Raw genomic sequence first — 176,389 nt, 5'->3', positions numbered from 1 at the left:
CTCGCCCCGGCCAGCAGATCGACGCTGAAGCCGGCCTCGTCCTCGCTGGCACTGCCGCTGACCGCCGCCGACACCGCTGGGGCGTCGTTGGTGCCGTGGATAGTCACCACGACTTCTCGACTGGCCGTACCATCGGCCGACCACACCGTCAGCGTCTCTGTCACCATCTGCCCGGCGGTGAGCGCCTGCGTCGCGGCGCACGCGTTGTCGAGCACGTACGTCCACGCCCCGGTCGTCGCGTCGAAGCTGAAGCGGCCGTAGGTGCCATCAAGCGCATTCTTTTGAGGCGTCTGGAAATGTTTCTGGCCGGTATCGACATCGTAGACGTTCAGTGTGCCGGCGGCAGTTGCCGAACCAGGGTCGCCATTGCTCGTGCCTCCTGCTTCGATTACGGACCCTGTGGACGTGCCGCTGATCGCTGCCGCGTCGTTCTGGCCGACGATGTCCAGCGTCACTTTCGCGTAGCTGAGGGTGCCATTGGATAGCCGGATGGAATAATAGAACGAGTCCTGGATAGACTCACCCCCAGACAGCGAATCGACGCTCCGGGCATTCTCAGGCGAATTGGAACCGCTATCGATTCTGAATTCGATCTTTCCATTGTAGATTCGGATCCAGTTTCCTTCGGCGGTCTTCTCCCAGCCTGTTGTAATATTGCTCTGCAACAACTCACTCATAAAATTCGAGCCGCCGTCGTCGATGGACCAGAGTGTCTTCGCCTTGCCGCCGAGATCGTTGGACATCACGTTCAGCGCGATGGTGCAGGTAGCCGCATCGTAGATTCCAGACGCCAGCAGTTGCTCTTCAGTCCATCCATAAGTGTCGCCCTGCGCCTGCGGAGTGTTGTTGAAGGATGTAGTGCTCCCACCACCTGTGGTCTGCGTCGCCATAAACCCTCTCCATTACTTTGGGTGCCCTGCTCGGGTCATGTGATTTCGAGTTTGATAGATTGCGGCAGCCTTTCCGGGATGCCGCTCGTGCATGTTTATCTGGAGCGGCCCAGGTCACATCCAGAGAGCTCGGAACAAAGGCGTCCACATCGCCTGTTCCGTCGGAGATCTGGTAAATTCGCGAGATCGCATTCAGGAAGAGGGTGGGAAACCGGCCGAGCTCAGCCGGTCCCCCCGCAATCAAAGCTGGCGCGCCCTCATCAGGCGAAACTACTCTGCACACGTCTGCTCCTTTCCGGCCAGCGCATTCAAATGGCCGGACTGGCTTATGCTGGAAAATTTGATTGGTTCCCCTAGCCGCTTCCACGCTAACGCAGCAACGGCTCGAGCAGATCCCTATCCCTGCTAAGTTCTTAACATGTTTGATCAATTAAAAAACTAATCTTTCGGTGTACTACTTTAATGCAGACGGATTAAACCTTGGGCGTTTCGCATTTCTCAACTGTTTAGAGGTTCAAGCTATACTGGAGAGCTTTCGCTTGTCGTTAGCACTGCGTCCGGAAAATTGTCGCCATGTCCATTTCGCCGACCGCAAGCGCACTCCCCCGGCGCGGCTGTTAGGGCGAGTCTCTCCCCGTAACTGTCGGTTCCCAATTGCCCGACAATGACTGCATCAGTCGCGGCTTGCGGCGTCGAGGTGCGGTGGAACGAAAGTCTCATTCGGTCGAAGGGCGTCAGGCAGCGTCTCGGCTGACCCAAGGCGGCGCATTCCGCGATAGACGGTGGTCGAGGCCAGAGTTGCTTGCAGCTTCAGTTGGTAGTCATCCGGCATTGACGAGTTTCATGCGGCCGGGACTTTTCATCTCGAGTGCTGACTACCAAGCCTCTTACCTTGTTCTCTTGCGGCGGCGATGCATTCGTTCGTTCGGAGATCAGCCTGCGCGAATGCGGTGGCACCGAACACAGGGAAGATCAGCTCGCGATCGGCCGAAGCGGACCTGCAGCCTTCCTGCTATGATCCGGTTTAGCTCGCAATAACGCGCCGGCCCAGGGCTGGTGCCTCGGCACCACCAGAGGCACCAATGTCGCCCGAACCCATAAGAAAACCGACTCGCCAGGTCCAATCCTAGCGTCGGAAATTCCACCGTTGGGGGCGCTGACAGGCGGGATCTCTGATCTTTGCCGTCGTCCCAAGGGCTCTCGTAGAACCAATGAACCAAATCGCTGAACGGCGGCTTTGTCCCGCCTCGTGTCCCTTCGTACTGATAGCTGCGAACGACTGCTTGCCAACCACGCACGACGCTGGTGAAGGTGAACTCTCGACCCAAAGCGGACTGTCAATTCGTTGCGCGTGAACGGCAGGTTTGCGCCCTCATCTCAGCCAATCCAACCACCGGCACGCGCCCCCCGCCTATTGCACGGAACTGACGACAGACGAGCTGAAACGGCGCTGCGGTCGGCCGATCGTTCGCGCGCGCGCCCGGCTATCGCGACGCCCTGATCGGGAATTCTTGGCAGCCGGGGGCAAGCTGACCTACGAAGAAATTATTGCCCGCAACCGAGCGGTCACCGCGTGATAGCGAATCTTAAAGGCGCTGAACGCCTCATTCGACGGGAGCGAAGTCGAATGCGCAGATGCCGGATGGCGGCTTCGCGCTGCTCTCTGGCCGGCTGAAGGCCAAGGTCGACCCTGTGTTGTCGTTGGCGCTAGGCGCGTGCCGCCTCTTCAGCTCTGGACGCATGCTCGACTATGGGCCACTAAGCATAAGCTCTTGAACTCGGGCGAGCCGCAATCCCGGCGTCTCCTACATACTCTCAATGAGGAGACCGACCTTTTCAGTTTCGATTCAATTCATGCCGAATGTCTCACGACAATTTCAAAGCCGATCTTGATCATCGGCTCGACCTCCTCGCCGGACAGCTTTCGAAGAATTGATCGCGCTGCCTGCGTGCCGATCATGCGGCGGTCGATGCGTACCGTCGTCAGGGACGGATAGGTATGGGGTGCGAAGTCGAAATCGCCGAAACCGATGATCGCGACATCCTCCGGCATCCGGCGACCCCTGGCGATCGCCTCAGTCAGGGCTCCATGGGCAACGACGTCTGAACTGCCGAAGATGGCGAGCGAGCCGCCGCCACGGTCGAGCAGTTGTGCCAAGGCCTGCCGTCCGTCGCTGAAGGTCGAGGGAGAGTTCATCTCGATATCGGGCAGTTCGACCGGGGCGACGCTCGCCAGTCGGTTGATGAAGCCGTCGCGGCGCTGGAGCGCGCGCGGGTCGTTTGCGCCGATCTGAGCGTAACGGTCATACCCCTTAGCCATCAGGTATTCCGCGACCAGCACGCCGACGTCATAATGCGAGAACCCGACCGCCGTATCGAGCGGCGACGGCGTGGAATCCCATATCTCCACGATCGGCAGTCCGGCCCCGGTCAGCATCGACCGCGTTTCTTTCAAGTGCGTGATGCCGGTCAGAATTATGCCGTCTGGTCGCCGCGCGAGAATGGCACGGGTCAGTTCCAGCTCCCGCTGATGGTCATAGCCCGACAGGCCCAGCAGCAGCTGGTAGCCTTCTGCTACAAGCTCGGCATTGAGGCCTTCGATCGCCTCGGCAAAGATGGTACTCGATACCGATGGAACAATGGCCGCCACCAGCCGAGTGCGGCGCGACGCGAGCCCGCCGGCTAGCAGGTTCGGCACATAACCGGTGCGGGCGATGATGCGCTGGATGGCCTCAAGCGTATTCGGCTTCACGAGGCTCGGCGTATTGATAGCGCGCGACACGGTCACCGGAGAGACGCCGGCGAGCTTGGCGATGTCCGCCAGCGTAACCGGGCTGGATTGCTCTGGCTGTCCGCCTCTTTCCTGTCTCGCCATGACTGTCTCCATCTCAAAAATGATTTACGCTTTCATTTTGTGATTTGGCAAGTCTTTCCCCAAACAAAATTCTGTAGGTCGCTCTAATTGGTTGAAATCACTTGGTTCAGTGGCTTGTAGCCAGGTCTTGCAGAGCGCGAATTTGCTGATAAAATGGAAGCGCTTTCATTTTCCGGTTGAGGAGCCGGATGATTGATTTTCAGAAGGGCGCACCGGCGTCCAAACGGGAGGAGGAATTCATGCATTTGAAGCGTTTCATCACATTGGCGGCGATGGCCGCATCGATCTGTGCGGTGACTGCGACTGCGGGTCGCGGCCAGGACTATCCCTCGAAGACGGTGACGGTCATCGTTCCCTTTGCCGCTGGCGGCAATACCGACGCATTTGGCCGCCTCGTTGCCGAGCAACTAGACAAGCGGCTGGGTCAGCGCTTCATCGTGGAGAACAAGCCCGGCGCCGGCGGCAATGTCGGTCTTGGCGAGCTCGCCCGCGCCGAGCCCGATGGCTATACAATTGGCATGGGAACGGTCAGTTCCAACGCGATTAATCAGACCCTCTTCAAGGCGCTGCCCTATGACAAGGCAAAGGGTTTTGCGCCGCTGTCGCTGATCGCCCGAATGCCGAACGTGCTCGTCGTCAATCCGGAAAAGCTGCCGGTCAACTCCGTGCAGGAACTAATCGAACTGCTGAAGAAGGAGCCGGGCAAGCACACCTATGCTTCCTCGGGCGTCGGCACCTCGATCCACCTCGCCGGCGAACTGCTCGCAACCAAGACCGGCGTCAAGATCACCCACGTGCCCTATAAGGGCAGCAGCCAGGCGATCATGGACGTGGTAGCCGGTCATGTCGATTTCATGTTCGACAACATTCCGACGGCTGCCCAGCAGGTAAAGGCCGGCAAACTACGCGCGCTGGCGGTCACCAGCCTCGACAAGGCATCGCTGCTGCCCGACGTGCCAACGATGGATAGCGTCATTCCCGGCTTCGAGGCGACATCCTGGCACGGCATTTTTGCACCGGCGGGTACCCCGCCAGAAATCGTCGAAAAGCTGAGCAAGGAAGTTCAGGCCATTCTTCATGAGCCTGCAATGAAGGAAAAGATAGAAAGCATGGGCGCGACGCCGGTCGGCAATACGTCGGAGGAATTCGCCACGTTCATCAAGGGCGAAACCGAGAAATGGGCCGAAGTCATCAAGGCGGCCGACGTTCCGCTGCAGTGACCTTTTCGTCCACTGGCCGGCGTATCACGCCGGCCGGTGCATCCTGAATCGTGGATCTTGAAGCCATGTTAAAGATTAGAAACGGCCGCGACTTCGTCGGCGGCGTAGCGGTGATCGTCGTCAGCCTCCTTTTCATCTGGTTCGGCCGGGAACTCGACGTCGGAAACTCGTTCCAAATGGGACCCGGCTATTTTCCCAGGATGCTGAGCCTGCTCCTGATCAGCATCGGAGTGCTGATTATCCTTCAGTCATTGGTCGTTGCCTCCGAAGCCGAGCCGGATGAAACAGCCAACTGGAAGGCTTACGCACTGGTCATCCTGGCCCCGATTGTCTTTGGGCTCGCGCTCTCTCGCCTGGGGCTCGCCCCAACGATGTTCCTGATGATCGTCGCCGTCAGCTTCGCCAGCAAATATGCGGGCTGGCGCCATTCGGTCGCGCTCGCCCTGTTCATGGCGATCTGTTCGGTCGTGCTCTTCACCCGGCTTCTGTCGCTTCCCGTCAGCGCCTTCGGGCCATGGATTCCGTTCCTCGGCAACTGACCGACGCCGTCTGCGAGGAGTTTCGTGATGGATATCTTTTCCGACCTTTGGCTGGGCGCCACCACCGCCTTTCAACCTGTGAACCTGGCCTATGGCTTCATCGGCTGTCTTCTGGGAACCGCCATCGGAGTTCTGCCGGGGCTCGGACCGACCGCGACAATCGCCATGCTCTTGCCGATCACCTTCGGCCTGCAGCCGGAGTCGGCGCTGATCATGCTGGCAGGTATCTTCTATGGCGCCCAGTATGGTGGCTCGACCACGGCGGTCCTCATCAACCTGCCCGGCGAAAGCTCGTCTGTTGTCACTGCGATCGACGGCTACCAGATGGCACGCCGCGGGCGCGCGGGCGCGGCGCTGGCAACGGCGGCGCTCGGGTCCTTCTTCGCCGGCACCGTCGCAACCGTCCTGCTTGCCGTTGCCGCACCGCCCCTCGCCGCTGTCGCGCTGAAGTTCGGACCTGCCGAGTACTTCTCGTTGATGGTGCTGGGTCTGGTGGCCTCGGTGGCGCTGGCCAGCGGCTCGCTGCTGAAGGCCTTCGCGATGATCGTGTTCGGTCTGCTGCTGGGAGCGATCGGCACCGATGTGGAAAGCGGCACACCGCGCTATGTCTTCGACATCCCCCAGCTTTATGACGGCCTCAATTTCGTGGCGGTCAGCATGGGCATATTTGGCCTCTGCGAGATCCTGCGCAATCTCGAAAACGAGCACGAGCGCTCCGTCGGCGTCAGGAAGGTCACGGGTCTAATGCTGACGCGCGACGATTTCAGGCGCATCCGCGGTCCCGTTCTGCGCGGCACCGCACTTGGCTCGTTGCTCGGCGTGCTGCCGGGCGGTGGCGCCATGCTGTCCTCCTTTGCGGCCTATGCGCTGGAAAAGCGCGTCTCGCCAAACCGCGCCGAGTTCGGCAAGGGCGCGATCGAAGGGGTGGCCGCCCCGGAAGCGGCCAACAATGCCGGCGCGCAGACCTCCTTCATTCCAATGCTGACACTCGGAATCCCCGGCAATCCGGTCATGGCGCTGATGGTCGGCGCGATGATCATCCAGGGCATCACGCCCGGCCCCAACGTCATTTCCGAGGAGCCCGCGCTGTTCTGGGGCATGATCGTCTCTATGTGGTCGGGGAACCTGATGCTCGTCATCCTCAACCTGCCGCTGATCGGGTTGTGGTTGCGCATGCTGACCATTCCCTACCACCTTCTGTTTCCGGCGATCATCGGTTTCTGCTGCATCGGCGCCTACAGCATCAACAACAGCGTTTTCGACGTCTTCATCATGGCGGGCTTCAGCGTTGTAGGCTTTGCACTTTTCAAGCTTCGCTTCGAGCCGGCGCCTTTGCTCCTGGGCTTCATCCTAGGGCCAATGCTGGAGGAAAACCTGCGGCGCGCCATGCTGATCAGCCAGGGCGATCCGACCATCTTCGTGCGCAGCCCGCTCAGCCTGTCGCTGCTGGCGGTCGCCGTGCTCGTGCTGGGCCTCGTACTTGCACCTTCGATCAACCGCAAGCGTGACGAAGCCTTCACCGAGTGAGCCGATGCGAACCTCACTGACACAAGAAAGAACTAGCCGATGACTGAAGAACTAAGCAATGCCCTCACGGGCATCTCCGGCATCCTCGTCACCCCCTATGACAACGCCGGTGAGATCGAGCCCCGGCGACAGAAGCCGATCGTCGACAAGGCGATAGCAGCGGGCGTGCACATTCTTGTCGCCAACGGCAATACGGGCGAATTCTATGCCCTGACTGTCGAGGAGGCCGAGGCCATGGTACGCGCTTCGGCCGAGCATATCGGCGGACGCGTCCCTCTTCTGGCGGGCGTCGGCCGAGGCGTACGGGATGCCTGCCAGTTGGCGCGAACATCGAGGGCAGCAGGGGCCGCGGCCCTGATGGTCCACCAGCCGCCGGATCCGTTCTCGTCCCCTCGTGGCCTGGTCGACTATGTGAAGGCGGTAGCCGACGCCGCGGAGGGCTTGCCCGTCGTGCTCTACCTGCGCAACGATGCCATCGGCATCAAGACGATCCGCGATCTTTGCGCGCTCGCCTCGGTCATCGGGGTCAAGTGGGCGACGCCCAATCCGCTGAAGCTTGCCGAAGCGATCGCCGCCGCCGATCCCGACATCGTATGGGTCGGGGGGCTGGCCGAAGTCTGGGCGCCCGCCTTCTATGCGGTCGGCGCGCGCGGCTTCACGTCTGGCCTCATCAATGTCTGGCCTGAGCGATCGGTCGCCATCCATTCGGCACTGGAAGCGGGGGACTACCACGAGGCCAACCGCCTGATTGCGGGCATGAGGGCATTCGAGGATATCCGCGCCGAGGAACTGAATGGAACCAATGTCACAGGTGTCAAGGCGGCACTGGCAGCGATCGGCCATGACTGCGGCGCCACCCGGCCACCATCAGCTTGGCCGCTCACTTCATCCCAGCATGCGGCGCTACAGGCATTCATCACATCAAACGAAATCCGCTTCTGATTGAAGCCAATGCGGCCGAAGACCGGCCGGAGAAGTCCATGACACCGAAAAAGACCTACGAGCAACTGCGATCCGCCCGCTGGATGGTGCCGGACGATCAGCGTTCCTTTGGCCACCGTTCGAGGACCATGCAGATGGGATACGATCCGGTGGACTGGGAGGGCCGGCCTATCGTCGCGATCCTCAACACCTGGTCGGATGCCCAGCCCTGCCACATGCATTTCAAGGACCGCGTGGAATGGGTCAAACGCGGCATCCTGCAGGCCGGTGGTTTTCCCATGGAGCTGCCGGCGCTGTCGCTATCGGAAAACTTCGTCAAGCCGACGACCATGCTTTACCGTAACCTGCTGGCGATGGAAACCGAGGAGTTGCTGCGCTCGCATCCTGTTGACGGCGCCGTTTTGATGGGCGGCTGCGACAAAACTACGCCTGCCCTTATCATGGGCGCTCTCAGCATGGGCCTGCCCTTCATCTTCCTGCCGGCCGGACCGATGCTGCGCGGTAATTATGCCGGCAAGTATCTGGGCTCGGGCACCGACGGGTTCAAATACTGGGACGAGCGCCGCGCCGGCACGATCTCAAAAGAGGAATGGCAGGGCATCGAGGGCGGGATAGCTCGCTCCTACGGCCATTGCATGACCATGGGGACCGCCTCGACAATGACGGCGATCGCCGAGGCCATGGGCCTCTCCCTGCCCGGTGCCTCTTCAATCCCTGCGGCTGACGCCGGCCACCAACGCATGTCGACACAATGCGGCCGCCGCGTCGTCGAGATGATCTGGGACGACTTGACGCCGGACCGGATCGTTACCCCTGCGGCGGTCGAGAATGCCGTGACGGTGGCCATGGCAACGGGCTGCTCCACCAATGCGATCATACATGTAATCGCCATGGCGCGCCGCGCCGGCATTCCGCTGGAGCTCGACGACCTCGACCGGATCGGCCGCACCACACCGGTGATCGCCAATATCAGGCCTTCAGGCAGCAATTACCTGATGGAGGATTTCTACTATGCCGGCGGCCTGCGCGCGCTGATGAAGCAGCTTGGCGACAAGCTCGACAGTTCGGCGATTACCGTTACCGGCAAGCCGCTGACCGATGGGCTGGAAGCGGTGAAAATCTGGAACGAGGATGTGATCCGGCCTCTCACCAACCCCGTCTATCACGAGGGATCCCTCGCCGTGCTGAAGGGCAATCTCTGCCCCGACGGCGCCGTGATCAAGCCAGCCGCTTGCGATCCGAAGTTCCACCGGCACAAGGGGCCAGCGCTGGTGGCCGACAGCTATGCCGAGCTCAAGAAGATTATCGACGATCCCGACTATCCGCTGACGCCGGACACGGTGCTGGTACTGAGAAATGCCGGCCCCCAAGGCGGGCCGGGCATGCCGGAATGGGGCATGATCCCCATGCCGAAGGCGCTTTTGAAGCTTGGGTTGCGCGATATGATGCGCATCTCCGATGCCCGCATGTCCGGCACATCCTTCGGGGCATGTGTGTTGCATGCGGCTCCCGAGGCCTATGTCGGTGGACCACTTGCGCTGCTCCGGACCGGCGACATGGTCCAGATGGATATTCCCGCACGCAGTCTCAATATGCTTGTGTCGGACGATGAGCTGGCGGCACGACGCGCCGCCTGGACGCCGCCGCCCCCGCGCTACGGCCGTGGCTACGGCCTGATGTTCTCGAAACACATCGAGCAGGCTGACAAGGGCTGCGACTTCGATTTTCTCAAGACGGATTTCGGCCCCCGGGTCGATGAGCCCGCGATCAACTGATTAGATTTGGAGACGAGCATGTCCGACTATGTATTGACCGATGCCACACGCGCCAAGCTCATGAAGGTCTCGACCGCGTCCGTAGCAACAGCTCTCTACAAAAGAGGGTTGCGCAACCAGTTCATCCAGAATGTCCATCCCATCTCCTGGAAAGGGGTCAACATGGTGGGGCAGGCCTTCACTTTGCGCTACATTCCGGCGCGAGAAGACCGCAACCCCATCACAGTGTTTCGTAATGCCGACCATCCGCAGCGGGTGGCGGTGGAGACCTGCCCGGCCGGACATGTGCTCGTCATGGACAGCCGCAAGGATGCGCGCGCGGCCTCGGCCGGTTCGATCCTCGTCACCCGGCTCGCCGTGCGCGGCTGCGCAGGGGTCGTCTCCGACGGCGGTTTTCGCGATGCGGACGGCATAGGCCGTCTCGACATGCCGGCCTATCACCAGCGGCCGTCGGCGCCAACCAACCTCACGCTGCACGAGGCGCTCGATATCAATGTGCCGATTTCCTGCGGGGACGCCCCTGTGTTTCCCGGCGATGTGATTCTCGGGGACAGCGACGGCGTGATGGTGATACCGGCGCATCTCGCCGACGAGATCGTCGAGGAATGCATCGGCATGGAAAGTTTTGAAGACTTTGTGCTCGAACAGGTTACCAACGGCGCTGGTGTCATCGGCCTCTACCCGCCGACATCGGACAAGGCGCAGGCGGACTACTCAGAATGGCGAAAGAAGATGGGACGTGGCTAAGCTAAAAAAACTCTCTGGGAGGCGATCTGATGGCTGACCCGCAGCGCCTTCATCTCGCCGTCGGCCCTCGCAACGCCTTTTCGGCCTGGATGTCGCCATAGCCATATCCGCCGCCATGAGACGAGAATAGCCGACCAAATCGGCGTCACATCCCCGCGACGCAGACATATTTGAGCTCGAGGAAGCCTTCGATGCCGTATTTGGAGCCCTCCCTCCCCATGCCGGATTGCTTGATGCCGCCGAAAGGCGCCATCTCGTTGGCGATCATGCCGGTGTTGACGCCAACCATGCCGGCTTCGAGCGCTTCGGCGACGCGCCACACACGCGCGAGGTCCCTGGCATAGAAATAGGAGGCAAGGCCGAACTCGCTGTCATTGGCCATGGCGATCACCTCCTCCTCGTTCTTGAACGTGATGATTGGAGCCAACGGTGCAAAAGTCTCCTCTTTCGCCACCTTCATCGCCTGGGTGATTCCGCTGACGACGGTCGGCTCATAAAAGTTGCCGCCAAGCACGCTGCGCTTGCCGCCGGCAAGCAGCCGGCCGCCCTTTTCGAGAGCATCCGCGACATGCTCCTCCATCTTCTCTACGGCACGGAAGTCGATCAGCGGCCCCTGGCTGACACCCGCCTCCGTGCCGCGGCCAAGCCTGAGCGACGAAACCTTGGCGAGCAGCTTTTCGGTGAATGCTTCGACCACGCTTTCCTGCACATAGATCCGGTTGGCGCAAACGCAGGTCTGGCCGGCATTGCGGAATTTTGAGACCATCGCGCCGTTGACGGCGGCGTCGAGGTCGGCGTCGTCGAAGACGATGAAGGGGGCATTGCCGCCGAGTTCGAACGACAGGCGCTTGATACCGTCGGCCGCCTCCTTCATCAGCCAGCGGCCGACGCCGGTGGAGCCCGTGAAAGTGATCTTCGCCACTTTCGGATTATGGCAAAATTCAAGGCCGATCGGCTTCGCTTCGCCGGTCACCACGGAAAAGACGCCTTTCGGCACACCGGCACGCTCGGCAAGGACGGCAAGCGCCAACGCCGAAAGCGGCGTCTGGGAGGCGGGCTTCAGGATCATGCTGCAGCCGGCGGCAAGCGCCGGACCGGCCTTGCGCGTGATCATGCCGTTCGGGAAATTCCAGGGCGTGATAGCCGCGCAGACACCGACCGGCTGCTTCAAGACCATGATCCGCTGGCCGGCACTGGCTCCCGGAATGATGTCGCCGTCGATGCGCTTTGCTTCCTCGGCGAACCATTCGAGATAGGCCGCGTTGGAGATGACCTCGCCCTTGGCTTCGGCGAGTGGTTTTCCCTGTTCCGTCGTCAGGATCAGCGCCAGGTCATCGGCGTTCGCGACGATCAGCTCGAACCAGCGCTTCAGTACCTGAGCGCGGTCCTTGGCGGTGCGTTTGGCCCAGAGCTGTTGCGCCTCGGCAGCCGCGTCGATCGCCGCGGCGACGATCTCGCGTCCGAGACTGGGAACATCGGCGATGACGGCGCCATCGAAAGGATCGCTCACGGCGAACGTCTTGCCGTCCGGGGCCGAGATCCACTCACCGGCGACAAAGGCCTTGTTGGTCAAAAGCAAGGGGTCCTGGAGCGCGATCTTGCGGGGCTCGGTCATGAAATCTCTCCAATGATTTTGAGAAGGGCGGGAACGGCCAAAGAGAGGCCGGAGAGGAGCAAAAGAACGAAGGCCACACGGCGCATGGCGAGATTCGAGATCGGTGGCGGCCAGCGTTTGGCTGCCAAAGTCAACGCCATCACGACAGGGATGGCCAGGAGGCCCCACCAGAAACCTGCAGCCGGCATGTGCCCGGCCGACGCGACGACGCCGAGGCGGATCACCGCGTTGACGGCGAAGACAGCGACAAGCGTCTCTCGAATGGCCACCGGCGGCAGTGGTTGCCGGTAGAGATGATAGACGAGCGGTGGGCCGCCCGTGGAGAAGAGCCCGCCCATCAACCCGGCGATTGCGCCGAAGAAGATGAAGGACGGCGTCGATGACGGTTTAGCAAGCGGCGCCGGCTTCAGGGCCAGCTGAATGCTGGAGGCAATGATGACGACACCCAGCACCAGCTTCAACCAGTTGATCGATGCCACGGCCAGCACGCCCAAGAGCCAGTAACCGGCAAAAAGAGCGATCATGCTCGAGATAAGCACCGGCACGAACTCACGCACAGCGATATCGCGCCACCCTTTGAGGAGAACCTGGGCCGCATTGATGAACGTCAGGCAACTGACGAGGACCGCCGCGTCCGGCAAGCCGAGCATCCCGGTCAATCCGACGCCGCCCATCATGATGAGACCGAAGGCGAAGCCGGTCAGGGTCTGCACGTAGGCCGCCACCGCCGCGAGCGTCAACAGTCCTGCGAGGCCCGCCGGATCCATGCTCACAGGTTCCGAAGTTCGGCGAACGTCGCGGCATACGAGGCGTCCGATCGGTAGAAGACAGGCGGTTGCCCGATTGGCGCGGGCACCATGATCTCCTCCCCGCCGGCATATTCACGGCCGCTCCAGACATGGATCCAGTCGTCACCCGCCGGCAGGTAAAGAGTCCGTTCGGACTGTGCCGCCTGCCAAACGGGCGCTACGAGCATTTCCGATCCGTAGAGATAACTGTCCTGTATCCCGTAAGTGTTGCGATCGTCCTCGTAATGCAGGAAGAGGGGCCGTTGAACAGGAAGACCCCGCACCGACGCTTCCCGCGAGAGTGTCTTCAGATAGGGGGCGAGATGGACGTAGATGCCCGTCATCCGTGCAAAATGGGCGAGCACCTCGGGATCCTGGTCGATCTGGACATTCTCGCGCGGGCGGTTGCCTTCGTGGCTGCGCATCACGGGAGTGAACGCCGCCATTTCCGCCCAGCGCATCAGCAATTCCGGCGTGCGCACGTTCCCGAAGAGGCTCGTGTATCCGCCGATATCGGAGTGGTGATAGGCATTGCCCAGGAGCCCCGACGAGAGCGCGGCGCAAATGACGGTCACGAGCCCGTCATGACGGGAGAAATCGACCGACTGGTCGCCGCCCCATAGCAGCGGGCAATGCTTCTGGACGCCGGTGAATCCCGCGCGCATGAAGAACAGGGCCTCGCCGGTCTTGCCGCGGCTGGTGAGTGCCTTGGCGTTGACTTCAGCCCAAAGCGTCGGCCACTGGTTGTGCATCAGCTTGGCGTCGACGCCATTGGCGAGTTCGACATCGATCGGCAGATACTCCCCAAAGTCGGCCATCCAGCCGGATAGGCCATAGTCGAGCATCCTGCTGCCGATGATCTCGTCGGCAAACCAATCCGCCGCTTCGGGATTGGTGAAGTCGACGATGCCGCAGTCGAACTCGCCGAAATCGACCAGGGCCGTGCGGCCGGACGCATCCTTTGCGAAATAGCCCGCCGCCTCCGCTTCCGCAAACAGCGGCCCATCCGCGCAGAGGTAAGGGTTCACATAACCCAGGAACCGGACGCCTTCGTCGTTCAACTGAGCAATACGCTGCCTGAGCCCCGGATACCGTTCCTCGTTTGCCTGCCAATCCCAAAACAGCCTGGCCCCAAAGGACGTCTGCCTCAAACCCACCCAGTCCTCGCACCAAAGGCCGGATACGCGCACGCCGGCATCCTTCATCTTCTGAAGTCGCGCGAAGGAATTGACGCCATCCTTCAGGCCGACAATCGCGCCACTGTAGACCCAGTCGGGAAGCATCGATTGGCGTCCGAACCGGGAAGAAAGCTTCTCGACAAGGTCAACAAATGTGCTAGCCGCGAAGAGCTCGATCCGCTCCGGAACCGACCAGATCTCGATCTCGTGAAAAGTCTTGCGGCGGAAATCGAAGACCGAATAGGCGGACGTTTCCACATGCAGCGCGTAGCGGGCCGAGGAAACGAAGGTCGGCTGCGGATAGTTGGTGTTGAAGTAATCGCCTCCCGCGCGGTCCTTGACGTTCGATCTGAAGGTGATCTCGCTGGTCTTGTCGCGGCCAACACCTGGTTCCGACGTCCAGAGCGGAAAGCGACGACCGCGCATATCGAAATAGGACATCTGCTCGCCGCCGCCCCAGACATGTTCGTCAGGATCGGCGACGACGCGGATCCAGACCCGATTGACGGCCAGATCAAGCGCGGTGAACTCGATTGCGCCCTCACCAATCGTCAGGGCCAAGCGCGGTCTTTGTCCTTCCCCTTCTGAGAGTACGATGCGTCGTCCGTCGATTTCGGCATGCGCTAGCGGCCTGCGCTCGATGACGTAGTCCTCGATCTCGAAGTTGCCGCGATACATGTCCATGCGCTCTTCGCCGTGACCAGCGTAGATGCAGGGGGAAGACGCGCTATGGCGGAGGATGGCCCGGCCGTCGAGAGAAAGCGTGAAGCCGGTTGGGGTCGTCTCAAATTTCATAGGTGTCACACTCAATTCTGCATCAATCCGGCGTCGACGATGAAGTTTGCGCCGGTACAGCCACTGCTTTCGTCCGAGCCGAGGAAAAGCGCGAGGCGGGCAACATGGCTCGCGTCGAGGCGGAATTTCAGCGCCTGGAGATCAAGGAACTGCTGGTTCTGCTCCGGTGTGGTCCAAAGTTTCAGCTGTCGTTCGGTGACGATCGCGCCGGGTACGATGCAATTGACGCGAATGCCGGAAGGCCCGAGTTCGCGGGCGAGCGTCCGCGTCAAACCGTTGATTGCCGCCTTCGCCGTCGTGTAGCCGACCATGCCGGGCCGCCCACGCATCCAGGAGATCGAGCCGAGCATGATGACCGAACCTGCGCCCTTTGCCGCCATCAGCCGGCTTGCCGCCTGGGTCGCAAAGAACTGATGATCGAGGTTGAGCGCCAGCGCACGCCGCCAATAGTCCGGCTCTACGTCCGCCAGCGCATGACGGTCGTCCTTGCCGGCATTATGGCTTGGGCGGTTGACCGCGCCGAGATCCCGCTCGATATCGTCGCGAAAAAGATCAACGTGAAGCCGGAGCGTATTGCGACCTGGATCGAGGGCGAAGAGCGCCCGACCTTCCGCTAGGCACAAAGCCTGTCTAGCGCGTTGCATATTCCGTTCGGACACCTATTCCTGAAGGAACCTCCGGAGGAAAAGCTCGCGATTCCTGATCTTCGAACCGTTGGCGGCGACCCAGCCCGTAAGCTCGATCTGAACTTCCGCGACCTCCTGAATGACATTCTCTTCAAACGCGACTGGTTCCGTGACTTCATCCAGGATCATGCCGGCCGCGAACTGGAATTCGTCGGAAAATATACCTTCAGCGATAGCGCCGAGACCGTCGCCGCCGACATGCGAAAGTCGCTCTACGGTGAGGAAGGGCCGCCGCAGACCGGTAGTTGGGAAGAGCAGCTACGCATGCTCATCGACAAAGCCGAGGCGGCCGGCATCTGGGTCATGCGCAACGGGATCGTAGGCAGCAACACCCACCGCCCGCTTTCCATCAGCCAGTTCCGTGGCTTTGCCATCAGCGACAAAGTCGTTCCACTGATCTTCATCAACGGAAAGGATGCCAAGAAGGCGCAGATCTTCACCTTTGCGCACGAGCTCGCGCATATTTGGCTCGGCGAAAGCGGCGTTTCCAACGTCCACCTGGGCGATGTGAACTATGGCGTCCACCAGAAGGTCGAACGCAAGTGCAACGTATCGCCGCGGAGTTCCTGATCCCGACGGCCGGTTTCCCGGCGCAATGGCGCGCAGCGGATAGCCTGTCGGACAATGCCGACCGGCTGTCTCGCATCTACAAAGTCAGCCGCATCGTCATCGTGCGGCGGGCGCTCGATCTCGGCTTGATAGAGCAGCCGAGCTATTCGCGCTTTTACGCAACCGAGGTCGCGCGGTGGAGCGATACGCCAACAGGAGGGCGGGAGCTTCCACAATAACCTGCCCTTGCGCAACGGGCTGCGCTTTACGCGCGCGGTCGTCAACCAGGCGGTCGGCGGCGGGTTGCTTCTGCGCCACGCTGCATCCTTGTTGAACGCTCAGCCGACGGCCTCAGCTATCATAAGAGCGGTCGCCTGACGCAATGAAGTTTCTGCTCGACACGAACGTCTTCATCGAGGCGAAGAACCGATATTATGCCTTCGACATCTGTCCAGGCTTCTGGGACTGGATGGATGCGGTTTGCGACGGCGACGTCGCGTCAATCGTCAGTGTCCGCGACGAGATGACCGGCGGTAATGACGAACTCGCGGACTGGGCCAAGGACCGGAAAGTTCCTGGCCGTCGATGACGTCGACACGCAAGCCAATTTCGCCGAGATCGTCCAGCACGTGGCAACGGCCCACTATAGTGAGCCAGCAGTTGCAAAATTCCTCGACAGCGCCGATTCACTACTGATCGCCAAGGCCCGATTGATCGGCGCCATCGTCGTCACACATGAACTGCCGAACCCGGGATCGAAGAAACGAGTCCTGATCCCGGATGTCTGCCTGGTCTTCGGCGTTCCCTTCATGAACACATACGAAGCGCTCCGCCAGTTCTCCGCAAAGTTTGTTTGGTCGGCTTAACAATCGAAGTCCGGCAGCAGCGATGACCGAAGCATACGGAAATCCGCGTTCCGTTCGATACATTATGCGATTTTAAAAACCTCTTCTTTGCGCCCAGTGGTTGCTCACGATAAGTGGCGCGTCGAAAGAAGGTGACCCACTATAGCAAATCAGCTAACCGTTCGAACATTCTCGGCCTTTGGGCCGACCAGGAGCCATGTCGTAATCTTGCCCTTGCCCTTCACATCGACAGGTCCCCGACATTCGAACTCGAATTGATCGCTCAACTGCGTGTAAGTCTCAGGAGAAACTTGAATGCGGCCGGGCACGCCTGTGGTCTCCATCCGCGATGCCACATTCACTGCATCGCCCCAGACATCATAAAAGAACTTCTCCACTCCTACGACGCCTGCGACAACCGGGCCGCTGGCTATGCCGATGCGAATCGACACGGCGCGCCCATGCGGATCATGCAATCGGTCGGCAGCATCGAGCATTTCGAGTCCAAGGCCGAACCAGGGCAGCGGCGTTATCCGGCCGCGCCACGGGCACGCCGCTGACAACCATGTAGTTGTCGCCTGTGGTTTTGATCTTCTCCAGGCCATGGCGCTCAACCAGCTGATCAAAGGCCGTGAAAACCTCGTTGAGAAATTCGACAAGTTGGACGGGCGAAGTTTGGCTGGCCTCGGCGGTGAACCCTGCCATGTCGGCGAAAAGTATCGAAGCGTCCTCGTGCTTGTCGGCAATCACCTGTGTGGCACCGGACCTCAGCCGATCGGCAATCGCCGCAGGCAGGACGTTCGTCAGCAATGACTCGGATCGCGCATACTCAAATTCTGCCATTGCCTCGGATCGCGCGGCTTCCCGAACCGCATAGAACACGACGGCGAACATGATTGTCGTGGTGGCGGTCACAACCGCGATGAAGACGCCTAGCATTTCTGTCCCGGATAGCAGTCCGCTATTGTGGGGAGCAGCGATTTCCAGAGCCAGGATGAATACCAAGGAAAAAATGCCGACGATGAGTGGAGGTGCGAGGGGTTCCACACCGAGAACCAGCACCGCGCCCGAAGCAAACGCCAAATACTCCATTTGCATGCCGCTATCGGTACCGACCAAGAGGCAAACGATGAAAATTCCCGGGTAACTCACGAAGAGAAAGGCGACAGCAGCGGCGTTCGGTCCAACGCGATGGAGAAGTGGAACGCCGAACAGAAGAACTGCAATGCCCGCATCAATGAGGACGACCGTGCGGAGCTTGAAGTCCGTCAGATAGTAAGCCGCGAAACCCAACCAAACGAGGGCCGTGCCCCAACACGTGATATTGAGGACGCGAAGTCGTCTGGCAATTTTTCTCGGATAGCGTCCGGTCCCGTAGCCAAGAACGTCAAGCAAGCGCGCGCCGCTACGCCGCGGTCCACGCAGTTCGAGATCAGCCCGCGTCATGCCGAAATGATCGCCCACAGCTGCGTCACCCCCATTGCAAGCACGAGGATGATGCTTGCTCCTGTGTACAGCACCGTAGGTATCTGCTTCAGGCGAGCGCCGAAGCTGCTGCCCGAAAAGTCTTCGACTGCATCGTTCAACATCTCAGCCGGACTAGCCGCCAGGTTCGCGCTCGCGATGATCGTGGTCGCAATCACGGCTGAACTCAGGACAGCAAAACCTTCCTCAGTCAGCATGTTGTTTCCCTAAATTTGATCGCGCGTTGATGCCAACAATTAAGTTTGCTATTTATCTTATCCTTTATTGTTCTCCATTCTCCCAATTTATTTCTGTTGAAGTCAGCCGTTACTACGAGGCCCTCCCAGGAAAAAGACATCTCGCATCGAGCATGTTGGTTCGGCCGAACGGGACCGCACTCGATAAATACTTTGTCCGGCGTCTCCGAGTAGAAAACTGAATTGTTCTTGAAAGGGCTCGTCGCATCACGTCTAGTTCGGAAGGTCGACAGCCCGGTCGTTGGGTCTTTGAGACGATCCCTTTCCTTGCCGTACCAGTTTAGCTTGTGTCGAAACAGAGCGTCTATCGACATGCTGGGACCAAAGCGCACGACAAATTGGACGACGTTTAATGACCCGATCTCGCGGAAAGCTTGAAGGTTGGCCGGCGACTTATAGTTGAAGTTAGGGTAGTCAGTAATAAACGCGTGGGCGGTCGCTTTCGAAAGAAGTCCATCCTTGGGCGGAGGCACCAAGAAATAACCCCTTGGTATGACGAGGGCGAGATTGCTGACGGGGGATTTGACAGTTATAGGCTGCTCAGAACTTTGCGGCCCGCAGCCAACGAGCATCAAGCCCGCTACGATGGCGGACAGCCCGCGAAATCTCACCCGGGAGCACACAACAGCCACCCCACTGGTCCATTTTCTGCGTCTCACGAAAGCAGCCGCGAACAGGCGGTTAATGCCCTGAAACATTAGTGCTCCCGAATAACGACGCAGCTTATGAACAAGTCCTTCTTCTGCGCACAACATACCCCCAGCCGAATGATCGACCGAATTCAAAACGCTAAATCGATGGTAGCTATCATGGCCCCGAGATGAAACATTGTGCGTCTCACCGTCGCGCAACCGATGATCGTGGACAACCTCTGTCAAGATCCGTCGGCTGACCCTTCATGGGGCCTCTCCCGACGTCTCGGAGTTCGCTCAGCAACGTGAAAAATCGCCAGTGCCGAAAAGGTGTTCGCTTGGGTTCACGACGCTGCAATCACGGACGATACAGGGTCGCTGAAAGCGCCACCAGCGTCGGCACGCTGCGGTTGGCGAGCACCCGATCATAGACCTGTATCATGAACAGCGGGCTGACAGCATCAAAAGTTTGATGACGGCGCTGAGCGCCGCCACTCCTAGGAATGCCTTGCGGGTCTTGCGAAACGCGTCGACGACCAGCGATCGCCGCCACTGTGCTCGAGTTCGACGATACGCTCTTCGCCGACTTCGGAGCCGTGCTCGCCGCGGCATCGCAGGTGGAATCGAATATGGCGATCACTTTCGACGCGGTCAACACGGTCACGCTGAAGAACGTCGTCTTGACGAACCTGCATGCCAACGTTCTCGTTGCTTAAGGGCTGAAGCGTGACGACATTGATGCCAGAGTCGTCGTTCCGGCGCCGGCGGTGAAATCGGCGATCCTAACCGTGCGAAGCCCGGGCGGTGACCAGCGCCTTTCGGGGTCCGGCTTTGGATCCTCGCCTTGAAAGGATTCGAACTGCAGGACCCTGGACTCCACAATCGCAGCAATGCCATCATCCAAGTGGGAAACGAGCCGAAAACCCGTCAACGAGCTTGTTTGCTATTTAACGGCGTCGGTGAAGCCTTCGAGTTTCAATCCGATTGATGATAGAGCGTCTCCAAGACTTAGCTCGGCCGCTGCCTTTCGTTTTTCCGGAAGCAGGCTAAGGCCCTTCTGGATCGCGGCGCGCCAACTCTGACCTCTGCCCCAAGCTTCGGCAAAGACCTCCGCGAGTTCCTCTTGTCGGCGTGTGGTTTGCAGCGCCTCGATCAGGAGGCTGGCCTGATAAACGTCCTTCTCCCGTTTCGCGATACCGTTTACATCCGACTGCCTGCGGGAGGCGACGATCAGTTTGTGCACTGCATAGCGCTCCGGCGATGGCACGATCACGGGAACTCCCGAGCGATGCAGCATGACAGTCCGGACGGGCTCATGGATCAGAAAATCGAGAAAACGCAATGGCTGTGCCGACGCCCCGCCAAGAGCGGGCATCGGGCTGGCATGATCGGCATACTCATCGGAACCCCGATTGGGTGTGAGGAATTCCACCCGATATCGGGCGGCATTCTCAAACTGCGTGATCCTGTGCGGGTCTGACCGATGTGGAATCGCCCTGAAAGTAGCGTCGACGCTCTTCAGAATGCCGATGACGGGCGGCAGGCTGTCCTCGACAGTCGAGGACACCGAATAGTGCTGAGCGAAATCGGCGTCTCCGGTCTGCAACGAGGCTCCGGGCAGTCGGACACCCAGGTGTCCGGCATAGGTCTGGAATGCGACCGTGCCGACGAGAACACCGCGTAGCCGGAAGATGCCGGCTGCTCCCATGGCTGCGACCACGTCTCCCGTGAACCTGTCGGGACCCGCCAGCCCTGCCTCCCGGGTGAGAGTCGACACCAGTTTTCGACGACCGCGCAGATCATCCTTGATGCTTTGGAAACTCTCCACACGTCTTGCAATCTCCGGATCATCTGCCGGACCGACATATTTGCGTGTTTTGTTTGGCTGGGTCTGCTCGAAATACCAGTAATATCTTCCCTTCACAGGAACCCGGACGAAATTGCCCGACGTGGAGAAATCTGTCTCAAACGACGCATCAAGGCTACGCTGAACGAGCTCCGCGAACATTGTTCGGTACACCAGATCGACCGTCTTCATCAGCAAGCTCGCTATAAGATTTACGCAATTTTCTTATAACTTACACCACGGCTCGCCGGCAAGAGGCGCCAACTATAAGACGATCGTGAAAATCTTATAACTTCATTGCAATCGGTTCCCGACGATACATTATGCGATCTTTTTAGGCCAAAAAGTGAACATCACAGCAACAAGCCGTGCAGGGCTCGTGGGAGTACGATTCCGTCCGACTGTAAGGCGACGTCCACGCTTAAGTCGGTGAAAGGCAGCATTGCGCCACAAGTCGGTTGTCTATGTTGCGTTGAGGGTCTCCCACAAGGGGACATCGCGAGCCAGTTCGTGGCTTGGTGTGAAAAGGCCTCCTCTGCGACGAAAAAGGAGGCATTCATCTGCAAGTTCGACAGCTTGTGCGAAAACTCGACGTCTCAGTCCTGATGCCAGATTTCATGCTCTTCGACAGCGAAGTCGATTACCTTGGAAATGCGGCCGTCCGCAGTAAGGGAGACTGACATATCCGTGGTGTGATTAATGCCGGCGGCACGAAAGAGCCTGCGGATGCACCGTATTTCATCGCCGCCAATATTACCGATTTTATGGAAGGTCGCGTTCACAAACTCCGTCTCAAAAGCTAGGTTCGGAAAAAACTCCGCGGAAACATCGTTGCCGTCCCGATCGATCACCTGCTGAAGCGTACAAACCTGAAAATGTGCGGGTATGAGGCAAAGCAGAGCGGGCGACGATGCCGCTCTTATGTAGGCGTCTGCTTCGGCATCGAAAACCGCGCGCACATGGGCTTCGTCTTGCTGGCGACGATAAACTTTCCTGATGCGGCCAGCGTCCCGGTTCACGAAAATAACGCCATAGGCTCCTTCATCAAGGTACACAAAATCTGTGCCCGCAAGAGCCAGACCCCGCGTAGCATTCGCAAAAAACACTCTATTGCCCCCTCTTCTCGGCTGCTTGTAAGATCGGCCAGACCGACGCTTTTTGCCTTCCCCACATGTGGAGTTCCAGGAACGTTTCCGTGGTCGATACCGAGGCCGCTCAAGGACTCGAAGGCAAGGCCAATATCACCAAGGCCGCATTTCGGCGAGGAATTGATCAAAACGAATGCGATGAAATTGGGGAAAACAACTTATACCTGTGTCAGCGCCGCCTAGATGTAGTAATTCTGCAAGCATGGTCTGATGGAAAACAAATATGCCGCGCTATTCCGCTTTCTACGCCTACCCCGCAGGCTCTGCAACAGTAACGGATGCGATCCACGGAGCCGTGGAGAGGAGTTCGCGAGGCAACCTCTCGATCAAACCATGGGAGAACATGAGCATCGCAGGCTTCAAGCTTGATGATCTTGTTCGGGACCAGATCAAGGATGCAGATGTCCTACTCGCAGACATAACCTATCCGAACCACAACGTCCTCTACGAGATTGGCTACGCTATAGCGCTCGAGAAGCCCGTGATCCCCACGCTGAATCTGGCCATAGAGAAAGCAGCAGACAGGATTCGGACGATCGGCCTTTTCGACACATTGGGATGGGCCACTTACCACAACGCGGACGAACTGCACGGATATCTGAAGTCGTGGCAAGAAGTGGGCTGGGTAAATCGCTACGTCCGCAAGCGTGATCACTCGCAGCCGCTGTTCGTCTTGGACATGCTGGCAAAGACGGACTTCAGGAACCACATCTTCCACGCGGTCGACAATTCCGGCGTCAATGCGCGCACATTCGATCCGCAGGAAATACCCCGTCTGACTGCGGCCCGCGCCATCTCTGACATTTCGGCCTCGGCAGGGGTAATATTGCCCATCATAGGCAAGGAGATCGTCGACTCCGAACGGCATAATCTCCGCGCCGCCTTTATGCTCGGTCTTAGTCACGGCTATGGAATCGAGGCGATGGCGATTCAATATGAGAACGGCCCGGCGCCTGTCGACTACCGCGACTTCATCACGAATTCGACTTTTCGAAGGGAGACTGAGGATCACATTTCGAGGTACTGTGAGAACACTCTAGTCTGGAATCAGAAAGCGACAGCGCGAGACGCCCAGGGCGGTCCCGGACTACTGGGCAAGATCGATCTCGGATCGTCTGCAGCCGAGAACGAGACCCAGCAGTTAAACTACTATTTCATCAGGACTGCGGAATACGCCAGAGCGCTGCGTGCCGAGGGTGGAGTGGTCACGGGGCGCAAGGGTTCCGGGAAGACTGCGGTCTATCTTCAGATAGCAGCTGCTGCGCAGCAGGACCGTGAATCCTGCGTCGTCGATCTACGGCCCGCAACCCATAATCTCAGTGAAATGCGCGAAAAGCTCCTGACGGTGGTAAACGCGGGTGTATACGATCACACCATCGCTGCCTTCTGGCAGTACACCCTCTATGCGGAGATACTGCTGAAGATGAGGGAGATCGTCCTACCCAGGGCGCGCAACGACTTCTCGCTTCAGGAGCGGATTCGCAGGATTGAGGATGATTTCCGTTTCGACGAGGGGGTTGTTTCGGGCGACTTCACGTCGAGGTTGGAGACGGCTGTGAGGGAGGTTATTCGCGCAACGCAAAGCGTACACACGGAAGCTGATCTTCGAAGCCAGCTCACGAACGCGATGTACGAAAACATTATACCGAAGCTCCGCGAGGCTGTCCTTTCTTTCACCGACTTCTTCTCGACGGTGCACGTCCTCATCGACGATCTCGATAAGGGCTGGCCGCCAAGGCAGGTCGAACAGCATGACGTTCTTATAGTGAAGCATCTTATCGAGGCGCTGGGACGCATCCAGCGTGATCTGACTAAGCGCAAGCTCGAATTCAAGCATCTGGTATTTCTCCGCAGCGACGTCTACGAGCGACTGGTGCAGCAGACTTCGGATCGCGGCAAATATAACCCAATAAAGGTCGACTGGTCGGATCCAGCACAGCTCCGCCATCTACTTAAGCAGAGAGTCGTGAGTAGCGTGGAGAAAGATCAGGAAGAGGCAGTCTGGGATGCATTCAATCCAGTTCTTGACGACGGGCGCAATGCTCTGGACTGGATGATCGAGACCTCATTGCGGCGCCCCAGGTTCCTGATAGACCTGTGCGAGCGCATTCTGTCCTTTGCGATAAACCGTGGTCACGCGTCTGTCACACAGGAAGACGTCGAGGAAGGTCTCCGCCAAATGTCTCTCTATTTAGTCTCGGACTTCGGATACGAATTGCGCGACGTCGCCGGTACTCCCGAGGACATCTTCTACTACTTCATCGGTAGTGGCAGCAGGCTTTCAGCGGTCGAACTCCGTTCGCTCCTTTCGGGCGATTATTTGGGGCTGGGCTTCGAGGAGACACTCGACCTGCTGCTATGGTACGGTTTCTTAGGAGTGGAGACTGCTTCCGGACCTGTCTTTATCTACGATCGTGCGTATGACATCAGGCGGCTAGAAGCGGAGCGTGGGCGTGACAGAAACAAGGCCACCTATTCCGTCAACCCGGCATTCCTTCGAGGGCTGAACTAGCACTTCGGCGGCAGCCGCGGGCCGAGTATGGCTCGGCGGGTGCGTGCGATCGAAGATCGGACGGCCGATCCGTTGTCTTGCGGTCGGGAATAAACAGATCAGAATCATCTGAAACAAAGCGCATGTTTTCTAAGTGTTCGCAGAGTATGGCTTTCCTTTCCCGCCCCAGCCCAAAACAAGGGACGAGGCGGCCAACATCGCCCCAAACACGAACAGCAAATTCTCTCGTCAACCTGATCTCCGACCCGGCCAACCTTCGACGCCCCTACGCCCATAACCTGCCAGTATGTCGCATTCGCGTGAGAGATTGAAAACGGAGTTAACGGATGAATGTCCAGACGATGTTGGAAGGAGGCGAGGCCCTCCTGGAGCAAATGATCATCGACCGAACCCAGGAATCCCTGACGCTGGATTTCAAACGCGGATCGATTTTTAAGGAGGGCCTGCTCGACAGCCCCAACCGGGCGACGCTCGGGGCCGCGCTCTCCGCATTCGCCAATGCTGTCGGGGGCATTCTCGTCATCGGCGTTGATGCCAGGAAGACGAAAGATGGGATCGACTGCGCTGGGGAGCTTATGCCCGTTGCAAGTTTCGAAAGAGCGCAGACTACCCTGGCCCAAGCGGTCGGAGATCTGCTGCAGTCGCGCCACAGCGGGATTCGGGTCTACGGCATTCCTTCAAGCAGGCGACCTGGCTACGGATATCTCGTAGTGGATGTGCCTGCATCCAGCCAGCGGCCACACAGATCCCAAGCCGACGCTAAATATTACAAACGCGCTGGCGCATCAAACTTCGTGATGGAGCACTATGAGGTGGTGGACGCTATCCGCAGTTCTGCCGCCCCAGATTTAGCCTTGGGGTACGAGCTCACTAAAGGCATTAGCCGACCCCATGAGAAGCACTTTGAAGCCAGACTCAGGCTTGCCCTTACTAATCTGGGCCGAGCGACTGCCCGCCACGTATCGCTTCAGATTACAAATGTCGGTCCCTACGGCGTCGGTTGGCATGGCCTAGGGGAAAACGTGATGGTGAATCAGTACAATGATACGAGGACGATCTCTCACATCCCTGAGCTGGTGATACACCCGGGCGAAACTCGTTACGTCTGCAGCCTGACACTGGATGTCATCAATAGTGCGAGCGCCGGGACAAGCATTGGTGGGGTGCCCGATCAGCGTTCGCCGTTGAAGATTGCGTACCGGAGCAATGCCGAGCATTTCGGGAGCGAGGCGGCCGTACTAGAGGTCACTCTGCACGAAATCTACTCCGCAGCAGCATGCTACTGACCGGGTGAGCGTATCACAATCGGTGCTCAGTTATCGAGCCTTGGCAACACAGTTCGCTGGCCACAAAGCGCAAGTGGCATTGCTGTTGTTGCACCTAGGAGATACGTTTTCGCGTCCTCACAAACCCGCAATCTTCACGGATGCCCCCTCTTCATGAGCCGAGCGAAAGTCGAATTGTTCCGCCGAAAATTCAGAAACGCCATAGAACTTTTAAGCGATCATCTCGCCAAGGCTGATGACGCCGAGTTTCTCCAGATGGCTTGGGCGGTCGACACGCTGCAGTCCAGCATTGGCGGGGATGTGAATAGATACCTTGAACATCCGTCGGAGGCGAAAACAACTGACATCGCTGCTCAATACTACGTCTACAAGTGGGACATCGAAACGTTGGTCATGCTCCTGTTGACCATCCCGAAACACGACCAAAAGAACGCGTCTCGGCGGCTGAATTGCGGGCACTTCGGTGCAATGGCGCTCGTCGTGAACCTGCTTCGATCCGCCGAGAATTACGAAAGCGGCATTCGGCTAGACGGCAGCAATATCTTCGCCGAGCTGCACCGCATCGGTCAACGTCAGTTCGGATGGCAGCGCGGCTTTGCGACTACCGAAAGGCTCTACCGCTACGCCTATGTCTACGCGCAAGGCGACTGCGAAAAATTCTTTAAAGACAAGAATGGAATAAGCGTTTCTGATTTTATTCTCGGATGCTTTGTACTGTTCGTGCATCACCGAAAGGTGCCATGGGTAAAGGCGACACCCCTCTCCTTCTTGAACAAGCCTCAAGAAATAATCGACAAAACGTTGGCAGTGATCGCGCGCGAAATACCAGCACTACGTGAATCAGCGCTCGATATGTTGCCTGCGGAGCGCCGGATTGCCTACTTGCCAAGTGTGCTTCGGCGCTTTCCTGTGGTCATTCACCCGCGCCTTGGAACTTACATCGCACCTCTTCCGGAACTTATCATGCTCCGGGCGACTGTAGGCCTTTACTACGACGTCGCTCTCGGGTCGTCTGCTCTGGTCAACGAGGCCAATCAGCGTTTCGAAGAGTACACTCGCCTGCTCATTGTCAATTTGTGTCCACGGTTCGAAGCGCTGCCAGCAATCCGGTATGGGTCGAAGAAAGCGTCGTACGACTCGCCAGACGTATTGCTCAAGGACGCTGACAAACTTGTAGCCGTAATTGAATGCAAGGCGACGAAGCTCACCCACAAAGCGCAATTCGCCGAGGATCCAATCGCGGAGGCCCAAGGCGCTTATGACCAGATCGTCAAGGCGATCTTCCAGCTTTGGCGATTTTTCTCGCATGTTAGGCGCGGCCTGTTTCGCGGGTATGAGCTCGCACCTGAGGCGCATGCGATCGTTTTGACATTGGACTCTTGGATGCAGATGGCACCGGGCCTTCGCACCGAAGCTTTGTCACGTGCCTCAACGCTCGCCGATACCGACGGCAATATCACACAGGAAGACAGGCGTCCCGTCATTTTTTGCTCCATTCAAGATCTCGCAGACACCCTGGTCCTATCCACTGAAGACGACTTACTGGACGCGTTTGCTCGATCGACAACGACTGAACATAGTGGATGGACACTCCGCGAGGTTCGTCGTGAAGGCCGTAAACCGGAGGAGGCGAAAAATCTGACGTTGGACTTCAGCCAGTTGTTGCCCTGGTGGACGGATATCCAGGAACGTCAGAAAGCAAGAAATCGAGACTGAGGGCGAAGCTGGTCCTTGGCTTCCTCGGTACGTGGGGCAGATTGGGTGGCGAAGCCCGAAATCAAGTAGCTGAACGATCCTGTGGGTAGCCCGTGAGCTGCGATTGCCTTGGCGCATGTTCGGCGCGACCATCGCTGTAGATGGGAGGCGAAGATGCACGGGATCGACCTTGACGGCTTGAGTGAAGCAGAACTGATCGAATTGCACGATGCGGTCGTCGATCGGCTGCACTTTCTGCATCAGCAGAAGACGACGCACGCGTTGCTCGAACTGGCGATCGGCGAGCGTGTGGTGTTCGAAGACAATCACGGCCAGACGCAGGCTGGAATCGTCATCCGTCGAAACCGCAAGACGGTCACGGTGCACGGCGACAACGCCCGGCAATGGAATGTCTCACCGCAGTTGCTGCGAAAGGAAAAGCGAACTGACGAGGGCCAGAGCGGCAAGCTGGTGCCGTTTTCGAGAAAGGCCTGATTTTAGCTCGCCATCATGACGAGTTGCGACAGAGGTGGAATTGGCCGTCCTGAGCTCCCAAGCCGAGGCGATCCCCCAGGAAATGATAGAAGGAGATACCGAGCTTTTGGCAGGTCTTCATCAGCCCGAGCATGACGTCACGGGCGATGCGACCGTCGCCGCCGGAGATCTTGCGCCTGGTGACGAAGGAACGAATATCGTTCTCCGACGCGTTGGTGTGCAGTGGAATATACGGGTGCTCGAGAACTTTGAGCAGTTCAGCCTTGCGTCGATGGAGGCGCGCGAGCAGCTTGTCGAGCGTGTCATAGCCGGTACGTCGCGCGAATATTTTGTCGAACCTGCGCCGAAACCCGGTGATCAACTGCGGTGAAGGTTGCTGTTTCCAGACCTTCAGCGCCTTGTAAAAGCGCCAGACGAGATCGCGGGTCGTCGTGACCAGCCGTTCCTGTTTCGGTGTCGCCGGCATCAGTTTCTGCAGCAGGCGTTCCGCATGGATCCAGCACAGGGCGTGGTTGGCGACACGGAACTGCCCCGCATCGTCCGAAACGATCACCGTGCTGCCGAGCAGGCCGTGATGGCGGATGGCGCCCCAGATCGCCGCCTCCGCAACAGGACGCAGAAGCTGTCGGTCGAGGATATCGATGCCCTTGCTGGCCAAATGCTCGAGGAACGCAACTTGATCGGTGAATATGGCAGGGGGATTGGTCTTGAGCCTGGCCATAATCGCGTGCTCGACGCCCTGCGCCTTCAGCCAGTTCATCGCCTCGTCATTGAGAACATAGTCCTGATGACCCGCCCGCAAGATGGACAGGAAATTGAGCCGCGATTTCGACAGGCTGGTGCGGAAGGTGGAAAAGTGCTCGCCGCCAATCTGGGTGGTGAAGGCATTGCGCCGATTGTGCCGCGCACCGGTATCGTCGACCGTGATGAACGGCGCCGAGACGAGCCCGGCATGTAGAACCGCACTGTCTTCCTCGGGCTTAGAACGGTAACTTCAATGAATCTTAACTCCTTGAAATCACGGTTAATGCTTGGTTAAGTGGAAGTAATCTCCACCTTGACTTCCGCTACCGACCATGATGTTTCAGGCCACATCTCCCTATCGATAGTATTCAAGTATCGATAGTGCGACGGAATGCCCGCACGTCGCACTCGGTTCCTAACCTCCTCTAAACAGTCTTGACGCCGCGGCGATAACAGTGACTATTGGCGTCCATTCACCAGGGGGGTCCCGGCAAGGGGCTGAGATACTGCTAGAGCGCGCAGTGACCCGTTGAACCTGATCCAGTTCATACTGGCGTAGGGACGGTGCAGACGCTTGATGCCAGGATTCCGTATTCCCGCGATCCATCGGCGATGCGTCTTTTCATCCTTCCGGCTTCAGAACTGGGTCTCCAACGCGAAAACTTTGGAGCCTCATGATGAATGTTTTCAAGTCTCTCGCAGCACCCTCGGTCACCCAGGGACCGCTTCCGGCCTCCCGCAAGGTCTACAAGCCGGGCGAGATCCATGCCGGCATCCGCGTGCCGATGCGGGAGATCGCGCTGCATCCGACCTCCGGCGAGCCGCCGGTCACCGTCTATGATGCCTCCGGCCCCTATACCCTCGAGGGCGCCGATATCCATATCGACGAGGGCCTGCCGCGGCTGCGCCGCGACTGGATTCTGGCGCGCGGCGATGTCGAAAGCTATGAGGGCCGTACCGTCAAGGCGGAGGACAACGGCTTTGCATCTGGCGAGCGGCTGACGCCGGAATTCCCCGTCCGCCACCGGCCGCTGAGGGCCAAGCCCGGTCAGGCGATCACCCAGCTTGCCTATGCGCGGGCCGGCATCATCACGCCGGAAATGGAGTTCATCGCCATACGCGAAAACCTCGGCCGCAAGGCCGCCAAGGAGGCGCTCGCCCGCGACGGCGAGAGTTTCGGCGCCGCGGTTCCCGATTTTGTCACCCCGGATTTCGTCCGCCAGGAGGTCGCCAGCGGCCGGGCGATCATCCCCGCCAACATCAACCATCCAGAATCGGAACCGATGATCATCGGCCGCAATTTCCTGGTAAAAATCAACGCCAATATCGGCAACTCCGCCGTCACCTCGTCTATGGCAGAAGAGGTCGAGAAGATGGTCTGGGCAACCCGCTGGGGCGCCGATACGGTCATGGACCTTTCGACCGGCCGCAACATCCACAACATCCGCGAATGGATCATCCGCAATTCGCCGGTACCGATCGGCACGGTGCCGCTCTATCAGGCGCTGGAGAAGGTCGGCGGCATCGCCGAGGATCTCAGTTGGGAGGTCTTCCGCGACACGCTGATCGAGCAGGCCGAGCAGGGTGTCGACTATTTCACCATCCATGCCGGCGTGCGGCTGCACTATATCCCGCTCACCGTCGATCGCGTCACCGGCATCGTCTCGCGCGGCGGCTCGATCATGGCCAAGTGGTGCCTGCATCACCACCGCGAAAGCTTCCTCTACGAGCATTTCGACGAGATCTGCGACATCTGCCGCGCCTATGACGTCTCCTTCTCGCTCGGCGACGGCCTGCGTCCCGGCTCGATCGCCGACGCCAATGACGCGGCGCAGTTCGCGGAACTCGAAACGCTCGGTGAGCTGACGAAGATCGCCTGGGCGAAGGATTGCCAAGTGATGATCGAGGGCCCCGGCCACGTGCCGATGCACAAGATCAAGGAGAACATGGACAAGCAGCTCAAAACCTGCGGCGAGGCCCCCTTCTATACGCTCGGGCCGCTGACGACCGACATCGCGCCCGGCTACGACCACATCACCTCAGGCATCGGCGCGGCGATGATTGGCTGGTTCGGCACCGCCATGCTCTGCTACGTCACGCCGAAGGAGCATTTGGGCCTGCCGGACCGCAACGACGTCAAGGTCGGCGTCATCACCTACAAGATCGCCGCGCACGCCGCCGACCTTGCCAAGGGCCATCCGGCCGCCCGCATCCGCGACGACGCGCTGTCGCGAGCCCGTTTCGAATTCCGCTGGGAAGATCAGTTCAACCTGTCGCTCGATCCGGAAACCGCCCGCAATTTCCACGACGAAACCTTGCCGAAGGAGGCACACAAGGTCGCGCATTTCTGCTCCATGTGCGGCCCGAAATTCTGCTCGATGCGGATTTCCCACGACATCCGCGCCGAGGCGCAGAAGGAGGGGCTCGAGGCCATGGCGGCGAAGTATCGCGAGGGCGGCGACCTCTACATGCCGGTCGGCGAAGGCGCAGCCACGACCGCCGGAGAATGAGATGCACGTGTTGATCAAGGGGGCTGGCGTCGCCGGCCTCACGGCCGCCCATGAACTCGTTGCGCGCGGCGCGGCGGTCATGGTCGTGGAACGAACACATGGCTTTGCGACTGCCGCCTCGTGGTACGCCGGCGGCATGCTCGCCCCCTGGTGCGAGCGGGAAAGCGCCGAGGAGGCCGTTCTTATCCGCGGCGCCGCTGCCGCCGGCTGGTGGGAGGCCGCGCTACCCGCCGGTTCGGTCCATCGCAACGGCACGCTGGTCGTCGCCCCACTGCGCGACGCGGCCGAACTCAGGCGCTTCGCCTCGCGCACCTCCGGCTACCGCTGGATCGGCGCGGAAGAAATCGTAGCGCTGGAGCCGGCGCTCGCCGGGCGGTTTCGCGAGGCGCTGTTCTTTCCTGAGGAAGCGCATCTCGATCCGCGCCGCGCACTTTCAGCTCTCAGACAGGGGCTCGAAGCGCAAGGCGTGGTTTTCAGCGGCGGCGGGATCGAGGAAAGCCGCTTCGACCTGACCATCGACTGCACCGGCGCCGCAAGAATCGGCGAGTTCAAGGGACTGCGCGGCGTTCGCGGCGAAATGCTCTACCTCCAGACCGACGAGGTCAGCCTTTCCCGTCCGGTGCGCCTGCTGCATCCGCGCATTCCGCTCTATATCGTGCCGCGCGGCGGCGGGCTCTTCATGTGCGGGGCGACGATGATCGAAAGCGACGACGACGGCCCGATCACCGCCCGCTCGCTGATGGAGCTCCTGAACGCCGCCTATACGCTGCACCCGGCCCTTGCCGAGGCCCGCCTGGTCGAGACCGGCACCGGCGTGCGACCCGCCTTTGCCGACAACCTGCCGCGCGTCACCCGGCAGAACAACGCCATCACCGTCAACGGCCTCTACCGCCACGGCTTCCTGCTGTCGCCGGCGCTCGCTGAGGAGGTGGCTGCGCTGGCGCTTGGCGCAGAATTGAAGAGAGGAAATGCCCGATGAAGCTGACCATCAACGGCGAGGAGCACGAGCTCCCGGCCGCCACTTTGGCCGAAGCGCTGGCGCTCCTCGAATACGAGGACGACTGGCTCGCGACCGCGGTCAATGGCGAGCTCGTCCACAGGGCCGACCGAGCAAATCACCATCTCAGGGACCGCGACCGGATCGAGGTCCTGTCGCCGATGCAGGGAGGCTGATCATGCCGCAATTCTATGGAACCGAACTGCGCTCGCGGCTGCTGCTCGGCACGGCGCGTTATCCTTCGCCGGCCGGTCTTGCCGAGGCGGTGCGGCGGTCGGGCACCGATATCGTCACGGTCTCGCTTCGCCGCGAGACCGCCGGCGGGCGCTCCGGCGGCGCCTTTTTCGAACTGGTCCGCGAGCTCGGCGTCCGCGTCCTGCCGAACACCGCGGGCTGCCATTCCGTCTCGGAGGCGGTGCTGACCGCGAAGATGGCGCGCGAGGTGTTTTCGACCGACTGGATCAAGCTCGAAGTCATCGGCCACCACGATACGCTGCAGCCGGACGTCTTCGGTCTCGTCGAGGCGGCGCGTATCCTCACCGGCGAGGGGTTCGAGGTGTTCCCCTACACGACCGACGATCTGGTCGTTGCCGAACGGCTGCTCGAGGCCGGCTGCAAGGTGCTGATGCCCTGGTGCGCGCCGATCGGCAGCGCCATGGGTCCGCAGAACCTGCAGGGCTTACGCGCCATGCGCGCCGAATTTGCCGACGTGCCGCTGATCGTCGACGCCGGCATCGGCCGACCCTCGCATGCGGCAACCGTGATGGAACTCGGCTACGACGCGGTGCTCCTCAACACCGCGGTCGCCGGCGCCGCCGACCCGGCTGCCATGGCCGAGGCTTTCGCCAAGGCGATCGAGGCCGGGCATATGGCCTTTCACGCCGGACTGCTGGAGCCGCGCGACATGGCCGTTCCCTCCACCCCCGTCATCGGAAAGGCGGTTTTCTCGTGAAGCTCGACCCGTTCTATCTCATCGTCGACAGCGCCCAATGGATCGAACGGTTGGTCCCGCTCGGCGTCAGGCTGGTGCAGCTCAGGATCAAGGAGCGGAGCGACGAAAACCTTCGCGGCGAGATCCGCAGGGCCAAGGCAATCTGCGCGGTGCATCGGTGCCAGTTGATCGTCAACGATTACTGGCAGTTGGCAATCGAGGAAGGCTGCGACTTCGTCCATCTCGGCCAGGAGGATCTCGCCGATGCCGATCTCGGCGCGATCCGCGCCGCAGGGCTGAAGCTCGGGGTGAGCACCCATGACGAGGCGGAGCTCGAAACGGCGCTTGCCGCCGAACCGGACTATGTGGCGCTCGGGCCGATCTACCCGACGATCCTCAAGAAGATGAAGTGGACGCCGCAGGGGCTGACGCGGCTTTCCGCCTGGCGTGAGCGCGTCCGCTCCCTGCCGCTCGTCGCCATCGGCGGGCTCAATCCGGATCGGATCGACGGCGTCTTTGCCCATGGCGCCGACAGCGCCGCCGTCGTTACCGACATCACGCTCAACGCCGACCCGGAAACGAGGACGAAGGAATGGATCCGCAGAACGGCAGCATGGCGTTAGCTACCCGACCTCAAGGGGCCGGTCTCCAATGAGCCCGGCTCCTATTTCTGTCGCGGACGCTTAGCGCCGCGCGGGCTCAGCGGGAATTTCTCCGCATCGTCATTCCACGGATCGAAGATCATTGCGCCGGATGGCCGAGCGTCCTTCACATTGCGCGTGACAAAATAGAGGTCGTGTTCGATCGCCGTCGCTGCGAGCATCGTGTCTATCACTGGCGGGGCGTGACCGCTGTCGCGTTTCACTTCCCCAGAAATACGTCCCCATTGCCGCACGATGACGTCGTCAAGCGAGAGGACCCGCCAGCCAAAACGCTCGGCGAGCGCGTCGCGCGCCGCCATGTAGCGCGGCCGGTCGGCATGGTCCTCCGGAAGGTTGTGAATGCCCTTGTCGTACTCGGCCAGTGTCAGGACGCTGATATAGAAGGCTTCCTCATGCTGATCGGCTGCCCACGTCTTTACCGCACGCGCACCCTTCGGATTGATCAGTGCGGCCACGACATTTGTGTCGAGCAACCAACCCTTCAAAGCTCGATATCCCGGCCGCGATCCATCTCGCGTTCAAGATCGAGCCCGCCGAGATGAAGACTTTCCATGAACTCGACGAACGGTGCTCGCGGTTTCTCGGGGATGAGCCGATCGAACTCCTCGGCGGACATAATTACAACCGCATCCCTGCCCCGCACTGTCACGCGCTGCGGCCCGTCCTCGCGCGCGTGCCGTACCACTTCGCTGAAGCGCGCCTTCGCGTCCTCGAGCTTCCACCATCCGGCAGCGTTTTGTCCGCGCGCTTTTTTCAACTTGGTCAGTTCCGCATTCTTGCGCATCGTCGATCACCTAGTCAGATAGTCAGATATGTAGCACGTCTCTCACAGATTTTCCAGATTGCGGCGGCGGCGCCGTCAGGAGCAATCGACGCCAGTTCCTTTCCGGGCTGCGGCCCTGCCACTGCATGTCTCCCTAAATCGACCTCGATTTAAGGACAAAGACGTGCAGCAAGTCAAAGTGCTCCAGCGACCTTTGCGCGTCTGATAAGACGCGCGGCGCTGTAGGCGGCCGGCGGTGCGCGCAATGGCTTCGCCGACCTCCACTTCGTTGCGACCCCATGACGATCAGCCGGACACCATTCCGCTTATCTGGTCGCCATGCTGGCCACCAGATCGCTGAACCTCTCGCCTTGGATGCCGACATGGGATCGCAGCAGCCGGCGGGCCTCCTCACCGTCGCCGGCGAAGATCGCGTCGACGATGCCGCAATGTTCCGAGAAGGATGTTGTGAGGCGATTGCGCACCCGCAGCTGCAGGCGGCGATAGGGGCGTAGCCGCCGATGCAATCGCGCACATTGCTCCTCGAGGAACTCGCTGCGGCTCGCCGCATAGATCGCCTTATGGAATTCCTCGTTGTCGTAGTAGTAGGCGTCGCTGTCGCCGGCCTTGGCGGAGAGCTCGCAGCGCCCGTGGGCGGCGGTGATCGCCTGACGCGCGGCTTCGTCGAGGCGGCGGGCGGCGAGCGATCCGGCCAGGCCCTCGAGCTCGGCCATGACCTCGAACATTTCGTAGATGCGGTGCGGCCCTGGATCGATGACGACGGCACCCCTGCGCGGACGAATTTCGATGAGGCCGATCGCATTCAGCTGCATCAGCGCCTCGCGAACCGGCGTCCTCGATACGCCGAAGCGGCTGGCAAGAACCGTTTCATCCAGCCGTTCCCCCGGGCCGAACTCGTTGGAAAGGATGGCATTTTCAATTTCGTCCCGGAGCCACCGGCCAACATTCTCGGACATTTGCTCTGCCTCAATAATGCAAAATCGTTCTTCTTGTATACACGATGGTTGACGACGCACACCTAACGTGGCACATTATATACTATACAGCCGGCTTAAAAAAATGAGAACGCCGGTAGAATAGCCGAGGCGATTGGCCGCCCATTCAGCAGGAGGAGAGTGGCATGCCCGGAACCTCTTTTTTCAGCGATATGCTGCAGGGCATCACGGAGCGCGGCCGCAAGCTGCTGTTTGCCGCCTCACGCAGCACGGACGCCGTCGAAGCAGATCTCGAGACGCTTTGCGAAATGCTGCTGTCGAGCCGCGGCGAAGCCTCTGGCATGGCCATTGCCGCCGAAATCCTCGGTCGCTGGAGCAAGCTCGACGAGGCCGGCGTCGAGCAGTTCCTGCAGATGCTGTCTGAAAAATTCGGCGCCGATATGGAGAAGCTCGACAAGGCTGTCGAGAGGTACCGCAGCGAGAAGAGCCCCGCCGCGATCATAGCGCTCCACAAGGCGGCGGAACCCCGCCGCCAGGAACTGCTGCGCAGGTTGAATCATGCGCCGAGCGGCACGGCCAAGCTCGTCCGGATGCGCCATCAGCTGCTCGCCTCCACCGATCGGTCGGACGAATATCGCGCCCTCGATGCCGATTTCACCCATCTGTTCGGCTCCTGGTTCAATCGTGGCTTCCTGACGCTGCGTCCGATCGACTGGTCGACGCCGGCGCACATCCTGGAAAAAATCATAAAATACGAGGCGGTGCACGAGATCGCCGGCTGGGAGGAACTGCGCCGGCGCCTGGCGCCTGCCGACCGGCGCTGCTTCGCCTTCTTCCACCCGCGGCTCACCGACGAGCCGCTCGTCTTCGTCGAGGTGGCGCTGACCCGATCCGTGCCGAGCGCCATCAGGGACGTGCTCGACGAGAGCCGGGAGCAGATCGATCCCGACCAGGCGACGACCGCGGTCTTCTATTCGATCTCCAACTGCCAGGAGGGGCTCCGCGGCATCTCCTTCGGCAACTTCCTCATCAAGCAGGTCGTCGAGGACCTGCGCAGGGACCTGCCCGGCCTGAAGAATTTCGTCACGCTTTCGCCGGTTCCGGGCTTTGCCCGCTGGCTTGCCAAGGCGCGCACATCGAAAGCCGAGCCGCTGTTTTCCGACGAAGACCGCAAGGTTCTGGCGCTCCTCGACGACCCGGCCTGGGCCGGCGACGAGAGCGCAGCAAGCGAAGTGGAGCGCCTGCTTTTGCCGCTCGCCGCCCATTATTTCCTAATCGAGCGCACGCCGGAGGGCCGGCCGGTCGATCCAGTCGCCCGCTTCCATCTCGGCAACGGCGCCCGCCTGGAGCGGCTGAACTTCCTCGGCGACCGCTCGGCCAAGGCCATGCGCCAGGCGCACGGGCTGATGGTCAACTACCTCTACAAGCTCGAGGATATCGAGGCGAACCACGAGGCCCTGGCACAGCGAGGCGATGTCACCGCCTCGCCGGCCGTCAAGAGCCTGCTCAGCCGAACCGGCGAAAGCCGCCGCGGCGGCAAGGGCGAAATTTCACGACCTTTCGCGCAAGTCATGAACGGCAAGACTGGAGGAGGGCGCACGTGAGCAACCATCTGTTTGACGCCATTCGGGCAGCCGCTTCCGGCGATGCGCCGTTCATCCGGATCAACGGCGGCCGGACCTGGACCTATGGCGACGCGCTGGCGTCTTCGGGCCGCATCGCCAGCGCGATTGACACGCTCGGCATCCGCCCGGGCGACCGGGTCGCCGTCCAGGTCGAAAAGAGCGCCGAAGCGCTGATCCTCTATCTCGCCTGCCTGCGCAGCGGCGCGGTCTACCTGCCGCTCAACACCGCCTATACGCTCGCCGAGCTCGACTATTTCATCGGCGACGCCGAACCGCGGCTGGTGGTCGTTTCCCCGGCGGCGCGGGAAAGCGTCGGAAAAATCGCCGAGCCGTATGGTGCCATCGTCGAAACGCTCGGCACCGACGGCACGGGCTCGCTTCTCGACCTCGCCCACGACGAGCCGTCCGACTTCGTCGATGCATCCTGCGCGGCCGATGACCTGGCTGCGATCCTCTACACCTCGGGAACGACGGGCCGGTCCAAGGGTGCGATGCTCACCCACAGAAACCTGCTCTCGAATGCCATGAGCTTGCGCGACTGCTGGCGCGTCACCGCCGGCGATCGGCTGATCCATGCGCTGCCGCTCTTCCATACGCACGGGCTGTTCGTCGCCACGAACGTCACACTGCTCGCCGGCGCCTCGATGTTCCTGCTGCCGAAGTTCGATCCGGACGAGGTGCTCTCGCTGATGCCTCAGGCGACGCTGCTGATGGGCGTGCCGACCTTCTACGTGCGCCTCCTACAGAGCCCGCGGCTCGACCGGCAGGCGGTTGCCGACATGCGGCTCTTCATTTCCGGCTCCGCGCCGCTCCTCGCCGAGACTCATGTCGAGTTCAGGAAACGCACCGGCCACGCGATCCTCGAGCGTTACGGAATGACCGAGACCAACATGAACACCTCGAACCCCTATGACGGCGAACGGATCGCCGGAACCGTCGGCTTCCCGCTGCCGGGCGTGACGGTGCGCGTCACCGATACCACCACCGGCGCCGCCCTGCCGGCGGAGGAAACCGGCATGATCGAGATCAAGGGTCCGAACGTCTTCAAGGGCTATTGGCGGATGCCGGAAAAGACCGCTGCGGAATTCACCGCCGACGGGTTCTTCATCAGCGGCGACCTCGGCAAGATCGACAGGCGCGGCTATGTCCACATCGTCGGCCGCAACAAGGATCTGGTGATTTCGGGCGGCTACAACATCTACCCGAAGGAGGTGGAAGGCGAGATCGACCAGCTCGAAGGCGTCGCCGAAAGCGCCGTGATCGGCGTCCCGCATCCCGATTTCGGCGAGGGCGTCACCGCCATCGTCGTGCGCAAGCCCGAGGCGGCGCTCGACGAAAGCGCCATCCTCGGCGCGCTCAAGGACCGGCTGGCGCGCTATAAGCAGCCGAAACGCATCATCTTCGCCGACGACCTGCCGCGCAACACGATGGGCAAGGTCCAGAAGAACCTTCTGCGGCAGCAATACGCCGACTTATACGCCAGGACGTGACCGCGCTCTCTGGGAGGAAGGCGCACGGACATCATCTCAATCTCGAAAACGACAGCTACGGCGCTCAAGGCGCCGGAGGGAGGGGAACCATGGGCATCGAAATCTTATCCATTCTGCTATTGGTCGGCATGTTCGTCATCGCGACCATCCAGCCGATCAACATGGGCGCGCTGGCCTTCGGCTGCACCTTCTTGCTCGGATCGCTGATCATCGGCATGAAGGCCAATGACATCTTCGCCGGCTTCCCGAGCGACCTGTTCCTGACCCTGGTCGCCGTCACCTATCTCTTCGCCATCGCCCAGATCAACGGCACCATCGACTGGCTCGTCGAATGCGCCGTGCGGCTGGTGCGCGGGCATGTGGCCTGGATTCCCTGGGTAATGTTCCTGGTCGCCGCGGTGATCACCGGTTTCGGTGCGCTCGGACCGGCAGCCGTTGCCATCCTGGCGCCGGTCGCGCTGAGCTTCGCCGTGCAATACCGCATCCACCCGGCGATGATGGGGCTTATGGTCATCCATGGCGCGCAGGCCGGCGGCTTCTCGCCGATCAGCGTCTATGGCGGCATCACCAACCAAATCGTCGTCAAGGCCGGCCTGCCCTTCGCGCCGACATCCCTGTTCCTCTCCAGCTTCTTCTTCAACCTGGCGATCGCCGTGCTGGTCTTCTTCGTCTTCGGCGGTGCGCGGGTGATGAAGCAGAAAGCGGCGATGTCCGGTCCGTTGCCCGAACTCCGCCCCGAAGGCGTGTCCGCGTCGATCCGGGGCCATGGCGGCACGCCGGCCAAGCCGATAAGGCAGCACATCTACGGCACCGCTGCGACGTTGCGCCAGACCCCGGAAATGATCGCTACGCTGATCGGCCTGACGGCGCTCGGCGTCGGCGCACTGGTCTTCAAGTTCAATGTCGGCCTGGTGGCGATCACCGTAGCCGTCGTGCTGGCGCTCATCTCGCCGAAGACCCAGAAGGCGGCGATCGACAAGGTGAGCTGGTCGACCGTGCTGCTGATCACCGGCATCATCACCTATGTCGGCGTCATGGAGAAGGCCGGGACGATCGACTATGTCGCCAGTGGCATTTCGAGCCTGGGAATGCCGCTCCTGGTGGCGCTGCTCCTCTGCTTTACCGGTGCGATCGTTTCGGCCTTCGCCTCCTCGACCGCATTGCTCGGCGCCATCATTCCGCTCGCCGTGCCGTTCCTGCTGCAGGGCCAGATCAGCGCCGTCGGCGTCGTCGCAGCGATCGCCATTTCGACGACGATCGTCGATACCAGCCCGTTTTCGACCAACGGCGCCCTCGTCGTCGCCAATGCGCCGGACGAGAAGCGCGAGCACGTGCTGCGGCAACTGCTCATCTACAGCGCGCTGATCGCCATCATCGGGCCGATCGTCGCCTGGCTGGTCTTCGTCGTGCCTGGCCTGGTCTGAGCGCCGGCGGCGGCATCTCCTTCCCCGGGAAGGCGGAGCCCTCCTCCGGCGCGACGCGGAAGCGGCCGTGGAAAGGCTGCAGCAGGCGGAACTCGGCGCCCTCTCGATCCAGCTCGTCCTCGGCAGAGGCGAAGGAAGCGCCGATGTGGAACCGGCCGGCATCTGGTCGGCGCTCGAGAACTATCTCTTCCCCCAGGAGGACCGCGAGATCTATGCCGAGGGTCTCAGCCGCGGCGGCTATCTCGTGACGGTGAGCGGCATCGACGACCGGAGCTACGAAGCCGTCCGCGACATTCTCGACGACGAAGGCACGATCGATCTCGACGAGCGCGCCGACCTCTGGAGAAGCGAGGGCTGGAGCGGCTGGCAGCGCGATGTGCCGAGCACGCCGGCGACCGGCTACACGGAAGACACTTTCGACGCACCCCGGCCGGCGACGGCGAAAAGAGACCACGCCCGAAGCTCCGGGACCATTCGGACCTATCGGACGGAGAGCGCTTCCACATCGGCGGTGAGCGATCACGACAGCCCGGCGGCCGCCATGCACGAACCAGGGCCGCGCTCGGCCGATGCCGGCTCCTGGTCTCAGCCCGAACGCGACACTCCCGGCAACCTTCGCCAGGACCAGGACGGGCAGAGCCAAAGCCAGCAGCTCGGCTCCGGCTGGTCGCAAAGCCAGAAGAGCGGAAGCTGAGGGCTTGAACCATGCCGAAGGAAGAAATGCTGACTGGCGGCTGCCTCTGCGGCAAGCGGCGCTATGCCTTCAAGGGCCCGCCCTCGCATATCGGATATTGCCATTGCTCCATGTGCCGCCGGGCGACCGGCGGTCCATCCGCCGTGCTGGTACGAGCCCACGATGCTGAAGTCGAATGGAGCACCCCGCCGGCAGTCTACCGTTCATCGCCGATCGCAGTGAGAGGCTTCTGCCCGGATTGCGGCAGTCCCCTGTTCCTGAAATACGACGGCCGTGCGAGCGTCCATTTCACCCTCGGTTCCCTCGATCGCCCGGAGGAGCTTGCCCCGAGCGGGCACTACGGCATTGAGAGCCGGCTTGCCTGGGACGACAGCGGCCGCGGCTTGCCGGGCGAAGAAACCAAGCAGCGGTTTTAAGCGAGGCCTATCTGGTGAATCGTTTTGCTGCGATCAGGAGCACCCCCCTCTGCCCTGCCGGGCATCTCCCCCACAAGGGTGGAGATCGGCAGGTGGCAATGTCCCGCCCCCTCACATATCCAACGCCTGGACTAACGCGTGCCTCGGTTCCGGCATGCAGAGGTTGAACGTGGGGCAGAGCGGCGTTTCCAGCCGATCTCCACCCTTGTTGGGAGATGCCCGGCAGGGCAGAGGGGGTATCACACCCGTTCTCCCGAGTTTCGACGCTCCAATCTGAGCGGATTGCTCTCTACCGAGGTCAGGTCTTGGCGCTCGAATTCGGATTGTGCTTGTCCTTTTCGGTGACGGGACCTTTCGAGGCCTTGGAGCCGCCACCCCACTCCTGCGTCTTGCGGGCCTGATCCCCGCCCGTCTTGCCAGGCTGGCTTTTCTTGGCGGTGCCGCTTTCTCCCTTGTTCTTCGGGCGATCCGGTTTCTTTTCCATTCGAGGCTCCATCCATTGTCTCTGGTATTCGCCCCGAACCGTCGAGCGGCCGATCGGTTCCGGCGTTGCCGGACTTGCCACACGCGAAGAAAAGCCCCGGAACGCCGGGCGTTCCGGGGCCATCTGGTCGCCTGACCGGGAGAAAGAAATCAGGCGGCCGCTACTTTTTTCGGAATGCGCGCCCATTCCGGGATCCAGTCGCGATGGGCGACGAGCAGATCGTCGACGAGTGACCAGATCTGGTCGAGGTCGAGCTCGGCCGCCGTATGCGGATCCATCATCGCCGCATGGTAGAGATGTTCACGGTTCTCGGTGACGAGCGCCTGGACAGTCAGCTCCTGGACGTTGATGTTGGTGCGGATCAACGCGGTGAGCTGCGGCGGCAGCGCGCCGATATAGGTCGGCTGGATGCCGGAGGCGTCCACCAGGCACGGCACTTCCGCGGCGCAGTTCTCCGGCAGCGAGGTGATGCAGCCGTTGTTCCTGAGGTTGCCGTAGATCACCGAAGGCTCGCCGGTCCAGACCGAGTTCATTATCGACGAGGCGTATTCGTGGCTTTCGGCCACCTCGATCGTCTCGGCCTCCTTGAAGGCGGCAGCCTGGCCTTTCCAGCGCTCGATCTGCTCGATGCAGCGCTTCGGATATTCGTCGAGCGGAATGCCGAATTTCTCAATGAGGTCGGGGCGGCCGTCCTTGATGAAATAGGGCGTGTATTCGGCGAAGTGCTCCGAGCTCTCGGTGACGAAATAGCCGAGCCGGGTCAGCATCTCGTAGCGCACCTTGTTGGGGCAGCGCGGGTTCCAATGGCTGGGTTTCGGGAAACGGCCTTCGCGATAGCCGCGGATCAGCTCCGGATAGAGGTCGCGATAGCTGCCGTCCTTCTGGCGATGCTCGAACTTGAGATAAAACGCCATGTGGTTGATGCCGGCGGCACGATAGCGGATTTCGTCCAGCGGAATGTCCAGGTCGCGGGCAAGCTCGAACGCCGTTCCCTGCACTGAATGGCAGAGGCCGACCTGCTTGATCGTCGGGTATTTTTCGGCGATCGCCCAGGTGTTGATCGCCATCGGGTTGACATATTGCAAGAGGATCGCCTCCGGGCAGACGGCAAGCATGTCCTCGCAGATCTTCCACAGATGCGGCACGGTTCGAAGCCCGCGCATGATGCCGCCGACGCCGAGCGTGTCGGCGATCGTCTGGCGCAGCCCGTATTTCTTCGGCACCTCGAAATCGGTGACCGTGCAGGGCTCGTAGCCGCCGATCTGGAAGGCGACGACGACGAAATCGGCCCCTTCGAGCGCCTTCAGCTGGTTGGAATAGGTTTCGATCTTCGCCTTGACGCCGAGGGTGCGCACCAGCTTGCCGGCCACGATCTCGCTTTCGGCAAGGCGTTCCGGATTCAAATCCATCAGCCCGATGGTCGCGGCAGAAAGCGCCGGCCGCTGCAATACGTCGCCGATGATGTTCTTCATGAAGACGGTCGAGCCGGCGCCGATGAAGGTGATCTTGGGTTGTCTGGTCATGGAAAGCCTCTGTTCTTGAAAGTCACGCGGCCACTTCGAAGGCGGCTCTGACGAGCCGCTCCGTATAGGCAGTCTTGGGATTGGAAAGAATTTCGTTCACCGGCCCCTCCTCGACGATCTTGCCGTGCTGCATGACCACCACCCGGTGGCAGAGCGCGCGCACGACCTTCAGGTCGTGGGAGATGAAGAGATAGCTCAAGCCCCGCTCGTCCTGCAGCTTGCGCAGGAGCTCGATGATCTGGGCCTGCACCGAGAGGTCGAGAGCAGAAGTCGGTTCGTCAAGCAGGATGAATTCCGGCTCGAGCGCGATCGCCCGGGCAATCGCGATGCGCTGGCGCTGGCCGCCGGAAAATTCGTGCGGGAAGCGCGACAGGATGTTGGGGGGCATGCCGGCGCTGACGAGCGCGTCCTGGACACGCGCAAGCCTATCCCTGCGATTCTCGCCGAGGCCGTTGACGATGAGTCCTTCCTCGATGATCTGGCCGATCGACATGCGCGGATTGAGCGAGGCGAAGGGGTCCTGGAAGACGATCTGGATGCGCGAACGCAGCGGCCGCATGCCCTTGCGGTTCTTGCCGTGGATCGGCTGACCGTCGAAATAGATCTCGCCGCCGTCGGTGTTGATCAGCCGGATCAGCGCCTGGCCAAAGGTCGTCTTGCCGGAGCCCGACTCCCCGACGAGGCCGAGCGTCTCGTGCCGTCGCAAATTGAGGCTGAGGCTGTCGACCGCGACCAGCTCCTTCAGCTCCGGCTTGAAGAAGCCGCCCTTCTTCAGCATGAAGGAGACCCGAACGTTCCGCCCGTCGAGCATGATCGGCGCATTGTCCGGCAGCGGCTTGGCCGATCCCGTCGGCTCCGAGGCAAGCAGCCGCCGCGTATAGGCATGCTGCGGGTTGGCGAAGAGCGCCTCCGTGGTGTTGTGCTCCTTCACCTCGCCGAGCTGCATCACATAGACATAGTCGGAGAATTGCCTGACCACCGTCAGATCGTGGGTGATGAGGATCACCGCCATGCCGAGTTCCTGCTGCAGCTTGCGGATCAGGTTGAGGATCTGCGCCTGCACGGTAACGTCGAGCGCCGTCGTCGGCTCGTCGGCGATCAAGACATCCGGATCGTTGGCAAGCGCCATGGCGATCATCACGCGCTGGCGCTGGCCGCCGGAAAGCTGGTGCGGATACTGGTTGAGCCGCGCCTCCGGGTCGGGGATCTGCACGTGGCGCAGCAGTTCGAGCGCCCGCTCGGCGGCGGCGCGGCGGCTCATGCGGCGATGCGCCCGGATCGCTTCGATGATCTGGCTGCCGATCGTATAGACCGGGTTTAGCGAGCTCATCGGCTCCTGGAAGATCATCGAGATGCGGTCGCCGCGCAGCGCCCGGCGCTGCCGCTTCGAGAATTTCAGCACGTCCTTGCCGTCATAGTCGATGCGCGAATGCGAGGCGATCGTGGCGCGCTTGGAAAGAAGCCCCATGATGGTGCGCGCCGTCACCGACTTGCCCGAACCGGATTCCCCGACGATCGCCACCGTCTCGCCTCGATAGAGCTGGAAGGAGACGTCCTTCACCGCCTCGACCGTGCCGTTCTCGACCTTGAAGGTGACGGCCACCTTGCGGGCATCGATGACCGGCCGCGCGTCCTTGGTATGGCGGTCGCGCCGTTCTTCCGGTGCCGGCACAATGGTTTCGACTGTTGCCATCGGCGTGCTCCTCAATAGGGGTCGATTGCGTCGCGCAGGCCGTCGCCGAGCGCATTGAAGGCGAAGACGGTGACGAGCACGAAGGCGACGGGCGAGAGGATCCACGGATAGGAGCCGATCGCCGAATAGTTCGCCGTGTCCTGCAGCATCAGCCCCCAGGAAATGAGCGGCGGCTTGACCGCAAAGCCGAGGAAGCCGAGAAAGGACTCGAGCAGCACCACCTGCGGAATGGCGAGCGTCACGGCGACGATCACATGGCTCATCACGTTCGGGAAAATGTGCTGGAAGATGATCCGCCGGTCGGTTGCGCCGATGGCGATCGCCGCCCGCACATAGTCGATCCGTGCCAGAGCCAGCGTCTTGCCGCGCACCTCGCGCGACATCTGCGCCCAGCCGAGCGCCGACATGACGATAATGACGAAGGCGAGGAAGACATTGGTCGGTGCCGTCACCGGGATCAGCGAGGCGAGCGCCAGATAGAGCGGCAGTTGCGGGAAGGCTAGCACCAGCTCGACGAAGCGCTGCACCCAGGCATCGAAACGCCCGCCGAAATAGCCCGACACCATGCCGACCGTGGTGCCGACCACGGTGACGATCGAGACCACCGTCAGCGCGATGATCAGCGAAATGCGCGAGCCGTAGAGGATGCGCGACAGCACGTCGCGGCCGAACTTGTCGGTGCCAAGCAGATGCACCGGCGTGCCGTCGACGGCGCCGAAGAGATGGCGCTCGGCCGGAATCAGCCCGAAGAGCCTGTAGGGGGCGCCCTTCACAAAGAAGCCGAGGAGCTGCGGATTGTCGTAGTCGGGACCGATCATCGGCTGAAAGGTGATCGGGTCGAGCTCTTCCCCCTCCCGAAGTGGATAGCTCCTCGGCGGGAAAACGAAGTTGCCGTCCTTGTCGCGGAAGCTGATCGCCTGCGGCGGCGCGAAGGCGACCCCGGTCGCCTTCGGATCCACCGGCGACAGGAAATCGGCAAAGATCGCCATGAGGACCAGCAGGCTGACGAGGATCAGGCCGAGCAGGCCGGTCCAGGAGCGCTTCAGCCGCCGCCAGACGAGGGCGGTATAGCTCTCGTGGTGATGCTTTTCCTCCGGGTGCATGGCGACCGGTACGGTGCTGTGGGCTTCGATGGTCATGCGTAGGCCCCTCCTCCCATGCGCACGCGCGGATCGAGCGCGGCGAGCAGCATGTCGGCGATGATGTTGCCGACGATCAGCGTTGCCGAGAGCACCAGCATGAAGGTCGCGGTAACATAGACGTCGCCCACCCACATGGAGCCGACGATCGCCGGCCCGACGGTCGGCAGCGCGAAGATGATCGCCGTCTCGATCTCGCCGGTCAGCATGTAGGGAAGCACGACGCCCTGATACATGATGAGCGGATGCAGCGCGTTCGGAACGGCGTGCCGCATGACGACGGCGCCTTCGCTCAGGCCTTTCGCGCGAGCCGTCTCGACATATTGCGCGTTCAGCGTGTCGAGCAGGTTGCCGCGCATGACGCGCATGTTGTAGGCGAGCCCGCCGAAGGTGGCGATCGCCACGACCGGCCAGACATGCTTCACCAGGTCGACGAACTTGTCCCAGGACCAGGGCGCGCCGCCATAGCGGGCCGAATGGAAGCTGTTGATCTCGCTCACATTGAAATGGAAGACGAGGATATAGACGATGATCAGCGCCATTAGGAAGCGCGGCACCGTCATGCCGAGGAAGGAGACGGTCGAAAGCAGGCTGTCGACCCATGAATATTGCCTCGTCGCGGCGAGAATGCCGAAGCCGATGCCGATCACCGACGCAAGAATGTGGCAGACGAGCGCCAGCGCTAGCGTGCGCGGCAGGCGCTCGCCGACGACGTCGGCAACCGGCTTGTTGTAGTAGAGGCTGTGGCCGAAATCGCCGCGCGTCACGATACCGGTCACCCAGTTGACGTATTGGAGCGGCAGCGGCTTATCGAGGCCGTGCTCCTTGCGATAGGCCTGCGCCTGGGCGTCGGCTTCTTCGAAGGAGGCGCCGCCCTGGTTGATCAGCTGCGAGCGGATATAGTCGCTATAGTCGCCGGGTGGCGCCTGGATGATGGCGAAGGTCACCACGCTCAGGACGAACAGCACCGGAATGGCAGAGGCGACGCGGACCAGCAGAAATCTGAACATGGCCGTTTCCTTCTGTCGGTTTTCCATTGGCGGTGCCGGCACGGCCGGCCACGCCAGGGAGTGAAGGGCTATCCTCCCGGCCCATAAGGTCAGGGCCGGGAGAGACGATCACGTTCAGTTGCTCGGGCCGCTTTCGCCGGGCTTGCCGGGAAGCTGCTCGGCATAGAGCTCGTAGTCGCCCTGCTTGTCGGCCGGTACGAAGACCCGCTCGCGGATGATCGTGTCCTCGGCCCAGTTGAACATGAAGATCGGCGCGCCAGGAGGAATGTTCGAGAACCGCTTGTTGATGATCAGCGCCCCCGGATATTCGGTGAGCCCGACGGTATCGACATTCTCCGTCGAGACCTTCTGGAACTGCTTCATCAGATCGGCGCGCGCCTCGTTGTCGTTGCTCGCGATGAACTTGTTGACGATGTCGACGAGTTCCTGCTCGTAGGGCATGAGGTCGACCTTGCCGCTTTCCGGCGCGCGGTGGTGCCAGCTGGTGCGCGGGCCGGTCGGAGCGAGCTGCGTCGTGTTCTGCACGACGGAGGTCAGCTCCTGGTCGTTGCGGCGGATCAGCCAGTCGAATTTGCCCGCATACTGTGTCGCGTCACGCTTGGTGCCGTCGACCGAGTTCAGGACCACCTTGAGCCCGAGCTGCTCCATCTGGCCGATCAGGCCTTCCGCAAGGTTGCGGTCGGTGCCGTAGTCGGAGTTGACGAGCATCACGATCTGCACGTCGGCCCCGCCGGCGGTGCCTTCAGGGAAGTTGACGAAGCCGTTGCCGTCGGTGTCCTTGAGGCCGACCTTTTCGAGGAGCGCCTTGGCGCCTTCGAGGTCGAACGGATAGTAGATAGTCGAGTTCCGATCATAGAAGCTCGTACCGGAGGAAAGCCCGCCCGGATAGATCGCCGTGAAGGGGCCCTTCACCAGCGCTTCGCCGAGCTTCTTGCGATCGACCGCCATGGTGACGGCCTTGCGGAAGTCGAGATTGCGGTTGAGTTCGCGGACCGCCTGGGCGCGTTCGTCCGGCTCTCCCCAGCCATTGGCCGAGTAGTTCATGCGCAGATTGTAGCCGATGACGCGCGGGCCAAAGGCGAGCCGGGCCGGCGCCGCTTCGTTGGCCGCTCGCTTCAGCGATTCGACGAAGTTTTCCGGCTGTTCGAGGTTGGAGAAATCGCCCGATCCGGCGATCGCCTGAACGTCGCGGTCGGCCCAGGTCGACAGCTTGTAGTGCACTTCGTTGAGGTAGGGCAGCTGGTTGCCGGCCTCATCCACCTTCCAGTAGTAGGGATTGCGGCGCAGCACGATGATGTCGTCCGGGCGGTAAGCGACCGGAACCCAGGCGCCCATCACCGGAATGTTCATATATTCCGGCGGGAAGCCGTTCTTGTACTGGTCATAGGTCGTGCCGGCATATTTCGGATGCTTGGTCTTCAGGATATGCGACGGGCCGGGGCAGAAGGTGCCATAGGCCATGGCATAGAGATGCTGGCGCGGGAAGGCCTCCTTGAAGGTCCATTCGACCGTGTACTGGTCGATCTTCTTGAGCGTCGTACCTTCGCCGAAGGTCTCGGGCGTCGCGCCGTTCAGCGGCGATACATTCGGATCGACGACATTGTCATCCCAGTAGAACATCACGTCGTCGGCGTCAAAGGGATCGCCGTCCGACCATTTCGCACCTTCGATCAGGTGCATGATAAGCTTGTGGCCATCCTCAGACCACTCCCAGCTTCTGGCGAGGTTCGGCAGCGGCTCGACGTCGCTGGCTTCCACCTGGTAAAGCGGCGCGGTGCGCGTCAGGCATTCCGACATGCCGATGTCGATGCCGCCCCAGCCCTGGGTCTGGCCGGCGCTGTAGTTCCAGCCCTCGGGACGGCCGCCGATGACGTGGCGCATGACGTCGCCATAGACCCCCGTGCCGTCCGGCATGTTGCCGGCCTTGAAGACCATCGGCTCCTTCGGCAGGCGCTCGGCGACGGGCGGCAGCTTGCCGGTCTTGACGAATTTCTCGGTTACCCATTCCGGCTCTTTGTATTCGGGCAAAGCCTTGAACTCGAGAATGGAGTCGCGCGCCACATAGGTAATCTTGCCCTGCGCCGGCACCGGCGGCTGCTCGGGCACCACGGTCGGTTCGGATGCGAAGGCCTGCACGGCGAAGGCGGATATGCCGATCAACAGGCTTGCCGTTGTTGTCAGTCGATGCGTTTTCATTGCCTCAGGTTCTCCCTCCTGTGTTCGCCACGCCGGGACGGGTGGCGCTCCTCCTTGGCCACGTGCACCGCGTCTCCTCACGCGGATGTGCTCGGGGCGTTATTTCAATAGGGCCGCTGGTTACCGGTTTCGGTCCGGGATCGCCCCTCATCCGGCCTGCCGGCCACCTTCTCCCCGCAGGCGGGGCGAAGGAGAGTCGCGGCGCCGGATCAGGTCCCCCTCTCCTCGCCTAGGAGAGGGTTAGGGTGAGGGGCGTCCACAAGCCAGAGATGGCCGCTGTCACCATCATTCAAGTCTCCGACGCCTACCCGGCGGCGCGCAGCTTCGCGGCTTCCTTCTCGGCGCGGATTTCCTCGATGGAGCGCACCTCGCGCCGGGCGGCACCCGTCCACTCGCGGGTCTTCACCGTCGACCGGGCAAGCCGATCCTTTGCCGCCTCGACGGCATGGGCGTATTGAGGCAGCCACTCAGCCTGGGCAACGACCATTTCGTCGACCATCTGCCAGACCTCCTCCGGCGTGCAGATCGCGCCGACCAGCGGATCGTGCAGCACCGCCAGCTTCAGAAGATCGATGTCGCCGGTGATCGCCGCATGGACGGACATGCGCTGGACATTGATCGACGAGATGCAGGTGGCGGCACAGGCCTCGGGAAGCGTGATGCCGGACACCATGTTAATGCCGAAACGATCGACGAAGCCAGGAGATTCGATGATCGCATCGGCCGGCAGGTTGGTGATCACGCCGTTGTTCTTGAGGTTGAAATGACCGCGATAGACACGGCCCGTCTCCAGCGCCTCCAGGATATGGCTTGCGTGTTCGTTCGAGCGCTTGATCGTATCGAGCGGCTTGCCTGCCTCCTCGAGGAAGCGCGGATATTCCGTCTCGAACCAGTTGCGGGTCTCGGTCGAATAGCGCAGATAGCCGCCGGTCTCGCCATGGATCCAGTCCGACATGTCGATCCACTTCGTGATCTCGTCCGGCCGCTTGCGGTACCAGGGCAGATATTCGGAAAGATGGCCGTTGCTTTCCGTCGAATAGACGCCGAAGCGCTTCAACACATCGATCCTGAGCTTTTCCTGCCTGGAGAAGACCGGATGCGCCTCGAAGGCGGCGACGAGTTCGTCCTTGCGGATCTTGCGGCCGTTCAAACGAACGTCGATGAACCAGGTCTGGTGGTTTATGCCGGAGCAGACATAGTCGAGCTCGCCCTCCTTGGCGCCGAGGATTTCGGCAATCTGCTCGGCGCCATGCTGGACGCCGTGGCAGAGGCCGACGGTGTCGACCTTGCCGTATTCGATCGCCGCCCAGGTGTTCATCGCCATCGGATTGGCATAGTTCAGAAACTTGGCGCCCGGCTCTGCCACCTCGCGGATGTCCTTGCAGAAGTCGAGGATCACCGGAATGTTGCGCTGGCCGTAGAGGATGCCGCCGGCACAGATCGTGTCGCCGACGCACTGGTCGACGCCGTATTTCAGCGGAATGCGGATGTCGTCCGCATAGGCCTCGAGCCCGCCGACCCGAACGCAGCTGATGATGTAGCGGGCGCCTTCCAGCGCCTTGCGACGATCGGTGGTTGCGGTGACCCTCGTCGGCAGTCGGTTCGCTTCGACGATCCGGTCGAGGATCGTCTTGATCATGCCGAGGTTGTGCTCGCTCAGATCCGTCAAGGCGAACTCGACGTCGCGGAGCTCCGGCACGGACAGGATGTCGGTGAAAAGCTTCTTGGTGAAACCGACGCTGCCGGCTCCGATAATGGCGATCTTGAAGCTGCCCATTTTCGTTTATGCCTCCTCGCAATGGCGATCTTCGCGCAATAAGGGTAAAATCAATTCATCGAATTGATTCAACCGCGATCAGCGGGCCGTCCTCACCGAAAACCCTTCTTCGAACGCCGGTTGCCCTGGCGTCTTGCGCGATCTGTGGCCATTATGTGTATAATCCGAAGCGCGACTAGAGAGGGATTGTGCTTTCATGGGTAATTCTGTGCTGCAGCAGTTGATCGTCCGGGGGCCGGTGATGCGGACCGTTTCGCTGCCGCGGGGAAGGCAGAGCCTGCACACCATGCCGACGAGCACCGGCTACGAGACCAGGACCGACGGCAGCTACGACTGGGATGGCCGAAAGCGTGGCCAGACGCCGTTCACGGTGCTGCAGCACACGATCGGCGGCGCCGGAAACTTGCGCTACGAAAACCGCACCTATCGCGTGCGGGAGGGCGAAACGCTGCTCCTGCTGGTGCCGCACAATCACCGCTACTGGCTGGAGGACGGGGGGCGTTGGGAATTCTTCTGGATCTCGATGAACGGCGAGGAGGCATTGCGCATCCATCGTTCCATCCTAACGGTCACCGGGCCGGTCCTGAAGCTGCAGCCGGAGACCATCGAGCACCTCGCCGACTGCAGCCAGCGGCTGATCACCGGCGGCGAGACGCCCGGCCGCGCCTCGGCGATCGCCTATGAGGCGGCAATGGCGCTCTATGACGACGTGTTCGGCTCGCACCCGGTCTTCAGCGAGGAATACCGGACGATGCATCACGTCATCGATCACATCATGGCGAACCTCGAAAAGCCGCTGCCGGTCGAGGAACTCGCCCGCGTCTCCGGCTTGAGCCGCGCCCATTTCTCGCGCGTCTTCGCCGCAAGCGAAGGCATGCCGCCCGCGGAGTTCGTGCTCCAGAAGCGGCTGCAGCGAGCGGTGAAGCTGCTGACCAAGACGGCCGACCTGCCGGTCAAGGAGGTGGCCATTCTCTCCGGCTTTGACGACCCTAATTATTTCGCCAAGGTCTTCCGCCGCGTCTTCGGCGCGAGCCCGACCGAGTTCCGCACCACCGGCATGTATGCGAGCGTGCCGGCCAAAACCCGGAAGACAAGTGAGCAGGTGACCACGCTCGTTGCTGCTTGCGATTGAAATCTGCGCGATAAAATTTTACTAAACAAGATGCGCAAAGACGCGGCTGACTGGCGGGACGTAAGAGAATGGTGACAATCAAGGAAATCGCGGCGGCCGTTGGCGTGTCGTCGGCGACCGTGTCGCGGGTCCTGAACTACGATCCGACCTTGTCGATCTCCACCCGGAAACGACAGGCGATCATCGAAACCGCCGAAGCGCTGAACTATGCGACGCCGCGCAACCGCAGCCGGGCAGCCGCTCAAGGCCTCGGCGTCGGGTTGAAGATTGCGCTCGTGCATTTCCTCGAACCGGCCCAGGAACTGGCCGACCCCTATTATGTCGGCGTGCGGCTCGGCATCGAGAGCCGCTGCCAGGCCCTTAAAAGCGAGATCGTCAAGATCGTCCACACGGGAAGCCCTCCGGAAGCGGCGATCCTTGAGGCGGCCTCCGGCGTTGTTGCCGTCGGCCACTACTATGGCGAGGCGCTCGAATGGCTGCGCCGCCACAGCCGCCATCTCGTCTTTGCCGACTACGCGCCGGCGGGCGACACCGACGACAGCGTCCTGAGCGACGTCGCGATGTCCATGACCCGGCTGCTCGGCGCGGTGCACGCCATGGGCTATCGCCGGATCGGCTTCATCGGTTGGATCGACGCGTTTCACGAGCCCGAAAACATTTATTCGGAGCGTCGCTGCCGCACCTATATCGAGTGGATGACGAAGGCCGGGCTCTTCGATCCGGATCTGTGCCTCGTCGAACGGATGACACCCGATAGCGGCTACGCGCTCGCCAGGGCGATGCTGTCGAATCCCAACCCGCCGAAGGTGCTGATCACCTGCAACGACAACATGGCACTCGGCGCCTATCGGGCGATTCACGAGATGGGCCTGAGAATCCCCGAGGATGTGGCGGTCGCGAGTTTCAACGATATTCCGGTGGCGCAGTTCCTCGGGCCGCCGCTGACCACCGTCAAGATTCCGGCCGAACTGATCGGCGAAACCGCCGTCGACCTGCTCCTCGAGCGGCTGTCCGGACGTGAGGTCGCCAAGAAGGTGGTCCTCGGCACCGAGATCGTCTGGCGCGGCAGCACGCCGGCGCCGGTCGAGGCCCGGATGGCGGTCGGCGCGCTCTAAAAGTCCCAGGGGGAAATCAGATCCAGTCCGGTCGTCGCAAAATTCGCGAGATTGCGCGTCGCCAAGCGGCCGCCATTCACCCTGGCGATAGCGGCGATCAACCCGTCAGGCGCGGACATAACGCGACCTTGCCTCGACGCCGTACCCATGATCTCGCCGTAAGCCATTGCCGCCTCCTCCGTCAGGCCGAATACCCGGTCGGCGAAGCGCTGCCGCCAGTCGGCGAGGCCTTGCTGCAGGCGCTCAGCGCGTTGATCCGGCATTATCTTTTGAATGCCGTAGGCGATTTCGGCGATCGTCACGGTCGGGAGAGCCAACTCCGCATCGTAGCGGACGAGCCAGGCGATCACCGCCTCGGAGGGGGTTTTGCGCAGCGTTTCCGAGATGACGTTTGTGTCTACGAGGATCAAAGCTCGAGACCCGTGTGAGGCTTGCGCCCGTCCTTGATCACGGACTCGAGGTCTGTACCGTAGTTCTTGGACAAGCGCGCATAGAAGGCACCTGCAGGCTCTCGGCCCGCCTCTCTGATTTCATATAATTCGAGAGCACGCTCGACAATGTCGGCGATCGAGCGGTTTTCTCGGCGTGCGAGGCGGTGCGCCAGATCACGCGCCTTTGCACTGCGTACCGAAAGCTGCGGAGCGGCCATGTTGGTGCTGCCTTGGTGTCTTAGACAAGCACCTCTTAGGCACTCCAATCTTCCAAGTAAATATTTACTGAAAATCTTGCATCACTCTCGATTTTAGGAAATACTCCGCCTCCGGAGACAGGGAGGAACTGTCTCGGGGAACGAACCTTGAGGGAGGAAATTCATGGATATTTTCGCGCGCGGCCATCTGTCGCGGATCGCCGCTCTTGCGCTCGCAAGCGCCAGCTTGCTCGCGGTCACCGCCGCCGAGGCCAAGGAAATCACCATCTGGTGCTGGGATCCGAACTTCAACGTCGCGATCATGAAGGAAGCCGGCGCTCGCTATACCAAGACGCATCCGGACGTCACCTTCAACGTCGTCGATTTCGCCAAGACCGACGTCGAGCAGAAGCTACAGACCGGCCTTGCCTCCGGCACCGCCGACGCCTTGCCAGACATTGTGCTGATCGAGGACTACGGCGCGCAGAAATACCTGCAATCCTTCCCCGGCGCCTTTGCGGCCCTCTCCGGCACCGTCAACTATTCCGGTTTCGCTCCCTACAAGGTGGAGGCGATGACCGTCGACGGCCAGGTCTACGGCATGCCCTTCGATTCGGGCGTCACCGGCCTCTATTACCGCAAGGACTATCTCGAGCAGGCCGGTTTCAAGCCGGAAGATATGCAGAACATCACCTGGGATCGGTTCATCGAGATCGGCAAGGAAATCGAGGCGAAGACCGGCAAGAAGATGATGGGTCTCGACCCGAACGATGCCGGTCTCGTCCGGATCATCACGCAATCGGCCGGCCAATGGTATTTCGACAAGGAAGGCAAGCCGAACATCACCGGCAACGCGGCGCTTAAGGCGGCGCTCGAGACGGTCGGCAAGATCATGTCGGCCAATATCTACAAGCCGGCGAACGGCTGGTCCGACTGGGTCGGCACCTTCACCTCGGGCGACGTCGCCACCGTCGTCACCGGGGTGTGGATCACCGGCACTGTCAAGGCGCAGCCGGACCAGGCTGGCAAATGGGGCGTCGCTCCGATCCCGGCCCTGTCGATCGAGGGCGCGACGCATGCCTCGAACCTCGGCGGATCGAGCTGGTACGTGCTCGAAAGCTCCGCGGAAAAGGCCGAGGCGATCGATTTCCTAAACGAAATCTACGGCAAGGACATCGATTTCTACCAGAAGATCCTCCAGGACCGCGGCGCCGTCGGCTCGCTGCTCGCAGCCCGTAGCAGCCCGGCCTACGAGGCGGCCGATCCCTTCTTCGGCGGCGAGAAGGTCTGGCAGAACTTTTCCGATTGGCTCGCCAAGGTGCCGTCGGTGAACTACGGCGTCTTCACCAACGAGGCGGATCTCGCCGTCACGGCGCAGCTGCCGGCGCTGACCCAGGGCATGCCGGTAGACGAAGCACTGAAGGCGATCGACGCCGAAGTCGCCGGGCACATCCAGTAGCCGGGAAAGCGAGCAGGGGGCATACAGCGCCGTGCGTCTTATCAGACGCACAAAGGACGCTGTAGCTCTTTGAATTGCTTCATGTTTTATCCTTACATCGGCACGATTGAAGGAAACATGCAGGGCCTGCCGCTCTACAGTAGGCCGTGGCGGCTTAAGCCACGGCCAGTGATTCCCTGTTAATCATGAGGTTGACGATGGCTCTCGCCCGCCGCGGCGGCATCGGCCGATATTACGACGTCAATGGCTGGCTCTTCGTCGCGCCGGCGCTCGGGCTGATCGGCCTGTTCATGGTCTATCCGATCTTCTGGTCGCTCTGGATGTCCTTCCAGGCCGGCCGCGGCATGATGATGAAGTTCGCAGGCTTCGCCAACATCATCCGTCTGTGGAACGATCCGGTCTTCATCAAGGCGCTGACCAACACGATGACCTATTTCATCGTGCAGGTGCCGATCATGATCATGCTCGCTCTGATCCTGGCGTCGATCCTCAACAATCCGCGGCTCGTCGGCCGGGCGTTCTTCCGCACCGCCATTTTCCTGCCCTGCGTCACCTCGCTGGTCGCTTATGCGGTGCTCTTCAAGGGCATGTTCGCGCTCGACGGCATCGTCAATTCGACGCTTCAGGCGCTTGGAATCATCGCCTCGCCCATTCCGTGGCAGACGCATCCCTTCTGGGCGAAGGCGCTCGTCATCATTGCCATCACCTGGCGCTGGACCGGCTACAACATGATCTTCTATCTCGCGGCGCTGCAGAACATCGACAGGTCGATCTACGAGGTCGCCCGCATCGACGGCGTTCCGGCCTGGGCGCGTTTCACCCACATCACCATCCCGCTCTTGAAGCCGGTCATCCTGTTCACCACGGTGATCTCGACGATCGGCACGCTGCAGCTCTTCGACGAGGTCTATAACCTCACCGAAGGCAAGGGCGGCCCGTCGAATGCGACGCTTACCCTGTCGCTCTACATCTACAACCTGACCTTCCGCTTCATGCCGAATTTCGGCTATGCGGCGACGGTTTCCTACGTCATCGTCGTTTTCGTCGCCATCCTCGCCTTCCTGCAGTTCTTCCTGGCAAGGGAGCGCGACAAATGAGAGCGAGTCCCGCCAACATCGCCTCGGCCGTCCTGACCTATGGCTTCGTCGGGCTGATGGCCTTCCTTTCCGTCTTTCCCTTCATCTGGATGGCGCTCGGCGCCACCAATTCCTCGATCGACATCATCAAGGGCAAGCTCGCGCCGGGTGAGGCGCTGGCGACCAACATCGCCAACTTCTTCACCCTGGTGAACGTGCCGCTGGTCTTCTGGAATTCGGCGAAGGTGACCATCTTCGCGACCGTGCTCACGCTGGCCGTCTCGTCGCTTGCCGGCTACGGCTTCGAGATCTTCCGCTCGCGTCACCGCGAGCGCCTCTATCGGGCCATGCTGCTGACGCTGATGATCCCGTTTGCGGCGCTGATGATCCCGCTCTTCATCATGATGGGCAAGATGGGCCTCATCAACACCCACATCGCCGTCGTGCTGCCGACGATCGGCTCGGCCTTCATCGTCTTCTATTTCCGTCAGAGCACCAAGGCCTTCCCCTCGGAGCTGCGCGACGCGGCGAAAGTCGACGGCCTGAAGGAATGGCAGATCTTCTTCTATATCTATGTGCCGGTGATGCGCTCGACCTATGCGGCCGCCTTCATCATCGTCTTCATGACCGCCTGGAACAACTATCTCTGGCCGCTGATCGTCCTGCAGTCGAACGAGACGAAGACAATCACGCTGGTGATCTCGTCGCTCGCCTCCGCCTATTACCCCGACTACGGCGTAGTCATGGTCGGCACGATTCTTGCGACGCTACCCACCCTCGCCGTCTTCTTCTTCATGCAACGCCAGTTCGTCCAGGGCATGCTGGGCTCAATCAAATAGGAATCATGATGCGCTCCGTCACCTCATTCAACGATTCATGGGTCTTTTTCGAAGGCTTCAATGCCGCCGATGCCGGCAAGCTCAAGGCGGGCGAGCCCGTCAGCCTGCCGCACAACGCCGTCGAGCTGCCGTTCAACTATTTCGACGAGACCTGCTATCAACGCGCCTTCACCTATCAGAAGATGCTTGCCTGGAGCCCGGAATTCGAAGGCCGCGAGGTTTCGATCGTCTTCGACGCGGCGATGGCCGATGCGGTCGTCTATCTGAACGGCGAGGAGATCATCGCCCACAAGGACGGCTATACGCCCTTCGAAGCGCGGCTGACCGGCAGGCTCCGCAAGGGCGACAACCTGATCACCGTCAAGATCGACGGCAGCGAGAACCCGGAAATCCCGCCCTTCGGCGGGCGGATCGATTATCTCACCTATGCCGGCATCTATCGCGACACATGGCTGAAGCTCACCGACCCGGTCGCGATCGGCAATATCAAGATCGAAACCGGCGACGTGCTCTCCGACGCGAAGTCCGTCACCATCCGCTGCGATCTCGCCAATCCGCAAGGCCTCGCCTTCGCCGGTACCGTGACGGCGCTCCTGAGGGATGCCAATGGCGAGCTTCTGGCCGAAGCCATCGGCGAGACCCGGGGCGAGAGCGTCACGCTGGAAATGACCGGACTCAAGGGCCTGTCGCTCTGGGACATCGACCATCCGGTGCTCTACCAGGCTGAAGTGCAGCTCAGGACCGATCACGGCCGCGACCTCGTCGCCTCGCATTTCGGCTTCCGCACCGCCGAGTTCACGGTCGAGGGCTTCCGGCTGAACGGCCGGCCGCTGAAGATCCGCGGCCTCAACCGCCACCAGGCCTTCCCCTATGTCGGCTATGCCATGGGGCGCACGGCGCAGGAACGCGACGCGGAACTCCTTAAGCACAAGCTTCACTGCAATCTCGTCCGCACCTCGCATTATCCGCAGTCGAAATGGTTCCTCGACCATTGCGACCGCATCGGCCTGCTCGTCTTCGAGGAAATTCCCGGCTGGCAGCATATCGGCGGCGAGGAATGGAAACAGGAGTCGATCCGGAACGTTCGCCGTATGATCGAGCGCGACTGGAACCACCCGTCGATCGTCATCTGGGGTGTCAGGATCAACGAGTCGCAGGATTCGCATGATTTTTACGTCGAGACGAACAAGCTCGCCCGCGAGCTCGACCCGACCCGGCAAACCGGCGGCGTGCGCTACATCACCGACAGCGAGTTTTTGGAAGACGTATACACGATGAACGACTTCATCCTCGGCAACGAGGAACTGCCCGGCTCGAACCGGCCGCGCACACCGCTGCGCCCGCAGCAGGAATGCACCGGGCTTTCGCGCAAGGTGCCTTATCTCATCACCGAGTTCGGCGGCCACATGTACCCGACGAAGATCTACGACCAGGAGCAGCGGCAGGCCGAGCATGTCCGCCGACATCTCGAGGTGCTGAACGCGGCGCACGGCGATCCGAGCATTTCCGGCGCGATCGGCTGGTGCATGTTCGACTACAACACCCACAAGGATTTCGGCTCCGGCGACCGGATCTGCTATCACGGCGTCATGGACATGTTCCGCGAGCCGAAATTCGCCGCTTACGTTTACGCGAGCCAGTGCGACCCTTCGGAAGAAGTGGTGATGAAGCCGGTCACCTTTTGGGCCCGCGGCGAGCGCAATATCGGAGGCGTGCTGCCCTTGATCGTGCTCACCAACTGCGACGAGATCGAACTGAAGTATGGCTCGCTTACCAAGCGCGTCGGCCCAGACCGCGAGACCTTCCCGCATTTGCCGCATGCGCCCGTGGTCATCGACCATCGCCACTTCACCAAGGACGAGCTCGGCGTCTGGGGCATGAAGTGGGAAAGCGCCGAGTTCACCGGCTTTATCGGCGGCAAGGCTGTTGCCCATCTGCAAATGGTCGCCGATCCGCTGCCGACGACGCTGGCAATCGAGGCCGACAGCAAAACGATCCGGGCCGAGGGGCGCGACAGCGTGCGCGTCATCGTCCGCGCCCTCGACCAGGTCGGCAACATCCTCCCCTTCCTCAATGACGCGATCGACATCGAGGTCAAGGGGCCGGCGCGGCTTCTCGGGCCGGGCAAAGTGATCTTCCAGGGCGGCTCGACCGGCTTCTGGCTGGAATCGACGGGAGCTGCCGGCGACATATTGGTAAGCGTGAGCTCTTCGCGCCTCGGTACCGCGAAGCTCGAGCTCGCCGCCACGCCCGAAGGAGCGCAGCGCGCATGAGTGAACTTCAACTCAGCAACGTCCGCAAGTCCTATGGCGGCCTGGAAGTCATCAAGGGCGTCGATCTCGACATCAAGTCCGGCGAGTTCGTCGTCTTCGTCGGCCCGTCTGGCTGCGGCAAGTCGACCCTGCTCCGGATGATCGCCGGTCTCGAGGAAATCACCTCCGGCGATCTGACGATCGACGACATGCTGATGAACGATGTCGATCCGTCTAAGCGCGGCATTGCCATGGTGTTCCAGTCCTATGCGCTCTATCCGCATATGACCGTCCGCGAGAACATGGGCTTTGCCCTGCGCTTCGCCGGCGTCTCCAAGGTCGAGATCGAAAAGCGGGTGATGGAGGCGGCAAACATCCTCGAGCTCGGGCCGCTGCTCGAGCGCAAGCCGAAGCAGCTTTCCGGCGGCCAGCGCCAGCGCGTGGCGATCGGCCGGGCGATCGTCCGCCACCCGAAGATCTTCCTGTTCGACGAACCGCTGTCGAATCTCGACGCGGAGCTGCGCGTCCACATGCGCATCGAGATCGCGCGGCTGCACAAGCAGCTCGCCGCCACGATCATCTATGTGACGCATGACCAGGTCGAGGCGATGACGCTCGCCGACAAGATCGTCGTCATGCGCGCCGGCGTCGTCGAGCAGGTCGGCTCGCCGCTCGACCTCTACGACGATCCCGCCAACCTCTTCGTCGCCGGCTTTATCGGCTCGCCGAAGATGAATTTCCTGAAGGGGGTGATCGAGACTGACGATGGCGAAATCTATGCGCGGCTGCCGGATTATGCCGACACGAAAGTTCCGGTCGCTCTCACGCGCGTGGCGCCCGGAACGCCCGTGACGGTCGGCATCCGTCCCGAACACTTCAAGGAGCAGGGCTCGGCAAGCCTCGACCTGGCGATCGACATGCTGGAGCATCTCGGCGGCGAGACCTTTGCCTATGCCCGCCACGGCAATGGCGAGCTCGTTGTGATCGAAACAAAGAACGGCCGCGGCCTCAAATACGGAGACCGCATCGCCGCCCGCTTCGATCCGGCCTGCGCCCTGGTGTTCGACGAAAATGGCAAGCGGTTGAGATAGCGGTTTTGGGGGAGCGCTACTCCTCTCCGCTCGCCGGCGCCGGCCCGGCGCCTTGCCCGTCATCCGCAAATGGGTACCCGGCCGGGGGGTCGGTTACCTTAATTACCTTGCGCTACTGCTCCTCCATGCGAGTCACCAACGGGGATCAGAATGGTAGAGGCAGTTTCGGCGGGGACGACAAGCGCGATCTCGACGTCCAGCACAAGCAGCACCGTCTTGGAGCTCAAGGCCCAACTGGCGGCCAAGCAGGACGAGTTCGCGCGCGAAAACCGACGATGAGAAGTCGAAGATCAATTCCGAGCTTGCCAAGCTGAAAGCTGCGCTCGCGAAGGCCGAAGCCAAAGACGACGGCAGAGGCGGCACGGACAGCACCCCCGCGACCAATGCAGGCGAATGTGTCGGTGACGGCGGCGGATCGCGCCGCACCGGAAAGCGAGCTCACCAGCGCCGCGAGTATGTGTTGATGGGGCTCGCCCAGGGCGTGACCGCCGATGAGGGCGAGAACAGCGAGAATGGTCAGCCCTCACGGCCGGCGCTTTCGCGGAGACCGAAAACGACGACGGCAAATAGCGCAGTCAAGCTTCGATGACGAAGCTGCTGTATCGGCGCCATCAGCCGACCGCCAAGCAACGGATCTCCAAACTCTTGTGGAACTGCACTTCACTCTTCGAGTTCTTAAGCACATCGCTCGGTGCCTGCCGTCAGAAGGAGCGCGGAGAACGACATGAACCAGGAGAAATGGATCCACCTGTGCATAGACGTGCAGCGGATGTTCGCCGAGAACACCCCTTGGCACGTGGCGTGGATGCCCAAGGTGTTCGACCAGGTCGTCGAGGTTGCCGCTCGTTTTCCGGAGCGCACGATTTTCACGCGGTTCGTGCCGCCACCCGCCCCGGAGCAGATGCCCGGCATGTGGCGGGCCTATTACGAAAAATGGCCGATGATGACGACCACCCAACTGGACCCAGAACTCGTGGATCTGGTTCCGGACCTGAAGAGATTGGTCCCGCCCGGACGCATCTTCGACAAGGCCACCTATTCCCCCTGGACAAGCGGCCGGCTGCATCGCGCCCTCACTGATCAGGACATCGGGACGCTGGTCGTGACGGGAGGAGAGACGGACATCTGCGTCCTCGCCGCGACCCTCGGAGCCGTCGATCTCGGCTACAAGGTCGTTCTGCTGAAGGACGCGGTGTGCAGTACCACCGATGAAACGCACGATGCATCGCTCGAACTTCTGGGCAACCGCTTCTCGGCTCAAGTGAAGGTCGTGAACACCGAAGAATGGTTGTCGTCGGGCGGCGAAGTCTAGCTATCGGACTATGCCAAGTCGGGGCGAAACGAGGAGGCTGCACCTCCGTTCCTTCTGCAGCATCTTCCGCCTAAACTGCAGTCATTGATGATAGGAGCGATCCGTGGCCAGCATGACGATACGCAATCTCGATGACGCGCTGATGCAAGGTTTGCGCTTCGCGCGGCGGCACATGGGCGGTCCATGGAGGATGAGGCTTGCGACATCCTGCGCGCTACGCTGTCGACCGTTGAAGAGCGTCCGCGGAGCCGATCTGGCGACCCGTAACCTCGGCGACTTCACCGTGACCTACCGCGCCCCCATCCTCAGCGCCCCGTCGAGGCGGATGACCTCGCCGTTCAGCATGTCGTTCTCGCAGATATGCCGCACCAGTGACGCATATTCGCCCGGCCGGCCGAGGCGCGGCGGGAAGGGCACGCTCTTGCCGAGCGAGTCCTGCACCTCCTGCGGCATGCCGGCCATCATTGGCGTTTCGAAGATCCCGGGCGCGATCGAGACGACGCGGATGCCGGAACGGGCGAGTTCCCGGGCGATCGGCAGCGTCATCGCCACGACGCCGCCCTTCGATGCCGCGTAAGCCGCCTGGCCGATCTGCCCGTCGAAAGCGGCAACCGAAGCGGTATTGACGATCACGCCGCGGCCGCCTTCGAGATCCGGCTCTTCCCTCGCGATCGCCGCGGCGGCAAGCCGGATCATGTTGAACGTGCCGATGAGATTGATGCTTATCGCGCGGGCGAAACTGTCGAGCCGGTGCGGCCCGTCGCGGCCGAGCACCTTTTCACCGGGCGCGATGCCGGCGCAGTTGATGAGCCCGTGCACATGCCCGAAGCCGTCGAGCGCCGCCTGCACCGCGGCGGCGCCGTCCGTCTCGCTCGTCACGTCGGTGCGCACGAAGCAGGCGCGGTCACCAAGTTCCGCGGCGATCGCGGCGCCTGCCTCCTCATTGACGTCGGCAATAACCACCTGAGCGCCTTCGGCAACGAACATCCGCGCCACCGCCGCCCCAAGTCCGGAGCCGCCGCCGGCGACCAGGAAAACCTTGTCGAGGATCAGCATGGCCGCGCTCCGCCCCCTCGGTTAGCCGAGTTTGTCTGCATCCTCTTATCCTCCCGTCGCTTTGGCTGGTCATTCTCCGCCGGCCGAATCCTCTGCAGGGACTATAGCCAGACGCACCAGCGCAGGCGACCCCGAATGGGAGGATGCCTTTATGCCCCCGTGCGCGCCACCAGCGGCACGTAATTCTCAAGCTCCGGCGCCGGGAAATGCAGGGTCGCGCCGATTTCGGCCGAGCGGTAGAGCCCCATCAGGATCTCGACGACTGCAAGGCCGTCCTCGAAGGTTTCAAGCGGCTGGACGCCCTTGCGGAAACACTCGACCATGTGCCGGTTCTCGTCCGTATAGCCATAGACGCCGGCTTCATCCTCGAGCACCGGCATCAGCCCCTGTTCGGCGTTCTGCTTCTCGACAAGGTCCTCGCCCTCGGAGCCTTGGACCGCCCGCGACAGGAAGATCTTCAGCCCCGTGCCGAGCGAATTGTATTCCAGCGCATATTCGGGGCCAAGCAGCTCAAGCTGGATGCGTAATCCGGCGCCGACGTAGGCCCAGGAGGTTGTCGCCTCGATCATCAGCTCATTGCCCGCCTCGTCCTCGAGCCTCACGGTCGCCCGGGCGAAGTCCTCCGAGGGGCGGTTGCGGTAATCGACCTCGCTCCCGTATCGCTGCCGCAGCTGATCGGCATAGTTCGGTCGGGTCCATTTCAGGTTCGCGACGGTTCCGTTGACCGACTTCACTGTGAGGGAATTGCGCGGCGCGCCCGGCGCCGTCAGCAGATGGCGCGCCACCTCGACACTGTGGCACATCATGTCGGACAGCACGCCGCCGCCCTGCTTGTCGCCCTGCCAGAACCATGGCTCGTGCGGGCCCGAATGCTCTTCGGCGGCGCGCGCCAAATAGGGTCGGCCCGTTGTCGAAGCGGCGCGGCGCCAGATGATCTCCTTGCCGCGCAGCACCGGGGTGCAGAACACCTGGTTTTCGAGATAGCCGTGGTTAAGGCCGGCGTCCTCGGCGAGACGCAGCATCTCGCGGGCCTCGGCGACGGTGCGCGCCAGCGGCTTCTCGCAGGCGACCGCGAAGACGCGGCTGCGGCCCGCCTTGATCTCCGCGTGAAGCGCCCGCATCACCTCGAGCCGCGTATAGTTGGGCGAGAGGATCCAAATTGCATCGACATCCTCGGCCGAGAGGAGATGGTCGAGGCTCCCATGGGTGCGGCAGCTGCCGAGCTCCAGCGCCCTGACCTCCTCGGCGAAGCGCTCGCGGTTTTCGGCCTTGCGGCTGTAGACGCCGGTCACCTCCACATGGCGCACGCCGAGGAGCGATTGCAGATGGAAGCGGGCAATGAAGCCGGTTCCGACAAAGCCGACGCGCAGGGTCTCTTTCGGTAGTGTGGTCATTCTTCCCTCCCCAAATCGCTATGCGTGCGGCGGTGCCGTGCTGCCTCTGATATTGAGCGCCGTCGGCAGCACGATCGGTTCTCCGCCGTCGAGGCTACCGCCCGAAAGGATGCTGAGCAAAAGGCCCATCGCCGTGCGGCCGATCTCGGCACGCGGCTGTCCGACGGTCGTCAGCGGCGGATAGAAGGCCTTGCTTAGATAGAGATCGTCGAAACCGACGACCGAGACCTCGCCGGGCACGTCGCGCCCCATCCGCCTCAGTTCGTGGGCGGCGCCATAGGCCATTTCGTCATTGGCGACGAAGAGCGCCGTGGGCGGCTCCGGCAGGGCAAAAAGTGAGCGGCAGCAGTCCTGGCCGCTTTCGAGCAGAAAGTTGCCGCGCACCTCGTAGCCGTCCGGGATCGCGAGGCCGGCTTCGCGCATGGCAAGCCGGTAGCCCTCGCGGCGGTAGAGGCTCATCGGCTCGGGAACCGGCCCGCTGATATGGGCGATCCGCCGGTGCCCGAGGGAAATCAGATGCTCGACCGCCTCGCGCGCGGCCCCGACATTGTCGACCTGCACATGCGGCAGTCCCGAACCCTCGATCATTTCCAGCGCTACCACCACCGGCAGGTGGCTCCAGCTGCCCGTGCGATTTCCGCCCGGCGGCGGCAGCTTGCCGGTCATCAGGATCATGCCATCGGCATGGCCGTCGCGCAGCATGTCGAAATATTCGATCTCGCGCACCGGATCGTTCTCAGTATTGCCCATCAGCACTGCATAGCCGGCTTCGCGCGCCGTTGCCTCGACGCCTTTCAGGATGTCGAGATAGAAAGGGTTGCCGACGTCGCGCACGACAAGCAGCACCGCCATCGATTTGCGGGTCCTCAAATTGCGGGCGGTGACATTGGGGCGATAGTTGAGCTCGCGTGCCAGATCATGGATGCGCTGACGGGTCTTCGCCGTCACCAGCGCCGAGTCGGAAAGCGCGCGCGAGACCGTGGCGACCGACACTCCGGCCTTCTCGGCAATGTCCTTGATCTTCGGCCGGTCCCTCATACGCGCATCGCCCGGCCCCGGCCATAGAACATCATGAGGAGAAGAAGCGTCGCCCCGAACACCATCTGCCGGCCGGATTCGTCGATGTTCACGGTGGTGAGAATTCCCTGCAGGATGACGAGCAGGAAGGCGCCGGCCATGGTGCCGGTATAGCCGCCCTTGCCGCCGGCAAGCGAAGTGCCGCCGAAGACGACGGCGATGATCGAGGTCAGCGTGTATTGCTCGCCCACATTGGCGAAGGACGAGCCGGAATAGCCGAGCAGGCATAGCCCGGCGACGGCCGCGAACATGCCGGAAATCATGAAGAGCGCAACGCGCATCAGCCTCACTGGGACGCCGGCCATATAGGCCGCGTGCTCGTTGGAGCCGATCGCATAGATGCGATGGCCGAAGACGGTGCGGTTGAGCATGAAGGCCATTAGGATGCCGATCGCCACCCACAACCAGATGATCCCAGGCACACTGAGAAAAAGCGGCTGGGTGACGAAGCGCGACAGAGCGGGTGCGGCCTGACCGGAGGGAATGCCCATGCGGATGACGACGAGGAGACCCTGTAAAACGCCGAGCATTCCGAGGGTCATCACCAGCGGCGGGATGCGCAGCAGCGTGATGCCGAGGCCGTTCAGCAGCCCGAAGAAGGCGCCGGCCACCAGGCAGGCGGCGATCGCCGGTAGGATGCCGATATCGGCACCGTCCATTACGTTGCCGGCGATGATCGCCGACAGCGATACGACGCCGCCGACCGAGAGATCGATGCCCTCGCGCCCGCCGAGGATGACGACATTCTGGCCGGCCGCGACGATGCCGAGCAGCGAGGCGACGATCAGGAGCCGCAGGATCTGCGCCCCGCTGGCAAAGCCCGGAGACAAAAGTTCGCCGAGATAGAGGAGCAGGACGATCAGCGCGAGCGCGACGACGATTGGCCGGCGGAGGAAAGACATCACCCTGCTCATGGCCGCGACCTCCGTCCGGCAAGCACGCCGGCCATCAGGACGATGAGGATCGCCAGGCCCTGGACGAAATTCTGCCACTCCGAAGGCGTGCCCATGAAGAAGACCACCGAACTGATGAGGCCGATCGTCAGCGCGCCGAGGAGCGAGCCGACCACGGTCCCCCATCCGCCAGAAAGGGCGCTGCCACCGAGCACCACCGCGGCGACGCTGAAAAGCGTCATCTTGCCGCCGACCAACGGATCGCCGCTTGCCGTGTCGCCGGTGATGCAGAAGGCGGCAAGGGCGGAGAACAGGCCGCAGAGCAGATAGCCGCGGATCCGGATAGCCACCACCGGCAGTCCGGTCTGGTAGGCCGCCTGCCGGTCGTCGCCGACGGCGAGCAATTGCGTCGCAAGGCGCGTGCGGCTCAACACCGCAAGCAGCACGACCAGGCCCACGAGGATATAGAAGACGAAGGGCAGCCCGAGCAGCAGGCCGCCATAGGTGCGCCAGAAGATCGTCGGCGCCGGCGTGCCGGCGACCGGCAGGATGTAGAGCGCCAGGCCGGTAAAGAAGATGCTGGTCGCGAAGGTGGCGACGATCGCCTGGAGCCGCAGCGCCGCGACGACGAGCCCGTTGACAAGGCCGCAGGCAAGCCCCAGCAAGAGACCGATGGCAAGCGCCAGCAGCACCGCGCCGGCGCCTCCCCCCCAGCGCTCCATTAAAACGACGATCGCGACATTGACGAGCGACAGGATCGAGCCGGCGGAAAGATCGATGTCGCCGGCATAGACCACATAGGTCTGGGCGATCGCCAGCAGGATCAGCGCCATATAGGTGCTCAAAAGCCCGGTCAGTGAGCGGTAGCTGAGGCTGTTCGGCGAAAAGACGCCGTTCAAGGCAAGCAGCACCAGGACGATGGCGAGCGCCGGCAGGAAAGGATAGCGCTCGAGCAGTCTGCGCAGGCCGCCGGCGCGCCGATATGTCGAGCTGGTTGCGATCTCTGCCATCAGGCGGCCTCGTAAGCGGCTTGATAGAGGTTGTAGCGGGTGCGCTCCGGACCGGTGAGTTCCCGGCTGACCGAGCCGCCGTTGAAGACCAGGATGCGGTTGGCATTGCCGAGCAGCTCGGCATCCTCCGAGGAATAGAGGAGGATGCCGAGCCCCTCGGCCGCCAGTTGGCGGATCAGCGCGAAGAGATCGGCCTTGGCCGAGAGGTCGATGCCCTTGGTCGGATCGTCGAGCAGGAGCACGACCGGCCGGTCGATCAGCCAGCGGGCGATGATCACCTTCTGCTGATTGCCGCCGGAGAGCGAATTGATCGGATGGAAGAGGCTGGCAAATTTCGTATGCATGCTTTCGAGCGCCGGCGCGACCCGCTCGCTGAGCTTCGATGGCCTGGCGATCATCAGCCGGTCGCGCAGATAATGGATGGGCGTGACGTTTTCGATGATCGGCCGGCCACTGATGACGCCGTCGCGGCCGCGATCGCCGGAAACATAGGCGCAGCCGCGCCGGATGGCGTCGCGAGGACTTGCCGCATCGAAGCGGTCGCCGCCGATCAGGATTTCGCCCGACGAAATCGAGCCAGCGCCGAAGATCGCCCGGAGCAGCGCCGACTGGCCCTGGCCGTGCAGGCCGCCAAAGCCGAGGATTTCGCCGCGCGCCACTTCGAAGCTGATATTTCGGAAGCCGGCGCCGGAAAGATTGCGGACCGTGAGGGCCGCCCCGTCCTTGGCGTCGACGGCGGCCGGGGCCGAGGACTGCGAGGCCGGCATGTCGCCGGCGCCCCCGACCATGAGGCGGATAACCGTACCCGCATCGGTTTCATTGAGGTTGAGCGTGGTGATCGTCTCGCCGTCGCGGATGATCGTCACCCGGTCGCCGATCGCCTTGATTTCGTCCATGCGGTGCGAGATGAAGATGATGCCGCGGCCGCGCCGCTTCAGGTCGCGCAGGATTTCGAAGAAGCGCTCGACCTGGGCGCGGTCGAGCGCCGAGGTCGGCTCGTCGAAGATGACGAGCGGCGCCTCGCTGGCGAGCGCCTTCATGATCTCGACGAGCTGGCGCTGGTCGGGGCGAAGGTTGCCGACCAGCGCATCGGCGGAAAAGCCATCGCCGGAGACGCCGTCGAAGAGCGCTATGTAGCGCGCCGCCCGCTCTTTCAGCGCCGACCGATCGACGAAGAGCCCGGCCATGGCCGGCATCGCGGCAAGGCAGATATTCTCCTCGACGCTGCGGTGGGCGGCGAGGCTGAGCTCCTGATAGAAGATGCCGATCCCCTGCGCCCGGGCCGAACGCGGGCCGGTGATCGTCACCGGCGTGTCGTCGATCAGGATCCGGCCCTCGTCCGGCCGCACACTGCCGGCGATGATCTTGCAGAGCGTGCTCTTGCCCGAGCCGTTCGAACCCATCAGCACATGGACCTCGCCGGCCAGGACTTCGAGGTCGCCGCGGCGGAGCGCCAAGGTCGCGCCGTAAGCCTTGCTCACGCCGTTCAGTTTCAATTTCGACATGGACTGCGTCCGTTCCGATCCCGTGGTCGAGCACGGGCCAACAGAGCCCGCGCCTGACGTCGAAAGGCTTACTTGAAGAGCGCTTCCGCCTCTTCGATCGTCAGCGAGCTCGTATAGGAATAGTAGCCGGGCTTGCCTTCGAGCTGCTTTGCCGCCTCCTCGACATTCTTCGAGTCGATGAACGGGATCGGCAGATAGAGGGCGTTGCCGTATTGGCCGGCCTTGGCCGGTTCCTTCAGCTCCTTGCCCTGCAGCATCAGGACCGCCACATTCAGCGCGCTCGCCATGACGCCGGGCGGGTTGACGGTGGCGCCGGAGTTTAGCTTCTCCTTGATCCAGAGGTCTATGAAGTCCTTGCGGATCTCGCCGGTCGCGGCAATCTGGTCCTTTTTGCCGGCATCCATGATCGACTTCCAAGCGCCGGCCGCCATGCCGTCCTGCACCACCACGCCGTTGATGTCCGGATAGGTGGCGAGAATGTTCTGCATCGCCTGCTGACCCTGGGCCTGGTCCCAGTTGGCGTTCACTTCGTTGACGATCTGGATATCCGGAAACTCCTTGAAGACCGACTTATAGCCGGCGACGCGCATCTCGTTGGCGGGATGCCCGGCAACGCCGTTGATTGCCACCACCTTGCCCTTGCCGTCGAGCGTCTCGGCGAGCCACTTGGCGCCGGCGGCACCCCAGGCGGTTTGGTCGATGCCGACATAGATCGCATCGGGCGAGGAGACTTCCGCGTCCGTCGCGATCACCAGGATGCCGGCCTCCTTCACCTGCGCGAAGATCGGATCGAAAGCCGTCGGGCTGTTCGGATTGACGATGATGGCATTGACGCCTTCGGCGATGAAGTTGCGAATATGGGCGATCTGCCCGGGCACGTCGACATTGGCGCTCTGCACCGAAACCTCGACGTCGACCCCCTTGTCCTTCCATTTCGCCGCGGCTTCCTTGGCCTCGTCGATCATCTGGGTGCGCCACTCGCTGCCGACCCAGCCGTTCGAAAGACCGATCTTGAAGGTTTCCGCATTGACCGCCGATGCGGAGACAACGAGGGATGCAACCGTGCCGAGCGCAAAAGCAATGAACTTCCTCATGAGATCCTCCCAAATCGTGCGAGCGTTATGAAGCCAGAAAATGTAATCGATTTCAATGGCGAGTATAAAGTTGAATCGCGACAGCCGCCGCAGGCGTCAGTGCCCGGGCGCTACGTGAATTTCCGCCGTTTCCTCAACACGACGCCGATTAGCTATCTGCGCCAGGTAGGCATGAGGGCACCCGCCGCAAAATCATCGAGCGGAGCCATCGGCGACGGTCGCCGAAATCGCACAACGCTGGGCTTCGTGCATCTCGGCCGGTTTTTCCAGGAGTACCGCGCCGCCTTCGCGTCTCGCCATTGTGCGATCTGGCCCCGCCCGGTGTGAGCGCAATGGCATTCCGCAAGGCAATGGCTTCAGGTTGAACTAAAAGCCGATCGGAGTGCCGCCCCCTCTGCCCTGCCGAGCATCTCCCCGCAAGGGGGAGATCGGGAAGCGGCGGCGCCTTTCTCGACACTCGGTGTTTTCGGAATTCGCAAGCTTTGATTGGGGCGGGGCTTCGCTTCTGTCCAATCTCCCTCCTTGTGGGGGAGATGCCCGGCAGGGCAGAGGGGGTGCCGTCGTCAGTCAATTCGATCCTGTTCCAGCGACCGGGTTGCCCCGACCGCTATTTCCCCGCCAGCTCTGCCTCGGCCTGGGCGAAGAGCGCCTCGAAGCGCGGCATCGCCCGGGCAGGAGCCTCGATCGCACGATAATTCTGCGGAAGCTCGACGTCTCCGACCTTGATCAGCATCACCATGCCCATGCCGTAGTGCGGCGAGCATTTGATGCCGTAGAATCCCGGCCGATCGAAGGTGACGACGATCTCCTCGTTGATCTTGCCCTTGAAGCCCGGATGGCCGTCCGGGAGCATGCCGTCGATCGTCGCGGCATTGTGGCTTTTGTTGGCGGCGATGTACTTGACGCTGTCGGCGGGCTGCAGCGCCAGGAAATCCGGTTCGAAGACCATCGAAACCTTTTCGCCGCGGTTCAGCATCTTGACCTCGCCGGTCTCGGCGCTGGCCATGGCCGGCATCGAGATCACGATCAGGGCGAAGAGCAGGCGCCTGGTAAGATTGATCATGAAATCCTCTTCAGCATCGGCTTTCCGGCGGCCGGTAACCCGGGCGCGCGGTAACGGATATGACAGCGGCCCTCGCTTTGGTGCTCGACGTCGACGTCGACACCGAAGACGGTGCGGATCCGCTCTTCGGTGAGGACCTCGTACGGGCGTCCCAAGGCGGCGATGCGGCCGCCGCTCATCAGCGCGATCCGGTCGCAGAACGTGGCGGCATGGTTGAGATCGTGCAGTGCCGCGACCGCCGTCAGCTGCTGCTGGCGCACCAGGTGCAGGAGACTGATCTGATGGCCGACGTCGAGATGGTTGGTCGGCTCGTCGAGGAGGAGGATTTGCGGCTGCTGTGCCAGCGCCCGGGCGATGTGCAGGCGCTGCCGCTCGCCGCCCGACAGCGTGTGCCACATCCGCGCGGCGAGCTGCGCCATGCCGACATTACGGATCGCCTCGTCGACGATGGCGTCATCCATGGCCGACCACGGCGTGAGCGGCCCGAGATGCGGCGTGCGGCCGAGTTCCACCGCCTGGCGCGCCGAGATGCGCTCGCCGGTTTCGGCCTGCTGCTCGACCAGCGCGATGCGCTTGGCGATCTGCTTCCGGCTCAGCCTGTCGACGCTCTCTCCGTCGAGCAGAACGTGACCGGACCGCGGCCGCCGCAGGCCGGCAAGCAGCGACATCAGGCTGGTCTTGCCGGAACCGTTCGGACCGACGATGCCGAGAAACTCACCGGCGGCGACGTCGAGCGAGACGTCCTCGAGGATCGAGGCGCCGCCGGCCGACCATGAGACGTTGCAAGCCGAAAGCGTCATCGAACCGTCCTGCGCTGGCTGAGGATGGCAGCGAAGGCGGGCGCGCCGACCAGCGCGGTGACGACGCCGATCGGCAGCACCTGCCCGGGAATGATGATGCGCGACACGATGTCGGCGGCGATCATGAACACCGCTCCCACCAAGGCGGAGACCGGCAGCAGCAATCCGTGCCGGACGCCGACGATCATACGGGCGATATGGGGGATGACGAGGCCGACGAAGCCGATCGACCCGACCATGCTGACCATGGTCGCCGTCATCATCGCCGATACGCCGATCAGCACGGCATAGACCCGGCGCACCGGGATGCCGAGCGAGGCGGCGGATTCGGAGCCGAAGGTGAATGCGTCGAGGGCGCGTGCGTGCCAGAGACAGACAATGAGGCCGACCAGGGCAACAGGCACTGCGAGCCAGACATCCGGCCAGCGGACGCCGGAGAGATTGCCGAGCAGCCAGAACATGATTGCCCGCGCCTGTTCCGCATTCGCCGCCTTGGTGACGATCAAGGAAGTGAGCGCGTTGAAGAGCTGCGAGCCGGCGACGCCGGCCAGAACGATCGCGCCATGACCCCTGCCCGCCCGCACCGCCAGCAGGCTGACGAGCCCGAAGGCAAGTAGCGCCCCGCCGAAGGCGCCGACCGGCAGCGTCAACAGCCCGGCGCCGATGCCGAGGACGGCGACGCCGACAGCGCCGGCCGATGCGCCCGCGGAGATGCCGAGGATATAGGGGTCGGCCAGCGGATTGCGCAGCAGCGACTGCAGCACGACGCCGGAAAGCGCCAGCGCCGCACCGCAGCTGGCAGCAGCGATGGCGCGGCTCACCCGGTAGTTCCAGATGATGCCCTCGTCGAGCGCATCGACGCCGTAGCCGGCATCCCACAGGCGGTTGGCGACCGTCTTGGCCACCACGCTCATGGGTATGGCCGTCTCGCCGATCGCCGCACCCAGCCAGAGCGCGACGAACAGCACGACGAGCGCCAGCAGGCTGGCGCTCGTCCGGGACAGGGATGGTGCGCTGCCGATCACTTGTTCAGGCCGGATTTCTCGACGGCATCGGCAAGCACCTCGATGCCCTCGATGGTCCGGATCGTCGGGTTCATCGCCTGGGCGTCCATCTCGACCACATGGCCGTCCTTCACCGCAGGCATCAGGCTCGAGACCGGATCGGACTCGAGGAACTTGTGCTTGACGGCGACGTCGTCGGCGGGGAAACGACGGCGCTCCATCTTGCCCGCGACGATCAGCGTCGGGCCGGACTTGGCGATGGTTTCCCACCCCACCGTCGGCCATTCCTCTTCGCTGTCGATGACATTCCTGATGCCGAGCGAGCGCATGATGTAACCCGGCGCGCCATTCTTGCCGGCGACATAGGGATCGATGTCGAGCTCGGCGCTCGAGAACCAGAACACTGCGGAAAGCTTGCCGTCCGCCGAAGCGATCTTCTTCTTCGCCGCTTCCTCACGCGTCTTCAGTTCGGCAACCAGCGTCTCGCCGCGCTCCTGGACGTTGAAGATCTGCGCGAGTTCGGTGATTTCCTGATAGATCAGGTCCATCGTGAACACCGAATGGCGAACGCCGTCGCCGCCGCCGGTATTGTCCTTGCCGATGCAATCGGCCGGCGACGTATAGACCGGTATTCCGAGCTCCTCGAACTGCTCCGGCTTGGCGACGATGCCCTCCGGGCCGACATGCCACTGGAACTGCGCGGTCACAAGATCCGGCTTCTTGGCGACGACGCTTTCGAAGCTCGGATCGTTGTCGGCGAGCCGTTCGACCTTGGCATTCACCTCCTCGTAGCCCTTGATGACCGGCCCGATCCAAACGGCGGTGCCGACCATCCGATCCTGGAGGCCGAGCAGGTAAAGGATTTCGGTGCTGCTCTGGCCGATCGAGACGGCCCGTTCGGGCGCCTTCTGAAACGTGACCTGACGGCCGCAATTGGTGAGCATCAGCGGATAGCTGGTTTCGGCGGCTTTCGCCTCCATGCCGATAGCCATAAGAGCGGCGGCTGCGCACAGGATGCCGTGTTTCGATTTCGCAAACAGGATTTTCATAAGCCTATTTCCCGGATTCGATGAAACGGCCGAAAGGATGCGGCCGGTCGCGGCGCGAACGGACGGAGTCAGCCCGCCTGCCGACAGTTCGGCGGCGTCGCGGAACGGGAAAGACCAGAGGCAAGGCGCGGGTCGGCGCAAGGAGAGGTCATGCTGTGTCCTGTTCCGGGCATCCCCGCCCGTGATTGGAGTGAACGCATGACGGCAGGTCTCCTGGCTTGCGGATATCTGCCGTCCACCTGCCTTCCCGCGACAATTTCGCAGTGGCATGACGCTTCTCGCGTCACGAGGATGGGCGGCAATCCGCTTACAGTTGCGGGGGCAGCCACGGTCTTGGTCCCTGTTGGGTCGTCCGCACCGTGTTCCCTATTAATCCCCTTCGCTTCATCGTAGGGGAACCGTCGCTGGCTTCCTTAATTCGTTGATCATGACTGGTCAAGGCCAGTGCTGCCTACCAACATTTCGGCGATGCCTCCACACAGTGCGGACCCCGATGCCGAGGCCGCCGCTCCCTGGGCCGCCACAATCAGGTATAATCCCGAGCGATTTCAGGTCGGGAGGAAGGACGATGTCGATCGACGCGGAACTGCAAAAAGTCGAGGCCGGATACGCGATCGAATACCTGCAGGAGCATCCGGAAGCAGGCCTCTGCTGCGAGGAACGGCGCTGCTGGATTACGCCGAACGCTAACGAGACCGATCGGCAGGCGCTGCTTCTCGATGCGGCCGAGGCCGAGCGGCTCAAGGACGACCCTCGCCTGCGGCTCGTCTCGGGTATAGCCCATGCGGGCCGGTCTCTCTGGGTGGTTCGCAGGATGACCTGACGATCCGCAGAAGACGATCAATCGCCTTGCGCGGGCCCCTGCGCAATGCCGTTGACGATCAGGCGGATGCAGCTGCGCATGAAGCCCGGCCATTCCGGTCAGCCCGGCCATTCGGGTCCCTGGCCGGTCTCGAGCGCCGCGGCGCCGAAGATCAGGTCCATGAAGATGCGCGCGGTGGGCAGCGGCTCGCCGATGTCGAGCAGTCCCCTCGCCCGGCCCTCTTCCAGCCATCGCAAACTCCTGCTGGCTGCGGTTCGCCTGCCGACAACAGCCGGCCGATCCCGAAAGACGCAGGAATGTAGGGATTTGTTAATGAATTGGCAAAAATACAACCTTTCAATGATTTATGGCACCACAACGAATCGCGAGTTTCCTAATTCCGGCCACGCAGGGCTAGAGCCAAATCATGCGCAAACCGATGTGAGCGGCGGTCAGGATGTGATAGTTCTGCGCTGCCGAGCCGCCGACCGCCGCGGCAGAGATTGAAGCCAATTTGCTCGAGAGCCTCGCATGCCAGACATGACCTCGACACTGAGAATCCTTGAACCGCATCACGGCGTCTTTGCCTACTACGACGGCCGCATCGAGGGGCGGAGACTTCATGGCGCGGAGCCGAATTGGCTCGATGACGGTGCCTACGGCTTGGGGGTCGCCTCCTATGCGGTCTTTAATGCAGGCGAGGCGATCGTCTACGACACGCATATCTCGCTTGCCCATGCGCAAGCCATCAGGCGCCATCTCGAGGGGCTCGGCGCAAGGACCATCCGGGTCGTCCTCAGCCATTGGCACAATGACCATGTCGCCGGTAATGCGGTCTTTGCCGATTGCGAAATCATCGCGCTGAAGCTGACCGCCCATCTGCTTCATGCCAATCGCGATCAACTCGCCACACGCGTCCCGCCCATCAGCCCGCTCGTCATGCCCAATCGTCTCTTTGAAACGAGGCTGGACCTTGAGGTCGGAAGTCGCCGGGTCGAGCTCCACCATTTCGACATCCACAGCGCCGACGGGACCATCCTCTGGTTGCCGGACGAGAAAATTCTTCTGGCCGGCGATACGCTCGAAGACACCGTCACCTATGTTTCCGAAGCGGAGAACACCGAGAAACACATTCGCGAGCTCGCGCGCCTGGCGACCTGGCCGATCAATCGCATCCTGCCGAACCACGGCGATCCGGATCGGATCGCGGCAGGCGGATATGAAGCGTGGCTCATCGACGCCAACCGGCGCTACCTCGAGCAGTTGATGCAGGCGGTCAAACAGGGCCGAGCCGCATCCCTCAAGGACTTTATCGCCGAGGACCTGGCAACGGGGGCCGTCTCGTATTTCGAGCCCTATGAGGCCGTGCATCGGAAGAACATCGCCGCCCTCTCCGCGCTATGAGCTTGTCCACCGCCTCGACCGTGGTTTACGGGCATCGCTTGCCGTGAGCTTCGATCACTTCTGGCGTGGCTGCGAGAGCTCCTTGCCGGCAGAGACCCACTGTCCGTTTCGCTTGAGCATCACTGCCTCCAAGAGAGTCCGCGCCGCGTTGCGGACCTCTTCCTGCACCGCCTCGTCGGCATCGAGCTCCGCATGGCTCAGCGCATAGGGCTTCCAATAGCCGATATAGCGATCCAGTTCCGCCAAGGCGCCAGCCGGTTCGAGATGCATGTAGCAGAGCCAGTCCGACAGGCTGCGCCGAACGTTCTCGACCCCTTCCACGTCTCCATGCACGATGACGGAAAAGAGCCGCCCGGCAAGATGCCGCGGATAGCTCCAGCCCTCGAGTTCGAGTGCCTTGGCAAGTGCAGCATCCTTGCCCTTCGTCAAGGTCGGATCGGCATTGCCGCCATCGGCGCAGACGAGCCGGTCCATCATCAGCTTGATCGGGGAGCTCACCTGATACCAGTTGACCGGCGTGACGATCATGATGCCATGCGCCTCGACCCACATCGGATAGATCTCGTTCATCCAGTCGTCGACCTGGCCGAGCGAATAGTTGGGGTAGCAGGAACACGGCCAATGGCACAGAGCCGGCGAGGTGGAAAAGCAGGCCTTGCACGGATGAATCACGCGACCATATTCGGAAGCGAGGCGATGCAGTTCGAGAACGGTCGTCTTCACCCCGTCCGTTCGGTCCAACGCGTCCTGCGCGATCCGCGTCAGTCTATAGGACTTCGACATCTCGCCCGGACAGGTGTGCTCGCTGCGCGACGAGCCGCTGATCAACAGGATACGCGCCGGCCCGTCCGGGTCGTCGTGGCGCATCTGCGCCGCATGTATCGCATCGCGCGCGGCGAGCCAATCGACCGACAGTTCGTAGTTCGGATCCTTGAAGGCGGCTCCGGCCTTGCGGGTACGCGGCGCCTTTCGCTGATGCTCGTAGGCATCCCATGCCGCGGCAGCGATCCTGTCCAGTTCCGGGCGAAGCGCGTCGAAGGCCTTGTCCTGGAACCGGTTGAGAAAGCGGCGGCGAAATTCGCTCTCCATGAGCCTCGGGCTTGGCGTGCCCTTGCGCGGCTCAATCATCGTCGGTTTTGTCTCAGGGCTTTTCGTCATGGCGCACGTCCAGCTGCGGTTCGTTCTCTTTATACCTGCAATCTGTAATCGAGCTCGGCAACGATTGTTCCGGGCAGTAAGGTACTGCCCGGATATTCAGGTTGATGGATCACGGAGCACGCCGCTCTAGAGACGCGCCTCAAGGATCAGGTTGAACGGCGTTTCCAGCGCGCGCCTGAAGCGGCTGAAGCCGGCCTTGCGGAACACGTCCTCAAGGCGCGCTTCGCCGGCCTGGGCGCCGAGCACCAGGCGGCCGCCGTCGGCGATCGCATGGGCGCAGCAGATCGTCGTCGAGGCGGCATAGTAGATTCGCGCCACCGGCGAGACATTGTCCTCGACCCGGTCCTTGGCGAAGGGCTCGACCAGCATCACGGTGCCGCCCGGTGCGATGGCTTTCGCGGCATGCGAGGCCGCGGCGACCGGATCGCCCATATCGTGCAGGCAATCAAAGAAGCAGATGAGATCGTAGCCGGTAGCCGGGTAATCGTCGGCGCAGGCGGTCGCAAAGCTTGTCCGCTCGGCAACGCCTGCCAACGCCGCGATCTTCCAGGCCTCCGCCACCGAATCCAGGTGGTTGTCGAAACCGCGGAACTCGGAGGCCGGGAACGCCTCGGCCATCAGCACCGTCGAGTGGCCGTGGCCGCAGCCAACATCGGCGACGCGTGCGCCGGCTTTGAGCTTCTCGACGACGCCGTCGAGCGCCGGCAGCCATTCGGAAACCAGGCTCGCCTTGTAGGCATTGCGGTAGAAGGCCGCGACCCCGCAGAAGAGCTTCCCGTCATGGTCGCCCCAGGCAATGCCCCTGCCGGTTCGGAAGGCCTCGAGCGCCTTCTCCTCGTCCGTCCACATGGACGCTGGCACCGCCCAGGCGTTCGGGATGAAGTAGGGACTGTCCTCGTCGGCCAGCACAAGCGCCTGCTCCGGCGCCAGCTCATAGGTATCACTCACCGCATGATAGCCGACATAGCCGCCGGCAAGCTGCGAGCCCAGCCATTCGCGCACATAGCGCTCGGCGCAGCCGGCGCGGCCCGCGAGCTCCCGCGAGGTGAGCGGGCCGGCTTCCGCCATCGCCTTGTATAGGCCGAGCCGGTGGCCGAGACTCACCATCACGCCGCCATAGCCAGCCGAGAGGTCGCCGATCGCGCGGGCGACGAACGCGTCGAGCTTGGCGGCGTCCACGCTTCCTTTCCGGGTCTGTTGCATATTCGTCTCTCCTCCATGGGCGCCGATGAATTTCGGCGATGGTCGAGGATCGCAGCAATCGCGGTTGAGCGGCAGAGCCGATCGGTCCACAATCGGGCCGTTTGCGCCACAGGCCGTCTGTTTGCGCGTCGTCGTTAACCAACCGGGGAATTCGAGATGCCAGGCCAGAGAGCCGAGACCGGCACGCAGCCCATCCACGTCAGCCTCGTCGCCATCCCCGAGGCGGTGGTCTCGACGCTGACCGGCATCTTTGACGTTATGAACGCCTTCGCTGTGATGGCGCCGCTCGGCCATGCACCGCTCGACCCGCCGCCCTTCCGGGTCGAGATCGTCGGACTGGAGCAGGGACCGCTGCAGCTCGCCAGCCACGTGCCGATTTCCGTCCAGCGCAGCGTCGCCTCGCTCGTGGCGACTGATATCGTCATTGTCCCCTCGGTCCTGCTCGGACCGGAAGGCTGGAAAAAGGGCCTGCACACAGAGCTGGTCGACTGGCTCCAGGCGATGCACCGGCGCGGCGCGCTTCTCTGCTCCGCCTGCTCCGGCATCTTTCTGCTCGCCGAAACCGGGCTCTTCGACGGCGTCGACGCAACGGTGCATTTCGGCTACGCACGCGCCTTCGAGTCTGCCTTTCCCAGGGTGCCGATTCGGCCCGAACAGGTGCTGGTCGTCTCCGGCAAACGCGAGGAACTGATCAGCTCGGGCGCCTCGATGACCTGGCACGATCTGGTACTCTATCTGATCGCCCGCCATGCCGGCGCGACCGCAGCGCAGGCCGTTGCGCGGCTCTTCGCGCTGCAATGGCACCAAGACGGGCTCGCCCCCTATATGACCTTCGAGGGACGCAAGGACCATCACGATCTCGCCATCAGCGCCGCGCAGGATTGGCTTGCCACGCATTTCCCGGTCGCCAATCCGCTGGAAGAGATGATCCGCCTCACCGGGCTGAGCGAGCGCACCTTCAAGCGCAGGTTCACCGGCGCGACGGGCTTGAGCCCGATCTCCTATGTGCAGCGGCTGAGGATCGAGGAAGCCAAGCGCCGGCTCGAGCGGACGGAGGCCCCGGTCGACGAGATCAGCTGGCAGGTGGGCTATGAGGAACCGGCCTTCTTCCGCCGTCTTTTCAAGCGGCTGACGGGGGTGACGCCGGGAAGCTATCGCCGCCGCTTCAAGATCCCGGAATTCGCGCAGCCGCGCCGGGAGAGCTGAGGCGCATCGGACTCCTGAGCTTGCATGAAGCCCTTGCCCGCATCTTCTCGTTGACCTCGACCGCAGCAGCCGCCACAAAAGTGTCGACGCATGAAAACGAGGCAATCATGGACAGAACGACCTTCTCACCGGATCTCGTCTGCCGGCCCTATCGCCAGCTGGCCCGCAATGCGCGCCTTGCCAATGCGCGCCTCGACCGCGCCTGCATGGCACTGCAGCCCGGCGAATGGGAGGCGGCGCGGACCTCCTTCTTTCCTTCGCTGAAGGAAACCATGGTGCACCTCCTGAATGCCGATCGCTACTATATCGACACGCTGCGGGGCGATCTGGCGGGCCCGCCGAACCCGCCCGGCAGCCGCGCCACCCCCGCCGAATTCGCGGCCGAGCGGGCGGAGGTCGACGACTGGCTGGTCGATTTCTGCGAGACGCTGACCCTCGAGGTACTGTCGCGGAAGATAAGTATCCCTTGGCCGGACCGGACGCTGACCGAGACCGTCGCCGACACCCTGCTGCACGTCTTCCTGCACGGCCAGCACCATCGCGGCCAAATCCATTCGATGCTCTCCGGCACCAGCGTTCCGCCGCCGCAGATCGACGAATTCATCCTGGCGGACAATGCTGAAGCGCGGGTGGAGGACCTCGCCGCGCTGGACTGGAGCGAGACCCTACTGATGCGATAGGCTGACCGCCCGGTTTGCTGCACCGACATTGCCACCAGCACGAGAGATATGAGAATGGCGACCGTAATCCTCTTCCATTCTGCCTACGGTCTGCGCCCGCTCGAGCGCGATGCTGCCGAGCGCCTGGCCGCGGCCGGTCACCAGGTGGTAACGCCGGATCTTTACGATGGCCGCGTTGCCGGCTCGATCGGCGAGGCTGTCGCCCTGAGGGACGGGATCGGCTGGCGAACGCTTTTCGAGCGAGCCGAACGGGCAGTCGCCGACCTGCCGGCAACGGCAGTGCTCGGCGGATTTTCTATGGGCGCAGCCGTCGCCGCAACCCTCTGGGCAAAGCGTCCCAAAACCGCCGGACTGCTCTTCCTGCACAGCATCGCCGAACTCCCCGCCAATGCCCGAACCGGCGTGCCTTTGCAGCTGCACCTTGCCGATCCGGACCCCTTCGAGCCGGCCGAGGAGGTTGCTGCCTGGAGGGCTGCCGCGGCAGAAACGCCGATCGCCCTCGAAATCTTCACCTATCCCGGTGCCGGCCATATCTACACCGACCCCACCCTCGCTGACCACGACGCCGTGGCCGCAAGACTGACATGGGATCGTGTCGAGCGTTTCCTCGCCCGCTTGCAAGATCCGGCAAGGTCATTCCGAGCTGAGTCATGTTTACAATACGTTCGATCGCAGCAGGATGTTGATCGGCTCTTATCCTGCCCCTATCGGTGGGTCGCCCGCGCACGGAGAACGTCCAGCGAACGCCTGATTCCGTCTTTAAGGCTAACTTGCGGCGCGAGCCCGAAGTGCCGTTGAAGCTCGGTGTCCCCGCACCGGAAAAACACCCCTTCGGGACGACTGGTTGTTCCGACGATTTTCGGCGACCAGCCGAGCTCTTCGCTTATCAGACCAGCGAGTTCGATGAATGACGTCGCACAGCCGGTTGAAACGTTTAGGCTCCTTCCTGTCGGCAGCAGGTCCATTGTGCGCCAGACAAAGTCGACGCAATCGGAGATGTGAATGAAGTCACGGCGCTGACGGCCGCTGCCCCAGACGGTCACCTCGGCTGCTCCCCGTTGCTTGACGAGCCTCCGGCAAATTGCCGGAAACGGATAGGCAAGGTCCTGATCTTCGCCGTAGCCGCTGAAAGGCCGGTACGCGATGGCGCGGCCGCCATAGCGCTCGACATATAGCTTCATGAGATACTCGCCGGTCAGCTTGGTCCAGCCATAACTCAAATCAGGAACGCCAAGCGAGCGTTCGAACGAAATCATGTCTTCCGAGAGCGGCGTCTGCATTTCCTCGGTCTGAAACGCCACGGGATAGGCTGCGCTGGAGCTGAAATAGACAACATTGCCGGGCTTGTGCTCGCTCGCCCATCGCCACAGCGCAGCATCGACCGCCAGATCTTCGACGACCAGAAGCGTTTCATTCTCGAGCGTCATTCGCCCGCCGACGAGAGCCGCAAGATGAAAGACGTAGTCGAAGTGTTCGCAGGAAGTTTCGAAGTAGGATCTACAATCCTCCTCGATAAAGACGAAGTTCACGCTCGGACGCCTCCAACGAAGCGGGTGCTTTGCGCCTGTTCCTGGCTTCAACGAATCAACACAGACGACATCCAGCCCCTCCGCAAGAAGCCGATCACAAAGATGCCGTCCGACGAAGCCGCATCCGCCTGTCACAAGTGCTCGTGCCATGGTCCTCCTAGACTAACTGAAGGGCAGATTCGCCCCTATAAATGCCAATTAACTGACGTTCCCACTCTTTGCGACTTGGAGCGACTTTCTTGCCGAAGGCCCGTGCACCTTCGGCCAGCTTTCTCACAAGACTATCGCTCTTGATTTTAACCAGAGCCTCGGCGAGCGAGCCCGCATCTCCGCTCTCGAAGATGAGGCCCGCGCCATTGCTTTCGATCTCCTCGGCAATCAACGCGTTGCTGCTTACGATCACGGGAATTCCACTCATCAATGCCTCGGCCGCCACCAGGCCGTATGGCTCCGGCATTCGCGACGGCATGACGAATGCGCGCGCCTGGGCGGCCGTTTCGGATACCATTTCGTCATCGAGCCAGCCCGGCACCCAGCAATGGGGAAGGGCCTTCTGCATTTCGGCGAGCAAAGGGCCGCGGCCGATCAGGGTTGCTGCCTGGCCCGTCATTCGCAAAGCCTCACCAAGGGTGCGGACGCCTTTCTCCCAGGTCATCCGTCCGAGGAAGACGATGCGCTCTCTGCGCCACGGCTCCGTCGACAGCCGCGTCAAAGGTTCCGTGGGCGTACGCAATGTGGTGAAATGCCGGAGAGGACCCGACTTCAGGTAGGTTTCCATGCCTTCGTGCGCCAGCACTACTTCGACGCGTTCCCAGAATGCGTCGCCAGCGCCTGATTGGACGAGGCTTCGGCGAAAGCGCCAGAGCTTATGGAAATAGTTTCGCTTGTCACAATTGGTTAAGAGACAATCGAGGGACATCGGCTTTAGATTACAGATCGCGCCGCTCCTGAAATTCAGGCGTCCGCCGTTCGGGCAATTCAGAAAATAGTCATGCGCCGTGATGATGACCCTCGCCTTGCTCGCTGCGAGAGCATGGAAGATGGACGGCGACAATATCTGGTTCCATCCATGGACGTGGACAACAGTCTCTTCCTGGCTTTCGGACAACAATGCTGAAAGCATTTCATAGGCACGTTTGTTGAAATGCTTGTCGAATATATCGGCGATGCTGTGTCCGTCTCTCAACGGTCTTTCGCCCAACGCGATCGTGCGCACGGCAACGTCCAGTTCCTTCACACCGACGCCGTCATCCCCGACAAAAAACGTGCAGTCGATGCCGGCATTTCGGCATGCTTGCAGGCACTGGACTGCGACCTTTGTTGCGCCGCCGCGCACGACCGATACGTCATTTATGACTATAAGGCGCATATCCCAGGACCATCGCAAATGGTACGCGCGCCCGGCACGGGCGCATACTTTTAGCTCATAAGCTAGACTTCCCGCCGCTCAATGAGGCGCCATTTTGGGGTCGATTGCAATTCAGCCTTTTTCACTATCGGGTGGTGTCAAATTCATTAAGTCGCCGTGACGGACGAGGAATCCCCGACTTTGATCAGGGCTCAACTGAGCCATTTACGGTGGCACTCGCCCATGCCCGCGGAGGGAGCGACCGCGGCCACTGACGGAGCGGGTCGTGCGGCTGCTGTTGACGCAAAGTGGTAAGTTGCCGGTGGTGCTGTCCGAACCCGCAACTTCACGCCTTCCCGTAGCCGCCTCCCGTCGGCGTCACCACCGTGAAGGCCTCGCCCGGCTCGAGCACCGTATGCGCCGAGCCGGCGAATTCCTCGATCCGGCCGTCATTGCGGCGGACATAGTTGCGGCCGAGTTCGCCGGGTTCTCCGCCCTTCAGCCCGAAGGGACGGATTCGCCGGTGGCCGGAAAGGATGGCGAAATCCAGCCGCTCCCGGGCACGGATCGTTCGCTGCGTGCCATCGCCGGCCGACCACTTGCCGCGGCCGCCGGAGCCCTTGCGGATATGGAAATCCTCGAGCACCACCGGAAAGCGCGTCTCGAGGATCTCCGGATCGGTAAGCCGCGAATTGGTCATATGGGTGTGGACGGCGTCGGCACCGTTGTATCCGGGACCGGCCGGCGCGCCGGAGCAGATCGTCTCGTAATACTGGTAGCTGGCATTGCCGAAGGTCAGATTGTTCATCGTCCCTTGCGCCGCCGCCTGCGCCTCGACGGCGCCGAACAGGCAATTGGTGACCGCCTGGCTGACCTCGACATTGCCGGCGACGACGGCCGCCGGATAGCGCGGCGAAAGCATCGTGCCCTCCGGGATGACGATGCGGATCGGCCTCAGGCAGCCGGCATTCATCGGGATATCCGCCTCGACCAGCACCCGGAAGACGTAAAGCACCGCCGCACGCGTCACCGGCTCCGGCGCGTTGAAATTGTCGGCGCGCTGCTCGGAAGTGCCGGTGAAGTCGACCGTCGCCTCACGCCTCTCGCGGTCGACGGTGATCTTCGCGACGATCCGGCAGCCCTGGTCCATCTCGTAGGAGAATTCGCCCTCGCTCAACTGGTCGAGGACGCGGCGGACGCTTTCGGCAGCATTGTCCTGTACATGGCCCATATAGGCCTCGACAACCTCTTCGCCGAACTGGGCGATCATCTTCTTGAGTTCCGCCACGCCCTTCTCGTTGGCGGCGACCTGCGCCTTCAGATCGTTGACGTTCTGCAGGATGTTGCGCACCGGATAGCGCGCGCCGGTGAGCAGCCTTTCCAGTTCCGCTTCTGAGAAGCGGCCCCGGTCGATCAGCTTGAAATTGTCGATATAGACGCCCTCCTCCTCGATATTGGCGGCGAGCGGCGACATCGAGCCCGGCGAGATGCCGCCGATGTCGGCGTGGTGGCCGCGGCTTGCCACCCAGAAGCGGGTCGCCCGGCCCTCATTGTCGAAGACCGGCGTGCAGACCGTCAGGTCCGGCAGATGCGTGCCGCCGTTATAGGGGGCGTTGATCAGGAACACGTCGCCCGGATGGGTGACCGGGTTTTCGCGGATCGCGGTGGCGACGGACGCATCCATCGAGCCAAGATGCACCGGCATGTGCGGCGCATTGGCGACGAGATTGCCTCTGTTGTCGAAGACCGCGCAGGAGAAATCGAGACGCTCCTTGATGTTCACCGAATAGGCGGTGTTCTGCAGCGTTACGCCCATCTGCTCGGCGATCGACATGAAGAGGTTGTTGAAGATTTCCAGCATCACCGGATCGGCCCTGGTGCCGATCGCCGTTCGCGCCGGCAGCGGCTTGATGCGCGTGAGCACGATATGGTCCCTGGCGGTCAGTTTCGCCTGCCAGCCGTCCTCGACGACGATCGTCTGGTTCGCCTCGATGACGATCGCCGGGCCGGTCAGCGTCTCGCCGGGCTTGATTTCCGAGCGCAGCGCCACCGGCGCGTCGTGGAACTGGCCTTGCGAATAGAAACGGGTTTGTCGGCTAACGACCGCCTCGCCTGAAGCTGTCGCCAGACCGTCCGTTTCCATCTGCACCGCCCCGCCGCCGACCGTCTCGACCTCGGCGGCATCGATCACCAGCGGCTTGTTCTCGGCGATGAAGCCGAAGCGGCGCCTATGCAGCGTCTCGAATCCGGCGCGCAGACGGGCCGCATCGTCAATCTCGGGAAAGCGCGCCTCGACGGCGAGCACCGTGTCGGTCCCGGCATAGCGGATATGGGCGCGAAGATGCGTGCGAATGCGGTCGCGGCCAATCCCTTGCGCGTCGAGTTCCGCCAGGCATTCGACCTGCAGGTCCGCACCGAGCCCGGCGAGCGCCTGCGGCCCGACATCGTCGAGCGCGACGCCAAGCGCCTTCTGCCGCGTCGCGCGGATATCGGCGAGGCCCATGCCGTAGGCGGAAAGCAGGCCCGACATCGGATGCAGCAGGATGCTCGTCATGCCGAGCGCATCTGCGACGAGGCAGGCGTGCTGGCCGGCCGCGCCGCCGAAGCAGTTCAGCGCGTAGCGGGTCACGTCGTAACCGCGCTGCACGGAAATCTTCTTGATCGCCTCGACCATGTTGGCAACCGCAATGCGGATGAAGCCGTCGGCGACGTCTTGCGGGGTGCGGCCGTCGCCGATCTCGGCCGCAAGCGCCGCGAACCGGGCCCGCACCGTTTCGACGTCGAGCGGCAGGTTCTGATCCGGCCCGAAAATCGCCGGGAAAAATTCCGGCATCAGCTTGCCGAGCATGACATTGGCGTCGGTGACGGCGAGCGGCCCGCCGTTGCGGTAGCAGGCCGGGCCCGGATTGGCGCCGGCCGAACCCGGCCCGACGCGGAAGCGCTCGCCGTCAAAATGGAGGATCGAGCCGCCGCCGGCCGCGACCGTATGGATCAACATCATCGGCGCCCGGACGCGCACACCCGCGACTTCCGTCTCGAAGGCGCGTTCGTATTCGCCGTCGAAATGGGCGACGTCGGTCGAGGTGCCGCCCATATCGAAGCCGATGACGCGGTCGAAGCCCGCCGCCTCGCCGGTCCTCGCAAGTCCTACGACGCCTCCCGCCGGCCCGGAAAGGATCGCGTCCTTGCCCTGGAACATGTCCGCGGCGGTGAGCCCGCCGGACGACATCATGAACATCAGCCGGGCGCCCGCCCGGGCAACGTCCAGTTCTTCCGAAACCTGTGCCACATAGCGGCCGAGCACCGGCGAGAGGTAGGCGTCGATGACCGTCGTGTCGCCGCGGCCGACATATTTGACGAGCGGTGAGACCTCGTGGCTTGCAGAAACCTGCGCAAAGCCGGTCTCGCGGGCAAGCCGCGCGACGGCCGCCTCATGCTCGGGAAAGCGGTAGGCATGCATGAAGACGATGGCGACCGATCGGTAGCCGCTCGCCTTCAGCGCTTCCAGCGCCCGCCGCGCTTCCGTTTCGTCGAGCCCCTTTTCAATCGTCCCGTCGGCGAGCACGCGTTCGTCGAGCTCGACGACCTCCGAATAGAGCGCCTCCGGCTTGATGATTTCGGTAGCGAAGATTTTCTTGCGCTCCTGGTAGCCGATCCGCAGCGCATCGCGAAAGCCGCGCGTGGTGATCAGCGCCAGCCGCTCCCCCTTGCGCTCCAGCAGCGCATTGGTGGCGACGGTGGTGCCCATCCTCACCTCGCCGATCAGTCCGGCCGGCACCGGCTCGCCGGCGGCAAGGCCGAGGTGCAGGCGGATGCCGTGGACGGCGGCGTCGCGATAGGCGCCGGGATTTTCCGAAAGCACCTTCAGCGCATGCAGCCTGCCTTCCGGGTCGCGGCCGATCACATCGGTAAAGGTGCCGCCGCGATCCACCCAGAAGTCCCACGTTGCAGCCATCGTCGTCTCTCCACGCTGAAATGCCAGTTCCGCTTGGCCCCAACAAAAGCATTTTATTGACAATTTGTCGATAAAATGTTGTCGTCGCGCAGATCAGGAGTGTGCCGATGACCAAGAAGCGGGAGCGCGAAAAGCGGGCCGGAGCCCTTCCGCCCGACCATCCGGAATCCGTCTCCGCCATCGGCCCGATCGTGTCGTCGGCTCACCTTGCCGAAGGCGGTTCGCCCGGGCTTTCCGAAGTGGAATACGGCCTGATCCTCGCCTCGCATGCCTTCCAGCGCTGGATGGTGCGCTGCATGGCCGCCGCCGGCGTTCCTGGCCTCTCGGCGATGGAAATCATGATCCTGCATACGATCCGGCATCGCGACCGGGGCAAGAAGCTCGCCGACATCTGCCTCGTCCTCGACATCGAGGACACCCATGTGGCGACCTATGCGATCCGCAAGCTCGAGGGTGCCGGCCTTGTGACGACCGGCCGGCAAGGCAAGGAGAAGACGATCCGCATCACCGAGAAGGGCGCCGAGGCCTGTGCCCGCTATGCCCAGATCCGCGAGCGCCTGCTCGTCGCCTCGACCGCCAGAGCCCGTCCGCCGGAGGAGACCCTCTCGGAGATCGCCACCGTGCTGCGCTTCCTCTCCGGCGCCTACGAGCAATCGGCCCGCGCCGCGACAACGCTATGAAGGGCAATCATGCTGATATTCCGCGGTGAAGGAAAGAGCCGCGACGGCCATGGCCCGATGCCTGGGCACGCATCACGCCGCCTCTGGCAAAGTTGCAACCGAAGCAGGCGATGGTGGCAAGCGCCTTCGATGGTCACGGGGCAACAATCGCTGTAGCACTTTAATTCGCTGCATGTTTCTATCCCTGGATCGGCTCCGATCCAACGAAGCTGCGAGGGGGCATCAGTGATTTTCCGGCTGGTCATCGCCTGTGGTTTGATCGCGTCGACGGTGGCCATTCAGGCGTTTTTCATGTCTGCCGGGCTGCACGCCTTCCGGTCGTTGGAGAAGCACCGGACCTATATCCTTCACCGCTATCCGACCCTCGTAACCGTGGCGTGGGTCATTTACCTGATCATTCCGATCGTAATCGATGTCTGCCTCTGGGCCGCTTTCTATTATCTTGCGCAGACGCTTCCGAGCATCGAAGAGGCGCTCTACTTCTCAACCGTCACCTTCACGACGGTCGGCTACGGCGACATCGTGCTCGGCAAGGACTGGCGTCAGGTCGCCACCTTCGAGGCGATCAATGGCTGGATCATCTTTGGCTGGGCCACGGCTCTGATGATGGCGGTGATCCAGCGCCTCTATTTTCGCCCAGATCACTGATCGGTTTCGGGCCGCAAGCGATCGATGAAATGGCGCGATTGCCTCGCCGCCGGATCTCTCAGCCGATAGGGGCGGCAAGCCAGAGATTTCACTCTGGCCCCGTGGCGCCGACTGTGCCACAGGAACCGATACAACAGCCGCGGAGATTGACGTGAAGCAGCGCCGCCCCTTGCGAGGCAGGAAAACGGCCGGGATCAAAGCCGACGGCGAACACGCCGGCAAGCGCGTCACCCTTGCCCGGGCGCTTTCCAAGGTCGGCTACTGCTCGCGCAGCCAGGCCGAGAAGCTGATCGCCGAGGGCCGCGTCAGCGTCGGCGGCAGGAAGACGACCGACCTTGCGCATTGGGTGGATATCGATAAGGACCGGATCGCCGTCGACGGAACGGCGATCGCGGCCGAGGCGAAGATTTATCTGATGCTGAACAAGCCGCGCGGCCTCGTCACAACGCGCGACGATCCCCAGGGGCGGCCGACGGTGTTCGATTGCCTCGGCGAGGTCGATGCGCGCTTCCTCTCGCCGATCGGCCGACTCGACAAGGCGAGCGAGGGGCTGCTGCTCTTCACCAACGACACGGTGCTGGCGCAGCGCCTACTCGATCCCGCCACCCATCTCGGCAAGATCTACCACGTCCAGGTCCGCGGCCTCTTCGATGAGGCCTCGATGCAGGCGATGCTCGGCGGCGTGAGCGAGGGCGGCGAGTTTTTGACGGCAACGCATGTCCGGGGCTTGAGGAGCGGCGACAGGAACTCCTGGATCGAGGTCGAACTGCAGGAGGGCCGCAACCGCCAGATCCGCCGCATGCTGGACGCGCTCGGCTTCGAATGCCTGCGGCTCATCCGCGTCGCAATCGGCGAGATCAATCTCGGCGACCTGCCGAAGGGGCGAAGCCGGCTGCTGACGGACGCGGAGGTCCAGTATCTGAGACGACGCACGGGCGGTTGAACTGTGCCGATGGGTGGGAATCCACCCATCACGGAACGGCTTTGTTTCCAATTCCACCCATCACCCGGCGACTGGCACGACAAATGCGCGAAACCGCCGCGCTAGGCGGTTGTCTGTGCTAAAATCCCGTTTGTTAATGGCTGCAACCAGGACCGGCGGGAGGAACCGTGCCGGCTGGTGGACAAAGTCATCCGGGAGGAAAAAGATGAAAATATTGAACGCGCTTCTTGGCGCCGTCGCCGCCGTTTCCCTGTTTGCCGCTTCGGCCAGCGCCCAAACCTATCCGGAGCGCACGATCACCATGGTGGTGCCCTTCTCGGCCGGGGGCCCGACCGATACGGTTGCCCGTCTCGTCGCCGAGTCCATGTCGAAGGACCTCGGTCAGCAGATCATCGTCGAGAATGTCGGCGGCGCCGGCGGCACGCTCGGTGCGGGCCGCGTCGCCCAGGCCGATCCGGACGGCTATACGGTCCTGCTTCACCATATCGGCATGGCAACCAGCGCGACGCTCTATCGCAAGCTTGCCTATGACACGCTGAACGCCTTCGAATATGTCGGCCTCGTCACCGAAGTACCGATGACCATCGTCGCCCGCAAGGATTTCGAGCCGACCGATCTCAAGGGGCTGATCGAATACGCCAAGGCCAACAAGGACACGGTGACGGTCGCCAATGCCGGCATCGGCGCCGCCTCGCATCTCTGCGGCATGATGTTCATGGACGCGATCGACACCCAGCTGACCACCGTCCCCTATAAGGGCACCGGTCCGGCGATGACCGATCTGCTCGGCGGCCAGGTCGACATAATGTGCGACCAGACGACCAACACCACGAAGCAGATCCAGGGCGGCACGATCAAGGCCTATGCCGTCACTTCGCCGAAGCGCCTGAAGATCTTCCCCGAGCTGCCGACGGCTGAAGAAGCCGGTCTTGCCGGCTTCCAGGTCGGCATCTGGCACGGCATCTATGCGCCGAAGGGAACCCCTGCCGAGGTGACGGACCGGCTGTCGAAGTCGCTGCAGAAGGCGCTCAAGGACGAGAACGTCGCGGCCCGCTTCGGCGAACTCGGCACCGAACCGTCGAGCGAGGCGGACGCCACCCCGGCGGCGCTGAAGGCCAAGCTTGAAAGCGAGATCGCCCGCTGGAAGCCGGTGATCGAGGCCGCCGGCCAGTACGCCGACTAATCGGCTCCCGCGAGCCGCCGCCGATCCTGTTCTCCGATTAGAGCGGTACGGCGACGGCATCGCCTCCGGCCGGCCGTGCTGTGGGGCAACGGCTGGCCGGAGAAATCGGCGGGCTTCCGGAAAAGTTGACAGCCGTCAACTTGCGGGGGACGCTGAGCACAGCCGGACAAGAAGCGAGGACATCGCCAAGATCAGGACGTCCGCGGCCGCGTCCGAACGAGAACATGGGGACAAGATGAAAGCCATCTCCTTCGATACCACCAACGCGCTGTGCGGGAGTATCCTGACGGCCGTCGGTCTTTTTTTCGCCTGGCAGTCCTTCGGGCTCGAGCTCGGCACCGCCTTCCGCATGGGCCCGGGCTATTTCCCGCTGCTGCTTTCCGTCGTCCTGACGCTGCTCGGCGTCATCATCCTGGTGCAGTCGGCCCGGGTGAACCACGAGCCGATGGGACCGATCGCCATCCGCGGCATGCTCTTCATCCTGCCGGCGCCGATCTTCTTCGGCCTGACGGTCCGCGGACTGGGCTTCGTGCCGGCCGTCTTCCTGACGGCGCTGATCGCCTGTTTCGCCTCGCATCGGATGAAGCCGCTCTGGGCGGTGGCGGTCTCGCTGGGGCTCGCGATCTTCTCGGTCGCCGTCTTCAGCTACGGCCTCAACCTGCCGTTCGAGCGTTTCGGCCCCTGGGTCCGGTTCTAGGAGGCGACGATGGATCTCTTCAGCAACCTTGCCCTCGGCTTCGCCACCGCCGCCTCGCCGGCAAACCTTCTCTTCTGCCTGATAGGCGTCCTGCTCGGCACGCTGATCGGCGTGCTGCCCGGGATCGGCGCCACGGCGACGATCGCCATGCTGCTGCCGATCACCTTCCAGCTTGAGCCGGTCTCGTCGCTGATCATGCTCGCCGGCATCTATTACGGCGCCCAATATGGCGGCTCGACGACGGCGATCCTCATCAACATGCCGGGCGAATCCTCCTCCGCCGTCACCGCCATCGACGGCTACCAGATGGCCCGCAACGGCCGCGCCGGAACGGCGCTGGCGATCGCCGCGCTCGGCTCCTTCTTCGCCGGCACCGTATCGACCTTCCTCGTCGCCCTCTTCGCGCCGCCCTTGACCGAGATCGCGCTCGAGTTCGGCGCCGCCGAATATTTCTCGCTGATGATCGTCGGTCTCGTCTCCTCCGTTGCGCTGGCGCACGGCTCCGTCGTCAAGGCACTCGCCATGGTGGCGCTCGGCCTGCTTTTGGGTCTTGTGGGCACCGACATCTATACCGGTACGCCGCGCTTCACCCTCGGCATCCGCGAATATGCCGACGGCCTCAACTTCGTGGCGCTGGCGGTCGGCGTCTTCGGCATCGCCGAGATCCTGCGCAACCTCGAAAGCGAGAAGACCCGCGAAGTGCTGATGGCACGGGTTAGCGAGCTCCTGCCAACGAAAGAGGATTTCAAGCGGATGTTCGCGCCGGTGATCCGCGGCACGGCGATCGGCTCGGCGCTCGGCGTGCTGCCGGGCGGCGGCGCCATCCTCGCCGCCTTCGCCTCCTATACGGTGGAAAAGCGGCTCTCCGACCGGCCGGAGGAATTCGGCCGCGGCGCGATTGCCGGCGTCGCCGGGCCGGAAAGCGCCAACAATGCCGGTGCGCAGACCTCGTTCATCCCGCTGCTCACCCTCGGCATTCCGGCGAACCCGGTGATGGCGCTGATGATCGGCGCGATGATCATCCAGGGCATCGTGCCCGGCCCGAACGTGGCGACGGAGCAGCCGGCGCTCTTTTGGGGCATCATCGCCTCGATGTGGATCGGCAACCTGATGCTCGTCGTGCTCAACCTGCCGTTGATCGGACTCTGGGTAAAGCTCCTGAAGATCCCCTATTTCGTGCTCTTCCCGATCATCATGGCCTTCTGCTCGATCGGGGTCTACAGCGTCAACTCCAACGTCTTCGACCTCTATGCCGTCGCGTTCTTCGGCCTCATCGGCTACCTGCTCTTGAAGCTGCGCTGCGAGCCGGCGCCGCTGCTGCTTGGCTTCGTGCTCGGGCCGCTGCTCGAGGAGAACCTGAGGCGCGCGATGATTCTCTCGCGCGGCGACCCGACCACCTTCGTCACTCGGCCGATCAGCGCCGGCCTCTTGCTGATGGCCGCAATCGTGCTCGTCGTCGTCTTCCTGCCCGCGGTCAAGGCGAAGCGCGAGGAGGTTTTCGTCGAGGAGGATTGAGAAGGGTTTAGCTTTGCGGCCCCGCGGCCCCGCGCCTCTCCAAGCGCGGGGCCGCTTTGCATAGAGCCATCGGCGAGCGGCGAACCGGCACCCGTGCCGGCAATACACCCGGTGAGCGTCAGCCGCGCCGGGCCGCCTCGATCGCGGCGACGTCGATCTTCCCCATCGTCATCATCGCCTCGAAGGCGCGCTTTGCCTCGCCGCCGCCGGCCGACAGCGCGTCGGTCAATACGCGCGGGGTGATTTGCCAGGAGATCCCCCACTTGTCCTTGCACCAGCCGCAGGCGCTCTCCTGGCCGCCATTGCCGACAATGGCGTTCCAGTAGCGGTCGGTCTCCTCCTGATCGTCGGTGGCGATCTGGAACGAGAAGGCTTCGTTGTGCTTGAAGGTCGGGCCTCCGTTGAGGCCGAGACAAGGAATGCCCGCGACCGTGAATTCGACCGTCAACACGTCGCCCTCCTTGCCGGATGGGAAGTCACTGGGTGCACGTTGCACGGCCCCCACGCTGCTGTCGGGAAAGACCTCCGCGTAGAAGCGAGCGGCAGCCTCGGCGTCCTTGTCGTACCAGAGGCAAATCGTGTTCTTCTCCATTGCCAGTTCCTTTCGCTTTGAAAGCGTTCGACGCGTTCCCCCTGCGAAATAAGGAGGCAACCGTTTTTCTCCACCCCGGAATGTTCGTCCGCTGGAGCGCGGGTTCGTAATTCCTTCGAGCCTCACCAGTTGCCGGGATCGGCCGTGTGATCGACAGCGGCGAACTCATCGGCCCCTGCCCGGTCGAGCGTCAGATCCCTTGCATTCCTCGCCTCGTCCGTGACTGAATATTGCAGAGGTGCCGGCCCCCTGGCCAGTTCCTGATACATGAGCAAGGCGGCCTCCTCGGCGGTGTCGGCCTCGAACTCCTTCATGACGACGACTGTGAACTTGTGCATAGGCTTGACCTCGTCCGTGCCAAATTCCAATGCCCCGCGCTCGGGATGTCCGATGATGCACGCCCCTGGTCACGGCAGCAAGTTATATGAATACATCGCACCTGCCTTCGGGCACGATGTCGCCCCCCCAAAAGGCGCTCTGCACCGTGGTACGGGGCGTCGCCTGCTGGGCCTTCGGGTAGCCGTTGACGATCGCCACGAGCTGCGGAACGCTCGAATCCCAAAGACTTCGAATTTGGCCTGGAAAGTCCTCAATCCGCTCCGGAGTGCGCGGACACGCGCACGCCCAGCAGCTTTCGCAGACACAGGCATCTTCATTCTTCCACTCTCTATCGCCGGGCCGGGGGTGGCCCGACGGAATTGCGCACTACAAGGTCTGGCCTCAGCAGGATTTCAGTTTCGGAGGCAGCTCGGTCCGAGAGCATGTCGAGCAACAATACCATCGCCTGTTTTCCGATCGCGGTGCGTGGTTGGCGGATTGTGGTCAGCGACGGCGTCATGAAACTTGCTTGTGGGACGTCGTCGAAGCCGGTGACCGAAAAGTGGTCCGGAATATCGTAGCCGCGAGCCTTGAGGCCGATCGAAACGCCGAGCGCCGTCTGGTCGTTGACGCACATGAAGGCCGTCGGCAGGTCATCGCGCATGAAGAACTGTTCCAGCGCCAATCTACCGCTTTCGACTGTGCCATCGCCGTCGAGGACCAGTTGGCGGTTCAGCGGGATGCCGGCCGCGGCAAGTCCGGCCTCGTATCCCGACCGGCGCCGGCGATAGGCAAGACGCGTGTTGGAGTCGCCGATGAACGCGATGCGGCGATGGCCTTCGGAAATGAGCAAATCAACGGCCTTTCGTGCCCCTTCGACGTCATCAACTCCGACATAGGGGATGCCTCCGTTGAAGACGGGTTCGAAAACGCCGACGCTCGGCGGTAGACTATCGGTCGCGGCCTGATGGCCGAAGGGAAGGATGCCGGTAAACAGGATCAGACCTGCGGCTTGGTAGGAATTGAAGAACTTCAGATACTCCAATCCACGCTGCGCATCGTTTTGAGTATGGCCGATCAGCACGCCGTAGCCGTGCGCGCGAGCTTCGTTTTCGAGGCCAACCAGAATGCTGGAGAAATTCGGGTCGCCGATATCGGGTGCGACCACAAGGATCATGTTTGATCGCCCCAGCCTCAGGCTGCGCGCCATGGCGTTGGTCGTGTAGCCGGTAATCGCGATCGCCTGATTGACCTTGAGCCGCGTTGATTTGGCAACCTTTTCCGGCATGTGAATGGCCCTTGAAACCGTCGCGATCGACACTTCGGCGATCCGTGCGACGTCTTCAATGGTTGCGGGCGGGGAATTGGACACTCGATTGGGCCTCGGACTTTGTTGCGAGACACTACACAGACTTGCCCGAGGGTCAAACGCACAGGGCAAGAAAATTGTCGATCATGCTCGATGTAAACCTTTACATCGGTCAGTGTAAAGGTTTACATCTGCGCAACGGGCGGTGGAGGCCGCAGGGAGGGGAATATGACCACGGAGGTTGACGGCGGTGCTCCCGTCGTGCTGTCCGCGCGCCGCATCAGCAAGTCGTTCAGCGGCGTGCAGGTGCTGTTCAGCGTCGATTTTGAGCTGCGCCAGGGCGAGATCCATGCGCTCATGGGGGAGAATGGCGCCGGCAAGTCCACGCTCGTCAAGATTCTCTCCGGCTTCGAACAGCCGACTTCGGGCGAGATCCTGCTGGACGGCAGGTCGGTGAAGCTTCCTCCCAATGGCGCTGCCGAAGCGCTCGGCATCGTTATCATCCACCAGGAGTTTAATCTCGCCGAACACCTAACCGTCACCGAGAGCCTGTTTCTCGGCCGCGAGGTAACGCGTTTCGGTGTGCTCGACCGCAGGTTCATGCGCGCGGAGACGCGCCGTGTGCTCGAACTCCTCGGCTCGCAGGTCGACGAGAACGCGATGATCGGCTCCCTTTCTATTGCAGAAAAGCAAATGGTCGAGATCGCCAAGGCCATCAGCCGCGACGCCCGTGTCGTCTTCATGGACGAGCCGACCGCAGTGCTGTCGCGTGAGGAGACGAACTTCCTGTTCCGGCTGGTGCGCAAACTGCGCGACAAGGGAACGAGTTTCGTCTTCGTATCGCACAAGCTCGATGAAGTCATGGAACTCACCGACCGCGTGACGGTGTTGCGCGACGGCCAGTGGATCAAGACGGCGCCGACCTCCATTCTCGATGGCGAGGCGATTGCGCAACTGATGGTTGGCCGAGAACTGTCGAGCCTCTATCCGGCCAAGACCGAACCCGACGTCGACGAGGAGGTCGTGCTTCGGGTCGATTCGATATCAACAGGCTATGTCCGAGATGCCAGCTTTGAGGTCCGTCGCGGCGAGATTCTCGGCTTTTCCGGGCTGATCGGCTCTGGTCGCACCGAATTGATGGAGGCGGTCGTCGGGCTTCGCTCGCGCGCTGCGGGCGAGGTCCTGGTTCGTGGCCAGCCAGTGCCGTCGGGCGACGTGCATGCGGCCAACAAGGCCGGGCTAGCCTATATGACCAAGGATCGGAAGGCCAAGGGTCTGTTGCTCAACGCCGGCATGATGGCGAACCTGACGCTGCAGTCGCTCGGCCGCCATGCTCGCCTGGGTTATCTCGACCCGGGAAGCGAGCAGGCGGCTCTCGTCAAGGCGCGCCGCCGCTTCGATATCCGTGTCAGGGATGACAGCGTCGTCGTCGGTCGCATGTCCGGCGGCAACCAGCAAAAATTGCTGCTCGCCAAGGTCATGGAGACCGACCCGGGCATCATCATCATCGACGAGCCGACTCGCGGCATCGATGTCGGCACCAAGCAGCAGATCTATCACTTCATCTCGGCGCTGGCCCGGGACGGTCGCTCGATCATCGTCGTCTCGTCCGAGATGCCCGAGATCATCGGCCTCTGCAGTCGCGTGGCGGTCATGCGCGAGGGCCATATCGCCGGCATTCTCGAGGGAGACGAGATCTCTGAGCAGGAGATCATGCGCTATGCGGCCGGCCTGAAGAAGAAGACGGCGGCTTGAGTCGCGTGGGTTGCGCCGGCGCCGACAACAAAGAGATTCCCGACAGGTGGGATGGAGGTTCGATTGGATATGAGCGTGAACCAGGAACGCAGCCAGGAGGCGATCCGCCGACGCAGCTGGCGTGACATAGATCTGAGAGCCGTGGCGCCATTCGTTGCCCTGGCCTTGCTGCTGCTGGTGGGCGCGCTGGTCAATCCCAACTTCATCAGCATCAACAACCTCGCCAATGTCGCCACCCGAAGCGCCTTCATCGCCATCATCGCAGTCGGCGCGACCTTCGTGATTTCGTCGGGGGATCTGGACCTCTCCGTCGGGGCCATGGTCGCCTTCATCGCCAGCCTGATGATCCTGTTCATGAATTCCGGTGTCGTCGCCGACCCCGTGCTCATGTTGCTGGCAGCGATCCTGTTCACCATAGCTGCCGGCGCGCTCTGCGGTCTCACCAACGGGCTGATTACCACGGTGGGCAAGATCGAGCCCTTCATCGCCACGCTCGGCACCATGGGTATCTATCGCGGATTGACGACCTGGCTTTCGCAGGGCGGAGCGATCACCCTCAAGGAGCCGCAACTCCAGGAGATGTACCGTCCCGCCTATTTCGGCACGATCCTCGGCGTGCCGGTTCCGATCGTCGTGATCCTCGCCGTGACCGCAGTTGCCGCCTTCATCCTCTATCGCACCCGTTACGGGCGGCACGTCGTTGCCGTCGGCTCCAATCGCGATGTCGCGCGATATTCCGGCATCTCCGTCAACCGCGTCCGCACCGTCGCTTTCGTAATCCAAGGCCTATGCGTGGCCGCAGCCGTGCTGCTTTATGTGCCGCGCCTTGGCTCGACCTCGGCGACGACGGGCATTCTCTGGGAGCTGCAGGCGATCACCGCCGTCGTCGTCGGCGGCACGGCGCTCAAGGGCGGCGCGGGCCGCGTGTGGGGCACCATCTGTGGAGCGTTCATCCTCGAACTGGTCGGCAACATCATGCTGCTGTCCAACTTCATCAGCGAATACCTGATCGGTGCCATTCAGGGTGCGATCATCATTATTGCGATGCTCGTACAGCGCTCGCTGGTACGCAAACCGTGAGACGGCCGGGTCCACAGGTCTCCCGGCCTGCAATATACTGACCTGTTTTTGGGAGGAAGTTAATGCGCAAGAAGCTATTCGGCCTTACCCTCGCAGCCATGACAGCGCTGGCTGGCGTGACGCACGCTCAGGAGGAAAAGAAAGTGACGGTGGGCGTGTCTATCCCGGCGGCCGACCATGGCTGGACGGCCGGCGTGGTCTTCCATGCCGAGCGCGTCGCCAAGCTCCTGATGGAGCACAATCCGGGCCTGAACGTGATCGTCAAGACATCGCCCGATCCGGCAAGCCAGGCCAACGCCGTGCAGGATCTAGAGACACAGGGCATCGATGCGCTTGTTATCCTGCCCACCGATCCAGATCCGCTGGTCAACGCCATCAAGGAGGTGAAGGGCAAGGGTACTTTCGTCGCGCTTGTCGACCGCGCGCCAAGCGTCAACGACAATTCGGTGCGTGATCTCTATGTCGCGGGCAACAACCCCGCCCTCGGCCAGGTCGCCGGCGAATACATCAAGACAACGACGCCGGAGGCCGAAGTCGTCGTCATCCGCGGCCTTCCGATCCCGATCGACCAGCAGCGACAGGACGGTTTCGATAAGGGCATCGAAGGCTCAAACGTCAAGGTTCTCGACCGCCAGTACGGCAATTGGAACCGTGACGATGCCTTCAAGGTCATGCAGGACTACCTAACCAAATACCCGAAGATCGACGTCGTCTGGTGCCAGGACGACGACATGGCCGTCGGCGTACTGCAGGCCATCGAGCAGGCAAAGCGAACCGACATCCAGTACATCGTCGCCGGCGCCGGCTCAAAGGAAATGATCAAGAAGGTCATGGACGGCGACAAAATGGTCCCCGTCGACGTGCTCTATCCGCCTGCAATGATCGGCACCGCCCTCGAAATGACCGTCGCCAATTTCTACGGCCAGGTTCCGGTCCGCGGCGTCTACACGATTGACGCGACGCTGGTGACCAAGGACAACGCGAAGGACTTCTACTTCCCGGACTCGCCGTTCTGATCCGGAGCTGTGGCAAGGACGGCCCGCGTTTGGCGCGGGCCACCGTCTTCTCGGGCTCATGGCCGATCCGAGCTTTGACCTGGCACGGGCCTCAGCGTGCGCGACGCGGAGGCGGCCGTCAGCTCTTCACCACGGCCGGCCATTCGCTCGTCGTGCCGGGCTGCACCGGCCGCTCCAGATAGGTCGACAACACGACATAGCTCCGCGTCGCCTTGACGCCGGGTGTGTCGTAAAGGCGCGCCAGCAGGCCTTCGAGCGCATGGGTGCTTTCGGTTCTCACCTTGAGCAGCATGCAGGTGTCGCCTGCGACCGAGTGGATCTCCTCCACCTCCGGATATTCCTCGATCGCCAGCAGCGCCTGAGTCTTGCCCCAGCCGGTCGTATCCACATGGACGAAGGCGAGCAGCGTCTTGCCGACGGCCTCGGGATCGATCAGCGCCGCCACGCGCCGGATCGCCCCGGAACGCCGAAGGCGCTTCACACGCTCATGCGCGGCCGGCGGCGAAAGCCCGACGCGGTCGCCGAGCTCGGCGTAGCTCGTCGTCGCGTCCTCGACCAGCACGCCTAATAGTTTTCGGTCCATTGCATCGAGGTCGCGCTCCGGCAGGCGCTTCCGCCGAACGTCGTCTGTATTTTGATCCATTCCGCTATTTCTCCTTGATGCCGAACTTCGTTCTGAGATTATGCGGGAATGACGAACATCGATCAATCCGCTTCCTCATCCGCCGACCGGGCTCGCATTCCGCCCTTTGCCCTGCTGCTGACCGCCTCGATCGGCGTCATCGGCTCCAATTCGCTGGCGCTCGGACCGATCGCGCCGGAGGTGTCGCTAAGCCTCGGCACCGGCGTGCCAGCGGTGATGACGGCTTCCGCCGCTTTCGGACTCGGCACCGCGGCGAGCGCCGTCTTCCTCGGCCGCCTCATCGATCGGCACGGCCCGCGCCGCATGCTCGCGGCAGCGCTGCTACTTTTAGCCGGCGGACTTGCCACAAGCGCCGCCGCGCCGGCGTTGCCGCTGTTGGTCGCAGCCCAGCTCGTCGTCGGGATTGCCGCGGGCATTGCGCTTCCCGCCATCTATACGCTGGCCTCGGTGATCGCCCCGGCCGGGCGCGAGAGCGAGACGATCGGCCTGGTGCTGACCGGCTGGACGCTGAGCATGGTGGCCGGGGTGCCGCTGTCGGCGGCGATCGCCGATTTCGCCGGCTGGCGGGCGGTCTATCTCGTCGTCGCCGGAGCAGCGCTGACGGCCTGCGCCGGCGTCCGGCGCGCGGCGGTGCGGGAAGGACCCGCCGGCAGGACGACCTCGCCGCTAGCGGCGCTCGGCGTGCCCGGCGCGGCCTCGCTTCTTGTCGCCTGCGCGGCCTTCATGGCGGCTTTCTATGGGGTCTATGCCTATATCGGCGACCATCTGCATGGCGCCCTCGGCCTGCCCGTCAGCTCCAACGGCCTCCTTGGCGCCTCCTACGGCTTAGGCTTCGGTGGCGCGGCCTTCCTCGACCGTCTGATCGATCGCTTCGGTGCGGCGAGGCTGCTGCCGCTAATTTTTCTCGCGGTCGCCGGCGTCTATGTCGCGATGTCGGCAGCAAGCGGCTCCTATCCGGCGCTGCTCGCCGTCGTCTTTCTCTGGGGGCTCGCCAACCATTTCGGGCTGAACGTCCTCATCGTGCGGCTGACGGCGCTCGATCCCGCCCGACGCGGTGCGATCTTGGGGCTGAACAGCGGCGTCACCTATCTCGCCCTCTTTGCCGGCACGCTCGGCTTCGGCGCCGCCTATGCCGGGTCGGATTTTTACGTTCTGCCGCTGGCCGCGGCGGGGCTGATGCTGGCCGCCGCAGTCTCGGCAGCCCGCGCGCCGCGCCACTCCTCAATGCAGTAGGCTGTGCTTGGCGACCAGAGTGACCTCGCGCGTGAGCTCGGTCAGCCGGTCGGCGGCAAGGCGGTTGATCTGCCAGTACAAGGGAACGTCCAACGGCGTGCCGGGGATCAGCTCGACCAGTCGGCCGGACTCCAGATGGTCGCGCGCAAGCTGTATCGGATTCATCGCCCAGCCCATGCCCGCAAGACTCGCCTCGAGGAAGCCTTGCGTCGACGGCAGCCAGTGGGTCGGATAGGTCAGCTCTTCCCCGAGCGCCTGGCGGATCCACCGGCTTTGCAGCCTGTCCTTCTGATTGAACGTAAGGGCCGGCGCACTGGTTATCGCTTCCGGCGTGACGCCCTCAGTAAAGTGCCGGGCAACGAAGTCGGGGCTCGCCGTCGCATGATAGCGGAGCGTGCCGAGAGACACACGCCGGCACCCTTGGATCGGCTTTTCCAGACTGGTGACGGCGGCAATCACTCGCCCCTTTTGCAGCCATTCGGCGGTATGGTCCTCGTCGTCGAGGGCGATGTTCAGCAGGTAGGGCGAGCGCTTGGCGAAGTTCGAGACCGCCGCGACGAACCAGGTTCCGAGGCTGTCGGCGCTTGTCGCAATGTTCAGTGTCACCCTTTGCCGCCGTTCGCCCGGACCGACGAGGGCAGGCAGGTGCGCGAGCAACTCGCCTTCGAGCATGCCGACATTCTCCATATGACGGCAGAGCCATTCTCCCTTCTCCGTCGCGGTGCAGGGATTTCCCCTGGCGATCAGGACGACGCCGAGCCGTTCCTCGAGCTGCTTCACCCGCTGGGAGACGGCCGAGGGCGTCACGTTGAGGACGCCGGCGGCCTTTTCGAAGCTGCCCGTCTGGACGACGGCCGTGACGGCACGGAGAGCGGAATAATCGAGCATGGCTTAGTTTTACTTAATTGAAGTTAGCAACATTAACTAGCCTGAATTCTTCCGTCGCGATACCGGAAACGCTCATCTCGTTTCTGGAGCGCTTCGCAGGTATGAATTTTCCGGTTTATGTCACAGGCCTGATGATGGGGCTCAGCCTGATTGTGGCGATCGGCGCGCAGAATGCCTTTGTGCTGCGCCAGGGGCTGCGCAACGAGCACGTGTTCGCCGTCTGCCTTGCCTGCGCCCTGTCCGATACCTTGCTGATCGTCCTGGGGGTGACCAGCTTCCGGCAGATTGCCACGCTTCTGCCTTGGCTCGATCCGGCCATGCGCTATGGCGGGGCGGCGTTCCTGATCTGGTACGGCGCCAAGAATCTCTATTCCGCCCTGCGGTCGTCCGGAGCCTTGGCGGCCGGAGAAGAGAGAGCGTCGAGCTTTCGGCAGACCGTTCTGACCTGCCTGGCGCTCACCTGGCTCAATCCGCATGTCTATCTCGACACCGTCGTGCTGCTCGGCACGATCTCGACCCGATTTCCGGGAGGCGAGCTTTCGTTCACGACAGGCGCGGTCACCGCCTCCTTCCTGTTCTTCTTTTCACTCGGCTATGCCGCCACATGGCTGCGACCGGTCTTCTCAAACCCGCTGTCCTGGCGCATCCTGGAAGCGCTCATCGCACTTACTATGTGGATGATCGCCTCTAAACTGTTGAGCGGGACGTGATCCCGGCTCGCCTCGCAGATTTCCTCGGCTCATAAGGTCCCAAACGATTGTCCACGTCCGTCCACCAACTGCTGCTTGTCTATGCCGCCTATATGATCGCCGCCGCCAGTCCCGGCCCCAGCAACATGCAGATCATGGGGGTTGCTATGAACAACGGCAGACGGGCAGCGCTTCTCCTTGCCGCCGGCGTCGTCAGCGGGTCGATCTTCTGGGGCATGATGGCCGCCAGCGGCATCTCGGTCCTGTTGACCCGCTACGCCGAAGCCCTGGTCGTACTCAAAATCTTCGGCGGCCTCTATCTCCTCTATCTCGCCTTCAAGGCTGCAAGGGCGGCTCTATCTTCCGGCGACAAGGCGGTACAGCCGTCGGGCGGTGATGCCCTCTGCGGATCGGCTCTCTATCGGCGGGGATTGCTGATGCATCTCACCAATCCGAAATCCGTGCTCGCATGGATCGCCTTGGTGACGCTCGGTCTCGGACCGGAGGCGTCGTGGCATAGGCTTGCGGCGATCCTCGGCGGCTGCGCGGTTCTGAGCGTCACCATCTTTTGCGGTTACGCCCTCGTTTTTTCGACCGCGCCGATGGTGCGCCTCTATCGCCGCGCGCGGCGCTGGATCGAAGGTCTGTTGGCCGTGTTTTTCGGCGTGGCCGGCCTGCGGCTGTTGCTGTCTCGCGCTTGAAGAGGAAAACGATCGTGACGCTCTTCACCGGCCTTTCGGCCTTTTCCATGACCCCGACCGATGCTGCCGGCAATGTCGACACGGGCGCACTTGCGCGTTTGCTCGAGCGTATTCATCTCGCCGGGGTCGACTCGATCGGGCTGCTTGGCAGCACGGGCGGCTACGCCTTTCTCTCACGTGGCGAGCGGCGACGCGCCGTCGAGGCGGCGATGGATTGCGTCGGCGGAAAGACGCCTGTCATCGTCGGCGTCGGGGCGCTTCGAACCGACGAGGCGCAGGCATTGGCGCGGGATGCCAGGTCCGCCGGCGCTGACGGCTTGCTGCTGGCGCCCATGTCCTATACGCCGCTCTTCGAAGAAGAGGTCTACCAGCACTTCGCCGCTGTCGCCGATGCGGGGCAATTGCCGCTCTGCATCTACAACAATCCGGGCACCACAAGATTTAACTTCAGCGACGCGTTGATTGCGCGGCTCTCGAAGGTCGCGCACATCGCGGCGGTGAAGATGCCATTGCCGCAGGACGACGCCTTCGAGGGCGAAATGGCGCGCCTTCGCGGCGAAACACCGCGAGGTTTCTCGATCGGCTACAGTGGCGATTGGGGAGCGGCGGCGGCGCTGCTGGCAGGCTGCGACGCCTGGTACAGCGTGATCGCCGGCCTCTTGCCCTCGGAAGCCTTGGCGCTTACCCGGGCCGCGCAAGCCAGCGATGTTGCCGAGGTCGAGCGGCTCGACCAGGCATTTCAACCCTTGTGGAGCCTGTTCAAGGCGTTCGGCAGCTTCCGCGTCATGTACGCGATCGCGGAAGCGCTCGGCCTTTGCCGGGCCGACCCGCCGTGCCCGATTTTGCCATTGCCGCAATCCGAAATGGCAGGAGTGAAGAACGCCCTTGATCGCGTGCTTGGCTGACCGGCCGGCTCCCGCCAGAGCCGCGATGCCAGCCGCATCAGGCCGCCGGCAGGGCTTCCGGCAGGGCGAAAGTCCGCTCATCAGGCAGGTGATGCTCGATCCGATCCCCTACGCGCATTTTTGTTCTTTATTTGTTCCAGCCGGTGTGCAATGCTCGTTCCGGGATATCCGACGAGGTCGCAAATGGACGACAAGCGCGCATTGTTTCGGAAGTTGCATGAGGGCCCCGAAGCCTTCATCATTCCCAATCCCTGGGACATCGGCACCGCCAGAATCCTGGCGGCCATGGGTTTCCCAGCTCTTGCCACGACCAGCGCCGGCATGGCGTTCTCGCTCGGCTTGCCAGAGGGTTCCGCCTCGCGCGAACAGACGCTTGCCCACTGCGGGGCGATCGTCGATGCGACGCCACTGCCGGTTTCGGCCGATCTCGAAAAAGGCTTCGGAGACGATCCCAAGAGTGCTGCGGAGACCGTCGCGGCGGCGGCCGGCATCGGCTTGGCCGGCTGTTCCCTCGAAGACCACACGGGAGATCGGAGCCGTCCGATCTTCGACTTCGCTCTGGCGGTCGAGCGGATCGAGGCGGCCGCCGAGGCCTCTCGGTCCCTTCCTCACGATTTCGTTCTGACGGCTCGGTGCGAGAATTTCCTCTGGGGACGCGCCGATCTCGACGACACGATCAGGCGGCTGCAAGCTTTCGAGCGGGCCGGGGCCGATGTGCTCTACGCGCCCGGCCTGGCCGACCTCAATTCGATCCGAGCTGTGTGCGATGCCCTCACGAAGCCGGTCAACGTCGTGATGGGCATGCCGGGGGCGACGTTCAGCCTGGCGGATCTGGCCGAGGCCGGAGCGAAGCGCATCAGTGTCGGTTCCGCCCTGGCGCGCCTTGCTTACGGTGCAATGGTGGACGCTGCGCGGGAGATGCGGTCGCAGGGGACCTTCCGGTTCTCGGAGAAAGCCATGGGCTTTGCGGAACTGGAGGGATTATTCCGCGCATCATCATAGACGAGATCAGCCTCTCGCGGATGGAAGCTCGCCCTGCGCGCCAGCTAGCAGCGCCACCGTCTGCTGGCGGATCGCCCCGCCGGCACCTGAACGGTGCTCGCGCGCGAAACATGCAAGCGCACCGGATGTCATGCGGCACTGTGCCTTGCCTGCCGCAACGGTGCATCGCGCGTGCGCCGTCACGACCCGCCGGCGCAGTTGGGCAGGCAGGGTCGGCCGAGGTATTTCCGATTGGGCAGGCATTCTGCCCATAAATTCCCCGACCTTTCGGTCCTGCTCAACCACCCCGGGAGGGCTCAAGCGGCAGCGCCGTCGCCGCACCGGGAATCGTGATAACCCAAGGCCGGTGTGATAAACTCGTTCCTCCCGGAAGGAGTGGTCGAGGAGAGGCCATATGAATATTGCAACTTGGCTCAAGAGCTTGGGCCTGGAGCAGTATGTTCCGGCCTTCGACGACAACGCAATTGATGCCGATATCCTACCCCGCCTGACGGCCGATGACTTGAAAGAAATCGGCGTAGGCGCGCTGGGCCACCGCAAGCGCATCCTCGAGGCGATAGCCGAGTTGCAAGGACAGCCTGAGACGGCGTCGAGGAAGCCAGATTCGGTCTCACCAATTCCAATGTCGCCGTCGGTAGAACAGCGCGGCGAACCTGGACGCCCGCGCGAGGCAGAACGGCGGCAACTGACGGTCATGTTTGTGGATCTCGTCGGTTCTACCGCGCTTGCCACGCGGCTTGACCCGGAGGATATGCGCGACCTCCTGAGGCAGTTCCAGAATACCACGGCTGGCGAAGTCCTTCGCTTCGCGGGATACGTCGCGAAACTCATGGGCGACGGCGTGTTGGCCTATTTCGGTTGGCCGCAGGCACACGAAGACGAAGCGGAACGCGCCGTTCGTGCGGCGCTTGCGGTCGTCAGTGCCGTGAATGGTCTGCCCGTCAAGGACGGTCAGCAACTCTCGGTCCGGATCGGAATCGCCACCGGGGTGGTGGTTGTTGGTGACCTCATCGGCATCGGGTCAGCACAGGAGAACGCAGTTGTCGGAGAGACTCCCAATCTTGCCGCGCGCCTCCAGGCAATTGCCGAGCCTGGAACGGTCGTCATTTCCGAGCTTACCTACCGCCTTATCGGAAATATGTTCGAGATAACCAGCATTCGGCCACAGAAGCTAGCAGGGTTCGACACCCCCGTCAGCGCATTCAAAGTGATTGGAGAGGGTGGCGCGGAGAGTCGGTTCGACGCGCTTCATGCAAACGAATCTGCGCCGCTTGCCGGGCGCGACCACGATATCGCCTTGCTGCTCGATCGGTGGCGGCTGGCGGCGTCCGGTGAAGGACAAGTGGTCGAACTGTTCGGCGAGGCCGGTATTGGCAAGTCCCGTATTCTGCAGGAATTGCGGGAGCACATGAAAGACGAGCCACATACGCGACTGCGATACTACTGCTCGCCCTATCACGTGGAAAGCGCCCTCTATCCTGTCGCGGATCAGCTGCTCCGAGCTGGAGGCATAAGGCGGACCGACCCTCCCGAGCGTCAGCTTGACTTGCTTGAGCAACTCCTCGCCGGTTCGACCAGGCACCCAAACGACGCCATACCGCTGATCGCGGCATTGCTGTCCATCCCCACCGAGGGGCGCTACCCTAAGATCGACCTTATGGCGCAGAAGCAAAAGACGCGCACGTTCGAGGTGCTGTTCGAGCAACTAGAGGCCCTTGCACGCAGCCAACCAGTGCTGATGCTGCTTGAAGACGCGCATTTCCTGGATCCGACATCGGCCGAGCTATTTGACCAGATCGCAGGTCGGATTCAGCGACTACCTGTAATGCTGATTGCAACATCGCGACCGGAAGGCGCGGCCCGCTGGAGCGGTCTTCCGCACGCGACGTTCTTGACGCTGAACCGGCTCAGCCGTGCCCAAGCGGCCTCTATCATTGCAGCGATGACCGGCGGCAAACAGCTACCGGCCGAAGTGCTGGACCAGATACTCTCGAAGACCGAAGGCGTTCCGCTGTTCGTGGAAGAATTGACCAAGGTCGTCCTGGAATCGGGCCTGCTTGAAGTACGAGATGGCGAGCTGGTTCTGGCTGGCCCGTTACCGCCGCTCGCGGTTCCCGCGACGTTGCACGACTCGCTGATGGCCCGCCTCGATCGCTTGGATTCCATAAGAGACGTGGCGCAAGTCGGGGCGGTGATCGGACGCGAGTTCACGCACGAGCTGCTGGCGGCAGCAACGGGCCTGCCCGAATTGGAGCTTGAGCGCGCAACGAGCCAGCTAGTAGCAGCCGGCCTTGTTTTCCGCCGCGGCAGTGACGGTCAAGCAACCTATGCCTTCAAGCATGCACTGGTCCAGGATGCCGCGTACAGCAGTTTGCTGCACAGCCGTCGTCAGCGGCTGCACGCCCGGATCGCTTTGATACTCGAGGAACGCTTCCCCGAAATCGTGACGACAGAGCCCGAACTGCTTTCGCACCACTTTGGTCAAGCGGGCCTTTTGGACAGGGCTGTCGAGTACAATGAACTCGCTGGTCGCCGGGCGCTTTCACGCTCCGCTTTGACGGAAGCGCGTACGCGTTTCGACAACGCCCTGAGCGGGCTTTCGGCGATACCTCCGTCCGAAGAGCGTTCGCGCCGAGAACTTTCAATCCAACTGGCGCTCGGCAGCACGCATGTTGCTGCGCACGGCTTCGCCGCGCCTCCCACAGCAGATGCCTATGGTCGAGCGCGCCAGCTTTGTGAAGAGCTGGGCGAGACGCGTCTGCTCTTCCCGGTGCTTTACGGACTATGCCTCTACCACCTCTATGCTGCCGAACTGGCGGAAGCACGCAGTGCGGCCAACCGGCTGCTTGAATTGGCGGAACCGAGCAATGATCGCGGACTTTCCTTCTTTGCTCACCGGGCCGCCGGCGTCAGCTCATTGCCTGCCGGTGAGTTCGTCAGCGCCCGGGCACATCTGGAGGAGGCTCTTGCACTTTACAATCCTCGAGAGCACCGATCGCCGGCATTTGTCTACGCCTTTGATCCGCGCGTGGTGTGCCTGGATTATCTCGCCCGCACATTGCTGCCACTCGGCTTTCCCGATCAGGCATTGGCAGCAAACGACGAAGCGCTTGCTGAGGCGCATCGTGTGGGTCATCGCAACAGCCTCGCCCTGCCACTGTTCTTTGGCGGGGTTATCCGCCAGATTCTCGGCGACCACCAAGGCGTCCAGGAGCGGTGCTCGGAACTGACCCGCATTGCCAGCGAAGCCGGATTCCGCTTCTGGCTTGCCGGCGCCACGATGCTGAACGCTTGGAGCATCGCCGACACGGGCGATTTCGATGGTGGACGCCGCGAACTCCAACGAGGTCTTGCTGAATGGCGCGATACCGGCGCAGAGTACATGGTTCCCTATTTCATTGCTCTTCAGGCGCAGCTCGAACTGAGAGCGGGCGACCCGGGTGCTGCACTCGTTCTGCTCGAAACAGCCGAGGCAAGGATGGAACGTACCAAAGAGCGTTGGTTTGCGGCCGAGATACTTCGCCTCCACGGGGAGGTGCTGCTGCAACTTGGAGAGGACAAAGCCAGAAATTCCGAGGATCTCCTTGTGGAGGCAATGGCGACGGCACGGGCACAGCGCGCGCGCTTCTGGGAACTGCGTGCGGCGCTCAGTCTCGTGCGGGCCGGCCTTCCCGCGCCAGGCGCTTGCGAGCGGCTCGCACTGATTTATTCCGGATTTACCGAGGGCCTGACGTTACCCGACCTGCAAGCCGCACATGCGCTCACGGAAACAGCTGAAGGGCTTCGGGCGGCTAACTGATTGATCCGGCCAGGGAGGACGCGATGACACAATCATCTGAAAATATCCGCGGCGAAATTCAGCGGGCAAACGATGAATGGAATTCCGCCTTCAACAGCGGCAATGCTGACGCGGTAGCTGCACTCTATGCGCCGGATGCGGTAGTTTTACCGTCTACGCACGCAGTCATCAGGGGAACGAGCGCAATCGAAGACTTCTGGAATGGGTTGATCTCGGCTGGAGTGAAGGACCATCGAATCGAGATGGTCGATGCCCAGTCTGGCGGCGACATCGCCTATACAGTAGGGAAGTGGTCGGCCAGTGCTCCCGGCGAAGGCAGTGAAGCGCAGCGCTACGAGGGGACTGTCGTTACGGTCTTCCGACGCCAAGGTGACGGATCCTGGAAGGCTTGTCTCCACACTTGGAATTGAGCCTGCGCCGCGGCTGGGTGGGAGTCCGGACCTGATTTAAGGACGAAATCGCTGCCGGCCGGCACGCGCGTCCAGTCATGGATGGGCCGCCCCGACCCCCTCCCCGCCCTTCAGATAGCTCACCACTGCGTCGGCGATCATCGTGCGGTGGCGGCCGATCGTCGCAGGTTCGGATAGGTCGCGGCGGAAGATCGTGCCGAAGGTGTAGCGGTTCGAGACGCGGAAGAAGCAGAAGGCGCTGATCAGCATGTGGATGTCGATCGGATCGGCCTTGCGGCGGAAGGTGCCGTCGGCGAGGCCGCGCTCGACGATCGCGTCGATCGTCTGGATCACCGAGACGTTCAGCTCGCGAATAGCCTCCGAGCGCAGCATGTGGACGGCGTGGTGGATGTTCTCGATGCTGACCAGGCGGACGAAGTCGGGATTGGCCTCGTCGTGGTCGAAGGTGGTGGCGATCAGCGTGCGGAGCGCCTGTTCGGGCGGCAGGTTGGCAAGCTCCAGATCGGCTTCGAGCGTGCGGATCTTGCGATAGGAGCGCTCCAGCACGGCGAGATAGAGCGCTTCCTTGCTGCCGAAATAATAATAGATCATCCGCTTCGAGGTGCGGGTGCGTTCGGCGATCTGATCCACCCGGGCGCCCGCCAGCCCGTGGGTGGAAAACTCCTCTGTCGCCACCTCGAGAATGTCTTCCTGTGTTCTCGCCGGATCGTTCTTCCTGCCGTTCATCTGCCGTTCGGCCATCGTCGCGCGCTGCCCCGCTCCTCCACAAGCCCTTGTTTCACCGACCTTATTTCCCCTTTCGGCGGGCGCAGGCCGGAGATCTGTCCCGGGCGATCGATCAAGACATATTCACCTTGCCTGTTCCTTTCAATAGCATGCCGCTTGACATCCGAACTAGTTAGTACATTTTAGAGAAACATTGCCGGAGACGCGGAGGAGCGCGGAGGAGCGCGGAGTACAGGCTGCCGGCTAGTGGCTACGGGGAGAGAAGCCGCGCAACATGTTCGCGCGCTTACCGCTTGGGAGGAGCGTATGACCCGCATCATCGATTTCTATTTCTTCGTGCTGAAGGTGACGATCGCGCTGCTGCTTGCGGGCATGGTCGTGCTCGTCTTCGGCAATGTCGTCCTGCGCTATGCCTTCAACCAGGGGATCACGGTTTCCGAGGAGCTGTCGCGCATCTTCTTCGTCTGGCTGACCTTCCTCGGCGCCGTCGTCGCCATGCGCGAGCACGGCCATCTCGGCGTCGACACGCTGATCAAGCGGCTGCCGCCGTTCGGCGCGAAGATCGCCGTGCTCGTCGGCCATGCGCTGATGCTCTATGCCACCTGGCTGATGATCAGCGGCAGCTGGGCGCAGACGCTGATCAATCTTCATGTCGGCGCGCCGGCGACCGGTCTTTCCATGGGCTTCTTCTACGGCGCCGGTCTTGCCTTCGGCATTCCGGCCTTCCTGATCCTCCTTTCCGACGCCTTCGCCATCGCCACCGGCCGTATCGACATAGCGACCGTCGAACTCGTGCGCGACAGCGAGGACGAGGTGGCCCTCGACGATCTGCCGGAGTCCGCGCTCGGGCCGGTCTCCGTGAAGCACTGAGGAGTCGACCATGACCGTATCCATCTTTATCGGCGCTCTGCTCGGTCCGATGGCGCTCGGCGTGCCGATCGCCTTCGCCCTGGTCCTCAGCGGCGTAGCGCTGATGCTCTACCTCGGCCTCTTCGACGCGCAGATCGTCGCGCAGAACGTTTTGAACGGCGCCGACAGCTTTCCGCTGATGGCGGTGCCCTTCTTCCTGCTTGCCGGCGAGGTGATGAACACCGGCGGCCTTTCGCGCCGCATCGTCGCGCTGGCGATGGCCATGGTCGGCCATATCCGCGGCGGCCTCGGCTTCGTGGCGATCTTCGCCGCCTGCATCCTTTCCAGCCTCTCGGGCTCGGCGGTTGCTGATGCGGCGGCGCTCGGCGCGCTGCTGCTGCCGATGATGCTGAAGAGCGGCCATGACGCGGCGCGCGCCGGCGGCCTGCTTGCGTCGGCCTCGATCATCGGCCCGATCATTCCGCCGTCGATCGGCTTTATCCTCTACGGCGTCGTCGGCGGCGTCTCGATCACCAAGCTGTTCCTCGCCGGCATCTTTCCCGGGCTGATGATCGCCGCGGCACTCTGCATCACCTGGTTTATCGTCGCCCGCAAGGAGCAGTTCGAGCTGCCGCCAAAGGAGAGCGGCGCGGTGCGCCTCAAGGCGTTGGCCAACAGCATCTGGGCGCTCATGCTGCCGGTGATCATCATCGTCGGGCTGAAATTCGGCGTCTTCACGCCGACGGAAGCGGGCGTCGTCGCCGCCGTCTATTCGCTCTTCGTCGCCATGGTCGTCTATCGCGAGCTGCCGCCGGCCCAGCTCTTCCACGTCTTCGTCTCGGCCGCCAAGATCACCGCCGTCGTCATGTTCCTGGTCGCCTGCGCCGCGGTCTCCGCCTGGCTGATCACGGTGGCCGACGTGCCCGGCGCGCTTGCCGCCCTGGTCGAGCCGCTGATGGACAACCAGACGGCACTGCTCATCGCCATCATGGCGCTGATCGTCGTCGTCGGCACCGCCATGGACATGACGCCGACCATCCTGGTGATGACGCCGGTGCTGATGCCGATCATCAAGCAGGCGGGCATCGACCCGGTCTATTTCGGCGTGCTGTTCATCATCAACAACTCGATCGGCCTGATCACGCCGCCGGTCGGCACCGTCCTGAACGTCATCTGCGGCGTCTCGAAGCTGTCGATGGAAGAGCTGATGAAGGGCGTGATGCCCTTCCTGATCGCCGAACTGATCGTTCTGTTCCTGCTCGTCCTGTTCCCTGGGCTGGTGACCGTTCCGGTCTCCTGGTTCGGGCACTAGCATTTTGCAGTCAGGTGAAATCACCTGACGTCGCACAAATGCGGCAAAAACAAACAGATAGAGCGGTGCACCGCTCTGACACTGACTTTCGATTTCAACACGGCCGGTGGGAGTACCGGTCCAACCCTGGGAGGAAAACATGTTGAATAGACTGACGAAACTGGCGCTGGGCATCGCCCTGCCGCTCGCCCTGCTTGCAGCCGGGCCGACCAATGCGGAGATCGGCGAACACACGCTGAAATTCGCCTCGGCCAACAACAAGGGTCACCCGCAGGTGACCGGCATGGAGAAATTCGCCGAGCTGGTGAAGGAAAAGAGCGGCGGCAAGATCGAGATCAAGCTCTTCCCGGGCGGCACGCTCGGCGGCGACGTGCAGACGATCTCGGCGCTGCAGGGCGGCGTGGTCGAAATGACGGTGCTGAACGCCGGCATCCTCGCCAACAACGTCAAGCAGTTCGGCGCCGTCGACCTGCCCTTCCTCTTCAACAGCGGCGAGGAAGCCGACAAGGTGATGGACGGCCCTTTCGGCGACAGCCTGATGAAGCTGCTGCCCGATACCGGCCTCGTCGGGCTCGGCTATTGGGAGCTCGGCTTCCGCAACTTGACCAACAACCGCCATCCGGTGACCAAGCTCGAGGACATCAAGGGCCTGAAGATCCGCACCATCCAGTCGCCGATCCCGCTCGAGCTCTTCAACACGCTCGGCGCCAATGCCGTGCCGCTGCCCTACACCGAACTCTATACGGCGCTCGAGACCGGCACGGTCGACGGCCAGGAGAACCCGGCGGCCAACATCCTCAACGCCAAGTTCTACGAGGTGCAGAAGTACATGACGCTGACGCGTCACCAGTACAACCCGCAGATCGTGCTCGTCAGCAAGAAGTTCTGGGATGGGCTGAACGACGAGGAAAAGGCCGTGCTTCAAGCGGCCGCCACCGAGGCGCGCGACTTCCAGCGCAAGGTTTCGCGCGAGAAGGATGCCGAGGCGCTCGCGGAAATCAAGAAGACCGGCATGGAGGTGAGCGAACTCAGCCCCGAGGAAACGCAGAAGCTGCGCGACGCCGTCAAGCCGGTGGTCGAGAAGTTCAAGGCCGAGATCGGCAGTGAGACGGTCGAGGCGCTGTTCAAGGAGATCGGCGCCGCACGCGGCCAGTAACGGCCGGCCAATCCTCCGGTCCGCCCGATCCCAAGCGGCGGACCGGAAGACCCACGCGACGGACGGACAAAGTGAGAGCGGAAAGCATGACCGAGACGCTTGTAAGACCCTTGAAGGCCGGGCTGATCGGCGCCGGCATCCAGGCCTCGCTGACCCCGGCGATGCACATGGCCGAGGGTGCCGCCCAGGGGCTCAGCTATCACTACGAGCTGATCGACCTGCAGGCGCTCGGCGCCACGGAGGACGACCTGCCGCGTCTCATCGCCGAAGCGGAAGCCCGCGGGCTTGCCGGCCTCAACATCACCCATCCCTGCAAGCAGGCGGTGATCGTCCATCTCGACGAGCTCGCCCCCGACGCCCGCCGGCTCGGCGCCGTCAACACCGTGGTGCTCAAGGGCGGCCGGCGCTATGGCCACAACACCGACTGGTGGGGCTTTGCCGAGGCATTCCGGCGCGGCCTCCCCGACGCGGACCTCTCCTCCGCCGTCCAGCTCGGCGCCGGCGGCGCTGGCGTCGCGACGGCCTATGCGGCGCTGTCGCTCGGCTTGCGGCAGCTTACCGTCTTCGACCGCGAGCCGGAACGGGCCGAAGCACTCGCCGACATGCTCTCGCCGCTCTTCCCCGAGGCGGAGATCGCGGCAGGCGCCGATCTCGCCGCGGCGATGGCCGAGGCGGCCGGGCTGATCCATGCGACGCCGACCGGCATGGCGAAATATCCGGGGCTGCCGCTCGATGCTGCGCTGCTTGAGTCCGGCCACTGGGTCGCCGAGATCGTCTATTTCCCGCTGGAAACGGCGCTGCTGAAGGAAGCCAGGCGCCGCGGCTGCCGCACGCTCGACGGCGGCGGCATGGCCGTGTTCCAGGCCGTCGGCGCCTTCCGGCTGTTCACCGGGCTTGAGCCGGATGCGGCGCGGATGCTCGAGCATTTCCGGGCGATGACGGGGTGAGGGTTTCGGGGGCTGTGGCGCGAGGAGCATCTACTGAACTGCCGGGCGACACCCCCCTCTGCCCTGCCGGGCATCTCCCCCGCAAGGGTGGAGATGGGCAGGAGGCACCGCCGTCGGCCACGGCAACGCGGCAAGGAGGTTGGCGCCGTCGATGAGAGGAGCGGGGCGCCTGCATCTAGTCGATCTCCCCCTTGCGGGGGAGATGCCCGGCAGGGCACAGGGGGGTGTCGCCCGCCTCCCATTTTTCGCATTTCGATTCTAACCGCGAGGACAGGACGATGAAGACCTCGATAGCGACAGTTTCCTTAAGCGGCGACCTCAGCGACAAGCTGCGCGCCATCGCCAAGGCCGGCTTCGACGGCGTCGAGATTTTCGAGAACGACTTCCTCGCCTTCGACGAGAGCCCGCGCGAGGTCGGCCGGATGGTGCGCGACTTCGGCCTGGAGATCAGCCTGTTCCAGCCCTTCCGCGACTTCGAGGGCATGCCGGAACCGCTCAGAACCCGCACCTTCGACCGCGCCGAGCGCAAGTTCGACCTGATGCAGGAGCTCGGCACCGACCTCGTGCTCGTCTGCTCCAACGTCTCGCCGGCCGCACTCGGCGGCATCGACCGAGCCGCGGCCGATTTCCGCGAGCTTGGCGAGCGCGCCGCCAGACGCGGTTTGCGCGTCGGCTACGAGGCGCTCGCCTGGGGCCGCCACATCCATGATCACCGCGACGCCTGGGAGATCGTCCGGCGGGCCGATCATCCGAATATCGGGCTGATCCTCGACAGCTTCCACACCCTGTCGCGCAAGATCGAGGTTAATTCGATCCGCTCGATTCCCAAGGAAAAGATCTTCATCGTCCAGCTTGCCGATGCGCCGCTGATCGACATGGATCTTCTCTACTGGAGCCGGCACTTCCGCAACATGCCCGGCGAAGGCGACCTGCCGGTGACCGAGTTTACCCGCGCGGTGGCGGCGACCGGCTATGACGGCTATCTGTCGCTGGAAATCTTCAACGACCAGTTTCGCGGCGGCAACGCCAATGCGATCGCCGTCGACGGCTACCGCTCGCTGATCTATCTCGGCGACCAGGTGAAGCGCGCCGAGCCGGATATCCGGCTGCCGGTCCCGGACATGCCGCCGCGCGTCGACGTGAAGGGCGTCGCCTTCGTCGAGTTCACCGCTTCCGAAGAGGAGGCGGGCGAGCTCGAAGCGCTGATCCGCACATTCGGCTTCCGGAAGGCGGCGCGGCACCGGACGAAACAGGTGCTGGTCTACCGCCAGGGCGCCGTCAACCTGGTGATCAACACCGAGCGCGAGGGTTTTGCCAACGCCTCCTATCTGGTGCACGGCACCTCGGCCTATGCCTTCGGCCTTTCGGTCGACGATGCCGCGGCGACCGCCGAACGCGCCCGCGCCCTCGGCGCCGAGCCCTTCGAGCAGGCCGTCGGGCCGGGCGAGCTCAAGGTGCCGGCGATCCGCGGCGTCGGCGGCGGCCTGATCTATTTCCTCGACGACAAATCCGAGCTCGCGAAAATCTGGGAGATCGAATTCGAGCCGGTGACCGACGGCGCCCCGGCGGCGCCGGCCGGCCTCACCGTGATCGACCACGTCGCCCAGACCGTCAAATACGAGGAATTGCTGACCTGGCTACTGTTCTACACCTCGTTGCTCGACACCAAGAAGACGCCGATGGTCGACATCATCGATCCGGCCGGGATCGTCCGCAGCCAAGTGGTCGAAAACAACGCCGGCACGCTGCGCCTGACGCTGAACGGCGCCGAGAACCGCAACACGCTCGCCGGCCGCTTCATCGCCGAAACCTTCGGCTCCGGCGTCCAGCACCTCGCCTTCGCCACCGACGACATCTTCGCGACTGCTCAGGCCCTGCGCGCCAACGGCTTCAAGTCCCTGCCGATCTCGCCCAACTACTATGACGACGTCGAGGCCCGCTTCGGCCTCGATGCCGAGTTGGTCGAGCGGCTGAAGGCCGAAAACATCCTCTACGACCGCGACGACCACGGCGAGTTCTTCCAGCTCTACAGCCCCACCTATGGCGAAGGCTTCTTCTTCGAAATCATCGAACGGAGGGGTTATCGCGGCTACGGTGCGGCAAATGCGATCTTCAGGATTGCGGCGCTGAAGAAGTATTTGAGGCCTGAGGGGTTGCCGAAGGTTTGAGGGTGGTGGCGGGGCGGAAGCGGACATGACGGTTCAGGCTTTTGTTTCCCCATTGTCAGAAGCCCCGATCTTTCGACATGCGCCTGCCCCGGTGGCAGTATCTGGACACAAGCGGACGCTGCTTCCGTCAAAACTCCCCGGGGCAGCCGTTCAGCGTCGCTGCGCCACAGAAACCGCAGAAAATTGCTCGTTGTCGGCGCCCCGACTGAACACATTTCCCGGGTATTTCTGATCAACTCCCGCTCGTTACGACGTACTCACCATTGGCGGCAGCCCGCTCGTTTCCAGCCGCGACTCCTGCGAGCCGATCGACATCCTATTGCCGCGCCAGTCGGCGCTGCCCGCGAGCCAGCTCCGGACCCAGATGATCGGCAGCAGCAGGTCGCGGGTGAAAATGGCGACGAGCGACCAGCGGGAGAGATGCCATTTCTTCCAATGGACGAGCAAAATTTCCGGCAGGTAGGCGGCAATTGCGACAAGAGCCGCGACGGCGAGCACGCTGTGACCCGCAGCGATGGCGACGAACGTCGACAGCAGGAGCGGCGGCACGACGCCGGCCAGAATCTCCGGGCCGAAGAACTGGGGAAAGGTGACGCGCCGCAGCCGCGCCCAGCGACACTGCCGCGCCCAGACCTCCCGGAACGTCCGCGTGCCGAGCGGCTGGTCGAACGGCGCGGAAACGAGGTGCACCTTCAGGCCGAGGCTTCTCACCAGTTTCGTCGCGGCCGCATCCTCGGCGATCTCCGCCGCCAGAGCCTGGATGCCGCCGTTGGCATCCAGCATGCTCTTGCGCCAGAGCATGCTTTTGCCCTGCGCAAAGCCGAAGCCGAGGGCTTCGCCGGCATATTGCCAGCGGGCCTGATGGGCGTTGAGGAAGGCGCATTCGACCTCCGCCCAGAATCCATTCGGGCGCGACCCGAGCGGCGTCGAGCAGACGAGCCCGGACTCGCGTCCCCACGCTGCCATCAGCCGAATAAGGTAATCGGCCGGCATCAGCACGTTCGAGTCGGCGAGCACCACCCATTCATGCGCGGCCGCATTCCAGCCCTTTACGCAGTTGTTGAGCTTCGGATTGGCGCTGATCCGGTCGTCGCCGATGAGGATCGCCGCGGGAATGCCCGGGTGGCGCCGGCGCGCGGCCTCGATCAGCGGAATCAACGGATCCTTGGCATCGGCGACGCAGAAGATGACTTCGTATTCCGGCCAATCCAGGCGAAACGCGCTTTCAAGCGTTTCCCGGGAAAATTCTTCGATTCCGCAGAGCGGGATGACGAGGGAGACCGGCGGTCGATAGGTCGTCCGCGGCTGCGGGCCGAGACGCGGCCAGATCCGCCAGCCCGCTATCATCAGGCTCAACAGATTGATGGCCAGGAAAAAACCGGCGACGAACAAGATGAGCATCATTTACCCGGGCAACGAACCGCGATTCCGACGAAGTTGAATTCCGGATAAACATCACCGCAAGATGACAGGCGGATGACAGCGGACGATTCTTCTGGAGGACTGCAGCACCCCCCTCTGGCCTGCCGGCCTCCACACAAGGGGAAGATCGGCGCGCGGCTAGCCGCCCGTTCCAAACCAAAACGCTTCTGCGCGTGGAACGCTCGGGTCGAGATGCTGAGCGCGCCACCACACCCAATCTCCCTCCTTTGGGGGAGATGGCCGGCAGGCCAGAGGGGCTGGCGCGGCCCAGCCTGTGCACATCCGCTGCGGTCCGGCCAGGCCTCCCCTGCGATCCTCATTCCTGTGCTTATCACAGGGCGCGGCACTCCCTCTTTCCATAGACGTCCAAGGACCGCTGCCGCATCGGTCGCCCGATTGAACAAATCCCCTGCCCGATTGGTTATACGGCTGCGCGGTGCGCCTTTTTGAGCGCGCCCGACGTCCGCTGCCTGTTCCCTGCCCGAATGGCACCGCGGCAAGATCGCGAAGAAAATGCCGATGGATTTCGTCGAGACCATCAATGCCACCGCAGCGTGGCTCCAGCGGTTCGTGCTCAACGAATGGACACTTTATCAGTGCGCCGTGATCGTCGTCGGCTATGTCGCTTGCGGCCTGCTCGCCAAGCGCCTGGAGCCGGCGCTCGAAGCCCGCGCCCGGATGATCAGGGGAAATCCGGACCTGCTGCGCGTCATCATCGCCTTCATGCGGCGGCTCAAATGGCTGTTCCTGATCGTCTGGCTGTGGATCGCCGACGTCGTGCTGTCGCGCTACGGCTGGCCGTCCTACCGCTGGCTGGTGGGGACGGTGCTGACGCTGGTCGCCGCCTGGTTCATCATCGCCGTCTTGACCCGCATCATCCGCAACCAGACGCTGGCGCGCGTCGTCGCCGTCCTCGGCTGGCTCTACTTCGCGCTTTACGCGCTCGGGCTGGATCGCCCGGTGCTGACGGCGCTCGACAATGCCGCCGTCAATCTCGGTGCCGTTCGCCTTTCGCTGCTGCTCGTACTGAAGGCGATCGTGCTCTCCGCCGCAATGATCTGGCTCGCCGTTCTCACCGGCAACATGTCGTCGAATTGGATCCAGAAATCCGCCGACCTGACGCCGTCGCTGAAGGTGCTGATCAGCAAGCTGATCAAGATCGGGCTCATCGTCCTTGCCGGCACGATCGCGCTGTCGGCGACCGGCATTGATCTGACGGCGCTCACCGTCTTTTCGGGCGCCGTCGGCGTCGGCATCGGCTTCGGCCTGCAGAAGGTGGTGTCGAACTTCATCTCCGGGATCATCATCCTGCTCGACAAGTCGATCAAGCCGGGCGACACAATCACGCTTGGGGAAACCTTCGGCTCGATCCGCGACCTGCGCTCCCGCTTCGTCTCCGTCATCACCCGCGACGGCAAGGAGTACCTGATCCCGAACGAGGACTTCATCTCCAAGCAGGTGGTGAACTGGTCGTTTTCCAGCGACTATGTCCGCATCGACGTGACCTTCGAAACGTCGCCGAAGAGCGATCCGCACGAGGTCGCCCGGCTTGCGATCGAAACCGCCAAGAGCGTTCCGCGGGTCGCCAGCGTCTATGCCGAGCCGGTCTGCTGGATGACCGGTTTCGGCGGCTCGTCGCTTACCTTCAAGCTCAGATTCTGGATTTCCGATCCGGCGAACGGGCTCACGAACATCCGCGGCCAGGTGTTCATGGCGCTCTGGGACGCCTTCCAGGCAGCCGGCATTGCGACGCCTGACCCGCGCGAGATCATCATGAAGACGCCGGTCGATATCACCGGCGCAGAAGAGCCGACAGCTCGCGAAACAGCCGCTCGTCCTCGCACTGTGCCACGTTGAAGCGCAGAAAATTGCCGGCCGTCTGCGCCTGGCTGAAGACATTGCCGGGGGCGAGCACGATGTTTCTGGCAAGCGCCCTTCTGGCGACGTCCGCGGCGTCGACGCCGTCCGGCAGCCGGCACCAGACGAACATGCCCGCCTGCGGCTCGATCCAGGGCTCAATGCCGATCGCCCGGAGCTTTCCGATCGTCTCGGCCATTGCCCGCGACAATCGCTGCCGCACCGTCTCCATATGCTTGCGATAGCTGCCGTCCTTCAACAGCGTCAGCACCAGCTCGGCGGAAAATCCGGGACCGCCGAAACTGGTGGCGATCTTCAGGTCGGCGAGCGGCTCGATCCATTGGCGGGGCGCGACGATGAAGCCGCAGCGCACCGCCGCCGACAGCGACTTCGAAAAGCTGCCGATATGCACCATCCGCTCGAGCCCGTCGAAGGCGGCAAGCCGCGGCGCCGGCGCCTCTTCGAAATCGGCAAAAATGTCGTCCTCGACGATCGTCAGCCCCGCCTGGTCGGCGAGCTTCAAGAGGCGGTGGGCGATAAGCGGCGAGAGCGTCGCGCCGGTCGGATTGTGGAGGGCGGAATTGGTGATGTAGAGTCGCGGCCGGTGTTCTTCGAGCGCAGCGGCAAAGCGCTCGATGTCCGGCCCGGCCGGCGTATAGGGAATGCCGACGATTTTTGCCTGATGCGCCCGGAGCAGCGCATGAAAGTTGAAGTAGCACGGATCGTCGACGAGCACGGTTTCGCCCGGCTCGACGAGGAAGCGGCAGAGGAGGTCAATCGCCTGGGTGCCGGACTCCGTCAGCATGATCTGCTCCGGCGAGGCTTCGATGCCGTGCTGCGCCAGACGGCGGGCAAGGAGCGCGCGGAGCGGCAAGAGCCCGAACGGCGGGCCGTAGTCGACGAGCGTCGAGGCACTTGCCCGCGCGACCGACCGCAAACCCCGGCGCAGCCCCTCTTCCGGCATCCATTCGGCCGGCAGCCAGCCGCAGCCGGGCTTCAACACATTGCCGTCCGCCTCGAGCGCCTGCCGCGAGATCCACAGGGGATCGACCTCGCGCTCCACCCGCGGGCCGAGTTCGGCAAGCGACAAGGGGGCTAGCGGCGCGGCGACGAAGAAACCGGAGCCCGGCCGCGATCGGATCAGCCCCTCGGCCGCCAGCCGCTCATAGGCCTCGACCACGGTCGACTTGGAAACTTTCAAGCTCGTCGCGAAGGCACGGATCGACGGCAGCCGGGCGCCGGGTGTCAGGCTGCGCCCGGCAATTCGGTTCCTGATCGTCGCCATCACTCTTTCGATCAGCGTCTCGCCGTCGGCGTCGACAGTCTGCGGCCTCATCCGTACCGGTTCCTCATGCATGACAGTTTTGCAGAACTGTACTCCACCGTCTCTGGAAGAGCCAGCCGCCTCAACCGATAGAGATGGCGCCGATAGGGGTGAAGGGAGCATGGCATGGACAGGATCACGAGCGGCTGGATGAACGGCATGGCCGGCGTATTGATTTTCTCGGGCTCGCTGCCGGCGACGCGGATCGCGGTGATGGACTTCGATCCGGTCTTCTTGACCGTGGCCCGCGCGACGATCGCCGGGCTGCTCGCCTTCGGCCTGCTCGTCGCCTTCCGCGAAAGGCGGCCCGAGCGCGGCGATCTGCTGCCGCTGGGCATCGTCTCGCTCGGCGTCGTCGTCGGCTTCCCGCTGCTGACGGCGCTGGCGCTCCGGCACGTGACCTCCGCCCACTCGATCGTGTTCGTCGGGCTGCTGCCGCTCGCCACCGCGATCTTCGGCGTGCTGCGCGGCGGCGAGCGGCCGCGTCCGGCCTTCTGGCTGTTTTCCGGGCTCGGCAGCGCCATCGTCGTCGGCTTTGCGTTGCGCCAGGGGTTTTCCGCCTCGCCGCTCGGCGACCTGCTGATGCTTGCCGCCATTCTCGCCTGCGGCCTCGGCTATGCCGAAGGGGCGAAGCTGTCACGCAAGCTCGGCGGCTGGCAGGTCATTTCCTGGGCGCTTGTGCTGTCGTTGCCCGTGATGGTCGGGCTGGCGCTCGCCACCATGCCGGCAGACTTCGGGAACTTGCGCGCCGCCTCCTGGCTCGGCCTCGGCTATGTCTCCGTCTTCTCAATGCTGGTCGGCTTCATCTTCTGGTATCGCGGCCTCGCCCAGGGCGGCATCGTCGCCGTCGGCCAGTTGCAATTGCTGCAGCCCTTCTTCGGGCTCGCCTTGGCGGCGACCCTGCTCGGCGAGACGGTGAGCTGGACGATGCTTGCCGCCACACTGGCGATCGTCGCCTGTGTTGCCGGCGCGAAGAAGTTCGCGAGCTAGCCGCGGTTGCGGGCGCGCCGCCCCGACCATCTCCCTAAAGCTGTGTCCCTGCCCGAGGGTGGTCGATGTTAGTATCGGCACAAGGGGAACTTCCAGGCGGGCGGTGCGTTGGGGCAGATGGCAAAACGCGTCCGGCCTCGGACGATTGGGGGAGGCACTCACCGGTGAACAGGCATCTTCTCGTCGCAGCCATGCTGTCGCTTCTTGCGGGCACGGTTCAGGCCGATGAATCGGCCTTTCTCGGGTCGCTGGAGGGGCAATGGACCGGGGGCGGCATGGTCAGGGTTCGCGTCGACAGGACGCCGATCAACGTCTCCTGCAACTTCGATTCGCAAGCGAGCGAGGCCGCGCTGTCGATGCGGGGCACCTGTCGCGGCCTGATCGTCGTCTCGCGCTCGATCGGCGCCGACCTTCAGTTTACAGGTGTCAACTACAGCGGCACCTATGTCGGGCCGAGCGGCCGCAAATCAACGCTCACCGGCAAGCGCCGCGGCAGCGCCATCAACCTCACTATCCATTGGGCGCGGGAGGTAAACGGCGACCGCCGCGCCAACCTGACGCTGCAGAAGGTGGGCGAGAACGGCATGAAGCTCGTGACCGTCGACGTCGATCCGCGATCTGGCAATCGGGTGGTCACCAGCGAAATCAATCTGCAGCGAAAGTAGCCGGCGCTTTACGCGAGGCGTCAGATCACGCCCCAGCCGCGATAGCGTCCCCTGCCGGTGATCTCGCGCACTCCGAGCTCGCGCACCAGATTGAGCGCGCCGCGCTGGGTGACGCCGAGATGCCGGGCGATCATCGCCGTCGAGACGACCGGCCGGGAAAGGACGAGATCGATCAGCCCGGGGAGGTTGCTGTTGGAGCGCCTGTCCTTGATCCGCATCTCCATCTGCGTCCTGGCGAGCGACAGCCGGTCGAGCTCCTTGAGGCCGAGATCGGCCGTCATCGCCATAGCCTCGAGAAAGGCATTGAGGCGCGTCAGCCGGTCCTTCGAGCGGCGCCGCTCGTGGCGGATCGTCTTCAGCCCGGTGTTGAAGGCAAGCACGTGCGAGGCGACCTTGCCGCGCGAGCGAAGATAGGCGCCGACGAGCAGCGCGCCGAGCCAATGCTGGCGGCGCAGCGGCTCGATCCTTTCCCAGGCGTCGAAGAGCACCGCGGCGCCGAGGCAGGCGGGCAAGGGGTCGGCGGCGGCGAGGATCTTCCGCCACGCATCGAGCCGCGCCGTCTCGTCCCAATCCTCATCGAAGAGCAGGCCGAGCTGGCCTCGAGGCTCAGCCGCCCGCTGCGGGGACAATGCGGGACCGCCTTCGGCTAGGCTGCCGGAGTGAAATTCGAGGAGCCGCTGCGACCGGGCAATGGCCGCGTCGAGCTCGGCGAATTCGCCGGCGAGCGGGTTGTCGTCGGCATCGTCCGCCGCTTCCGATGCCCCGTCGGGGCTCGGCCGGGCATCCCGTGCGATTGCTTCATTCGCGGCGGCAGCGCCCTGGTCTCCCCTCAGCGCATTCATCCCCGGCAAGGTCAACGCCCAGCCGGGCTCGGCCAGTTCCAGGCGGCGCCGGGCCCGCAACACGCCATGGGCGATCGTCAATTCGTGAGAAGGCGCTCGCGCATCCATGTGCGAATCGTGTAATACGAGATCCTCGACATGGACGAGTTCGCCTGCTACCCAGAGAGCCGCCGCCGCGTCGAAGAACTGTCCGCGTTCGCGAAACCCCTCGGCAATGGCATGGCGGGCGGCGCGTTCATCGAGCCGGGCAAGCCCGTCCTCCGCGGCGATCAGGCCCGGAAGCAGCGCTGGATGAAGCGGATCGGGTGTTTCATATCTCATTAAAAAGACGTAGCCTTTTGCTGAAACGGAAGCTAACACGAGTTTTTGTTCCGTCACAGGGTGAGGCAACGTTGCCCACTGGAATTTTGCCGGTCGGCACCGCCAGCTAGCCAAACGACTAATCACCGGCCACGCGGCGGCAAACACCGGCCGCCGATCGAGTTGACAGCTGTCAACAGCTTCCGACTCGGATCAAGGCAAACCTGTTCCGACGTGAGACGCGGCGCACCGCCAAGGCATTCTTCGCAGGTCCCGGCCCTCCTCCCTAGAGTTGACAGCTGTCAACTCCGTGCCCGACCGGTGTCGGCGGCATGCCCCTGCCCCGGTCCCTCGTTCGGACTTGCGTCGCCAACTGTCGGCCTCAAGCCCGCATCTTGCCAGTGGTCGACAATTCCTGCTTTAAGACGCGCGGGGCAAGTTCCAGCGGTACGCACTTTCCGCAGGCACAGACACGAAAGAAGCGGCATTCATGACAAGCGTTCTGGCAGCAAGCGGCGGCGTCAAGCAGGTGATCTGCATCAGTTGGGGCACCAAATACGGCCCTCCCTTCATCAACCGGCTCTATGCCATGGTGGCGCGCAACATCACCCCGCCCTTCACCTTCACCTGCTTCACCGACAGCCGCGACAACCTGCGGCCGGAAATTCTCTGCGAAGACCTGCCGCCGCTCGATGTCGAGATGCCGAAGAACACCAAAGGCATCTGGCCGAAGGCGCGTCTCTGGGGACCGAAGCTCGGCAGCCTCAAAGGGCCGGTGCTGTTCCTTGACCTCGACGTGGTGATCGTCGGCTCGCTCGACAGCTTCTTCGAGGTCGGCGGACCGGATGACGTCGTCCTGGCAGTCAACCAGACGACGCCTTTCGAACGGCTCGGCCAGACGTCGGTGTTCCGCTTCCCGGTCGGCAAGCTCGTGCCGTTGCAGGAGAAATTCCGGGCCGATCCGCAAGGGGTGGCGGACGAATATCGGTTCGAACAGCGCTTCGTGACGCGCAACGCCCCAGGCGGGGCAAAATTCTTCCCGCGCCGGCATGTTCTGCATTTCCGCCAGGATTGCCGCTGGCCGTTTCCGCTGAACTATTATCTCGCCCCGCGCCTTCCCGCCGACGCCCGGATCGTCCTCTTCCCGCGCGGGCTGTTGCCGCAGCACGCGATCGACGGCCAGTTCGGCTACAAGGGCCGCGCCTCCACGCCGCTCGGCCACGTCTGTGGTCTGTTTTCTCCCGAGCGAAGGGAAAGAAACCCGTTCCGCTATCTGCGCCACTATATTCGACCGACCCAGTGGGTGGCCGAACACTGGCGCGAGTGATTGCCGGGCGGAGTTGACAGCTGTCAACAGGGTTTGAAGTTCGGCGCTGCTTGACCATAGCGAGAAGGAAAGCGATGTGCCGCTCAATAGGCTGGTTATCTATGCCAAAGATGTCGAAGAAACAGCCCGCTTTTACGAGAAGCACTTTGGCTTCGAGGTAAGCCGTCGGCCTGGCGACCGAATCGTAGAACTGTGCTCCCGGGACGGCGGCGCAAATCTCCTGCTGCATCCGGCAGCAAAAGGGCAGCGCGGCGGTCGATCGGCTATCAAGCTCGTCTTCGACGCGGAGAATGTCGAGGCCTTCTGCCGGCGATCCGCGGCATTGGGACTTGAGTTCGGCCCCATACACCAAGCTGACGGCTATCAATTCGCCAATGCCAAAGACCCCGACGAAAACTTCGATCTCGGTCTCACGTCGCGCCTTCCGCAAGACGGATCGAAAACACGTCCACGTGTATCGACAGGCGGCCGACTCCGAGGGGTGAGTGACCAACGTGAATCCAAGTAGCGGAAACGATTGGCGAGTTAGCTTCCGTGTGGCGAGTAGCGAAGCCTTTCTGTCAATGCGTTACGATAACCGCAATTTCGTTAAGAACAGGTTGTCGGATCACCAACGACGATTCCGGTTGCGCGGAGGCTCCGACACCTGCAACGGCAAAACAATGCCGTCAGGGCACCGCGCACGAAGTGGCGCGGCTTCCCAAGTCTTCCAAACAACGAGCTTGCCTGTCCTGTCCTCTCATCCGGCGCTAGCTGGCCATCGTCGCACTCGCCCTGCTTGCCTGGGACAGGGCGCCGATCATCGGTGCCAACGAAAAGGTCTGCTGCCTTGCGCGTCGGGTGAGATCCCTGAGATAGCCGCCCGGTGAGTTGATCCGATCGGCTCTTTCGAGAATGCAGGCCATGACGGTCGCGGCATTCTCGTAGCCGAGCACCGAGCAGGCATCCTCATAGGCGTCGGCGCTCACCTCGAGCATGGTGCGGACCACGATCGCCGCGGTAATCAGGTCTTTCCAGTTCGCCACGCGGCCGGATGGCGCATAGTCGGCAATTTGCGGGCAGGCCTGAAGAACCGCTGGCAGGGGGATTTGGCGGGAAAGCCGTTCGACAGGGGCGGTGGGTGGAACGAGGCTGGCCGGCAGTCGGGGAGAGGCCTCATCTCGCCGCCGCTGTTCCGGTTTTCTCGTCCGCCCATCGCTTTCCGTTCGGCGGGCGTCGGCGGTAAAGCTGATCTCCCGGCCTTTTCCCATGCCCGGTTCAGATTCAAATTGGGAATCTGGATCTGAATTCTGTTTGTGCCATCCATTCTGGTGATCATTGGCGGCCGTTTTTTGCGAATTCAGCAATATTTCCAATCGATTGGTCAGATCGTCGCGGAGTTTTGCGAGTTTTTCGAGGATGGCTTCGACGACTCCGGCGGGAGCCTTGCGCGGCAGGCCGGTGATCAGGTGCTGAATCTCGGACTCGAGTGCGTCCAGATCAGCGTCAGGACCGATCTCGCGGCTGAGTTCGAGCAGCTTGGTTATGTCGCGCCGGCAGAGGCTCAGGCGCTCACGAACGAGCCGGAGATGCTGCTGTTCGGCGGCAAGCTTGGCCGCGGCGGCCTTGAATTCTTCGGCCCGGGCAAGCAGCGGTGCGAGGTCGAAACCGAAGGCTTCGCCGATCGCGCCATTGCGGTTCTTGCGGGCGTAGCGCTTGCCGTTCGGGCTGTCGCGCCGGACGATCAGCCCGGCTTCGACTAGGCAGGCGAGATGCCGGCGGAGCGTCGTACCGGCCATGCCGTGGGCGCGGAGCGAAAGCTGCGCATTCGAGGGAAACACGACCAAGCCGTTTTCGCTCGATAGTTCGGCACCGGGAGAGAAGCTCAAGAGAGCATTGAGCACGGCAAGCGATCGATCCGAGATGCCGATCTCGGCCTTCGCCTCACAAACCGTGCGAAACAATTTCCATTTGTCGACCGACTGCTTCGGCGGAATATCGCCAGCAGCGATCTGCCTTGCGAGCATGCCAAGCGTCATCGCCCGGCGCCCGAAAGGCGTCGTCACATTCCCACGCTCCATTTTTCTTCACCTTTTCCAAGGCAAAAGAAAACCGTTCGCCGAAACGACGTCAAAAATGCTTGACACTGATTCGCGGAAATGGGAATCTCTAGTTGCTACACGAGAGAAGGGTTTCCGCAGCGCTAGTCGTTCGGAAGCCTTTTTCTTTTGCTCTGCTTAATCTCCTGTTTCCTGTTGGTATTCGAGGTAGAGAGCATCGAGCCTCTGCCTCACGAATTCTGCGAAGCCCGGCGCCGCCTTCTTGCTGAAAGCAAGCGTCGTTTCCGTATCGGTATCGCGGATGCGCACCGGACGCGTCCGGTCGGGAGCCAGCCAGGCTTCGGACCGAGCCCGCGTCCTGGTTTCGGCGAGCAACGCGAAGAGCTTTTCGAAGCGCCGGTCGCTGTCCATTTCCGTGAACACGCTTTGGCGAATGTGTGAGAGCGCCTTGGCGCGCCGTCCGCTGTTTTCAAGCCGATCGGCCAGTTCCATCCAGCGCCGCCGCCCGAAGGAGGGTGCGGCACCGATCGCCTCGATGATCTCCACCGGCAGGCGCCGCACGACGGTGATCATCTTCGACAGCGCCGCCTTGTCGACGCCGATCGCTGACATGATGGTCTCCCGCGAAAAGCCGCGGTCCTCGAGCCTGGCCGCAAACAGCGACCGCTCGATGAAGGAGAGGTCCGTGCGGGCGTTGTTCTCCTGCCCTTGCGAAATGACGAGCTGCTCGTCGCTCAGCGCGCGAATGACGGCTTTCACCTTGCCGCCGATTTCGCGCAGCGCCGCCAGGCGCCGGTGGCCATAGGCGACCTGATAGCGGTTTTCCGCCTCCGGGTGCGGCCGCACCAGGATCGGCACCTGTTGTCCATGGTCGCGGATCTGCTCGACCAGCGCGGCCTGCACTTCCGGCGTGACGCCCAGCCGGTCGACGACGAAGGAGGCGTCGATCAGGTCCGGATCGAGCTCGACGATCGCGTGACCCTGCGCCAGCTGGCGCTCCAGCTCCTCGGCCCGCTCGACCTTCTGGGTGATGTTGGTGAGCGACCTCGTGATGCCGCCGACCAGCGCATTGGTTCTCTTCCCCGGCGCAAGCCCGGCCATCGGTCGCTCGACCGCCGGCCGTTCCGCGTCGAGCGGAGCGGCCGGGCTGTCGGAGATGCCGATCAGGTTCTTGCGGGCCATCGATTACTTCCTTCCCCAGACGCTGCGGATCATCTCTTCGATCTCCGCATTGACGAGCGAAAGGGAATCCATCGCCCGGTCATAGGTACCGCGAATGAATTGCGACCGCTCGACCTCGTAAAGCGTCTGCTTCGTAACGCCGGCGTCGGAGATCGCGGTCGACTTCACCATGGCATTCTGCAGCATACGGTTGCCGAAGATCGCCCGCATGAAGCCGGTCATCTGGCTCTGCGGACCGTCATTAGGCTCGAAACGGGTGACGAGATAGCGCATCCAATCATAGCTGGTGCGGCCGCCCGCCTTCTCGACGACCGCCATGAGTTCGCTGGTCATCGACAGGAACTGGGACATCGACATGACGTCGAGCATTTGCGGGTGCACGGTTATGAGGACGGAGGTTGCGGCGCAGAGCGCCGACATCGTCAGGAAGCCGAGCTGCGGCGGGCAATCGATGACGACGACATCGTAGAAGCTCTCGATTTCCGTCAGCACCTCGCCGATCCGCGCGAAAAACAGCGTCTCGGCGGAGCCGCCGATCATCGCCTTCGGGGTTTCGTGCTCGAACTCCATCAATTCGAGATTGCCGGGGATCAGATGCAGATTGGTCGTATAGGTCGAGCGCACCACCTCGGCGATCGGGCGAGGGGCCTCGTAGCGGATGGCGCCATAAAGCGTCTCGGCTTCGCCGACGTCGAGTTCGGGCTGGTGGCCGAAGAGTGCGGAAAGCGATGCCTGCGGGTCGAGATCGATCGCCAGCACGCGATAGCCGCGCAGCGCCAGATATTGCGACAGATGCGCCGACGTCGTCGTCTTGCCCGAGCCGCCCTTGAAATTCATCACCGAGATGACCTGGAGCTTTTCGCCCGGCCGCCGGTGCGGAATGTATTTGCCCGTCTTGCTGCCCTCGTCGAGGACGCGGCGGATCCGCTCGATATCCTCGACCGCATACATGCGCCGGCCGTTTGACAGCGGCTGCGGGCCGTGCCCTTCTGAGGCGATCTGGCGCAGGTAGCCTTCACCGATTCCGATGAAGGCGGCGGCCTCCGCCGGGCTGAAGAGCCGCATCGACTTCTGTGCCGTCGGAGAGAAGATCTTCCTTTGATGTTCCTGCAGCTGATGAGCGAGTTCCTGAGCGTCGGCCGCCAGCAAGGAGGGCAAGTGCTCCTGCTCGTCGACACTCTGGACTCTCGGCTGCAACATGATGATCTCCGAAAACTGCGCAAAATTCGGCAATAAGAGCGAATCTGCGCAGATATACTATGCGCCGATTCGTTGCCGAATGACAAACGCTTAGCACATGGCCGCTTTTTGCTGTGCGGCCGGCTGTTTTCACCAATCTCGTCGGTCAAGTTGTCCGCGGACAACGTTGCCTTACTCTTACTAGGTCATCGCGCCGCATGCGCGAAGCCCGGTGGAAAATCGCCAGGCCGAGGCTGTCGCCGGCGGCGGAAACGGCTAAGGTGCGGGACTGGTCATCAGCGAGGTTCCGGCTATTTCCAACGATCATCCTTCAGAAGACAGAGACCGCTCCGAGCAGTTGTCGCTGCACCAGAGGATCCTGAACGACGTCGAGGGGAATATCCTCTCGGGCCTCTGGCCGCCGGGACACCGGATACCGTTCGAGCACGAGCTGACGGAGCAATATGGCTGCTCGCGGATGACGGTGAACAAGGCGCTGAGCGACCTCGTCAAGCGCGGCCTGATCGAGCGCCGGCGCAAATCCGGCAGCTACGTCACCTTTCCGCATGTCCAATCGGCCGTCATGGAGATCCATGACGTCAGGCTCGAGGTTGAATCGCTCGGCCTCGACTATGCCTACCGTCTCGACGAGCGCGTGCTGCGCAAGGTGACGACCGGCGATGCGGCACGGATTGACCTGCCCGGCTCGGGCCGCCTCATCGACATTACCTGCCGGCATTTCGCCGGCGGACGGCCCTTCTGCCTCGAAGAGCGGCTGATCAATCTTGCGGCCGTTCCGGAGGCGGAAGCCGAGCCCTTCGATGCGGTCGCGCCGGGCTCGTGGCTGCTCGGCCAGATACCCTGGAGCACCGCCGAGCATCGCATCCGAGCGGTGGCGGCCGGCCGGCCGGCGGCCCAGGCGCTCGACATCGCGCCCGGCGCGCCCTGCCTGGTGATCGAGCGGCGCACCTGGAGCGGTGGCGCCCCCGTCACCAGTGTCAGGCTCACCTATCCCGGGGATCGGCACGAGCTCTTCGCCGAATTCGCTCCCGGCGCGAACGGTTAATGCATGTCGCCCAAAAGTGTGCAGCGGTTTTGGGATAACGACATGCACAAAAACAAAGACCTAAAGCGCGCCGCGTGAATAAGTTTGAACGCGACGCGCTTTAGTCACCGGCTGACACCCCCGGCCGCACTTATCAGAGACATGTTATCGGCCCCATCCGCGTCATCAGTTCGTCAACAGCAGAATTAAAAAACAACGTTGTTTCAAATAGATAAGCGTTACATCAAATTTCGCCTCCGGTTGCCTATCCGGTAAGGAGCTCCGCAACCGTCGTTCAATGTCGCCTCTGGCTTGGCGCTCTGTCGACCGCCAATGGCAAGCACGGCCCGGGTCCACAGCATTCACAACTGCTCCGGCTCGAGCACAGGCATCCCCCCGACGCCACCCGCCAAAAAAACAGCAATCTCTGGTACTTTGCCTCCGAGACGGGCATCCTATCTTCATAGAAGTGTCATCCTGGCAGAGGGAGGAACGCGGATGCGCTGCTTTACGGTACTCGGTCCTTCGCAGATCGGAAAATCCACGCTCGTGGAAAGGTTGGGCTCGCTGGAAGGCGAGCCGAAAAAGTCAGTTTCCCCTTACGGTCTATCCATCACTGAATTCGATTTTGGCGGCGACGCCTGGTGTGCTCTCGACGTGCCGGGAAACAACGAGGCGCTTGCCCATGCGCAGGATGCGCTGCTGGCGAGCGACGCCTGCGTTCTGTGCGTTTCGCCCGTGGTCGACGAGGCGGTGCTCGCCGCCCCGTATCTGAGGGCGATCGAGGCCTCGGGCACGCCCTGCATCCTCTTCGTCAACCGCATGGACGAGCCGCGCGGCCGGCTGCGCGACGTCGTCGCCGCGCTGCAGGACTATTGCAGCCGCCCGCTCGTGCTGCGGCAAATTCCGATCCGCGACGGCGACAAGATCATCGGCAGCTGCGATCTCATCTCGGAGCGCGCCTGGCGCTATCGTGAGGGGCAGACATCTTCGCTCTTCGAGTTGCCGGAGAACACGATCGAGCGCGAACACGAGGCGCGCGTCGAGCTGCTGGAGCATCTGTCCGAGTTCGACGACTGGCTGCTCGAGGAATTGATCGAGGACCGCGAGCCGGCGAGCGACACGATTTACGCGATCTCGACACGGGTCTTGACCGAGAACCGGATCATTCCGGTGCTGCTCGGTGCGGCGAGCCACAGCAACGGCATCATGCGGCTGATGAAGGCGCTACGCCACGAGGCGCCGCGCGCCGACGCGCTGCGCAAGCGCCTGGCCGCGGCCGCCCGCATCGACGAGGCGGCGCTGACGGCGGTCAGCTTCCACGCCTATCACCGGCAGAGCGTCGGCAAGACGGTGGTCGCCCGGGCGCTGCAGAACGGCGTCAAGCAGGGGGCGGTGCTCGGCGGCGCCGGGCTCGGCGCGCTCCACGACCCGGCGAGCGGCCGGGCGATGGCGAGCGGCATCACAGTCGCCGGCCAGATCTTCGCCGCGGTGAAATCGGATCACCTCACCGTTCCGGCCCTGTTGACCCCCCATACGACGGTCGCGCCGCCGGAATGGACGGCACCGCCGACGCCGATCCTCGAGCGGATCCTGGTGCCGGAAAGCGAGCGCGACGAGAACAAGCTTTCCGAAACGCTCGCGAAACTCGCCGAAACCGATCGCGGCCTGACCGTCACGCAGGAGGAGGGGACCGGCGCGCAGCTGGTCAGCGTTCAGGGGCCGGTGCACCTGCGCGATATCTGCCGCACGCTTTCGGATGTCTTCCATGTGGCAGTCAGCGAGCGGCCGCCGAGCCCGGTCTATCGGGAGACCATCTCGAAATCGGCTGAGGTTCATTACCGCCACCGCAAGCAAACGGGCGGCGCCGGCCAGTTCGCGGACGTCAAGCTCAGCGTTCATCCGAACGGACGCGGCGAGGGGTTCTCCTTTGCCGAAACCGTCAAGGGCGGTGCGGTGCCGAGGAATTTCATCCCGGCGGTCGAGGCCGGCGCCCGCGAGGCAATGGACAAGGGCCCGCTCGGCTTCAAGGCGATCGACGTCGGCGTACTTTTGACCGACGGCCAGCACCACTCCGTCGACAGCTCCGAATATGCCTTCCGCACGGCCGGCAAGCTCGGTGTCCGCCAGGCGCTTTCACAGGCCGGGGCGGTGCTGCTGCAGCCGATCTTCCGGGTGGAGATCCATGTGCCGTCGATCTATTCCGGCGCCCTCGTGCCGGTCGTCGCAACCCTCAAGGGCCAGGTGCTCGGCTTCGATCGCGACGAGGCGGCGAAGGGATGGGACATCTTCCGCGCGCTCATCCCCGGCAGCGCCTTCGAGGAACTGGCCCGGTCGCTCCGATCGGCGACGCAGGGCATCGGCTATTTCTCTAAGAGCTTCGATCACTTCGAGGAGCTCTACGGCAAGGAGGCGCAGGCGATCGTCCACGCGCATGGGACCCATGCGAACGAGCATTGAGGAGGCGGGGGGAGCGTCTAGCAATTTGCAACCCTCGCGCTTGAAATGCGTGCATGCGGTTGCGCCGATGAGAAGAACGGCAGTGACCGTCACTGCCAAGGGACAAGTCACGATTCCAAAACAGGTCCGCAACCCGGTGGGAATCGGCCCGGGCACGGCCGGCAGCGTGGTGCTCGTCCCGGCCGACAAGAAGCGGCCCAAGAGCTGCTTTCACCGGCTGCGCGGACATGCCGGCGAGGGACTCAGCACGGATGCCATCATGGCGTTGACGCGCGGCGAACCATGACGCCGGTGGGTACCAACATGCCCTCGACGTCTCTTTTCCGCGAGGCGGGACCCCCACGCCCGCGGCCAAGTTGTTCCCGCAAGTTCGCCGATCGGAGGATCGAGGACCGGCATCTTGGGCGTCATCGCACGCGATGATCCACGTCATCTCCGCGTCGCAAGATTCCTGCTATACTCGGCATGATTGCGATAGCGACCGGGGTGAACAATGAAGCTCAAGCGGCTAGCCATAGGCACCTTCAATCTCTACAACCTGAATGAGCCCGGCCTGCCGATCTACACGAACGCGGACGGCTGGTCGGAAGAGGAATACGGCCGCAAAATCGACTGGACCCAGCGCACCATCCGGCTGCTCCACCCCGACATCTTCGGCTTCCAGGAGCTTTGGCACGCGAATTCGCTGTGGCGCGCGCTTGCCGCGTCCGGACTTGACCAGGACTACGACCTGTTGGCTCCACAGGACGCCAACGGCTCCGGCATCGTCTGCGCGGCGATCGTCCGCAAGGGCCTGCTGGTCGGCGACCCCGAATGGATTGTCGAGTTTCCCGACAAGTTCGTGCTGCGCAGTTCCGGCGACGATCCTCAGACGCCCGCCATCCGCGTCGACATCCCGAGCTTCTCGAGGCCAGTGCTGCATTTCAGGGTCCGGCCGCGCGAGGACCACGAGCCCGTGCATGTCTATGTCTGTCACTTCAAGTCGAAGGCGCCCACCCAGGTCTTTCGGGAGGGCTGGTTCAGGGCCGAGGAAGAGACCTACGGCAAACATGCGGCGAGCCTCGGCGCCGCGATCTCCACCGTGCGCCGCACAGCCGAAGCGGCGGCATTGCGCTTCATGCTGACCGAACAGATGAAGGGCAACCGCACACCGGTCATTGTCCTCGGCGACATCAATGACGGCCAGCACAGCAACACCGCCAATATCCTGACTGCGCAACCGCGCTATCTCGTCGGCGATTCGACCGGCGGCGGCGACATCAGCCTCTATACGGCGCAGACGCTACAGGAATACCGCAGCACGCGGGACGTTTACTACACCCACATCCACCAGGACATCATGGAGTCGCTCGACCACATTCTCGTCAGCGAGGAATTCTATGACAACAGCCGACGGCGCCTATGGATGTTCGACGGCATGACCGTCAACAATGACCACCTCAACTTCGACGACCACGCGGAGAGCGGCACCAACGACCACGGCGTGATCGTTGCCGCCTTCAAGTACAAGCCCATCAGAGCCGAAGCCAGCGATATCGTGGAGGGGCAGCCGACAGGCGGCGGGGGGTAGGCCGCTGCGATCTGGCTGTGGCAGGAGTCTGGAAGGGCATCGGCCGACCGTCTGAAATGGAAAGCGGAAGTTTGGGGGGCCTCGGTGAGGTCTGGTTTGCGCCCAACACCGGACATCGCGGCGTTGCGGTTGAAGACGATATGGTTGGGGCGGCGCCCTGGAGGTACATGATGATTGTTGTTGTGGAAGGCATCAGTGCGGCTGGTAAGACTACCTGGTGCAGATCTCACGGCCGATCATACCTGATCCCCGAGACGTTCCCGGCTGATCGAAAAGCTCAACCCCTTACTGGCATAGCAACCGCTCAATACTGGATCGACTGGAATGCCAGAAGATGGGGCGATGCGCTCCAGATAGAACGGGAGAAGGGTCGTGCTATATGCGACACTGACCCTTTGAAGCTGCACTATTCCTGGTGCCTTTGCCAAATCGACGCACTCCCGAAACGCCAGTGGGAACTTCAACTTCAGACAACTAGAACCGCGCTGCAGGAGGAACGGCTGGGATTCGCCGATGCATATTTCGTCAAGGTCATCGACTACCTGACAGCTAAACAACAATGTCAGGGAGACACCTCTCGCGTGCGGGATCGCTTCGAACTGCACTTTCGCTTACAGCCATTCCTCATCCGCTGGTACGAACTTCTGGAAAAGGCTTTGGGAGGCCGAGTGCTTTGGAGGTTGCCAGACGATGGGCTGCCGGCCGACGCTACTTTGGCCAGTGAACTCCGCTACGACATCAACGTATTTGATCGCTTCGTTTCTTCGTTGGAGACAAAAGCAACATAGCGCCTCGTTGCACGTGATGTCCGCATTGGGCCGAAGGCCGAAATTCACCGGTCAGCCGCAAACTTCCACGCTTGGCGCGTTCCCATCTTTAAAAAGGCATTTTGGTCGAGCGTTGGCACGTCGCTTTGAGTAAACCGACTTGATGAGCGCAAACTCACGCCCACAAGCGGCGCATGCCGACCTTATTTAGGACTATGTCGAGCATGCAATGTCGGATTCTCGTTTGGCCGGTCGTCTTCAATACGGACAAGCTATGGAGAACAACAATGGCTATCACCATTACCGCCTTTGAACGCTCGCCCGATCGCGGCCAGGGTCTGGCGCGCGACATGCGCGTTCGCTGGGCGCTTGAAGAAGTGGGTGAGCCTTACGAGGTTCGTCTGCCTTCGTTTAAGGCGATGAAGGAACCCGCGCATCGGGCACTTCAGCCTTTCGGACAAATTCCGACCTATGAGGAAGGCGATCTCGTCCTGTTCGAGTCAGGGGCGATCGTGTTCCATATCGCCGAGGGCCATGCCGGCCTGCTGCCGGACGATGCGAACGCCCGGGCGCGCGCGATCACCTGGATGTTTGCCGCGCTCAACACGGTGGAGCCGCCGATCTTCGACCGTGCCCTCGCCAAGATCCTCGAGCGCGATGAGCCCTGGTACGAAGAGCGCCTGCGTGCCCTCGAGGGAAGCATCCGGAAGCGGCTCGGCGACCTTTCCAGGCACCTTAGCAATGCCGACTGGCTCGACGGCGCGTTCAGCGCCGGTGACCTCTTGATGGTGTCGGTGCTGCTCAGGTTGAAGGGATCGGAATTACTTGAGGAATATCCGAACCTCTCCGCCTATGTCGCCCGAGGCGAAGCGCGGCCCGCATACAAGCGGGCTTTCGCCGCTCAGTTGGCGGTTTTCACCGCATGGGCCGGCTGACAAAGGCCCGCTTCGCAATGCCCGAGAATCTGCTAGGAAGAGGGCGGGTTAGAGGGACAGACGGCGGGACGCACTGCTATCGGCAAGCCTTGGGCTTCCGAAGCGTACGGCTGCCGGCAAGGGGTCTGCATGCGCTTCACGGCAGTTCTTTCGATTGGTTTCGCCATCGCTTTGGCGGGGTGCTCTCAGGTGGCGGAAAAGGCGGAGAACGCCGCCAACCGGTCGTTCACCAGCTTTGCACTGGGCAAGCCTTATGCGGAAGTCGTCAATCTCGGCCAATCGCCGATGGCGCAGCTTTCCGGCTCGGATGCGACCTTCGGGCCCCTGATCGGTGAAACGCGGCTTGCGGACGGCATGACGATCTACCGGCATATGGCGCCCGGCGCCGAGACCCAGACGGGCAGGAATTTCGCCGGCCTGGTTGGCAGCTCCGCGGTTTCGCAGAACAATCGGCTTTCCTACTTCCTGGTCGGCACCGACGGCATCGTCAAGGACTGGGCGACAGGTCCGGTTCAGGGCAGCGCCAGCGACTGCGTCCAATATATCGGCGGCATCGTCAACCGCTGCAACGACATGCGGCAGCTGCAGGCCTCGCTCGCGCTCTACGACCTGCGGGTGACGACCAAGGCCGGCCAGCCCATTTCAGCTGGGGCAAGCCGGCCGCGCCTGTTGTGAACTGAGCGCGCCAATTCCACCTGACGTCAATATGCGCTAGCTCCGCTCTGCCCAGACCTTCGCCAGTTCGACGATCGTCTTCACCGCCCGTTCCATGTCCTGGCGGCTCACCCATTCCAGCGGCGAGTGGAAGGCGTGGCCGCCGGCGAAGAGGTTGGCGGAAGGCAAGCCCATGAAGGACAGGCGCGACCCGTCGGTGCCGCCGCGGATGCTGCCGCGCACCGGGGTCATGCCGGCGCGGCGGATCGCTTCCAGCGCATTCTCGACGATCTCTGGGTGGCGGTCGAGGATCGCCTTCATGTTGCGATACTGCTCCTTGACCTCGAATCTGTAGCCGGAGCCGGGATAATCCTCGAGGACGCACCGGACCAGCTGATCGAGCATCGCTTCCTTGGCGGCGAGGCCGGCCTCTTCGAAGTCCCGGACGATGAAGCTCAAGGTTGCCCTTTCCATCGAACCGGTGAGCCCGGTCGGATGGACGAAGCCCTCGCGGCCGGCCGTCGTTTCCGGCGCCACGTCCTTCGGCAGCCCCGCGACGATAGCCGACGCGATCTTAATGGCGTTTTCCATCTTGCCCTTGGCGAATCCCGGATGGATGGCGACGCCGTGGATGGTGATGTCGACGCTGTCGGCCGAAAAGGTTTCGTCCTCGATATGGCCGGCGGTCTCGCCGTCGACAGTATAGGCGAACTCGGCACCGAGTTTTTCAAGGTTGACCTTGTCGACGCCGCGGCCGATCTCCTCGTCGGTCGTGAACAGGAGCTTGATCGTTCCGTGGCGGATGTTCGGATTGTCGATGAGCTGCTGGGCGGCCGTGACGATCTCGGCGAGGCCGGCCTTGTCGTCAGCGCCGAGCAGCGTCGTGCCGTCGGTGGTGATGATGTCGTTGCCAATCTGGTCGGCAAGTGCGGGATTGTCGCTGGCGCGGATCACCTGCTGCGGATCGCCCGGAAGCCTGATATCGCCGCCGCCATAGTTGCGGACGATCTGCGGCTTGACGTTCGTGCCGGTGAAATCCGGCGCCGTATCCATATGCGCGCAGAAGCAGATCACCGGCACCGGCTTGTCCATATTGGACGGGATGGTCGCGTAGACGTAGCCGTGCTCGTCGAGATGGGCGTCGGCAAGCCCGATCGCCAGCAGCTCCTCGACCAGCAGGCGGCCGAGGTTCTTCTGTTTTTCGGTGGAGGGCTGCGTCGGCGACTTCGGGTCCGACTGGGTATCGATGACGACGTAGCGCAGGAAACGGTCGGTGACAGTGTCGGCCATGGCGAGCTCCAGGGAGGCATCGAATGGCAACCGCTATAGCCTTTGCGGCTGCCGGGGTGAATTGATTTTCGCCTTGTCGATGCGCTTTGCCGGCCGGTCGACCGGAAGTTCCGAGCTTTTGCTGGCGGCCAGGACATAACGGGGGCATGATCGTCAAGGTAGCGGCGACGCATGCCGCTCCGCACGACCATGCCAAGATGCCAAATCGGAAAACCCCTTGAGGAGGATACGGTGAGCGGGCACGTCTACAAGAAAGTCGAACTGATCGGAAGTTCCCCGAACTCGATCGACGAAGCCATCGAAACGGCGATTGCGCGGGCTTCGAAAACCATGCGGAATCTCGACTGGTTCGAGGTGGACCAGGTCCGCGGGCAGATCGTCAATGGCGAGGTGGCCCATTATCAGGTGGTGATGAAGGTAGGCTTCCGGATCGACGACTGAACGGCGCGGGAGAGGGAAGTTTGCCGGTGGGCCGGCCGTTTCGTTCGGCCCACCGGTGTTCTGACGCTAAGGCTCAGGCGCCCTGCAGGGCGGCGGTAGAACGCCGATCCAGTGCCCCGCTCCAGAGCGTCAGCAGCAAGGCGAAGGAGACGAGGACGGCACCGACCCAGGGCGTTGCGCCGAGCCCAAGGGCGGAATCGACCACCCGCCCGCCGAGCCAGGCGCCGAGGGCGATGCCGAGGTTGAAGGCGGCGATGTTGAGTGCCGAGGCGACGTCGACGGCGCGGGGGCGGTGCTCCTTGGCGAGCTGGACGACATAGAGCTGCAGCCCCGGGACATTGGCGAAGGAGAGGAAGCCGAGGGCAGCCAGCGTGGCGAGCGTCGGCACTGGCGAAGCCGCCGTGAAGGAGAAGGTGAAGAGCACCAGCGCCTGGAGGAGAAACAGGCCAGCAAGCGCCTTCACCGGATTGGCATTGGCGATCCGCCCGCCGGCGAGATTGCCGACGGCAATGGCTATGCCGTAGAGCACTAGGATCAGGCTGACGCTTTCGGCAGAAAAGCCGGTGATCTGTTCAAGGATCGGCGCCAGATAGGTGAAAGCGACGAAGGTGCCGCCATAGCCGAGTGCGGTCATGGCGAAGACGATCAGCAGGCGGCCGGAAGAAAGCACGCGGAGCTGGTCGGCAAGCCTTGCCGGGGTGGCCTTGGAGAGCCTCTTCGGCAACAGCGCTGCGATGCCGATAAAGGCGATAACGCCGAGCGCCGCGACCGCCCAGAAGGTGGTGCGCCAGCCGAAGATCTGGCCGATATGGGTGCCGATCGGCACGCCGGTGACGATCGCCACGGTGAGCCCCATGAACATCATGGCGATCGCCGAGGCGCGGCGGTTTTCCGGCACGAGATCGGCGGCGATCGTCGAGCCGACGGAGAAGAAGACGCCGTGGGCGAAGGCCGAGAGCACGCGCGCGGCAAGCAGCATTTCATAGTTTGGCGATAGCGCCGCGGCCGTGTTGCCGGCGATGAACAGCGCCATCAGGCCGAGAAGCAGCGGCTTGCGCCCGATCCGGCCGGTGAGGGCCGTGAGGACCGGTGCGCCGAAGGTGACGCCGAGCGCATAGACGCTGACGATCAGGCCGGCGAGCGGCAGGGTGATGCCGAGGTCGGCCGCGACCGTTGGCAGTAGGCCGACAATGACGAATTCTGTGGTGCCGATTGCGTAGGCCGCGATCGTCAGGGCGAAGATGGCTAAAGGCATGGCAAATCCGTTTCCGCCTCCCGTTCGGAAAGGGAAGGGAGGCTCGAGGGGCGTTGACGCGATGAGTCTTTCGCAGTGCAATATGCGGGCGGCGCGCCGCTTCGATAAGGCGCTGGCGGGTCGAAATGCCTGTGAATGAGATTCACGAATGAAGGTCAGATGGGCTTGCGGATCATGGGCCGGCCGGGCTTGGAGCGGATTTCGATCGGATGGGAAACGGTGTCAGTCGGGAGCGCTTGATACCCCCCTCTGCCCTGCCGGGCATCTCCCCCACAAGGGTGGAGATCGGCGAGTGGCAATGTCCCGCCCCATCAAATATCCAATACATGGATGTGCCTTTCGGCATGGACAGGCTGGCGTGGGGCAGAGCGGCGCTTCCAGCCAATCTCCCCCCTTGTGGGGGAGATGCCCGGCAGGGCAGAGGGGGGTGCCTCCGATGCACTAACCGCCTGCCAGCCACCTCTCGATGCCGCGGGCTGCGGCGCGTCCGGTCGCAAGGCAGGCGGTCAGCAGATAGCCGCCGGTCGGGGCCTCCCAGTCGAGCATCTCGCCGGCGGCGAAGAGGCCGGGAAGCGCCTTCAGCATGTAGTGGTCGTGGATCTGATCGAGGCCGATGCCGCCCGCCGAGGAAATTGCCTCGGCGATCGGCCGCGGCCGCAGGAGCGGGATGGGTACAGCCTTGATCGCGGCCGCAAGCCACGTCGGGTCGGCCTTGGGCGCCTCCGGCATGAGTTCGCGCAGGAGCGCCGCCTTGACACCTTCGAGTCCGGCGGCCTTTCTGAGGCGATTGGAAAAGCTTGCCTTGCCGTCCTGCCGAGCGAGGTCGCGCGTCAGGCGCTCCGCGGTCCGGCCGGGCGCCAGATCCAGCGTAAGTAAACTCTTACCATCTCGTTCGAGCCGGTCGCGCAGGCTTGCGGCATGGGCATAGACGAGGCTGCCTTCGATGCCGTGGCGGCTGACCACGAATTCGCCCTGAAGGGCGCCGGCCTCGGACGAGGCGACGACGGATTTCAGCGGTTCGCCGGCAAAGCGCTCGCGGAAGGCCGCGCTCCAGGCGACGTCGAAGCCGCAATTGGCGGGGCGGAAGGTGCGGACGTCCACGCCTCTTTCGCTGAGCCACGGCACCCAGGCGGCATCCGAGCCGAGCCGTGGCCAGCTTGCGCCGCCGAGCGCCAGCAGGGCGGCATCGCAGCGGACGATCTTGCGCCCTTCCGGCGCCTCGAAGAGATAGCCGTCTTCGGCAAAGCCCAGCCAGCGATGGCGGGTCAGCAGCGTGACCCCCTGGCCCTCCAGCCGGCGCAGCCAGGCGCGCAAGAGCGGCGAGGCCTTCATCGCCTTCGGAAAGACGCGGCCGGAGGAGCCGACGAAGGTCTCGGTGCCGAGGCCTTCCGCCCAGGCCCGCACGTCGTCCGGAGTGAAGGCGTCGAGGGCCGGGCGCAGGCGATCGGAGGCGGCGCCGAAGCGGGTGGCGAAACGGCGATAGTCTTCGCCATGAGTGATGTTGAGGCCGGACTTGCCGGCGAGCAGGAACTTGCGGGCGGCGGTCGGCATCGCCTCGTAGATCGTCACCGCATAATCGGCCGTGGATAGCACCTCGGCGGCCATCAGGCCGGCCGGCCCACCGCCGATGATCGCGATTTCTCTCCCTTCCATCAATACTCCGTTCATTCGAGCTGCAGTCAGGAGCGTGGTTCGGTCTGCGGCGGCGGAGCGGTCGACTCGCGCAGGATGAGTTCGACGGGCCAGAGCTCATGGATCTCTTCCGCCGTCCGCCCGCCGAGGAGTTGCAGCACGAGGTCCGCCGCTCGTGCCCCAGCCGCGCGGATCGAGGAGCGGGTCGCCGACAGCGACGGCACCATGTTGTCGGCCGTCAGATAGGGAAAGACGTCGTCATGGGCGATCACCGATATGTCCCGTCCGACGACCAGCCCGCGGGAACGCACGGCGCGGTAGATCCCAAGTGCCGTCATCATCGAGCCGGCGACGAATGCCGTCGGCCGCGGCGATTGCTCGAGAAAGGACCGGGCGAAGCGGAAGCCGAGTTCGTCGGTGAAATGGCCGTGGGCGACGAGGCGCGGATCGAAGGGAAGGCCCCGCTCCTCGAGGGCGTCGCGATAGCCCTTGTCGCGGTGCAGGGAAAAGGTTCGGCCGGCACGGCCATTGATCATCGCGATGCGCCGGTGACCGAGATCGATGAGATGCGATGTCGCCCGCCGGATCGCACCTTCGTTGTCGATGTCGAGCCACGCGTGCGGCACGTCAGTCTCGGAGCGGCCGTGCACCAGGAAAGGAAAGCCGAGCTCACGAAGAAAGGCGATGCGCTCGTCGTTCGGCTCCGGCGAATGGACGATCACCGCATCAACCCGGCCGCTGGTGACGAGCCGGCTGAAGAGCGGAATCTCGTCGGTCAAACCCCGGTCCGCCGTCGGGCTGACGAGAATGTCGATGTCCTCTCCGTCGAGCCTCTCGGCCATACCGCTCATGAATTCGGCAAACTGAAATTCCCCTGTGCGGCCCATGACGACGCCGATCGCCCCGGCGCGTCCAGTAACCAGGCGCACAGCGTTGATATTTGGGCGATAGCCGAGCCGCACGGCCTCTTCCGCGACGCGTTTACGGGTCTTCTCGCTGACCTCCGGATAGCCGCTGAGCGCGCGGCTGACCGTCGTCGGGGAAAGCCCCAGTTGGCGGGCGAACTCCTTGAGCTTCATGCGGCCTATCTATTCCTTAACCCCTTTGCCTCGATGAGGAATATACGCCTTTTACACCAGGGACAACCGATCGGCGCTCCTCGTACTTGCCCACCCGATGGCGTGACATTTAGCCAAATCGTTTTAAAATTTTGCGTGTTGCACGACCGATAAATTTTCGGGGCAGAATTTTCAAAGAGGAGTTGTAAACAGCGTAAGGCGCTGAAACAACAGCGTTAAGTTCCTTCGAATCTGGCGAATGCCGGTATGTGCAGCGGCGTATTGACAACAATCTGGCCTTCTGACAGTTTTTTCCAGCCAAACCGTTTTCGAATTTGCTGAGGAGCTTTCGAGCGGTGGGGGATTTGGAGGAGCCATCGACCATGACACTGCTTCTGAGGACCTTGACTTTCTGCGCCGCTCTCGGCGCCGCTGATCTTGCCGCCGCCGCCGAGCTCTCGCTCGCTGCCAACACCACCGGCAAGAACGTGAATTTCATGCGCGAGCAGCTCGACGCCTTCGAGAAGAAGACCGGCCACAAGGTCAGTCTCGTCACCATGCCGCCATCGAGCAGCGAGCAGTTCAGCCAGTACCGGCTGTGGCTGGCCGCCGGGAACAAGGATGTCGACGTCTATCAGACGGACGTCATCTGGGCGCCGCAGCTCGCCGATCAATTCGTCGATCTGACCAAGGCTGCGAAAGACGTCGCCGGTGAACATTTCCCGTCGATCATCCAGTCGCAGACCGTCAACGGCAAGCTGGTGGCGCTGCCGATTTTCACCGACGCGCCGGCGCTCTACTACCGCAAGGATCTGCTGGAGCAATACGGCAAGGCGCCGCCGAAGACCTGGGACGAATTGGCGTCGACCGCCAAGGAGATCCAGGAGAAGGAGCGTGCCGCCGGAAAGGCGGACGTCTGGGGCTTCGTATTCCAGGGCAACGCCTATGAGGGGCTGACTTGCAATGCGCTCGAATGGATCAAGTCCTCCGGCGGCGGCCAGATCGTCGAGCCCGACGGGACGATTTCCGTCAACAACGAGAAGGCGGCCGCGGCCATCGAGCGCGCCAAGGCATGGATCGGCACGATCTCGCCTGAGGGCGTGCTTGCCTATCAGGAGGAAGAGTCGCGCGGCGTCTGGCAGACCGGCAATGCCGTCTTCATGCGCAACTGGCCCTATGCCTATGCGCTCGGCAACGGTGATGACAGTGCCGTCAAGGGCAAGTTCGACGTCATGCCGCTGCCGACCGCGACCGATGGCGAAAAGCCCTCCTCGACGCTTGGCGGCTGGAACCTCGCGGTGTCGAAATATTCCGACGAGCAGCAAGCTGCGATCGAGCTCGTCAAGTTCCTCTCGTCCAAGGAAGTGCAGAAGGCGCGGGCGCTCCAGCTGTCACAGCTGCCGACGATCGCCGCCCTTTACGACGATCCGGAAATCGCCGCCGCCCAGCCCTTCATGCCGAACTGGAAGCCGATCTTCCAGAGCGCCGTGCCGCGTCCCTCCGCAGTGACCAAGGTCAAGTATAACGAGCTGTCCTCGAAGCTCTGGAGCGCCGTTCACAACACGCTCTCCGGCGACGGAACTGCCGCCGAAAATCTCGAACTCTTGGAGGTAGAGCTGACCGAGCTCAAAGGCGACAGCTGGTAAACCTCCCCGGGCGGGGAGGCACTGTAAAACTCTGTACCTCTCTCCCCGCCTTGCAGCCGTCGCCGGGGATGGCGGCCACTCCGGCCGCCATCCCCTTAGAACCTGGAGCGAGATGCGCTCACCTAAAATCGCGCCGCCGCTCTATCTGTCTGTTTTTGCCGCATTTGTGCGAGGTCGGGTGACTTCACCTGACTGCAAAATGCTCTGGCGAAAGCCGAACGGCAAAGGGGAGCCAATCCATGACCGATCTCACTGTCGCGGACCCGCCGGCCGCGCTTGCGCATGCGAGACATATCAATTCGGACCTGAAGGCCCAGCGGGTCCGCTCCGCCTGGGTGTTCCTGGCGCCGACGCTCCTGGTCTTGGCGCTGGTCGCCGGCTGGCCGCTCGTCAGGACCATCTATTTCAGCTTCACCAATGCGTCGCTGACCAACCTTTCCGGCGCCGAGTTCGTCGGCCTGCAGAACTATCTTTCCTGGATCACGCTGAAGAGCGGCCGCACAATCTACAAGGGCCTGCTCGCCGATCCGGCCTGGTGGAACGCGGTCTGGAACACGCTGAAATTCACCGTCGTCTCGGTCAGCATCGAGACGGCGCTGGGGCTCGTCGTGGCGCTGGTGCTGAACGCCCATTTCCCCGGCCGCGGCCTCGTTCGCGCGGCGATCCTCATTCCCTGGGCGATCCCGACGATCGTCTCGGCCAAGATGTGGGCCTGGATGCTCAACGACCAGTTCGGCATCCTGAACGAGATATTGCTCCGGCTCGGCCTGATCAGCCAGAAGATCGCCTGGACCGCAAGTCCAGATACGGCGATGGTGGCGGTGCTCATCGTCGACGTCTGGAAGACGACGCCGTTCATGGCCCTCTTGATCCTCGCCGGACTGCAGATGGTGCCGGTCGACATCTACGAGGCGGCGAGGATCGACGGGGTGCATCCGCTCAAGGTATTCTGGCGGGTAACATTGCCGCTTATCCGGCCGGCGCTGATGGTGGCGGTGATCTTCCGCATGCTCGACGCGCTGCGCATCTTCGACCTGATCTACGTGCTGACGCCCAACAATGCGCAGACGAAGACGATGTCGGTGCTCGCCCGCGAGAACCTGTTCGATTTCGACAAGTTCGCCTATGGGGCGGCCGCCTCGACGATGCTGTTTTTGATCATCGCCTCGATCACCGTCCTCTACATGTGGTTCGGGCGCGTCAATTTCGATGGAGGGGAGCGCTGATGGCCGCCACGCTTGCAAAGCGCACCGCTTTCTACCTGCTCGTCGCCACGATCATCGTGATTGCGGTCTTTCCGTTCTATTACGCGATCCTGACCAGCCTCAAATCCGGCACCGCCCTGTTCCGCGTCGATTACTGGCCGAGCGAACTGTCGCTGGCGAATTACACCAGCGTCGTCTCGAGCAGCAGTTTCATCCGCAATCTCGGGAATTCGCTGCTGGTGGCAACGCTGGTCGTCGCCATCTCGCTGCTGTTCGCGGTCACCGCCGCTTACGCGCTCGGCCGGGTGCGCTTCCGGGGCCGGTCGCTGCTGCTCTTGACCATTCTGTCGGTGTCGATGTTCCCGCAGATCGCCGTTCTTGCCGGTCTCTTCGAGCTCATCCGTGGCATCGGCATCTTCAACACGCCGCTGGCGCTGATCTTTTCCTACATGATTTTCACCCTGCCCTTCACCGTCTGGGTGCTGACCACCTTCATGCGCGACCTGCCGGTGGAGATCGAGGAGGCGGCGATCGTCGACGGCGCTTCGCCCTGGGTGATCATCACGCGGGTGTTCATGCCGCTAATGTGGCCGGCCTTGGTCACCACCGGCCTGCTCGCCTTCATCGCCGCCTGGAACGAATTCCTGTTCGCCCTGACGTTTACTTCGTCGGACGTGCAGCGCACCGTGCCGGTAGCGATCGCGCTGCTTTCGGGCAGCAGCAACTTCGAAATCCCCTGGGGCAACATCATGGCCGCATCGGTGATCGTCACGGTACCGCTCGTGGTGCTGGTGCTGATCTTCCAGCGGCGGATCATTTCCGGCCTGACGGCCGGTGGCGTCAAAGGCTAGCGCGGGATGAGGAAAAGTGTGCGCGGTTTTCCGCCCGCATCCCGCGTGATTTAGGGAGTTAAGAGAGATGGCAGAGCTGCAATTGCGCGACATTCGCAAGGCCTTCGGCGCCTATGAGGTGATCAAGGGCGTCAGCATGGACATAAGGGCAGGGGAGTTCATGGTTTTCGTCGGCCCTTCCGGCTGCGGGAAATCGACTCTGCTAAGATTGATCGCCGGTCTGGAGGAGATCACCTCCGGCACACTCGCCTTCGACGGGAAGGTGGTCAATCATCTCGTCCCGTCGAAACGCGGCATCGCCATGGTGTTCCAGTCCTATGCGCTCTATCCGCACATGACGGTCTTCGAGAACATGGCCTTCGGCATGCAACTTGCCGGCAAGGACAAGGAGCAGTGCCGCAAGCGGGTCGAGGCGGCGGCGGAGATGCTGCAGCTCACTCCCTATCTTCAGCGCCTGCCGCGTCAGCTCTCGGGCGGCCAGCGGCAGCGCGTCGCCATCGGTCGGGCGATCGTGCGCGATCCGAAGGTCTTCCTATTCGACGAGCCGCTTTCCAATCTCGATGCGGCGCTGCGGGTTGCGACCCGCATCGAGATCGCCAAGCTACATCGCAGCATGCACAAGACGACGATGATCTATGTCACCCACGACCAGGTCGAGGCGATGACGCTCGCCGATCGCATCTGCGTGATGCGCGACGGGCGCGTCGAGCAGATCGGCACGCCGCTCGAGCTTTATGAAAACCCGAACTCGGTGTTTGTCGCCGGCTTCATCGGCTCGCCGAAGATGAACTTCCTCTCGGGCGCCTTTGCCGAGCTCTACCAGGCTGCGACGATCGGCATTCGGGCCGAGCACCTTGAGATCGCCGAGGACGGGCAATGGACAGGAACCGTCGTCCACTCCGAAATGCTCGGATCGGACAGCTATATCTATCTCGACATCGGCACCGGCGAACCGGTGATCGTCCGCGAGAACGGCACGTCCCGGCATCAGCCCGGGGAGACGCTGCCGATCTCGCCGCAGGCCGGACAGATCCACCGCTTCGATGCGGCGGGGCGGTCGATCGGCCGGCAGATCATGCGAGGTGCCGCCTGATTTAGATCGCATCGATTTCGGATCATTTCCAAAAGCCAGACGTTAGACCCGGTAGGGCGAAATCCCAGCCCGACCTCGGTCGACTGATTCAATTCACGGACAGCGGGCACCCGCGGCGGATGCCCCAACCAGCAGGAGAACGACCTTGTCTATCAACGCCATCGTATGGGGTGAGAACATCCATGAGCAGACGAATGCCGTCGTCAGGGAAATCTATCCGGACGGCATGCACAACACGATCGCTAAGGCGCTCAACAGCGATCCGGCGATCAAGGCGACGACGGCGACGCTGCAGGAGCCGGAGCACGGGCTGAGCGAAGAGCGGCTGGCATCGGCCGACGTGCTTCTGTGGTGGGGCCACAAGGATCACGGCGCCGTCGACGACAGGATCGTCGAGCGGGTCGCCAAGCGGGTCTGGGAGGGGATGGGGCTGATCGTGCTGCATTCCGGTCATTTCTCGAAGGTCTTCAAGCGGCTGATGGGCACGCCCTGCGCGCTGAAATGGCGCGAAGCGGGCGAGCGCGAGCGCGTTTGGGTGGTCAACCCGCGCCATCCGATTGCCGAAGGCCTCGGCGACAATTTCGTCATCGAGCACGAGGAGATGTATGGCGAGCAGTTCTCCGTGCCAGAGCCGCTGGAGACGGTGTTCATCTCCTGGTTCGCCGGCGGCGAGGTGTTCCGCTCGGGGCTGACCTGGCGGCGCGGCGCCGGCAGTATCTTCTATTTCCGCCCAGGTCACGAGACCTACCCGACCTATCATGATGAGACGGTTCAGCACGTGTTGCGCAATTCGGTGAAATGGGCCTACAACCCGCAAGGCACCTACAAGGCGATCCACGAGGCGCCGAACGTGCCGGTGGAAAAGGCGCTGGAGCCAATCGTCGAGCGCGGCCCGAAGTTGCACCGCGCCGGCGAAGCCGGTTACAGATGAGGAGGGGGCCTATGCGTCTCTTGATCGTTGGAACCGGCGGCATGGCGAACAGCCATGCAAACGCCTTCGCCAAGATAGACGGCGTCGAGATGGTCGGCGCCGTCGATGTCGACCCGAACCGCGCCAAGGCCTTTGCCGAGCAACACGGCATCGAGCACACCTTCACATCGCTGGAGGAGGCGATCGCTAGGGGTGAGTTCGACGCCGCGACGAATGTCACGCCAGATAAGGCGCACCATCCGACAACGCTGGCGCTGATTGCCGCCGGCAAGCACGTGCTTTGCGAGAAACCGCTGGCGGAGAATTACGAGAAGGCCGCGGAAATGGCCGCGGCGGCGGAACGCTCCGGTCTCGTCGCCATGGTCAACCTCACCTACCGCAATGTGGCGCCGCTGCAGAAGGCGCGCGAACTGGTGCTTTCCGGCGCGATCGGCGAGGTCAGGCATCTGGAAGCCTCCTACCTGCAGAGTTGGCTGGTCTCGAAGGCGTGGGGCGACTGGGCAAGCGAATCGAAATGGCTGTGGCGGCTCTCGACCAAGCACGGCTCGAACGGCGTGCTCGGCGACGTCGGCATCCACATTCTGGATTTCGCCGGCTACGGCGCCGGGATTTCGGTCGAGCGGGTGTTCGCCCGACTGAAGGCCTTCGACAAGGCACCCGGCAACCGCATCGGCGAATATGACCTCGATGCCAATGACAGTTTCGCGATGACGGTGGAGTTCGACAGCGGCGCCATGGGCGTCATCCATGCGAGCCGCTGGGCGACCGGACACTTGAACGAGCTGCGGCTGAGGCTGCATGGCGACAGAGGTGCGCTGGAGGTGATCCACACGCCGGACGGCTCGAGCCTGCGGGCGTGCCTCGGTGCCGACGTCGAAAAGGCCATCTGGCGCGAGGTCGATGCGGGGACGGTGCCGACCAATTATGAGCGTTTCGTCGCCGCGGTTCGGACGGGGCAGATGGCCGAGCCCGGCTTCCGCCATGCCGCCGACCTGCAGAAGGTGCTTGATCTGGCGATCGAAACCGAGCGCGAACGGCGGGAACTCGGCGTCGCCGAGATGCAATGGGTCCAGGACGGGCGGCTCGCCGTCGGCGGGTGACACAAAACTGCTCCCGCCTTCAGGTCATTCCAAAGGCGGGAGACAGGCATCGCGATCGGCGTTCACAGGAACGCCGCTCCATTGAAACGATGACGGCTTCGGTTTGAACCGAAGCCGTCGCGTTTCAGGCGTGCGAATGGTGACGATAATCCCAGACCGCCCAGGCGGCGATTGCCGCGACGAGCACGCCGAGGATGACGTGAGTCCACATCGCGTTCACATTCGCCATGAAGCCGAGCAACCAGGGAGAAACGATCAACCACAGGCCGATCACCATATTGGCCCATTCCTCCCACTCGGCGAAGGCCGAAAGGGTCGCGACCGCCAGGGCGCCGAGCACGATCGCGGCGATCCAGGCGTTCCAGGTCGCCGTCGTATCCGAGGCGAAGCCGATGACCCAGGGAGAGAGGAACAGGCAGACTGCCAGGACCAGATTGGCCCAATCCTGGCTTCTTCTTCCTGCCATGAGAGTGTTGGGCATGACAACCTCCACGTATGAAGCTTGATCAAAGCGTCACCACTCTCGTGCAACACACGTCCCAGCGCAGGCCGTTTGCACGGTTGCCGTAACGCCTTGAATTGCTGGCGTAATTTTATCCTGAAATCGTACCGAATTCAAGAAATCCTGCAATTAGCGGTTTTTGCAGATTATTCCCGTTGCGCATGATCTGCGCGGAGCGCCGTAAGGCGGCCGCGCCGAGGTTGCTTTCGGTCCCGGCACTGCCGGTCCTGGCCTGCGATTCATCGTTCCAGCGGCATTTGTTTCGGTCGGCAAACCGTCCTATGACAGTGGCGACCGAAACAGTTTTTGCGAGGCCCGCATGGCTCACCGCCCCGTCGACGCCCACTCCTTCTGGCGCGATCCGGCGCTCCCCTTTCTTGAGGGGCGCCAGGTCGCCGACGGGCGCGACGTCTGCTACGGGCTTCACAGCCACCCGACCTTTTCGATCGGCACGGTCACCGGCGGCCGCAGCAGCTACCGCAACGGCCGCCACCGGCACGACGTGTCGGCCGGTTCAGTCGTGCTGATGAACCCGGAAGAGGCGCATGCCTGCAATCCGCTTCAAAACGTCCCCTGGAGCTACCGCATGCTCTACGTGGATCTGGCGTGGTTGCATGAGATGCAAGACGCGGCCGACTTCAGACCCTATGCCGCCGTGGTGAGCGCAGATCCCAATCTCTATCGCCGCCTCGAGCGATTGTTCGACATGCTGTTCGACACGAAAATCGAGTCGCTTGCCAAGGAATGCGCGGCGGCCGCCTTCTTCGGCGAACTCGACCGTCGCCTCGAAAGGATCGAGGCGCCGGCTGCGCCGGCCGCGCCCAGCCTCAACCGGGCCGCGGATTTCATCACCGAGTATTGCACGCGCCGCCTGCGGCTCCATGAGATCGCCGACGTCTCGGGGTTGTCGCCCTCCTATCTGGTGCGGGCCTTCCGGGCGCGCTACGGCTTGACGCCGCACGCCTACCAGCTGAACCGCCGCATCCAGTTCGGGCAAAGCGAGCTGCGTCGCGGCCGGCCGATCGTTGATGTGGCGCTCTCGGCCGGTTTTGCCGATCAGGCCCATTTCCAGCGGGTGTTCAAGCGGCATGTGGCGGCGACGCCGCGCCAATATGCAAGGCCTGCCCCGTGAAATCGACCGTTGCGGCGGCCGCGTGACTCATGCTGGCACGGAAGCTGCGGCGCAGGCCGGTGGTGAGGCCGTCGATGTTGACCGTTCCTCCAAGGTGCGATGCGGCAAAGGTGAAGGAACTCATCGAAAGAGTGCCAGCGACATGGGTGCCTCTTTCATCAGCGGCAGGTCGCCGGTCAGCGAGCGGACCAGCTTGGCGGGGCCATGGAGACAAAGGCCGAGATAGCGCAGATCGTCATGCCGCGTCTCGCCGATACCGAGCTCGTAGGCCTCGTAGCTCTTGGCGCGCTGCGCCGACTCGGTGACGCCGATCACGCTGAGCCCGGATGCTTCCCGCGCCGCAGCCCGCAGCTTCAGTTCCATCAGCCCGGCGGCATCCGACATCAGCATGGGCATGACGATAGTGGTGATGCCTTGATGACGATTGCCGTCCGCGTCGTGAACTGGATGGCCGACCAGATCCGGGCGCTCCTTGCCGAGAGTCATGGCTAGCACGGCGGCGGTGTTGGCGATCAGGCCTCGCGGCAAGCCGTGGTCGATGACGAATGCGCAGCGTGTCACGGGTTTCCTCAAGCGTGGGTTCAGACGCCCGGAAGGTAAGCACCGGCCGGCCGGCGTTATTGAAAGAAATTGCCCTGGCTCCGCTCTGCGGTCAGGGAATGAGCGAAAGTAGGGGGACGCCGGAGCGAAAGTAGGGAGGCCGCGGCGCGGCTTTTGGGGCTATTCGATGAGCACACGTGCCGAGGATCACGTGCCATCGATCAGTCAAGAGCGGGAGGCGGGCGGAGAGCCGCGCATATTTTCCTCATCCCGTTCAAGTCCAGACATCGCGGGAGGAAAACGTGATACGCCTGTTGCTGCTCGCGCCCTATATTGGGCTGCTCTGGGTTCCCTTCTATAATTTCGAGGAGCCGAAGCTCTTCGGCTTCCCCTTCTTCTACTGGTACCAGCTCGCCTGGGTACCGCTGACCTCGCTCATCACATATTTCGTCTACAGGAGCGTGCGTCATGACGGCTAATATCGACATGTCGGCGCTCGCCGTCTTCATCTTCTTCTTCGTGCTCGTCACTGCGATGGGCTTTTTCGCATCGCGCTGGCGCCGGGCGGAATCGCTCGATCATCTGGACGAATGGGGCCTCGGCGGCCGCAAGTTCGGTACCTGGATCACCTGGTTTCTGGTCGGCGGCGATTTCTACACGGCCTATACGGTCATCGCCGTGCCGGCGCTGGTCTATGCGATCGGCGCCTACGGCTTCTTCGCGCTGCCTTACACGATCATCGTCTATCCGCTGGTCTTCGCCATCATGCCGCTCTTGTGGAAGGCGGCAAAGGAGCGCGGCTATGTGACCGCCGGGGACGTGGTGCGCGGCACCTACGGCTCGCGTGCTTTGGAGCTTGCGGTCGCCTCCACCGGCGTGATCGCGACGATGCCTTACATCGCCCTGCAACTTATCGGCATGGAAGTGGCGATCAAGGCACTGGGCTTGACCGGCGAAATGCCGATTATCCTCGCCTTCCTGGTGCTGGCCCTCTACACCTATTCGTCCGGCCTTCGCGCGCCGGCCCTGATCGCCTTCGTAAAGGACATCATGATCTATATCGTGGTGCTCGCGGCGATCATCGTCGTCCCCTCCAAGCTCGGCGGCTACAGCGCCGTCTTCTCGGCGGCCGACGCTGCCTTCGAGGCGAAGGGCAAGGGCGGCATCCTGCTCGATCCGGCGCAGCTCGTCCCCTATGTGACGCTCGCTCTCGGCTCGGCGCTCGCCGCCTTCATGTATCCGCATACGCTGACCGGCATTTTCGCCTCGTCCGGCGCCAACACGATCCGCAAGAATGCGGTGCTTTTGCCCGCTTATACGCTGCTGCTCGGTCTTCTGGCTTTGCTCGGCTACATGGGCCACGCCGCCGGCCTGCAGCTCGAAAGCAACAACGACGTCGTCCCGACGCTGTTCAAGACGCTGTTCCCGGGCTGGTTCGCGGGCTTCGCCTTCTCGGCGATCGCCATCGGCGCGCTCGTTCCGGCGGCGGTCATGAGCATCGGCGCTGCGAACCTCTTCACCCGCAACTTCTGGAAGGTCTGGATCAACCCTGAGGTCACCCCCGCCGGCGAGGCGCAGGTCGCCAAGATCACCTCGATGCTGGTCAAGGCGGGGGCGCTACTCGCCATCCTCATGCTGCCGACCCAGTTCGCGCTCGACCTGCAGCTGCTCGGCGGCCTGTGGATCCTGCAGACGCTGCCGGCCCTCGTCTTCGGTCTCTATACCCGCTGGTTCCGGGCACCGGCGCTGCTCGCCGGCTGGGCGGCCGGCTTCATCGGCGGCTCGGCTCTCGTCTGGTCGGACGGACTGAAACCGCTGCACGCGCTCGCCTTCGACGGCATCACCGTCTCGGTCTATACCGGCCTGCTGGCGCTGGCGCTCAACGTCACCGTGGCGGTGGTCGTCAACCTCGTGGCGCCGGCCAAAGAGATCGCCGACGATGACCTGACTGTCGCCGAGGCGGAATCGCGCAGCTAAGTTCAGAGGGCCGGCCGCCTCAGGCCGGCCCTCCGCGCCGCGCGCGTTGCCATTCGCCGGCCGATATGGCAATGAACCGATGGCGGCCTCCTGGAAATGCCGCTGCTACGGCGCCGCGTCCGACGAGATTTGCAAGGTCGCTATAGCACTTTGAAATTGCTGCAGTTGGGCAGCGAGGTGCCATGCCCGGTTGGGTTGTCCTCTCCGTTTCCACAGCCTATGTCGTCATCCTGTTCCTGATCGCCTGGTGGACGGATCGGCAAGGTGCAGGCCGCCGTTTGCCGGTGCCCACCGCGTGGATGGCGGCGCTCGGCTACGCACTGACGCTTGCCGTCTACAATACTTCCTGGAGCTTCTACGGCTCGGTCGGCCGGGCCTTGAGCGGCTTCGACTACCTGGCGATCTATATCGGCCCGACCCTGGTGCTCGTCTTTGGGCAGCGGCTTATCGCCAGGATCGTCACGGTCGCCAAAAGCCAGAACATCACCTCGATCGCCGACTTCATCGCCGCGCGCTACGGCAAGAGCCAGATGCTTGCCGCGCTCGTCACCATGGCGGCGCTGCTTGCCGTCCTGCCCTATATCGCGCTGCAGCTGAAGGCGGTCGGCACCAGCTTCGACATCCTGACCTCGCCGGCCGTCGCTGCGGACGGCGCCCGGCCGATCCGCGGCGACAGCACCTTTGCCGTCGCCGCGTCGATGGCGCTCTTCGCCATCATGTTCGGCGTCAGGCACATCCATGCGAGCGAACATCACCGCGGGCTGATGGCGGCGATCGCCTTCGAGAGCCTGGTCAAGCTTTCCGCCTTCGTCGTCGTCGCGCTGTTCATCGTCTTCGGGATGTTCGACGGTCTCGGCGACCTCGCCGCCCGCACGCAGGCTGATCCGCGCATGGCGTCCCTGCTGGCGCCGGACTTTTCCGATCCGACCTGGATCTCGAACACCATCATCGCGGCGATCTCCTTCCTCTGCCTGCCGCACATGTTCCATGTCGCGGTGGTCGAGAACCAGTCGCTGTCGCAGGCGCGCGCCGCCGCCTGGCTCTACCCCGCCTATCTCCTCGTCTTCAGCGTGCTGATGGTGCCGATCGCCATTGCCGGGCTCGCGACCTTCGCCGATACGGTGAACCCCGACACCTTCGTGATCTCGCTGCCGCTCGCCGCCGATGCGCCCGTGATGGCGCTGGTCGCCTTTCTCGGCGGCTTCTCGGCGGCGACCGGCATGGTGATCGTCGCCTCGGTGGCACTGAGCACGATGCTCTGCAACGACGTCATCGTCCCGCTTCTCCTGCGCTCGCGCCTCGTCGGCCGCAGCGGCGCGATCTGGCCGTCGCCTGCGGCGTTGCTTCTGGTGCGGCGGGTATCCGTCGCAGGCATCCTGCTGCTCGCTTACATGATGAACCGTCTGGTGGACCAGGCCTATCCGCTGACTGTCATCGGGCTGCTCTCCTTCGTGGCGATCGCCCAGTTCGGCCCGGCCCTCCTGGGCGGCCTGCTGTGGCGGCGCGCCAAGGGAGCGGGAGCGGTGGCCGGCATCGTCGTCGGCTTCGCCCTCTGGATCTACACGCTGCTCGTTCCCTCGATCGCGCCGCTCGTCCCCGCCGTCGACGCCCTCGTCGCCAACGGGCCGTTCGGGTTCGCCTGGCTGAAGCCGCAAGCGCTCTTCGGCGTTGCCGGCCTGGATCCGATTTCGCATGCGACGCTCTGGAGCCTCGGCGCCAATCTCGCCGTCTTTGCAGCCGTGTCGCTGCTGGCGGATCGCTCGCCGCTCGAGCGGCTCCAGGCGGAGGCCTTTGCCGAGGGAGCGCCGGCGCAGTCGCCGCCGCTTGCCTCCCTGCCGCTCGTCACGCGGCTCGACGACCTGAAGACGCTTGCGGCGCGTTTCGTCGGAGCCGAGCGCAGCGCATCCGCCTTCGACGACTTCGTCGAACAGCGCCGCTCGCGGCAGGACGGGCTCGCCGACATGGAGGCGATGCGTTTCACCGAGAACCTGATCGCCGGGGCGCTCGGTGCGGCCTCGGCTCGCGTGGTGATGGCCGCGGCGCTCGAAAGCCGCTCGCTGTCACGCAAGGCCGCCGTGGTGATGCTCGACGAGGCGTCGCAGGCGCTGCATTTCAACCGGAAGCTCCTGCAAGGCGCGCTCGAAAGCGTGCCGCAGGGGATCTGTGTTTTCGACGCGAACCTCGCCATCGAGGCGTGGAACGCCCGCTTCCTGACCCTGCTCGACCTGCCGAGGGACCTGATCCGCGTCGGCCTGCCGCTCGCCGAACTCGTCGACTTCAACCGCGAGCGCGGCGAATACGACGCCGAGGACCTCAAGGCGCTGCTCGTCAACCGGGATCTCGCGACGCAATCCTGGCCCTATGTCTACGAGCGCCAGCGGCCGGACGGGATGGTGCTGGAGATTGCTTATGACCGGATGGCCGAGGGCGGCTATATCTCGACCTATACCGACGTGACCGAGCGGCACCGGGCCGCGGCCGGCCTGCGGCGCGCCAACGAGGAGCTGGAGCGGCGCGTCCAGGAGCGCACCCAGGCGCTCGAGCAGGCCAAGGCCGAGGCCGAGCGGGCCAATATGGGCAAGACGCGCTTTCTGGCCGCGGCAAGCCACGATCTGCTGCAGCCGCTGAACGCGGCGCGGCTCTATCTGGCGGCGCTCGACGAAAGCCTGAAACCCGACGAAGCGGGAAAGGGCCTGCTGACCGAGGAGCGGGCGCTTGCGAGGAACGCGGCGGCGGCACTTTCCTCGACGGAGCGTCTGCTCGACGAGCTGCTCGACATTTCGTCCTACGATTCCGGTGCGGTGCGGGCACAGCCGGTCGATTTTTCCATCGGCTCGCTCCTGGCACAGCTCGAGCTGGAATTCTCCGCCATGGCGCGCCAGCGCGGATTGACGCTGAAGGTCGTGGCCTCGAGGCTTTCGGTCCGGACCGACCCGCAGCTCCTGCGTCGCGTGCTGCAGAACCTGCTCTCGAACGCCATCCGCTACACGCCCAAGGGAAAGGTTCTGCTGGGATGCCGGCGGCGGAAGGATGGCCTGAGGATCGAGGTCCGCGACACCGGCATCGGCATCGCGCCGGAGCGGCAGAAGGAGATTTTCGAGGAGTTTCGCCGGCTCGATACGGGCGAGGAGCGGGAGAAGGGGAGCGGCCTCGGCCTCGCGATCGTCGAGCGCATCTGCCGGCTGCTCGACCTTCCGCTGGAGATGCGCTCGCGGCCCGGCCAGGGAACCTGCTTCGCCGTCACCGTGCCCCGCGCGGCGGCAGGTGCCGCGGTCGCGGCTGCGGAAAAGACTCCGGCGGCCTCGGCGGCGAGCCAGCGCGCGCTGTCTGTGCTCTGCGTCGACAATGACGGGGCGATACGGGATGGCCTCGCCGCCTTGCTATCGCGCTGGGGACATAGGCCGATTGTGGCCAGCGACGAGAGGACGGCGCTTGCCAATTGCAACGGGCAAGTGCCAGATCTGGCGCTCGTCGATTATCATCTCGACGGCACGACCGGCGTCGAGGTGCTCGGCCGGCTGCGCAAACACTGGGGCCGGGAGGTCAGGGGCCTGGTGATCACCGCGGACCGCGGCGAGGCGGTCGGCGCCGAGGCGAAGGCGCTCGGCTGCGAAGTCATGGCGAAGCCGGTGAAGCCGGCGGCCTTGAGACGATATCTGGATGCCGTCGCCCTCGAAAAGGGCGCCGGGCTGCAGCGCGGCGCGTCTCATTAGAAACGCAAAGGTCGCTGTAGAACTTTAAAGGGGGAGGAAGACCATGAGCACGCGCATCGTCATCGCGGATGACCATCCGATGGTCCAGGCAGCTCTGCGCAGCGCTCTCGTCGCGGTGCTGCCGGATCTCGATCTGATCGCCTGCCGCTCGGTCGACGAGGTCCTGGAGGTGCTGGCGGGCGATCGGCAGGAGGTGGACCTCGTGCTGCTCGACCTGAGCATGCCCGGCACGGACGGGTTTGCTGGCCTGTTCCTGCTGCATGCGCATTACCCGACCCTGCCGGTGGCGATCGTCTCGGCCCGGCAGGATGCGGCGACGATCCGCAAGGCGATCACCTTCGGCGCTTCCGGCTATATTCCGAAGTCGCTGGACCTGCCGGAGATGGCGAGTGCGATACGCGCCATTCTCGAGGGCGAAATCTGGACGCCGCAGCGTTTCGACAGCGAAGCCTCCGATCCGGATGCGGCAATGAGCGCCCGCCTCGCTTCGCTGTCGTCGCAGCAATTGCGCATCCTGACGAAGGTCATCGAAGGCAAGCTCAACAAGCAGATCGCCGGCGAGATGGACATTGCCGAGCAGACCGTCAAAGTGCACGTTTCCGCGATCCTCAAGAAGCTCGGCGTCGTCAGCCGCACCCAGGCGGCGGTGCTGTGCGAACGGCTGCTGTCGGCGAGCCCCCGCGATGCGGGTTAGGCCGTTCTCAGCCGTGTTGGACTAAATCCTCCAACCTCTACAGTTTCGGCAATCCTTCCGGCCTGAGGTGCTTCTTCAGCGCGGCGATGCGGAAGATGGCGTTGGCGGCGCCATAGCCGCGATAGCCGCGCCGCTCGACGATCTCGAAGAAGAAGCCTTCCCCGTAGGTGGGGCTGTAGAGCTGGAAGTATTCGCCGTGCTCGTCGCGGTCGTAGAGGATGTTCGCAGCCCGCAGCCGCTCCGTCAAAGCCGGCTCGAGGCCGAAGCGCGCCTCGACGTCGTCGTAGTAGTTGGGCGAAATCTGCAGCGGGCGGAAGCCGTTGCGGCGGAGTGCGGCCGCGGTTGCGAAAATGTCGTCGGTGTGGAAGGCGAGATGCTGGATGCTGGAGCCGAAAGTCTCGGCGATGAAGTGGCCGGCGAGCGTCCGGCGGTTCTCCGCACCGTTGAGCGTCAGGCGCAACGACCCGGTGGCATTTTCGACCACCTGGCTGCGCACCACCCCGGCCGGGTCGATGATATCGACCATCGGCGTCTTCCCGGCCGCAAAGATCGACGTATAGAACAGCAGCCAGCTCGGCATTTCCTCGTAGGCGACCGTCTGGGCGATATGGTCGACGCAGCGGAGCCCGGCCTCTTCCACCTCGCCACCCTCGTCGGACGGCTCGAAGTCGATGTCCCAGATGCGGCCGAGATCGCTCTTGTCGTCGAGCAGATAGAGGAGCCCGCCGCCGACGCCGCGGATCGCGGGCAGCTCGACTTCCCCGGCGGCGACCGGCTGGCTGAAGGGCTCGGCATCGAGCGCCAGCGCCCGCTTCATGGCTTGTGTCGCGTCGTCGACGACAAGTGCGACGGCATAGGCGGAGCTGCCGTGAACGGCATAGGAGGAGCTCGCAAATCCGCTCTCGTCGGTATTGACCAGAACACGGATGTCGCCCTGTTGGTAGAGGTCGACTTTTTTCGAGCGGTGGCCGGCTGCCTTGCGGAAGCCCAGCGTCCTTAGGATGGCGGTCAGCTCGGCGGCGTCCTCGGGGGCGGCCGTGAACTCGACGAAGCCGACCCGCTGGACCGGCGCACGCTCCGGCATCGGCGCCACGGTGAGAGAGCCGCCGTTCGGATGCCGCCGCACCTGGTCACCGAGATAGATCAGTGAGCGATGTCCGTCGGCGGCGAGCGGCTTGGCCGCGCCGCCGCGGAACTGGTCGTTGAAGATTTCCAGCGAGAAGTAGCCGTCATAGCCGGTTTCGGCGATCGCCCGGGTGAACTCGGCCACCGGCAGGTCGCCTTCGCCGGGCATGTTGCGGAAGTGCCGGCTCCAATAGAGCAGGTCCATGTCGATCAGCGGTGCGTCGGCCAGCTGGACGATGAAGATCTTCTCCTTCGGGATCGAGCGGATCGAGTTGACCTCGATCCTGCGCGACAGCGTGTGGAAGCTGTCGAGGATGAGGCCGATATTAGGATGATCGGCGCGCCGGACGATCTCCCAGGCATCGCGATGGTCATTGATGTGCCGGCCCCAGGCGAGGGCCTCGAAGCCCACCTTCAATCCGCGCCTGGCGGCGCGCTCGCCGAGCTCGCGAAAATCGGCCGCCGCCCGATCGATGCCGCCGAGCGAGATCGGCGAGGCGTTGGAGCAGACCAGCAGGAGGTCGGTACCGAGCTGCTGCATGACGTCGAACTTGCGCTCGGCCCGGTCGAAGGTGCGGCTGCGGTGCGGCTCCGGCATGCCCTCGAAGTCGCGGAAGGGCTGGAAAAGCGTGATTTCGAGACCATGGTCGCGCACCATCCGCCCGACATCCGCAGGGCTGCCGTCGAAGGCGAGGAAGTCGTTCTCGAAGATTTCCACGCCGTCGAAGCCGGCGGCGGCGATCGCCGCGAGCTTGTCCGGCAACGCGCCGCTGATCGAAACCGTTGCGATCGAAGTCTTCATCGCCGCTCACCTTCGTCGCGATCGCCCTTGTCGAGGCCCCAGAAGGCGATCTGCGTCGGCAGCTGCGCGAGCGTCATCTCGGCGCCGGCCTGGATGGCGATGCCGCGGCGCCGGGCTTCCTCGAGCCAGGGTGTCACCGGCGGCTTCGTCACCGCGTCGGCGATGATTTCCGCCCTTGTCAGCCGCTCCAGCGGAAAGGGATAGGGGTCGGCAGGATTCATGCCGGCCGGCGAGGCATTGACGGCGATGTCGACATCGATGCCGTCCGGCAGAACGTCATGGGCGTGAAGCTCAGGATAGTCGCGGCGCAACTGGCCGGTCAGGCGGTCCGCCTTCGCCCGGTCACGTTCGATGACGACGATGGTCGCCGCACCCGCCTCGGCAAGCGCATAGATGATCGCCGTTCCGGCGCCGCCGGCACCGACGACCAAGGCGGTCTTGCCCGTGACGGTCACGCCGTTCTTGGCGAGCGCCGCCACCATGGCGTCGCCGTCGACCATGTCACCGAGGAGCGTGCCGTCCGGCCTTCGGCGGATGATGTTGACGGCACCGGCCCGGCGAGCGCGATCCGTCAGGTCGTCGACCCCGGCACATGCCGCCTGCTTGTGCGGCATCGTCACCGAAACGCCGGGGCAATTGGGTGTTCCTCGAATGGCATCGAGGAACGCCGCCACCTTCTCGGGGAAGATATCCACCGGGATGAGGACGGCCCCGACATCATTGTCGGAGAACCACGCGTTCACCGGTCCCGGCGATTTCACCTGCTCGACCGGATGACCGATGAGCGGAATGAAGACGGTCTTTCCGGTGATCTCCGGGACGGGCTGCATTCATGCCTCCTCGAGATGGGCACCGAGGAAGAGCTGGCCGACGCGCGGATCGGCAAGCAGCTTGTCGGCCCTGTCGTACATCCGGCTGCGGCCCTGTTCGAGCACCAGGCCGAAATCGGACATGGCGAGCGCCGCCTTGGCGTTCTGCTCGACCATCAGAATGGTGACGCCCTGGTCGCGCAGCCGGATCAGCGTGCGGAAGGTCTCGTTGATCATCTGCGGCGAAAGGCCGATAGACGGTTCGTCGATGAGGATCAGCGACGGATCGAGCAGCAAGGCGCGCGCGATCTCGAGCTGCTTCTGCTGACCGCCCGAAAGGGTGATCGCCTGTTCCTTCGCCTTCTCCTTGAGGATCGGGAACTGCTCCATCACCTCGTCGATGCGCTTGGCGATCTTCGCCTGATCGCCGGAGGAGATGCCGCCGATCTCGAGATTGTGGCGCACCGAGAGCATCGGGAAGAGGTTGCGGCCCTGCGGCACATAGGTGACGCCCTTGCCGAGCATCTTCGCCGGCGCCAGCGAGGTCACGTCCTCGCCGTTGAGGATCACGTTTCCCGAACGGATTTTCAGGAGCCCGAAGATCGCCTTGAAGACCGTCGACTTGCCTGCCCCGTTCGGGCCGATCACCGTGGTGATCGTGCCCTTGTCGATCTTGAAGGACGTGCCGTTCAGGATCGTCATTTTGCCGTAGCCGCCATAGACCTGCTTGAGTTCCAGCATGGCTCAACCTCCGAGATAGGCTTCGATGACGGTGGGATCGTTGCGCACCGTCTCCGGGTCGCCTTCGGCAATGATCCTGCCGTTCGCCAGAACGATGATGCGCGTGCAGAGCGACATCACGAATTCCATGTTGTGCTCGATGACCACGAAGGTGGCGCCGCGTTCCTGGTTGAAGGCCTTCAGCCGCTCCTTGAGGTCGGCGAGCATGGTGAGGTTGACGCCGCCGGCCGGCTCGTCGAGCATCACCAGCTTCGGTCCCGCCATGAAGGCCATCGCGGCGTCGAGCAGCTTCTGCTGGCCGTAGGAAAGCGATCCCGCCTTCTCGTGGGTCTGGTGCCCGAGCCGGAAGAAGTCGATCATCCGCAGGGCCTCTTCGGTGAGGCCCGCATCCGGTTTGCCGAAGAGACGCGACAGCATCGTGCCTTTGTGCTCCTGACCGGCCAAAATGATGTTGTCGAGCACGGTCATCTCGGGGAAGACCTGCAGCATCTGGAAGGTGCGGCCGACGCCGAGCTTGTTGAGATCGCAGGGGCGCTTGCCCGCGACCTCCTTGCCGTCGACCAGCACGGTGCCAGTCGAGGCCGGCAGCTGCCCGAGGACGCAGTTGAAGAGCGTCGACTTGCCGCTGCCGTTCGGGCCGATCAGGCCCAGGATCTCACCCTGGTGGACATCGAAGGAGACATTGTCCACCGCCCTGAGTCCGCCGAAGGATTTGCTGACATTGCGTACGGAAAGGACCGGCGTCATCGTCCTGCCTCCCAGGTCGTGGCATTGGGGTTCTGCCTGAGCTTCAGCGCCGTGCGGCCACGCTCGACGAGGCCGAGCAGGCCGGTCGGGCAGAAGACCATCAGCACGATGACCAGCGTGGCATAGATCATCAGGTAATATCCCTCGGTGAAGCGCAGGAATTCCGGCGCCAGAACGATCAGCAGCGCGCCCAGTATCGGGCCGAAGAAGAAGCCGGCGCCGCCGACGATGACCATCAGCAGGACCTTGAGCGAGATGGTCAGGCCGAAGGAATGCGGATCGATGAACTGGGTGAGCTGGGCCAGCAGGCTGCCGGCAAGCCCGCCATAGGAAGAGCCAATGGCGAAGGCGAGCAGCGTCGTCTTACGGATGTCGACGCCGAGGCTGTTGGCGCGGATCGGATTTTCCCGGAGCGCCTTGAAGGCGCGGCCCCAGGGCGAACGGATGATGGCGTAGAGGGCGACAGCCATCAGCACGAACAGCGCCAGCACGAAGAAATAGAAGGCGAGCGGCTTCTGCGTCTGCAAGCCGAAGAGTTCCGGCCGCGGGATGCCCACAATGCCATACGTGCCGCCGGTCAGCCATTCCTCGTTGCGCAGCATCAGCACCACCAGCGCGTTGAAGGCGAGCGTGATGAAGGCCAGGAAGTGATGCTGGACGCGGAGCGCCGGGTAGCCGAGCAGAAATCCGATGACGAAGCAGAGAACCATCGCGGCGATCATTGCCGCCGGCCACGGCACGCCCGCCATGGTCATGAGCGCCGTCGTGTAGGCGCCGATGCCCATGAAGGAGGCCTGGGCGAGCGACACCTGGCCGGCATAGCCGAGCGTCAGGTTGAGCCCCATGGCGGAGATCGAATAGACCAGCCATGAGCACAGCACGAACACGCCGTAATTCGACTGCGTGAAGGGGAGCAGGATCAGGATCGCGAGACCCGCGACCAGTGTAGCGAGAATGTGCTTGCTCATACGGTGCGTCCTTCCGCCTTTCCGAGCAGGCCCTGCGGCCGCACGAGAATGATGATGATGAGCAGGATCAGCGGCACCGCGGAGCGATACGACGCGGAAACGTAGGCTGCCGAGAGATTGTCGATAACGCCGAGCAGGAGACCGCCGGCCAGCGCGCCGCGGATCTGGTTGAAGCCGCCGACGATCGCCGCGATGAAGGCGATCAGGCCGAGCGTCTCGCCGTTCGAGAACTTCGCCAGGTAGATCGGCGAGATCAGGATGGAGGCGAGAAAAGCGAGGCCGGCATTGATCAGGAACGTGTAGAGGATCATACGGCGCACCGGCACGCCGAGGATTTCGGCCACGTTCGGATTCTGCGCGGTCGCCTGCATGCAGCGGCCGATCTTCGTGCCGTTCAGGAAGAGCTGCAGCAGCGCTACGGCGCCGAGCGCGATCAGCAGAACGGCTATGTCCTGCACCGAGATGGCGGCGCCCAGCACGTTGAGGGTGCGGTCGGAGAACAGGGCCGGGAACGGCAGCGCCTCGGCCGTGTAGAACTGCTTGACGCCTTCCTTCATCAGGATGCCGAGGGCGATCGTGGCGATGACGATCGGTAGGACGCCGTGCGGCAGCAGCGGATCGATGATGATGCGCTTGAAACCGAGGCCGAGCAGCAGCAGCGAGAGCACCACCGCGATCGCCATCGCCACCGGAAAGCTCAGACCGAGGAACTGTGTTCCGGCCAGAACGAAGAAGGCGGGCAGCATGATGAACTCGCCCTGGGCGAAATTGATCGTCTGCGACGCCTGCCAGAGCAGGGTGAAGCCGATCGCCGCGAGCGCATAGATCGACCCCGTTGCCAGTCCGGAGACGAACAACTGGAAAAACGTATTCATGAAAGATGTCCCCAAGAAAGGGGGCTTCAGGCCCGGCGGGCCGGAAGCCTCACCGTTTTTAGAGTTTCGGCAGCGTGGTCACGACGGTCTGCTTGCCGTCCTTGACCTCGACGAGGAAGCTTTCGCGGTTGACCTCGCCCTTGTCGTCCCAGCTGGTCTCCATCAGGATGCCGGGTTCGTCGGCAGGCGTGATGGTCAGGCCATGCAGCGCATCCGCGAAGGCCTGGCGGTCGACCTTGCCGTTCTTGGTGGTGACGTATTTCACCACATAGGCGCCCATATAGGCCTTGATGGCGTTGTGGTCGGGCTTGTAGCTGTACTTCGCCTCGAACTTCTTGGCGAATTCCTCGATGCCGGGGATCGGCGCATTGGCGCTGAGGCCGACATGCCCGCGCACGCCGTTGACCGCTTCGCCGGCAAGGTCGACGACCTTCTGGTTCATCAGCGTCGTTTCGCCGAAGATCGGCTGGGTGACGCCCTGCTTGCGGATTTCCTTGAGCAGCCGCGCGCTTTCCTCTTCATGCAGATAGGCGAAGATCGCGTCCGCATTGCTCGACTTCAGCTTGATGACGTCGGCTGCGAAATCGGCCTGGCCCACTTCGCTCGACACGTCGGCGTTGACGGCGATGCCGTTCTTCTCCAGCTCGGCCACGAAGGAATCGCGTCCACCCTTGCCGAAGTCGTCATTGACCCAGGCGACGGCGACCGACTTCACCTTCATTTCCTCGGTGAGGTACTTGACCAGTTTCGGCATCGACTGTTGTGCGCCGAAAGAGGTGCGGAAGATGTAGGGATTGCCCATGTCGGTGATGAACGGCGCTTCGGCGCCGGTCAGCTGCGGCACGCCGTTCTGCTGGGCGACCATCATGTTGACCTTGACCGAGCCGGAATAGATCGGCCCCATGATGACATAGGCGCCGTCGTCGATCGCCTTCTGCACCATGGCGCGCGAGGTCGTCGGGTCGGTCTGCGTGTCGTAATCCGTCACCTCGACCTGTTCGCCGAGAATGCCACCGGCAGCATTGATCTCCTCGAAGGCGAGCTTCAGCGCGTCGCGCCAGTTGCTTCCCACGGTGGCGCCGGCGCCCGAAAGCTCGATCACGTTGGCGATCTTTATCGTGTCCGCCCAGGATATGTTCGGCAGGCCGGCCGATAGCGCCACGGCAATTGCGATCGACGCAAGTGCTCTCTTCGTCATGTTCTCCTCCTATTTCGTTCTTCCATGGGCGGCGATCCTCCTCCGCCCAGCTGCGTGATACTGTCCCATCTCTTACGTAACGGCAAATACCAAGATATGCAGAGTCAATAACTTGATGTTATCTTTTGGCGCGGTTCATTTCGGTTCTCAGCGTGTCGATGAAGCGCTCCGAAAAGATCGACAGCGGAACGTCGCGCCGATAGGCGACGAAGGTCGGGAAGGTCGTGTCCGCTTCGATTTCCAGGCATTTGATTCCCGGCACCCGGCCGGCGGCGACGGTGAACTCGTCGATGATGGCAATGCCGAGCTCGGCGGCGACGAGGGCGCAGACGGTCGTGCCGAAACGCGCCTTGATTTTCATATCATAGGCGAGGTTCTGACGACGGAAAATCTCGGTCATCACCCGCCCGTAGGGATCGTTCGGATCGATGCCGATCAAGGTATGGCGGACGATTTCGTCCGGCGCGATGGCGTCCTTGCCGGCGAGCTCGCTGTCCTGCGGCACGATGCAGAGCAGCCGCCCGGTGGCGAGCGGCTCGAAATGGATGATCGAGTGTTCGAGATAGGAGCTGATCGCCACCACCTCGCCGCGACCGACGAGCAGATAGTCGATCGCCTCCTCGATCTTCAGAATGTTGATGTCGACATAAAGCGACGGATACTGCTGGCGCAGCTTGGCGATCGCCCGCGGCACCATCACATTGGCGATGCTGGGAACCGAGCCGACGCTGAGTTCCAGCCCGTCACCCTTTTCCAGCCGCTGCACGGCAAACTGCAGGTCCTCGACCTGCCGGTAGACGGTGTCGAGTAATCCGAAGATGTGCCGGGCCTCCGGCGTCGGCACATAGCGCCCATGGCTGCGGTTGAAGAGACGGACCCGAAGGCTGTCTTCCGTATACTTCATCAGCCGGCTGACGCCGGGCGCCGCGACGCCGAGGAGCTTCGCGGCGCCGGCGATCGTGCCGGTGACCATGATCGCGCGGATCACCTCGATCTGTCGCAAAGTCAGCATGACGCCTCCCAACGCCTCCAACGGAGCCTATTGGTAATTTTCAGGCGCCGTGGAAACAAGCGATTAAGTTTGGTGCTCCTCACTGCCGCTTGACGATGTCGTAGAGGCGGCGCTGGGCAGTTTTGGTCGACATGCTTTCGTCGTTGAAGAATTCCGCCAGCACGCCGATCCAGCCCTCCGACATCTGCGTCGGCATGGCCATCGACTGGGCGCTGACGCCGCTGTTCTGGACGATCTTCTCGAGGCCGAGCCGGCCGCAGCGGTCGAGCCCGCTGGGATCGACGTCAGTGCGCACCGGCAGGGAGCCCTTGAGACGGCTGAAGGCCACTTGGTTGTCGCGATCGAGCACCATGCGCGCGAAGGCGCGCTGCGCGTCGGCGGCGTCTTCGCGGTTGGTCAGCGGAAAGGCGAAAGCGTCGATGACCATGAAATAGGCGATCTCCGTGCCGGGCATCAGGCTGCAGCCGAAATCCTTGTCGACAGAGTAGCCACGGGCCACCAGCTCGCCCTTCGCCCAGTCGCCCATAAACTGCATGCCCGCCTTGCCGCCACCGACTGCGGCGGTGGCGTCGGCCCAGGTCTTGCGCCGGCGCGCTGCGGCCGGTTCCGCATAGCGGGAGAGGCGTCGCAGCATGTCGAGCGAGTCGGTCATGCGCGGATCGCTAACCAGCGCCGGGTCGCCGCGGATGATCCGGGCATAGCCGTCGGCGCCGAGCTTGGAATACATGATGCCGTTGAAGACGAGGGAGATTTCCCAGGGACCGTCGCCCAGCGCGACGGGCAGGTGGCCCGCCGCCTTGATCTTTTCGGCGGCGGCGAAGATTTCGTCCCATGTCTCGGGAGCCTTCAGGCCGAGTTGGCGGAAGATGGGCTCGCTGGTCCAGAGCCAGTTTTCCGCGTGGACGTTGGTCGGCGCAAAGAACACCTTGTCCTTGTAGGTGATGCGCTCGAGCACGGTTGCCGGTAGGACGCGGCGCCAGTCATCGGCCCTGGCGACCTCGTCGATGTCAAGCACGATACCCATTTCCGGCAGCTCGCGTGAACCCTCGTTCGCATTCCATTGCATGACGGCGGGCGCATAGCCGTTGGCGATGCGATCGCTGACGATCCTCTGGACGGCCACCTTGTTTTCCGCCGGCAGGTCGATCCATTGGTGGCCGGCATCGGCCCATGCCTTGCGCAACACGTCCAGTGCCGCCGCCTCGCTCTGCGAAATCCAGAAATGCACGACATCGACTGCGCCGCGCTGATCGGCGGCTGCAGGTGGCTGGGAGCTTGCCAGCAGCAGCAGCGCCGCGGCCAGGCAGGCCGTTTTGATTTTTCGTCTCATCATCTCCTCCAACTTACGATAGTCACCGCCGGGCGATCCGCCGCAGCGCTGCCGAAGCCTTCGACGCCGGGCGCCGGTCGGCGGCGGCCCGTTGCGGCAGCCGCGCGCCGGCGAGGGCGGCTGGCTCGGGCCGGGCGAAATGGTATCCCTGGCCGATGTCGCAGCCGGCCTCGATCAGGAAGCGTCGTTGCGCTTCCGTCTCGATCCCCTCGGCGACGCAGCGCTTGCCGAGGTTCCGGGCAAGTTGGATCATGGCGCGGATGATCTGCTCGCTGCGGGCGTCCTTGCCTATGCCGTCGACGAAGCTTCGGTCGATCTTCAACTCGTCGAAGGGGAAATCGCGTAAGTGCACGAGCGAGGCGAAACCGGTGCCGAAGTCGTCGAGCGAGATCGACAGGCCGTGCTGACGGAAGCGCGCCACCGTTGCAAGAATCTGGCCGGCCGAGCGATTGAGGAAGACGTCCTCGGTGATCTCCACCGCGAAATCCTGCCATTCCAGGCCGTTTTCACGAACTGCGGCGGCGAAGAACGCGTAACCTTCCTCGCCGACGAGCAGGACCTCGGGCAGGTTGATCGACACGGGACCGGGAGCGAGCCCGGCCGCCCTCCAGGCCTTGAGGTCGCGGCCGACGGCGGCGACAACTGCGCGGGTCATGCCGCGGATGAGCTGCGTTCCTTCCATCAGGGGCAGGAAACGGCCGGGCGGCAAAAGCCCCAGCTCCGGATGCTGCCAGCGCACCAGCGCCTCGAAGCCCAGATGGGCACCGGTCATGAGGTCGACCTTCGGCTGGTAGTGCACGACGAATTCATTGCGGTCGGCGGCAAGCACAAGGGCGAGAGAGAGCTGGTTCTGCTCTAGCCGCCGGGCCAGCGCCGCTTCGTCGAATATGACCGTGGTGTTGCGCCCGGCCTTCGCCGTATAGAGAGCGAGGTCGACGATGCGCATCAATCCGGCCTCGTCCGAGGCGTGATCGGGCACGATGGCGCCGCCGATGCTGGCCGAGACCTGCAGGTTGCGTCCTTCGAAGGCAAAGTCTGCGGCGATCGCCTCGATCGCCCGTTCGGCGACCGCTTCGAGTGCGGCAGCCTCGCCGATCCCTGGCAGCAGCACGGCGAATTCGTCGCCGCCGAGCCGGGCGATCACATCGCTTGCGCGCAAGGTCTTCTGCAGGGTGCGGGCGACGTGACGCAGCACCGCATCGCCCGCGGGATGGCCGAGGCCGTCATTGATGGCTTTAAACCGGTCGAGATCGAGAAGCAGCATGGAGAAGCCGGCCCCTGTCCTTTCCAGCTCGCCAAAGAGATTGCTGAGAGCGGTATTGAAGGACGAGCGGTTGTTGAGACCGGTGAGAGCGTCGGTGTGGGCCAGAAGCGTCAGCCGCTGCTCGAAAGCCATTGTCAGGCGATGCTCGTTGCGCAGCTTCTTGAGGAGCGGGCTGAACAGAAGGACGCTCGCCAGAATGACGGTGGCCGCGATCAGCGCCAGCAGCCCCGTGCCGATCAGCTTGGCGTTGTCGATGCTGACGCCGCTGCGGTCATGGGCGTGGCGGATCAGGTCGGAAAACTGGCGCATCAGCATGCTGTCGGAGGCTACGGCGAAGTCGATCGGGCCCCAGAAGGAGTAGCGCTGCCGCCGGTCCTCGTTGCTGGTATCGGCAATGCGCACCGCCCGCTCGAGAAAGTCCTCGAGCCGGCCATTGAGATCGCGACGCAATTGCACCGCAATCTCGTCGCGCGGATTGAAGCGCTCAAGGAGATTGCCGCCGATGCTTTGGTCCAGCGCGTGCAATTCTCCGCTCATTGCCCGGATATCGCCTATCGCCCGATGGATGTCGTCGCGCATCGGACTGATGATGTATTCCGGCAGGTTGGGGTCGGCCGAAGCCCGCATCAGCGCCCGCGTCTGGTTGGCGAGCTGCTGGAAGCGGATGAACTGGTTGCTGGTCAGGAAGCTGATCTTCTGCTGCAGCGAATGACGGTCAAGGGCGACAAGCATGGTCAGATAGGTGGCGGCGATCAGCAGCGTCATCACAATGACGGCATTCACGTAGTGCCGGCCGATCGACCGAATGTATGTCTCCACCGATTGCCGAGGCCTGCTCAGCGGTTTCGATCGTCCAGTCATCTCGTCAGCCCGCTCCGCTCGCACCTTGTTCCTCCTCCGCCTTTACCGCGATCAGGTTCCGGTATTTGGCAGTTGTTCGCCGGCAGGCCGTAAGCCTTCGCGCGACAATTCCGCCAGGACGCGGTCAAGCTGGGCGGCGACCGCGAACAGGCTGGCGCTTTCCATATCGACCATGCGGAGGCGGTCCTCGGGATTGCTGCGGGGGAAAACAGCGATATTCGACACTGGCTATGGCTCCGTATGTATGAATGGGCGCGAAAGCTTCGGCCCTATCCCTGGCCCTCGCCCCGGGAACTGGGGAGAGATGTGATCGGGCGCCGCAAATCTCCTGCTTCCGGCAGAAATCGAGGCGGCGCGGGACGGCGTCGTCCCAAGTCTTCGAGGCTCAGAACTCCTCCCACTCGTCGACGGCCGCCGCCGTTGCCGTCTTGCCGGCGAACGCGCGGGCGATGCGGCCGCCGAGCGCACGGGCGGGTGAAGCGACCGGCTTCGCCGCCTCGCCGGCGCGCGGGCCGGAGGCCCCTTCGAGCTTGAAGCGGGCGACCAGGTCGCGGAGCTTCGCCGCCTCCAAAGCGAGGCTCGAAGCCGCAGCGGTCGACTGCTCGACCATCGCGGCATTCTGCTGGGTGCTCTGGTCCATCGAATTGACCGCGGTGTTGATCTCGGCAAGCCCGGTGGACTGCTCCTTGGCGGAGACGGCGATCGCGTTCATGTGGCTGTTGATCTGGCCGATGAAGCCGCCGATCACGTTCAGCGCCTCGCCGGTATCGCGCACCAGTCTGACGCCGCTTTCGACCTCGGTCGTCGAGTTCTGGATCAGTCCCTTGATCTCCTTGGCGGCTTGCGCCGAGCGCTGCGCGAGCTCGCGCACCTCCTGGGCAACGACCGCGAAGCCCTTGCCGGCGTCACCGGCGCGCGCCGCCTCGACGCCGGCGTTGAGCGCCAGGGTGTCCTCCTCTTCGAGACGCGCATTGGCAAGTGCATTCTGACGGAACACTTCGACGGCCTCGGCCATCGCGCCGATCTCGTCGTCGCGGCCGGCAAAGGGGATCGGCGACTTTGCGTCGCCGGAGGCGAGATTGCGCATCGCGCCGGTGATGCGGGTGATCGGATTGGCGATGCCGAAGACGGCAAAGGCGATAACGCCGGCGCCGGCAGCGACCGCGGCAGCGCAGAGGATGGAGATAAGCTTCAGCGTATTTTCGAGCAGCTTCTGAATTTCCGCACCGGAACGGGCGGCGCCCTCATTGTTGAGGCCGACGATCACGTCGATCGACTTGGCAACATCGCTGAAGCGCGGCGCCATTTCCTTGGAAATGATCTGCTTGGCCTCATCGTCCTTGGCTGCGGCCGAGGCAACGATCATCCGGCGGCTCGCGTGGATCAGCTGGCTGGCCGTATTCTTGATCTTCGCGAGTTCGGTCTGTTCGTCTGCCTCGGCCACGAGCGCCGCGTAGTCGTCTATCGACCTGAAAAAGCGAGTCTTTTCCGCCTCAATCGCGGTTTCTGCCGCATGTTCTTCATCCTCCGTGGCCGCCAGGACATGGCGATTAAAGGCTACCTTCAGGTCGGAGAGAGCGGTATCGATCTCCTTGGATCGCTCGACGCTCGGCAGCCAGTTGTCGACGATCTCGTCGCTCTTGGCGTCAATGTCGGAGAGGGAACTGATCGATACCCAGGAGATGGCGGCGGTTGTCAGCACCATGCCGGCAATCGAGCCGATCAGGGACAATTTCACGCTTGGTCGTTTCACTATCACTACCTCTGAACTGTATTCGAGAGACCGAGGTCTCCGTTGGTCGAGATTTGGCCGGGATCGCCCCCCTTGCTCCCGGTTCGCCGGCCGGACGATGGGGAGGATCGTCCGGTGACGTTGGCGGCGGGGAACGAGCGCGCGACTTTCCTTCCGCGCTCCGTGCCGAGCGCGGCCAGCATCTCCTCGAAAATCATGCGTCTTGGAAATCCCGCGGGCTCATCCCGCTGGAGCGAACGGATACACCGGTCGCCCCTATGAATCGCCACCCAGGAACCTGTCGGACACCGCCCGGCGGTTGTGGAGGCGATTACTATCGCAATCACCACCCAAGCGTTCCTGAGTAAACAAACGCTTAAATACGGTGCGGCTCGGGCAGTTGGCAGCGGAAAGTGGACAGGCCGATGCAGAAAGTGGATAGGTCCAGTGCTCCGATCTGAAACGGATGGGCTGCGCTTAGAGGCGGCCTCCGATGCCACAGCGGACATCGCCGCTTCGGCGATTGCCGGCGGCGGCTCTCCGTCCTATCGTCCCGAACTTCGGGCCGCGAGAGGAAAGAGGACGGCAATGGCCTATCTGTTGGTATTCCTTGGCGCCGGATTGGGCGGCGCCATGCGCCATGGCGTCAACCAGCTTGCCGCGCAGCTCCTCGGTGCCGCCTTTCCCTTTGGCACCCTGGCGGTCAACGTCGCCGGCTCCTTCGCCATGGGGCTCATCGCCGAGTATTTCGCCTTGCGCGTCCATCTGCCTCAGGATGTGCGGCTGTTCCTGGCGACCGGCGTGCTCGGCGGATTCACCACCTTTTCAAGCTTCTCGCTCGACACGATCGGCCTTTATGAGCGCGGCGAGTGGGCCGCCGCGGCAATCTACGCCGCTTCTTCCGTGATCTTTTCACTTCTCGGCTTGCTCGCCGGGGTGATGCTCGTCCGCCTGCTCGCGGCCGGCCAGGCGGCCTGATTATCAAATTTTAGAAATTACTTTTATAGCAAAGCTAATTATTCACGATTTCGCAACCAACAGGTGCCATTTCTTGAGGCAAAGCGAAGCGATGTACGCTCGTCTCAACCGCCATGAGGGCGGGTGGCCTTCGCGGCGCAAGCCGCCGCTGGGACTGGTTTTCACTGCATTGGGACGGTTTTGACGCGGGCTGCGGCATGCGCCCGCTCGCGCCTCCTTGATACGTTGATTCTGAAGGACGCAAGCGAACGGTCCAGCCAGAAAGCGGTCGAGGCGCGGCAATTGCGTTAAAGGGACGAGGAAACATCGATGAGCTATTTCAAGAGCTTCGGGATTGGCGCGCGCCTCGCCGTCGGCTTCGGCTTCCTGCTTCTCATGATGGTCGGCTTGACCATCTATTCGGCCGTTCAGGTCGAAGAGATCAATGGCAATCTCGCTACCATCAACGACGTGAACAGTGCCAAGCAACGCTTTGCGATCAACTATCGCGGTAGCGTTCATGATCGGGCAATCGCCATCCGCGACGTCACTCTGGTGACCTCCGAAGAGGAGCGCAGGAAAGCGGTGGCGCTGATCGAAAAGCTCGCCGCCACCTATGCCGAGAACGAGAAGCGGATGGCCGAGATGATCGCTGCCGGCGCGAGCGATCAGGAAAAAACCATTCTGGCCGAAATCGCCGACATTCAAGCGAAGACCAATCCGCTCGTCGCCGACATCATCGCCTTCCAGGAGAAGGGAAATGGCGACGGCGCGCGCAGGATCCTGCTGGAGCAGGCCCGCCCCCTGTTCGACGCCTGGCTCGGCGCCATCAACAAGTTCATCGACTATCAGGAGGCGCTGAACAAATCGATCGGCAGCCACGTGCGCGATGCCGTGAGCGGGTTCGAATCACTGGCATTTACGGCGCTGGGTATCGCTGCCCTGCTTTCGATCATCGCTGCGGCGCTGTCGGCGCGCTCGATCATCGGACCGCTGTCCAGGCTGCAGCTGTCGTTGAAGGCGATGGCCGAGGGCGACCTGACGGGGGATCGTCACCTCGAAGCACGCCGCGACGAGATCGGCATGCTGGCGCGTGCTGTTGCGGCGCTCAGGGATGCGATCTCCGCAAAGGCGGAACGCGAGGCGAATGCGGAGACGACGCGCACGATGACGGAGCGCCAGCGGCTTGAAGAGGATGCAAAGCAGCGCAATGCCTTGGCGGAGCAGACCGGCCAGGCCGTCCATCAGCTCGCCGCCGCACTGCAGAATCTCGCCTCGGGCGACCTCACCCAGCGGATCGACACGCCGTTCATTCCGTCGCTCGACAAGCTGAGGCTCGACTTCAACGGAGCGGTCGAAAAGCTGCGCCAGGCGATGCAGGCGGTTGCCGAGAATGCAAGCGCGATCGCAGCCGGCGCCCAGGAGATACGCTCGGCCTCCGACGATCTCGCCAAGCGGACAGAACAGCAGGCGGCTTCCGTCGAGGAGACGGCGGCGGCGCTCGACGAGATCACCACAACGGTCGCCGACTCCAGCAATCGTGCCCAGGTGGCGGGCCAGCTCGTTCGCAAGACGAAGGACAATGCGGAGCGCTCCGGACGCGTCGTGCGCGACGCGGTCGGCGCCATGGGCAAGATCGAAACCTCGGCAGTCGAGATCGGCAATATCATCGGCGTCATCGACGAGATCGCCTTCCAGACCAACCTTCTCGCGCTGAATGCCGGCGTCGAGGCGGCGCGAGCCGGCGAGGCCGGCAAGGGCTTTGCCGTCGTCGCCCAGGAAGTGCGCGAATTGGCGCAGCGTTCCGCCAAGGCCGCCAAGGAGATCAAGGAACTGATCAACACCTCGAATGACCACGTCAAGAACGGCGTCGCCCTCGTCGGCGAAACCGGCAAGGCGCTCGAGGAAATCGTCGAGCAGGTCCAGCAGGTCGACGGCAATGTCGGGGCGATCGTCGAGGCCTCCAGGGAACAGGCAACAGGCTTGAAGGAGATCAGCACGGCGGTCAACACCATGGACCAGGGGACGCAGAAGAACGCGGCGATGGTCGAGGAAGCGACAGCCGCCGCCCATGGTCTTGCCAAGGAGGCGGACGCGCTGTTCCAGCTCTTGCGCCAGTTCGACATCGGCGCCGGCGCCGCATCAAAGCGCCCAGCGCCGGCTGCAAGCGGAGGCACGGCTGCTTCACCGGCGCGCCAGATGGTCGCCAAGGTGGCGCAGTCCTTCCGCGGAAACGCCGCCGTGGCGGAGGAATGGCAGGAGTTCTGAGAGGGAGGGAGCCGCGCCGAACTGCCCAAGTGGTATACCCCTCTGCCCTGCCGGGCATCTCCCCCACAAGGAGGGAAATTGGACAAAGGCGAGGCCCTGCCCGACACCAAGCTCGTGAACGCTGAAGTCACCGAATTGGTTTGAGCGAGGCGTTGCCACTCGCCGATCTCTCCCCTTGTGGGCCCCTTGTGGGGAGAGATGCCCGGCAGGGCAGAGGGGTGCTATTTCGTCGTTCCCGAGGTCCGGCTTTTCGCTATTCGAACCGAACCGCCAGACTCCATCTGCCGTCGAGCCTCACGTCGATGCGGCCGGGTGCTGCGACATCGAGGGCGCCGCAGAGACTGCCGGTAGTGACGATCTCCCCGGCGGAAAGCGTGTCTTCCGCCCTTTCTGTCTCATTTGCCCAGCCGACCAGCCAGGCGAGCACATCGCTTGCCGGGTGGTGGGCCTCGCCTGCGAACAGCGGGGCTCCGTCGAGGCTCACTTCCAGCGGCCGCCCCTCCGCGCCGTCGAGAAATTCGCGCGGCAGCTCGGGCCCGAACGCATAGCCCGCATTGCCGAGCCGGTCGGCGAGGAAGAGCAGGAATGGCGCCTTGCCGCCCTCCTCGATGCGGCTGTCGAGCACCTCGACGCCGAGATGGATGGAGCCGATGGCGGCGATCACCGCGTCCCGGCTATAGCCGGCTTCCCGGGGCGGCAAGCCCGCGGCAAGGCGGAAGCCGATCTCCGCTTCGACACGCAGGCCGTTGCGCCAGCGAAAGGTAGCCGGCTCGGCGTCGGCGTGGGCCGCGATCGGCGAGAGACGGCCGGCGACGCTCATGCCTTCGGGCGAGCGGGCCACCTTGTATCCCGCGACGCCGTCCTCGGGCGCGACGAACGCGACCTGCACGGCGATAGCCTCGGCAATGGTCGCCGGCACCGGTAACTCTGCGGCCGCGATGCGGTCCTTTGCGGTTGCAAAGCGGTGGGCGAGATCGGCGGCATCGAAAAGTGTAGCGTGGGTCATGCGGGCATTCGTTTTGGGGGGATGGTCAAGCGGCGGAACGGGCAGGGACGCCGGTCGATGCCCGGAGAATCAGGCGGCTTTCGAGCGGCGGCGGCGGCGGCGGCTGCCGGCCGGCAAGGCAGGCGAGCAGATAGTCCGCAGCCCGCCGGCCGATTTCGGCATTGTCGACGCGCATCGTCGTGAGCGGCGGATCGGTCTGTTCTGCCATCGCCACGTCGTCGAACCCCGTGATGGAGAGCTCTTCCGGCACGCTCATGCCGAGCGCGCGCGCCTCTATGAGCGCGCCGATCGCCAGCGCGTCGTTGCCGCAGACGACCGCCGTCGGCCGTGGACCCGCCGCTTCCATGATCGAGCGCAGGCTCTCGCGGCCGAAGGCGATGCTCGCCGGCCCCTCGCGCACATGCTGCGGCCTGAGCGCCACGCCTTCCTCCGCGAGTG

The 176,389-nt window shown here is 63.1% G+C and carries 158 protein-coding genes, 4 pseudogenes and 2 riboswitches (1 of these 164 running past the window's edge); of the genes and pseudogenes, 89 read left to right on the top strand and 73 right to left on the bottom strand.

The window, feature by feature from the left end; genetic code table 11:
* Together CO656_RS21260 and CO656_RS21255 are read right to left on the bottom strand one after the other, a co-directional pair.
* Window positions 1-890 (bottom strand): VCBS domain-containing protein (locus CO656_RS21260; protein WP_202862271.1); only part of this gene is annotated, 890 nt, incomplete at its 3' end.
* A 1,852-nt stretch (window positions 891-2,742) separates the two neighbouring features.
* Window positions 2,743-3,765: a LacI family DNA-binding transcriptional regulator gene (locus CO656_RS21255; protein ID WP_097527025.1), complete on the bottom strand. Its 1,023-nt coding sequence runs from the start codon at window positions 3,763-3,765 to the stop codon at window positions 2,743-2,745.
* A gap of 239 nt (window positions 3,766-4,004) precedes the next feature.
* Here CO656_RS21255 and CO656_RS21250 point away from each other — a divergent pair, with 239 nt between their 5' ends.
* From CO656_RS21250 to CO656_RS21225, 6 genes are all read left to right on the top strand, one after another.
* A complete protein-coding gene (locus tag CO656_RS21250) occupies window positions 4,005-4,985 on the top strand; it encodes a tripartite tricarboxylate transporter substrate binding protein (protein ID WP_097527039.1) in 981 nt (326 codons plus the stop codon).
* Window positions 4,986-5,050: 65 nt separating this feature from the next.
* Window positions 5,051-5,524 carry a tripartite tricarboxylate transporter TctB family protein gene (locus CO656_RS21245; protein WP_097527024.1) on the top strand — a complete coding sequence of 158 codons (474 nt, stop codon included), beginning with the start codon at window positions 5,051-5,053 and terminating at the stop codon, window positions 5,522-5,524.
* 27 nt (window positions 5,525-5,551) lie between these two features.
* Complete coding sequence (locus CO656_RS21240; RefSeq protein ID WP_097527023.1) at window positions 5,552-7,051, top strand: tripartite tricarboxylate transporter permease; 1,500 nt, start codon at window positions 5,552-5,554, stop codon at window positions 7,049-7,051.
* 39 nt (window positions 7,052-7,090) lie between these two features.
* Entirely contained in the window at window positions 7,091-7,993 is a 903-nt protein-coding gene (locus CO656_RS21235; RefSeq protein ID WP_097527022.1) for a dihydrodipicolinate synthase family protein, read from the top strand.
* A gap of 38 nt (window positions 7,994-8,031) precedes the next feature.
* On the top strand, window positions 8,032-9,768 hold the full coding sequence (gene araD, locus CO656_RS21230) for an L-arabinonate dehydratase (protein WP_097527021.1): 1,737 nt from the start codon (window positions 8,032-8,034) through the stop codon (window positions 9,766-9,768).
* A gap of 18 nt (window positions 9,769-9,786) precedes the next feature.
* The gene (locus tag CO656_RS21225; protein ID WP_018237610.1) at window positions 9,787-10,515 is read left to right on the top strand and encodes a ribonuclease activity regulator RraA; all 729 of its coding nucleotides are present in this window, start codon (window positions 9,787-9,789) and stop codon (window positions 10,513-10,515) included.
* Window positions 10,516-10,660: 145 nt separating this feature from the next.
* On the opposite strand, the gene CO656_RS21220 is transcribed toward CO656_RS21225, so the two are convergent.
* Genes CO656_RS21220 through CO656_RS21205 form a run of 4 tightly spaced genes read right to left on the bottom strand, consistent with a single transcriptional unit; the run spans window position 10,661 to window position 15,535 of the window.
* Window positions 10,661-12,130, bottom strand: a complete 1,470-nt coding sequence (locus CO656_RS21220) for an NAD-dependent succinate-semialdehyde dehydrogenase (protein ID WP_097527020.1) — start codon at window positions 12,128-12,130, stop codon at window positions 10,661-10,663.
* Window positions 12,127-12,897, bottom strand: coding sequence for a sulfite exporter TauE/SafE family protein (locus tag CO656_RS21215; protein WP_097527019.1), 771 nt, complete (start codon window positions 12,895-12,897; stop codon window positions 12,127-12,129). The genes CO656_RS21220 and CO656_RS21215 overlap by 4 nt, the downstream gene beginning before the upstream one ends.
* A 2-nt stretch (window positions 12,898-12,899) precedes the next feature.
* The gene (locus CO656_RS21210) at window positions 12,900-14,891 is read right to left on the bottom strand and encodes an alpha-glucosidase (RefSeq protein ID WP_097527018.1); all 1,992 of its coding nucleotides are present in this window, start codon (window positions 14,889-14,891) and stop codon (window positions 12,900-12,902) included.
* 11 nt (window positions 14,892-14,902) lie between these two features.
* Window positions 14,903-15,535: an SDR family oxidoreductase gene (locus CO656_RS21205; RefSeq protein ID WP_234819538.1), complete on the bottom strand. Its 633-nt coding sequence runs from the start codon at window positions 15,533-15,535 to the stop codon at window positions 14,903-14,905.
* On the opposite strand from CO656_RS21205, the gene CO656_RS30905 reads away from it, so the two are divergent.
* The 3 genes and pseudogenes from CO656_RS30905 (at window position 15,530) to CO656_RS21195 (ending at window position 16,992) form a co-directional block, all read left to right on the top strand.
* Window positions 15,530-16,147 (top strand): ImmA/IrrE family metallo-endopeptidase, encoded by a 618-nt coding sequence (locus CO656_RS30905; protein ID WP_234819537.1) that lies wholly within the window; start codon window positions 15,530-15,532, stop codon window positions 16,145-16,147. The genes CO656_RS21205 and CO656_RS30905 overlap by 6 nt on opposite strands.
* Window positions 16,120-16,365 carry a hypothetical protein gene (locus CO656_RS30900; RefSeq protein ID WP_234819536.1) on the top strand — a complete coding sequence of 82 codons (246 nt, stop codon included), beginning with the start codon at window positions 16,120-16,122 and terminating at the stop codon, window positions 16,363-16,365. The genes CO656_RS30905 and CO656_RS30900 overlap by 28 nt, the downstream gene beginning before the upstream one ends.
* Window positions 16,366-16,508: 143 nt before the next feature.
* A pseudogene (locus CO656_RS21195) lies at window positions 16,509-16,992 on the top strand (DUF4411 family protein).
* A 149-nt stretch (window positions 16,993-17,141) separates the two neighbouring features.
* Here CO656_RS21195 and CO656_RS31285 read toward each other — a convergent pair.
* The 3 genes from CO656_RS31285 to CO656_RS21185 are packed head-to-tail and all read right to left on the bottom strand — an operon-like array spanning window position 17,142 to window position 18,653.
* Window positions 17,142-17,468 carry an adenylate/guanylate cyclase domain-containing protein gene (locus CO656_RS31285; RefSeq protein ID WP_272938874.1) on the bottom strand — a complete coding sequence of 109 codons (327 nt, stop codon included), beginning with the start codon at window positions 17,466-17,468 and terminating at the stop codon, window positions 17,142-17,144.
* Window positions 17,440-18,435, bottom strand: a complete 996-nt coding sequence (locus CO656_RS31280) for an adenylate/guanylate cyclase domain-containing protein (protein ID WP_272938873.1) — start codon at window positions 18,433-18,435, stop codon at window positions 17,440-17,442. The genes CO656_RS31285 and CO656_RS31280 overlap by 29 nt, the downstream gene beginning before the upstream one ends.
* The gene (locus CO656_RS21185; protein ID WP_097527017.1) at window positions 18,414-18,653 is read right to left on the bottom strand and encodes a hypothetical protein; all 240 of its coding nucleotides are present in this window, start codon (window positions 18,651-18,653) and stop codon (window positions 18,414-18,416) included. Before CO656_RS21185 ends, CO656_RS31280 begins: the two co-directional genes overlap by 22 nt.
* Before the next feature lie 1,225 nt (window positions 18,654-19,878).
* On the opposite strand from CO656_RS21185, the gene CO656_RS30295 reads away from it, so the two are divergent.
* Complete coding sequence (locus tag CO656_RS30295; RefSeq protein ID WP_158255692.1) at window positions 19,879-20,040, top strand: hypothetical protein; 162 nt, start codon at window positions 19,879-19,881, stop codon at window positions 20,038-20,040.
* A gap of 227 nt (window positions 20,041-20,267) precedes the next feature.
* On the opposite strand, the gene CO656_RS21175 is transcribed toward CO656_RS30295, so the two are convergent.
* Both CO656_RS21175 and CO656_RS21165 read right to left on the bottom strand, forming a co-directional pair.
* Complete coding sequence (locus tag CO656_RS21175) at window positions 20,268-21,362, bottom strand: GSU2403 family nucleotidyltransferase fold protein (RefSeq protein ID WP_179864811.1); 1,095 nt, start codon at window positions 21,360-21,362, stop codon at window positions 20,268-20,270.
* Between the two features lie 404 nt (window positions 21,363-21,766).
* Complete coding sequence (locus tag CO656_RS21165; RefSeq protein WP_097527014.1) at window positions 21,767-22,276, bottom strand: hypothetical protein; 510 nt, start codon at window positions 22,274-22,276, stop codon at window positions 21,767-21,769.
* An 89-nt stretch (window positions 22,277-22,365) separates the two neighbouring features.
* Here CO656_RS21165 and CO656_RS30290 point away from each other — a divergent pair, with 89 nt between their 5' ends.
* From CO656_RS30290 to CO656_RS21145, 5 genes are all read left to right on the top strand, one after another.
* Window positions 22,366-22,593, top strand: coding sequence for a hypothetical protein (locus CO656_RS30290; RefSeq protein WP_158255691.1), 228 nt, complete (start codon window positions 22,366-22,368; stop codon window positions 22,591-22,593).
* Window positions 22,542-24,830, top strand: a complete 2,289-nt coding sequence (locus tag CO656_RS21160; RefSeq protein WP_097527013.1) for a hypothetical protein — start codon at window positions 22,542-22,544, stop codon at window positions 24,828-24,830. Before CO656_RS30290 ends, CO656_RS21160 begins: the two co-directional genes overlap by 52 nt.
* 326 nt (window positions 24,831-25,156) lie before the next feature.
* Entirely contained in the window at window positions 25,157-26,116 is a 960-nt protein-coding gene (locus CO656_RS21155; RefSeq protein ID WP_097527012.1) for an ATP-binding protein, read from the top strand.
* A gap of 153 nt (window positions 26,117-26,269) precedes the next feature.
* Entirely contained in the window at window positions 26,270-27,832 is a 1,563-nt protein-coding gene (locus CO656_RS21150; protein WP_097527011.1) for a hypothetical protein, read from the top strand.
* Window positions 27,833-27,985: 153 nt separating this feature from the next.
* A complete protein-coding gene (locus tag CO656_RS21145) occupies window positions 27,986-28,306 on the top strand; it encodes a hypothetical protein (protein ID WP_097527010.1) in 321 nt (106 codons plus the stop codon).
* Between the two features lie 13 nt (window positions 28,307-28,319).
* Here the strand turns inward: CO656_RS21145 and CO656_RS21140 are convergent, their stop codons facing one another.
* On the bottom strand, window positions 28,320-28,964 hold the full coding sequence (locus CO656_RS21140; RefSeq protein WP_245428537.1) for a transposase: 645 nt from the start codon (window positions 28,962-28,964) through the stop codon (window positions 28,320-28,322).
* Between the two features lie 18 nt (window positions 28,965-28,982).
* Here CO656_RS21140 and CO656_RS30890 point away from each other — a divergent pair, with 18 nt between their 5' ends.
* The 6 genes from CO656_RS30890 (at window position 28,983) to CO656_RS21115 (ending at window position 34,111) form a co-directional block, all read left to right on the top strand.
* Entirely contained in the window at window positions 28,983-29,264 is a 282-nt protein-coding gene (locus CO656_RS30890) for a hypothetical protein (RefSeq protein WP_245428535.1), read from the top strand.
* Between the two features lie 254 nt (window positions 29,265-29,518).
* A riboswitch (TPP riboswitch) is annotated at window positions 29,519-29,630 on the top strand.
* 97 nt (window positions 29,631-29,727) lie between these two features.
* Window positions 29,728-31,560 carry a phosphomethylpyrimidine synthase ThiC gene (gene thiC, locus CO656_RS21135; protein ID WP_097527038.1) on the top strand — a complete coding sequence of 611 codons (1,833 nt, stop codon included), beginning with the start codon at window positions 29,728-29,730 and terminating at the stop codon, window positions 31,558-31,560.
* 1 nt (window position 31,561) lies between these two features.
* A complete protein-coding gene (gene thiO, locus CO656_RS21130) occupies window positions 31,562-32,539 on the top strand; it encodes a glycine oxidase ThiO (RefSeq protein WP_097527009.1) in 978 nt (325 codons plus the stop codon).
* Complete coding sequence (gene thiS / locus CO656_RS21125) at window positions 32,536-32,733, top strand: sulfur carrier protein ThiS (RefSeq protein WP_037421613.1); 198 nt, start codon at window positions 32,536-32,538, stop codon at window positions 32,731-32,733. Before thiO ends, thiS begins: the two co-directional genes overlap by 4 nt.
* 2 nt (window positions 32,734-32,735) lie before the next feature.
* Window positions 32,736-33,509: a thiazole synthase gene (locus tag CO656_RS21120; protein ID WP_097527008.1), complete on the top strand. Its 774-nt coding sequence runs from the start codon at window positions 32,736-32,738 to the stop codon at window positions 33,507-33,509.
* Entirely contained in the window at window positions 33,506-34,111 is a 606-nt protein-coding gene (locus CO656_RS21115; protein ID WP_037421596.1) for a thiamine phosphate synthase, read from the top strand. The genes CO656_RS21120 and CO656_RS21115 overlap by 4 nt, the downstream gene beginning before the upstream one ends.
* Before the next feature lie 41 nt (window positions 34,112-34,152).
* On the opposite strand, the gene CO656_RS21110 is transcribed toward CO656_RS21115, so the two are convergent.
* The 3 genes from CO656_RS21110 to CO656_RS21095 form a co-directional block, all read right to left on the bottom strand.
* On the bottom strand, window positions 34,153-34,635 hold the full coding sequence (locus tag CO656_RS21110) for a type II toxin-antitoxin system VapC family toxin (protein WP_097527007.1): 483 nt from the start codon (window positions 34,633-34,635) through the stop codon (window positions 34,153-34,155).
* Window positions 34,632-34,934, bottom strand: a complete 303-nt coding sequence (locus CO656_RS21105; protein WP_037421593.1) for a type II toxin-antitoxin system Phd/YefM family antitoxin — start codon at window positions 34,932-34,934, stop codon at window positions 34,632-34,634. The genes CO656_RS21110 and CO656_RS21105 overlap by 4 nt, the downstream gene beginning before the upstream one ends.
* Window positions 34,935-35,239: 305 nt before the next feature.
* Window positions 35,240-35,890 (bottom strand): GntR family transcriptional regulator, encoded by a 651-nt coding sequence (locus CO656_RS21095; protein WP_037421591.1) that lies wholly within the window; start codon window positions 35,888-35,890, stop codon window positions 35,240-35,242.
* A 164-nt stretch (window positions 35,891-36,054) separates the two neighbouring features.
* Between CO656_RS21095 and CO656_RS21090 the strand changes: the two genes are divergently transcribed.
* From CO656_RS21090 to CO656_RS21070, 5 genes are all read left to right on the top strand, one after another.
* Window positions 36,055-37,473, top strand: a complete 1,419-nt coding sequence (locus CO656_RS21090) for a malonyl-CoA decarboxylase (RefSeq protein ID WP_097527006.1) — start codon at window positions 36,055-36,057, stop codon at window positions 37,471-37,473.
* The gene (locus CO656_RS21085) at window positions 37,470-38,984 is read left to right on the top strand and encodes a malonyl-CoA synthase (protein ID WP_097527005.1); all 1,515 of its coding nucleotides are present in this window, start codon (window positions 37,470-37,472) and stop codon (window positions 38,982-38,984) included. The genes CO656_RS21090 and CO656_RS21085 overlap by 4 nt, the downstream gene beginning before the upstream one ends.
* Before the next feature lie 89 nt (window positions 38,985-39,073).
* Window positions 39,074-40,408 (top strand): SLC13 family permease, encoded by a 1,335-nt coding sequence (locus tag CO656_RS21080; protein WP_097527004.1) that lies wholly within the window; start codon window positions 39,074-39,076, stop codon window positions 40,406-40,408.
* Between the two features lie 67 nt (window positions 40,409-40,475).
* On the top strand, window positions 40,476-41,102 hold the full coding sequence (locus CO656_RS21075) for a hypothetical protein (protein WP_179864810.1): 627 nt from the start codon (window positions 40,476-40,478) through the stop codon (window positions 41,100-41,102).
* Window positions 41,103-41,113: 11 nt separating this feature from the next.
* Window positions 41,114-41,518, top strand: coding sequence for a GFA family protein (locus CO656_RS21070; protein ID WP_097527003.1), 405 nt, complete (start codon window positions 41,114-41,116; stop codon window positions 41,516-41,518).
* Between the two features lie 298 nt (window positions 41,519-41,816).
* Here CO656_RS21070 and CO656_RS21065 read toward each other — a convergent pair whose 3' ends face one another.
* The 7 genes from CO656_RS21065 to CO656_RS21035 form a co-directional block, all read right to left on the bottom strand.
* A complete protein-coding gene (locus CO656_RS21065) occupies window positions 41,817-42,002 on the bottom strand; it encodes a hypothetical protein (protein ID WP_097527002.1) in 186 nt (61 codons plus the stop codon).
* 149 nt (window positions 42,003-42,151) lie between these two features.
* Window positions 42,152-43,525: an alpha-glucosidase/alpha-galactosidase gene (locus CO656_RS21060; protein ID WP_097527001.1), complete on the bottom strand. Its 1,374-nt coding sequence runs from the start codon at window positions 43,523-43,525 to the stop codon at window positions 42,152-42,154.
* A gap of 22 nt (window positions 43,526-43,547) precedes the next feature.
* Window positions 43,548-45,218 (bottom strand): ABC transporter ATP-binding protein, encoded by a 1,671-nt coding sequence (locus CO656_RS21055; RefSeq protein ID WP_097527000.1) that lies wholly within the window; start codon window positions 45,216-45,218, stop codon window positions 43,548-43,550.
* An 11-nt stretch (window positions 45,219-45,229) separates the two neighbouring features.
* On the bottom strand, window positions 45,230-46,357 hold the full coding sequence (locus CO656_RS21050; protein ID WP_097526999.1) for an ABC transporter permease: 1,128 nt from the start codon (window positions 46,355-46,357) through the stop codon (window positions 45,230-45,232).
* Complete coding sequence (locus CO656_RS21045; RefSeq protein WP_037421567.1) at window positions 46,354-47,367, bottom strand: ABC transporter permease; 1,014 nt, start codon at window positions 47,365-47,367, stop codon at window positions 46,354-46,356. The genes CO656_RS21050 and CO656_RS21045 overlap by 4 nt, the downstream gene beginning before the upstream one ends.
* 114 nt (window positions 47,368-47,481) lie before the next feature.
* Complete coding sequence (locus CO656_RS21040) at window positions 47,482-49,563, bottom strand: ABC transporter substrate-binding protein (protein WP_097526998.1); 2,082 nt, start codon at window positions 49,561-49,563, stop codon at window positions 47,482-47,484.
* Between the two features lie 304 nt (window positions 49,564-49,867).
* Window positions 49,868-51,340, bottom strand: a complete 1,473-nt coding sequence (locus CO656_RS21035; RefSeq protein ID WP_097526997.1) for an alpha-glucosidase/alpha-galactosidase — start codon at window positions 51,338-51,340, stop codon at window positions 49,868-49,870.
* A gap of 196 nt (window positions 51,341-51,536) precedes the next feature.
* Here CO656_RS21035 and CO656_RS21030 point away from each other — a divergent pair, with 196 nt between their 5' ends.
* Window positions 51,537-52,472, top strand: a complete 936-nt coding sequence (locus tag CO656_RS21030; protein WP_097526996.1) for an AraC family transcriptional regulator — start codon at window positions 51,537-51,539, stop codon at window positions 52,470-52,472.
* 68 nt (window positions 52,473-52,540) lie between these two features.
* Window positions 52,541-53,587: a LacI family DNA-binding transcriptional regulator gene (locus CO656_RS21025; RefSeq protein WP_037421557.1), complete on the top strand. Its 1,047-nt coding sequence runs from the start codon at window positions 52,541-52,543 to the stop codon at window positions 53,585-53,587.
* Here CO656_RS21025 and CO656_RS21020 read toward each other — a convergent pair.
* Together CO656_RS21020 and CO656_RS21015 are read right to left on the bottom strand one after the other, a co-directional pair.
* A complete protein-coding gene (locus CO656_RS21020; RefSeq protein WP_097526995.1) occupies window positions 53,584-53,997 on the bottom strand; it encodes a type II toxin-antitoxin system VapC family toxin in 414 nt (137 codons plus the stop codon). The two genes, CO656_RS21025 and CO656_RS21020, sit on opposite strands and share 4 nt — an antisense overlap.
* A complete protein-coding gene (locus tag CO656_RS21015) occupies window positions 53,994-54,236 on the bottom strand; it encodes a plasmid stabilization protein (RefSeq protein WP_097526994.1) in 243 nt (80 codons plus the stop codon). The genes CO656_RS21020 and CO656_RS21015 overlap by 4 nt, the downstream gene beginning before the upstream one ends.
* A 163-nt stretch (window positions 54,237-54,399) precedes the next feature.
* Here CO656_RS21015 and CO656_RS21010 point away from each other — a divergent pair, with 163 nt between their 5' ends.
* The 7 genes and pseudogenes from CO656_RS21010 to CO656_RS30885 form a co-directional block, all read left to right on the top strand.
* The gene (locus CO656_RS21010) at window positions 54,400-55,674 is read left to right on the top strand and encodes a sugar ABC transporter substrate-binding protein (RefSeq protein ID WP_097526993.1); all 1,275 of its coding nucleotides are present in this window, start codon (window positions 54,400-54,402) and stop codon (window positions 55,672-55,674) included.
* A gap of 197 nt (window positions 55,675-55,871) precedes the next feature.
* Window positions 55,872-56,771, top strand: a complete 900-nt coding sequence (locus CO656_RS21005; RefSeq protein WP_037421549.1) for a sugar ABC transporter permease — start codon at window positions 55,872-55,874, stop codon at window positions 56,769-56,771.
* A complete protein-coding gene (locus CO656_RS21000) occupies window positions 56,768-57,589 on the top strand; it encodes a carbohydrate ABC transporter permease (protein WP_037421546.1) in 822 nt (273 codons plus the stop codon). The genes CO656_RS21005 and CO656_RS21000 overlap by 4 nt, the downstream gene beginning before the upstream one ends.
* An 8-nt stretch (window positions 57,590-57,597) precedes the next feature.
* Complete coding sequence (locus tag CO656_RS20995; protein ID WP_097527037.1) at window positions 57,598-59,862, top strand: glycoside hydrolase family 2 TIM barrel-domain containing protein; 2,265 nt, start codon at window positions 57,598-57,600, stop codon at window positions 59,860-59,862.
* On the top strand, window positions 59,859-60,932 hold the full coding sequence (gene ugpC, locus CO656_RS20990; RefSeq protein WP_097526992.1) for a sn-glycerol-3-phosphate ABC transporter ATP-binding protein UgpC: 1,074 nt from the start codon (window positions 59,859-59,861) through the stop codon (window positions 60,930-60,932). Before CO656_RS20995 ends, ugpC begins: the two co-directional genes overlap by 4 nt.
* Before the next feature lie 724 nt (window positions 60,933-61,656).
* A complete protein-coding gene (locus CO656_RS20985; protein WP_097526991.1) occupies window positions 61,657-62,244 on the top strand; it encodes an isochorismatase family cysteine hydrolase in 588 nt (195 codons plus the stop codon).
* Between the two features lie 103 nt (window positions 62,245-62,347).
* Window positions 62,348-62,484, top strand: a pseudogene (locus CO656_RS30885) (plasmid stabilization protein); the annotation flags it as partial.
* Window positions 62,485-62,532: 48 nt separating this feature from the next.
* Here the strand turns inward: CO656_RS30885 and CO656_RS20975 are convergent.
* From CO656_RS20975 to CO656_RS20945, 7 genes are all read right to left on the bottom strand, one after another.
* The gene (locus CO656_RS20975; protein WP_097526990.1) at window positions 62,533-63,300 is read right to left on the bottom strand and encodes an SDR family NAD(P)-dependent oxidoreductase; all 768 of its coding nucleotides are present in this window, start codon (window positions 63,298-63,300) and stop codon (window positions 62,533-62,535) included.
* A gap of 149 nt (window positions 63,301-63,449) precedes the next feature.
* Window positions 63,450-64,694 (bottom strand): Gfo/Idh/MocA family oxidoreductase, encoded by a 1,245-nt coding sequence (locus CO656_RS20970; RefSeq protein ID WP_097526989.1) that lies wholly within the window; start codon window positions 64,692-64,694, stop codon window positions 63,450-63,452.
* Between the two features lie 18 nt (window positions 64,695-64,712).
* Window positions 64,713-65,732, bottom strand: coding sequence for a LacI family DNA-binding transcriptional regulator (locus tag CO656_RS20965; RefSeq protein ID WP_097526988.1), 1,020 nt, complete (start codon window positions 65,730-65,732; stop codon window positions 64,713-64,715).
* Window positions 65,729-66,685: an ABC transporter permease gene (locus CO656_RS20960; RefSeq protein ID WP_097526987.1), complete on the bottom strand. Its 957-nt coding sequence runs from the start codon at window positions 66,683-66,685 to the stop codon at window positions 65,729-65,731. Before CO656_RS20960 ends, CO656_RS20965 begins: the two co-directional genes overlap by 4 nt.
* Window positions 66,682-67,674, bottom strand: a complete 993-nt coding sequence (locus tag CO656_RS20955) for an ABC transporter permease (RefSeq protein ID WP_097526986.1) — start codon at window positions 67,672-67,674, stop codon at window positions 66,682-66,684. The genes CO656_RS20960 and CO656_RS20955 overlap by 4 nt, the downstream gene beginning before the upstream one ends.
* Complete coding sequence (locus CO656_RS20950; protein WP_097526985.1) at window positions 67,674-69,179, bottom strand: sugar ABC transporter ATP-binding protein; 1,506 nt, start codon at window positions 69,177-69,179, stop codon at window positions 67,674-67,676. The genes CO656_RS20955 and CO656_RS20950 overlap by 1 nt, the downstream gene beginning before the upstream one ends.
* Before the next feature lie 68 nt (window positions 69,180-69,247).
* Window positions 69,248-70,273, bottom strand: a complete 1,026-nt coding sequence (locus CO656_RS20945) for an ABC transporter substrate-binding protein (protein ID WP_097526984.1) — start codon at window positions 70,271-70,273, stop codon at window positions 69,248-69,250.
* Between the two features lie 27 nt (window positions 70,274-70,300).
* On the opposite strand from CO656_RS20945, the gene CO656_RS20940 reads away from it, so the two are divergent.
* Window positions 70,301-70,600 (top strand): hypothetical protein, encoded by a 300-nt coding sequence (locus tag CO656_RS20940; RefSeq protein ID WP_097526983.1) that lies wholly within the window; start codon window positions 70,301-70,303, stop codon window positions 70,598-70,600.
* A 280-nt stretch (window positions 70,601-70,880) separates the two neighbouring features.
* Here CO656_RS20940 and CO656_RS20930 read toward each other — a convergent pair whose 3' ends face one another.
* Genes CO656_RS20930 through CO656_RS30285 form a run of 4 tightly spaced genes read right to left on the bottom strand, consistent with a single transcriptional unit; the run spans window position 70,881 to window position 74,132 of the window.
* Window positions 70,881-71,336, bottom strand: a complete 456-nt coding sequence (locus tag CO656_RS20930) for a pseudoazurin (protein ID WP_097526982.1) — start codon at window positions 71,334-71,336, stop codon at window positions 70,881-70,883.
* Window positions 71,333-72,136 carry an ABC transporter ATP-binding protein gene (locus CO656_RS20925; protein ID WP_097526981.1) on the bottom strand — a complete coding sequence of 268 codons (804 nt, stop codon included), beginning with the start codon at window positions 72,134-72,136 and terminating at the stop codon, window positions 71,333-71,335. Before CO656_RS20925 ends, CO656_RS20930 begins: the two co-directional genes overlap by 4 nt.
* On the bottom strand, window positions 72,133-73,161 hold the full coding sequence (locus tag CO656_RS20920) for an iron ABC transporter permease (protein WP_179864809.1): 1,029 nt from the start codon (window positions 73,159-73,161) through the stop codon (window positions 72,133-72,135). Before CO656_RS20920 ends, CO656_RS20925 begins: the two co-directional genes overlap by 4 nt.
* Window positions 73,158-74,132 (bottom strand): ABC transporter substrate-binding protein, encoded by a 975-nt coding sequence (locus CO656_RS30285; protein ID WP_234819542.1) that lies wholly within the window; start codon window positions 74,130-74,132, stop codon window positions 73,158-73,160. Before CO656_RS30285 ends, CO656_RS20920 begins: the two co-directional genes overlap by 4 nt.
* A gap of 242 nt (window positions 74,133-74,374) precedes the next feature.
* Window positions 74,375-74,607: riboswitch (cobalamin riboswitch) on the bottom strand.
* A 150-nt stretch (window positions 74,608-74,757) separates the two neighbouring features.
* Between CO656_RS30285 and CO656_RS20910 the strand changes: the two genes are divergently transcribed.
* Entirely contained in the window at window positions 74,758-75,012 is a 255-nt protein-coding gene (locus CO656_RS20910; RefSeq protein ID WP_037421504.1) for a hypothetical protein, read from the top strand.
* A 98-nt stretch (window positions 75,013-75,110) separates the two neighbouring features.
* Here the strand turns inward: CO656_RS20910 and CO656_RS30280 are convergent, their stop codons facing one another.
* Window positions 75,111-75,248, bottom strand: a complete 138-nt coding sequence (locus tag CO656_RS30280; RefSeq protein WP_158255690.1) for a hypothetical protein — start codon at window positions 75,246-75,248, stop codon at window positions 75,111-75,113.
* A gap of 76 nt (window positions 75,249-75,324) precedes the next feature.
* Here CO656_RS30280 and CO656_RS30520 point away from each other — a divergent pair, with 76 nt between their 5' ends.
* Complete coding sequence (locus CO656_RS30520) at window positions 75,325-75,498, top strand: hypothetical protein (protein WP_210421640.1); 174 nt, start codon at window positions 75,325-75,327, stop codon at window positions 75,496-75,498.
* A gap of 24 nt (window positions 75,499-75,522) precedes the next feature.
* A complete protein-coding gene (locus tag CO656_RS20905; RefSeq protein WP_037421501.1) occupies window positions 75,523-76,395 on the top strand; it encodes an MBL fold metallo-hydrolase in 873 nt (290 codons plus the stop codon).
* Between the two features lie 54 nt (window positions 76,396-76,449).
* On the opposite strand, the gene CO656_RS20900 is transcribed toward CO656_RS20905, so the two are convergent.
* Together CO656_RS20900 and CO656_RS20895 are read right to left on the bottom strand one after the other, a co-directional pair.
* Window positions 76,450-77,523, bottom strand: a complete 1,074-nt coding sequence (locus tag CO656_RS20900) for a flavodoxin family protein (protein WP_234819541.1) — start codon at window positions 77,521-77,523, stop codon at window positions 76,450-76,452.
* 156 nt (window positions 77,524-77,679) lie between these two features.
* The gene (locus CO656_RS20895; protein ID WP_037421498.1) at window positions 77,680-78,756 is read right to left on the bottom strand and encodes a class I SAM-dependent methyltransferase; all 1,077 of its coding nucleotides are present in this window, start codon (window positions 78,754-78,756) and stop codon (window positions 77,680-77,682) included.
* Window positions 78,757-78,912: 156 nt separating this feature from the next.
* On the opposite strand from CO656_RS20895, the gene CO656_RS20890 reads away from it, so the two are divergent.
* From CO656_RS20890 to CO656_RS20880, 3 genes and pseudogenes are all read left to right on the top strand, one after another.
* Complete coding sequence (locus CO656_RS20890; protein WP_097526977.1) at window positions 78,913-79,962, top strand: helix-turn-helix domain-containing protein; 1,050 nt, start codon at window positions 78,913-78,915, stop codon at window positions 79,960-79,962.
* 107 nt (window positions 79,963-80,069) lie between these two features.
* A complete protein-coding gene (locus CO656_RS20885; RefSeq protein WP_097527036.1) occupies window positions 80,070-80,642 on the top strand; it encodes a DinB family protein in 573 nt (190 codons plus the stop codon).
* Window positions 80,643-80,669: 27 nt separating this feature from the next.
* Window positions 80,670-81,260, top strand: a pseudogene (locus CO656_RS20880) (dienelactone hydrolase family protein); the annotation flags it as partial.
* Window positions 81,261-81,346: 86 nt separating this feature from the next.
* On the opposite strand, the gene CO656_RS20875 reads toward CO656_RS20880, so the two are convergent.
* The 3 genes from CO656_RS20875 to CO656_RS20865 all read right to left on the bottom strand — a co-directional run bounded on the left by CO656_RS20875 (window position 81,347) and on the right by CO656_RS20865 (window position 87,474).
* The gene (locus CO656_RS20875; protein ID WP_097526975.1) at window positions 81,347-82,321 is read right to left on the bottom strand and encodes an NAD-dependent epimerase/dehydratase family protein; all 975 of its coding nucleotides are present in this window, start codon (window positions 82,319-82,321) and stop codon (window positions 81,347-81,349) included.
* Between the two features lie 7 nt (window positions 82,322-82,328).
* Window positions 82,329-83,540: a glycosyltransferase family 4 protein gene (locus tag CO656_RS20870; RefSeq protein ID WP_097526974.1), complete on the bottom strand. Its 1,212-nt coding sequence runs from the start codon at window positions 83,538-83,540 to the stop codon at window positions 82,329-82,331.
* A gap of 325 nt (window positions 83,541-83,865) precedes the next feature.
* A complete protein-coding gene (locus tag CO656_RS20865; protein ID WP_097526973.1) occupies window positions 83,866-87,474 on the bottom strand; it encodes a hydantoinase B/oxoprolinase family protein in 3,609 nt (1,202 codons plus the stop codon).
* Window positions 87,475-87,581: 107 nt separating this feature from the next.
* Here CO656_RS20865 and CO656_RS20860 point away from each other — a divergent pair, with 107 nt between their 5' ends.
* The 6 genes from CO656_RS20860 to CO656_RS20835 all read left to right on the top strand — a co-directional run bounded on the left by CO656_RS20860 (window position 87,582) and on the right by CO656_RS20835 (window position 93,140).
* Window positions 87,582-88,154 (top strand): winged helix DNA-binding protein, encoded by a 573-nt coding sequence (locus tag CO656_RS20860; protein ID WP_097526972.1) that lies wholly within the window; start codon window positions 87,582-87,584, stop codon window positions 88,152-88,154.
* A gap of 225 nt (window positions 88,155-88,379) precedes the next feature.
* Complete coding sequence (locus CO656_RS20855; protein WP_037421470.1) at window positions 88,380-88,802, top strand: potassium channel family protein; 423 nt, start codon at window positions 88,380-88,382, stop codon at window positions 88,800-88,802.
* A 169-nt stretch (window positions 88,803-88,971) separates the two neighbouring features.
* Window positions 88,972-89,745, top strand: a complete 774-nt coding sequence (locus CO656_RS20850; RefSeq protein ID WP_234819540.1) for a pseudouridine synthase — start codon at window positions 88,972-88,974, stop codon at window positions 89,743-89,745.
* A gap of 205 nt (window positions 89,746-89,950) precedes the next feature.
* The gene (locus CO656_RS20845; protein ID WP_097526970.1) at window positions 89,951-90,928 is read left to right on the top strand and encodes a tripartite tricarboxylate transporter substrate-binding protein; all 978 of its coding nucleotides are present in this window, start codon (window positions 89,951-89,953) and stop codon (window positions 90,926-90,928) included.
* A gap of 235 nt (window positions 90,929-91,163) precedes the next feature.
* Window positions 91,164-91,625: a tripartite tricarboxylate transporter TctB family protein gene (locus tag CO656_RS20840; protein WP_037381923.1), complete on the top strand. Its 462-nt coding sequence runs from the start codon at window positions 91,164-91,166 to the stop codon at window positions 91,623-91,625.
* Between the two features lie 9 nt (window positions 91,626-91,634).
* Window positions 91,635-93,140: a tripartite tricarboxylate transporter permease gene (locus tag CO656_RS20835; protein WP_037421464.1), complete on the top strand. Its 1,506-nt coding sequence runs from the start codon at window positions 91,635-91,637 to the stop codon at window positions 93,138-93,140.
* A 118-nt stretch (window positions 93,141-93,258) separates the two neighbouring features.
* Here CO656_RS20835 and CO656_RS20830 read toward each other — a convergent pair whose 3' ends face one another.
* From CO656_RS20830 to CO656_RS20820, 3 genes are all read right to left on the bottom strand, one after another.
* Window positions 93,259-93,732, bottom strand: coding sequence for a VOC family protein (locus CO656_RS20830; protein ID WP_037421463.1), 474 nt, complete (start codon window positions 93,730-93,732; stop codon window positions 93,259-93,261).
* Window positions 93,733-93,854: 122 nt separating this feature from the next.
* Window positions 93,855-94,070, bottom strand: a complete 216-nt coding sequence (locus CO656_RS20825; protein WP_097527035.1) for a hypothetical protein — start codon at window positions 94,068-94,070, stop codon at window positions 93,855-93,857.
* 329 nt (window positions 94,071-94,399) lie between these two features.
* Window positions 94,400-95,422 (bottom strand): LacI family DNA-binding transcriptional regulator, encoded by a 1,023-nt coding sequence (locus CO656_RS20820; RefSeq protein WP_037421461.1) that lies wholly within the window; start codon window positions 95,420-95,422, stop codon window positions 94,400-94,402.
* 165 nt (window positions 95,423-95,587) lie between these two features.
* Between CO656_RS20820 and CO656_RS20815 the strand changes: the two genes are divergently transcribed.
* From CO656_RS20815 to CO656_RS20805, 3 genes are all read left to right on the top strand, one after another.
* On the top strand, window positions 95,588-97,114 hold the full coding sequence (locus CO656_RS20815) for a sugar ABC transporter ATP-binding protein (protein WP_037421458.1): 1,527 nt from the start codon (window positions 95,588-95,590) through the stop codon (window positions 97,112-97,114).
* Window positions 97,115-97,183: 69 nt separating this feature from the next.
* The gene (locus CO656_RS20810; protein WP_037421456.1) at window positions 97,184-98,194 is read left to right on the top strand and encodes an ABC transporter permease; all 1,011 of its coding nucleotides are present in this window, start codon (window positions 97,184-97,186) and stop codon (window positions 98,192-98,194) included.
* A 62-nt stretch (window positions 98,195-98,256) separates the two neighbouring features.
* Window positions 98,257-99,210, top strand: a complete 954-nt coding sequence (locus CO656_RS20805) for a substrate-binding domain-containing protein (protein WP_037421453.1) — start codon at window positions 98,257-98,259, stop codon at window positions 99,208-99,210.
* Window positions 99,211-99,328: 118 nt separating this feature from the next.
* Here the strand turns inward: CO656_RS20805 and CO656_RS20800 are convergent, their stop codons facing one another.
* Window positions 99,329-99,853 (bottom strand): Lrp/AsnC family transcriptional regulator, encoded by a 525-nt coding sequence (locus CO656_RS20800; RefSeq protein WP_037421450.1) that lies wholly within the window; start codon window positions 99,851-99,853, stop codon window positions 99,329-99,331.
* 48 nt (window positions 99,854-99,901) lie between these two features.
* Here CO656_RS20800 and CO656_RS20795 point away from each other — a divergent pair, with 48 nt between their 5' ends.
* Window positions 99,902-101,086 (top strand): MFS transporter, encoded by a 1,185-nt coding sequence (locus CO656_RS20795; RefSeq protein WP_097526969.1) that lies wholly within the window; start codon window positions 99,902-99,904, stop codon window positions 101,084-101,086.
* Here the strand turns inward: CO656_RS20795 and CO656_RS20790 are convergent.
* Complete coding sequence (locus CO656_RS20790; RefSeq protein ID WP_097526968.1) at window positions 101,075-101,974, bottom strand: LysR family transcriptional regulator ArgP; 900 nt, start codon at window positions 101,972-101,974, stop codon at window positions 101,075-101,077. The two genes, CO656_RS20795 and CO656_RS20790, sit on opposite strands and share 12 nt — an antisense overlap.
* A gap of 101 nt (window positions 101,975-102,075) precedes the next feature.
* On the opposite strand from CO656_RS20790, the gene CO656_RS20785 reads away from it, so the two are divergent.
* The 6 genes from CO656_RS20785 to CO656_RS20760 all read left to right on the top strand — a co-directional run bounded on the left by CO656_RS20785 (window position 102,076) and on the right by CO656_RS20760 (window position 109,480).
* Window positions 102,076-102,684, top strand: coding sequence for a LysE/ArgO family amino acid transporter (locus tag CO656_RS20785; RefSeq protein ID WP_097526967.1), 609 nt, complete (start codon window positions 102,076-102,078; stop codon window positions 102,682-102,684).
* 47 nt (window positions 102,685-102,731) lie between these two features.
* Window positions 102,732-103,364 (top strand): LysE family translocator, encoded by a 633-nt coding sequence (locus CO656_RS20780; protein ID WP_097526966.1) that lies wholly within the window; start codon window positions 102,732-102,734, stop codon window positions 103,362-103,364.
* Window positions 103,365-103,378: 14 nt separating this feature from the next.
* Window positions 103,379-104,269 carry a dihydrodipicolinate synthase family protein gene (locus CO656_RS20775; protein ID WP_097526965.1) on the top strand — a complete coding sequence of 297 codons (891 nt, stop codon included), beginning with the start codon at window positions 103,379-103,381 and terminating at the stop codon, window positions 104,267-104,269.
* A gap of 183 nt (window positions 104,270-104,452) precedes the next feature.
* Window positions 104,453-105,271 (top strand): isocitrate lyase/phosphoenolpyruvate mutase family protein, encoded by an 819-nt coding sequence (locus CO656_RS20770; RefSeq protein ID WP_097526964.1) that lies wholly within the window; start codon window positions 104,453-104,455, stop codon window positions 105,269-105,271.
* A 394-nt stretch (window positions 105,272-105,665) separates the two neighbouring features.
* Window positions 105,666-109,070, top strand: a complete 3,405-nt coding sequence (locus CO656_RS20765) for an adenylate/guanylate cyclase domain-containing protein (protein ID WP_097526963.1) — start codon at window positions 105,666-105,668, stop codon at window positions 109,068-109,070.
* A gap of 23 nt (window positions 109,071-109,093) precedes the next feature.
* On the top strand, window positions 109,094-109,480 hold the full coding sequence (locus CO656_RS20760) for an SgcJ/EcaC family oxidoreductase (protein WP_097526962.1): 387 nt from the start codon (window positions 109,094-109,096) through the stop codon (window positions 109,478-109,480).
* Window positions 109,481-109,555: 75 nt separating this feature from the next.
* On the opposite strand, the gene CO656_RS20755 is transcribed toward CO656_RS20760, so the two are convergent.
* On the bottom strand, window positions 109,556-110,221 hold the full coding sequence (locus CO656_RS20755) for a TetR family transcriptional regulator (RefSeq protein WP_097526961.1): 666 nt from the start codon (window positions 110,219-110,221) through the stop codon (window positions 109,556-109,558).
* A 291-nt stretch (window positions 110,222-110,512) separates the two neighbouring features.
* Between CO656_RS20755 and CO656_RS20750 the strand changes: the two genes are divergently transcribed.
* The 5 genes from CO656_RS20750 (at window position 110,513) to CO656_RS20725 (ending at window position 116,638) form a co-directional block, all read left to right on the top strand.
* Window positions 110,513-111,076, top strand: a complete 564-nt coding sequence (locus tag CO656_RS20750; RefSeq protein ID WP_097526960.1) for a TRAP transporter small permease — start codon at window positions 110,513-110,515, stop codon at window positions 111,074-111,076.
* A 10-nt stretch (window positions 111,077-111,086) separates the two neighbouring features.
* Complete coding sequence (locus CO656_RS20745) at window positions 111,087-112,367, top strand: TRAP transporter large permease subunit (protein WP_097526959.1); 1,281 nt, start codon at window positions 111,087-111,089, stop codon at window positions 112,365-112,367.
* A gap of 139 nt (window positions 112,368-112,506) precedes the next feature.
* Window positions 112,507-113,523, top strand: coding sequence for a TRAP transporter substrate-binding protein (locus CO656_RS20740; RefSeq protein ID WP_097526958.1), 1,017 nt, complete (start codon window positions 112,507-112,509; stop codon window positions 113,521-113,523).
* An 86-nt stretch (window positions 113,524-113,609) separates the two neighbouring features.
* The gene (locus CO656_RS20735; protein WP_097526957.1) at window positions 113,610-114,470 is read left to right on the top strand and encodes a shikimate dehydrogenase; all 861 of its coding nucleotides are present in this window, start codon (window positions 113,610-113,612) and stop codon (window positions 114,468-114,470) included.
* Between the two features lie 278 nt (window positions 114,471-114,748).
* Window positions 114,749-116,638 carry a sugar phosphate isomerase/epimerase and 4-hydroxyphenylpyruvate domain-containing protein gene (locus CO656_RS20725; protein ID WP_097526956.1) on the top strand — a complete coding sequence of 630 codons (1,890 nt, stop codon included), beginning with the start codon at window positions 114,749-114,751 and terminating at the stop codon, window positions 116,636-116,638.
* Between the two features lie 246 nt (window positions 116,639-116,884).
* Here the strand turns inward: CO656_RS20725 and CO656_RS20720 are convergent, their stop codons facing one another.
* Window positions 116,885-118,042, bottom strand: a complete 1,158-nt coding sequence (locus CO656_RS20720) for a ceramide glucosyltransferase (RefSeq protein WP_179864807.1) — start codon at window positions 118,040-118,042, stop codon at window positions 116,885-116,887.
* Between the two features lie 537 nt (window positions 118,043-118,579).
* On the opposite strand from CO656_RS20720, the gene CO656_RS20715 reads away from it, so the two are divergent.
* Window positions 118,580-119,917 (top strand): mechanosensitive ion channel domain-containing protein, encoded by a 1,338-nt coding sequence (locus CO656_RS20715; protein WP_097526955.1) that lies wholly within the window; start codon window positions 118,580-118,582, stop codon window positions 119,915-119,917.
* On the opposite strand, the gene CO656_RS20710 is transcribed toward CO656_RS20715, so the two are convergent.
* On the bottom strand, window positions 119,853-121,274 hold the full coding sequence (locus tag CO656_RS20710; protein ID WP_097526954.1) for a PLP-dependent aminotransferase family protein: 1,422 nt from the start codon (window positions 121,272-121,274) through the stop codon (window positions 119,853-119,855). The two genes, CO656_RS20715 and CO656_RS20710, sit on opposite strands and share 65 nt — an antisense overlap.
* A 93-nt stretch (window positions 121,275-121,367) precedes the next feature.
* On the opposite strand from CO656_RS20710, the gene CO656_RS20705 reads away from it, so the two are divergent.
* A complete protein-coding gene (locus tag CO656_RS20705; protein WP_097526953.1) occupies window positions 121,368-122,231 on the top strand; it encodes a DMT family transporter in 864 nt (287 codons plus the stop codon).
* 164 nt (window positions 122,232-122,395) lie between these two features.
* Window positions 122,396-122,896 carry a hypothetical protein gene (locus tag CO656_RS20700; RefSeq protein ID WP_097526952.1) on the top strand — a complete coding sequence of 167 codons (501 nt, stop codon included), beginning with the start codon at window positions 122,396-122,398 and terminating at the stop codon, window positions 122,894-122,896.
* Window positions 122,897-122,916: 20 nt separating this feature from the next.
* On the opposite strand, the gene CO656_RS20695 is transcribed toward CO656_RS20700, so the two are convergent.
* Window positions 122,917-124,059: an RHE_PE00001 family protein gene (locus CO656_RS20695; RefSeq protein WP_097526951.1), complete on the bottom strand. Its 1,143-nt coding sequence runs from the start codon at window positions 124,057-124,059 to the stop codon at window positions 122,917-122,919.
* A gap of 469 nt (window positions 124,060-124,528) precedes the next feature.
* On the opposite strand from CO656_RS20695, the gene CO656_RS20690 reads away from it, so the two are divergent.
* Complete coding sequence (locus CO656_RS20690; protein ID WP_037421364.1) at window positions 124,529-125,365, top strand: hypothetical protein; 837 nt, start codon at window positions 124,529-124,531, stop codon at window positions 125,363-125,365.
* Window positions 125,366-125,441: 76 nt separating this feature from the next.
* Window positions 125,442-125,850: pseudogene (locus tag CO656_RS20685) on the top strand (VOC family protein).
* 264 nt (window positions 125,851-126,114) lie between these two features.
* On the opposite strand, the gene repC reads toward CO656_RS20685, so the two are convergent.
* The 3 genes from repC to repA all read right to left on the bottom strand — a co-directional run bounded on the left by repC (window position 126,115) and on the right by repA (window position 129,783).
* Window positions 126,115-127,425, bottom strand: coding sequence for a plasmid replication protein RepC (repC, locus tag CO656_RS20680; protein ID WP_097526950.1), 1,311 nt, complete (start codon window positions 127,423-127,425; stop codon window positions 126,115-126,117).
* Window positions 127,426-127,581: 156 nt separating this feature from the next.
* Complete coding sequence (gene repB, locus CO656_RS20675; RefSeq protein WP_097526949.1) at window positions 127,582-128,586, bottom strand: plasmid partitioning protein RepB; 1,005 nt, start codon at window positions 128,584-128,586, stop codon at window positions 127,582-127,584.
* Between the two features lie 3 nt (window positions 128,587-128,589).
* On the bottom strand, window positions 128,590-129,783 hold the full coding sequence (gene repA / locus CO656_RS20670) for a plasmid partitioning protein RepA (RefSeq protein ID WP_037421435.1): 1,194 nt from the start codon (window positions 129,781-129,783) through the stop codon (window positions 128,590-128,592).
* A 340-nt stretch (window positions 129,784-130,123) separates the two neighbouring features.
* On the opposite strand from repA, the gene hutC reads away from it, so the two are divergent.
* The 7 genes from hutC (at window position 130,124) to CO656_RS20635 (ending at window position 137,217) form a co-directional block, all read left to right on the top strand.
* Window positions 130,124-130,831, top strand: coding sequence for a histidine utilization repressor (gene hutC, locus CO656_RS20665; protein WP_097526948.1), 708 nt, complete (start codon window positions 130,124-130,126; stop codon window positions 130,829-130,831).
* Window positions 130,832-131,308: 477 nt separating this feature from the next.
* Window positions 131,309-133,270, top strand: a complete 1,962-nt coding sequence (locus CO656_RS20660; protein ID WP_097526947.1) for an elongation factor G — start codon at window positions 131,309-131,311, stop codon at window positions 133,268-133,270.
* A 67-nt stretch (window positions 133,271-133,337) separates the two neighbouring features.
* Window positions 133,338-133,556, top strand: coding sequence for an AbrB/MazE/SpoVT family DNA-binding domain-containing protein (locus CO656_RS20655; protein ID WP_037421432.1), 219 nt, complete (start codon window positions 133,338-133,340; stop codon window positions 133,554-133,556).
* Window positions 133,557-133,763: 207 nt separating this feature from the next.
* Entirely contained in the window at window positions 133,764-134,840 is a 1,077-nt protein-coding gene (locus tag CO656_RS20650) for an endonuclease/exonuclease/phosphatase family protein (RefSeq protein ID WP_037421349.1), read from the top strand.
* Between the two features lie 167 nt (window positions 134,841-135,007).
* Window positions 135,008-135,628 carry a hypothetical protein gene (locus CO656_RS20645; RefSeq protein ID WP_097527033.1) on the top strand — a complete coding sequence of 207 codons (621 nt, stop codon included), beginning with the start codon at window positions 135,008-135,010 and terminating at the stop codon, window positions 135,626-135,628.
* A gap of 266 nt (window positions 135,629-135,894) precedes the next feature.
* Window positions 135,895-136,542, top strand: a complete 648-nt coding sequence (locus CO656_RS20640) for a glutathione S-transferase family protein (RefSeq protein ID WP_097526946.1) — start codon at window positions 135,895-135,897, stop codon at window positions 136,540-136,542.
* A gap of 129 nt (window positions 136,543-136,671) precedes the next feature.
* On the top strand, window positions 136,672-137,217 hold the full coding sequence (locus CO656_RS20635; RefSeq protein ID WP_234819533.1) for a hypothetical protein: 546 nt from the start codon (window positions 136,672-136,674) through the stop codon (window positions 137,215-137,217).
* A gap of 36 nt (window positions 137,218-137,253) precedes the next feature.
* Here CO656_RS20635 and pepT read toward each other — a convergent pair whose 3' ends face one another.
* On the bottom strand, window positions 137,254-138,486 hold the full coding sequence (pepT, locus tag CO656_RS20630) for a peptidase T (RefSeq protein WP_097526945.1): 1,233 nt from the start codon (window positions 138,484-138,486) through the stop codon (window positions 137,254-137,256).
* A 231-nt stretch (window positions 138,487-138,717) separates the two neighbouring features.
* Between pepT and CO656_RS20625 the strand changes: the two genes are divergently transcribed.
* Window positions 138,718-138,927, top strand: coding sequence for a dodecin (locus CO656_RS20625; protein ID WP_097526944.1), 210 nt, complete (start codon window positions 138,718-138,720; stop codon window positions 138,925-138,927).
* Window positions 138,928-139,000: 73 nt separating this feature from the next.
* Here the strand turns inward: CO656_RS20625 and CO656_RS20620 are convergent, their stop codons facing one another.
* The 3 genes from CO656_RS20620 to CO656_RS20610 all read right to left on the bottom strand — a co-directional run bounded on the left by CO656_RS20620 (window position 139,001) and on the right by CO656_RS20610 (window position 142,893).
* Window positions 139,001-140,182: an MFS transporter gene (locus CO656_RS20620; RefSeq protein WP_037421339.1), complete on the bottom strand. Its 1,182-nt coding sequence runs from the start codon at window positions 140,180-140,182 to the stop codon at window positions 139,001-139,003.
* 441 nt (window positions 140,183-140,623) lie between these two features.
* Entirely contained in the window at window positions 140,624-141,835 is a 1,212-nt protein-coding gene (locus CO656_RS20615) for a TIGR03862 family flavoprotein (RefSeq protein WP_097526943.1), read from the bottom strand.
* Window positions 141,836-141,861: 26 nt separating this feature from the next.
* The gene (locus tag CO656_RS20610; RefSeq protein WP_037421333.1) at window positions 141,862-142,893 is read right to left on the bottom strand and encodes a substrate-binding domain-containing protein; all 1,032 of its coding nucleotides are present in this window, start codon (window positions 142,891-142,893) and stop codon (window positions 141,862-141,864) included.
* A gap of 362 nt (window positions 142,894-143,255) precedes the next feature.
* Between CO656_RS20610 and CO656_RS20605 the strand changes: the two genes are divergently transcribed.
* From CO656_RS20605 to CO656_RS20580, 6 genes are all read left to right on the top strand, one after another.
* A complete protein-coding gene (locus CO656_RS20605) occupies window positions 143,256-144,518 on the top strand; it encodes an ABC transporter substrate-binding protein (protein ID WP_097526942.1) in 1,263 nt (420 codons plus the stop codon).
* Between the two features lie 239 nt (window positions 144,519-144,757).
* Entirely contained in the window at window positions 144,758-145,744 is a 987-nt protein-coding gene (locus tag CO656_RS20600; RefSeq protein ID WP_097526941.1) for a sugar ABC transporter permease, read from the top strand.
* Window positions 145,744-146,574 (top strand): carbohydrate ABC transporter permease, encoded by an 831-nt coding sequence (locus CO656_RS20595; protein WP_037421323.1) that lies wholly within the window; start codon window positions 145,744-145,746, stop codon window positions 146,572-146,574. Before CO656_RS20600 ends, CO656_RS20595 begins: the two co-directional genes overlap by 1 nt.
* A gap of 67 nt (window positions 146,575-146,641) precedes the next feature.
* Entirely contained in the window at window positions 146,642-147,667 is a 1,026-nt protein-coding gene (locus CO656_RS20590; protein WP_097526940.1) for an ABC transporter ATP-binding protein, read from the top strand.
* Between the two features lie 145 nt (window positions 147,668-147,812).
* Window positions 147,813-148,598, top strand: coding sequence for a ThuA domain-containing protein (locus CO656_RS20585; protein WP_037421318.1), 786 nt, complete (start codon window positions 147,813-147,815; stop codon window positions 148,596-148,598).
* Window positions 148,599-148,609: 11 nt separating this feature from the next.
* On the top strand, window positions 148,610-149,698 hold the full coding sequence (locus CO656_RS20580; RefSeq protein WP_179864806.1) for a Gfo/Idh/MocA family oxidoreductase: 1,089 nt from the start codon (window positions 148,610-148,612) through the stop codon (window positions 149,696-149,698).
* A gap of 124 nt (window positions 149,699-149,822) precedes the next feature.
* Here CO656_RS20580 and CO656_RS20575 read toward each other — a convergent pair whose 3' ends face one another.
* The gene (locus CO656_RS20575) at window positions 149,823-150,179 is read right to left on the bottom strand and encodes an SPW repeat protein (protein WP_037381884.1); all 357 of its coding nucleotides are present in this window, start codon (window positions 150,177-150,179) and stop codon (window positions 149,823-149,825) included.
* A 340-nt stretch (window positions 150,180-150,519) separates the two neighbouring features.
* On the opposite strand from CO656_RS20575, the gene CO656_RS20565 reads away from it, so the two are divergent.
* Entirely contained in the window at window positions 150,520-151,332 is an 813-nt protein-coding gene (locus CO656_RS20565; RefSeq protein WP_097526937.1) for an AraC family transcriptional regulator, read from the top strand.
* 120 nt (window positions 151,333-151,452) lie between these two features.
* On the opposite strand, the gene CO656_RS20560 is transcribed toward CO656_RS20565, so the two are convergent.
* Window positions 151,453-151,893 carry a DUF2000 domain-containing protein gene (locus CO656_RS20560; protein ID WP_097526936.1) on the bottom strand — a complete coding sequence of 147 codons (441 nt, stop codon included), beginning with the start codon at window positions 151,891-151,893 and terminating at the stop codon, window positions 151,453-151,455.
* Between the two features lie 281 nt (window positions 151,894-152,174).
* Here CO656_RS20560 and CO656_RS20555 point away from each other — a divergent pair, with 281 nt between their 5' ends.
* From CO656_RS20555 to CO656_RS20540, 4 genes are all read left to right on the top strand, one after another.
* Complete coding sequence (locus CO656_RS20555; RefSeq protein ID WP_037381825.1) at window positions 152,175-152,351, top strand: DUF3311 domain-containing protein; 177 nt, start codon at window positions 152,175-152,177, stop codon at window positions 152,349-152,351.
* Complete coding sequence (locus tag CO656_RS20550; RefSeq protein ID WP_097526935.1) at window positions 152,341-153,849, top strand: sodium:solute symporter family protein; 1,509 nt, start codon at window positions 152,341-152,343, stop codon at window positions 153,847-153,849. The genes CO656_RS20555 and CO656_RS20550 overlap by 11 nt, the downstream gene beginning before the upstream one ends.
* Before the next feature lie 182 nt (window positions 153,850-154,031).
* A complete protein-coding gene (locus CO656_RS20545; protein ID WP_097526934.1) occupies window positions 154,032-157,562 on the top strand; it encodes a PAS domain-containing hybrid sensor histidine kinase/response regulator in 3,531 nt (1,176 codons plus the stop codon).
* A gap of 43 nt (window positions 157,563-157,605) precedes the next feature.
* The gene (locus CO656_RS20540) at window positions 157,606-158,256 is read left to right on the top strand and encodes a response regulator transcription factor (protein WP_097526933.1); all 651 of its coding nucleotides are present in this window, start codon (window positions 157,606-157,608) and stop codon (window positions 158,254-158,256) included.
* A gap of 37 nt (window positions 158,257-158,293) precedes the next feature.
* On the opposite strand, the gene CO656_RS20535 is transcribed toward CO656_RS20540, so the two are convergent.
* The 12 genes from CO656_RS20535 to CO656_RS31270 all read right to left on the bottom strand — a co-directional run bounded on the left by CO656_RS20535 (window position 158,294) and on the right by CO656_RS31270 (window position 171,726).
* Entirely contained in the window at window positions 158,294-160,183 is a 1,890-nt protein-coding gene (locus CO656_RS20535) for a sugar phosphate isomerase/epimerase and 4-hydroxyphenylpyruvate domain-containing protein (RefSeq protein ID WP_097526932.1), read from the bottom strand.
* Entirely contained in the window at window positions 160,180-161,013 is an 834-nt protein-coding gene (locus CO656_RS20530) for a shikimate dehydrogenase (protein WP_037421290.1), read from the bottom strand. The genes CO656_RS20535 and CO656_RS20530 overlap by 4 nt, the downstream gene beginning before the upstream one ends.
* Window positions 161,014-161,733: an ABC transporter ATP-binding protein gene (locus tag CO656_RS20525; RefSeq protein ID WP_037421287.1), complete on the bottom strand. Its 720-nt coding sequence runs from the start codon at window positions 161,731-161,733 to the stop codon at window positions 161,014-161,016. It lies immediately after the preceding gene.
* Between the two features lie 3 nt (window positions 161,734-161,736).
* Window positions 161,737-162,480, bottom strand: a complete 744-nt coding sequence (locus CO656_RS20520; protein ID WP_095678101.1) for an ABC transporter ATP-binding protein — start codon at window positions 162,478-162,480, stop codon at window positions 161,737-161,739.
* Window positions 162,477-163,448, bottom strand: coding sequence for a branched-chain amino acid ABC transporter permease (locus CO656_RS20515; RefSeq protein WP_097526931.1), 972 nt, complete (start codon window positions 163,446-163,448; stop codon window positions 162,477-162,479). The genes CO656_RS20520 and CO656_RS20515 overlap by 4 nt, the downstream gene beginning before the upstream one ends.
* On the bottom strand, window positions 163,445-164,323 hold the full coding sequence (locus CO656_RS20510; RefSeq protein WP_097526930.1) for a branched-chain amino acid ABC transporter permease: 879 nt from the start codon (window positions 164,321-164,323) through the stop codon (window positions 163,445-163,447). The genes CO656_RS20515 and CO656_RS20510 overlap by 4 nt, the downstream gene beginning before the upstream one ends.
* 58 nt (window positions 164,324-164,381) lie before the next feature.
* Window positions 164,382-165,521: an ABC transporter substrate-binding protein gene (locus tag CO656_RS20505; RefSeq protein WP_037421275.1), complete on the bottom strand. Its 1,140-nt coding sequence runs from the start codon at window positions 165,519-165,521 to the stop codon at window positions 164,382-164,384.
* A 118-nt stretch (window positions 165,522-165,639) separates the two neighbouring features.
* Window positions 165,640-166,533 (bottom strand): LysR family transcriptional regulator, encoded by an 894-nt coding sequence (locus CO656_RS20500; RefSeq protein ID WP_037421272.1) that lies wholly within the window; start codon window positions 166,531-166,533, stop codon window positions 165,640-165,642.
* 79 nt (window positions 166,534-166,612) lie between these two features.
* Window positions 166,613-167,863 (bottom strand): ABC transporter substrate-binding protein, encoded by a 1,251-nt coding sequence (locus tag CO656_RS20495; protein WP_097527032.1) that lies wholly within the window; start codon window positions 167,861-167,863, stop codon window positions 166,613-166,615.
* Between the two features lie 22 nt (window positions 167,864-167,885).
* Entirely contained in the window at window positions 167,886-169,988 is a 2,103-nt protein-coding gene (locus tag CO656_RS20490; protein WP_097526929.1) for an EAL domain-containing protein, read from the bottom strand.
* Window positions 169,989-170,039: 51 nt separating this feature from the next.
* Entirely contained in the window at window positions 170,040-170,162 is a 123-nt protein-coding gene (locus CO656_RS31275; RefSeq protein ID WP_272938872.1) for a hypothetical protein, read from the bottom strand.
* A gap of 211 nt (window positions 170,163-170,373) precedes the next feature.
* Window positions 170,374-171,726 carry a methyl-accepting chemotaxis protein gene (locus CO656_RS31270; protein WP_272938871.1) on the bottom strand — a complete coding sequence of 451 codons (1,353 nt, stop codon included), beginning with the start codon at window positions 171,724-171,726 and terminating at the stop codon, window positions 170,374-170,376.
* A 582-nt stretch (window positions 171,727-172,308) separates the two neighbouring features.
* Here CO656_RS31270 and crcB point away from each other — a divergent pair.
* Together crcB and CO656_RS20465 are read left to right on the top strand one after the other, a co-directional pair.
* Window positions 172,309-172,698, top strand: a complete 390-nt coding sequence (crcB, locus tag CO656_RS20470) for a fluoride efflux transporter CrcB (protein ID WP_097526926.1) — start codon at window positions 172,309-172,311, stop codon at window positions 172,696-172,698.
* Between the two features lie 309 nt (window positions 172,699-173,007).
* Window positions 173,008-174,945 carry a methyl-accepting chemotaxis protein gene (locus tag CO656_RS20465; RefSeq protein WP_097526925.1) on the top strand — a complete coding sequence of 646 codons (1,938 nt, stop codon included), beginning with the start codon at window positions 173,008-173,010 and terminating at the stop codon, window positions 174,943-174,945.
* 253 nt (window positions 174,946-175,198) lie between these two features.
* Here the strand turns inward: CO656_RS20465 and CO656_RS20460 are convergent, their stop codons facing one another.
* A complete protein-coding gene (locus tag CO656_RS20460; protein WP_097526924.1) occupies window positions 175,199-175,951 on the bottom strand; it encodes a hydratase in 753 nt (250 codons plus the stop codon).
* 25 nt (window positions 175,952-175,976) lie between these two features.
* A protein-coding gene (locus tag CO656_RS20455; RefSeq protein WP_097526923.1) for a substrate-binding domain-containing protein crosses the window boundary here: on the bottom strand, window positions 175,977-176,389 show its end. 640 nt of this gene lie beyond the right edge of the window; only the last 413 of its 1,053 coding nucleotides appear in the window; the start codon falls outside the window, past its right edge; the stop codon is at window positions 175,977-175,979.

The sequence above is a fragment of the Sinorhizobium sp. FG01 genome (genome assembly GCF_002531875.1).
Classification (GTDB): domain Bacteria; phylum Pseudomonadota; class Alphaproteobacteria; order Rhizobiales; family Rhizobiaceae; genus Sinorhizobium; species Sinorhizobium fredii_C.
The sequence above is the reverse complement of the archived record's forward strand: the minus strand, read 5'-3'. Positions and strand labels throughout refer to the sequence as shown.

What these genes read in the sequence shown, in the direction of transcription:
- CO656_RS21255 (WP_097527025.1), bottom strand. Translation starts at nt 3,765, where the DNA reads ATGGCGAGACAGGAAAGAGGCGGACAGCCAGAGCAATCCAGCCCGGTT.
- CO656_RS21250 (WP_097527039.1), top strand. Translation starts at nt 4,005, where the DNA reads ATGCATTTGAAGCGTTTCATCACATTGGCGGCGATGGCCGCATCGATC.
- CO656_RS21245 (WP_097527024.1), top strand. Translation starts at nt 5,051, where the DNA reads ATGTTAAAGATTAGAAACGGCCGCGACTTCGTCGGCGGCGTAGCGGTG.
- CO656_RS21240 (WP_097527023.1), top strand. Translation starts at nt 5,552, where the DNA reads ATGGATATCTTTTCCGACCTTTGGCTGGGCGCCACCACCGCCTTTCAA.
- CO656_RS21235 (WP_097527022.1), top strand. Translation starts at nt 7,091, where the DNA reads ATGACTGAAGAACTAAGCAATGCCCTCACGGGCATCTCCGGCATCCTC.
- araD (WP_097527021.1), top strand. Translation starts at nt 8,032, where the DNA reads ATGACACCGAAAAAGACCTACGAGCAACTGCGATCCGCCCGCTGGATG.
- CO656_RS21225 (WP_018237610.1), top strand. Translation starts at nt 9,787, where the DNA reads ATGTCCGACTATGTATTGACCGATGCCACACGCGCCAAGCTCATGAAG.
- CO656_RS21220 (WP_097527020.1), bottom strand. Translation starts at nt 12,130, where the DNA reads ATGACCGAGCCCCGCAAGATCGCGCTCCAGGACCCCTTGCTTTTGACC.
- CO656_RS21215 (WP_097527019.1), bottom strand. Translation starts at nt 12,897, where the DNA reads ATGGATCCGGCGGGCCTCGCAGGACTGTTGACGCTCGCGGCGGTGGCG.
- CO656_RS21210 (WP_097527018.1), bottom strand. Translation starts at nt 14,891, where the DNA reads ATGAAATTTGAGACGACCCCAACCGGCTTCACGCTTTCTCTCGACGGC.
- CO656_RS21205 (WP_234819538.1), bottom strand. Translation starts at nt 15,535, where the DNA reads ATGCAACGCGCTAGACAGGCTTTGTGCCTAGCGGAAGGTCGGGCGCTC.
- CO656_RS31285 (WP_272938874.1), bottom strand. Translation starts at nt 17,468, where the DNA reads ATGCTCGATGCTGCCGACCGATTGCATGATCCGCATGGGCGCGCCGTG.
- CO656_RS21185 (WP_097527017.1), bottom strand. Translation starts at nt 18,653, where the DNA reads ATGCTGACTGAGGAAGGTTTTGCTGTCCTGAGTTCAGCCGTGATTGCG.
- CO656_RS21175 (WP_179864811.1), bottom strand. Translation starts at nt 21,362, where the DNA reads ATGAAGACGGTCGATCTGGTGTACCGAACAATGTTCGCGGAGCTCGTT.
- CO656_RS21160 (WP_097527013.1), top strand. Translation starts at nt 22,542, where the DNA reads ATGCCGCGCTATTCCGCTTTCTACGCCTACCCCGCAGGCTCTGCAACA.
- CO656_RS21155 (WP_097527012.1), top strand. Translation starts at nt 25,157, where the DNA reads ATGAATGTCCAGACGATGTTGGAAGGAGGCGAGGCCCTCCTGGAGCAA.
- CO656_RS21150 (WP_097527011.1), top strand. Translation starts at nt 26,270, where the DNA reads ATGAGCCGAGCGAAAGTCGAATTGTTCCGCCGAAAATTCAGAAACGCC.
- CO656_RS21145 (WP_097527010.1), top strand. Translation starts at nt 27,986, where the DNA reads ATGCACGGGATCGACCTTGACGGCTTGAGTGAAGCAGAACTGATCGAA.
- thiC (WP_097527038.1), top strand. Translation starts at nt 29,728, where the DNA reads ATGAATGTTTTCAAGTCTCTCGCAGCACCCTCGGTCACCCAGGGACCG.
- thiO (WP_097527009.1), top strand. Translation starts at nt 31,562, where the DNA reads ATGCACGTGTTGATCAAGGGGGCTGGCGTCGCCGGCCTCACGGCCGCC.
- thiS (WP_037421613.1), top strand. Translation starts at nt 32,536, where the DNA reads ATGAAGCTGACCATCAACGGCGAGGAGCACGAGCTCCCGGCCGCCACT.
- CO656_RS21120 (WP_097527008.1), top strand. Translation starts at nt 32,736, where the DNA reads ATGCCGCAATTCTATGGAACCGAACTGCGCTCGCGGCTGCTGCTCGGC.
- CO656_RS21105 (WP_037421593.1), bottom strand. Translation starts at nt 34,934, where the DNA reads ATGCGCAAGAATGCGGAACTGACCAAGTTGAAAAAAGCGCGCGGACAA.
- CO656_RS21095 (WP_037421591.1), bottom strand. Translation starts at nt 35,890, where the DNA reads ATGTCCGAGAATGTTGGCCGGTGGCTCCGGGACGAAATTGAAAATGCC.
- CO656_RS21090 (WP_097527006.1), top strand. Translation starts at nt 36,055, where the DNA reads ATGCCCGGAACCTCTTTTTTCAGCGATATGCTGCAGGGCATCACGGAG.
- CO656_RS21080 (WP_097527004.1), top strand. Translation starts at nt 39,074, where the DNA reads ATGGGCATCGAAATCTTATCCATTCTGCTATTGGTCGGCATGTTCGTC.
- CO656_RS21070 (WP_097527003.1), top strand. Translation starts at nt 41,114, where the DNA reads ATGCCGAAGGAAGAAATGCTGACTGGCGGCTGCCTCTGCGGCAAGCGG.
- CO656_RS21065 (WP_097527002.1), bottom strand. Translation starts at nt 42,002, where the DNA reads ATGGAAAAGAAACCGGATCGCCCGAAGAACAAGGGAGAAAGCGGCACC.
- CO656_RS21060 (WP_097527001.1), bottom strand. Translation starts at nt 43,525, where the DNA reads ATGACCAGACAACCCAAGATCACCTTCATCGGCGCCGGCTCGACCGTC.
- CO656_RS21055 (WP_097527000.1), bottom strand. Translation starts at nt 45,218, where the DNA reads ATGGCAACAGTCGAAACCATTGTGCCGGCACCGGAAGAACGGCGCGAC.
- CO656_RS21050 (WP_097526999.1), bottom strand. Translation starts at nt 46,357, where the DNA reads ATGACCATCGAAGCCCACAGCACCGTACCGGTCGCCATGCACCCGGAG.
- CO656_RS21045 (WP_037421567.1), bottom strand. Translation starts at nt 47,367, where the DNA reads ATGTTCAGATTTCTGCTGGTCCGCGTCGCCTCTGCCATTCCGGTGCTG.
- CO656_RS21040 (WP_097526998.1), bottom strand. Translation starts at nt 49,563, where the DNA reads ATGAAAACGCATCGACTGACAACAACGGCAAGCCTGTTGATCGGCATA.
- CO656_RS21035 (WP_097526997.1), bottom strand. Translation starts at nt 51,340, where the DNA reads ATGGGCAGCTTCAAGATCGCCATTATCGGAGCCGGCAGCGTCGGTTTC.
- CO656_RS21030 (WP_097526996.1), top strand. Translation starts at nt 51,537, where the DNA reads ATGGGTAATTCTGTGCTGCAGCAGTTGATCGTCCGGGGGCCGGTGATG.
- CO656_RS21025 (WP_037421557.1), top strand. Translation starts at nt 52,541, where the DNA reads ATGGTGACAATCAAGGAAATCGCGGCGGCCGTTGGCGTGTCGTCGGCG.
- CO656_RS21015 (WP_097526994.1), bottom strand. Translation starts at nt 54,236, where the DNA reads ATGGCCGCTCCGCAGCTTTCGGTACGCAGTGCAAAGGCGCGTGATCTG.
- CO656_RS21010 (WP_097526993.1), top strand. Translation starts at nt 54,400, where the DNA reads ATGGATATTTTCGCGCGCGGCCATCTGTCGCGGATCGCCGCTCTTGCG.
- CO656_RS21005 (WP_037421549.1), top strand. Translation starts at nt 55,872, where the DNA reads ATGGCTCTCGCCCGCCGCGGCGGCATCGGCCGATATTACGACGTCAAT.
- CO656_RS21000 (WP_037421546.1), top strand. Translation starts at nt 56,768, where the DNA reads ATGAGAGCGAGTCCCGCCAACATCGCCTCGGCCGTCCTGACCTATGGC.
- CO656_RS20995 (WP_097527037.1), top strand. Translation starts at nt 57,598, where the DNA reads ATGCGCTCCGTCACCTCATTCAACGATTCATGGGTCTTTTTCGAAGGC.
- ugpC (WP_097526992.1), top strand. Translation starts at nt 59,859, where the DNA reads ATGAGTGAACTTCAACTCAGCAACGTCCGCAAGTCCTATGGCGGCCTG.
- CO656_RS20985 (WP_097526991.1), top strand. Translation starts at nt 61,657, where the DNA reads ATGAACCAGGAGAAATGGATCCACCTGTGCATAGACGTGCAGCGGATG.
- CO656_RS20975 (WP_097526990.1), bottom strand. Translation starts at nt 63,300, where the DNA reads ATGCTGATCCTCGACAAGGTTTTCCTGGTCGCCGGCGGCGGCTCCGGA.
- CO656_RS20970 (WP_097526989.1), bottom strand. Translation starts at nt 64,694, where the DNA reads ATGACCACACTACCGAAAGAGACCCTGCGCGTCGGCTTTGTCGGAACC.
- CO656_RS20965 (WP_097526988.1), bottom strand. Translation starts at nt 65,732, where the DNA reads ATGAGGGACCGGCCGAAGATCAAGGACATTGCCGAGAAGGCCGGAGTG.
- CO656_RS20960 (WP_097526987.1), bottom strand. Translation starts at nt 66,685, where the DNA reads ATGAGCAGGGTGATGTCTTTCCTCCGCCGGCCAATCGTCGTCGCGCTC.
- CO656_RS20955 (WP_097526986.1), bottom strand. Translation starts at nt 67,674, where the DNA reads ATGGCAGAGATCGCAACCAGCTCGACATATCGGCGCGCCGGCGGCCTG.
- CO656_RS20950 (WP_097526985.1), bottom strand. Translation starts at nt 69,179, where the DNA reads ATGTCGAAATTGAAACTGAACGGCGTGAGCAAGGCTTACGGCGCGACC.
- CO656_RS20945 (WP_097526984.1), bottom strand. Translation starts at nt 70,273, where the DNA reads ATGAGGAAGTTCATTGCTTTTGCGCTCGGCACGGTTGCATCCCTCGTT.
- CO656_RS20940 (WP_097526983.1), top strand. Translation starts at nt 70,301, where the DNA reads ATGAAGCCAGAAAATGTAATCGATTTCAATGGCGAGTATAAAGTTGAA.
- CO656_RS20930 (WP_097526982.1), bottom strand. Translation starts at nt 71,336, where the DNA reads ATGATCAATCTTACCAGGCGCCTGCTCTTCGCCCTGATCGTGATCTCG.
- CO656_RS20925 (WP_097526981.1), bottom strand. Translation starts at nt 72,136, where the DNA reads ATGACGCTTTCGGCTTGCAACGTCTCATGGTCGGCCGGCGGCGCCTCG.
- CO656_RS30285 (WP_234819542.1), bottom strand. Translation starts at nt 74,132, where the DNA reads ATGGCTATCGGCATGGAGGCGAAAGCCGCCGAAACCAGCTATCCGCTG.
- CO656_RS20910 (WP_037421504.1), top strand. Translation starts at nt 74,758, where the DNA reads ATGTCGATCGACGCGGAACTGCAAAAAGTCGAGGCCGGATACGCGATC.
- CO656_RS30520 (WP_210421640.1), top strand. Translation starts at nt 75,325, where the DNA reads ATGAATTGGCAAAAATACAACCTTTCAATGATTTATGGCACCACAACG.
- CO656_RS20905 (WP_037421501.1), top strand. Translation starts at nt 75,523, where the DNA reads ATGCCAGACATGACCTCGACACTGAGAATCCTTGAACCGCATCACGGC.
- CO656_RS20900 (WP_234819541.1), bottom strand. Translation starts at nt 77,523, where the DNA reads ATGATTGAGCCGCGCAAGGGCACGCCAAGCCCGAGGCTCATGGAGAGC.
- CO656_RS20895 (WP_037421498.1), bottom strand. Translation starts at nt 78,756, where the DNA reads ATGCAACAGACCCGGAAAGGAAGCGTGGACGCCGCCAAGCTCGACGCG.
- CO656_RS20890 (WP_097526977.1), top strand. Translation starts at nt 78,913, where the DNA reads ATGCCAGGCCAGAGAGCCGAGACCGGCACGCAGCCCATCCACGTCAGC.
- CO656_RS20885 (WP_097527036.1), top strand. Translation starts at nt 80,070, where the DNA reads ATGGACAGAACGACCTTCTCACCGGATCTCGTCTGCCGGCCCTATCGC.
- CO656_RS20875 (WP_097526975.1), bottom strand. Translation starts at nt 82,321, where the DNA reads ATGGCACGAGCACTTGTGACAGGCGGATGCGGCTTCGTCGGACGGCAT.
- CO656_RS20870 (WP_097526974.1), bottom strand. Translation starts at nt 83,540, where the DNA reads ATGCGCCTTATAGTCATAAATGACGTATCGGTCGTGCGCGGCGGCGCA.
- CO656_RS20865 (WP_097526973.1), bottom strand. Translation starts at nt 87,474, where the DNA reads ATGGCTGCAACGTGGGACTTCTGGGTGGATCGCGGCGGCACCTTTACC.
- CO656_RS20860 (WP_097526972.1), top strand. Translation starts at nt 87,582, where the DNA reads ATGACCAAGAAGCGGGAGCGCGAAAAGCGGGCCGGAGCCCTTCCGCCC.
- CO656_RS20845 (WP_097526970.1), top strand. Translation starts at nt 89,951, where the DNA reads ATGAAAATATTGAACGCGCTTCTTGGCGCCGTCGCCGCCGTTTCCCTG.
- CO656_RS20840 (WP_037381923.1), top strand. Translation starts at nt 91,164, where the DNA reads ATGAAAGCCATCTCCTTCGATACCACCAACGCGCTGTGCGGGAGTATC.
- CO656_RS20835 (WP_037421464.1), top strand. Translation starts at nt 91,635, where the DNA reads ATGGATCTCTTCAGCAACCTTGCCCTCGGCTTCGCCACCGCCGCCTCG.
- CO656_RS20830 (WP_037421463.1), bottom strand. Translation starts at nt 93,732, where the DNA reads ATGGAGAAGAACACGATTTGCCTCTGGTACGACAAGGACGCCGAGGCT.
- CO656_RS20825 (WP_097527035.1), bottom strand. Translation starts at nt 94,070, where the DNA reads ATGCACAAGTTCACAGTCGTCGTCATGAAGGAGTTCGAGGCCGACACC.
- CO656_RS20815 (WP_037421458.1), top strand. Translation starts at nt 95,588, where the DNA reads ATGACCACGGAGGTTGACGGCGGTGCTCCCGTCGTGCTGTCCGCGCGC.
- CO656_RS20810 (WP_037421456.1), top strand. Translation starts at nt 97,184, where the DNA reads ATGAGCGTGAACCAGGAACGCAGCCAGGAGGCGATCCGCCGACGCAGC.
- CO656_RS20805 (WP_037421453.1), top strand. Translation starts at nt 98,257, where the DNA reads ATGCGCAAGAAGCTATTCGGCCTTACCCTCGCAGCCATGACAGCGCTG.
- CO656_RS20800 (WP_037421450.1), bottom strand. Translation starts at nt 99,853, where the DNA reads ATGGATCAAAATACAGACGACGTTCGGCGGAAGCGCCTGCCGGAGCGC.
- CO656_RS20795 (WP_097526969.1), top strand. Translation starts at nt 99,902, where the DNA reads ATGACGAACATCGATCAATCCGCTTCCTCATCCGCCGACCGGGCTCGC.
- CO656_RS20790 (WP_097526968.1), bottom strand. Translation starts at nt 101,974, where the DNA reads ATGCTCGATTATTCCGCTCTCCGTGCCGTCACGGCCGTCGTCCAGACG.
- CO656_RS20785 (WP_097526967.1), top strand. Translation starts at nt 102,076, where the DNA reads ATGAATTTTCCGGTTTATGTCACAGGCCTGATGATGGGGCTCAGCCTG.
- CO656_RS20770 (WP_097526964.1), top strand. Translation starts at nt 104,453, where the DNA reads ATGGACGACAAGCGCGCATTGTTTCGGAAGTTGCATGAGGGCCCCGAA.
- CO656_RS20765 (WP_097526963.1), top strand. Translation starts at nt 105,666, where the DNA reads ATGAATATTGCAACTTGGCTCAAGAGCTTGGGCCTGGAGCAGTATGTT.
- CO656_RS20760 (WP_097526962.1), top strand. Translation starts at nt 109,094, where the DNA reads ATGACACAATCATCTGAAAATATCCGCGGCGAAATTCAGCGGGCAAAC.
- CO656_RS20755 (WP_097526961.1), bottom strand. Translation starts at nt 110,221, where the DNA reads ATGGCCGAACGGCAGATGAACGGCAGGAAGAACGATCCGGCGAGAACA.
- CO656_RS20750 (WP_097526960.1), top strand. Translation starts at nt 110,513, where the DNA reads ATGACCCGCATCATCGATTTCTATTTCTTCGTGCTGAAGGTGACGATC.
- CO656_RS20745 (WP_097526959.1), top strand. Translation starts at nt 111,087, where the DNA reads ATGACCGTATCCATCTTTATCGGCGCTCTGCTCGGTCCGATGGCGCTC.
- CO656_RS20740 (WP_097526958.1), top strand. Translation starts at nt 112,507, where the DNA reads ATGTTGAATAGACTGACGAAACTGGCGCTGGGCATCGCCCTGCCGCTC.
- CO656_RS20735 (WP_097526957.1), top strand. Translation starts at nt 113,610, where the DNA reads ATGACCGAGACGCTTGTAAGACCCTTGAAGGCCGGGCTGATCGGCGCC.
- CO656_RS20725 (WP_097526956.1), top strand. Translation starts at nt 114,749, where the DNA reads ATGAAGACCTCGATAGCGACAGTTTCCTTAAGCGGCGACCTCAGCGAC.
- CO656_RS20720 (WP_179864807.1), bottom strand. Translation starts at nt 118,042, where the DNA reads ATGATGCTCATCTTGTTCGTCGCCGGTTTTTTCCTGGCCATCAATCTG.
- CO656_RS20715 (WP_097526955.1), top strand. Translation starts at nt 118,580, where the DNA reads ATGGATTTCGTCGAGACCATCAATGCCACCGCAGCGTGGCTCCAGCGG.
- CO656_RS20710 (WP_097526954.1), bottom strand. Translation starts at nt 121,274, where the DNA reads ATGCATGAGGAACCGGTACGGATGAGGCCGCAGACTGTCGACGCCGAC.
- CO656_RS20705 (WP_097526953.1), top strand. Translation starts at nt 121,368, where the DNA reads ATGGACAGGATCACGAGCGGCTGGATGAACGGCATGGCCGGCGTATTG.
- CO656_RS20695 (WP_097526951.1), bottom strand. Translation starts at nt 124,059, where the DNA reads ATGAGATATGAAACACCCGATCCGCTTCATCCAGCGCTGCTTCCGGGC.
- CO656_RS20690 (WP_037421364.1), top strand. Translation starts at nt 124,529, where the DNA reads ATGACAAGCGTTCTGGCAGCAAGCGGCGGCGTCAAGCAGGTGATCTGC.
- repC (WP_097526950.1), bottom strand. Translation starts at nt 127,425, where the DNA reads ATGGAGCGTGGGAATGTGACGACGCCTTTCGGGCGCCGGGCGATGACG.
- repB (WP_097526949.1), bottom strand. Translation starts at nt 128,586, where the DNA reads ATGGCCCGCAAGAACCTGATCGGCATCTCCGACAGCCCGGCCGCTCCG.
- CO656_RS20660 (WP_097526947.1), top strand. Translation starts at nt 131,309, where the DNA reads ATGCGCTGCTTTACGGTACTCGGTCCTTCGCAGATCGGAAAATCCACG.
- CO656_RS20655 (WP_037421432.1), top strand. Translation starts at nt 133,338, where the DNA reads ATGAGAAGAACGGCAGTGACCGTCACTGCCAAGGGACAAGTCACGATT.
- CO656_RS20650 (WP_037421349.1), top strand. Translation starts at nt 133,764, where the DNA reads ATGAAGCTCAAGCGGCTAGCCATAGGCACCTTCAATCTCTACAACCTG.
- CO656_RS20645 (WP_097527033.1), top strand. Translation starts at nt 135,008, where the DNA reads ATGATGATTGTTGTTGTGGAAGGCATCAGTGCGGCTGGTAAGACTACC.
- CO656_RS20640 (WP_097526946.1), top strand. Translation starts at nt 135,895, where the DNA reads ATGGCTATCACCATTACCGCCTTTGAACGCTCGCCCGATCGCGGCCAG.
- CO656_RS20635 (WP_234819533.1), top strand. Translation starts at nt 136,672, where the DNA reads ATGCGCTTCACGGCAGTTCTTTCGATTGGTTTCGCCATCGCTTTGGCG.
- pepT (WP_097526945.1), bottom strand. Translation starts at nt 138,486, where the DNA reads ATGGCCGACACTGTCACCGACCGTTTCCTGCGCTACGTCGTCATCGAT.
- CO656_RS20620 (WP_037421339.1), bottom strand. Translation starts at nt 140,182, where the DNA reads ATGCCTTTAGCCATCTTCGCCCTGACGATCGCGGCCTACGCAATCGGC.
- CO656_RS20615 (WP_097526943.1), bottom strand. Translation starts at nt 141,835, where the DNA reads ATGGAAGGGAGAGAAATCGCGATCATCGGCGGTGGGCCGGCCGGCCTG.
- CO656_RS20610 (WP_037421333.1), bottom strand. Translation starts at nt 142,893, where the DNA reads ATGAAGCTCAAGGAGTTCGCCCGCCAACTGGGGCTTTCCCCGACGACG.
- CO656_RS20605 (WP_097526942.1), top strand. Translation starts at nt 143,256, where the DNA reads ATGACACTGCTTCTGAGGACCTTGACTTTCTGCGCCGCTCTCGGCGCC.
- CO656_RS20600 (WP_097526941.1), top strand. Translation starts at nt 144,758, where the DNA reads ATGACCGATCTCACTGTCGCGGACCCGCCGGCCGCGCTTGCGCATGCG.
- CO656_RS20595 (WP_037421323.1), top strand. Translation starts at nt 145,744, where the DNA reads ATGGCCGCCACGCTTGCAAAGCGCACCGCTTTCTACCTGCTCGTCGCC.
- CO656_RS20590 (WP_097526940.1), top strand. Translation starts at nt 146,642, where the DNA reads ATGGCAGAGCTGCAATTGCGCGACATTCGCAAGGCCTTCGGCGCCTAT.
- CO656_RS20580 (WP_179864806.1), top strand. Translation starts at nt 148,610, where the DNA reads ATGCGTCTCTTGATCGTTGGAACCGGCGGCATGGCGAACAGCCATGCA.
- CO656_RS20575 (WP_037381884.1), bottom strand. Translation starts at nt 150,179, where the DNA reads ATGCCCAACACTCTCATGGCAGGAAGAAGAAGCCAGGATTGGGCCAAT.
- CO656_RS20565 (WP_097526937.1), top strand. Translation starts at nt 150,520, where the DNA reads ATGGCTCACCGCCCCGTCGACGCCCACTCCTTCTGGCGCGATCCGGCG.
- CO656_RS20550 (WP_097526935.1), top strand. Translation starts at nt 152,341, where the DNA reads ATGACGGCTAATATCGACATGTCGGCGCTCGCCGTCTTCATCTTCTTC.
- CO656_RS20545 (WP_097526934.1), top strand. Translation starts at nt 154,032, where the DNA reads ATGCCCGGTTGGGTTGTCCTCTCCGTTTCCACAGCCTATGTCGTCATC.
- CO656_RS20540 (WP_097526933.1), top strand. Translation starts at nt 157,606, where the DNA reads ATGAGCACGCGCATCGTCATCGCGGATGACCATCCGATGGTCCAGGCA.
- CO656_RS20535 (WP_097526932.1), bottom strand. Translation starts at nt 160,183, where the DNA reads ATGAAGACTTCGATCGCAACGGTTTCGATCAGCGGCGCGTTGCCGGAC.
- CO656_RS20530 (WP_037421290.1), bottom strand. Translation starts at nt 161,013, where the DNA reads ATGCAGCCCGTCCCGGAGATCACCGGAAAGACCGTCTTCATTCCGCTC.
- CO656_RS20525 (WP_037421287.1), bottom strand. Translation starts at nt 161,733, where the DNA reads ATGCTGGAACTCAAGCAGGTCTATGGCGGCTACGGCAAAATGACGATC.
- CO656_RS20520 (WP_095678101.1), bottom strand. Translation starts at nt 162,480, where the DNA reads ATGACGCCGGTCCTTTCCGTACGCAATGTCAGCAAATCCTTCGGCGGA.
- CO656_RS20515 (WP_097526931.1), bottom strand. Translation starts at nt 163,448, where the DNA reads ATGAGCAAGCACATTCTCGCTACACTGGTCGCGGGTCTCGCGATCCTG.
- CO656_RS20510 (WP_097526930.1), bottom strand. Translation starts at nt 164,323, where the DNA reads ATGAATACGTTTTTCCAGTTGTTCGTCTCCGGACTGGCAACGGGGTCG.
- CO656_RS20505 (WP_037421275.1), bottom strand. Translation starts at nt 165,521, where the DNA reads ATGACGAAGAGAGCACTTGCGTCGATCGCAATTGCCGTGGCGCTATCG.
- CO656_RS20500 (WP_037421272.1), bottom strand. Translation starts at nt 166,533, where the DNA reads ATGCTGACTTTGCGACAGATCGAGGTGATCCGCGCGATCATGGTCACC.
- CO656_RS20495 (WP_097527032.1), bottom strand. Translation starts at nt 167,863, where the DNA reads ATGAGACGAAAAATCAAAACGGCCTGCCTGGCCGCGGCGCTGCTGCTG.
- CO656_RS20490 (WP_097526929.1), bottom strand. Translation starts at nt 169,988, where the DNA reads ATGACTGGACGATCGAAACCGCTGAGCAGGCCTCGGCAATCGGTGGAG.
- CO656_RS31275 (WP_272938872.1), bottom strand. Translation starts at nt 170,162, where the DNA reads ATGGTCGATATGGAAAGCGCCAGCCTGTTCGCGGTCGCCGCCCAGCTT.
- crcB (WP_097526926.1), top strand. Translation starts at nt 172,309, where the DNA reads ATGGCCTATCTGTTGGTATTCCTTGGCGCCGGATTGGGCGGCGCCATG.
- CO656_RS20465 (WP_097526925.1), top strand. Translation starts at nt 173,008, where the DNA reads ATGAGCTATTTCAAGAGCTTCGGGATTGGCGCGCGCCTCGCCGTCGGC.
- CO656_RS20460 (WP_097526924.1), bottom strand. Translation starts at nt 175,951, where the DNA reads ATGACCCACGCTACACTTTTCGATGCCGCCGATCTCGCCCACCGCTTT.